Origin of the sequence: Nocardia amikacinitolerans (assembly GCF_900215415.1) — a bacterium.
In the GTDB taxonomy this organism is placed as follows: domain Bacteria; phylum Actinomycetota; class Actinomycetes; order Mycobacteriales; family Mycobacteriaceae; genus Nocardia; species Nocardia amikacinitolerans.
Genome location: NZ_OBEG01000003.1, coordinates 512,623 through 739,499 on the forward strand (window position 1 = coordinate 512,623; position 226,877 = coordinate 739,499).

Genomic DNA, 226,877 nt, shown 5'->3' on the forward strand with positions numbered 1-226,877 from the left:
TTCCCAGCGGGCGCCGCGCTCGCGGTCGTCGGTGAAGGTCATGTCGGTGACGTAGTCGGTGAACAGTTGGTCGCCGACCTGGAATCCGATCTGATCGCCGAGGGTGAAGTCTTTTCCGATCAGGTACGGCGCGCCGTCGCCGATGGTGACGCGCTTGCTGGTGTAGCCGCGGGTCTGATGCAGGCCACGCAAGCCGCTCATCACGCCGTCCAATGTGAATGCCTTCGACGAGGCCGTGACGACATGCTCCCGAAACGCGAAAGGCCCTGCGCGGCGGGTGCGTTCGCGGTCTTCGTAGTTCATCCACGCCAGGAAGACGTCATCCAACTGGCCCTGGTAGAGGGCATCCAATCCGGGGATGCCGATCAACATGCCCAACCAAGCGAGCAGGTTCTTCATGACCAACTCGATGCCCGCGTTCACCCAGCCAGGCGAACGCCCGCCCACGATGACACTTGTGGCCATCGGCTTGTGTAGGGCGATCTCGGACGGCCCGATACCGGAGTATTCGCCTTCGAGATACCAGACATGCGGCAATGCCCGGAAAGTTCCGAGCGGACCCGAATTGCCGTAGACCGCTTCGTATTCCGACTGCGAGTCAAACTTGGGATATCGGACCACTGTGGTGTCGTCGATAAATTCTTCGACCTGGGCGATCAGGCCGTCGAATAGTGTGCCGGTAGGACCGACAACGCCATCCTTGTTCTCCGTCCAGATCACGACAGTCGGGCGGTCGAGCACATACCAATTGGGTGCAGGCTGCTCGTCGCCGTCTTCGGGCAGGAAAAACTTGGCGTTGAGCATGACGCCAGTGCCGTCCATTAGCGGCACAAGGGTTTGATCGGCCATGTCGAATCGTGCTGTCGCCGCGCACCATGGGCTTGAATCGCGCCAAACATCTATGGGCACAATCGCGATCGGCCACAGTGCGGATCCGACCTGCGCCCAGTCCGGCGCGTCGAGCCAGCGATCGGGCACGTCCCAGAAATGGGCCTGGAGACGCATCAAGTTGGTGACGAGATACAGCAGGCACACGGTTTCGACTGGCCCGAACTTCACGTCATGGCGCGGGAACTGCGCGAGGATCGGCGCGAACGGGCTAGCCCACAGCGCGGTCGTAGCGATGTGATGCCAGCAGTGGATGGCCTCGATATCGACGGTCTCGACGCCGTCCTCGTCACGGATAACGCTGGCTTTGGTGATGTAGCCGTCCCATCGGAACGCCGCGGTGTCCACGGTGATCGGGATGGTCGCGTCCTCGCCGTCAGGATTCCTGAAGATGTGGTCGAAATGGATCATGTCGACCCGTGGGATCGACATCTTCAACCCACCCGCCTTGTTCTTCGGGTGATTGAATTGCAGGGCGATGTATGCGGCTTCTTCGCCGATCTCCTGCAAATACTTGTCGTAGTAGCGGACGCGCGCGGTTTGATCGGACCGGTATTCCTGATCTTCGCGCTCTAAATTGTCAAGCCGCCGTGCGGCGGCGTCGTGATCCCACATTTAGAACGGCCTCGATGACCGCGGCGAAACATCGACGCGAATAGTAGATTCCAAATTCCCGCCCTCGGACACACGCACAGTGATGTCGGTCGTCGACCACGGCGGCAGAGGCTCAAACCAACGCCTACCCGCCAGCGCGCCCCAGACGTTGCGCCCGGCAGGATTACCGGCCGAGTACACGCGAGCGGTGCGGTGCCTCGGGTGCGTGTCGATACGCAGTTCCTCGCCCGGCAGGATGACCGGGGTCTCCACGATCCGAAGCGAGTCGCCGAAATTCGGATCCTGAATGTGCCAACGCCCCGGCCCGTTCATGGTGTAGCGCGGCCACGCCGGTTGATCGGCGGCATTACGTCCACGCAGAACGCCTTCGTTGAGCCCATCGGCGTTCACCCAGACATCGACTTCGGGCAGATGAGATCCCAAAGGATCCATCGCCGTCGCCGACATCTGGTATTCGACCGCACCGTTCAACGCCGGATCGGCATCGCCCAGCGGCTCCGGAGCTGTATCGAGCTGGAACTTTTGGAAGCGCCAACCCTGATGGCGGGTGTACCAACCAACCGTGCACGGCTGGTCGGTACTCCACCCTCGATGCCAGGCGTCATGAACCGCGTAGAAGCTGCGCGCTGTATCGGCGCCGCGGATCAAGACGACGAAGTCCCATTCCTTGCGGCTGCGCACCGACCGAAGGAAGGTCGCGCCGTCTTGGCGTGCCCCCTCGGATACGAGCAGTGAGACAGGGGCGAAGGCATACCCGGACTGGCGACTCAGGGTGACGCCTTCGCGGCCGGCGCCAGCACCGTGAAGGTGCCACACGCGCCCGTTGCGGTCCCAGACAACGACTTTCGTGGCCTCGCTGAGCAGCAGCGGATTCATCGGCCGAAGCCTCCTGACCGCTGCGTCGCCAGCGTGCGCCGTCGCTGCACCCGTTCGACTGCGCGGGCCGCGCTCATCGGATCGGTGCCGCTGATGTTGAAGGTCGTATTGCCGCCGCCCCCGCCGCCGAGGGCGCCCATGCCGAGCACGCCGGCACCGGTTTCCAACATTTCCTGCCAGTTGTTCTGGAAGAATCCGACGACGTCTTCCATCCCGGATTGCGCCAGCCCCGCGGCTTGCGTGCCGAGATTGGCCAGCGCCTGTTCCGGGCTCGCCGCCATGTACCAGGGGGCTGGACCATCAAAGAGTTCCGCCGCTCCGGGAATCGGCAGGGCTGCCAACGGATGTGTGCCTTGATCGGCTGGAGCAGGCGCGGCCGTGCTGGGATTCGCGCCGTAGGTGGTCGATGACAACGTGTTCGAGTCCGCCGTGACGGCTGGCGTGGTGCTCGAAGTGCTGGTGGTGGTAGTTGCCGCGGGGCCAGCGGAAGCGAAGCCAGTAGGCCAGTTCGTCACGAAGACACGGGTGGCATCGGTGGCCACTGTGTTTGCGCCGGATGTTGAGCCGCCGCCTCCGGTGCCTCCACCGCCGGATCCGCCGCTACCGCCTAGTCCGCCGAGCTTGCTGGACCGGCCACCCTTCACGGCACTGTCGCCGGTAGCGGGGCCGCCGAGATCACCGCCGAGCAGCAGTTCCTTCGGGATGTGCATGTGCTTGTCGAACATCGGGTCGGTGACATCTGTCGCCGCCGGACCGATCACCACACCGTCACCGGATCGGCTTTCGACGCCGGTTCCGTCGCCGAGGCGCATCGCGGTATGTCCGTTCGCGCCGCCGCCGCGGTCGTACCAAGCGACCGCGATGTCACCGGGTCCGCCGAGCCCTGGCAGCGCGCCAAGATTGGACAGCCACTGCCCTTCGTTGACCGTGGACATGCGACCCGAGAACGGATCCTTGCCGAGCGCGTCGTTGACGACCGCGGCGACCATGCCGGAACAGTCGATCGACGAGCGTGAGAACCCGCCCATCAAATACTTCGCAGAATCCATGGACTCCGCGAACCGTTTACCTGGAACCTGACCGCCTTCAGCGAAGCCTGGAACCATGCTGTGCAGGAACTCAGCGGAGGGAACCCAGCCGCTGTTGATCGCTTGCAGCAGAGGCAGATTCGCCGCAGTCGCCCGCGCATTCACAACGAACTCGCCATTCGATGCGGCGATCAGGATCGAGTCGCTAGTCCCGGTGCCAGGTCCGCGCAGCAGACCGCCGGTAGCCATGTGCTGGTCAGCCCACTGGACCAGGGAATCGCCCAGTCCTACGGCGCCCTTGCCGCCAACGCCAGGAACCCAATCGGGAATCTTCACGCGCTGGAGCAGTTCGCCGACCTTCTTGACCCCGATGGCGATTCCTCGGACGATCCCATCCCAGACCGTCGACGCGGTGTCGCCGAGTCCGGAGAAGAAATCGCCGATGCTTTCGAGGGCGCTGCCGATGAAGTCCTTGGCCGTACGAACGACCTCGACGCCGTTCTCCATGGCGGTGCTCCAGGCGTCCGTCATCCCCCGAATTCCGGGGATGACCAGCTTCTGGATGACGTTGGTGATGAGCCAGGTGAAGACCTCGGTGATCTTGAGGATCACGGGAGCCAGTTCGACGAGAAGATCAATCAGCGGGGGCAGCAACTCCGCAGCCATCCGAGCCAGCTCGGGCATCAGCGGGGCGATCGCCAACATCAGCTCGCCCCACGCGTTGATCAAGGGGGGCAGAATCGGCGCGATCGCAGTGATGGCGTCGGCTAGTGCCTGACCGATGACCATCGCGGTCTCAGCAAGGATCGGCTGCAACTCCTCGAAGATCGGCAGCATCAGATCAGCAACCTGCTGGATGACCGGAGTCAACGCCTGGAAGATCACCGTCAGTGCCGGCGCGAGCGCCTGCACCAAGCCAGCAACGATCTGCGCCAACGCGGGCAGCAACGGCGCGACCGCGGTCACCAGCGCCGCGAAAGCCTGACCCAGCGGACCAATGGCTGGCACCAGCGCTGTAACTGCCTGTGACAAGGCAATTCCCACGACCTGAGCGATTTCACTCATCGGTCCGAGGAGCGGTGTCAGCGCCGTCATGAGACTCTGGAGAAGGTCACCGATCACGGGCAGGACCGGTTCGAGACCGGTCAGCAACGCGTTGATGAAGTTCGTCAGGTCTGGCATCAGCGCCGTCAACGTCTCGGCGAAGGTCGCGCCGATCGCACCCAGCGCCGGGGCCAGCGCCTGAATCGACTGCCCCAGCTGAGCAAACAGTGGGCCAATCGTTGGACCGACGAGGTTGCCGATTTGAATGAGGCCATCGATCAACGGATTCAGGCCCTCGCCCAAACCCTGAAGGATGTCACCGAACGTGCCGAGCAACTGGGTCAGCGATCCATTTGCAAACGCATCGGTGAAGCTCTGCCCGATCTGACCGAGCAGGCCAGCAAACTGTGCGCCAACCTGATTGGCGACAGGCTCGAACGCCTGCCCCAGACTCAGGAATCCTTGGGTCGCCTGCTGAAGCCCCGGACCCATCCCGTCAATGAACGAGGCGGTGCCAGCGAAGATCGCCCGAACACCCTCAAGGTTCTCCGGCGCGGCCCAGAAAGCAGCGAACTGCTTGGTCAGCCCGTTCATCGATCCGGCGACGTCGGTCATGCCAGCACCGAGCACGGGCAGCGCTGCTTCCGCGAGATCACGGATCCCGTCAGCGGCACCGTCGAACAAAGCGTTCTGGGTGGGATCGCCAACGAAGTTGTCCCACGCGGGTTTCAGTTCGCGTGCCGCCAATACGAATGCCTGGGCATTGGGTGCAAGTTTCGCGAGCGCCTGCGCGGCCTTGTCCTGCGCCGACGACCCTTGAGTCATCGCGTCCGACACGGCTTGCTGGGCTTTGGCGACCTGCTCGTGCGCTGACGTCAACTGCCTCTCGGCATCGACCACCCGCTGATTCGCCTGGGCCGCACGGTCTTTGGCTTGCACCACCTGGTCGGAGCCCTCGACGCCCTTGGCCTGGGCCTCGTTGGCCTCTTCCTGGATGTCGCGGTTGCGTTCCTGCGCCTCTGCCAAACGAAGTTGGGCGCGCTCTACACGCAGCGCCGCCTTCTCCCGGTCCTCGGGCTTGGCCTTTGCGAACTCGCGTTCTGCGTCGCGCAGCGCGACGGCGGCTTCTTTCTCGCTGAGGGCTGCGTCTGCGAGCTTGAGGTTGTAGTCCTCCAACTCGTCGGCGGCATCCTTGTACGCCTGCGCAATATCGGCAGCAGCGTCACGAGAGTCCTTCTGCGCATCGGCGAGGTTGCGCTGCGCGGACTCGACACTTTCCAGCGCCGTAGCCACCTGCTCCTGCGCTGCGGCGACAGCCTTCGCCTGCGCCTGACCATCCGTACCCGCCGAATCCGCAGCTGAGGACAGCGCCTTGAACGCATCGCCGACCCCTGCCAGCCCGACCGCAGCAGTCGCGCCAGCCGCCGCAGCAGCAGGACCCAAGGCGGCGATACCGACACCGAGCGCGCTGATCGCACCTAGAGCCGCACCAGCCGCACCGCCGATTGCCGCGATCCCTGCCGTGGCAGCGGACGCGCCCAGTGCAGTCTTGCTCAGGCCAGCCGCGCCAAGAGAGTTAAGGCGTTCCACTGCGCCGCGGTTGACATCTACGTCGACATCAGCGTTCCAAGGCCCGCGCAGCCGTTCGAGTTCTTGACGAAGCGCTGCGGCCCGCGCCATAGCTGCGGCGGTGTCGAGGTCAATGGGGATCGGAAGCGAGAAGTCGAACAGGCGTCGAATCTCGCGTAGACCCCGAATGACTTCGCCCGGAAACCGAGAAAAGTCCGGCGTCATCCGGACTTTCAGCTCGAAGTCGAAATGCCGCATGACTTCGCGCATTCGACTCTGCACGCTTGCCGGGAAGCCAGCAGTGTCGAGAACCGGGGTCACCTTGATTGTGACCCTGCGGTCCTCCAAACGCTGGTTGAGATCGGCGACGAACCGGTTGCGCTCGGCGGGGGTGCTGCGCAGCTCGACGTCAGCGTGAGCCTCCACATGAATTGGATTGGCACGCGCATACCTTTGCGCGGCAATCATTTCGTTGCGAATGCTGCGCGCAAGTTTGTCGGTGTCACCGACGATCGAAAGGTAGGCAACGCCAACCTCGATCTTTGCGGCGCTTTCCTCCGCTTCAGGAGATGTCACGACTTCACCTCCCAGCCAAGGAATTTGTCCATATCGGCGATAGACATATGTGTGTCGCCGATGCGTTCAGGTTCGATGCCTGGCCGTGGAATTGGCTGAGGCACATTGCGACCGCGACGGCCGTCTTCGGTTTTCGCCCACCGGAGCCAGCGCAGCGAGTCAGCGATATTGGCAAGCAGATGTTCATTCAGTTGCCATCGCCAGGTGTCCGGACTCAATTGGCGAACCAATGCAGAGTCCGGTTTCAGATTTGCGATGATCGAACTCAGGTCACGCCAGCTCAGAACCTTGGAACCGAGCTGGCGCAGCCGCAACCCGCGATCGATCAGGTCGGATTCGATCGCCTGGGTGTACTCCTCGATGAGGGAGTCCAGGCGCTTTATTCCCCCAGCGAAACCCCAGAGTGCTCGCGCCAACCGTCGAGCAGCGCCGCGTACTCGTCGGGGTCCATGTCGTCGAGGACGGCCAACGCATCTTTTTCGAGAACCAATTCGAGCAGCGTGTACATCGCATCGATGTCGCTGAGTCGCCGGATCTTCCGAATGAGTCCGGGCTTGAGATACGACAGGGACGGCAACCGAACTTCGGTATCGCCGACCTTCTTGACGTAATCGTCCTTGACCGTGTTCGATTTCTTGGCAGTCATATGCGCAGACCTCTTTCAGGTGGTTGGAATATTCGTTGATTCGCAGGTGAGTTCACGGGCACGTTTATGCCCGGCAGCGGCCGACGGGCCTGCGCGAAAGGGGAAAAACCGGCCGCTGCCGGGGTTTGTGGGTTACGGCGCGAACACACCGTCATCGAGGTAGTGGTAAGCCTTCTGGCCGGTCGCGTCCTTGAAGGCATCGATCACGACCTGGAAACCATTCAGCTCGCCGGCCACATGGGGGCGCTGGGTGACTTCGCTGATCTTCGCGTTCGGCAGGACGATCCGGTGCTTGCGACCGCCGTCGGCCATGTCGATGATCCAGCTGCGCAGCGGCAGCACCTTGCCGTTCTCGGTGACCTTGATCAGGGTGCCCGTCGATGCGGTCGGCGCCGTGACGACGACGTTGCTTTCGCCGTAGATCTCCTTGAGCACGTCGGCGTCCCAGGCCGCGTACAGGGTGAAGCCGTAGCGGACGCTGTGACCGGTCTGCAACTGGGCAATGTCGTCGGCATTCCAGTCCTTGATGGCATTCACGCTGCGCTCACCCTGCGGTTCGATGCCGTCCTCGGAGACGTAGCCGAGGGCCTTGAACGCAGCATCGGGGGCCGCCGCCGCAGTGGTCGGCAGGGTGGTGCCGAGCGGCGCGACAAGGATGCCGCCGGTGACGGTGTTGTAGGTGCCTGCACCGATCTTCTGGACAGATGGCAGAGCCATGATGTTGTCTCCCTTGGGATTTGCGCAGGCCCTGGGGAGTTGAGTTGTTGAGTTGTCGACCCGAGCGGGAAGCTAGGTCAGTTCCTCGCCGCGTACGTGCAGCTCTGCGCTGACGAGGTAGCGGGGGGTGTTTGTGTCGGGGTCAGGGATGAACGCGATCCCTAGATCGATGACCTTGTTGACCCACACGGGGCCGATGTAGCCGGGTGCCGTAGCACGGATCAACGCTCGAACGATGCGGGCAAGGTCAGCTGCGCCGGCGCCGATGCTGTCCCAGCATTCGGCGACGATGCGCGGCCTGTCGGTAACCAAATTGGAAGTCGATCCGCCGACGCGAACCAGGCGCACGAACCTCTTCGGCCTGGTCGAGGGCACCGCGATCACGACCGGAACGAGGACATTGCGGGCGGCAAGCTCCGTGGTCAGGTGATTGGCAAGAGCGATCTCGATGTCTGCGAAGCTGATTGGTTCGCTCATGACTCACGCATCGCATCGACGACCGGACCCAACAGTGTGTGGTCACGGGCATTGGCGTGACGTGCGCGGATGGTCGCGGCGATAACGGCGGCACGTGCACGCGTCGGGCGGTCACCCGCACGCGCGACGAACCCGTCACCAGCGGCGTTGGCGCCCTTCTTCGCGAGTTCGTAGAGCGCCTTCTTCACCCCTTCCAACCGGCGGATCTGGGCGAAAGCTTCGATGTTCCAGTCGATTCGAGGTTGTCCCGCAGCCATCAGCCCACCGCCTTTCGAAGCGCGACCAAGCCGCCGGGTTGGAAACCGAAGGGGCCGTAGTTGTAGTCCCGCACCCCGCCGCTGACCTCGAATCTCCCTGCTGGTCCAGCGGGTAGATCGATCAGGCTGCCATCGGTTGGTGCGAAGTCCGGTGGGGCGAGCAGCACCACGTCGATGTTCACGCGGTCGGGATGTCCCGCGACGAACGGATCGTCTATCGCGGGCGTGTACCAGCCATAGACGGGCACTTCGGTACCAGGCTGGTCGGCGGGTGGCGTGTAGATCGCCGGGTTACGGTGCGGGTCCGGACCGCCGGGCGTTCGTTCGTGGTACCTGACGGTCCACGGTGTCGGCAGGAAGCTCACGATGCCCGCTCCCAATCCCAGTAGGGCAGACCAGTTCCCGCGGTTTCAGCGATCGGATTGACCGTGAATGCGCGGCGCCGGGCACCACCAGGAGACAACTGCCGTCGTTCCGTGGCGGTCAGATAGAGGTTGCCCATCGGATTCGAGTACGACGTCTGATGTGTGTACGGGCCGCCGACCTTCATTTCAGAGGAGACCCCGTCACCGCCGCTGGTCCCGCCGATCATTGCCCGCTTCACCGCAGTGATCGAAATAAACTGCGGCACTGTGGGATCGAGTGCATCCGCAGGACGCGGGTCGTCGTCGAAGCTGGCGATGCGGTCGTCGATATCGGACCACTCGTTTCGGATCAACGCCGCCACGTAGCCGAGGAGGACGGTCGCCCGTTCCTCCTCGGCTTCCGACAGGGGATGCCAGAACGCTTCCAGCTGAGCTGGTGTCGCGAAGTCAGCCATTGCGCCCCCTCACGGTCACGCTGCGGGGTCCGGGTCGGGCTTGTCGGCCTTGACCTCGGTGATCCCGTAGTCGTCGATCTTGCGCAGCCGAGCGGCGATCTTGGCGTCGCTGGTCTCGAACCGGTAGGTGCGGACCGTGACGCCGTTGACGAGGCTGGATGATGCGCTGTCGAGCACGAACTTTGCCCACGGATTCGTGCCGTCCTCGGAGAATTCCACGCCGTGGGTCGCGTGGAAGACATAGCGAGCCATCAGATCAGGTCAAGTCCTTGATCAGGCCGTGGTACAGCTCGGGGCCGTACTGAAGGCCGACCTCGCCGTACACTTGGTACTTGTCCGATGCGCCGGTCTTGGCCAGCGGCTCGACGAACAGGTTGCCCTTGCCAGGGTGCGTCAGGAACACCGGGTGGCACACCGAGAGGTCGATGATGCCGACCTGGCCGGCGGGGAACCAGCGGTTGACCATGACGCCGAAGGTGCCGAAGTCGGTGACCAGGGTGTCGATCGAGACACCACCGATGTTGCGGGTCTGGGTCGGCTGGTTCAGTGTGGCCGCGGCGTAGAGGTTCGACAGGGCGATCTTCTGCGCGGGACCGACCATCAGCACGGTCGACGCCTGATTGAGGGTCGCGCCGTTGGTGAACATGTCCTTGAGCGCGTTGTCGATGATCGCCTTGGTCAGCGCGCGGCCGGTGCCGCCGTTGGCGAACACGTTGGTGGTGATCGCGGTCAGGATGCCGCGAGTGGTTCGCGGGGTCGCGTTGTTGGCGGGCTTGGCGTAAACACCGGACAGGAAAGACTTTTCGATGTCGACCGCGATCTTGCGCAGCTTGAGGTTGATCTGATGCGCCAGCTCATCGCGAACGGGGTTGGTCTCCTCGTTGTTGATGCCGCCGTGCAGGCCCACCGCCGACTGCTTCGTGTAGCTGACCTCGATCGCCTCCTGGTGGATCTCCACCACGTTGGAGACGTTCGAGCGCGAGACACCCGAGGCGGTCGGCGCGGCAGCACCCTCGACCTTCGCGTTGTTCGCGCTGGTCGACTCCAGATCCTCGGTCTGCCACTCGAACTCGACGGAGTTGGTGACCAAGCCGCCACCCAGGCCGCCGATGGCGGACAGGAACGGGGTCTCGGAGGGGGCGACGCTGAACAGCTCGCCGGTGTAATTCGGCAGGTTGAAAACGGTGCCCTGCCCGGAAACTGTAGCCATCTTTTAGCTACTCCTTTGATGTGGGTTGGGGCAGGTCAAATGCCCTGCCTACTACTGGGTTGGCCGCAGCTTCAGCAGCTGGTCGGCCTTGACCGCACCCGCGGTTTTCCAGTCGCCCTGACGCTCGCTTTCGCTTGCGCGCTGAGACGGTGTCAACGACGGATTGCCGGACTGGCCCTGCGCCGGGTTGGGGCGCATGCCGGTCGGTGCCTGCACACGCGCGAGATACGGTTCCCGCTGCAACAGGTCGTCGAGATCGGACTTGAGCCGGGCGGAATCGATGTCGCCCTGGTCGTCGACGTAGCCGGACAGGTCGCCGAGCAACGTGACCGCGACGGTCGGGTTCGCGAAGTCCGAAGCAAGGGACTTGGCCTCGCCTACCACCGCGCGATTGCGGAAGCTATCGGCCTGCGCTGCAAGGCGTTTCGCCTCATCCTGCGCGCGTTCGAGTTCGGTTTTCGCCTGCTCTTGCAGTTCGTCGAACTGCCGGGCCTTGTCGGCGTTGGCCTTCGACCGGGATTCCCAGTCGCGGGCCTTGTTCTTCCAGAACTCGACGGTCTCGGCGGGTTTCGGTGCCGCGTCAGTGTCGCTGGCAGTGGTCGGCTCGGCAGGCGTCGAATCCGTGGGCTGGACGTCGGTCGGTTGCGGGTTGGTGGTTTCGTCAGACATGACTGTTGATCTCCCGTTTCGGGAACTGTCCGCCGCCGTTTCGGTGGCGGGTGGTCTTATCGAAGGCCCTGCTGCTCACGCAGCTTGGCGAGAATCTTCTTCAGGTCGGGGGAGTGCGCGGCGTCTCTCGCGTCGGAGTAGATGTCGTAGAGGGCTTCCGGGTCGTAGTGCTCCGGGTAGTCCTCGTCTTCGTCCCAGACCGGGATGGCCTGGCAGTCGCACGCGTCGTGGTACGACTCGCCCAATGCGCGCTTACCGCGCGTCCGTCCACGGCGCCCGATCACCGACACTGCGGCAGCGCGTGAGGTGTAGACCGCGCCGCGTGACGCCATCACCAGACAGAACGCGCACGTCACTTCACCGGTCGGCACACGCGCCCACCGGGCGTCAGCAGGGTCGCGCTCGACCGATTCAACGATGGTGTCGCGGGCAGGCTGCATGATGAGCCGCTGCGACGAACGGGTGAGTCGACTCAGGATCTCGTCGGGAGTCGGCTCCTCAAGTTCGGGCGTATCGCCCTCGACGTCATCCGCGTCTTCCGACTCGGGCACGTCCTCGAAGAAGTCGGGATCTACCTGCGATGACGTTCGGTCCGACTCAGGTCGCGAATCGTCGGAAGCATCGGTGACGATGTCGTCCTCATCCGCGTCGTCTGGCGTCCACAACTCGGCGTCGCTCTCGGGCGGCGTCCACAATCGCGCTCGCGGTTCGGTTGCCCACCTGACGACCGCGCGCGCCTGCTCGACCGGTATCGGCTCAGCGACAGTCGCCCTGAATCCACGCCGCGCGCGGGATTGCGCTCGCATGTCGTCGTAGAAGTCTGCGGCGGTCGACGCTGCTGCACGACCAGCCGATCGGATCAGCTCGGTATAGTAATTCGAAACCTGGTCCGGGCCGGGTGCGGTCGCCATGAACCGCGCGAGTTGCGATGTAGCCAGAACGACGATCGCGTTCGTTGCAGCCGAGTACTCCTCGACCTCAGCCGTGGTCGCCATCAGGCCGCCGACTGCTCAGGCGGCAACTCCGGTTCAGGTGCGAGAGCGCCAATCAGGTCCGCGAGCTCTCGACGACCACGCGCCGCGCGGCGATCAGCACTGATGCGTTCCCGCTCCAACGCCGAATACCCGACACGCTCCAACGCCACTTCCGACTCGGGCGGAATCATCTTCGCCTGAATCTGTTTGACCACAGCGTCGGTATCCGCGGCAGGGGTCGGAATACCCGTTGGCGCCCAATCGGTTTCCATCCGGTCCGCATCCGGCGGAAGCTCGCCATCACGGATGAAGAGCGCAATGCGCTGCACTTCCTCCCAGCGGCCCCCGAAGCTGGTCGTCTTCTCGTCTGCGCGAGTCTTCAACCTGAAGTCAGAAATTCGGATTGCGTCCGCTGAGGCAGGGTTGCCGTCCGACAGGATGCCGAGGAACTGAGGCGGCACCCCAGTCAGGGCCGACATCTGCCGGACGTCCAAATCGTGCAACTTCGTGAACGGCTCCGGGCTCACCGCATCGAAAGTTCCGACCTGGGGAAGGTTCCCGTGCTCGTCGGCTTCCAACGCGAGAAAGCGGCCAATGTAGGTTTGCCACGCGGTCCTCTGCTCACCATCAGCGTTTTGGAACGCCGACTCGGCAGCAGCAATGATGTACCGGGGCGGAGCCGCGTTGATCTCCCGCGAAACCTCCATCGCGACCATGTTGCGGGCCGCACGATCGACAGTATTCCGCCACGCAAGGGTGATCTCAGATCTGCCATTCCGCTGTCGAACACGCGGCCTGTTCACCAGTTGCACCACGGGCAGCATCGGCAAGCCATGGTCGTCGCGATCCGTGACCTGCCAGCCCTTTTCGCCGCGCACCATGTGAATGGTGGCGCCGATGATGTAGAGGACCGCGCGCTGGCGAAAGTAGTGCTCGCTGGTGGGATCGGTCTCGATGTACGTTTGCAGGGCCGCCGTAGCCGCACGCCGCCGCGGATCCCAATGCACGATCATGTCCAATGGCGACTCGATCGTGATGACCGGTTGACCGCCACCCTCTCGCGTCCCAATGACGATCGGGCAACGCCCGTAGACCATCGCATCGAGATGCGCCAGCGGTGACTCTTCGGCGAGGTTGTTCGCAGCCCAGATATCCCCCAAGTCGGCAACAATCGACGTCGATGATGGCAACCGGAAGCCTTGCACCTCCAGGCGCTCGTTGAGCGCGCCAACGCCTATCTCAGGCCAGCCGAGGACAGCGCGCAATCCATGCAGCTCAGGCGGAACCGCAATACCCAAATTGGTGATCGGCTCCATGCCTTCGAAGTACAGACCCGACATCAGCATGTCGGCCCGCTCGTCGAAAAGGCGACGCGCCAGGTGTGAAGCCAACGCCGCCTCATACGGCGACAGCGCTGCTTCCGTGTCCTTCACCATGAAGGTGAAGTCGGCCGCGGGTTCGGGTAGGGGTTGCAGAGGCGACAGCAGACTTGAGATATTCACTGGCAAGGCGCGTGCACCTCCTCATTCAATTCATGACGACGACTCGCCCCTTACCGGGCGGACGCTTCTTGGACTTGGGCCGGTTCAGCCACATGCGGCGCATCAGACGGGCGCCGACCGCGCACACCGCGGCGTCGATCTTGCGGGCGCTTTCGCGATGCTCTTTCGACAGCGAGATGCCGAACTTGCCTGGATTTCGCTTGGCGTTCTTCACATGCTTGGTCAGCAGCGGGTGTCCGTCATGCTGGAATAGTTCCTCGGCGATCTCGCTGATGAACCGCTCCGCCTCTTGCACGAACACGGCTGTGTGACTCGGGTTTCGCATGTCCCACGCGACCAGGTGACGGGAAGGTCCCGAATTGACGGCGGGAAGGTCCGACAGTTCGCGGGCGAAGTCCTCCGCCCATCTGTCGCAGTACGGTTCCCAGTAGCGTTCGCCGGTCTCATCGTCGCGAGCGTTGGAAAGGTCAGCCCAAAAACCGACGACGTTGTACGCTTCGAACGCTTGCCGCACACGCCGGTCGACGACGTCGCGGTTGATCTTCCAGTCGGGCAGGCTGCGAGGAGGACGCTCCCAGATACCGAGTGTGAACACGTAGCCGTCGCTGATGCGGCAGCCAATCAGAGCGGTAGCGTCATCCGACTTGGACCCGTCGAAGAACATGACGACCTGGTCAGCCGCTGAAACCTCCAGCGGCACAGCCATATTCGCCCAGCACTCGGGATACTGCATCCAATCGTCTTCAGCGGCGAGGATCTGATTAAACCATTTCCGCCTGGACTCACTCGCAGTGTTCGACGGGTTGAGAATCGACTTGATGATCATCGACTTCGGTCGGGCATCCAGCCAAACCGAGTCACCACGAATCGCACGCACCACATGTGGTGCGTCCTCAACTGTGAGCGGAGCTTCTGGCGGCGCCTCCAAACTGTCGTACAACAGCCCGAGATCGGCGATAGCCAGATCAGGATTCGCAACGCTTTGGTCGTAGGCTTCCCTCATCTGCCGCCCGACTGACTCCTCATTCGTGCGGTACGCGTTACAGATGTCGAGAGATCGAGCGGCGGTCGCACTCTTCGCAACGTTGCCGTCGAGTGCAGCCGCCATCTGAAAGCCACGGTTCTGTTTCTGCCAATTCTGAGTTTCGTTGCGGATCACCAGCGTCGGGCGCCCGCCTTCGATCGACAACGGATTGCTCGTGACGGCCTGAATCCGGCGGGTTCCGCCCAGGCCGTAGACATCGAACCCATTGATCTGAATCCGATAGCGAGTGATGGCTTCTGCTGATACCAGGGTCTTGAACAGATCGAAAGTGTTTTCGGTCTGTTCCTGAGAGACGGCGACGATCTGAACCCATGCAGCGGGTTCCTCGCGGCCGACTGGTTCGCCGCTCGCATCCCAGTGGTCGAACGTGACCGGGGCGAAGCAGGCCGCCAACGCCAAACATGCTGCGACCGGATCCTTGCCGTGGCCCTTCATCCGCTGCAAAACCGCTGTGGGGTAGAGAAAGTCGCCCTCTTCGTCGACCGCGAAGAACCACAGGATGAAGCGGGCCTGCTCCATCGTGAATTGCCAGGGATCGCCGTCCTTATCGCGGAGCCAATGCCCGCACCATGCGAGCACACCCCAACCCAGGGTCCACTTCGGCAGCAGCCAGCCGGTTTCCTCGTCCCACTGCCACGTCGGGCCGATCTTGATCGGTTCCCACAGCAGGTCATTGGGCGGCTTGGTTATCGAGAGTTGATGCCGATACCAGTCGACGATCTGGGCATAGGCGTCATCAAGGCCACTGTCACGAGTCGCAGCGCGCCGCCTACGCGCCATCTCGCTTCCATCGCCGGTTCGCGAGGCTGCGCATCTGCGCAGAACGCTCCTCCGGAGAATCGCCGTCATCGCCCGACAACTTCAGGCGCTGCAACAGCGTCGACAGCACCGACCGATGTTGGCGCAACTCGCCAACCAGAGGATTGATCACCGTCTGTCCCTGGCTGCCAGTGATCAGCAGGTCTTCGTGTTCGAGCCGATCCGCCAGGGCGTCAATCAAATCGGCTTCGCGGCAAGCATCTTCGAGGATGCGCAGTTCGTCTGAACGCAACTCGTAATCGTTCGCGATGCCGAACCACAGGGCAGTGCCACTTGAACCCAACCCATCCGGGGCTGGGACAGGCATAGTCGCGTCAGGCGCAAAGTCAGAACTGGCCATGGGAACTCCCGTTTCGGGGGTGCGCCCACCTCCGTTGCGGCAGTGAGCTGGGTTGATCAGCCGAGGCCGATGAGCCCCAGCGCAGTCAGATCCGCGAGATGCGGCACCGAGCCCTTGAAAGGCAGACCGGTGAAAGTGATGTAGCGACCGACGCTGTACGCCTCGGTCGACAGGCCGTTCACGTTGCGCACACGGCCACGCCCTTCAGGTATCAGGCCCCACACGTGCAGGCCATCACCAGAGGGGGAGATCTCAATGTAGGTAGGCGGCAACGCAGCGAGGAAGGCACGCGCAGCCGCGGTCGGCACGCCATCGACCAGGCAGTGATCCAAGTCGATGCAACCGATGCCTTCGCCCACGACAAAGCCCTTGCGCTTCGCGCCGCGGACCTGCGCGAAGGGCGTCCAAGTCTCCGGGTCGGTGCTCGACGCCGGCGCACCGTCCAGCTGGACAGGCATCTTCGTGATCCGCCCGGCGCGTCGCACCGGCTTCCACAGCACCCAACGATCGCGCGACACCAGCTCAGCCGGAGGCTTTGGCTTCCGCGCACGATAAGCCTTCTGACGGCAGGCATTCGAGCAATACGACGCAGTGCGGCCACGGGCACGCATCGGTCCGAGCGGACCTCCGCACTGCTCGCAAACCCTGGTCGCCATGGCCCAAGCATACCAGCCGTGTTACGAATTACTGCGCCTGAACTGGGAATATGTTGAGCAACCCAATAGCCGGCGGAATCCATCGGCAAGCCCAAGTCTCTGACCTGGGCAAATGCTGGAGTCTCCGCACGCATAGGTCCGCCTGCTATGCCCCTGGGGCGAGCTGGGGGCCGGTAGGGGGTCATCCCCCCAGGGTGTTGCGACGTGGTTGCTGGCCGGGGTGTGTCTCCGGTGGCCGGCGACCGCGTTGGTGCCGGTCACGGAGTGCTGCAAGTCGTTCGGCTTCGCTCTTGGCGTCGTGGTGCGGCTTGCAGAGCGTTTGCCCGTTGTCGAGGATGGTTTTTCCGCCGCAGTAGACCGGTGTGATGTGGTCTGCCTCGACGTCTCCGGCGCCGGCGCGGCCTTGGTAGCCGCACTGCTGGCAACGGTATTCGTCCCGCTGGAGTACGGCGCGCGCCCATCGGCGGTGTGCGCTGGTGCTGGTCCGGCCGGATCCCCAGCGGCTCATGGGGTGTCGTCGGTGTCCCGGTTGGGCCAGTGCTGCGGATCGGTGGTCGTCAGCAGCCCTCGGTCTACGAGGGTGTCGACGATTCGTTCGGCCATCGCGTAGTGGCGTTCTTGGGGGACTTGGCCTAACTCGTCCTGGACGAGGCGTGTGGCGATGCACTCGATGGCGTCGTCTGCTGGCGTCGTGTCCTCGTCGCCCGGTGCAGGCTTGCCGTGCTCGGGGATGACCTTGACATCGTTGGTGAAGAACGTGACAGTCACCTGACGAAGTTCGCGTGGGTCGGCGAGCGCGTTGAAGGTGGGGCCTCCTTGGCTGATCAGCCAAGGGAATTCGGTGCCGTCGATGAACAGCTTTCGCTGTGCAAGATCGAGCGTCACGAGGTCGGGCAGGTGGGGCATTGGTGTCCGCCTAGGTGGTGAGGTGTCGGTCTATGTGGCCCGCGGGCGCATGACCGTGTGTTCAAGCTCTTTGGCGTAGGTGCGCCAGTAGATCCAGCCGAGGTAGGACCACGCGAAGGCGATCTGTCCGAGGCTGCCGCGTACTGCGTCGTAGGGCCAGGTGCCGTATGCGAGGCCGCTGCCGATCCACAGGACGAGGTTGAGCGTGCTGATGCCGGCGAGGATGGCGGCGCCGATGACGAGGGTTTGCACGCCCCAGGTTTGGCGCTTCCAGATCTGGTGGAAGCTTGGCCGCTGGGATGGTGTGACGGCGATCATTCGATGTCAACTTCGTAGTCGAATACGAGGACGCCGCGGGCGCCGGTTATGCCTGCGATGTCCTGTTCCTGCCATTGGCTTGTGCTGATCTCGCCGGGTTGGCAGCGGTCGAAGACGAGGAGGTATGGCGAGTTTGTGGCTTCGCCGAGGTGTGTCATGGGTAGTTCGACAACGCGCATTCGCATGGGTGAATCTGCCAAGGTGAGGAGTCCTGTTCGGTTGCGGTTCAGCCGATGTGGATGGCGACGTGGGCTGTGGTCGCGGCCTGTGCGGCTTCTTCGGTCTTCGGGTTGCCGCGTGGTCGTCGTGTGGCTTCGTGGGTGTCCTGCGCTGAGGTGGCTGCGTCGAGGACGGCTTCGTCGTTCTGCGGCTGTGTGCGGGTCATCAGGCGATCAGTTCAAGGATGGCGAGAATGACGCGGATGAAAAGTGTGACGGTGTCGAGGTCGACGCTCATTTGTGCGGTCCTTTGTAGAGGTTCACGCCGACTCGGGTGAGCAGGCGTTGTATGAGGTGGACGATGAGGGCGTCCAAGCGGTCTGGCAAACGCATTGTTCGCTCTGGTGTCTTGTCTTCTAGTCGTCTGAGTCGTCGTCGGTCAGGATTTCGATGGCGCCTATTGGATTGGCTGCCATTGCTGACCAGATGGCCGCGACGAGGTCGACGGTGGATATTTGGGGTGGCGGTGGGGTTTCTACTTCGATTTCGAAGAGCCATGCCTTGAGGCGAAAACGCAACCGGTTCCCCTTCCGTGCGGTCGGGCCGGGGCGGCTTACGCGGCCTTCAGTTGCCCTCTTGAGGCTTCTTCGATGATTTGTCCGCCCCAGACGCCAGTCATGTGCTCGCCGGTTTCGTTGGTGAGGGTCTGGTGATATTCGCGGCACATCGCTCGGAGGGGGCAGGCAAAGCAGAGGCCCTGGGCTTTCCGTAGTCGGGCTTTCTGGTCTGCTTTGGATTCGTTTTCGATCCGGTAGTCCCAGAGTGTGCCGTGGTTGGCGCGTGCCCATTGGTGGTGTTTGTCTTGCCGGCATATGGCGGTGGCCCAGCGGTCGCGGCGGCGGCGTGTGGTGATTGCGGAGGGCATCGCTGATCCTTTTTGCGCTGAGGCGCTGTGGTGGTCGGCGTTTGTTCTCACGCTACCGTCGGCGTCTAGTTGGGTTTTCCTGGCGACGCCAGAAAAAAGTTTAGTGATTCCGGTCACATGTGCCGTCCGGGAGCGCTAAACGCTCACCGGACGGCACATTCGGGCCGACTCAACGGAGTAATCCATCGAGTCGGCCGCCCTCCTCACCCAGGAGAATCAACCGCTTCAGTAAGACTGTCGGGCGGCGTATTGGAATGGCTCGAAGGCGCGAAAATAGCCGCTCTAGCAGCGGTGATGTGTGTACGCTGAGCCGAATTCGAACGTTGAATGCCCTCGGTGGTTCGCGGTGCCGCGTGTGTGCTTACCGGATTTTGGGTAGCGTCTGCCAAGGCGCTTTCTAATTGTATCAGAAGATTCTGACGACCCGGCGCTGTCAGCCGCGTTTTCGGCCTTCCGCTTCGACGGCGAGGACTTCTGAGACAAGGAATTTGGGGCGCCGGGGTTCGCCGCGGTTCGTGAGGCGACCTTTCGACGACCAGGCGTAAAGGGTCGCGGCAGGGATTCCCCAGAACTCGGCGATGTCGCGCGGGCTCAGGATTGCTTCAAGGGCTGCTTCGACGGCCTCGGGGGGCAGTTCGGTTGGGGCTATCCACCGTTGGCCGCATTGGCGGGCCATCTCGTCGAGCTTCGAGCATCGTTCGGGGTCGACAGCTCGGAGGGCGTTCCGGTAGGCGCGCGCGATCTCCCGCGCCCGCTCCAGGTTGTTGCGGTGTCCGGTCATGCCGCGGCCAGTGGATTGTTGAGCCTCGCGAAGTCGTCCTGCTCCCAGGTGTTTTGACAGCTTCGGCAGTGGATTCGGTGTTCGTGAATGTGGACGAAGAGGGTGCGGGCGGCGCAGACGTGGCACGTTTCGCCGTTGAGGTAGGACTTGGAAGCCTCGGTGAGGCCGAGGATGCTACGCGTCCGCCGGTGGTAGCCATCGAGGCGCAGCACCGCATCGACTCCGTCGAGGGCTTCACGCCCGAGGTGGTCGCCGCCGTCAGGGTGCGGCAGCAGCGCGGAGAAGACGTGGACGGGTTGGTCGATGAGTGTGCCGAGCCGCGTGGAAAGCGCTGTCACACAGCGCTCTACACGCCGCTGTGCATCGCGGGGGAGGTTGTCGTTGATGTCGGGGTCGAGTCGCAGCGCCCACCGGAACGTCTCGTCGTCGATCGCCGACATGAGTGCGTGGGCTTCGACGTTGATCGGGATGGATCGTCCAGGGGTTCGCCGGACCTTGGGCGCGCGGCGCCTGATGCCGGTGGGGTTGGTGGATGCTTCGGACAGCAGCCGGAAATCGTCTGGGAGGGAGCGGATTGCGGCGAAGCACGCTTCTTCGCATGGATGGCATAGGGTTCGGGGGCGTTCGACGCCGGCGGCGTGCCATTGGCCGTTGGGTGTGCGTGTGCGGCCTTGGCAGCGGCGTCCTTGCTGGCACTGGTGGTCTTCCATGCGCGCTCCGGTGGTGAGTTCAGGGAAGGGGGTCAGGCTGCGCGTTGGCAGATGTCGCAGTTCGCGACGTGTTCGGCGTGTTCGAGTTCGCGTGGCGGTAGGGGTACGTCGATGCGTCGGTAAATGATGTCGTGCAGGTCGACGTTGAAGGGCACCCAGTGCACTTTGCCGTATCCATTTGCGTGGACAATTCGGTAAGCGTCGATCTCGCGGGCGCAGGGGATGACGGTGCTGCCGCCGTGGTCGCCGTCAGCGACGATCCACACGCCTGTGAGGCTTGGGGGAGTGTTGTTCACGGCGTGTGCTCCTCATAGGCGCCGATGATCCATTTAGAGATGTTCTCGGAGATGCCGAGGCCAGCCAAATGGAAGGAGACTAGAAACCCTCCGAGTGTTCCGAGGGTTGTCGCGTAGTCTGCGGGTCCGGCGATGACCCAGTACCCGTATGCCACGTGGAATTGACCGGGAGCTGTCTCCTCGATGGTGAATGCCGTTTGCTTGCGGCCGTTGAGTACGGAGGCTTTCCAGCGCAGTCTCCAGAGTTCTGGCCAAGTCTCGTCGAGTGCGATGATTGGATCGCCGATGGCAGCGGCGCGCTGTACCGTGCTCCAGGCCGGTTCGGCAGCGCTAGCGATTTCTGTCATTTGGTTGTGTCCCCTTGGGTGGTGAGGCCAGGTTGCTGGGCGGTGACTTTCTCGCCGTGGCCGGTCAGATTCGGCTATTCCTGAAATGTCCTGGCACTATCTGATCTTAGTGAATTAGTCAAGTCCGAATTAGCGACTGCGGATTTGCCGAACCTCTCCGTGACACTTAGAGTCGAGGACGTCGTTAAGGATGCTGAACCCCAACGACGATTACCCCAACGGCGCCCCGGATCCTTCGCACGAGGATTCGGGGCGTCGTCGCGGTCCTCGCCCCTCTGGGATGTGAAATCGGGTGGCGCGGTCGGCGTGCTCGTTCTTATGATCGACGGATGTCAATCACGGGGATCGCCAGCGCGCGACACAAGCTCGCGCGGGCCATGCATCACATCGCTGATCTTGATGAACAGGTGGGTGCGTTCACGAAGGCCAATCCGATCGAGGTCCACGCCTTCTGGGAACCAAGCCAGACTCACCCCGGCGAAGTGGACTGCCACATGATCGCCCTGACCGAGCCCCCGGAGGTGCCGGAAGAGTGGTCGCTGATCACAGGTGATGCACTGACATGCATGCGTGCAGCTCTCGATCATTCCGTGTACCCGCATGCACGGCAGTTCCCGACGTTGACCGCGCGCACCAAACCCAACGGCGATCTGATCACGATCAGGCAGGCCCACTCCGCTGCGGTAACCGACGTGCTTGAGAGGAATCAGCCCTACCATTCGCAAGCGCCGCATCATCACGCGATTGCAGTTTTGGCGGCGCTCGTGAATACGGATAAGCATCGTCAGCTTCTCGTCACGAACGGGTTCGCAGCGCAGGTACTGATCAAGCAGTCAGATAAGTACGTCATTACCTATGAGGATCCACAACAAGGCGAAAGCCTCGCAAAAGGTGACGTCCTGACGCGATACAGGCTTAAGCCGACCGGTATTGGTGCCACTTCGTTCGAATACCACAAGTACTTGCAAACTGAGCCAGCTATCGACCTCCCAAACACGACTGACTATCGACCGCTGATACCGCTCCTGCGAGATATCCACAGTAGCGTCAGCGAAATCGTTGACAAACTCGCGGAGGCAGGACTCACCTAGCTCACGCTCTGCGTCATCAGATCTCGTCGCCTTCGGGGAAATGAACCCGCTCGGCATCGAGTAGCGTCGACGCCGCGTTGTATGCGGCGTCGTCGCCATGCAGCAATGGCATCACGTCCTCGGCGCGGAATATCGGCGGCTTGAGGTGTGGATACCTCCGTGCCCAGTACTCGACGACTCCGACGATCACCGGCCCTGCGCACGCAGGTGGCTCGACGCTCACGTGGCCACCCGCAATCGCACCTCGTCGTAGTATTCGGGGTCGGCGGGCATCCAGGGCAGATTGACCCCGTACTGCAACTTGGAAGGCCACTGTCGTTCCTCACGCGATCCGCGCCAGGACACGACATCGACCTTCTCGGCGCGGGCTTTGCCGGGGTCGTCCGGGGAACGGAGGAGCCCGAACCCGAACTCGCTCCACCGTAAGAAAACGCTGGATCCGATGGGTGCCATGTTGCGACGGCCATCCGAGTTGTTGGCTTTGCCTGCGTGCGCTTCGGTGAGGAGCGCGAAGCCATAACGTTCGCGGAGGCCGTCTATGACCCAGGTGATTTCGCGGGCAGGCTTCTCTTCGTTCGGGTTTTCGTGGTGCAACTTGTACAGCGGGCCGAGGAGCAGCAGGTCGGGGGCGAACGAAGAGATGGTGCGGTCGAGCCATGCCGTGTCGGCACCGGCAAGCAGGTCGATCCCAGCAGGCCGAGTCACGAGGGACATGTGGTCGTCCCAATCCATAGGCGACAAGCCCTTGTCGCGGCGGAGCTTGTCGACCTTCCCCATGATCGTGTTGAAGCGGCGGGCCGATTGCTGGGGGCTGTTCTCGCAGTCGATGACGAGGACGCGTGAGTGGTAGTTGCCGCTGCCGAGTTGGTGTCCGGTGAAAGGATGCAAGCTTGCGGCCAGAGTGCATGCGATCTGGCTGCAAGCCCAAGTTTTCCCGCCGCCTTCCATTCCCGTGAGCACGATGCGATCCATGCGTTCGAGCAGGCCGGGCACAAGCCAGTCATGATCGTGGGATACGGAATTGAGGAAGCTGGAGATCCCCATCAGTGGCTCGAACTCCAGTTCGCCCACGGCCCGCTCTGCTATGTCGAGTCCCCGCCTTGCGTCGCGGATGTGAGACAGGATGTCGCCCCGGTCCACTCCCGTCTCAAGTGAAGACTGGGTGCGTTGAGTGAGTCGTTCGCCCGTACCGTTGAGCGTCCGTGCCGCCGACAGGTTCTTGATCGTCTGTGCATAAGTGGACGCGGAGACCGCTTGCACGCCCGACATACCAAAGCAGTCGATGATGAAGTTCGGGGGGATTCTGCCGGGGACCAGGCCGCGGCTCCCGGCTTCGATGAGCACAGCTGTGGGATCGATAGTCTTGCCGGAGCGCATCATTCCGGCGATCACGGCAGCGATGTCGCGGGCCTTGCGGTCGAACCAGTCTTCGGCACCTACTGCAAGGAAGATGTCGCGGACCTGGTCGGGGGATTGCAAGGCGACAGCAATAAGGGAGTATTCGGTGGTGGTGTCATATCCGTTGCTCACGGTGTTACTCCTGCCAGAATCGACGGCGGCTGCCGCGGATGGTCTGTGTGATATGGCCGGGACGAATCCAGTCGTTATTCGCGGCATAGTGCGCGATGACGGCATCTATGGCCTCATCGTTGGTCCATTGGGCGTGGACGGCGGCGGCCAGCCACGCTGTGACCATGGCTTCGCCGACCTCGCGGCTGTCGTAGGTGCCAGCGAAGGTGAGTAGTGCTTCGATCTCGTCTCGGGTCATGACTAGGCGGCTCCGAGTCCAGGGGTGGGGCGGGGAGATTCGAGTTGCAGCGCGACCGAAGGATGGGTTGTGCGCTCGATGAGGCGATCGTTCAGTGCGCGGAGGGCTGCGGGGTCGCCTACTCGACTGGCGTTCTTGAGCGTTCGCTGATCGAGCTTCGTGAGGGCGGGAGCGGGCGGGTCGATCCACTGCTTCCAATGCCGGTCTTTCAGCCACCGTGCGAGCTGAGGAACGAACTGACGCTCGGGGGAGGCAAGCCGCTGCCTAGTCACGGGATCGGCCGCAAAGTTCCTGATGGCTTGCAAGAGCATGGGGAGGGGGACCAAACGCTTTTCAAGGGCAGCCTCGAAAACCTTCCGCCCTTCCTCGTAGCCGCCCGGCTGAGGATAGTCGTGGTACGCCTGGTCGTAGGGGTCGACGATCTCTGCCTGATGCGTCGCTTCGGTCACCGGGCCGACCGCAGCAACGAGCGGCAGTTGCGTGGGGAGTTCAGTACTTGGTTCAGTACTTGGTTTAGTAGTGGGATTGTATGAAGTCAGCTTCATACCCCTACGGCAGGATTCTTCATACCCCCCCGTAGGATTCTTCATACCCCCACGGCAGGATTCTTCATACCCATCGGCCGGAGGGGCAGAAGGATTCTGTTCATCACCGGCAGCGGCTTTCGCTTTCGCTTTGCGCTTGTCGGCCGCAGCCTTCTTGCGTGCGGCACGCTCCGCATTGTGCTTCTTCTTCGCCTCTTCATAGGTCTCGGTGCGGACCCAATGGATTGGGAGGTCGTAGACAATCGGCCGCTCATCGGAGGGAAGATGAGCGGTGGCCGCCTGACTCGGCGACTCAACGAGCAGGCCCGCATCCTTCAGTGCCTTTACGTGATTCGCGACGTTACGCTCTGAGCAGCTGAGGCCCCAGGCGATCCTGTAGAGCGCAGGCCACGCCCCACGTCCGTTCGCGTCCGCGAAATCCGCGAACTCGATGAGGACCGCCTGGGCTGCAACGCTCACCAGATTCTGGGGAATTTTCCAGCGAGCCCACTCCGTTGCTTGCCGGCTCACGCGGCGGCCTCCTTTGCCTCGTTGGTGTGAAACTGGTGGGCGTAACCGAACCGACGGCGAGTGAATTCGTCGTCGCTGAAGCTTCCGGTGAGCACGCGGGCGAGCGCCTGCTTAACCGTGTGTTCCTCAGAGGTTTTGGGCTCGCCGCGTTGGCTGCGAAAGTTTGGATGCAGCACGACATACGGGCGTCGCTGATCGTCATCGGGGACAATGAGATCCCCGATGTGACCTGCGCGAATGAATGGCGTAGCGGGGGACTTTCCGCTATCATTGGAGCTGAGCACGGCTCTCCTGGACATTCAGTTGTTCAACGGAATTGGTCTCCCGCGGTAGCGGCCGGGAGACTGGAATCTCGAAATGGTCTGGTGCGCGAGGGCAATCGCGCACCAGACCATTTCCTTGATTAGTTGTCGCTGTCGATGGCAAGCCACATCTCGTCGGACAGGTTGGGCGGGCTGCCTTCGTAGGCGAGGTGGCCCGCGTAGGCGATGAGTTCAGCGAGGTGCCGGGCGGTGCAGCCCGTAGCGATCTCTATCGTGATGCGCCGGTCGGCGTCGGTCTTGATCCGGGCCGCCAAATAGAAGGCGGTGCCGTCGATTTCAGTCGTCCGGCGTGGGCCTTCGGGGCGGTTGACGATGCTGATACCGGCGATCAAGATTTCATCTTCCGCGTGGATGCCGGGCGTCGGCATCTGGACGGTCGCGAAACCGGCTGCGTCGGTGCAGGGTGCAGTGGTGGCCATCGTGTGGTTTCTCCTGAGGAGGGGTGCGCGACTGCGCAAGGTGAGGGTGTGGACCGCGCTGCGTCGGCGCGAGTCCAGGTGTGGCGCTGCCGAGTCGGAATCGAAGAGGTGAAGCGGCAGCGTGAGATGTGGCGCGTTCCGCTAAGCGGCTTCGACCGGACGCGTCTTGGCGTAGGACTCCAACTCGTCGTGGTCGAAGAACACGCGCCCGCCGTCGACTCGGGCGATGATTTCGCCCCGTTCGCGGAGACGGTCGAGTTGCCGCGGGCTGATGGCCAGCAACGCCGCGGCTTCAGCCTTGCCGTAGCGAATGCGGGGGCGCTGGGTGCGGCTCGGGGGTTCGGTGAAGCGTGCGGCTATGGTGCGGCGCGGACGGGTCAGAGTAGGGTGCATTGTGGCGCCTCCGATAGGTGGGGTGCTGATCTCGCCAGCGGGGCGGCATCTGTCTTTGGTCGGATGGGATGCCGCCCCGTTTGCTGTTCATCTTCGCTTGGGTAACCGACACTTGCGGTGCCTGTCGTGGCCTGTCCGGTGTTGGCTTGCCGTGGCGATGCTGCAAGTATGCCAACCCCGTTGGCATTAGCGCAAGTGGTTTGGCCAAAGATATTGGCCTAAAATTAGCCGCATGGGCACAGACGGCGACACCGACGACCTTGATCGAGCGCTCGCTGAAGTCGCGCGCGCAAGGTTGCAGTTCGTGGCTGCTGAGGAGCATCTTCGGCAGGTCATGCTGGAGATGCTGCGCAGCGGGAAGCGCGGCGTACAGGCCGAACTGGTCCGCAGGACTGGATGGAGCCGCGAGTACCTGCGCCAGCTCGCGCGCGAGCACGGCCTGTAGGTCGCTGACCTTGAATTGCATCTTCTTGAGCACGACGTTGAACTTGTGGACGAACACCCGGTCCGACGACGGACCTCCTCGGCGATCTCCTTGACGCTCTTCTTCTCATCCGCGTTCAGTACGGCCAGGCGGCACGGACGATAGAACCATGTTCTGTGCGTGCGCGTAGGCGAGTCGTTGAACGCGCTTTCGCGTTTGCGTACCTACAGCGCACTGTTGATGATGTCGTTGTTGTGCAGGAACTTCTCAACTCCTCGACGATGCGGCGAGGATCAGCTTGTACGCGTGGTCGACGGCGCTGGCCGATTCCAGGGTCCGCGAGAAGTCCGCATGCTTAGCCTAGCTCCAGCAGTCCGTCCAGGTTGCCAAGCGCCTTACGGGCGAGCGACAGGTCGACGTGTGCATAGATGCGCTGTGCGGCAACGGAGGAGTGGCCCATCACCTGCATCCGGACGGACTCTTCGACGCCGAGTTCTTGCAGCAGCGTCGCGGTGGTGTGGCGCGCGTCGTGAAGGCGTACGTCCGGGACGCCCGCACGCTTCAGCGCCTCGTGCCACCAAGTATTGTCGTACTTTTGGGGGATGGGGTTGCCCTTCGCTGTCACCCACACCAGGCCGTATGGGTTGGGCGGGGCGGTCTTCTTGTACTCCGCGAGGATCGCGGCGAGCGGTACGGGCAGGGGGGTGAGCCGCTTCGAGCGCTCGGACTTCGGCCGCTTCAGCGCGAACTTTCGGTAGAGCGGACGGATTTCATAGCCTGGCGGCACGTCGAACCTGTCGGGGTCGTCGAGCGACGCGCCCGGTTTGGTCGCCATCGTCTGCAACTGCCAGCTGAGATCCACCGTGAGCGCGTCCAGGTCGAGGCGGGACCACTCCAAGCCCAACAACTCACCTTGCCGGGCGCCGAGCATGAACGCTGCCGCCCAGCGGGTGACCATCGGGTCGCCCGCCTCCATCGCGGCGAGCAGCACCTTGCGCGCGTCATTGGACTTGAGCGCTTGGCCGGACACCTTCGGCGCTGCCTTGGGTTTCGGGATGTACTCGACCGGGTTGGTGCGGACGCCGATGTTCTCCTTCTTCGCGTCTTCCATCGACTTGCGCCACACGAAGTGAGTCAACTGCACCATGCGCCCCGACCATCGCTCACCGACCCATTTCAGGTTGCCCCGTACGACTGCCGGCGTGACTGGCAGGGGCTTGGTCTTGCCGACGTAGGGCAGGATTTGGTTGTCGACGATCTGCTTATAGCCCTTGTACGTCTTCGGTTCGGTGTTGGGCTTAACGATTTCGTCAACCCAGTAGGTCAGCCATTTTTCGACGGTCATCTTGGCCTGTGGTGTGAACGTTCCCGATTCGATCTCCGTGCGCAGGGCGCGGAACTTCTGCATCGCGATTGCCTTGTCGGAACTCGATACGGTGGCGCGTCGGCTCTGTCCGTTCTCGTCTTCATATGTGACGGCACCGATCCAGAGGCTGTCTGCCTTGCGTTGGTAGAACGCGCCTTCGCCGCGGGGGCGGCGACGTTTTTTCGGTGGCATATGCGCTTCTCCCCCTTGTGGGAACTGTAGCTTAACTGTAGCATACGATGGTCTAGACGCGGCTAGACGCGTCTAACCGTAAACGTATCCCTACCAGGCTTTATCGGAGAATTGGGCAGCTCACGCCAGGCCGCAGCAGCCGACTGTTAATCGGCAGGTTTCTGGTTCGAGTCCAGATGGGGGAGCCGAGAACGGCCCCTGACCAGCGCTCAGCGTACATGGTCAGGGGCCGGATTCGTTTCCAGAGCGCGAAAAGCGCCGAAAAGTCTCCCAGAAGTCGCGTCCTGTTCGTCGACCTCGCGATCTCGCCCGCTGTGGCCGAGCCTGGTCATGACCGAATTGTGGATCACCGCCGCGGCGTCGTGCCGCCCGCGAGCCGTGTACTAGCGCTGAGCCATCGCCGGATCGGCGTGTTGCGGCACGTCCGCAGCGAGACGCGCCGAAGTCTCCAGCGCAGCTGCATCACGGACGTGCTGTCAGCGGTCGATCAATTCTCCGGTTCCCAGAAAGATCCAACCGAGTAGCAGCAACGGTGAGAGCGCTGCTGCGAGGGCGAGTGGCACCGACATGCCTATCCCTAACGCGATCTCACCCTGCCACAACGATGTGCCGGCGATGATGACTCCGATGATCCAGGTCGCCACGGGCACGGCACGGAGTGCTGACAGCCAGAAGCAATAGCCGGTGTATGTCGCTTCCCGGCCGACAAGCCATGCGTCTGCTGGTCAACACTTTGAGCGGGCCACCGAACTGGAACACGAGCCCCGCCAACACAAGCAGCAGTGGGGAGGCGCCCACCAGAAATCCCACCCCGAAATCTCTCATCCACCGAGAGTCGCAAGTGACACAGCCGACGTCGAGATCGTCCTCGAACGACCACGCTGGGCAGACCACTGCCCGGTAGCCGGACTCGGTCTTGGTCCAGCTCCTAGCAAGTGAGGCCTTAGCCGTTGGTGCGCACGATGGTGCAGCAGAACGTGATTCGCGCATTCCGGCCGTCGGCCGATGTGCGGGCCTGGTCGAGCGCCTCAGGATCAACGTGCGAACGGAGTTGCGCGTGCGTGGATGGTCTTGCGAGCGGCCAGATCTTGGATGGTTCCAACGAGATCAGGAACGAGCTGATCGGCCGGGAGCTGGCGCCTCGGTACCAGCCCTTCAGTCGCCCAACATGTTCCGCACTGCCAAATGACTGAACAACATCGACGCGCCGATCGGGTTGCCGCCTCCGGGATAGGTGGTGCCGCTGACCGCCGCCATGGTGTTGCCCGCGGCGTAGAGGCCCGGGATGGGAGCTCCGTTTCGGTCGAGTACCCGGGCGGCGCTGTCGGTGCGCAGCCCGCCTTTGGTGCCCAGATCGGAGATGCCGAATGCGGCGGCGTGGAAGGGTCCCTGGTCGATCGGGACCAGCGGCGGTTCGCCATTGGAGAAGGCGCGATCGTAGGCTTCGTCGCCGCGGCCGAAGTCGGTGTCGACGCCTGCGGCGGCCATCGTGTTGAACCGTTCGACGGTCGCGACCAGCGCGTCGGCGGGGACGCCGATCTTGTCCGCGAGTTCGGGCAGCGTGTCGGCGGTATGCCAGAGGCCGGCGGCGACGTACTTCTCGGTCTCCACCATCGAGACGTTGGTCGCTTTGACCGGGGGCTGCTCGCCTTCTTTGTGGTCGTAGATCATCCAGTAGGGCAGGGTGATCGAGCCCTCCCGCAGCTGCCGGATCACCTCGCGACCGAGCCGGTCGTAGGGTGCGGACTCGTTGACGAATCGCTTGCCGTCCTGGTCGACGAAGATGCCGCCGGTGAACCAGAGTGCGAATGCCGAGCGGCCGTCGGGGTGGGTCAGCCCGGGCGACCACCACGCCTGGTCCATTAGGTCGACGTCGGCGCCCGCCGCGATGCCCGCCTCGTGCGCCAATCCCTGATTTCCCCACGGGCCCATGGTGTCTCGGGCCTCGCCCGGCACACCGTAGCGTCGGCGCATTTCGTCGTTCTGCTCGAAGCCGCCGGTCGCCAGCAGCACTCCGCGTCGGGCGCGGATCGCGAGCCGTTCGCCGTCGCGTTCGATCAGCGCGCCGAGCACCGCACCGTCCTCGACGACCAGTTCGATCAGCGGCGAGTTCAGGTGCAACTGGACGTGCGGGTAGGTGGACAGTGCCCGCAGGAACCGGCCGATGAGCGCCCGGCCACCGATCAGCACATCCGGGGACGGCGCGCCGAGCCGGTCGGCGTCCAGCGGTCCGCGCAGCGACTGACCGAGCTCCCCGAGTTCCGCCGCGGGGAGCGGTGTGGGCATGGTGTGGCGCAGTCCGTCGAGACGGGCCTTCGGCGCCTTGCCGAAATAGTCCGGCCAGGGCAGAACCTCGAACGCGAAGTGGTCGTCGGCCTCGAGGTATTCGATGAGGTCGCGGCCACGGCGGACATAGGTTTCCTGTAGTTCCCGCGGGGTCCGATCGCCGACGACGGCATGGAAGTAGGTGAGCGCGTCCTCGATGGTGTCGTCGCTGCCCGCTCGCCGCAGTACGGGGTTGCAGGGGAACCACACTCCGCCGCCACCGGAATAGGCGGTGGTGCCGCCGAACTTGTCGGTCGCCTCGACGACCGCGACGCTCAGTCCCTCGCGGGCCGCGGTGTAGGCACCGGCCAGACCGCCACCCGAACCCGCGACCAGCACATCGACTTCGTCGTTCCAGTCCACCATTGTTTCCTCCCGTGCCACCGTGTTCCCGTCGACGCTAGGCCCGATCGCCTCGACGGGAGGGCCGGTATCCCGGTCATCGGAAAGGCACAGCAGAGAAGGCCTCAGGCGGCGAAGATCTCGTCGAGTGCGCGGCGGCAGGCGCGGCAGAGCTCGATATCGGCGGGCACACTGCCTCGTCGGCGACGAGGTCCATCCCCGTACATCCCGAACACGATGCCGTGACTGTAGATGGGCACGCCGACAAGAACTTTCGACCACAGGGCCGACTACTGAACCGGGGGTCGTCACAGGTTCCGGTCAAGGGCCTGAGTCCGGCGCACTACCGGCTCCGACCCTTGCCACTCGAGCTCCTCCGGCCAGTCCGGCTCCAGGGTCGAATTCATGACCACGATGGCTCTGCTGTCACCGACCGGATGAGCGGTTCGGGTGGATCACATCGGATACACCGGGTGCTTGCGCGGGTTGAACTCCGGCTTCACCGGCGGCTTGTCGCGCAGCAGGCGCAGCGCGCGGCGGATCTCCAGGCGGGTGGTGTGCGGTTCGATGACCGCGTCGATGTAGCCGCGTTCGGCGGCGATCCACGGGGTGGCGATCGTCTCGTTGTACTGGTTGACCATGAACTCGCGCGCCGCCGCCCGATGCTCCTCCGGCACCGCCGCCAGTTGCCGCCTGCCGATGAGGTCGACCGCGCTGTCGGCGCCGATCACCGCGATCCGGGCGGTCGGCCAGGCGAAGCTGATATCGGCGCCCACCTGCCGGGCCGCCATCATGCCGTAGGCGCCGCCGTAGGACTTGCGCACGACGAGGTTGATGATCGGGACCGTCGCCTCGATGATCGCGCGCGGGACCCGCCCGCCGCGGATGATCACACCGTTGGCTTCCTGCTCGAGCCCCGGCAGCACGCCGGGGGTGTCGGCGACGAACACCAGCGGGATATTGAACGCGTCGCAGAGCCGGATGAAGTAGGTCGATTTGTCCGAGCAGGCGGCGTCGATGGAACCACCCAGCACCAACGGCTGGTTGGCGATCACACCGACCGGATATCCGTCGACCCTGGCGAATCCGGTGATCAGATTCGGGGCGAACGCCTCGCGAATCTCGTGGAATTCACCGTCGTCGAAGATCCGCAGCAGGATCTCGTGCATGTCGTAACCGGCGCGGTCGGAATCCGGGATGATCTTGTCGAGCTCGCGATCGGACGCGGTGATCTCCGGCTCCAGACCGGGGTTCACGATCGGCGGTTGCTCGAGGCAGCTGGTCGGCATGTAGCTCAGGTAGTTGCGGGCCCAGTCGTAGGCTTGCTGCTCGGTGTCGGCAACGTAGTGCAGGGTGCCGCGCTCGGCCTGGACCTTGGCGCCACCGAGCTCCTCGGCGGTGATGTCCTCACCGTTGACGGCCTTGATCACCTCCGGCCCGGTGACGAACATGTAGGAATCCTTGGTGCCGATGAGCACGTCGGTGTTGATCGGCCCGTACACCGAACCCGCCGCGCACTTGCCGAGAATGATCGACACCTGCGGCACATACCCGGACAGTTTCTCCAGCACCCGGGAGATATCGCCGAACGACGCGATCGAACCGACCGCGTCCTGGATACGCGCACCGCCGGAATCGTTGATCGTCACCACCGGGCACGCGTTGTCGAACGCGAGTTGCAGCGCCCGCATGAACTTGCGGGCGGACGTGATACCGACCGACCCGCCGTACACGGTCTGATCGTGGGCGATCACCACCACCGGACGGCCACCGATCAGACCGCGACCGGTGACCAGCCCGTCACCGTAGAGAGCGTCCGGCTTGTCGGGCTGACGAGCCAACGCACCGGTCTCGACGAACGTTCCGCGGTCGAGCAGCATCTCCACACGCTGGCGAACGCTCGGAATGCCCTTCTTCTCCCGCTTGGCGACGCCGGCCTCACCTGCCGGTTCCGCAGCGATCGTCAGGATCTTGACCAGTTCATCGAGCTTCGCCTGGGTACCTGCCACGCTCGCTGCCACCTTTCCAACCAACTGTTGTGCCGTCGCGACGTTAAGCGGTGTCGATAACGGAAGGTGTCATTGAACCGGATATCGGGGATAAGTCACAGTCGAGGCCCGGCACACATCGCCTCCCGTCCAAGAATCGAACCCGGGCAACCGCGCGCCCAGCATCCGCGCTCGACCGGTGAGTTCGCGCTGCGCAGCGTGGATCAGCTCGACCAGTTCGACGCGTACGCCGCCGTCGCCGAGGTCGCGCCGCGCCCCGCTGCGGATGATCGCGGGCAGCGAAGCCGAGATCAAGGGCTTCAGCGAGGGCGCCGCCGCACGCGTGCAGTCGGTGTTCGTGTTCGTGGCGTGGCCGCCCACCGCGCCACGAACACGCGCGCTGAGTCGTTGCCGAGTGTATGCGGAAGCACCGATCCGTGCGGCCAAGGTGGCACACGAAGAAGCTGAAAAGCGCTGGAATACGCTGAACTCCGAACCGCTCACCGGCACGGATCGCCGAATTACCATGGGCCTGCGGGACGATCGCCGGATCACTCCTTCACCGACCTTTCGCCCGCCTCGGGGCCGATCCCGTCCCCGGGCTTCCCCGCAACCGCACGAATGGTGCATGGGAGATCGATATGCCCACGATTGGCCAGCCCGGCGATCCGATCGAACCGGTCGAGGTCCCGCTTCTGCTCACCGGCGGCAGCCGTTGGATAACGGCGGAGCCGAGCCGAATCGCCGTGGGTACCTTGCGAATGCGCAGCTGGCAGGTCTTTCCGGTGCAGCCGCCGCCGCGGGTCTTCGACGTGCACATGGACCGCTGGGATCTCGACCGGCGACGGAATTGGTATCAGTGGGCGATCGAGCAGGTCACGAAGGCGGACTTCGTCCTCGTCATCGCGTCGCCGCGTTGCAAGCAGGTGGCCGACGGTCACGGCGATCCGAAGAGCAACCGCGGCATGCAGTCGGAAATCCTGCTGCTGATGGAGCAGTTGCACAGCGATCGGGAGACCTGGTCACGCAAATTGCTGCCGGTGGTACTGCCCGGCAGGTCTCCTGACGAGATCCCACTCTTCCTGGCGCCGCAGACCGCCGATCACTACCTCGTCCAGGATTTCACCGTCGAGGGCGCGGACGACCTGCTGCGGGCGGTGACCGGCCAACCCGCGTACCTCCGGCCTTCGGTGAACCCCGTGGTGGTGCGCCTTCCGACGCGAGGTTGAGATGACCACCGTGGTGATCTCCTCGTGTGTCGCCGTTTTAGTCGCGATTTTGGCGTTCGGCCTCAACCAGCGAGGCCTGATCCTGCAGGAGCGGCGGCACTTTCGCCTCACCCGTGTCAGCAGCCAGCTGGCCGAGTTGTACGCGCCACTGCGCGCCCTCGTCGAAGTCAACGAGGAAGTGTGGGAGCTGCTTCGGAGGTCCCACCTGCCCCCGCGGTCGGCGCGCACCTTCACCGTCTCGTCTCCGGAATGGCGTTGGTGGCGCGATCACATGCTGATGCCGACCAACCGGGCGATGCGTGATCTGATCATCGAGCACGCCGACCTGCTGGAACCGGAAATGCCGGAAGCGTTGCGAGCCTTCTGCGCCCACGTCGCCTCCATGGAGGTGGTGCTGGCCGCCGAGGCCGACGGCGTCAAGCGTCCGACCTTGGTTCGCCATCCCGGCGACGCCTATGTCCGGCACGTCCGAGAGACGTTCGCGAGTCTCGAAGCCGAGCGACAGCGCATGCTGAACACCCGGCGCGGTGGCCGATCGGTTCGGTGAACGAGCGCCGTTCCCACCGATCGGCCCGCGCGCGAACCTCAGCTGGACCTGTCCTGAAGACCGGTTCGGCGGACGCTCTCGGAAACCTGGCGGCGCATCCACTGCCAGCCCGCCATCCGGTGCCGCCGCACATAGAGCACGACGATCCCGGCTCCCAGCAGTACCGCGAGGAAGCCGAGTCCGCCGTTACCCGCGGCGATCCCGATCAGGAACAGCGTGATCGCGACACCGGTCCCGAGCAGATACGCACCCATGTGGTCCGATCCGTACCACTGCACCCGGGTGGCCCGGTCGGCGAGCCTGCGGATCTCATCGACTTGTTCGCGAGCCTCATCGAACTCCGGTCCGGACAGATCCAGCGAGTCGAGCCGGGCGAGGCCCCGGCGCGCATGCTCGAGTTGCGCCGCACTCGTGATCGCGCGACCGCCGTCCGCGAGCTCGCTCCACTGCTCGGTGATCGATTCGGCGACGGCCACCGCGAGTCCCTCCCTGAAATACAGGTTCGAGGGGTTTTCCCGCACCGCATCTTCGTAGATCGATATCGCCGTGTCGAGATCATCGACATACGTGTTCGCGATGCCGACGGCGTAGAAGGGATTGGCCGGATCGAGTGCTTTCGCACGCGAATAAGCTTCGCGTGCCCGCCGCCAATCCGTTTCGGCGCAGCGCACGTCGCCGAGGGTTGCGTAGAACTCCGCGACGTGCGGACCCAACCGCACGGCCTCGTTCACCTCGAACAACGCATCGGCCCGTTTGTCCAAGCGCAGCGAAGCCCGCGCGCGAATATGCCACGCGACGGCGTTGTCCGGTTGCCGGTTCGTGGCCTCCTTGGCCGCCATGTGGGCTTGGACGTCGTCCCCACTGTCGAGATATCCCTCGGCGATCGCCGCCCAGTCGCGGCTCCCGCCGAGCGCGGGCTGTAGTTCCATCTCGTATTTCCTTCCACTCGAGCTAGAGCGCTTCGATCTTCTTGATCAGCTGGCGCCGTTTGAAATAGACGCGATCGCAGCAGCCGACAATGCCCATGCGCTGGGACCACGCCGACATCCAGGCGGCTACAGTCGTATTGCCGTTGTCCAACGCGGCGACATCGATCGAGACCACCGGCCGCCGCAATCCGGCAGAGTTCAATCCGAAACCACGCGCCTGGAAGTTGAAGTCACCGGGACCGTCCACGCTGCGCCACCAGACGGAACCGAAATGGTCGATGATGGTGTCCGTCACCCGGGTTCGAGGCGCCTTCGCGTGCGTATCGATCTGATTCTTCGCCGCGATGCTCAGCACGAATCCGGCGACAAGGCTTGCCACGAAAGCGAAGCCGATGACGATGAGCAGAAATTCCATGATTGTCTCCCGTTCACCGATCAGCCGGTGGTGATGTCCCGGACCAACTTGTTCCTTCCGCTGGTGCGGCAGAACGCCTCCGCGGACAGCTTGGTGGAGGTCACGTTTGCGCGGCTCGTGTCCTGTCCGGTGGCGCGCAGGTAGTTCTCGATGATGGTGTTCTTGGCCGCTGTATCCGCCGCGACGAAGTCCTTGCAGGTGGTTTCGCCGCCGCCGGCGTTGGCGCCCCTCGTGGGTGCTGCGACGGACGAGGTAGCCGCCGTGGCCGGGGTCGCGGTGTCGGACGAGTTCCCGCAGCCGGTCAGCGTGAGCGCGCCGACGGCCGCCAACGCGGACACCGTCAGTGCGGCCACACGAAACATCTTCGGCGGGAACGGCAATCCGAAGGCGGGCATTTCGGCAAATGTGGGACGGTGCGGAAATTCCTTGTACGGGTTCATGATCGACTCCTTGTCGTACCTATTGCGGTGCCAACTACTGGATCACGACCGATGCCCCAATCCTCTGGACGACTGGAAAGCGCTTGAATACGCTGCACTGTGGCCGGAGGCGTGTGGAGGTGAGCGGTGGCCGAGAAGGAGCCGAGCTCGGCGGATGCCGACGCGCTGCAACGGGAATTCGTTACCTCGCTGAACCGATCGATCTTGCGTGCGGAGAAGCGCAGCGGATCGGTGAACCGGGCGAATCTGGCAAAGCGGTTGAATGTTTCGACGGGTAGCGTCTACGCCTACCTCAACGGTAAGACGCTGCCCAAGTCGGACGTATTCGACAAATTGCTCGGCGAACTCGATGTCGTCGGCCCAGATGCGGCACTCTTGGTGGCTTTGCGCGACCGTGTCGAAATAACCAGGCGCACAACCAAAGACAAGACGACGTCAGGATCGCCGCGTCCGCTCGCACCGGACCTGCCGCGGGACATCGTCGTGCTCGTCGGCCGAGATCTGCCGTTGACCCGAATCATCACCGCGATCGGCGGCGGACCCGACCAGGGCGCCACGTGCGTGGTGTCCGGTCTCGGAGGAGTCGGCAAGACCGCGCTGGCGGTGCGTGCCGCGCGACGGCTGCACGAGCAGTTTCCCGGCGGCTGCCTGTTCGTCGACATGCGCGGGTACGCCGCTGCGGATCCGGTGCCGTGGTCGGACGCCGCACGGAAGCTGCTACGGCAGGCGGGGGTGTCGGCGCGGTCGATACCCGCTGACCCGGAAGAGGCGGCGGCGCTGCTCCGAGAGGAACTGCGCGACAAGCGAACTCTGCTGATCTTGGACAATGTCATCGACACCGACCAGATCAGGCCGCTGCTGCCCGCCGAAGGACCCAGCCGGGCGCTGATCACCAGCCGAAGCAACCTCAACGGCCTCGACGACGTCGTGCACGTGCGGCTCGACGCGCTCTCGGCGCAACAGTCGGCGGGTTTGGTTCGCGAACTCACCAAGGATCTTCCGCCGGACCGGAGACCGGACGAACGGCAGTTGGCGGAGATCGCACGGCACTGTCACGGTCTGCCGGTGGCGATCCGGATCGCCGCGGCCATGGTCCGCTCCGAACCGTGGCCTACCGCGGTACCCGAGGGCGGCGCGGTGGGCATCGAGGTGTTCTACGACGGTGACCGGGATCTGGAAACTCTCTTCGAATACTCGGTGCGGCGGCTCGACCCGCAGCAGGCGCGAACTTTCACCCTGCTGGGCGCTCACCTCGGATTCGACTTCGACATCGACGCGGCGGCGGCGCTGACGGGTGTCGATCGGACGGCGATCCGCAAGATCCTGCGCCACCTCGTGGAGGTCAACCTGCTGGAGTCCAGGAGTGCCGGGCGCTACGGATTGCACGACTTGGTAAGGGCTTTCGTCCAGCGTCGTGCCGCCGCGACACTGGGGCGGCACGAGGTCGTCGAGGCGACCACGCGGGTCGTCGATCATTATCTGGCGAAGGTCGACGCCGCGGATCGGGCGCTCACCCCGCACCGGCATCGCGCGGGCATGACCCCCGCGACGGTCCCGGTCGAGGTGCTCGGCTACGACGCCGCCATGAGGTGGACGACCGCCGACCGGGACAACCTGATTGCCGCGACCCGGGTGGCCTACGACCTCGGTCGTGACGAGCAGTGCTGGCAGATCGCCTTCGCGCTGCGGGGTTTCGCGTTCATCACCAACGACATCGACCTCTGGGTGACGGTGCATCGGTGCGCGGTGGCCGCGGCCGAGCGGGCGGGGAATCGGTACGCCGAGGCGGTGATGCGCAACAACCTTGGGCTGGCTCTGCTGCGCCGAGGCGACCACGAGGAAGCCGAGGTCATGTACGAGCGGGCGCATAAGCTCTTCGCCGACATCGGCGACGGACACGGTGAGCACATCGCGCTGGCCCACCACGCCTGGGTGCACGTGCATCGCGGACAACTCGACGAGGCGCTGGACAAGAGCCTGCGCGCGCTCTCATACATCGCCGACCGGGGAACGGTGCGGAATCGGGCGATCCTGATGCGCGACACCGCCTCGATCGAGATCGCGCTCGGCCGATACACCGACGCGGTGCCGCGATTGATCGACGCGCTGGGGCTCTTCGCGACCCACGACCTGCGTATCGACGAGGCGATGGCATGTAATGCGCTCGGCGAGGCGTATCGGCGACTACGAGCGCTCCCGCAGGCGTACGCGGCCTTCGAGCGCGCCGCCGACGTCGGCCGATCGGCGGGCAGCGTGCTCGAGGAGGCACGTGGTCACGAGGGGATGGGTGTGATCGCCGCTGGCCGGGCGGAATGGTCTGCGGCACAGCGCAATTTGATCTGTGCCCTCGCGGGCTTCTCGAAGCTGCACGACGGCGCGGGCAGGCGGCGGGTACTGGCCGAACTCGAACGGCTCGGTCCCCGCCACGAAGGATGACCGCGCCGCCCTCGTTCACGCGCCGCTGTGCACCAACGCCGCCCACAGGTCGGGGCGGGTCGGATAGCGGTCGCGCAGACCTCGTGACACGGCGTTGACCCTGACCGCAGCGGTGTCGACATCGATCAGACCGCGGTAGAACTCGTGCGCCGCGGCGGCGGCCAGTTCATCGTTGAGCGGCCACAGGCTGGCCACCACGTGTCGGAACCCGGCGACCTGGAACCCGGCGCCGAGGTGAACGGATTCGTCGGCGTGTTTCGAGCTGGTGCCCGCCGTCGAGCACGCGGACAGGTAGGCCAGCTCGGCTTCTTCGAGCCGCAGCGCGCTGATCGACGGGATGGTCAGCATGCCGTCGTGCAGGATAAGCCCGCCGCGCGAGGGCGCCCGCGGATCGGCGACGGCGTGGCAGGCGAAGTGTGCCCACCTGGCGGTCCGCAACTCGGCACGGACGCGCTCGACCGTCGCCCGCTCGTTCGCCAGGGGAGGCGGGCCCGGCAGGCCGGATGCCAGCGCCGCGGCCTCTTCCGCGGTCCAGGGCAGGTCCTGGTACCCCGGTGTGCGTTCGAGCTGGACGATGAGCTGGCGTCGGGACACCGCCTTCGGCCTGCGCAAGGCGTGGGCGAGCGTGCGCAGGGTTGGCGTGACAGACGAGACTGCCGCATCGAGCATGCCGGTTCGCCCGGCTTTCCCGCGGCGTGGAACGGCAGCAGCCCCAGCTGTCCGATCGGCAGCCACCAGATCCGCGGCATCGCCTCGGCGTCCGCGCGCAGATCACCGTCCCTGACGGCTTCGACGATCGGCTCCGCGACGGTCTCCCACAGCCACGGCAGGACGCTCCCCAGGACTCGTCGCATGTATAGCTCTCGGACGACCGACTGTTCGATCGCCACCGCCTCGGCCAGCTTCTCGACGTGCGCCTTTACGTCGGTCGACGCGAGGCCGGGCAGCCGCACGATCCGCGGATCGCCACGCGCGTCGAGCAAGATCGCGTCGCCGCGATGCGCTCCGGCGTTGACCAGGACGACTGTGCCGGGTGTCCCGGTGCGTCGCAGAGTGTCGAGTGGATCCGTGTTCGGCTCGTCCCGCAGGGCGCCGACCAGCTCGGCCGGTTGCGTACGGTCGGCCAGCGAATCGGTCGCGTCGCCGTGTGCGTCGAGCGCCTCGCGGAGTGCGATCCCGCGGCCGAGATCCGCGACCTGAACCGCGCTCCTGGCCGAACCCAGTTCGCAGTGTGCCGCAACGGCTTCCGTAACGAGATCACGGGTATCGCCGAGCCGCTGCTCCCGGTCGATGGGCGGCGTGTCCCGCAGGACGATCGACGGCAACACCTCGATCGTCTCGTCGAGCAGCCGCACGGCGACGGTGTGCGCGCCCCTACGGTTCGCCAGCAAGCCCAGCTTGCGTCCGGCGATCATGCGGTCGTGGGGCATCGACGACTGTGCCCGCGCGAGCGCGGTCGCGTAGGCGGTGATGGCAGGGACGTCGATCGCCTCGCGTCCGACATCCATCGAATGCTCTTGGGTGGAGAGAAAATTGGACAGGCGAAGTGCGTAGTCCGCATCCGTGGTCGCGGTGGATTCGATCGAACTTCTGCTGAGCGTGTCGGCCCGTTCGAGGTCGGCGAGGTCGTTCCTGTCGAGGAGATATCGATCCAGGTAGAACATGCCGAGATTGGATTTCCACGACGCGACGTCCGGATCGTTCGGTCGGGCGAGCGCCAAGACGCGCTCGCCGATCGCTATTGCCCGCGAATGGAATTCGGACGATTCGGTCGGGCGTCGTTCACCCGCCTTGTGGTACAGAGCGGCCAGGGTCGTCAATCGGGTCAGGTGCTGCGGATCTTCCTTGTCGGAGGCCGCGTGCTCGGCGAGCGAGATGGCACTGTCGAGATCGGCGTAGTCCCAGGCGAGGTCGTATCTCGCGTAGAGGTGGGCGGCGTGGTTGGCGGCCCGGAGGCCGTACTCGCGACCTTGTGGTGGGGTCAGGGCAAGGGAGCGTTCGCTGAGCGTAATCGTGCGATCGATGTCGGCGCGATTTCCCGATCGCACGAAGCGGGTGTGGTAGATGGTCGCCAGCGAGGACAGCTGGGTCGCTCGCCCTGGACTCGCATCCGTGGTGGTAGCCGAACACTCCTCGCCGAGTGCTATCGCGCGGTCGAGGTGTTCGCGATCGCCCGTATGCTCGTACAGTTCGCTGTATTGCAGGGCCAAGTTGCCGAGGACCGAAGCCCGCTCAGGGTGGCCGTGCTCGAGCCCCCCCAGCGCCTCCTCGCCGATGGTGATGATCTTGTCCAACTCCGACCGCTCCCTGGTCGAGCGGTAGCGCATGGAGAACGCGAGCATCAGATTGGCGAGTACCAGTGGGTGGTGTCTGCTGTCGGTCGGTGTGAGCGCCAGTGCGTCCTCGGTCAATGCGATCGCGGAATCGAGATCCGAGCGGGCGCCGGTCAGTTCGTGGCGCCGGCGATACGAGGTGGCGAGCAGAGTCATCGAGGCGGGCAGATCCGGGTCGGCACCGCGATCGAGCGCCACGGCGCGCTCTCCGTAGGTGATCGACTCGTCGAGGCAACCGGGGTCGTCGGTCAGGTCGAACAAATGGTCGTAGGTGACACCCAAGTTGCTCAATGTCGCAACGTACTCCGGGTGATCCTCGGGCAAAGTCGCCAGTGCCTCCGCACCGAAGTCGACGGCCTGCTCCAGATCTGTTCGCGCGCCGGACAGGTCGTATCGCATGTTGTGCGCGAGGCACAGGTACGAGGTGATGACCGGCCGGTCCAGTTGCTGCTCGATGGCGACGGGCAGCGCGAGCTTCAGGAGCTCGATTCCGGTGTCGAGGATCGCCAGCTCGGCCACGGACATGGTGTATTCGACGATCTTCATGCCGACACGACACTGTTCGTCGGCGTGCGCGCCGTCGCCGACGAGTCGCGCTATCGCAGGGGGAGTCGGCGTCGCGGAACCGAGCAGCGGACGGAAGAGACCGACGGCCATGGCCAGTTCGGCGGTCGCCGAGCCGCCTTCCGGCAGGGCCTTCGATCTCGCCAACCGCAGCTCGGCGAGCGCACGCCGCGCGTCGTCCAATCGCGCCGAGGCGGCGGTCGAGGGGTTGTCGTCGGCATGCTGCTGCGCGCTCGCGAAGCGCGTGGCGGCCTCGTCGAGGGCCGCGTCATCGAGCGGTGCGCTCGGCATCGTACCCACCCTCACGTCAACGGATTCCGGTGGAACAGCCTAAACCCGCGTCGCTAGTCGGTCGACGCCCCCGCGAGGTAGTCGTGGCCGCCGATGTAGACGGTGTGGCCGGATTCGGTTGGGTCCGTGGTGGCGTCGGCGATGGCGGTGGCGAACTCTTCGATGGTGGGAAGGGGGCCGTTGTCGCGGCGGGTGCCGACGGCGTCCGGGTCGCGGCGTTCGAGGAGGCGGACGATGATGGTGCCGTCGATCATGTCGCCGGAGACGACGGTCAGGGTGATGCCGAGGGCTTCGAGTTCGGGGATGAGGGCTCGGAGGGCGTCCTCGCCCGCGCGCTTGCTCGCGGCGATCGGTTCGTAGTCGGCGGGGACGGGTTTGCGGCCGTGGAAATGCGCCTGGTGGCTGGTGACGAAGACGATGCGGCCGCCGGATGGCATGAGGGGCAACGCGAGTCGGGTCAGGCGTAGTTGTGCGTCGCGATTGATGGACATCGCGTAGTCCGCGGCCGCGTCGCGTTCGAGACCGCCGGATGCGTTGAGTACCAAGACATCCAGGCGGCCGAAGCGGTCGGCGATGTCGGCGATAAGTGTGCGGGTGGCGGTTTCGTCCGAGACGTCAGCTCCCGCGATCGATGCGCTGCCGCCTGCGGCGGTGATCTCGTCGGCAATCGTCTGGGCGCGGCGGCGCTTCTCGCGGTAGTTGACGATCACGTGGTCGCCGCGGGCCGCGAGGATGCGGGCGGTGTCGGCCCCGATACCGCGCGAGGCCCCGGTGACGAGGGTGATTCGCTGATCGGTCGAGATGTCCGGTTCGTGCACCACGTTCCCTTCCGTCGCGGACCTCCGCCCGCCCTGCTGCTTCTGAATTAGAATCACTATGGTGGTTCGAAATGAGAAGCGCAAGCGGTGCGAAACCGTCCAGGGGTGAGGCCGACCCCGCGAACGAACCGATGCTCGCCGCCATGGAACTGCTCGGCCAGCGGTGGATGCTGCGCATCGTGTGGGAGTTGGAGCCAGGCACGCTGGGCTTTCTCGAGCTGCGCCGCCGGATGGGGCAGTGCTCGTCGAGCATGCTCTCGGTGCGGTTGCAGCACCTTCAGGCCGCTGGGTTGATCGTCAAGAATCCGGACAAGTCCTATGAATTGACCACGGCGGGAAGGGAACTCGGCGCGGCGCTGGGGCCGGTGTGGGACTGGTCGCGGCGGTGGGAGGCGTTGTTTCCGGAGGCGGGCGACTGACTGTGCGTCGGCAGCGGCCGACGGGTCGACTGCTGCACGGGCCGAACCGACTAGGCCGAGCGGGTGTGCCACAGCAGCTGGCGGCGGCGTCCTCGCCCATGACCGCCTTGGGAACCTCCGCCGACCGCAGCGCCTCGAAGCAGGCCCGCGCGGGCTCTGGTGCGCCGCGGCCGCGTCCTCTCCCAGGTGGGCGCGGGCGCTGCGCCGCTGCTGAAGTAGGCGTACCTCCGCATCCGTTCCGGCCGTGCGCGGTCTGCGGGCGGACTGCGTCCATTAAGCTGACGGCTCCACTTCAGCACGGGAAAGAGACCATGTCGCAGTTCGAGAATGTCAGCGTCACGAAGAAGGCCAACGTCTACTTCGACGGCAAGTGCGTCAGCCACAGCATCGAGCTGGCCGACGGCACCGCCAAGTCGGTCGGCGTCATCCTGCCCTCGACCCTGACGTTCAACACCGGCGCGCCGGAGATCATGGAACTCATCGAGGGCGAGTGCAAGGTCACCCTCGCCGGCGCCACCGAAGCCGTCACCTACAAGGGCGGCGAGTCGTTCGAGGTGCCCGGCGATAGCTCGTTCCAGATCGAGGTCCTGGAGACGGTGCATTACGTCTGCCACTTCGGCTGAGTTCTCGACACCACCGCCGCCGTGCTTGTGGGCGGCGACAGTGTCAGCCGGTGGGTCGACCGGTGCGGTGATCCGCGACCCCGAGTCGACTCGGTCGACCCGCGTCAGGCGTTGATTTCCCCGGCGCGCTTGTTTCCGACTCCGCGTGACCATAGGGTGCCTTCGATTCGCGCGGCGTAGCGGCGTGCACTGCTGCCTGCGATCCGCATCTTCGTAGCGGGCGTGGTGGGCTCAGGCAACAGACTCCGGCGGCGCGCCGGAGCGACCCGATCGGTCCCGAACCGCCATTCGACTACCGTCGATAGAGAAATGGTTTCGACGGTAGTCGAATGGCGGTCGCAACCGCCGCCGGAACCACCATTGCTCTCCCGTCGATCCGTCAGCGCCTACCGGGAGGTGAAGGGCTGCAACGAGTTTGGTTGCGGCTGGGCGGGGTAATGTGCCGGACAGCGGTCGCACAGCTGAGGGGGAACACATGGTCATGGCGAGTACCTTGCGGAAGCTGTCGGCGCGACAGTTTCGGTTGATGACCAACGCCTACCCGGTATTCCTCATGGGTGGCGTCCGGATCGAGCATGTGGCGGACGACTGGTCCAGTGTCACGGTCCGGCACAAGGTGAGCGGGTGGAACAAGAACCACGCGGGTGTGGCGTTCGGCGGGATCCTGTCCATGATGACCGACCCGTTCTTCGGGTTGATGGCCCTCTGGCAATTGGGGGATGGCTATCGGGTCTGGAATACCACCGCCACAACGGAATTCGTGCGGCCGGGTCGCGGGCTGGTGCGGGTGACGATGCTGATGCCGCCCGAGGACATGGCGAAGATCCGCGGAAACCTGGAGGCGGACGGCGTCTCTCGCACCAACCACTCCGCCGAACTCGTCGGCGCCGACGGCGAGCTGGTCGCGCGCACGAGCCAAGAACTGTACGTGCGCAAGCACTCTCGGTGAGTCAGCGCAGCGCCGCGGCAGCCGCTTCGGCGATCGCCCCGGCGATCGCGCTCAACGCGGGGGAGTGCAACTTCCACTGCTGCCAGTAGAGCGGCACGTCGATGAACGAATCTCCGTCTATCGGAACCAGACTCGTCGGTGGGTCGTCGGCGGTCTGGAGGTCTGGCAGCATCCCCCAGCCGAGGCCGAGGCGAACGGCCGTGCCGAAGGCGGTGGACGAGGGGACGTAGTGGCGGGGCGGGTCGATCGGCTGCCGAGTGCGGCGGCGGAGGTGGCGGTCTTGGAGGTCGTCTTTGCGGTCGAACAGGACGACGGGCGCCGCGCCGTAGGCCTTGGCGGTGGGGCCGTCGGCGAACCAGGTCCTGGCGAACTCGGGGCTGGCCATCGGGCGATACCGCATGGCGCCGAGCTTGTCGACCTTGCAGCCCTGCACCGGCTTGGCGGTGGCGGTGATGGCCGCCATGACGGTGCCGTCGCGCAGCAGGGCGGTGGTGTGCTCCTCGTCCTCGCGGTGGATTTCGAAGCACACGCCGGGCGGCGCGTCGCGGAGTGCGGGCATCACCCACGTCTCGAGCGAGTCGGCGTTCACCGCGATGGGGAGGCGGATCGGGCGGTCGACGGGGTGGTCGGCGTCGCCGAGTTCGCGGGCGGTGTCGCCGGTGAGCAGGTCGATCTGCCGGGCAAGGCGCAGCACGGCGAGCCCGGATTCGGTGGCGCGCACCGGTTTCGTGCGTTGCAGCAGGATGCGACCGGCGGCGTCCTCGAGCGCTTTGATGCGCTGGCTGACCGCCGACGGAGTGACCCGCAGACTGCGCGCGGCCGCCTCGAAGGTCCCCTCGGTGACCGCGGCGTTGAGCGCCCTGAGCTGGTCGAACTGGAGATCCATATCAAGAAATTGTAATGATGCTTCAGAATCTTTAGCTTGTCTGGTTGAATGGCGCGGTCTTAGCGTCGATGGACGTGACAGTTGCCTCGGCGGGTTTCGCCACCATCTCCGGTTTGGGTTTCGGGTTGTCGCTGATCGTGGCGATCGGCGCGCAGAACGCCTTCGTGCTGCGCCAGGGTGTGCGCGGACAGCACGTCGCCGCGGTGGTCGCGGTGTGCGCGGTGTCGGACATCGTGCTGATCGCCGCGGGCATCGCGGGCTTCGGAGCGCTGGTCGAGTCGCTGCCCTCGGTGGTGACGGTGGTGCGTTACGCGGGCGCCGCGTTCCTCATCGGCTACGGCGTGCTGGCTGCGCGGCGCGCGATCTCCGGCGGCACGCTGAGCGCAGACGGTTCGGGCACGTCGGTGGCACTCGGCGCGACCGTCCTCACCTGCCTGGCGCTGACTTGGCTCAATCCGCACGTCTACCTGGACACGGTCCTGCTGCTCGGCTCCTTCGCCAACACCTACGCCCCGCCGGACCGCTGGTTCCTCGGCGCGGGCGCGATGCTCGCCAGCATCCTTTGGTTCGTCACCCTCGGCTTCGGCGCCCGCCTGCTCGGCCCGCTGTTCGCCCGCCCGACGACCTGGCGGATCCTGGATTCGGGGATCGCGCTAGTCATGTTCACCCTCGCCGCAGGACTGCTGCTCGCCAGCTGACTGTTTGCCCGACGTCCCATCAGAACGACTTGTGCGGCACCCCGACCGTCAACCCACCATCGATGACGAACTCCGCCCCCGTCGAATACGACGACTCATCACTCGCCAAATACGTCACCAAGTTCGACACCTCGGCCGGATCCGCCGCCCGCCCCAGCGGAATCTGCAGGAAGTCCGCCGGAATCCCCTCGGTCATCGGTGTGCTGATCAACCCGGGATGCACCGAATTCACCCGAATCCCGTACTGCGCCAACTCCAGCGCCGTCGACTTCGTGAGCCCGCGGACCGCGAACTTGGTCGCCGTGTACCCGTGCAGACCCGGGCTCCCGCGCATGCCCTCGACGGAGGAGATGTTGACGATGGATCCCCCGCCCGCCTCGATCATCGCCGGGGTCGCGGCCTGCATACCCAGGAACGTGCCGGTCAGGTTGATGTCGACGATGCGCTGCCACTCCTCCAGCGCGAAGTCCACCAGCAGGTTCCCGTTGACGATCCCGGCATTGTTCACCAGCACGTTCAGCGCGCCGAACCGCCGCACGGCCTCGTCGGCGGCGGCCTGCCAGTCCTGCTTCTGCCGGACGTCGAGGTGCACGTAGACGGCGTGGTCGCCGAGTTCCTCCGCCAGCACCTTGCCCTCGTCGTCGAGAATGTCGCCGAGCACCACGCGCGCGTCCTCGGCCACGAATTTCCTGGCGTGCGCGGCGCCCATGCCGCGGGCTCCGCCGCTGATCAAGGCCACCTTGCCGGTGAGTCGCCCCATTGCGATACCTCCGTCCGTCGCGGAACAGTCGCCGGCGGAAGCCGACGTGAACACGTTACATAACTCCGGGGTGGTTGCGCCTCGAAGGCTCGACGGCACAGCGAAGAAGCCGCACAACCGTGTGGCATCATCGAATAGAACTTGTTTCAGTAGCGGCTCGTCCCGGAGGAGGCCGACGATGGCGAACCGGTTCCGACGCTTGATCCGGCGCGCGGGCGTCCCCGACATCGCGGAGGTGCCGGGCGGCCGCTTGGTCGACCTGCCCGGCCGGGGACGCACCTACGTGGTCGACATGCCGGGACCCGAGGGGGCTCCCACGCTCATCCTGCTGCACGGCACCGCGAGCACCGCCTGCCTCACCTGGTTTCCGGCGCTGGAAGCGCTCGCCGAGCGGTACCGGGTGATCCTGTTCGACCAGCGCTGGCACGGCCGCGGCATCCGATCCCCGCGTTTCTCGGTGGACGACTGCGCCGACGACGTGATCGCCGTCGCCGACGCGATGGAGGTCGAGCGCCCGATCTGCGCGGGCTATTCGCTCGGCGGAGTGGTGACGTTGACGGCCGCGCACCGGCATCCCGACCGCGTCGGCGGGCTGGTCCTGTGCGCGACGCCGTACCGATTCCGGGAGAAGTGGCGCGAGCAGGCCTTCCACCAAGCGTTCGGCGCCTTCGCCGACGCCATCGGACCGTATTCGCTGCGGCGCATCGAGCAATTCGCGAGCACACTGTCCGAGCTGCCGGAACACACGTGGCCGCCGGGCGGCTTCGAGAAGTGGGCGCTGGGTGAGTTCCGCAGTACGAGCGGGTGGGCGCTGGCCCAGGTGATCGCGGAGGTCGGGCGCTTCGACGCGTCCGCCTGGCTCGACACGATCACGGCGCCGACTGCGGTGGTCATCACGACCCGCGACCGGGCGATTCCGGTCTATCGGCAACTGGAGATGGCGACCATGATTCCCGGCGCGACCATTCATCTCGCCGGTGTGGGACATGCGGGCTGCGTATTCGGTGCGGAGCGTTTCGTTCCCGCACTGCTGGACGGCTGCGCGTCGGTCACCGCGCGGGTGTAGCGAAACCCGCTGCGGTCGACCCTGTTCGGCGTCGGTGGCGAACAGGGCGGGCTGGGATCACCTATGCGGGTGACGCAGTGCGCACTTCGTCGTCACCGCGACTCGTGTGCCGCGGAACGCAATTCATCGATGATGCCCGGCACCGCATCGGCCATCGCGCTGAGATCCGGCACGAGCTCCTTGCAGGCGATGAACCCGAAATCGAGATCGCCGTTGTTGGACAGCACCGTGACGGTGAGCCCGGCCCCGTGGAAGACCGGACCGAACGGATACATCGCGTTCACCTTCACGCCGAGGAAGTACAGCGGCATCGGCGGTCCCGGCACGTTCGAGACGACGAGGTTGTGCACCACCGGATGATGCTCGGCCAGCTTAAGCGACGAGTAGACCCGCGCGGCGAGCTGAAAGGTGTTGGGCGGGGCGTACTGTGACCAGTCCTGCAGGAAGTCCGCGCCGATGAGATCGTGCTCGTCCTTGGCGTCTCTGTTCGCCGCCGCCACCTTGCGCAGCCGCTCGACCGGGTCGGCGATGTCGGTGCCGAGCTCGGAGAACAGCGAGGAGACCTTGTTGATTCCGGCCTTGTGCCGGGAGGCTTCGTGCACCGACACCGGTACCGAGGCGATGAGCGAGCGATCGGGCAGCTCGCCGTGCTTGTCCAGGTAGGCGCGCAGCACGCCGCCGACCACGGTCAGTACCACGTCGTTGACCTTCACGTCGAACGCGGTCTTGATCTCCTTGATGGCGGCCAGATCCGCCTCGGCGAAGGCGACCGTGCGGTGCGGCGTGATGGCCTTGTTGAACGGTGTGCGCGGCGCGGTGAGCGGAATCGCCATGCCCGCCTGGTTGTTTCGCCGACGCTGCGCGAAACCGGCGAGCATGCCGACGGTCTTGGGCAGCATGCCGACGATGCCCGCCTTGCCGGGCAACCGAACGGCCGCCTCCGCCAACAGTTTCCAGTCGTTCGGCGCGGACTCGGGCTGCCATTCCTCGGTCGGCTCCGGACGCGTCACGCCCGGTTCCATGTCGCACAGGTGCATCATCATGTTGGTGCCGGTGATGCCGTCCACGGCGGCGTGGTGGTACTTGCAGATCACCGCGACCTTGTCGCCGTCGATGCCCTCGACGACGTTCATCTGCCACAGCGGGCGGTCGCGGTCCATCGGCCTGCTGGCGATGTCGCCGACCAGTTCGGCCAGCTCGCGCCTGCCGCCCGGACTCGGGATGCCGATACGGCGGAGGTGGTAGTCGAGATCGAAGTCGGGGTCCTCCACCCAGACCGGATGGTCCAGGTTGAACGGCACCTCGTGCAATCGCCGCCGCATCTGCGGAATCAGGGGCACCCGGCGACCGAGTTCGGCCTTGAAGGAGTCGAAGGAGTACCGCACGCCGTCCGCGGTGGGGTCGAGGATGAGCAGCGCGCACACGTGCAGATGCTGGGTCCCGGTCTCGAGGTAGAGGAAACTGGCATCCAATCCGGTTAAACGTTCCATAGCGAAAGCCTACTAGAACGTGTTCTAATTTTGGGCCGGATCCGGGGGAGATCGCTCACAGTGGTGGGCTCTATTGTCAACCTGGATAACGGGATTCATCGGATGAATGCCGTGGGATAGCCCGTCGTATCGAGTTCGAGTCCGACCGGTGACTCTCATGTGTGTTACCGCTAGTTCCATATATGTGTATGATCGTTGCTACACCAGCGCAGGAACCGGCGCACCGCTGTGCCGATTCGCCCGCTGAGGTGCACGTATGAGGATCGAGGAGTACCGATGAAGCTACTTCGCAGGGCTCACCGGCGCCCGGAAACCGACCCGGGCGAGGTGGCCCTCAACGCACGCAATGTCCAGTTCGACTGGTCCGACACTCCGCTGCACTGGATGCCGGAGGAGCCGATCGCCTCGCATCTGATCAATTCGCTGAATCTGCTGCTGCCCGAGGGCGAGCGCATGTTCTGCGCCGCGTATGCCGAGGCGTTGCCCTATGTCAAGGACGCGAAGCTGCGCGAGGCCATGCTCGGCTTCATCGGTCAGGAATCGATGCACGCCGAGACCCACGACAAGGTGCTGCACGAGGTGCTCGCGGCCAACGGCATCGACCCGACTCCCTATGTGCGGCAAGCCGAATACCTGTTCCGCAAGACGCTCGGGCCCAAGGACGCCGAGGGCATCGCGCAGCGCCAGATCATGGTCGAGCGGCTGGCGTTCATCGCGTGCCTCGAGCACTTCTTCGCTTTCCTCGGTGACTGGGTGCTCAACGCCGATCTGGAGAAGTTCGGCGCGGACCCGCGGATGGCCGACCTCTTCCGCTGGCACGGCGCGGAGGAAGTGGAGCACCGGCATGTCGCCCACGACGTCGCGGTGTACTTCGGCGCGGGATACGTCCGCAGGTCGGCGCTGATGGTGCTGGTGTTCCCGATCTTCATCTCGCTGGTCGTGCGCGGCACCAAGTTCATGGTGCAGCAGGACGCCACGCTGCCCGATCTCGGCTATCCGCGCCTGATCAAGCGGGTTCTCGGCGCCATGTGGCGGGGCTCCCTGCCCGGCGTGCCTTCGCTGCTGTGGAGCGCGCTGTCCACCTTCAAGCCCGGCTACAACCCGGAGACGGTCGGCTCCACCGCGCAGGCGGTGGCGTACCTGGCCGCCTCGCCCGCGGCGCGCGCGGTCGCCTCGTGAGTCCCAGGATCATCCCCGAGCAGCTGCCCGCCGACCTGTTCGGCAAGCGCGATCGGGACCGGACGGTGCGGGTCTTCGACGCCGTCGCCTCGGCCCGGTTGCGCTGGGCAACGCTGGTCAACCGGCGGGATCTGCGCCCGAAGGTCGACGACCGAAGGCTCGCGCTCGTCGTCACCGAGCGCCGGGTCGAAGCGCACGACCAGGACGTGGTGAGCCTGCGGCTCGAGGCGCCGGACGGGCGCGAACTGCCCCCGTGGCGGCCGGGGGCGCACCTGGATCTGGAGCTGCCGTCCGGCAGGTTGCGGCAGTACTCGCTGTGCGGCGACCCCGCCGACACCCGCGCCTACCGCGTCGCGGTGCGCCGCATCCCGGAGGGCGGCGGCGGTTCGGTGGAGGTACACGACGCGCTGCCGGTCGGCTCGCCGATCGTGGTGCGCGGTCCGCGCAACGCCTTTCCGTTCGCGGTGCCCGGTTACGGCTCACCCTCGGTGCACCTGCACTTCGTCGCGGGCGGCATCGGGATCACCCCGATCCTGCCGATGGCGCGGCTGGCGATGCGGCTCGGCCTGGACTGGTCCATGGTCTACGTCGGCCGCAGCCGCGAGACCATCCCGTTCCTCGACGAGATCGAGACGTTCGGCGACCGGGTCACCGTGCGCACCGACGACGAACACGGTCTGCCGGACGCGGCCGCGCTGCTGCCCGGCGTGACCACCGGCACCGCGGTCTACTGCTGCGGCCCCGTGCCGATGACGACCACCGTCGCCGAAGCGGTGCGCCGAATGCGCGGCGTGGAACTGCATTCCGAGCGCTTCTCGCCGCCGCCGATCGTGAACGGGCGGCCGTTCGAGATCCAGCTCGCCTCCACCGGTGAGGTGCTCCAAGTGCCCGCCGACGAGTCCGCGCTTGCCACACTGCTGAAATCCCGTCCCGACCAACCGTATTCGTGTCGGCAGGGGTTTTGCCGGACCTGCAAGGTCCGCGTGCTGGCCGGCGAGCCGGATCATCGCGACACTGTGCTCACCGAGGACGAACGCGCGGACGGCGACATGCTGGCCTGCGTATCGCGCTGCGACGGCGGCCGTCTCGTGCTCGACCTGTAGTGAAGGCCCCCGACCAACAAGGAGACGTCGATGACGACGGATATCGACTCGGCGGCGACCGAGCGGATCGTGCGCAGCGGTGAATTCGACCTCGCTGTCTACGAATACGGCGATCCCGCCAACCCGACCGTGGTGCTCGTGCACGGCTGGCCGGACACCCACCGCCTCTGGGACGCCGTGGTGCCGCTGCTGACGCCGCGGTTCCACGTCGTCACCTACGACACCCGAGGGCACGGCCGGTCCACCCGCACCCGGCGCACCGCCGACTTCCGGCTCGAGGCGCTCGCGGCCGACTTCTACGCCGTCGCCGATGCGGTGAGCCCGGACGCGCCGGTGCACGTCCTCGCGCACGACTGGGGTTCGGTGCAGGTGTGGGAGGCGGTGTGCGAACCGGCCGCCGCCGACCGTATCGCCTCGTTCACCTCCGTGTCCGGGCCGAACCTCGACCACCTCGGAAAGTGGGTGCGCGCCAAGCTTTCCCGGCCCACCCCGCGCAACGTCTGGCAGCCGTTCACCCAGCTGCTGTCCTCGGCCTACACCGCCTTCTTCATGACGCCGGTACTGCCGCGAGCCGCTTTCACCGCGCTCGGCACCGAAGAGCGTTGGCAGCGCGTCGTTTCCCTGATGAACGACACCCCGGCGTCGAACGTCACCCTGGCGCCGACTTTCCGGCGTGACATCGTCGACGGCCTGCGCATCTATCGCGCGAACATCGTGCCGCGGCTGCTCGCCCCGCGCGAGCGGCGCACCGAGGTGCCGGTTCAGCTGATCGTGGCGGGTCGTGACGTCGCGGTGCGGCCCGCGGGCTACGACGACGAGCGCAAGTGGGTCTCGCGGCTGTGGCGGCGCGACGTGCCCGCCGGGCACTGGATGCCGTTCTCGCACCCCGAACTACTGGCCACCGCCACCACCGAGCTGATCGACACGCTCGACGGCGGCGCGGTGCCGCGCGGCCTGCGTCGTGCCGAAACGGACCGGACCCGAAAGGAATTCGACGACCAGCTGGTGGTGATCACCGGCGGCGGCAGCGGCATCGGCAGGGAGACCGCGCTGGCGTTCGCCCGCCTCGGCGCCGAAATCGTGCTCTCCGACATCAATCTGGACGCAGCCAAGCAGACCGCGGAGTTGATCGCCGCGGAAGGTGGTGTGGCGCATGCCTATCGGCTCGACGTCTCGGACGAATCCGAGGTCACCGCGCACGCGGCCGAGGTGTTCGCCGCGCACGGCGTGCCGGACATCCTGATCAACAACGCTGGCATCGGCCAGGCGGGCGGGTTCTTCGACACGCCGTCGGCGGAGTTCGATCGGGTACTGCGGATCAACCTCGGCGGCGTCGTCAACGGCTGCCGTGCCTTCGGCGCCGCCATGGCCGAGCGCGGCTTGGGCGGACACATCGTCAACCTGTCCAGCATGGCGGCCTACAGCCCGCAGCAGGGGTTCAGCGCGTACTCCACCAGCAAGTCGGCGGTGTTCATGTTCTCCGACTGCCTGCGCGCCGAGCTGGCGGGCCGCGGCATCTCGGTGCACACCATCTGCCCGGGCATCGTGCACACCAATATCGTTGCCACCACCACCTTCTCGGGCGTCAGCGCCGAGGAGGAGAAGCGCAAGCAGGCCAAGTACGACGACCTGTACCGCAGGCGCCGCTACACGCCCGACAAGGTCGCCGATCAGATCGTGCGGGCCGTCCGGCGCGACCGCAGCATCGTGCCGGTCACCCCGGAGGCGCGGTTGCAGTACCAGTTCAACCGCTTCGCGCCCGCGGTGGTGCGGTTCTTCGCGGCGCGGGTGAAGCTCACGTAGCGGGGCCCGTCGACGCCCGGTGCAGTTCGGCCTCGATCGCCGCCACGCGCCGGGCGTCGATGCCCCACGGTTCGGCGACACCGACCTTGCTGTCGAGATCCCACAGCACGCAGGTCTCACCGGGTCGCGCGACCATCGACCACGCCACCACCGTGCGGCCGAGCTGCTCGGCCATCGAACCGTGCGCGGCGGGTTCGACGGGACCGTCCCCGTCCGGGTAGTGGTGCAGGAACCGGCCGTAGGCGGCCGTGCAGAACGCGGCGTAGCGCTGCGTGCACAGGATCAGCCCGTGCCATGCCTCGTCCACCGCGTGCGAGGGCATGCCGATGACCTGGCCGTCGCGCATCGCCGCGCCGCAGCAGCGCAGCCACTGGCGCAGGCCGGTCTCCACCAGCTCGCGCGGCTGCCAGGGGCACGTCTTGAAGACGGCCTCGGTGAGTTCCAGCGCGGCCACCGCCTCCTCGACGTCGCGCAGGTCGACCTGGCGGCGGAGGCGCTGTCGGGAACGGAAAAACTGCACGATTCACTGTACGGCGGCGCGCCGCTACCATTCCGGCATGAGGGCTCTTCTTGTTCTGTTTCTGCTCGTCATGGTTCTACTGATCCTGTTCGCGGTCGTCGCGTTCGTGGTGGTTCTGGTCAAGGCCGCGAACAGGCCGCCGCGGCAGCCCGGCTGGGGGCCGAACCACAATCCGGGACCGTGGTTCGCCGGCGGCGCCGGGGCGGGGCACCAGCACCGCCACCACGGCAGCGGCTGCGGCGCCGGGGGAGCCTGGGACTCCGGAAGCGGATGTTCGGGCGGCAGCGGCGGCGACAGCGGGTCCGGCGGGGGTAGCAGCAGTAGCTGTGGCGGCGGGAGCAGCAGCAGTTGCGGCGGCGGTGGTGGCAGTAGCTGCGGTGGGGGTTCCTGAACCCGATGTCCTGCCCGCTCGCGAGTGATCCGACTCGCAGCGCTTGACCTCTACTGAACTTCAGGTTTCATGCTGGGCACTGCCCCACGAGACAGGGAGATCAGTGATGCGGGTAGTGCAGGCAATGGAATTCGGTGGACCAGAGGTGCTCGCGGTGCGCGAAATCCCGGATCCGACACCGGGTCCCGGACAGGTGGTCGTGCAGGTCGCGGCGGCCGACGTGATGTTCCTCGACACTCGGCTGCGCGGTGGGTGGGGACGCGAATACTTCGACATCGAAACCCCTTACGTGCCGGGCGGCGCGGTCGCGGGCGTGGTCGTCGAGGTCGGCGCCGAGGTCGATCCGGCGTGGCTCGGCAAACGCGTCGCCACCAGCACCGCCGCGAGCGGCATCGGCGGCGGTCAGCCCGTCGGCGGCTACGCCGAGAAGGCGCTGGCCAAGGCCGAGACGCTCAACGAAGTGCCGGAAGGGCTTTCGCTCGAGCAGGCTGTGGCGCTGGTCCACGACGGCAGGACCGCGCTCGCCGTCTTCGAGCGGGCCGCGATCCAGCCGGGGGAGTGGGTTCTCGTCACCGCGGCGGGCGGCGGGCTCGGCACGCTGCTCATCCAATTGGCCCGCTCCGCAGGGGCACACGTTGTCGCGGCGGCTCGCGGCCGCGCCAAGCTCGAACTCGCCGAACGGCTCGGCGCGCACGCCGTCATCGACTACTCCGAGCCGGACTGGGCCGCCAAGGTGCGCGCCGCGACCGGCAGGGACGGGGTGAACGTCGTGCTCGACGGAGCGGGCGGCGACCTCGGCGAGGCGGCCACCGCAGCCATCGCCGACCACGGCCGATTCCTCGGATACGGCGCCGCGGCGGGCGATTTCGCCGAGCTCGACAAGGACGGATTGGCCGCGCGCGACATCGCGGTGCTCGGCCTGTTCGACATCACCGGCGCCGACACGGATTGGAACGCCCTCGCGCGGGGTATCCAAGACGCTGTCGCCGCCGGTGACATCGAGGTCGTGATCGGACAGACGTTCCCGCTCGAACACGCCGACCGAGCCCATGCCGCAATCGAATTGAGGAAATCTCTCGGTCGAACGCTGCTTACTTTGTGACTTGTCAGGCAGTGCGTGCGATCGGTCTGAGACAGCGCTAGGGTGCCCCCGTGCAAACTCTGATCGTCGTCGGTGTCGTCGCCGTCGTCCTCCTCCTCGTTTTCGCCGTCGTCCAATTCGCAAGTCGCCCACCGAGAATGGAGAGTCGGTGGGACGACAGCGTGCCGGTGGACAAGGGGCGCTGGGGAGACGACGACGACTGACGGCTCACCTCGCCTGCGTCAGCACCACCACCGCGATGGGCCGCTTGGTCATTTTCTGATAGGCGCTGTAGCGGCCCTGATTCACCTCGTCGACTATCGCCCAACGTCGTGCGTAGTCCGGATCGTCCGGATATGTCGCTCGCGCAACCACTTTCATCCTGCGCCGCCCCACCTGGATCTCGCACTCGGGCGCCGCCTTCACGTTCGCCAGCCACCCCGGCGGACGCGGCGAGCCGCCGTTCGACGCGGTCACCAGGTACGCCTCGCCGTCGCGCCCGTAGGTCAGCGCCGAAGTACGCTGCTGCCCGGTCTTGCGCCCCACCGTCCGCAACAGCAGCGTCGGATTCCCGAACAGCAGCTTGTGGCCGATCAGGCCATCGCTCTTCTCATACACCCACTGATGAACCCGCAGCACATTCGCGAACACACTGGCCATATCTGACCCTCCAGTAAGTTTCCGGTATCGGCCCCACCCTAATCGACCTCCCCAGCCTGCCTCGGCCGACAGACCGCACGTCCTCACAACAGCGTCGCGGGAGCGGGGAGTCAACTGGTGCCCGCCCCTTCGAGCCCGGTAGCATCCTTGACAGTCGCGGTTCCACCGCGCATGCGGGGCGGTAGCTCAGTCGGTTAGAGCCGTGGACTCATAATCCATTGGTCGCGGGTTCGAGCCCCGCCCGCCCCACAAACCCCCTCTACCAGCGGAAACGCTGAATCCGACAGCCGGGTTGGTCCAGAACAACGCTTCATCAGCAATGTATTTTGGCGGTAGAATCCGCTCGCATGGGGCCGGATCTGGACGACATCCGAGAGCTGGCGGAGGATTTCGCCACCGAACTGCGTCGAAAGAACCGTAGCAATCAGACCATCGATGGCTACCTCGAGTGCATCCGACTTCGCCGACTGACTGCGCAACGAGCTCCCGACCTCAGCGCCGGACATCACGCGAGAACATCCCGGTGGGTACATCGAGAACCTGCTCGCCCGGTCGAAACTTCGTACCGGAGAACCGCTTTCGCCCGAACATGCTCGGGGGCAGTACCGGTCGCTGCAACAGTTCTTCAAGTACGTCGCCGGTGAGGGCATCATCGAGACGAACCCGGTCGACAGGATGAGCCCGCCGACGGTCCCAGACCATGAGGTGCCGGTGCCGGTGCCGTCGATCGACGCGGTGCGCACCATGCTCGCCGAGTGCGACGGGACGGACTTCAACGATCGGCGCGACACCGCCATCATCCGGCTGTTCGCCGACACTGGCATCCGTTTCGGCGAGATGGCGCCCCTCGAACTCGACTTCCTCGACTTGAACGAGAGCACCGTGCTCGCATCGGGAAGGGACGACGGCCGCGCACTGTGCCATTTGGTGACAAGACTCGCACTGTACGGCGGCGCTATCTGCGCGTACGGGCGCGACAACCGGCCGCAAAAACGAGAATCCAATACTTTGGCTTGGCTACCGCGGTGCGATGACGGACTCCGCATTCGGCAGATGCTCGAACGCAGATGCGACGCCGCCGGCATCGAACGCCTCCACCCGCATCAGCTCCGCCACTTCTTCTCCCACACGTGGCTCGACAGCGGCGCCAGGCACAGGACCTCGCCGGAGGCGATCCCGCCAGATGCTCGCACGGTACGGTGCCGCGGTCGCCGACAGTCGTGCGAAGTCCGCGCATCGCCGTGCACGCCTGTAGGAAGTCGGGGCGACCGCTTTTGTGCCTCTAGGCGGAGGCGAGGGCAGCGCCTGACCTGTTGCTCAGGTGAAATATGGACTCGTGTCAGCTTCGAGGCCGCGATCGATGCGCAGCCGGACAGACGGATGAATGCCTAAGGTCGACACCGCCTCGGGCTCAACCCATTCGACGTGCTTCGACTCCGAGCCTGTGCGAAGCTTTCCGCCGATTGGTACGGCGCGGAAGCAGATCGAGAACTGCTGGCGCACTCACCGTCTTCGTACGCGATGATGTGACCCGGATCGGAGAAGATGCCGACCAGGGTGGTCACGCGGACGTCGATGCCTGTCTCCTCCTTGACCCCTCTCATTACGGCCTCCGTTACGGTCTCGCCCGAGCTGGCCGACCAGTGGCAGCTCCTTCAAACTGCATCCCCAACCGCCTCCGCGTTGGCGCACAACCGCGAGGTCAGAACTCTTGCAATCACTTTCGCGTCTAAGGCTGGTTGCAATCTCAGGTTGACAGATCCTTCCACCGCCACAAGAGTGATCATGGCTGCACCGTCAGGGGGCTCGATGCAGGACGGAAGGCTCCGTGACGGCCAGTCGTCGACGCAGGGTGCGACCAGTTGCACAAGAGGGGGTTTCGATGTCGATTCCAACGACGAAAGAACTCTGTCCCGCGCAGTGGTGCAAGGCAACGAGGTGATGTGATGGCGACCGAGGGATACTACAATCACTACGACGACCCCGATGAATACTGGGATGACGAGCCACTTGTGCCGCAGAGGCCCCACGCCGCTCGCCCCGTCTCGGCGTCACCGACCGTAGCGCCGAAACTAGCACCGACCATCACCAAGTCAACGTCCCCCCAGGATAGCGCGCCCCTCGCAGTGGCCGACCTATCTGCGACTCCGATTCGTGTCGGATCATCTTTCGCCTCAATGGAACTCGACCGAGGGTGCCTACCGATCCGAATTAAGATCGGTCCGCAGTGGAGTCGTTACGTTGCTCCCAGTGAGGTAGGCGATGAACTTATGGCAGCCTACAGAGCCGCTATGGAGAAGCGTTTAGACCAGCTGTTCGCTTCGGGCCGTCGGGCAACTCCGCAGGAAATTTCGGAGGCAGCGATCCCGGATCACCGGACAATTCTGATGATGTTACTCGAGACTCGCACCTGGGACGAATACTGCAGCGTGTCCAGCGGCATGATAAACAGTGGCCACTTCCAAGCATCGGGCCAAGTGATATTTCATGGACAGCATCCCGTCAGGCTGAGTGCCGACGTATCCCGAGTGCTGTCGATCGTGGTGCGGAGTGACTGGGCAGCGACCGCGCAGCCCGAACGGATCGTCGACGAGGTCCTGTGGTGCGCCGACCAGATCCGTTCCATGCGTCCAAAGCGCGTCGTACGTGGCGACTATTCACGCTACGCAGACGATGATCTGGAATATCGGCTGGACCGCCACCGCCTGCGGCTCCTAGAAGAACGGATGGGCTGATGGCGGATAAGCTGACACTTAACCTGCAAGCAATGAAATTGGCTGCCGCTAGCTGGGGCAAGGCCGCAGATGACCTCAGGGCCGGGGTTGAGACGACGAAGAAGCTGGAAATTACCGCATCAGAGGCAGGCACGTTCGCGGATGCCCTGTCCAAGTATCAGCCAGCCCCTGGCTACTTCCGAGACAGGTTGAACGAAGGTGTCACAGTTTTTGAGGATATAGGCAAAGTCCTCAAATTCGCAGCCGATACCTACGAAGCGGAAGATCTCGCCAGTAAGGGAAAGCTGCGAAAGCTGGAGGGGGAAATATGACCGTCGCAGATGACCGACAAAGCTTGCTCGACACGTCAAGATATCTTCGGGAGAAGACGATTGAAGTTGGAGATCTGCCAGCAAAGGTGAGCGAATCCTGCGGGCACCTCGTCAAGCTTGTCCGCGCAAACGGATATGGCGGCGTCCTCACCGGCAACTTGGTGGGGGCATTGACGGCTGAAGATACCGTCGACTCGATCTGGGCAGAACGCGACAAGGCAAACGCGGCCATTAATGAGACTTGGGAGAAACTCAAGAAGCTAGAACCCGATCTAGACGTTCCAGTCAAGTTCATCGACGTCGCGAATGAATGGCGCAACCTTAGGAACAACCTGATAGCAGCAAGTGGCGACTTCACCGACACTAAGCTTTCTGAATGGTCGGGGGATGCTGCCACCAGGTACGAGGAAATGCGCACCACCAGGCAGCAGCCCGCTTTGGACAATTTGCCGCTCGAATTCGATAAAATCGCAACTAGCTTGGAAACTATTGCCGCGTCGGAGTTGACACTTTACGGCGAGATTGCCACAAAGGTGCAGGAGTTGATCTCGAAGGTTGAGGACGGTTTTTTCAATGGCGTCAAGGCCCTGCTCTCCATATCGTTCTCCGGCGCGCTCACTCTGGTGCAGGAGTTGGTAAAGGTGGTTGAGGCTGCAAGGACGTTCATTATTGGTCTCGTGAAGAGCCTGGGAGATGCCGCTAAAACCAATATAGTCGAGGGTAATAAGATATCGGAAAGCGTGGGGGTTCAAAAGGGCTTGCCCGACAATAAGTGGCCCAGTGGTGTTAAATCGTCATATGGGAATGGAATCGAAGGAATCCGGGAAGCAATCGGCGACGCGTCGACAAAAGACGGAGACAAGTCAGATTGGACGGTACCCCAGTGAAGATTGGCTTGCTAAACGTGGCCGCTACTGCTGTACTGGCCTTGGTGGCCGGATGCTCCTCGTCGCAGCCCTCAACAACCCCTGCGCCATCGCAGGCTCGATCGGTGATGACTCAGGGACAGTTGTGCGACGTTCTCAAGAACTTCTTCACATCTGAGTTGCACGCCGTCGAAGCACGAGCTATCCCAAACGTATCGACAGACACCGCGCTTACGGTCGGCGGAGTGTGTGAGCTTGCCCAGGGGGCTAACCCGATTGGGAGCTACCAGGTACGAAACGCTCCGGACGAACCAGACCCAACCCAAGGCCGCCGTGGTTACTTGAAGCGGCCAGAGCTGGGCGAGGCGGTGTGGGTGTACGACATGAGAACGGATACGGAGAACCCCTCCAACACTGTTCGGTTCGCTACCCGCATAAATAAATGGAACGCAATTCTCGAGATCCGAGATTCCGAAACTCGAACAGCCACCGGAGAGCTTCATCTGAACGATGGTGACAAACGTAAATCCGTACAATTTCTTACTGAGCTGACCACGAAATTGGCAGTATAGCGCTCGTCATTCTCGTTTTCGCGTGTTTCGTGGGTTCAAGCCCTCACGCACCTCGAGTTCCAGTTGGTCGTCACGCCACCCCAGCTCAGGGGTTGCGATGGAATTCGAGATCCGGCAAGACAGGCACCGTAAGGCGCTGGCTGACGCGTGAGCGGGAGGCGTACTTCCGGCTCACGACGCAGGGCTACAGCAGCCGGGAAGCCTGTCGGATCGTCGGGATCAACGTTCGAACTGGCAAGAGGTGGCAAAACGGCTCGCATTCGTCTCCGTCGGGAAGCCGAAGCCTCGGATCTACGTGGAGGTTTCGGCTCCCGGCCTGTCGCGCTACCTGCGCGAGGACGACCGTATCCACATTGCCGACCGGCTACGGGAGAAGGCGACGATCCGGCAGATCGCGCTGAGTTGGGTCGCAGCTCGTCCACGATAAGCCGCGAGATCCGCCGCAACGGAATAGCTGATGGCGGCAAGCCATCCCGCTGGGCCTGCCGGCCGCATGCGGCGCATCGTCGCGCCGAACAGCGACGTCCGCGCCCCAAGCCCGGCGAGATCGGGCAGAACCCGCGGCTGCGCGAGTTCATCCAGCGTCATCTCGAGCTGCGCTGGAGCCCGGAGCAGATCTGTCAGTCTCTACGTGCTCGGTTTCCCGACCAGCCGGAGATGCATGTGACGCACGAGACGATGGTTCGCGCAGCTGGCTGCCCGAGCACGCGCGCACGGACGAACCGAAGGTTGCCTCCGCGCCGATCGCGGCGGGGGACGTGGTGCTGGACTCGACCAGATCGGAACTAGCCCCTGTTTTGAAAGTGGTTTGGGTGGTGGGCGCCGCCATGCGGCGCCCACCACTGAATAGATCGAATGATGTTGTCTGCGTGGGCGTGTCGGTGATCTGACGGAGTGAGGTCTCCGGTAGATGGTTCAGCTGTCGAAGAAGAACCTGAATACCGGAGACCTCGTGACCAGGGTAGCGGTGACGAGGCGGGCGGATCTGACCGACGCGCAGTGGGCGCGGTTGGAGCCGTTGCTGCCTCGTGGCAAGAAGGCGGGTCGCCCGCCGAAGCGGACGAAGCGGCAGCTCATCGACGGGATCCGGTGGCGCACTCGGGTGGGCTCACCCTGGCGTGATGTGCCGGAGTGTTACGGGCCGTGGCAGACGGTGTACGGGCTGTTCCGCCGCTGGCAACGTGCGGGAGTATGGGTGTTGATCTGGAAGACGCTGCAGGCATTCGCTGATGCCGGCGGCCGTATCACCTGGCGGGTGAGCGCGGACTCCACCATCGCGCGGGCGCATCGGCACGCCGCCGGAGCCCGCCACGACGGCGACGCCCAGGCCGAGCCGCCCGGCGGGGTCGATACCGAGCCCGCCGATCATGGGCTCGGGCGTTCCCGGGGCGGCTGGACCACCAAGACTCACCTGGCCTGTGAGCAGGGCCGCAAGGTGCTGTCACTGCTGATCACCGCCGGTCAGCGCGCCGACTGCCCACAGTTCACCGCGGTGCTCGAAGCGATCTCGGTGCCGCGTCTCGGCAAGGGAAGGCCGCGGACCCGCCCCGACGAAGCGCTGGCCGACAAGGCCTACAGCTCCCGCGCCAACCGCCGTTACCTGCGCGGGCGCGGGATCACCGCGACGATCCCGATCAAGGCCGACCAGGTCGCCAACCGACGCAAGAAGGGCTCGGCCGGTGGTCGGCTACCGGCCTTCGACCCCGAGCGATACAAGCAGCGTCACGCCGTTTACTGGTTCGGGTCCGGACGCAGAACGGCGGGGCCGTACCAGTGGCACACCAGCAGTGCGAGTTCGACGTCGAGCCGGTCGGCGCCGATCGGTCGCCCGCGTCGGGCGACGGCGCGTCCGACCCGGTATTTGACGGAGTTCGAATGGAGATTCAGCTCGGTGGCGGCGGCTTTGTAGCTGGATCCGGTGCGCAGGAAGATCCGCAGGGTGTCGCGCAAGCGTTCGTCGTGCTCGTCGTCACCGGCCAGGTTGCCGAGCACCTCGCTCACCCAGTCGCGGGTTTCGGTGAGGGTGCCGCCCAGTAGTGCGGCAACCATCAGACCGGGGTCGTCGGCGGCGACGACGGTGGACGAGGATGATCGGCGCGCCAGGGCGACGGAGCAAGCGCGCTGAGCGCTGTGATGGGAGGCTCGGAAGCCATCGATTCCCGCGGCGACGGTTCCGATCGCGACGTTCGGGTGGTCGCGGTGGGCGGTCACGAATGTGCGTACATCGGTGACCAGGGCTTCCGGCGCAGTCCGGTATGGCAGCCAGGCCGAGACGCTGACCTGATCCGCGGCGACGACCAGCGGGCTGGACGCGGTGGCAACCGCGTCCCCTAGTTCGCGGACGACCCGTTGCAGGCGCTGAATCGCATCGGTGTCGGTCTCGGCGTCGGGATACCACAGCACAAGTGCCAGGTGTTGCCAGCGCAGCGGGTACCGGATCGCCTCGGTCACCGCGTCGACATCGATGCTCTTGCGGCCATCCAGTACCTCGCGGACCCGTACCGCTCGGACGCTGTTCTGGCTTTCCAGCCAGCGCTCCCGCTCTTCGTCGTAGATCGCCAGGATCTGTTCGGTGATGCGGTCGCTGAAGTCGAACAGAGTCGCGGTGATGCGTTCGATCACGCTGATCCGCTCGGCCGCGGAAATGGCCAGTGTCTGCAGTTCAGCGAAGATCAGCTCGGTCATGCACCGCTGCCCGAGCCGGTAGGCGCGGATAAGGGCATTGACAGATACCCCTTGCCGGGCCAGGCGTCTGGCGAACCCCACGGCGGCGAGCGGAGTTCGAACGTCTGCGGCGGGAAGGTCGTAGCGCAAGGCGCGCAGAATGGTGGCGACGTTGGATTCGACGCTGGCGGTCAGCAGATCAGTGGTGCGCGGATCGCCGCGAAGCTCGGTGATGCGTTCTTCGAGGTAGGCGCAGATGGCCGCGCTGACGTCGGTCACCCGGTCATTCATTCGGGTGGCTATCCCCGCGATGATGCGGTCTACATCGACATCGTCGTGACGCGCGATCGTCACGTTCTCAACCCTAATCTCCTGCCCACCTCATGGCAGCCTTCGATCCGCTTGTTCTCGCGCGACAAAATCGCGTAACTTTCCTCCTCCGACCCAGCGACTGCGCATTCCCATCGCTGGCGTGAGTGCCCTCCACATCGATATTGCGCCGCTACGAAACGGCTGTTACATCGCGATTACCGCCAGTAGATCAAGGCGTCGGCATTGTCCTCGAGCAACAACACATGCAGCGAAGTTCATCCACGCACGACGGTGCCGAGCGACCCGGGTATTCCTACCGTTGGTGCCATTCCCACATCCCTCCCCAGGATCGACCATGGACCTTGCGACACTCCCGGACTGCCGTGCCGGCACCGCACCACACGCCGCCGCCGTCGCCGATGACAACACCGACCTGAACAACACCGCATTTCTGACCGCAGTACGGCGGGCCACCACTTCCCTGCGCGCCGCGGGAGTCTCGACCGGCGACGTAGTCGCGATCATGCTGCCCAACACAGCCGCCCTTGTCGTATCCCTGTTCGCCACTTGGCGCCTAGGTGCCACCGCCACCCTCATAGACCCGGCGTCGCCCACCGAAGATGCCTGCCATCGAATGGCGTACACCGGCGCCGAAGTCCTCATCGCCGTGCGCCAACGCGCCTACGCCTTTCCGGTCCGAACGGTCATACCCGTAGACACGCTCACGACAGCACCGCCCGACACTCACGGGCCCGCACGGGCCCGCGACGACGCACCGGCACTACTCATCCACACCAACCACGCTGGCGGCGATCCCGAGATCGTGACGCTCGACCACCTGAACCTCAACGCCCTGTGCCGATTGGCGATCGAGATATTCGCACTCACCGACACCGATCACAGCCTGTCGATCCTGCCGCTGTTCCATCTCAACGGCATCGCGGTGGGCACCGTGTCACCACTACTCGCCGGTGGCCGCACCACGGTCGTCGGCCCATTCAGCCCCACCACATTCTTCGACCGGATCGAAGGCAGCCGCGCCACCTACTTCACCGCTGACCCGACCATGTACACACAGCTGTCCGATCTGCCCGCCGAGATACAGCCCAACACCACGTCCGTGCGGCTCGCCATCTGCGGCGCCGCGCGAGCCGGCGACGAACTGCGGACCAAGTTCGAACACCGCTATGGCATACCGATCATCCAGGACCACGGGCTGACCGAGGTACCTGGACGAGCACGCTTCATCCGCCCGATAGGCCCCTTGAACCGCTCCTGCTGATCTGGATGATCCGACCCACCGCCCCTGGGCTCAGCCCTTCACTGCCTCCTCCGTAGCTATGGGCAATCCGAATCCAGCCCGGTGGTCATGAATTCGTTTGGTAGCGAAGCAGATTCACTGCGAAATTGCGTGAGCTTGCGTGCCGCGGGTCTCCGGATTCAGGCGCTCGACAGGCGGTATGCGATCCACGATTCGGCGTCCCGGAGGGCGGCGGCGGCCATGCCGGTCGGGCGGTGGGTGAATGCGTGGGTGGACTCGGGGTAGACGCGGATGTCCACGTCGTTTCCCGCGGCGGAGAGGCGGGCGGCCATGGCCAGGTTGTCCTCGAGGAGGATATCGAGACCTCCGACCACCAGCAGGGTCGGCGGTAGGTCGGCGAGGTCGCCGTAGAGGGGTGAAATATCGGGGTCGGTTCGGTCGGCGACGTGGCCGACGTACGCCTCGATGAAGTACTCGTCGGCGTACAGTCTGCCGCCCGGAGTTCGCCCGCTGAGGTCGTAGGCGCCGAACTGTAGAACGGCACCGACGAACGGATCGGCCAGGCCCTTGTCTCGTAGCCGCAGCAAGGTGGTCATGGCCAGAGTGGATCCCGCCGATGCTCCGCCGATCACCAATTCCGTTGTCCCGAACGACGACTCCGCCTGATCCAGGAGCCACAGCGCGGCGGTTTCACAGTCGTCGGGAGCGGCGGGCCATGGATGCTTGGGCGCCAATCGATAGTCGACGCTCACCACGGCCACGCCGAGAGCGTCGGCCAGACGAGCATTGCGAGCATCCCCACTGGCTGCTGATCCGAGATAGAAGCCGCCGGAGTGGATGTCGAGGTAGGCGCCCCGGATCTCGGTTTCCCGGGGCACGGTGATCCGCACCGGGACTCGACGCCCGCCGACTTCGGCGGTGTGCTGGGTCGCCCTGCTGTCCAACGGCGTCAGAGACCTGGCCTGCCGTTCTCTGGCCTGATGTAGCTCCTCGACAGTGGCAGGGCCAGCGACAGCTTTCGAGGCTGCGTTGAACCGCCGGCTCTCCTCGACGTAAGCGTCGAGCCCCTCGCCGATCAGCCGCTTCAGTCCGATCTCCATGTTCCTCCTGTTCGCAGGCGCGTGCCGTGTGGAGTGTTGGGGCGCCGAGGAAAGCGTCAGCGGACCATCGTTTCCGAACAACCCACATTGATGACCAGGATGCAACCAGGTGACGCGAGGGGGCTCAAACAACCAATCAACCTGCTGGCCACAACGATCGGTTGTGCATGCCGTTGACGGTGCCGCCCGCGTCCCCACGAAGGGCCGAAGCACCAAGCTCGAGCAGAACAGACGCCGCCAACGTTGCGTACGGCTGGCCGGTTCGAAACAGGCGGGCAACGGTTCTCGTGCGGCAAGCCACGCCTTGTGCCCAAACCGAGCCGAGCAGGCCGCCGCCGGTGTAGGCGGCGACGATCCCGCCGACGATCGCGCTGGTGGTGCGGGTCGCCAATCCATCTCGGACCGTTGGCAATACAGCTGCGATCAACGCGCTCGGCTAAGCTCCCTCTGGAACTTCTGGCATCACTCGCGCGAGGTGTGGCATGGATTCGTCGGCGGTTGCCGCCGCTGCTGGTGTGGCGACAGCGGTGATCGCGCTCGTCGCGGCGTCGCTGGTGGTGTGGCAGGTGACCGAGATGCGGAAGACGACCTACGCCAGCGCTTTCAAAGCGGTGTACGACATGCTGCAGGGGGAGGCGCTGCGTCAGGATCGGCGTTTCGTCATGCGGGACTTGCGGATTCGCGCCTTCGATACCTGGTCCGAGGACGAGATCCTGCGCGCCGAACGGGTCTGCCACAGCTACGACTGCGTCGCCATCATGTGCCGCAACGGGTTCATCCCGACCGACGTGGTCGCCGATTCGTGGGGCGATTCGCTCCGGACGTGCTGGAGTGTCCTGCGACCGCTGGTCGAGAAGTACCGTTCGGATCGGGGCGCACCCGAGTTGTGGGACGACTTCGCGTGGCTCGCCGGACGCGCCACCGAACTGCACGGGCAGCGGCAGTCGCGGTAAACCGGTGCCCTAGTCGCACTAGCCCTTTCATCGCTGGACCCGCTGGACGGAGAGTCGTTCATACGGGCACACCAAGCGCCGAAGCGAGAGTCTGGCCGATCGCGCCGACGAACGCCGCGAGCGCGCCGGGGTCGAGGATCTGGCTGGCCACGTCCCGGTTGCTGCACTCTTCGGGCGCCGGCACGCCGTTGAGCCGGTCGTTCAACCACATCGCGGCCGAGCCCGCACCCGCGACGGCCGCGATGCCGTGCTCGGCGAGGATGTCGCGCGTGTAGGAGACCTGGGCGTCGGGATCGGCGCAGTAGGTGTCGTAGAGCTTGTTCACCGCGTTGATCGGCATGGCCTCGTCGAAGGGCGCCTGGTAGAGGTAGAGCGGGCTTTCCGGCGTGCCCCGGTTGCCGAGGGCGAGTTCGGCGAGAATTCCCTGCACCTCGGGCGCCCTGAGCGGATCGCCGGGGTAGTCGAAGAGTCCCTTGATGTTCAGGAACGGGAACCCGGCGAATTGCACTGCGACGCACTGTCCTTCGTGAACCACACGTAGCGCTTGGCCCAATGGGTTCATGTATCGGTCGAGGAACCGGTCGACTTCGGGATACTCGCTTGCGACGCCGAGCAATCCGCCGAAGACGGCTCCGGTGAACGCCGAGGTGCCGTTGTTGTAGTCGACGCCTGCCGCGACATCCGCGAGCAGTCCGCCGGCCGCCGCGCCGACCAGATTCAGCTCCGGCGCGTACGCCGGCTGCAATTCGGCGGCGTGCGCGGTGGGGATGGCGCCGCCGGAGTAGCCCCACATCGCCGCGCGGGTGGACGATCCGGGCAGTCCGGCCGGTTCGAAGTTCTCCGCGGCGCGGATCGCGTCGAGCGTGATGCGGCCACCGAGCGGGCCGACGGCGTAGGCGGAGTTCGGACCTTGGTGATCGGGAACCACTACGGCATGGCCCAACTGGAGCATCGCCTGCAGTTCGATGAACTCGAACGGGATGACGGGGTTGAGCGGGTTGGGCAGCGATCCCATCTGCAGCGCGTAGGACGGTGCGCAGTTCACCGACAGCGAGTCTTCGGCGAACTGAAAGGCGAGCAGGCCGCGCTCGCCGGTGGGCGCGGGCCGGTGCGGCACGATCACCGTGGCAACGGCCGGAATCGGTTCGCCGCGGGTGTTGGTGCTGCGGTAGGAGAGCTGCCACGCCTTGACGTTCAGCGGGATGAGCCAGAAGTTGGCCAGGTTGACCTGTCTGGCCCGCAGAATCTCACCGGGCTGCGCGGCGGCGACGCGGGCCGGATCCGGTTGGTAGAACGCGGGATCGAGATACGGCGGCGCGGGCGGGACCGGGAACGGCAGCGGAGGGGCCACCGGCACGGGCTCGGCGACCGCGTCGCTCACTACGACCGGGCATAGAGCGACGGTCAACCCTGCGGTCAATGCCAAGCAGGCGTGCGCCGCCGTCGTTGCGGCCCTGACTTCGATCGGCTTCATCTCGTACCCCTCTGCCGCACCCAAAAAGAGAGCGATCGTTTCCTAAATTGGAGTGACTGTAGGACCGGGGCGGCGGTGTGTCAACGATCACGTCGACCCGATGGCCGGTGTCCCTCGGGCGGAGCGGCAGGATGGGCAGCCGTGACCGATTCCGCCGACCGCCCACGTCGCACCCAACAGCAGCGCCGCGCCGCGACCGTCGCCAAGCTGATCGAGGCGACGATCGCGGCGATCGGTGAAGTCGGCTATCAGCGCGCGACTGTCCAGGAGATCTGCGGGCGCGCCGGGCTTTCCGTCGGGGCGATGTTCCGGCAGTTCGACAGCAGACTCGATCTCGTCGTGCGCACGGCCGACGAGATCGTGACCCGGCAGCTGGCCGGATTCCGCGCCGTCATGGAACAGCTCGGCGCTCAGGAGAATCCGCTGGAAGTCGCGTTGCGGTTCCTACGCGATGCGCAGTCGTCCACCATCACCCACGCGCTGCGCGAGATCTACCTGGCGGCGCGATCGGACGCCGAACTGCGCGACCGGATCGCGCCGACGGTGGAGCAGTACTACGCCGAGATCGTCGCCGAGGTCGAGCGCACCGAGGTGTTGCGCGATTTCCCGGCGCGGATCCGTGAGCCGTTGTTCTTCCTGACGCTGCACCTGTTCTCCGGTCAGGCGATAGTGCGCGGCGTGATTCCGAATCCCGAGCGCGACGACGCGGTCTTCACCCTTGTCCTGGACATGCTGACGACCTACGCCGAATCCCTGGCGCGGCAGCGGAAATAGTTCGTCTCGATACTCGCGCGGCGGCGATCAGTACGGCCGGTCGATGGTCTGCGGGACTTCCCATTCGTCGGTGATGTCGAGGGCGCGGTTTCGGGCCTCGCCGAGCAGGGCGTGCGAATGCCTGCTGCGCTTGGTCAGTTCGTAGCGGCGGGCGCCGAGGCCCGTCGTGGTCTGCAGCTCGTAGTCGAGGTCGTCGATCAAGTGGTGTAGCTCGTCGACCTCCGCGAGTGTCGGCCGGTCGCCGAGACCCTCGAGTTGGTCGATGACGTCGCCGAATCGGTCTTCCAGACTGCGCATCGCGCGCCCTCCCCTGTATCGCCGTGTGCCCCTTGCCATCTCAGGGTAAGACGGAATCGGGTATTCGGCGAACGATCGGGAACACGTCCGTGCCGGTTCGACCCGAATCCGGCGTACACCGCGCGCGTTGGCTAGCATCTGACCGAGGCGTACGGGTGTGGTGGATCGGGCGGAAGCTCAGCGGCGGTACGGGAGCCCATGAATCAGATCTTGTTCTCGGCGATGATCGCGCTGGCGGTGTCGATCATGGTGACGCCGTTCCTGATCAAGGCCTTCGTCACGAGGCAATTCGGTCAGGAGATCCGGGTCGACGGCCCGGCAAGCCATCAGGCCAAGCGCGGCACGCCGACGATGGGCGGCATAGCCATCATCGCCGGTCTGTGGGCCGGGTATCTCGGCTCGCATCTGATCGTGGTCCGGGACGGCGTCGATGGCCCGTCGGCTTCCGCGCTGCTCGTTCTCGGGTTGGCGACCGCTCTGGGGTTCGTCGGCTTCCTCGACGACTCCATCAAACTGCGCAAGCGACGCAATCTCGGCCTGACCGCGACGGGCAAGTACATCGGCCAGCTCGGCGCGGCGGTGTTGTTCGGCGTGCTTGCGCTGCGATTTTCCGATGGCACCGGGCTGACGCCCGCCAGCAGGCACATCTCCTACGTCCGGGATTTCACCGCCGTGTCGCTGGGGGTGGTCGGCTTCCTGCTCGTCGTCTGTTTCCTCGTGGTGGCCTGGTCGAACGCCGTGAACATCACCGACGGCCTCGACGGTCTCGCCGCCGGATCCATGAGCTTCGCGCTCGGCGCCTACGTGATCATCACCTTCTGGCAGTACACCAACGCGTGCGCGACCGGGGCCGCTCCGGGCTGCTACGAGGTTCGCGATCCGCTCGATCTGGCGGTGGTCTGCGCCTCGGGTGTCGGGGCGTGCATCGGATTCCTGTGGTGGAACGCCGCACCCGCGAAGATCTTCATGGGCGACACCGGCTCGCTGGCCCTCGGCGGCCTGCTGGCGGGTCTCTCCATCACCACCCACACCGAGTTGCTGATGGCCGTGGTCGGCGCGCTGTTCTGCGCGGAGATCCTTTCGGTCCTGCTGCAAATCGTCGTCTTCCGCACCACGGGCAACCGGGTGTTCAAGATGGCCCCGTTCCACCACCATTTCGAACTCAGCAAATGGGCCGAAACCACGGTCATCATCCGCTTCTGGCTCCTCGCGGGCATCGCCGCGGCGGTGGGGCTCATGCTCTTCTACGGCGAATATCTGGCCGTCGTCGGCTGACCTCGAACGGCGTCCGCCTCGCAGCCGAGGTAGAACCTGCGGTCGTCGCCGTGGGATACCGGCACCGCGTCACGATCCTCCGCTTCGGCCGGAGAGCACCTCGCTCGCCGCGTCGGGCGCCCGATCATGACGGCCCGCCGGTGCACGCGCCGCCGCCGGCGGCGAACGGCCAGAGCAGTCCCGCGTGCCCGCCCGCGCCGTGGATGAGCAGCACCCGCACCGCCGCATCGGGACGCACCGCCCGGGCTACGTGCACCCTGCGCCCGCGCCACTGCCACCAGGTCGAGGTCGGCTCGATCAGCGGTTCGCGTCGATAGTCGGCGGGCAGGAACTGGGCGTATCGCAGGTATTCCATGTACCCAGACTCTGGCCCGGCGTCCTGGCGCACAACTCGCATTCGACCTGGTCGACTCCGCCGCAAAGGACGCGCTGACCTGCGGAGATGGGCACCTCCCGAGCCTCCGCGATCACCAGCTCACATTCGGAACCCCTTCGCCGCCTAAGTCTGACCGGGCGGGTGAGCACTCCGCCGCGCCGACCACCTGCTTGCGTCGGCGAGTCCATCCGATCCCACAAACCGTCTGCACGCCTCACATAGCCACCGCCTATGCGAGGCGTACAGAACCTGTGTGCCAGCGAGGCTGCCGTGCTTGGGCGCGCGAATGTCCGGCAGGTAGGCAGGTGGGCGGGATGGCTTCGCCGATGTGCGCACGCTGACCACCGACATGAACCCCATGGATCCGGTGCCCCAAATGCTGTGCAAGATCTGCCGCATCGACGGTCCGGTGTCGCGCTACCGCGGCGAACCCGCGCCCAGCCCGCCGCCACACCTCCTGGCACGCGGATCGAGTTGTCTCACAGCGGAATCGGCGCCGCGCTGCTAAAGTCGCGCGCAAGCCCGAGGGAGGTGAGGCTTGGTGATCGTGGGGCGCGCCGAGCTGCTGGAACTGATCGACACCCTGGTGCGGGTTCCGAGGGGGAACACCGAAGAAACCGGGAACCCGGTGCTGGTGCTGGAAGGGTACGGCGGGTCGGGGCGCACCACCGTGCTCGAGCAGGTGCTCGACCGGTGGCAGCGACGGACGCCGACCGTGCTGGTCCGGCCGTTGGATCGTCCATACGACCAATTCAACCCGGCCCGTCCGGTGCTCGCCGCGGCGATGCTCGGCCTGAGCATGGATCTGCCCGGCTTCCCGATGGCGTTTCCGCGCATCGTGGTGGCGCAGATCGCGATCAACGAGAACTTCACCGAGATCCCCGCGACCGAACATCGAGAACGGTTGCGCACGGTACTGAATCAGTACAAGGATCGCGCGGCGCTGGTCGGCTTCATCGGCGATCTGGTCGGGTTGGTCGGCGCGCAGGCCGCCAATATCAAGCTGCCCGGCGCCAGCGTGATCGCGCCGACCCTGAGCCAGCACCTGTCGAACCTGGTGGTGGGCAGGCTGACTCGCGGCAGGCTGATCACCAAGATCACCTGGGGCTCGGCGGTCTCCTGGTACGGGCACCAGGACCTCGGGCTGCGGGCCGACGCCGAGACCGTGCTCATCGAACTCGCCATCAAAGCGGCCAGCGAGGACCCGGCCATCCGGCGCGGCGTGGACGACCTACTGATCAGCGCCTTCCTCGCCGACCTGCGGCACAGCGCGGCGCGGGTCGCCGGACGACCGTCGAATGTCGTTGTGCTGCTCGACGATGGCGACGCACCGGCCGCGATCGCCTTCACCAGCGCACTGCTGCGTGCGCGTAAGGCCATGGCGGCCACCGGTTCTCCACTGACGGATCCGCTGACGCTCGTCACCACCAGCTCCGGCGTGCTCGCGGAGGAACTCGACGGACAGGTCGCCGCGCCCGTGACGTGGACGCCGCGCCGGCGCGCCGATCCGACCGCACGCGACGCGTGGGCGCGGTTGCGGCTCGGCGACTTCACGGAGTTCGAGGTCAAGACCCTGGCCAAAGAGGTCACCTCGATCGAGGCGGACCGGATCGGCGAACGGGTCTACCAGCTGACCGACGGCCACCCCGCCGCGACCGCCTACGTCCTCGACCGGATGCGTCGGCAGTCGACCGACGATCTGGACGCCTTGCTGCGCGGCAACCACGCGGGGCCGGGGACCGCCGTCCAACGCCACCTGCTGGGGGCGTTCGCCAGAGACCTGGACCCGCGCAAGCAACTCGACGAGAGCATGCTCGACGCGCTCGTCACCGTGTCCGCGGCCCGCACCAAGGGCGACGCGCTTCGCCTGGTACCGATGCTGCCCTCCGGGATCGGGGAGCGTTCGCCGCTGTTCCGATCCCCGTCGCTGTGGAGCGGGCCGGGCAACAGCGCGGCGCTACCCGCCTTCGTTCGCCGCATGGGTCTGCGCGAGCTGGCGGCGCGCACGAACAGTCGCCCCGGCTGGGACGAAGTGTTCGAAAAGCTGCTGGACACAGTGCCTTCCGGCGATCGCGCGAGCAGGCTGTATTACACGCGGCTGCTGCGCCGCGGCACGGACATCGTCGAGGAACTCGGTGAGCTGCTGCCGACCATGGCCGCTACCGGGTGGTTGTCGCTGTTCGACAAGATCGTGGAGATGTTCGATCCGCGCAGGCCGGATGCCGCCCTCGTCGACGGGAGCGACCGCGCCACGAGTCGCGACGAGCACATCGCGGCGCTGCTCGCGCTCGTGCCCGCGGAGGAGTCGGACCCGCGGGTCGCCCGTGACGAGCGCAGGTCGATCCTGTGCACACGGGTGGCGCACAGCTACGAACGGCTTGCCGACCATGCCACCGATCGAAGCCCGTTCCTGTTGCGCGCCAACGAGTATCACGAACGCGCTCGCCGAACCCGTTGACCCGACCTCGATGAGGAGCCCGCTGTGGAGTCGCGTTACTTGGCAGGCATATTCCCGAAGCGGCACAGGCCTATTCCGCGACCATGGACCGACTGGGTCCGACTGGGCGTTGTCGTGATCTTGGTGGTCGGCGCGGTTGGCGCGTTCGCGGCCCGCGACCCTCTGCGCCGACTGGCGACCTGCAACGACGGCTGGCCGAACACGGCGGCGTGGGCGGCGGGCGACCAGTGCGTCGGATTGTCCGAAGGTCCCTACGCTTTCGGCCTTCCCGCGTTCGAGCACGTCATGCGGGTCGTCGACGAGCAGAACCGCACCGCGGCCGACGGATGTCCCGGCACGCCGGTGACCGTCGGTGTGCTGCTGACCATGACCGACCATTTGGCGGGCAGCCGCGCCGTGCACGAACTGGAGGGCATGGCCGTCGGTCAGCGCCGGGCCAACGGCACCGGATGCGTGCACCCGTTGCGGCTCGTCGTAGGCAACCTCGGCGATTACGGACGCCGGGGCGACGCGCTGGCGGTGGCGCGGAAGCTGGCGCAGCGCGGCGACGTGGTCGCCGTCGCGGGGATCGGGCTGAGCGATCAGACGACCGCCGAAGTGGCTGATCTGCTTGCCGCCGAGAAGATTCCGATGGTGTCGGACCTGGTGACCGCCGAGGGCTTCGATCAAAGCGGTTCCGCGGGCGACGATCCCGACTTCGCCCGGTGCGACGAGGACATCACCTACCCGGGGGGTGTCGGGAAGGACTACTTCTACCGGGTCGCCTTTCGCGTCGCGGTGCAGGTGCGCGCGTTGGGTGCCGTCGCGCCAACGCGGCCGGATTTCGTCATGGTTCCCACCGGCGGGTCCGACCCGTACACCTGCACGACGCTGCCGCTCCTGCACCGGCAGTACGGTGGCGAGCTGCTGGAGGTGAAGTTCGACGCCGAAGAGCCGACCACCGTCTCGCAGACGGCGCGACGGGTCTGCGCGACGGCAGCGGACGTGACGATCGCCTATCTGGCCCGCGGCCGCGATCTCGGTCGGCTGCTCTACAGCCTGGACGAGTCGTACACCAACGGTCAGTGCGCGGCCACCTCGATCACGGTGCTGAGCACCTCCGACGGCAACCGCCTGCGCACCGCGGAATCGGATGCCGCACTGGAGGATCTGCGCGGCAAGGCGCTGCGCTCGCCGAGCTTCTCCAGCGGACGCGTTCGGCTGCTGTTCACCCGCGTCGCGGGGGCGGACGGACCCGACCAAGGCAATCCGCAGTGGGGCGCGTTCGAAGAGGCGTACGCCGCAGCCGGATTCGACCTCGCGCACATCGGCGACGGCTGGGCGGTCAACGCCTACGACGCGCTGAGCACCGTCGTGGCCGCGGTGCGCGCCCTCCCGGCCGCGTCGACGGTCCAGCGCAGTCAGGTCAACATCTCGATCGGCGGCTTCACCTCACCCGATCTCGCGGTGAACGGCGCGGGCGGCCCGATCGTCTTCGACAACAGCGGTAACCGGGCGGGACCGGGTCCCGCGGTGGTGCGGTTGTGTCCGGCGGGCGAAGCAGGGGGCAGGCCGTACGTGCCGACCGTCGAGGCGAAACCCGGCGAGCCGATTCCGGACTGTGCCCGGCCGACGGCGTAACGGGTTCGCGGCAGTCGGCACCCAGACCGCTGGCACCGGCATTGTCCTGCGCCGCGAACATGCACCAAGCCCGTGCGTGACGGGTCCCCGGCAGTCTGGGCAGGGTACCCCTCGCGCCGCATCGGGCATGCTCCGCACCACGGAGGGGTCGTGATTCATCAAGGGGCGCAGCGTATTCGGCGCTCTGCCGGTGGTGTCGGCGGTGCGTGATACGGTACGGCGCGAACGGCGAGAGGTCGTTCGTCAGGGGTGAGGGGGAGTGGGCGAGTCCGCCGCGTGATCCGGGTTTCGGGTAGCCGATCGTCTCGCGTGTCGGGGCGTGCGTCGGCCGGCTGTCCGTGGATTCGCGGCGAGCCTTCCGCCGATCGGGCGCATCGAGTTACACCGGCCGACCGCGCCTCGGCCACGCATGAGGAAGCGTGAACATGAACTACCGCAACAAGCTGACGCAGCTCCTGCTGGCGGCTGCCCTGGCGACCGGTCTCGGCGCGGCGTTCCCCGCCGCCGCGCAGGCGCAGGGCATCGCCTATCCCGGCATGACCATCACGACGGGCGAGAGCATCTGCTCCGTCGGCGCGACCGGGCACATGGGCGACGCGCAGTACGCGGTCACCGCCGCGCACTGCTTTCAAGAAGGACGCACCGTCTACGACGAGAACGGCAGGGTGATCGGCCGCTACGAGCAGAGCTACGGCGACGACGCCACCATCGGCGGGCTGGGCTTCGCGCTCATCCGGCTGGCCGCCGGGGTGGGTGTGTCGGCCTCGCTCGGCAACTTCGGCATCGAGTCGACCTACACCGATGCCCAAGTGGGACAGGAGGTCTGCCACGTCGGCTGGGCGACCAACTGGACCTGCGGCCGGGTCACCGAGGTCGGTGCGACCTTCTTCGTCGCGGATTTCGTGGCCGACCGCGGTGATTCGGGCGGCATCGTCTACTTCCCGACCCCGGAGGGCCGCGCGGCCTTCCTCGGCATCGTGATCGGCAGCCTGGAATCCGGTGGCGTGCTCGTCGAGTCGGCCAACTATCTGCGCGACACCATCGATGCCCACGCGCAAGGTCCCGACCACTTCCGGTGGTACGTGGAGTGATTCGAAGCCTGGAAGAGCGGGACGCGATGTCCCGCTCTTCCAGCGCGGTTCGCTAGCGGCCCTGGTGGCTGTGCCGGCCGCCGAGCCGCTTGGCCTCGACCGGCTGGGCCGCGGCGCCCTTCTTGCCCGCTTCGCTCGCCCTTCGCGGGTCGTTGTCGAAGCTGCCGCCGCTGGCCTTGCCGCCCTGGCTGGCGATCCTGCGCTGCTGCTCGGAATCCATTGCCGCGAAACCTCGTCGGTTGTCTGCCATCGTCATCCTCCCTCGGAAGGTCGGCGGTCGCGGTGACGCGGGATTGCGCCACCACTCGTGGCGCTACCCGGGTCCGCTGGACACAAACATTCGCTGCGATCGTCGGTGCGGTGGACGGATGTCGGACACGCGCCGGGTTCGCGGCGGCGCTGGAGCTGTCCGAGGCCGGCGAGCCAGTGTGGTGCGTGAGTTGAATCACGGTCCGCGGCAGAGGCTTCCGCTGCGGGGCAGCATCCGGCATCACCACCTACCCTCGATATGAACGGGGCGGACCGGCGGAAGGGGAGCAGTCATGGGGCATGTCGAGCACTCGGCGACCGGCGAGGCGCCGGTGGATTTCGTGTTCGAGTACGTCGCCGACTATCGGAACGTGCCGAAATGGATGTTCGGCGTTCGGCATTTCACGCCGGTCGGCGAGCAGACCTCCGGCGTCGGCGCGGTGTTCGACACGGCACTGCATCTGGGCCCGACCACCCTGCACATGCGCGCCGAGATCACCGAATGGGAAGACGGCGCGAAGGTCTCGCTGCACGCGATCAAGGGCATCGAGGGCACGGTCCGCTGGAGCTTCGCGGCGATCGACCAGAGCACTACCGAGATCGGCGTGGTGGTCGACTACCGGGTGCCGGGCGGATTCGCCGGACGCGCACTGGACAAGATCATCCAAGCTTTCGTCGGCCCCGCCATCCGGCACACCGAGAAGAGCCTGCGCGACCAAGTGTTGGCGAGATACCGGGAATCCCTCGGCGACAAGGCCTGAGGGCGAGCCGTATCGAGGCGCGCCGTCCAGTGGAACGGCGCGCCTCGCGGTTCATCCGAAAAGGATCGAGCGCACTCGGTTACGCCCGCACGGACTCGGCCTCCGGTTCGGCGATCGGCGTCTTCCGCGCCCGCAGTAGGAGCAGACCGAGCACGGCCGCGGCGATGCTGAAGCCCGCGCTGATCCACGCACCGCTCGACATCGCTTCGGTGAACGCGGTCTTGGCCGGTTCCTCGAAGCCGAGTTGGAATGCGGCGCCGATGGATTCGCGCGCGGCCTCCGGCGCGTCGGCGGGCATGTTCGACGTGAACACCCCGGCGAGCACACTGCCGAGCACCGCGATGCTGATCGCCATGCCGACCTGTTGGAGCGTGTCGTTCATGGCCGAGCCGACGCCCGCGTGCTCCAGCGGAATGGCGCTCATGATGGCGGCGTAGGCGGCCGGTCCCGCCAAGCCGCCGCCGACACCCATCACCAGCATGCTGACCAGGACCCAGGTGTAGCCGCTTCCGACGGCGAGGATCGCGAAGGCCAGGCCCATGACCAGCAGACCCGACACGATCAGCGTCTTGTTGCTCAGCGTCTTGCCGAGCGTCGCGCCGAGTCCGTTGCACACGGCCGCCGCCACCGCGTACGGCAGCAGCGCCAGACCCGCCTTCATCGGGCCGTACCCGAGCACGAACTGCAGGTACTGGGTGAGCATCAGCATGATCGCGCCCATGCCGAAGACCATGAGCAGCAACGTGAAACAGGTGCCGGTGAAGTCCCGGTTGCGGAACACCCCCAGCGGCAGCATCGGATGCTCCGATCGGCTCTCCCACGCGACGAATCCGAGCGCCGCCACCGCCGCGAGCACGATCACCGGGATGTTCCATTCGCGCTCGATGACGACGTAGACGATCGAGACGAGCGCGACGACCGACAGCAGCACACCGACCAGGTCGACGGGCCGCTGCTCGCCGGTGGTCTCCGGCATCAGCACCAGCGCGGCGACGATGGCGAGCACCGCGACCGGAATGTTCAGCAGGAACACCGAGCCCCACCAGTAGTGCTCGAGCAGGAATCCGCCCAGCGTGGGCCCCGCGACGATGCCGACCATCGAGACGGTGCTCCACGCGGCCATCGCGGTGCGCCGTTCGTCCTCGGCGAAGGTGGTCATCAGGATGGACAGCGTCGACGGCATGAGCAGCGAGCCGCCGACGCCCATCGCGGCTCTGGCGGCGATCACCTGCCACGGTTCGGTGGCGAGGACGGCCGCCAGCGACGCCGCGCCGAAGACGGCGAGGCCCGTGACGAGCATCCGCCGCCTCCCGAACCGGTCGGAGAGGCTGCCCGCCGTGAGCAGCAGTCCGGCGAAGACCAGCACGTAGGCGTCCAGGATCCACTGCACGTCGGAGGGTGTGGCGCCGAGTTCTCGGATCAGTGACGGGATGGCGAGATTGAGGACGGTGCCGTCGATCATCAGCACCAGCAAGGACAGGCAGAGGACCCCCAGCACCCACCAGCGGCGGGGATCTCGTACAGCGTTCGATTCCACTCGCACACCGTACTAGTTTCTCGAACAGTGTGCGAGTGAATATAGGATCATGGTCGTGGCCAAGCAGTTCACTTCGGTATGGACCCGCGAACTCCGGCAGCCGAGGGCGTCGGGGTTGGATCGCGCGCAGATCGTCGCGGCGGCACGCGAGATCCTCGATTCCGAGGGGCTCGACGCGCTGAGCATGCGCAAGATCGGCGCGAAGCTGAACGCGGGCGCGACCAGCCTGTACTGGTACGTCGCCAACAAGGACGAACTGCTCGAGCTCGTCCTAGACGAGTTCTGGGGGATGCTGCGAGCCCCGGAATCCGAACAGGCGTCCTGGCGCGAGGTGCTCACCGCCTTCGCCTACAGCCTGCGCGGCACCATGCGCGCGCACCCGTGGGTCGCCGGGCTCATCGGCCACATCCCGAGCATCGGGCCGAACGCGATGCGCATGACCGATCGGCTGCGGCGGGCGTTCACGGAGGCGGGTTTTCACGGTGTGGACATCTACCTCGCCAGCGGCACGGTGATGTCCTTCGTGCTCGGCCAGGTTCTTCCGGAAATCGCGTACGCCAAGGCCGTCGGCGAGGACTACGACACCGAGGGCATCTTGCAGGCGATGAGCAAAGTCACCGCGGACTATCCCGAGATGTTCGCCGACTACCGCGAAGTCACACCGACCGACCCGGAAGTCGCTCGCGCGCTTGCGTTCGATTTCGGGCTGGTGTGCGTGCTCGACGGGCTGGAGTTGCGTCTGCGCGATGGTGACCGGTCGCGGCCGCGGAGTGAGGCGGCGGCGCGAGACGGTTCGTAGCTCGCGGATGCCGACGGGGGTGTACACGGCCGAAGCGACTCGCATGCCCGGAAGGCGTTGCGGCCGATGCGATCCGCCGGGTGTGGAACCGCAGCCGGTCGGCCGGGGCTGCCGTACGCTGAGCCGGTCGCGGCGACAGGAGTTTTCGGTGGGCACATTCTTGGTCAAGGGGCAGAACGGGCCGGTGGAGGCGGGGCTGGTCGTGGTGTCCGTGCGCACCGAGGCGGTGGTCGACGTCTCGGCACTGCTGGTCACCGAAGCAGGCACGGTGCGTTCCGACGCGGACTTCGTGTTCTTCAACCAGCCCGTCGCGCCCGGTGTCGAGCTGACGCCGGGTCCGCCCGCCGCACTGGCGATCTCGCCCGCCGACCTGCCCGACGAGATCGCGCAGGTGCGCGCGGTGCTCACCCTGGACGACCCCGCCGCCACCTTCGGACGATTCGCTCCGCCGGTCGCGACCGTCGCGGACGAGTTCGGAAATGTGCTGTACGAGTACGCGATCGAGGGGCTGGGCAGCGAATCGGTGGTGATCGCGCTCGAGCTCTACCGGCGCGGGCCGCAGTGGAAGGTGCGCGCGGTCGGGCAGGGGTACGCGGGCGGGTTCGCCGCGCTGGTCACCGATCACGGAGTGGTCGTCGACGAGCCGTCGCCGAGCGCCGATAGTGAACCGATGCCCCACGCGCACGTGGCCGGGGCCGTATCGCCGCCCTCCGCTGCGTCGACCGTCTCGGCCTCGGCATCGATGCAACCGGCCGTGGTGCGCCCCGGATCCGCTCTGGGCGAGGTGAAGCCGTCGGCCACACCCGAGGTCCGCACCGTCCCAGGGGAGGCCAAGCTCTCCTTCGAGAAGCGCAGCGTGCTCGATATGCGCAAGCGCGAGGTCGCCAAGGTCCTCGTCGACCAGCGGGCCGTCGGCGTCCGCGCGCGAGTGGTGCTCGTCATCGACAAGACCGGCAGCATGCAGAAGCAGTACCGGAAGAAGGTCGTGCACCGGGTGGTGGAGCGGATGATCCCGATCGCCACCCAGCTCGACGACGACGGGACGCTCGAGGCCTATCTGTACGCGCTGTCGTACGCCAAGCTGCCGGATATCGAAGTGGCCGACGGCGATCAGTGGTCGGAGACGCACCTGCACCTCAGCGGCACGCACGCGGGCATCGACTACGGCGCACTCGGCGGGCGCAACGACGAGTTGCCGATCATGCGCGCCGTCATCGATACGCTGCGCCCCGGCGATCGGCCGACGCTGGTGCTGTTCTTCACCGACGGCGGCTTCGCCAAGAAGCCGGAGATCACCGCGCTGATGCGGGAAGCCTCACGGCTGCCCGCGTTCTGGCAGTTCGTCGGGCTCGGCCAGGCCAACTACGGTCTGCTGCGCAGCATCGACGAGATGGACGGCAGGCTCGTCGACAACGCCGGCTTCTTCGCGCTCGACGACATCGACAGCGTCGACGACGCGCAGCTGTACGCCAGGTTGCTCGGCGAATTCCCGCAGTGGTTGCGCGCCGCGCGTGCCGCGGGCGTGACGGGCTGAACCGCGGCGTTCAGTGGTCGAGGGCGATCAGCCGATCACCGCGTTCATGATGGTGCCCGCGCTGGTGGCGACCACGCCGCCGATCATCGCGCCCGCCACCATCTTCGGCGACTCGAGTCCGCCGCCGGTCCACTTCTCCCAGGCGAACCGGCCGCCCGCGTAGATGATGCCGCAGACACCCGACAGCAGAACGAACCAGGTCAGGTAGCGGACGAGCTGCAAGATCTTATCGGACACCGGCGGCGCCTCGGGCGTCGGATTGCCGATCTGCGCCAGGGTGTCGTATGCGACGGCCAGGATCATCGTTGTGCTGCTCATTCCGGGTTCGGGACAAGGAGAATCACTGAAAAGATGGTATCCGGTTCTTCGGCCCGACGCAGACACCTCGCGCCCGTGGCGCGGTACCTCCACCACCCCGGCGCGGCGTGTTGTCTTCCTGGCGCGGTCAGACTCTCGCCTCAGTGCGGCACCGTGGCACGGCCACGGTCGTCACCGTGGCGCGGTGTCAGCTCGGCGCTGCCTTCGTTGTCTCCGGCGCGGTCGTCGTCATGCTGCAGGGCGATCGGCCGATCGGTGGCCGCGGCAATGCTCTTCGATCATGTCGAGCAGGCCGTCGATCGCTGCCAGTGAAGACCATGGGTTGTGGCAGACCAGGTCCGGATACTGATCCGACAATGCGACGAAGGCGGAGTCCGCCGCCGACCAGTGCACGTGGATGGACGATAGGCAGATCTCTCGAGCGACGGAAGTCATGACGGTCCTATGCCCCCTGAACGAATTGCGGCCCAGAGGTGCAATTCAACGCGGTAACTGTCATGACGGCGTTGCTATTAGCGATTTCTCGACGGCTGGTTAGGGGTTATTTCCGCTTTCTTGGCGGGTCGCTGCGGTCGGGTGATCCGTCGTCGAACGCATCCTCGTACAGCGCGTCCCATGTGTCCTGGCGCGACAACAGCGTGGCGGTGCGCAGGCCGCTACGAGGTTCGGCAGACATGCGCGAAGCCCCGTGGCGCGTAGTGGGCGCGCCACGGGGCTTCGGGTTTTCCCGCCTCGGTTTCAGTCCGGGGTGGGCGATTTCAGCGCTGGTTCGGTTTGTGGCCGTGGTTGGCCTTCTTCTTCCGGCCGGCGCGTTTCTTGCTGGAGCGTTTCGACATGGGATTCGGCTACCTCTCGGTTTCTCTTGGGGTCAAGCGGTGGTGTACTGCTGGTTGGTCCATGCGGCCAGCCGGGCTCGGGCACGTGAATTGCGCACCAGCGCAGCCGGTCGCGCGGGTCGGGTGCCCTCGTAGTAGCCGCCGTTGACGACCGGGGCGCCGGAGGCGCTGTACATCGCCAGCAGATCGGCGGCGTCGTCCATCGGCGCGTCCACGTGGCTGCGCAGCTGGGGCATGTCGATTTCGAAGTCGGCCGGGTGCACGCTCACCGCGGTCAGGCCCTCGGGACCGGTCTCGGCGAGTGTCCGCGTGAACATCGTCAGCGCCAGTTTGAATTGCGCGTACACCGCCATCGGTGTGTAGATGCCGCGATTGCGATCCAGATCGGAGTAGTCCACGGTGCCGCCCACGTGCAGCGGAGACGACACGGTCACCACCCGGCCCCGCGCCGCCGCGACCGCGGGCGCCAGCGCCGCGATCAAACGCTGCGGCGCGAGGTAGTTGATTTGCAGGGTCGTCTCGTAGCCATCCGCGGTTCGCGAGCGGCGTTCTCCGCCCGGAATCGAGGATGCGTTGATCAGCGCGTGCAGGCACGGCACCGTCGCGGCCAACGTTGCCGCGAGTTCGTCCACCTCGGTGAGTTTCGAGAAGTCGGCGTGCACGATGTGCAGCCGGGCAACCGGAATGCCGGTCTGCACCAACGCTTCGAGCACCTCTTCGGCGCGTTCTTTGTCGGTTGCGTGCAGGATGACGGCGGCGCCATCGGCGGCGAGCCGTCGCGCGGTCGCGAAACCGAGAGGGGTGTCGACGCCGGTCACCATCGTGATCCGAGCCGCGGACAGGGGTTCGAACATAGCTCTCCTATCGAGTGAGCGTAGGGCCGCCGTCGAGCGACGGCAGGCGAATCCGCGACGAGTGATCCCCGATCAACGCGCGGACGATCTTTGAAACGCGTATGGCAGCTTCCGTACGCGCAGAGGCGCCCCGTGGCAGTGCCGGACGGGACGGAAAGAAGGAGGTGTCAAGCCGGACTCGGCGGCTCGTCCTCACTTCCGAAACCGAAAAGTTCCAGCGACGACGGCAACTCGACCGAGACAGCGCCGGACGAGATGCGCAGAGGCAGCGCGTCCGGAGTGGTGGTCATGGTCAGATCTAAGGTCCCCGCCGTCGCCCGGACAAGGCCCGGCTCGCCGGATTGACAAATCCTTTGCGCTTGGCCGTGACCGGCTCGGCGTAGCCAGGCTGTCGCTGTGGCGCAGACATCGTTGTGGCACAGCGCCTTGCGAGCGGCCGGGTCCGTCCGGATCATGGGTGGGACGTGGTGGTCGACGCCCGGCCGCCGTGAAACCGGTGAATCCCGAGGTAACCAACAGTGAGCATGATCTTGATGTCTTTCGGGGACACGTATTCCACCCTGGCGCAGATCGGTAACCCGACTCCCGAGGCGCCGCCGTTGTCGGACAAACTCATGCAGTTCGTTCGGTACGCGACCTGGTTCGCGCTGCTGTCCGGCATCATGAGCATCATCTACGCGGGCGGCCGCTTCGCCTGGGAGAAATGGTCCGGCGGGGCGCTGCAGTCGCCGAAGATGGTGGCGGGCGCGATGATCGGCGGTGTCGTCGCGACCAGCGCGGGCACCATCATGAACGCCGTCGTCGGAGGCTGACCCGAGACCGACCGGTCCGAACTTTTCGGGCCGCGGTTTGTTGGGCGCTCAACCCTCCCAAGTCCAGCGCGGCACCGCACGGATCGGATGCAGTTCCTCGTCGGTGCTCGCGTGCGAGTTCTGCTGCGCCACTTCCGCGCCGAACTCCACGTGCGAGCGCACCGCGTCGCGGAACGCCGCCGACTCCAGCAGGCCCGCCTCCTCGAACGCCGCCATGTACAGCTCGGCGAAGCGCTCGCGCTGCTCGTCGGTGATCTTCAGGTGCCGATGCACCGCGATGAGATAGTCGAACCCGAGTTCGCGGCTGAAGCGATCCGGGCCGCCGAACGACTCCGCGGTGAACCAGGTCAGGTGATCGACGTGGTGCGGGCGACGCTCGGGGAACAGCGACTTCAGCACCGGGTCGGCAAGCACCTTGTCATAGAAGGCGGTCTCCACCCGGCGCAGCGCCTCCTCGCCTCCCACGTGTTCGTACATGCTCGTCATGGGTGACCTCCCGACTGGGTGCGACTGCTACCCATTAGAGGCCCGCGCGCCGCGGAATGTGCCCGGTTTCGCCGAGAGCGGACCCGAAATCCGTGTTTTCTCAGGGTTTTTCCCGATTCTCCCGCGCGCGGTTCTTGCCGCACGATCGATGCGACCGAATCGAGACGAGGAGCCGAGATGACAGATCGGGCGAAGGACGAGGCACTGATCCGCGAGGTCGTGGCGCGCGCAACGCGGGCGTGGGACGCCAACGACGCGACGGCCTACGCGGCCGAATTCACCGAGGACAGCGACTACGTCGCGTTCGACGGGACGCTGCTGCGCGGACGGGAGGCCAACCGCGCCCTGCACGCCGGGCTGTTCGACAGCGTGCTGTACGGGACGCGGATGGAGGGCTCGATCGAGTCGATCCGCTTCCTCACCGACGACGTCGCCGTCGTCCACCTGACCGGCTCGGTGGCGTTCGCCTGGCAGCGCGAGGTGCCCAAGGGCCGCCGCTCCCGCAACACCTGGGTGCTCGTGCGCACCGCGGACGGCTGGCGCGTCGCCGCGTTCCACAACACCTGGGTGCGGCCGATGCCAGCGGAAGGACCGCTGGTGCGGTTGTTCGGCGAGTACGTGCGCTGGCGGACCGCGCGGGCACGAGCGAATGGGTAGCGGAAGACGTCTGCTGGTCCGGCGCGCGAGGACGTGGACATCCGTTGCCGCCGGGCTTCGGCGATCGTGCCTTTGACAGGAGCGGCACGGTGGTCGCCAGCCTCAGATCCGCGCCCCCTTCGCGCGATTGCAAGCGCGGCAGAGGATCTGCAGGTTGCTCGCGCTGGTGGCGCCGCCGCGGCTGAGCGGGATGATGTGGTCGAACTCGAGGTAGTGGGCGCTGCCGCATTCGACACATTTGCCGCCGTCGCGTTGCCACACTTCGGCTTTCACTTCCTGGGAGATGCTGCGTGTGTCGCGCTGGCCAGGGGTGAGCACCAGGCGTTTCGCGACCCGTAGTGCGCCCTCCAATACGGCGGCGACGTAGTCGGCGTCGACGACTTCGAAGGTCGCGCCGCCGCGGGCCGAGGTCGCCGCGATCACCACGACCCCCGCCTCGACGTGCACCGAGACGACTCGCGACCACGGCATCTCCACGCCCGCGCCGGTGCCGACGAAACGCAGCTTCTTGTTGCTGGCGATCAGCCTGCCCTCGGTGAGCTTCGGCCCGCGGGCCAGCTGCCGCACGTGCGTGGCGACCAGGTCGAGGTGCACCTTCTCTTCCGAATCCAGGTGCAAACCGGGTGTCCGGACCACCGGCAGATCGCCCTCGCGCAACCGGCACAGCGTGCGACCGCGGTGCATCCGCCTGCGCAGGTCCTCGATGAGCGGCCCGGTCAGCGCCAGCTCGGCGATGGCGCGTTCGAAGATGTCGTACTCCGACTGCTGGATCGCGCCGTCCGCGAACGCGAAGGTGACCAGCCGCTCGACGTAACTGAGCCCGACCTCGCGCAGCGCCGTTCGGCCGATGTTCTCGTCGATGCGCTGGTAGCGCAGCGACGCCCACAGCGCCTCCCACGGCTCACCCTGCGGCCCCGAGCCGATCAGCACCCGCCAGGCCCTGGTGTGCCAGTGGGTGAGGAATTCCTCGATCTCGGCCTCGCAGTACTGGCACGGCGCGGTCCCGCCGAACAGCTTGCGCCGCAGGGCATTTCCGCAGCGCGGGCAGGCGCGTGGACCTGGCGGCGTGATGCGGAAGGTCGCCGATGTCCATTCCGAGCCGTCCCACCAGCGCATGCGGGACGGGTCCTCGGGGTCCGAATGCCAGTCGGCGCGTTCGGGATTCGGTGGCGGTGGTGGCGGGGCCGGTTGCCGCGATCGCCGGGTCAGGTCGACGTGCGGCGGGGTGCGCGTCGGTCCGCCCGCGGTGGAAGAGGTCACCGGGTCCGCCGGTACAGCGGCTCCGGCCGATTCGCGACCGGCGGACCCTTGCCGCGCGGAAGTCGTTCCGCCACCGGCGTTCTCGGCGCTGTGCGGAGCCTGCCGCGCGGGGTAGGGGGCGCCTGCGGGGAGGTGCCGGTCCGGTGCGGTCTGCGCGGTCCGCGTGCCGTGCGACGCGACAGCACCTTGTGTGCCGGACGGCGCCGCTTCCGCCGTGCGCTCGGCGGGCCGGGTTACGCCTGCCTCGGGCGCGCCGGATCGCGCTGCTTCCACCTCACGCACTCGGGACCGCCCCGTTCCCACCTCGCGCACGCCACCACCGTGCGGTCGGGCGAACGGGTCGGAAGGCCGCGCCGGACGCCCGGGCGACTCGTCGACCGCGACGCCGAACTCGGTGACCAGCCCCGCCAGCCCGCTGTCCCACCCCTGACCGATGGCGCGGAACCGCCAGCGACCGTCGCGGCGGTAGAACTCGCCGAACATCATGGCGGTCACCGCGTCGGCGTCCTCGATGTCGAAGCGGGCGATCGGGCCGTCGGCGGCGAAGACGGTCACCGTCAAACCCGCTATGTCGCCGAAGGTTCCGTGCTCGAGCGAGCCGCTGACCACGATCCGGTCCACGTCGCTCTCGGTGCGCGGCAGCGAGACGGACAGCCGCGCGGTCCCCGGCGCTGGCTCCTGATCCAGGGTCACCGCCTGCGACACGTGCCGCGGCGCGTTGTAGAACACCAGATCCCGGTCCGTGCGCACCGCGCCCGACCCGTCCAGCAACAGCGCGTGCGCGTCGACGACATGCTCCGACCGCCATGAAACGACCACGGCTAGAAGGGATGTCGGTACCGGCGCGTGCGCGCCCTTGCTCAGTTTCATCGTGCTCGAATATTGCCACGACCCTCCGACACGCCGAATTCGCGAGGTCCGCGCGCGGGCGCGCCGAGGCGACACAGACCGGGCGGTCCGGCATTTACCGGAGTTCCGGGGGTCGGTCGGGCACAGTAGTCCTATGAGTACCCCGAAGGGGTCGGGCCGCAAGAAGCAGACCCCGAAGACAACGGGACCGCGCGTCCCCGGCGCCGCGGAGATCCTTGCCGCCGCGCAGACGGCGGTCGAGGCGGCCCAATCGGCCGCGGGTCAGGCGCTGGAGTCGGCGCAGTTGACCGCGGGACACGCTTTCGACGCCGCCGTCCGGCTGCCACCGGCCTCGGCCCAGCTGGCCGCGCAGCTGCCCGATCTGCTCGAGAACCTGACGATGGCCATCGATCGGCTCAACGCGACCATCGACAGGTTGGACCGGACGCTCGCGCTGGCCGACCCGGCGTTCGCCGCCTACGACCGGCTGCTGCCGCGCTTGGAGGCGATGATCGCCCTCGGCGAGGATGTCCTCGGCAGGCTGGCCAGGTTGCCGGGCATCGCCATGCTCGGCAAGGTGACCGGATTCGGCGGCAGGCGGCCCGGTGAGGAGGAACCGCCGCCCCCGCCGCCGAAGCGGCGTCGCTGACCGGCCTCAGCGGGCGGCGGCGCGATAGGTGGCCGCCGCCTTCAGCAATACCTCCCGGTACTCCTCCTCCGGGTCGGAGTCCAGCACGATCGCCCCGCCCGCGCCGATGCGCCACTCGCCGCCGTGCCGCACGGCGGTGCGGATGACGATGTTCAAATCCGCCGTGCCGCCGAGCCCGAGGAAGCCGATGGTGCCGGAGTAGACGCCGCGCGCCTCGGTCTCCAGCTCGTCGATGATCTCCATGGTGCGCAGCTTCGGCGCGCCGGTCATGGAGCCGCCGGGGAAGCAGGCGCGCAGGCAGTCGATCACGTCGACATCCGGACGCAGCGTGCCGCGCACCGTCGAAACCAGTTGGTGCAGCGTCGTATACGTCTCGGTGGCCATCAGCTTGGGCACGTGCACGCTGCCGATCTGGCAGACGCGGCCGAGATCGTTGCGCAACAGGTCGACTATCATCAGGTTCTCGGCCCTGGTCTTTGGGCTGTCGGCGAGTTCGCGGCGCAGGCGCTCGTCCTCGGCGGGGTTCGCGCCGCGCGGCGCGGTGCCCTTGATCGGCTTGCTCTCCACGGTGCGCGCGCGGTCGATCTTGAGGAAGCGTTCCGGTGAGGAACAGGCGATCTCGAGGTCGTCGAAGCGCAGGAACGCCGCGTACGGTGCGGGATTGCAGCGGCGCAGCGTGCGGTAGAAGTCGAGGCCTTCGGTGTCGGCGGCGACGGTGAGGCTGTCGGTCAGGCAGATCTCGTAGGACTCGCCCGCGTGCAGCCGGTCCAGGCAGACGTCGATGTCGGCGAGATAGCGGTCGCGGCCTCGGGTGAGCAGTCCCTCCACCGCCGCGATATCCGAATCCACTTCCAGCGTGGGCGGATTCGACCAGGTGGGCAGGGTGGCCAGCGCCTCCGCGGTGTCGCGCAGCCAGTCCGCGGCCGCGCGCGCGGTGTCGGAGCCGGGATCGGTGAGTGCGAGCAGATGGGTGCGTCCGGCGACGTGGTCGACCACGACGAGCCGATCGGCGAAGATCCACTGCGCGTCGGGTGTCGGCGCGCGGTGCGCCGCGTTCGCGCCGCAGTCGGCCTTCACCTCGTAACCGAGATAGCCGACGTACCCGCACGCGAAGTCGAACGGCAGCTCGGGGATTTCGGCGGTGCGCCAGCGCAATTCGGCGGCCAGATAGTCGAGCACGTCGCCGGCTACGGTGCGTCGGCCACCGTCTGCGGTCTCCACGACCACCGCGCCGTCTCCGACCCGATACCGGACCACCTCGGCCAGCGGACCGCTCGCGTCGCCGAGGAAGGAGAACCGGTCGAGCCCGGGTTCGACGTGCTCGCTGTCCAGCCAGAACGCGGTCGGGGAATCCCGGTAGAGGCGAAGGAACGCGGCCTCGGTGTCGATGGCCCGGTCGAGGATCTCGTGGCGCAGCTGCCAGGGTCGCTCGGGTTGCCCTGGGCGATAAGGGCTTTCGGTGGACAGGCCGGGCTCCGGCGGCATCCGTCCGGTCTTGATCGCGCCGGGGCCGAGGTCGATCGCCGTTCTCTCGGTGCTGAAGCCGGACGCGCGGGTCGAGTCCCGCGACGGATCGAAATCCGCGGCCGGTCTGGTTCTCGCGGCGGCGTCGAGCACTGCGCTGCCGCGGGGCGGTCTGGAGCGCGCGAGCGGCAGCGCGTTGCGCACGGTCGGCGGCGCTTCGGCGGTCGGGCGATGGCGAGCCGCACGGGTTTCGGCACGTTCGACGGTCGCCGTTCCGCCGCGGGTGGCCTGCATGCCTCCGGGTCGTCGTCTTCCGGCGTGTTCGGCCCGGTCGTGGTGGGCCGCGGTGAGTTCGGCGAAATTGCGCAGCAGCGCCGCGCCGTACTCGCTCGCGATGGACTCGGGATGGAACTGCACACCCCACTGCGGTCTGACGCGGTGCCGCACGCCCATGATCACGCCGTCGGGTGTGCTCGCGGTGATCTCCAGCTCGGCGGGCAGCGGCCGGATGGCGCACAGCGAGTGGTAGCGGACGGCGGTGAAGCCCTGCGGAAGACCGGCGAACAGGTCGCGGTTGTCGTGGCCGACCTCGTCCAGATAGCCGTGCCGCGCGATGGGTGCGGGCGCGACGAGACCGCCCGCCGCCACGACGATGCCCTGGTGACCGAGGCACACGCCGAGCAACGGTAGTTCGACGGTGGCGATGACGGCGGCGGAAATGCCCACGTCACGGGCGACATCCGGGCGGCCGGGGCCGGGGGAGACGACGACGTTGTCGAAACGGTGCAGGCCGAGCCGGTCCGGGTCGTCCACCTCGTCGTTGCGCACGACCGTCGGCTCGACGCCGTTCACCTCGCTGATCAGCTGATACAGGTTGTAGGTGAACGAGTCGTAGTTGTCGATCAACAGCGTGTGCATGGTGTGCAAAACCCTACGCCTGGCGGCGCGGCACGAACTGTGGTCATGTGCCTTCAGTTGGTGTGGACGGGTGGTGCAGAATGTGGGGCATGTCTGTTGCGCAACCGGTCGAAGTGGATCGCGACGTCGTCGATTTCGCGATCGTCGGGAAATGGATGGAAGAACAGGGCCTGCCCGGCGGCGCGTTCGAGGAGGTGACTTCGCTCGGCGGCGGCACACAGAACATCATGTTGCGGTTCCGTCGCGGCGGCCGGGACTACGTGCTGCGGCGCGGACCGAAGCATCTGCGCGCCAAGAGCAACGACGTCATTCGCCGGGAGGCGCGGCTGCTCGGCGCGCTCAGCGGTGCGGGCGTGCGCGCGCCCGAGGTCATCGCCGCCTGCGCCGACGAGTCGGTCATCGGCGCGGTCTTCTATCTGATGGAGCCGATCGTAGGCTTCAACCCGCAGAACGAACTGCCCGAGTTGCACGCGAAAGACCCCGAGATTCGGCGGCAGATGGGCTTGTCCGCGGTGGAGGCCATCGCCCGGCTCGGCGCGCTCGACTACAAAGCGCTCGGCCTGACCGACTACGGCAAGCCCGAGGGATTCCTGGAGCGCCAAGTGCCGCGCTGGCTCGGCGAACTCGAATCCTATTCTGCCAACGAGGGTTACCCCGGACCGGAGATTCCCGGCGTGCGGCAGGTCGGGGAGTGGCTGGATCGCAACCGGCCCGCCGAGTGGACGCCGGGCATCCTGCACGGGGACTGTCACCTGGCCAACATGATGTTCTCCTACGAGGGCCCCGAGGTGGCCGCGATGGTGGACTGGGAGATGTCGACCATCGGCGATCCGCTGCTCGACCTGGGCTGGCAGATCGCGACCCGGCCGGAGCCCGGCACCACCGGAGCGGCGCTGGTCGGCAAGCTGGGCGCTGTCGGCGGGCTGCCGACGCCGGAGGAGATGGTCGAGCACTACGGCCGGTTCTCCGATCGCGACCTGAGCCACGTCACCTGGTACACCGTGCTCGCCTGTTTCAAGCTGGGCATCGTGCTGGAGGGCACGCACGCGCGCGCCTTCGCGGGCAAGGCGCCCAAGCAGGTCGGCGACTTCCTGCACGCCATCACCCTGGAGTTGTTCGAGCGGGCGCAGCGACTTATGGAGTGACGGACCGGATCTCGACGAAACCTGGCCGTATATGGGTGGAAAACCATATACGGCCAGCTCTAGTTTCGACGCATGCCGATCGTTCCCGACGTGAAGAACTGGACCTGGGTGCTGGAGCGCGCCTGTCCCGAATGCGGTTTCGACGCCGCCGCCACCGGCTACGAGCAGGTGCCGACGTTGGCGCGCGAGAGCGCCGACCGGTTGCGCGCGGCGCTGGAACGTCCCGATGCTCGGCGGCGCCCGGACGAGTCGACCTGGTCGCCGCTGGAGTACGCGGCCCACGTGCGCGACGTGTGCCGGATCTTCGCCTATCGCGCCGCCGTCACCGCCCGCACCGCCGCCGTCGATCCGCGGGTGCCCGCCTTCGACGCGCGTGGGCTCACTCCGGAGGAGACGCCGGACGGCTTGCCGGTCTTCTCGAATTGGGATCAGGACGCGACGGCGATCGCCGACCGCTACGACGCGCAGGAGCCCGTCGCGGTCTCGGGTGAACTGGCGCTGGCGGCCGAGGCGGCGGCGCGGGCGTTCGAAGTGGTGCCCGCGGCGGATCGTGGTTTGCGGGTGCGTCGCGGCGACGGGTCGATCTTCACCGTCGACTCGTTGGCGAAGTACTTCGTGCACGACCTCGTCCATCACGTGCACGACGTGCGCGGCTGAAAACGAGTTCCAATTCTAGAACGTGTTCGGGCATCGCGCCGAGCCGCACCGATGAATTTCCCGATCGGTACTAGAACGCGTTCCACTTTTCTCGTACTGTGGGTGCAGTCACATTGAAGCACTGTGCACGCGAGAGGTCGACAGGAATGAAGACGAAGGGCGCGATCCTGTGGGGGATCGACGAGCCGTGGTCGGTGGAAGAGATCGAGATCGGTGACCCGGTCGCCGGCGAGGTGCAGATCCGGATGGAAACCGCCGGTATGTGCCACTCGGATCACCACATCGTCACCGGTGCGACACCGATGCCCGCCTTCCCCGTGATGGGCGGCCACGAAGGCGCGGGCGTGATCACCAAGCTGGGCCCGAACGTACCGAGCGATCTTCAGGTCGGCGACCACGTCATCCTGTCCTTCATCCCGGCCTGCGGTCGCTGTCCGGCCTGCGTCTCGGGCAACATGGCCCTCTGCGACCTGGGCGCGGGTCTGCTGCTCGGCCAGGCGATCAGCGACGGCACCTACCGCATCCAGGCGCGCGGCCAGAACGTCATCCCGATGTGCCTGCTCGGCACCTTCGCGCCGTACATGACCGTGCACCACACCTCGGTGGTGAAGATCGACCCGACCATCCCGTTCGAGGTGGCCTGCCTGGTCGGCTGCGGCGTGCCGACCGGTTTCGGCTCCTCGACCCACGTGGCCAACGTGATGCCCGGCGAGACCGTGGTGATCGCGGGCATCGGCGGCGTCGGCATGAGCGCGCTGCAGGGCGCGGTGCTCTCCGGCGCGTCCAAGGTCGTCGCCATCGACCCCAACCCGTGGAAGCGGGAGCAGGCGCAGAAGTTCGGCGCCACCCACACCTACGCCAGCATGGCCGAGGCGATCATGCCGCTGATGGACGCCACCGAGGGACGGATGGCCGAGAAGGTCATTCTCACCATGGGCGAAATGCACGGCGACTACATCGAAGAGGGCCTGATCCTCACCGCGAAGGCGGGCACCCTGGTGGTCACCTCCATGGGCCGCATGGACGCGGGCGAGGTGAAGATGAACAGCTTCCTGCTGTCCATGCTGCAGAAGACGGTGAAGGGCTGCATCTTCGGCGGCGGCAACGCCCGCCAGGACGCGCCGCGCCTGCTCGCGCTGTACAAGTCCGGCCAGCTCAACCTGGACGACATGGTGACCCGCAGCTACAAGCTGGAGGAGATCAACCAGGGCTACCAGGACATGTTGGACGGCAAGAACATCCGCGGCATCATCCGCTACACCGAGAACGACTGGTAGTTCGTCGGCCGACCTGCTCGGCGAGCCGGACCGTGTGCTGGGGGACCAGGTCCGGGATCGGTTCGCCGAGAGGGGACTTCACCGTCCTTCTCTATGGGATCCGCGGAAAGCCGTGTCGCCCCGCGAGATCGACAGGCCGACGTTCCGCTGTCGCCGGTGGATGACCTCGCGGATTCTCGCGGTGCCGCATACCGAGTCGACGTTGGTGTCGTCGGTGCTCGGTCTTGCGTGCCGAGTGCGGACGATCAGATCTTGCAGCGCAACAAAGCCTCGCGCAGATTGCGGCTGCGCACGTCGTCGAGGACGGCCATGCCGAGGCGATTCATGGTGTAGCCGAAGCCGAGACCCGTGCTCGGATCGGCGAATCCGAAGGAGCCGCCGAGACCTGTGGTGCCGTAGGCGCGTTTGTCGGAGCCGAATCGGAACGAACCGCGGGACTTGCGGAAGCCGAGGTGGTAGCGGCTCTTCGTGTGCAGCACCAGATCCTCGGCGGGCACGTCGTCGGCGGTGTCGGCGGCGGCGAGCAGCTCAAGCAGGTCGTCTGCGATGGGCAGCGCGCCGGTGTTCGCCGCGGCCGCGCCGTAGACCTTGGCCAGCGAGCGGGCGTTGCCCACGCCGTTGGACGCCGGCAGCTCGACCTCGAGGAATTCGCGGCGGGCCGCTCGGGCGGGTGCGCCGCACCGCGGATTGGTCAGCGCCGCATGGGCATGCCCGCGCTCCAAGAAGATCTCGGCGCCGATGCGCAGCGGCAGGTCGCGCTCGTAGCGCAGGATGTCCAGGCCCTTGGTGGCCGAGAGCACGGCGACGCGCTCGATCGGCTCGTCGGCGGGCAGGCCGATGAAGAAGTCCAGGCCGAGCGGCCCGGCGATATCCTCGGCGAAGACGCGGCCGAGGGTGCGGCCATGCGGATCGACGCGGCGCACCAGTTCGCCCTGGTAGAGACCGAGCGTGATCGCGTGATAGCCGTGCCGGGTGCCGGGCCGCCACGCGGGCTTCTGCGCCGCGAGGATCTTCGCGAGCCCGTCCAGATCGGCGATCTGGGCGAGTTTCACCACGGTGTCGAGTCCATGCAAGCCCGCCTGATGATCGATGAGCTGGCGCACCGTGATCGCGCCCTTGCCGTTCGCGGCGAACTCCGGCCAGTAGTCGGCGACCGGCTTCTCGTAGTCGAGGAGACCCTTCGACACGGCGGCCGCGACCACGAACGCCGCCATGCCCTTGGTCGAGGAGAAGACCGGCGCGATGGTGTCCTGCTCCCACGGCTGGGTGCGGCGCCGGTCCCGGTATCCGGCCCACAGATCGACGACGGGGCGATCGCCCGCGAAAACCGCTACGGCCGCGCCGATTTCGCCGTGCCGGGAGAAATTGCGGCGGAACGCGTCGGCGACCGGACCGAAGCCGGGTGCCACCTCGCCGTGGATCGTGGGTTCGTTCATAGTGGCTCGATGGTACCGGCGGTACCGATATCTCCCCTAGGGCTCCCATTCATCGGATCGATTTCCGGTGGCGGTACTACCGCGCCGCCGCGGTCTCGTAGGCTCGTTTTCGTGCGCGCACTCGAGCAGATTCAGGACTGGCCGGTTCGACACGCGGCGGCCGGTGTGGTCACCGGCGCGGGCGCGGTATCGCAGGGCGACGCCGAGCGCGTCTTCCCGCTCGCCTCGGTGACCAAGCCGCTGGTCGCCTACGCGGTGCTCGTCGCGGTGGAGGAGGGCGCGATCGAGCTCGACCAACCCGCGGGCCCACCCGGAGCAACCGTCCGGCATCTGCTCGCGCACACCTCCGGACTCGCCTTCGACACCACCGACGTGCTCGCCGAGCCGGGTGCGCGCCGTATCTATTCGAGTTCCGGGTTCGAGGTGCTCGCCGAATTCGTCGCGGACCAGACCGGAATCGCGTTCGACGAATACCTGCGGGACGCGGTGTTCGAACCGCTCGGCATGAAATCCTCGGTGCTCACCGGACCCGCCGGACACGCGTGCAAGTCCTCGGTGGCGGACCTGCTGCTGTTCGCCGCCGAACTGCTGAACCCGCGGTTGATCTCGGCCGAGACCCACGCCGAGGCCACCACCGTGCAATACCCCGGCGTGAACGGCATCCTGCCCGGATACGGCTCGAAGCGCCCCAACGACTGGGGACTCGGATTCGAAATCCGCGACGCGAAATCCCCGCACTGGACCGGCGGAGCGAACTCCCCGCGTACCTATGGGCATTTCGGCCAGTCCGGCACCTTCCTGTGGGTCGATCCGGAGATTGGAGTGGCGTGTGTCGCGTTGGCGGACGAGAATTTCGGCGACTGGGCACGGGAGGTGTGGCCGGTACTGAGTGACGCGGTGATCGCCGAAGCGAGACTCGCAAGCAACACGGTCGCGAAGTAACATACGTAACTTCGGGCACTCCAGTACACTCAGGCAACGCCAGCTGGACGAGTCGTTGGGGAAGACGTCCCTCGTCGAAAGCTGGAGGTATCGGTGGTGCGCGCATCGAGTCAGTTCGCGGACGCGACGGCGGGTGTGGTGTGGATCCACTCGTCGCCCGCCGCGCTGTGCCCACACGTCGAGTGGGCGCTCACCTCGGCCCTCGGTTCCCCGGCCAAACTGCGCTGGACCACCCAACCGGCCGACGGACAACTGCGCGCGACCAGCGACTGGATCGGCCCCGTCGGCACCGCCGCCCGAATCGCCCAATCGTTGCGGTCTTGGCCGGTGCTCCGATTCGAGGTCACCGAGGACCCGAGCGATGGCGTCGACGGTGAGCGGTACAGCTTCGTGCCCGGCCTTGGACTCTGGCACGGGTCGACCAGTGCCAATGGTGATGTGACACTTGGCGAAATGCGTCTGCGTTCGATGCTCCAAGCGGCGCGAGAACTAAGCAAGTACTCCGCCTACGACCTGGCCTCCGAAATCGATCGCGCACTGGGGACGGCCTGGGACGAGGATCTGGAAGTCTTCCGCTCCGGCGACGGCGGGGTTGGCGCCGAGGTCACCTGGTTGCGCCGCGACGTGGGCTAGCTTCCGTCCCCACAGCGCGCATTGGTATGGGTGGTGGCACATAGGTTTCACACGCCTCACACAGGCGGTGGCTATGTGGCGCGTACACGGAGTGTGTGGGAGCTGCGGCGTGGTGCGCGCGGAGGCTTCTTCTCTGCAGCTGTAAGGCCTTGCGAATCAGTTGTCTTCGGTTCGTTGCGAAGTTACCTGCCGGTTCGGGTCCGGCACCTGCGGTCTCGAAGCAATTCGGACCCACGGCCACGTCATCAAAGCCCACACGATGAGCAGGATGATGGCCACTGTTCCCCAGTACCACGGCCAAGGGCCGAGCACGTCGAGTAGGGACGGGGTCGACGGCTTGCGGTTGACGAAGCCGTAGTTGGTGTCGGCGAGGGTGTTGAAGACGAAGGTGACCGCGACCCACACGACGGTGACCGCCACGGCGAACCAGTAGCTGCGCCAGGTCGGGTGCATTCCGATGCCCCAGGTCAGGTAGATCGCGGCCCAGACAACGGCCAGGTGGATCGCCCAGAAGGCGAGGAATTCGTAGTGCGGGAACTCGGGGCTTTCCAGGGCCGGTGAGATGAGCGCCTGGGTGCTGAGGGTGAGGCACCAGTAGTAGGTCAGTGCGTACGCCCAGCGTTGGTGGGTCAGGAGCGCGTAGCCGGCGACGATCGTGGCGAGATCGGTCAGGCGTAGCGGAACCGAGCGGCCGAGGGTGGGCGGGAACAGCGTGGAGAGGTAGATCGCCAGATACATCCCCAATGTCACCGCGCCGAACATGTGGCTGAAACGGCGTGCGGCGGAAGGGGTTTGCGTTCGACCCAGCACGACGACCAGCACCGCGCCCACCGCGAACACGGCGAGCACGATCCAATGCGACAGCCCGTACGCGGAGAACTCCCGCTGCGCGGTGGGTGCGTCCACCTGCTCAGTTTAGTTGTGGAGCGGCCGAGACTCGGTTGTCGCGCGACGAAGGGGTTCTCGGCGCGGCGCGGGCTCGGACGGCGGGTGTTGCTTCAGGCCGCGGCGGTGGAGCGCCGACGAGCAGCGGCGATCCGGCGACCGATGATCCCTTGCCGCGGCGCGAACAGGTACGCCAGCGTGAACGCGACGCCCTGCACGACGACAACCATGCCGCCGGGCGCGGTGTCCAGGTGGTAGCTGACGTACAGCCCGATCACCGAACACAGCGCCGACACGGTCGGGGCGATCACCAGCATGCGACCGAAGCGATCGGTGAGCAGATACGCGGTCGCTCCCGGAATGATCAGCATCGCGACCACCAGGATGACGCCGACCGCTTGGAGCGCGAGGACTGCGGTCAGCGCGAGCAGCGCCAGCAGCGCGGCGCCGAGCAGGCGTGGGCGCAGGCCGATGGCGTGGGCGTGGGTGCTGTCGAAGGCGTAGAGGGTGAAGTCGCGTCGCTTCAGGACGAGTGCGGCGAGCACGATGACGCCGAGGATGACGATCTGGACGAGTTCCTCGCGGCTCACGCCGAGCAGGTTGCCGAAGATGATGTGGTTGAGGTCGGTTTGGCTCGGCGTTATCGAGACCAGGACGAGCCCGAAGGCGAACAGGGTGGTGAAGACGATGCCGATCGCCGCGTCTTCCTTCACCCGGCTGGTATTTCGCACGACGCCGATGAGCGCGACGGCGAGGAAGCCGAAGACGACCGCGCCCACCGCGAACGGCGCGCCGACGATGTACGCCAGGACGACACCGGGCAGCACCGCGTGCGACACCGCGTCACCCATCAGGGACCACCCGATCAGCACCAGCCAGCACGACAGCGTCGCGCACACGACGGCGGTGACCAGAGTGGTGGCCAGCGCCCGGACCATGAACTCGTAGCGCAGCGGATCGACGAAGAACTCCACGAGCGACATGTCAGCCCGCCTTCGGGAGCGAATCGCGTTCCAGCACATCGAGTCCGAAGGCGAGCGCCAGCTTCTCGGGGCGCAGCACCTCGCGAGTCTGACCGTGCGCCAGCACCTTTCGCATCAGCAATACCGATTCGTCGGCGAGGTCGGGCAGCGCGTGCAGGTCGTGGGTGGAGATCAGGATGGTTGCGCCGTCGGCGGCGAGTTCGCGAAGCAGCGTGGTGATGGTGGCCTCGGAGCGCTTGTCCACCCCGGCGAACGGTTCGTCGAGCAGCAGAATCGTTGCGCCCTGGGCGATTCCGCGCGCCACGAAGGCGCGCTTGCGCTGGCCGCCGGACAGTTGCCCGATCTGACGGTCGGCGAGATCGGTCAGTTCCACTCGTTCCAGGGCGTGTGCCACGGCTTCCCGGTCCGCGCGCCGGGGGCGGCGGGTGAAACCCATGTGGCCGTAGCGTCCGGTCATCACGACATCGCGCACCGACAGCGGGAAACTCCAGTCGACCGCCTCGCTCTGCGGCACATAGCCGAGCGATCCGGCGCGACGCGCGTCCGCGGGGTCGGTCCCGCCGATGCGTACCGTGCCGCGATCGGGTCGCACCAGACCCATGATCGTCTTGAACAGCGTCGACTTGCCGGAGCCGTTCATGCCGACGAGTCCGCACACCCGCCCGGAACGCAAGGTCAGATCGACGCCGTCGAGCGCGAGCACATCGCCGTAATGCACTGTGACGTCACGGATTTCGATGCTGGGTGTCATGGCCGAGCTCCCGTCAGCGCCGCGGTGATGGTCTTGACGTCGTGCCGGATCAGATCGAGGTACGTGGGCACCGGGCCGTCGGCCTCGGACAGCGAGTCGACGTAGAGCACACCGCCGAACCGCGCGCCGCTCGCCTCGACCACGCGCTGCATGGGCGCGTCGGACACCGTCGATTCGCAGAACACGGCAGGCACCCGGTTCGCGCGGACGAAATCGATCGCCGAGGTGATCTGCTGCGGTGTCGCCTGCTGTTCGGCATTGACCGCCCAGATGTACTTCTCGGTGAGCCCGGCGTCGCGAGCCAGATAGGAGAACGCGCCCTCGCAGGTCACCAGTGCGCGCTCGTTGGGCGGCAGCGTGGCGAGGGTGCTCACCAGTTCGTCGTGGATCTTCTGCAACTCGGCCTGGTACGCGGCGCCGGCGGCGCGGAAGTCGGCGGCATGGTCGGGAGCTAGTTCGCTGAAGGCGCGAATCATGTTGTCCACGTAGATCTTCACGTTCAGCGGAGACATCCACGCGTGCGGGTTCGGCTTGCCCTGATACGCGTCCTCGGTGATCGACATCGGCGTCACGCCCTCGGTGACGACCACGTGCTTCACGTCGACGTCCTCGACGAACTGTGCGAACCACGCCTCGAGGTTCATGCCGTTGTCGATGATGAGATCGGCGGTCGAGGCGCGGCGGACGTCGCCGGGGGTCGGCTCGTAGCCGTGAATCTCCGCGCCCGGCTTGGTAATCGATTCGACGGTCAGATGCTCACCCGCGACCTGGCGCGCGATGTCGGCGAGCACGGTGAATGTGGTGAGCACCACCGGCTTTTCGTTCCGATTCGCGGACTCGCCACAGGCGGCGAGCGTCGCGGTCATCGCGATGGTGCCGAGCAGAGCGGCGAACACGCGAGCAGTCGTGCGGAACAACGGATGGAGCCAGACCTTCACAAGCCGAATGATAAGTTTCGGGTTGCCTAAATTTCAAGTTCAAGATTGCCGAACGATGCCAATTTCCAGGGTGACCAGGATGTATCCGGGGAAAAAACACGGAGACCGTGCCAGATTCACCGGCACGGTCTCTCGGTATTCGGTTGTCCCCGGGTCTACCGGGCGTCGGCAAGCGCGGGCACCTCGCCTGCGCTGTCCGCCTCGCTCAGCTGGGGGTACGTCGGGTATTCGATGCCCGAGATGTACTGCACGGTCCGCACGACCTGGCACGAGTAGCCGAATTCGTTGTCGTACCAGAGGTACAGGATCACGGTGTCACCATCGACGATGGTGGCGTTGGCGTCGACGATCGACGCGGCGCGGGAGCCGATGAAATCGCTCGAGACCACGTCGGTGGCCGCGGTGTAGTCGAGGTTGCGGCTCAGCGGTCCGGACAGCGACACCTGGCGCAGGTACTCGAGCACCTCGGTGCTGGTGGTCTCCCGCTGGAGCTGCAGGTTGAGGATCGCGACCGAGACGTCCGGCGTGGGGACGCGGATCGAATTGCCGGTGATCTTGGCCTTGAAGTCCGGCATCGCCTTGGCGACCGCGGAGGCGGCGCCGGTCTCGGTGAGCACCAGGTTGAACGGCGCGGAGCGACCGCGGCGGTCGGCCTTGTGGAAGTTGTCCAGCAGGTTCTGGTCGTTGGTGAACGAGTGCACCGTCTCCACGTGACCGCGGACGATGCCGTACTCGTCGTCCATCGCCTTGAGCGGCGGAACGATCGCGTTGGTCGTGCAGGAAGCGCACGAGACGATCTGCTCCGACAAGTCCAGCCCGCGGTGGTTGACGCCGTGCACGATGTTCGGAACGTCGCCCTTGCCTGGCGCGGTCAGGACGACCTTCGCGATGCCGGGACGCAGGTGCTGCGACAGACCCTTACGGTCGCGCCACTTGCCGGTGTTGTCGATCAGGATCGCTTCGTCGATTCCGTACTCGGTGTAGTCGATCGTCGTCGGGTCATCGCTGTAGATGAACTTGATGACGTTGCCGTTCGCGATGATCGTGTCGTTCTCGGCGTCGACCTTGATCGTTCCGTTGAAACTGCCGTGCACCGAATCCCGGCGCAGCAGGGAAGCGCGCTTGGCCAGATCGCCCTCACCGCCCTTGCGCACCACAACGGCCCGCAGGTTCAGCCCGTTGCCGGAGCCGACCTTCTCGATGAGCAGCCGAGCGACAAGGCGACCGATCCGGCCGAAGCCGTAGAGGACCACGTCCCGAGGGCCCTGCGGCTCGGCCTTGTTGCCGTCGGTGATGTCGGCCAGCACCGCGGCCGTGAATTCGGGGATCGACAGTCCGCGCTCGTCGGTGCGATACGCCATGACCAGTCGGCCGAGGTCGATCTTGGACGGCCCCAGATCCAACTGGCTGAGCGCTTCGAGGAACGGAAGGGTCTCCTCGATCGACAGCTCCTCGCCCTCGATCTGCCGCGCGAAGCGGTGCGTGCGCAGGATGCTGATCACCGATTTGTTCACCAGCGACCGGCTGTGCAGGAGGATGGTCACCCCCTTCTCGCGATACAACCGTCCAATGATCGGAATCATCGCCTCCGCCGAAGCCTCGTGAGCGTTCCAGCGGTCAAGATGGTCTGTAGTCAACGCGCGTCCTCGGGGTTCCCTCGATCTGTACGACGATTGATGCTAGCCAGGCCCGCGCTATCACAAGCCGCCGCTACCACCCTGTGAGGAGCAGCGGGTGGTCCGGAGCACAGTCGGCGTCGATGGGCAATGGAAGGAGAGCAACGCACGATGCGGGCTCCGCTGGGATGGTGGTCCGGCGAAACCCACTGCGCTGCCACGGAACAGCGCGCGACACCAGCTCGTCTGGTTCGAAGCGAAGCCCTACCGCAACATGAGATCAGCGAGCCGAAATGCGAGCGCGGGGGAGAACTGACGTCGCGCGGGCGAGCCGAGGCGGGCGTCGGGGATGAAGCGGCGTCAAGTGGGTGAGCCTTGGCGAAGTGGCCCCGGCCGGCAACCCGAGGCCGAGCCCCGAAGCCTGGACAGGCGAGCTCGTGATGAGGCTCGGAAGGCAGCAGCTTTGGGAGCGAGCGAGAGGAGTGGCCGGGCGGAAAGTGGCTTCGGGCACGAAACCGAAGTAGGCGTCCAGGGAACGGCGACTTTGAGTGCGAGCCCAGCTGGGTGTCCGGGGTCGAGCGTCGTCGAGGGGCGCCGGTGCGAAGTGGCTTTGGCTGTGCCGGCCGAGGCGGGGGCCCGAAACGACTCGGGTGGGCGAGCAAGGGCTCGGGACGACTGTCCTCGAGGCGAGCCGAGGTAGGGAACGGGCCGAAGCGGCTCGAGGTGGGCGAGCCGAGGTGGGGCCCCGGGGACCGAACGACCTTCGGGCAGGCGAACCCAAGCAGGGAGGCCTTGGGCCGGAGCAATTTTGGCAGGCGAACCCGAGGTGCGAAGGCCCGGGAGCGGAGCGGCTTTGCCAGGCGAACTCGGGGTGGGGAGGCCCGGCGGGCGGAGCGACTCTGGCAGGCGAACCCGAGGTGCGAAGGCCCGGGAGCGGAGCAACTTTGGCAGGCGAACCCGAGGTGCGAAGGCCCGGGAGCGGAGCGGCTTTGCCAGGCGAACTCGGGGTGGGGAGGCCCGGCGGGCGGAGCGACTCTGGCAGGCGAACCCGAGGTGCGAAGGCCCGGGGGCGGAGCGGCTTTGGCAGACGAACTCGGGGTGGGAGGCCCGGGGGCGGAGCGACTTTGGCAGGCAAACCCGAGGTGCGAAGGCCTGGAAGCGGAGCGACTTTGGCAGGCGAACCCGAGGCGGGCAGGCCTTGGAGGCGGACCGGCTTGGGTATGCGGACCAGAGGAGGGGTGGATGCTGGGGGGCAACGCGGCTCCGGGTAGGCGCGCCTGAGGCGGGGGTCCGGGGGCGGAGCCCGCCGGGCGGGGCGTGGGGGCTGCGCCCCCACAAAACACGACGAAGCGAACCAGGCTCACGCTCTCCGTGAGCACAGCTCGCCCATGAGCGGAGTGGGCGCAGAGGGGATCGAACCCCCGACCGCTGGTGTGTAAAACCAGTGCTCTACCGCTGAGCTATACGCCCGTCTCCGTCGGCGGGGCCGACGGGCAACGGTCTATGAATCTAGCGCGGCGAGCGCTTTCTCCCAAGCCGCCTGGTCACGGGGCTCTCCTGGACCGTTCATCTCGGAGAAACGGATGTAGCCGTCGCGGTCGACGACGAAGGTGCCGCGGTTGGGGTAGCCGGACTTCTCGTTGAAGACGCCGTAGGCCTGGGCGATGGCGCCGTGCGGCCAGAAGTCGGAGAGCAGGGGGAAGGTGTAGCCCTGTTCGGCGGCCCAGATCTTGTGGGTGGGCGGCGGGCCGACGGAGATGGCGAGGATCTCGGCGTTGTCGTTCTGGAACTTGGGCAGCTCGTCGCGCACCTTGCACAGCTCGCCCTGGCAGATGCCGGTGAACGCCAGCGGGTAGAACACGATCAGCACGTTTTTCTTGCCGCGATAGTCCGACAGCGTGACGTGCTGGTTGTTCTGATCCCGCAGCGTGAAATCCGGCGCGAGGGTGCCCACCTCGAGCGGCATACGCGAGTCCTCCATCGGTTCGGGTCTCCACCGGGCGGCGACGACACCGCCCGGCGAAACCATAGCGAAAGGGTCAGCGCTGCTTCGACGGCGCCTTGGGCTGGACGAGACGACTGCCGGTCCAGCCGCCGAGGCTGATCGCCGAGGTCTGCGTCAGACCCGCGGTGGGTGCGGCTTCCGCGATCTCGCTCGGGTCGACGTGCCCAGGCTGACCGGTCTTGGGGGTGAGGACCCAGATGAAACCGTCGTCGGCGAGCGGGCTGATGATCTCCATCAGCTCGTCGGCGAGGTCACCGTCGCCCTCGCGCCACCACAGCAGCACGGCGTCGACCACCTCGTCGGAGTCCTCGTCGACCATCTCCCCACCGCTGGCGTCCTCGACATCAGCCCTCAGGTCGTCGTCGGTATCCTCGTCCCAGCCCAGTTCCTGGACAACCATGCCGTGTGTAATGCCAAGCTTCTGAGCGTAGTTCTGCGCGTCCGCCGCGGCGACCACGGTGGTGTCCTCCTCAACTCCCGACAATAGATAGTTGCAAGCGAACATGGTTATCGGCTCGAGCGCAAGCCGATCGGCCGAAAATGATCACCGAATGTCGCGTCGGCCGCCGTGTCGTCAGCGTTTCGGGCACGCGTCGCGGACCGCGTTGCGCGCGTCGTTCACCCGTTTGCTGGCCTCGTTGAGCGGACCGACCGGCGCGGTGTAGGTCATGGTGCGGGTCTCCGCTGCCAACGCGCGTGCGGCGGCGACGTATTCGTTGAGTTTCGCGACGAGGTCGTCGGGCAGCGCGCCCGCCGCGGTGTTCACTCCGGTCTCGACTTTCGTCGCCGCGTCCTCGAGGGTTTGCGCGGCCAGATCGCGCTTGGCGGCGTAGTCGGGAGCGTTGGAGTCGTGCGCGTCGACGAAGGCGTTGTAGGTCGTCACGCCGACGCCGGTGGTGGTGGGGAACTGCGCGCAGTTGTCGTTGATCGCCTGCGCTTGCGCCGCGGCCCGCCGCGAGGAGGTGGCCGCGGCCGACGAAGCCGCCGCCTCGGTCTTGTACGCGGCTAGCTCCGAAGTGTTCGGCTGGGCGCTGCCCGCCACCCGGTCGGCGCAGCCCGCGACCGTCAATCCGGCCGCGACCGCGGCGGTCGCGCACACCAGTCCGAACCCGCGTGGGTTCAGCAGCTTCATCGTCCTCCCCGCTCTTGTTTCGTCCATCGGCGGTATTCGAAAAACAGGTGGTCAGGCCAGCTGGGCGACATCCGGTTCCCGGCGCGTACCGGGGCAACTGGGGAGTAACCCTTTTCTTGCAAACGGTACTGGATTTCCTGCTGACATGATGACCTGGGACGCATCCTCGGCAAGGATGGAGGGTGCGCCCGAACCTTACGTAACGGGTGGTCCGCCCACCAGCGCGCCCGCCCGGGGAAACAGACGCCATCAGCTTGTCCACCCCTGTACGAGGAGCAGATTTGACCGACCTGATCGACTCTTCCGTTCCAGCGAAATCCGCTGGAACCAATGCCGCCCCCGCCCCCGCCACGGGCCGCGAATCGAACGGTTCGCAGCCGCAGTCGGGTGGACGTGTGCGGGTGATCCGCGAAGGGGTGGCGTCCTACCTGCCGGACATCGACCCGGAGGAGACGAGCGAATGGCTCGAGTCCTTCGACGAAATGCTCGACCGCGAGGGCCCCGGCCGGGCCCGCTACCTCATGCTGCGCCTGCTGGAGCGAGCCGGTGAGCGCCGGGTCGCCATCCCCTCGCTGACTTCGACCGACTACGTCAACACCATTCCCACCGAGAACGAGCCGTGGTTCCCCGGCGACGAAGAGGTGGAGCGGCGCTACCGGGCCTGGATCCGCTGGAACGCGGCGATCATGGTGCACCGCGCGCAGCGGCCCGGCATCGGCGTCGGCGGACACATCTCGACCTACGCGTCCTCGGCGGCGCTGTACGAGGTCGGCTTCAACCACTTCTTCCGCGGCAAGAACCACTCCGGCGGCGGCGACCAGATCTTCATCCAGGGTCACGCCTCGCCCGGCATCTACGCGCGCGCCTTCCTGGAGGGCAGGCTCAGCACCGACCAGCTCGACGGTTTCCGGCAGGAGTACAGCCACGGCGGCCTCGGCCACGGACTGCCCTCCTACCCGCACCCTCGGCTGCTGAACAACTTCTGGGAGTTCCCGACGGTGTCCATGGGCCTCGGCCCGATGAACGCCATCTACCAGGCGCGGTTCAACCACTACCTGCACGATCGCGGCATCAAGGACACCTCCGACCAGCACGTCTGGGCGTTCCTCGGCGACGGCGAGATGGACGAGCCGGAGTCGCGCGGCCTCGCGCACGTGGCGGCCATGGAGGGCCTGGACAACCTGACCTTCGTGGTGAACTGCAACCTGCAGCGCCTCGACGGCCCGGTGCGCGGCAACGGCAAGATCATCCAGGAGCTGGAGTCGTTCTTCCGCGGCGCGGGCTGGAACGTCATCAAGGTGATCTGGGGCCGCGAGTGGGACGCGCTGCTCGGCGCCGACCGCGACGGCGCGCTGGTGAACCTGATGAACACCACGCCCGACGGTGATTTCCAGACCTACAAGGCCAACGACGGCGCCTACGTCCGCGACCACTTCTTCGGCCGCGACCCGCGCACCAAGGCGCTCGTGCAGAACATGTCCGACCAGGACATCTGGAATCTCAAGCGCGGCGGTCACGACTACCGCAAGGTGTACGCCGCCTACGCCGCCGCGATGGCACACAAGGGTCAGCCGACGGTCATCCTGGCCAAGACCATCAAGGGCTACACCCTCGGCAAGCACTTCGAGGGCCGCAATGCCACGCACCAGATGAAGAAGCTGACGTTGCAGGATCTGAAGGACTTCCGCGACCTGCAGCGGATCCCGATCACCGACGCCGAGTTGGAGAAGGATCCGTACCTGCCGCCGTACTACCACCCGGGTATGGAGGCGCGCGAGATCCAGTACATGCTGGATCGGCGCCAGGCGCTCGGCGGGTTCCTGCCCGAGCGACGCAGTATGGCGAAGCCGCTGCAACTTCCGGGCGACGAGGCGTACCGCTCGGTGCGCAAGGGCTCCGGCAAGCAGAACGTGGCCACCACGATGGCGCTGGTGCGCCTGATGAAGGAGTTGTTGCGCGACAAGGAGATCGGCAAGCGGATCGTGCCGATCATCCCCGACGAGGCCCGCACCTTCGGTATGGACTCGTGGTTCCCTTCGTTGAAGATCTACAACCGCAACGGTCAGTTGTACACATCGGTCGACGCGGAATTGATGCTTGCCTACAAAGAGAGCTCGGTCGGGCAGATCCTGCACGAGGGCATCAACGAGGCCGGTTCGACGGCGTCGTTCACCGCGGCGGGTACCTCCTACGCGACCCACGGCGAGCCGATGATCCCGCTGTACATCTTCTACTCGATGTTCGGCTTCCAGCGCACCGGCGACGGACTGTGGGCCGCCGCGGACCAGTTGGCGCGCGGTTTCGTCCTCGGAGCTACCGCCGGGCGAACCACGCTGACCGGTGAGGGTCTGCAGCACAACGACGGCCACTCGCTGCTGCTCGCCTCCACCAATCCCGCTGTGGTGACCTACGATCCGGCCTTCGCCTTCGAGATCGCCCACATCGTGCGCGACGGTCTGCGCCGGATGTACGGCGGAGGCACGACGCCGCCGCATCAGGCGGCGCTGCCGGGCACCGAGCCCATGGAGCGGCCGGACACCGACACCTTCGGCGGCGAGGACATCTTCTACTACATCACCCTCTACAACGAGCCGTACCAGCAGCCCGCCGAGCCGGAAGGCCTGGACGTCGCCGGTCTGCTGAAGGGCATCTACCTGTACCGGCGCGGGGGCGAGGGCGACGTGCGCGCCCAGATCCTCGTCTCCGGCGTCACGGTGCCCGACGGCCTCCGGGCGCAGGCGCTGCTCGCCGAGGAGTGGGGTGTGCAGGCCGATGTCTGGTCGGTGACGTCGTGGGGCGAGCTGCGCAAGGAGGCGCTGGCCAAGGAGATCGCGGCGCTGCGCAAGCCGGGCGAGGATTCGGGCGTTCCGTACATCACCGAGGCGTTGTCGCGGGTCGAGGGCCCGTACGTCGCCGCAACCGACTGGATGCGCGCCGTGCCCGATCAGGTGCGCAAGTGGGTGCCCGGCGACTTCACCACCCTCGGCACGGACGGTTTCGGCTTCTCCGACACCAGGCCCGCGGCGCGGCGCGTCTTCAACGTGGACGCGCAGTCGATCGCGGTCGCGGCGCTGGAAGGGCTGGCGCGGACGGGCAAGATCGACGAATCGAAGGCGGTGGAAGCGGCCGCGAAGTACCGCATCGATGATGTGGACGCCGCGCCGAAGGCAGCCGTGAGTTCGGACGAAGATCTCGCATAGCGGAATATTGGATGGTGGAACGTAAACCGCCGCGGCCTCGTCGGATCACCGAAGGCTCCTCCGAGCACGAGGTGTATCTGCCGACCGGCGCGCTCTCACCGAACCGGCAAAACCGCGACCCGCTCCCGGACACGCTGCTCAAACGGGTGAAGCAGTTCTCGGGACGGCTCTCCACCGAGGCGGTGGGGTCGATGCAGGATCGCTTGCCGTTCTTCGCCGATCTGGACGCCGCGCAGCGCGCCGGCGTGCAGATGCTGGTGCAGACCGCGGTGGTGAACTTCCTGGAGTGGCTGCAGGACCCCGACAGCGACATCCGGTTCAGCCTGGACGCGTTCCAAGTCATTCCGCAGGATCTGGCGCGGCGGCTGACGCTGCGCCAGACCGTCGACATGGTGCGGGTCGCCATGGAGTTCTTCGAACAGTGGCTGCCCGCGCTCGCGCGCAACGACCGGCAGCTGGTGGCGCTCACCGAGGCGGTGCTGCGATACGGGCGCGAGCTCGGTTTCGCGGCCGCCTCGGTGTACGCCAGCGCCGCGGAATCGCGCGGCGCGTGGGACACCCGCCTCGAGGCGCTCGTGGTGGACGCGGTGGTGCGCGGCGACACCGGCCCGGACATGCTCTCCAGGGCGGCCACCCTGAACTGGGACGCCACCGCGCCCGCCACCGTCCTCGTCGGCACGCCGCCGGGGGAGCAGGGCGTCTCGTCGGTCGGTTCGGTGCATGCCATCGCGGCACGGCACGGGCGCGCGGCGCTCGCGGTCGTGCAGGGCACCCGATTGGTGATGGTGGTGAGCGGACATCTCGGCGACGCCGGGTACGTCTCGCCGTTCCTCGCCGATTTGCTCGCCGAAGTGTTCTCGGACGGTCCGGTGGTCATCGGCCCGACCACCCGGACCCTGGGCGCGGCGCATGCGAGCGCCGTGGAGGCGTTGGCCGGTATGGAGGCCGTGGTCGGCTGGCGCGGGGCGCCGCGGCCGGTGCACGCGGCGGAGTTGTTACCCGAACGCGCTTTGTTGGGCGATCGAGGTGCGATCGACGCGCTGAACGAGTATCTTGTCCTCCCGTTGGCCGCCGCTGGTTCGGCGCTCGCGGACACCCTCGATGCCTATCTGGATTGCGGGGGAGCCGTCGAGACGTGCGCCCGTCAGCTGTACGTCCATCCAAATACCGTTCGCTACCGACTCAAACGGATCGCCGAGATAACGGGCCGGGATCCGATGAATCCGCGGGACGCATACGTACTCCGGATCGCAGCAACAGTGGGTCGTTTGACACGAACGCGTAACGAATCGACAACTCCAAGCCCAGAGGCAACTCCGGTACCAATCGGTCACGAGGGCCTGTAACGCCGAAGGCGAGTCGGTCGATCGGTCCGACCCACGTGGGATTTTGTGGGACTCCCACAAAACGCATCGGAAAGCTTCATTCGCGCCGACATCTCTTGCGGCGGGGCTCACAGTGTTTTCTTAGAGACGTGATCGCGTTGTTCGCCCCTGGACAGGGGTCCCAGACACCCGGCATGCTCGCGCCTTGGCTCGACCTTCCCGGCGCGAATGATCGCCTCGCCCTGTGGTCCAAGGCCGCAGGCCTCGACCTGGTCCGTCTCGGCACCACCGCGACGGCCGAGGAGATCGTCGACACCGCCGTGACCCAGCCGCTGGTGGTCGCCGCCGCGCTGCTGGCGTACGCGGAGATCGAACAGGATTCGCTTCCTGCCGCTACGATCATCGCGGGACATTCGGTCGGCGAGTTCGCCGCCGCCGCCGTCGCCGGGGTGATCAGCTCCGACGAGGCGGTCACCCTGGCCGCCATCCGCGGTAGGGAGATGGCCAAGGCGTGCGCGCTGGAGCCGACCGGAATGTCCGCGGTGCTGGGCGGCGACGAAGCCGCTGTCCTCGCGCGACTCGCGGAACTGGACCTCGTTCCGGCCAACCGCAACGCGGTGGGCCAGATCGTGGCCGCGGGCAAGCTGGACGCCCTCGCGGAACTCGCCGCGAACCCGCCGGAAAAGGCGCGGGTTCGGGCGCTGTCCGTGGCGGGCGCCTTCCATACCGCGTTCATGGCTCCGGCCCAGGACGCGGTGGCGGAGGCCATCGCCAAGATCACGCCCAAGGACCCGACCCGGGTGCTGCTGTCGAACTTCGACGGGCAGCCGGTCGCCTCGGGCAAGGACGCGATCGAAAAGCTCGCCGCACAGGTCACCCGACCCGTGCGCTGGGATCTGTGCACCGAGACCGTCCGACAGGCCGGTGTCTCGGCGGTGGCGGAGCTGCCACCGGCCGGAACCCTGGTCGGCATCGCGAAACGAGAGCTGAAGGGCACGCCGAACCTGGCGCTGAAGACCCCTGAGGACCTCCCCGCGTTGGCCGAACTGTCGACCTCCGGCTAGCTTTCCTCCGCGACCGCGCATCGAAAAAATGCGAGGTCGTGACCGAACCGACGGTAACCCCCGGCGGCCTCGGCCCGAAAAACACAGAAGAAGCCCTACAAAGTAACAAGAAGGGAGCCACCAAGTGGCCGCTCTGACCCAGGAACAAATCGTCGAGGAACTCGGCAAGATCATCGAAGAGGTTACGGGCATCGAGCCCTCCGAGGTGACCATCGAGAAGTCCTTCGTCGATGACCTGGACATCGACTCGCTGTCCATGGTCGAAATCGCTGTGCAGACCGAGGACAAGTACGGTGTGAAGATCCCGGACGAGGATCTGGCCAGCTTGAAGACGGTCGGCGACGCTGTCGCCTACATCCAGAAGCTCGAGGCCGAGAACGCTGAGGCGGCCGCGGAGCTCAAGGCCAAGTTCGACGCCGAGTAGGGCCGAAAAGTGACCACTCCTTCCACCTTGAACGGGAATTTCCCCAACGTCGTCGTAACGAGCCTGGCGGCGACCACGTCGATCGCGGGCGACGTCGATGCGACGTGGAAGGGACTCCTCAACGGCGAGAGCGGCATCGACGTTCTCGAGGATTCCTTCGTCGAGGAATACGACCTGCCGGTCCGCATCGGCGGCCACCTGAAGGTCAACCCCGACACCCTGCTGAGCAGGGTCGAGATCCGTCGCATGGCCTATGTCGAGCGACTCGCGACCGTCCTCGGCCGCGAGGTGTGGAAGAACGCCGGCAGCCCTGAGGTCGATCCCGACCGTCTGGGTGTGGCGATCGGCACCGGTCTCGGCGGCGGCGACGCGCTCATCGACTCGGTCGACAAGCTGAAGAACGGCGGCTACCGCAAGATCTCGCCGCTCGCTGTTCAGATGGTCATGCCGAACGGGCCGTCGGCCTGCGTCGGACTCGAGCTGAAGGCCCGGGCAGGAGTGGTCACTCCGGTCTCGGCGTGCTCGTCCGGATCGGAAGCCATCGCCAACGCGTGGCGGATGATCGTGATGGGTGACGCCGACATGGTCGTCACCGGTGGCGTCGAGGGCTACATCGACTCGGTGCCGATCGCGGCGTTCTCCATGATGCGCGCGATGAGCACGCGCAACGAGGACCCCAAGGGTGCGTCGCGTCCGTTCGACAAGGACCGCGACGGCTTCGTCTTCGGCGAGGCCGGTGCGCTGCTGACCCTCGAGACCGAGGAGCACGCCAAGGCGCGCGGTGCCACCATCCACGCCCGTCTGCTCGGCGCGGGCATCACTTCGGACGGCTTCCACCTGGTCGCCCCGGATCCCGAAGGCACCGGCGCCGCCCGCGCGATGACCCGCGCGATGCAGACCGCAGGCCTGTCCAAGCAGGACATCACGCACATCAACGCGCACGCCACCGCCACGCCGATCGGCGACACCGCGGAGGCGAACGCGATCAACAAGGCTGTCGGCAACCACCCCTCGGTGTACGCGCCCAAGTCGGCGCTCGGCCACTCGATCGGCGCCGTCGGCGCGCTCGAGTCCGTGCTGACCGTGCTCAGCATCCGGGACGGCATCGTTCCGCCGACGCTGAATCTGGAGAACCAGGACCCGGAGATCGACCTCGACGTGGTGAAGGGCGAAGCCCGCCGCCAGGAGATCGAGTACGCGATCAACAACTCCTTCGGTTTCGGTGGGCACAATGTCGCGCTCGCCTTCGGTCGCGCATAGCCGCCCGACTGACTGCAACAACGATCCCCGGTGGGGTCGGCCAGTACCCCTGGTCCGACCCCACCGGTGGTTCGACATACGCAGCCGCGGTAGCGGCACTCTCTTGATTGAGGAGAAAACGCGATGACAATCATTGCTCCCGCGTTTCAGCCGGAAACAGCGACCGATCCGCGTGACCCGCTTGGCCGGCTCCAGCGTTTCTTCGATCCCGGCACTGTTCTTCCGCTGCACCCGCGCGACAAGTCCGGCGTCCTCGCCGCGATCGGCGAGGTGGACGGCGTCCGTACCGTGGCCTACTGCTCCGACGCGACCGTCATGGGCGGCGCTATGGGCGTCGAGGGCTGCAAGCACATCGTCGACGCGATCGACACCGCCATCGATTCCGGCGTTCCCGTCGTAGGTCTCTGGCACTCCGGTGGCGCCCGGCTCGCGGAGGGCGTCGAGGCCCTGCACGCGGTCGGCCTGGTCTTCGAGGCCATGGTTCGCGCGTCCGGTCTCGTCCCACAGATTTCCGTGGTGCTCGGCTTCGCGGCCGGTGGCGCCGCCTACGGTCCCGCACTCACCGACATCGTGATCATGGCCCCCGAGGGCCGGGTCTTCGTCACCGGCCCCGACGTGGTGCGCAGCGTGACCGGCGAGCAGGTCGACATGGCGACCCTCGGCGGTCCGGAGACGCACGGCAAGAAGTCCGGCGTGTGCCACATCGTCGCCGACGACGAGGCCGACGCGATGCACCGCGCCCGTCGCCTGGTGTCGATGTTCGCCGAGCAGGGCGAGTTCGACCTGACCGCCGCCGCGCACGGCGACGTCGACCTGAAAGCGATGCTGCCGGAGTCGGCCAAGCGCGCCTACGACGTCAAGCCGCTCGTGCACGAACTGCTCGACAATGTCGACGGCGAGTCCACGTTCGAGGAACTGCAGGCCGGATACGCCCGCAGCATGGTCGTCGGCCTCGGCCGTCTCGGCGGACGCACCGTCGGCGTGCTCGCCAACAACCCGCTGCGCCTCGGCGGCTGCCTGAACTCCGAGAGCGCCGAGAAGGCGGCTCGGTTCGTGCGGCTGTGTGACGCGTTCGGCATCCCGCTGATCGTGGTCACCGACGTGCCCGGCTACCTGCCCGGCGTCGGCCAGGAGTGGGAGGGCGTCGTCCGCCGTGGCGCGAAGCTGCTGCACGCCTTCGCCGAGGCCCGCGTTCCGCGCGTCACCCTGGTGACCCGCAAGATCTACGGCGGCGCCTACATCGCCATGAACGCCCGCTCGCTCGGCGCGACCGCGGTGTACGCGTGGCCGGGGTCCGAGGTGGCCGTGATGGGCGCCAAGGCCGCGGTCGGCATCCTGCACAAGAAGGCACTGGCCGCCGCTCCCGAGGAGGAGCGCGAGGCGCTGCACGAGCGGCTCACCGCCGAGCACGAGAAGATCGCGGGCGGCGTCGAGCGCGCCATCGCGATCGGGGTGGTGGACGAGGTCATCGACCCGGCCAAGACCCGCAGTGTCATCGCCGCCGCGCTGGCCGCCGCGCCCGCGCGCAAGAGTCACCACAAGAACATCCCGCTGTGATGTGAGGACTCCGCTCGGGCCCCGGGAAACCTCCCGGGGCCCAAGCTTTTTCGCTCGAAGGAGACCGTCGTGCCGGAACGCTACGAGGTCGGCAAGGTACACAGCTGCGAGTTCTGCGACACCGAGGAACAGACGATCGGTTCCCGCGCCGCCCTCGCGGACGCGCAGTCGCTCGCCGAGCAGGACGCGCACCGGCCGCTGGAGTGGCGTCGCGTGCTGGAGGCCGAGCCGTGGCCGTTGCGTGCCGATCCGGAGGACGGGCACTTCCAGTACGTCATCCACCGGCGGACGGACGCCTGATTCGGACGCGGGCGTACCTCCGCGTTCGCCGCGGCCGGGCGTGTTCGACGACGGACCGCATCCGACAGCGCCCGCTGGGCGTACCTTCGCCTTCGCTCCGGCCGTGCGCGGGCTGAGGGCGGACTGCGTCCGACAGCGCCTGCCAACGGGGCTGGGTAGCATCGAGGGATGCGTTACGAGGATCTTGCCGACGAGCCGTGTTCGATCACGCGGCCGCTGGTGGTTCTCGGTGACCGGTGGACGTTGGTCATCCTCAAATACGCGTTCTCCGGCATTCGCCGGTTCAACGGCTTTCAGAGCGCGCTCGGCATTTCCCGCAGCAGGTTGCAGGATCGGCTCGACCGGCTGATCGAGCACGGCATTCTGGTGAAGCGACCGGCCGCGGTCGGCGCGCACGAGGAGTATCGGCTCACCAAGAAGGGGCACGACATCTACCCGATCCTGATGGCGATCCGGGATTGGGGCGACACCTACATGGCGCCGGACGGGCCGCCGGTGCACTACCGGCACCACGACTGCACCGGCGAGGCGCACGTGCGACTCGAATGCGACTCCTGCGGAAGCGAAATCGCCGCCCGCGACGTCAGCCCCGAGCCGGGGCCGGGGCTGACCGGGGCGGATCACCGGGTCGCCGGGCCGCTGAGCGGTGGTTCGATCAGTCGGTGAACCAGGTCGCGACCCGATCGGTTTCCGCACGGCGGGTGCGGAAACCGTTCACGGGGTGGTCGCTGTCGGGATAGCCGAACGAGATGGCGGCGACGATTCTCCGGTTCTCGGAGAGCTCGAAATACTCACGCAGAAAAGGGGAGTACGAGGCGAGAGCCGCCTGCGGTGCGGCGCCGAGACCGAGGCTCTGGGCCGCAAGCAGGAAGGTGCCGATGTAGAGGCCGCAGTCGACGGCGCCGTAGACGCCGAGATCGGCCTCGGTGCTGATGATCGCGACGTGCGGGGCGTCGAACAGTTCGAAGTTCCGCATCGCTTGTCGCATGGTGCCCGCCTGATCGCCCTTGACGATTCCGACGCTCTCGTACAGTTGCAGGCCGCATTCGCGCCTGCGGTCGCGGTAGACGCCGGTGTATTGCGCGGGAAACGCGAAATCCGGTGCGGCGGCGGAATTTTGGATGTGCTCCAGCAGCTCCTTGCGGAATCGGTCGGTGGCGGCGCCTTCGGTGACCGCGACCTGCCACGGTTGGGTGTTGCACCAGGAGGGGCTGCGCTGGGCCGCCCGCAGCAGGGCCTCGATGGTCGGGCGCGGCACTCGCTCCGGCCGGAACTGTCGGCAGGTCCATCGCTCGTCGAGGATCTGGGTCAGGGTCGCGAACGCGTCGGTGGGCGCAATGGTCGGGCTCATGAACCCGTCTCCTTCGGTTGGTTCTATTTCGAGACTAAATGCTAGCGGGTATGGTCTCATTTCGGAACTGGGCTGAGGTCTCTCGAACTGTGGCGGGGATCCATCAGCGCGTGCACGCTCCGCTGATGCGCGGGCTCGATGGACGCCGCACGGCTGGGCCACCGCCGACGACGCGCGCGGGTTCCGGGCATCAGCACTCCCTCGGCTCTCCGGCGAGGCACAATCCCACCCATGGGTTCGCACACCCGCGCCGCGCGGGAGCGCAAACGGCATGGGCGGCACTACACCCCGCCCGCGCTGGCGCTTTTCCTCGCTCGGCGGTTGCTCGCGCATGTGCCGCGCCCGAGCACGGGTGGCGAACTGCGCGTGCTGGATCCGGCGTGCGGTGACGGGGAACTCTTGCTCGCCTTGCATCGGGAAGCCGCAGCCCGCCTTCCCGGCGTCCGGCTCCGGCTCACCGGGTACGACTTGGACGAAGCAGGGCTCGCCGTGGCGCGGACGCGGGCGATGGTGGAGGGCGTCCAAGTCGACTGGCGCGCGGGGGACTTCCTCGCCGACGCCGTGGACCTGGACGACAGCTCGTTCGACGCGATCATCACCAACCCGCCCTACGTGCGCACCCAGCAGCTCGGCGGCGCCACCGCGCAGTTGCTGAGCAGGCAGTACGGGCTGCGCGGTCGCATCGACCTCACGCACCCTTTCGTCGCCGTCGCGTCGCGGCTGCTCACTCCGGGTGGCGCGTTGGGTTTGTTGTGCGCCAATCGTTTTCTGACGACGAAGGCGGGTGCGAACATTCGCGCCATCCTGCTCGGTGAACTGTCCCCGGTCGAGCTCTACGACTTGGGCGACACCAAGCTCTTCGCGGCCGCCGTGCTGCCCGCTGTCACCATCGCCACCCGGGGCCGTGGCGGTCCGGTGTGCCGTCACGTCTCGGCCTACGAGGTGCCGTTCGATGAAATACTGTGCCCTACAGATCTTTTCGATGCACTCATCGCGGAGTCCGGCTCCTTGGTCAGGCACAACGGGCGGACCTTCGCGGTCGAGGTCGGCACCCTGTCGACGGGCGCGTCGGTAAGTGCCGCCGCGCACGGCCGAAGCGGGAGTACACAGTCCGCGTGGCGGATGTCGCGGCCGAGCGTGGATTCCTGGCTCGCTCGCGTCGGCGCGGGGACTTGGCGGAGCTTCGGTGAGGTCGCCCGCATTCGGGTCGGCATCAAGACGACCGCGGACCGGGTGTTCATCTCCGATCGCTGGGCACAGGTGCACCCGCGACCGGAGGCCGAGTTGCTGTTGGAGCTGATCACCCACCACGATCTGGCGCCGTGGCGGATCGAGCGGGCCGCCGACACTCGCGTGCTCTATCCCTACGACACCGCCGCTCCGCGCCGTGTTCCGGTGGACCTGCGCGAATTCCCCAGTGCGGCAGCGTATCTGCGGGATCACGAGTCCACGCTCGCCGCGCGCAAATACCTCACCGACAGCGGCCGCGAGTGGTTCGAGATCTGGGTGCCGCAGCGACCCAACTTGTGGCGGGTGCCGAAACTGGTGTTTCCCGATATCAGCGAACGGCCGCGTTTCGCGCTGGACCGGTCCGGCGCGGTGGTGAACGGGGACTGCTACTGGATCTCGCTCGAGGATCTCGGCGCCGCCGAGGTGGCCGAGCGGCTGGCGTATCTCCTTATGGGCGTGGCGAATTCGGCACTCGGTCTGCGCTATTACGACGCCGTGTGCGGCAACCGCCTGTACTCGGGCAGGCGGCGGTGGATCACGCAGTACGTGTCCCGGCTGCCGCTGCCGGATCCCGACCGGGCGGCATCCCGGGAGATCGCGGCGCTGGTCGCCGAGCTCGTCGACGGCGACGGCACGCCCGACGACGCCGCGCGGCACCGGCTCGACGAGCTGGTGAACGCGGCGTTCGGGTTGAACTCAGGCGGACGCGCGGACGCCGACCATGGGCAGCAGGGTGCGCCGGGCGAACGCGCGACCGGCTTCCGCGTCGCCGAGCGGAATGAGCCCGTCGGGGGTGAGCGCCAGCGAGAGCGCCAAGCGGGCCATGATCTCGGCGACCAGATCGGCGTCGAAGTCGGCGTCCCCGGCGCGTAGCTCGCGCAACTTCTCCGCCAGGTACGCGCGACCGACGGCCAGGATCGGACCGCCCTCGGTGGTGAGTCGCGGCAGGATCAGGTCCGGCTCGGTACGCAGCAGCCTGCGCAGCAGTTCGTTGCCCGCGATCGCCGTGATGAAGGCGACGAAGATCTCCACCAGCTGGTTCTCGGTGCCCTCGACGGTGCGCACCCGCTTGTCGATCTCGGCGACGAAGCGCTGCGCCTCCCGCACGCTCACCGCCTCGACCAGGTCGTTCTTCGATTCGTACCGCCGGTAGAGGGTCGCGGGGCTGATGCCCGCCCGGCGCGCGATCTCGCCCATGCTGGTGCGCTTGATCCCGAAGTCCAGGAACGCCGAGAGTGCGCTCTCCAGGAGTTTCTCGCCGTCGGAAACGGGCTTGTCGAGGATGCGCTGGAGCATGGACGGAACGGTGGGCATCGATTCTCCAGTCGTTCGCGCGGAAACCGGTGCGCTGCGGCGCCGCGACGGTGCGGGTGATGGACGTTCATTATTTCACCAGCGCGCGAGGTGGGGGTCGGAGATTCCGCGAAGGTGTGAGACCGGGCGGAATGGAAGTCCCGGACTTCGGCCTCGGGTGCAGCAGGCCGCGGCGCATGAGCGATCGGGCTGGCGCACCCGATGGGGCGCAAACCGGCCGGTGCAGATGTAGCTCCGGCTGCGGTGCGTCGTCGATGGGTTCGTCGGAGAGGTGCGCGCGTGGGGTGGTGCGAGTCGACGTGGTTGGCGGTCGGGACCGCTAGTTGATCTTTCCCGAGCTCCTTCGTTCTGGATAACCTGATCGAGTGCCCGATTCGGGTATGGGGTGAAAGGGGTTGGACCGTGGGGTGTTTCGCCGACAAGGTGGTGGTGGCGGGGCACGGGCCGTACAACTCGGCCAAGTTCGCGGTGCGCGGGTTCACCGAATCGCTGCGCCAGGACATGCGCGCAGCGGGCGGGCGGGTGCGGGTGACCGGCGTCTATCCCGGCGGCGTGCTCACCACAATCGCGCGCACGGCGCAGTTCGCGCCTGGCATCGACGGGGCCGCGGTGGCCAGGCGATTCGAGGACGAAGTCGCGCGCACCAGCCCCGAGGCCGCCGCCCGCACCATCCTGCGCGGTGCGGCGCGCGGGCACGCGAAGGTGCTCGTCGGACTGGATGCGCTACTGGTCGACCTCGTCACCCGGTACGCGGGTCCGTACCACGAACGTGTGCTCGATCTGGTCCTGCGCTGAGATCACGGCACTGTCAGGGCGTCGCTGAATCGCCGAATTACCGTGCCGGGTTCACTGCCGGGGCAGGTCCAGGTCCGCCATCTCTTTTTCGATCGCGTTCGCGGCGAAATCGACCCCGCGGGAACGCAATTCGTGGACGCGACGATGAAGCGCCTCGATCCCGCCCGGTTGGGCCGCGATGTCGGCCACGCTGATCCGCCCCTTCGGCCGGTGCATACTCGAGTCCCGGTACGACACCGTGATACCTCCTGCCTGTCACGCATCATGCTCGCCGTGCGGACGGTCTCGCCGAGCCGTCGGACGCCGAGCATGCAGGCAAAATGCTATCAGCCGTTGGTGCTGGACCCTTGATCAGTGTGTGATGTATCACAGCACTTTCGCGCTGCGGTGATTGGCCATGTTGTGTAGATAGACCGCGCCGTTGAGCCGGATTCCATCCTGCTCCGCCTCGCTCAACTCGCGGCGCACCTTGCCTGGCACACCGGCCACGAGCGAGCCCGGCGGGATCTGCGCGCCCTCGGGAATCAGCGCGTTGGCGGCGATCAGGCTGCCCGCGCCGATCGCGGCGCCGTTCAGCACCGTGGCGCCCATGCCGACGAGCACGTCGTCGCCGATGGTGCATCCGTGCAGAATCGCGTTGTGCCCCACCGACACTCCGCTGCCGACGGTCAGCGGGAAGCCCGGGTCGGCGTGCAGTACACAGCCGTCCTGGATGTTGGTGCGCGCGCCGACGGTGATCTGTTCCAGGTCGCCGCGCAACACCGCGCTGTACCACACGCTCACCTCGGCGCCGAGCGCCACGCGCCCGATCACCGTCGCGTTCGGCGCGAGCCACGCGCTCTCATCGATCTCCGGCGCGAACCCGCCGACCTCAATCCTCATGCTGGCAACGTAGCCGCGCGGCGCCCGCCTTCGCGCACGGGGGCGTCGACCGCGGCGCGGAAGAGGGCGCGGTGCGCGGCGGGACTTGTGCCGAGCAGGCGGCGGAAGTGGTGGCGCAGGCTCACCGCGGTCCCGAAGCCGGTTTCGGCGGCGATGCGATCCACGGTGTCGTCGGTGGACTCGAGGAGCAGCCGGGCGCGGTCGGCGCGCTGGTGCAGCAACCACTGCTGCGGACTGCTTCCGGTGCGTTCGCGGAACCTTCGGGTGAAGGTTCGCCGCGCCATCACCGCGACCGCGGCCCAGGCGTCCAGATCGATCGGGTCTCCGAGATGCGTTCGCGCCCAGACCATGGCGCGCTCGATCGGGTCGTTCTCGGCTTGGTCGGGCACCGCCACGGGAATGTACTGCGCCTGGGATCCGCTGCGGTGTGGCGCCGTGACCAGCGCCCTGGCAAGCTCGGTGGCGGCGCGGCTGCCGTGATCCCCGCGGACAAGGTGCAGGCAGCAGTCCAATGCCGCGGCGACGCCCGCGGAGGTGATGACGTCGCCCAGATCGGACCACAGCGTATCGGCGCGCACCCGCACCGCGGGATAGGCGCGTGCCAGGTCGGCGGCCGTCGACCAGTGTGTGGTGATCTCCCGGCCGTCGACGAGACCGCTGGCGGCGATCGCCCAGGCGCCGAGGCACAGGCCGACGATCCGGGCGCCGCGCGCGTGCGCCGCCCGGAGCGCGTCCCGCAGTTCGTCGGAGATTCCCGCGCCGCGCGTCCAACTGGGCACCACGACGGTGTCTGCGCTCTCGAAGGCGGTGAGGCCATCGGCGACGTGAATATCGAAACCACCTGGGGTGCTAAGGATTCCGGGACGTTCCGCGCAGACCCGCACAGTGTACGGCGTGGGTCCGTCCGCGCCGACCCTGCCGAAGACCAGGCCGGGTACGGAGAGATGGAACGGGCTGATCCCGTCGTAGGCGAGCACGGTCACCTCATGCATGGCCCGATATTAGCGATACGCGGCTCACGGGCCACTATTCGCGCGATCGCGCGGCGGCGACGATCGACGTCATGACCGAAACGATCGAACGCACCGCCCTGGAAGTCCTGCACATCGGCGGGCCCACCGTCCGCTTCCGCTACGGCGGTAGCACCTGGCTGACCGATCCCACCTTTGACGAGCCCGGCGACTATCCCGGCCCGGTCACCCTGCACAAGTTGACCGGCCCAGCGGTGCCGGTCGACGAAGTCGGCCCGGTCGACGTCGTGCTGCTCTCGCACGACCAGCACGCCGACAACTTGGACACCGCGGGGCGGGCCCTTCTCGCCACCGTCGACACGGTGCTCTCCACCGCCGAAGCCGCCACCCGAATGAAAGACGTTCAGGGGCTGCGGAATTGGGAGAGCTTCGAGGTCGGAGCGGTCACCGTCACCGCGGTGCCCGCACTGCACGGGCCGGAAGGGTGCGAGCCGTTGAGCGGGACGGTCACCGGTTTCGTGCTGGAGGCCACGGGTGAGCCGACCGTGTACGTGTCCGGCGACAACGCGTCGGTGGACGTGGTCGCCGAGATCGCGGAGCGGTTCGAGCGGATCGACATCGCGTTGCTGAACGTCGGGGCGGCGAACGTCGGACGGTTCGGCGACAGCGACCTGACACTGAACGCGCGGACCGCGGTGCGGGCCGCGGAGTTGCTCGGTGCGGCGGTGATCGTTCCGGTGCACGCGGAAGGGTGGGCGCACTTCACCGAGACGCTGGATCACCTGGCGCGCGCTTTCGGCTACGCCGGTCTGGCCGACCGGTTGCGTGTTCCGGTCATTGGCGAGGTCATCGCCGTCTGAAAACTTTCCACCGCCGCGCGCTGGCCGGGGTCGGTGGTCGAAGTCGGTCGGCGACGGGTGTGCCGGGCGGTGGCCGAAGTTCGTCGGCGTCGGGCGGGGCTGAGCGTGGTCGAAGTCCGTCGGCGATAGGCGGGCCGAGTCGTGGCCGCAGTCTGTCAGCGACGGGCGTGCCGGGGGTTGGCCGAAGTCCGTCCGGCGGGCGGGCTGAGTCGTGGCCGAAGTCCGTCGGCGATGGGCGCGCCGAGCCGTGGCGGAAGTCCGTCGACGGCGGGCGGTCGAGTAGTGGCACGGATAATTTTCGGCCGTGGGGTCGGGGTGGTGTGCGGTGGCGCAGTTGCGGGCGGATCGGGCGGAAGTTGTCCGCTGGGGTGTGCGCGCCGTCGTGGCGAACCGTCGCCGGGTGGTCCACGATGGCGATATGAGGATCGGAGTGCCACGGGAGGTCAAAGAGCAGGAGTTCCGGGTCGCGCTCACCCCCGCGGGCGCAGGGGAGCTGGTTCGGCTCGGGCATCAGGTGCTGATCGAAGCGGGCGCGGGCGTCGGGTCGGGCTTCGCCGATCGGCACTACGTCGAGGCGGGCGTGACGCTGGTGGACGGCCCGGACGCGGTGTGGGCGGATGCCGAGTTGGTTCTGAAGGTGAAAGAGCCGATCGCGCAGGAGTACCCGCGGATGCGCCGGGGTCAAGTGCTGTTCACCTACCTGCACCTGGCCGCCTCGCGGGACTGCACCGAGGCCATCCTGCGCTCCGGCATCACCGCCCTCGCCTACGAGACGGTGCGTGCCGCCGACGGCTCGTTGCCATTGCTCGCGCCGATGAGCGAGGTCGCGGGCAGGTTGGGTCCGCAGGTCGGCGCTTATCACCTGATGGCGCCGCTCGGCGGGTCCGGTGTGCTGCTCGGCGGCGTGCCCGGGGTGCAGCCCGCCGATGTGGTCGTCCTCGGCGGCGGCGTGGCGGGGACCAATGCCGCGATCATGGCCGCCGGGATGGGCGCGCGGGTCAGCGTGCTCGACACCAACCTGGGGAAGCTGCGCGAACTCGACGCGCGGTTCCAGGGTCGGATCACCACGGTGGCGTCGAATGCCGCCGAGGTCGAGCGCGCGGTGCTCGGCGCCGATCTGGTGATCGGGTCGGTGCTCGTGCCGGGTGCGCGCGCACCGAAGCTGGTGAGCGAGGAGATGGTCGCGGCGATGCGGCCCGGGTCGGTGCTGGTCGACATCGCCATCGACCAGGGCGGCTGCTTCGCGGGTTCGCGGCCGACCACGCACGCGGATCCGACCTTCCGGGTGGCGGACGCGCTGTACTACTGCGTCGCGAACATGCCGGGCGCGGTACCGCACACCGCCACCGTCGCCCTGACCAACGCCACCCTCCCGTACGTGCGCGCCATCGCCGACCACGGGTGGCGCGACGCGTGCACCACCCACCCGGACCTCGCCCACGGCCTCGCCGCCGACAGAGGACGCCTGCTCTCCGCCGAAGTGGCCGCGGCCCATGGCTATCCCGTCACGGAGACGGTCGGCCTGGCAGGTTGACCCCGCCCGCGCACGCTTCACAAATGCGGCGCCCTGTCTGCCTCGTGCGAGGAAGAAGCCGCGGCGGGTCGCAGCGACGTGAGCGCCACAGCGGTCAACGCGGCCGTGATCGCCGCACACACGAGCGCCGTGCTGTTGAGGCCGCTCGTGAACGCATCGCGAGCCACGGAGAGCAGCGTGTCGCCGAGATGGGCGGGCAGATCGGTCGCCGCGGCGTCGGCGGCGCCGAGCGAGTCCTCCGCAGCCTCCTGCACCCTCGGCTGCACTCCCGGCACCGGGGAGCCCGCGACGCCCGCCCGGTATATCGCGGTGCCGATGACGCCGAGCACGGCGATACCGGTGGCGACACCGAACTCCATGCTGGTTTCCGACATAGCCGCCGCCGAACCCGCTTTCGCCGGTGGCGTCGTCCCGATGACCAGATCGGTACCGAGAACCATGAGCGGGCTGATACCGACGTACACCAGCACGAAGCCAGACACCAGCACCGGAAGCCCACCGACGGCGTCGACGAAGGCAAGCGTCAGGTAACCAAGGGTCGCGATGGCCAGTGCGGCCGTGACGATGAACCGGGGTTCGACCTTGCGCGCGATGATCGGCGTCAGCATCGACGCCAGGATCAGCGCCCCGGCCGGCGGCAGCAACCACAGCCCGGCCCCCAGCGGCGTCAGACCGCGCACCAGCTGTAGGTATTGCGTGATGAACAGGTAGATGCCACCGACGGTGCCGAGTCCGAAGAGCAGGATCAGCAGTGCCGCGCGGAACGTCGGGTTGCCGAACAGCCGCAGATCGAGCAGCGGGTCGGCGAGTTCGCCTTGTCTGCGGACGAAGAGCAGGCCGAAGCCGATACCCACTGCGATCGCCGCGACCGGCACCGCGGAGAGCCCCGCTTCGGCCGACTTCTTGATGCCGAAGATCACGGGTAGGATGGTCGCCAGCGACAGCAGTACGCTCGGCAGGTCGACGCGGCCCGCCTCGGGGTCGCGATACTCCGGCAGCAGTATCGGCGCGGTCACCAGCAGCAGAGCCATCACCGGCACGGCGAGCAGGAAGACCGAACCCCACCAGAACGACTCCAGCATCGAGCCGCCGATGATCGGGCCGAGGGCCATGCCCGCCGACAGGCAGGTGGCCCACACCCCGATCGCCATCGCGCGTTGTCCGGCGTCGCGGAACATGTTGCTGATCAACGCGAGCGTCGAGGGCATGAGGGTCGCGCCCGCGATCCCGAGCAGCGCGCGGGCGGCGATCAGCAGTAGCGGGCCGGTGGCGAAGGCGGCAAGCGCCGACGCCGCGGCAAACGCGGCTGCGCCGATCATCAGCAGTTTGCGTCGGCCTATGCGGTCACCGACCGTGCCCATGGTGATCAGGAAGCCGGCGATCATGAAGCCGTAGATGTCGGCGATCCACAGCTGTTCGATGCCGGTCGGCCGCAGATCTTCCGTCAGGTGCGGCACGGCCAAATACAGGACGGTGACATCCATCGCGAGCAACAGGGTCGGCAGGGCGAGCACAGCGAGGCCGAGCCAGTCACGGGGACCAGCAGGTGCGGTGGTGGTTCGGTTGGGGTGCAAGGGATCTGGATCGGTCATGCCGCTACGCTAAAGTTTCACATCAATGTGAGAGTCAAGTACGTATCGGAGGCCGCGGTGCGCATCGGGACATTGCAGCGACGCACGGGAGTCAGCCAGCGCCTGCTGCGCTACTACGAGGAGCAGGGGCTGCTGCGGCCGCACCGGCAGCCTTCGGGGTATCGGGAGTACACCGAATCCGACGTCGAGACCGTGCTGAACATCCGCAGCCTGCTCGCCGCGGGTCTGTCCACCACCACCATCGCCGACCTGCTCCCCTGCCTTTCCACCGGAGATGGACAACTCATCGCCGACTGCCCCGAACTCCTGGTCGACCTGTATCGCGAACGCGACCGCATCGACGCGAGTATCCGCGACCTCGAAACCGCCCGCCACGCCCTCGACACCGTCATCGCGACCGCCCCGCCCGACGTCGTTCGCGCCGTCGACGATCTGGTGCGTAGCGACTGACCTACCCCTGGTCCGGGCCGAGGAACCAATCGGGGGTGTCGGTTTCGGGGAGTTCGCGCAGCTTGTCCGGGTTGCGGACGATGTGCAGCGCGACGATGCGGCCGTCGTCGACGGTGAAGGAGAAGACGCCGGTGTGGGCGCCGTCGAAGACGACGAGGCCGGGCTCGCCGTTGACCAGGACCGACCGGCCCCACGCGCCGCGCGCGGACGGCGCGTTGTACCAACCGAGCAGCAGCTTCGCCACCAGCTCCGCGCCCTGCACGCCCTTGCGGATGGCGGGCACCTTGCCGCCGCCGTCAGCGGTCAGGCTGACGTTGGCGTCGAGCACGCCCAGCAGCGCGCTGAGATCCCCGGATCGCCACGCCACCGCGAACGCCGACACCACCTTTTCTTGCTCGTCGGGTGAGGCGGGGAAGCGGGGCGTTCCGTCCTCGACACGTTTGCGCGCGCGCGAGGCGAGCTGGCGGACCGCGGCCGGTGTACGCCCCACCACCTCGGCGACCTCCGGGCCGCTCATGCCGAACACGTCTTGCAGCACGAACGCGGTGCGCTCGGCGGGGGAGAGGGATTCGAGTACGACGAGCAGCGCGGTGGTGACCCGCTCGTCCTGGGTGATCCGATCGGCCGGATCGTCCACGGTGGTGACCTCCGGCTCGGGGAGCCAGTCGCCGACGTACTGTTCGCGGCGGGCGCGCGCCGAGCCGAGCTGATCGAGCGCCAACCGGCCGGTCACGGTGGTCAGCCAGGCGCGCAGGTTCTCGATCTTGCCCGCGGTGCCCGCCTCGTGCTGGCGTTGCAACCGCAGCCAGGCATCCTGCACCACGTCGTCCGCGTCGGCCAGGCTGCCCAACGTGCTGTAGGCGAGCCTGCGCAGATACGGCCGGTGCTCCTCGAAGCGGCGCGCCAGCTCGGCGGTGTCGAGGGGCTCGGGCTTCTCGGATGTCACTGCAACCACCGTTCGGTCGGGCGGCCCCGTTCGCGGGGTCGTAGCGGGCGTCGCCGGTATGACGAGGCAGGACCACAGAGTGTGACATCCCGGCGGTCGCGGCCGCCGTGTGCCCGCTACTCTCGCCAGGTGCACACGGGGATCTCGGCCGGTAGCGGTCTGCTGCTCGGCTTCGCGCTGGATCGCGCGTTCGGCGACCCGCGCCGGTGGCATCCGGTGGCCGGGTTCGGTTCGGCGGCAAGCGCGCTCGAATCCCTGACCTACGCCGACCGGCGGCTTGCGGGGATCGTGCACGAGGCCGTCGCGGTCGGGGCCGTGCTCGGTCTCGGGTTCGCGGTGCGGCGGGGCGGCATCGTCACCACCGCCCTCGCCACCTGGACCGTGCTCGGCGGACGCAGCCTGGCTGCCGCCGGTCGCGCCATGGCCGATCACCTGGAATCGGGCGATCTGGCAGGCGCTCGCGCGCTGCTGCCCTCGCTGTGCGGGCGGGACCCTTCGGTGCTCGACGCCGACGGATTGGCCCGCGCCGCACTGGAATCCATCGCCGAGAACACCTCCGACGCCACCGTCGCGCCGTTGTTCTGGGGCGCGGTCGCCGGCGTGCCCGGTCTGCTCGGCTATCGGGCGGTCAACACCCTCGACGCGATGATCGGTTACCGCGACGACCGCTATCACCGCTTCGGCTGGGCCGCCGCCCGGCTCGACGACGTCGTGAACCTCGCGCCCGCCCGCGTCAGCGGACTGCTCACCGCCGCGTTCGCGCCGCTGGTCGGTGGACGTCCTCGCGCGGTGCTGCGCGCTTGGCGGCGCGACGCGGCGAAGCATCCCAGCCCGAACGCGGGCGTCGTCGAGGCGGCGATGGCGGGAGCTCTCGGTGTTCGACTGGGCGGGCGGACGCAGTACCGGTACGGGACGGAACTGCGCCCGACGCTCGGCGACGGGCCCGCGCCGACGGTTCCGGATCTGCGACGGGCGGTGCGGATGTCGGAGGCCGTTCAGGTGGGAGCGGTGGTGCTCGCGGCTGGTGCGGCGTGGGTTTGGCCCTCGCTGCGTAGGCGGCTGTCGCGCTCGCGCTGACCTCGCGCGGTCGGTGGCCTCGCGCGGGCTTGTGTTCGTTGTGTCGCACCGCGCGAGGCAGGGCGGAATTCACCTCGCCGCCACCAGCCGAGGCAAACTGGTCCAACCAGTTGACCACTAGACTGTGACGCGGCACACTGCTCGCATGGAATTCGCCGCCGTCGATCGCGCCGCCGTCTCCGATGCCGTCTACGGTCAGCTGGTCGACGCGATACTCGCGGGGCGGATCGCGCCCGAGGAACCGTTGCCCTCGGAGCGGGAGCTGGCCGAAACGTTCCAGGTGAACCGGCACGCGGTGCGCGAGGCGCTCAAGCGGGTGCAGCAGAGCGGCCTGGTGCGCGTCGCGCACGGCGGCAAGACCCGGGTGCTGAACTGGCGGGAGAACGCGGGACTCGACATCCTCTCCGCGCTCGCGCGCTCGGGTTCGATACCGCCGCAACGGGTTCTGTACGACATCGCCGTCATGCGCCGATCCGTCGGTGCGGACTCGGCGCGGCTGTGCGCGCAGCGCGCCGATCCGGATCAGCTGGCCGCGATCCTGCGCGCCGCCGCGGCCTACCCCGACGCCACCGCCGACCTCGCCACCGTGATCGCCGCCGACCACGCGTTCTGGATCACCGTGATCGAGGGTTCGGGCAACCTCGCGTATCGGCTCGCGCTCAACACCTTGGTCGCCGGCTATGCCGATATCGGCTGGGAGCTCATCGCCCGGCTCGGCCTGAACAAGGAGTACGCCGACCGCGACGTGCATCGCGAGCTCGCCGTCCGCATCGCCGCCCGAGACGCCGACCACGCCTACGCCGACGCCTATCGCCTGCTCAGCCGTCTCGTCGACGCACTGGACGTACCGAAAGCCTGACCCATGTTCGACCTGATCGCCCACGCCATCCCGGTTTTCGTGCTCTGTCTCGTGCTCGAGGCCGCCTCGTTCTACTGGCTGCCTGACGACGAGGAGCGCGGCTACGAACTGCGCGACACCAGGACCAGCTTGCTCATGGGTCTCGGCAACGTGGTGATCAACATCGGCTGGAAGCTCGTGGTCGTCGCGGTCTACGCGGCGGCCTACCTGGCGGCGCCCGTGCACCTACCGGCCGACCACCCGCTCACCTGGGTCGCGCTGTTCTTCGCCGACGAGATCGCCTACTACTGGTATCACCGCACCCACCACACCGTGCGCGTGTTCTGGGCCTCCCACGTGGTGCACCACTCCAGCGAGTTCTACAACCTGTCCACCGCACTGCGTCAGACGTGGACGCCGTTCACCGCACTGCCGTACTGGCTGCCGCTGGCGCTGCTCGGATTCCCGCCGTGGATGATCCTGCTGCAGCAGTCGGTCAGCCTCGTCTACCAGTTCTTCGTGCACACCGAGCGGGTCGGGACGCTGTGGCGGCCCATCGAATTCGTCTTCAACACGCCATCGCACCATCGCGTGCACCACGGCTCCAACGACGCTTACCTCGACAGGAACTACGGCGGCATCCTCATCGTCTGGGACCGGCTGTTCGGCACCTTCGAACCGGAGGGGGAGCGGGTGCGCTACGGGCTGACGAAGAACATCGGCACCTTCAACCCGGTGCGCGTCGCCACCCACGAATACGCGGCGATCTGGCGGGATGTGCGCGGCGCCCGGCGGTGGCGAGATCGGTGGGGGCACATGTTCCGCGGACCGGGGTGGGCGCCTGCCGAGTGAGGTCGATGGCTGGAGCAGGCGGTCGGATGTGCTTCGCGGGGTCGAGTCAGGAGCGGTTGCGGCCGTAGCGGTCGGCGAGCTTGGCCTCGGTCGTCGACGGCGCCGGTGTCGCCGCGGCGGGTTCGGTCGACGTGGGTTCGGTCGGTGCCGGTTCCGTCGGCGTCGACTGCGCGGCCGCGGCTTTCTCCCTGCGGCGTTCGCGAATCTCCGCGTAGACGAAGTACCCGAGGCCAAGCGGCGCCATGATGCCGAAGGCCAGCCACTGCAGCCCGTAGGAGAGGTACGGGCCCGCGTCGAGCTGGGGGAGCGGTGTCGGGGTGAACGCGCCCGGCTGGTGCTCCGAGAGCTGGAGGTACCCACCGCGCTCGCCAGCGGGAATCGGGGTCAGCGGCTGACCGAGCACCTCGGATTCCTGGGCGGTGTCGATCGAATACACCTGGCGGTAGCCGTCCTGGGTGAGCGGCGTCCGGTCCGCGCTCACGCCCTCCGACATCCGAACCCGGCCCTCGAGACGCTGCGGGCCCGACGGCGGTTCGGGGATCTGCGGCGGCCGTGAGCTGCCGTCCACACCGGCGACCAGACCGCGGTCGACGAGCAGCGTGCGCCCGTCGTCCAAGCGGAAGGCCGCGAGCACCGCGTAGCCGGGCGCGCCGTCCAGGTGGCGAAGGCGCACCAGCACCGTCGAGTCGGGCAGGTAGCTGCCGGTGGCCGTGACGCGCCGCCATTCGTTGTGTTCGGCGCCGGAGGTGTCGAGCACCGTGGTCACGTCGACCGGGTCGGCGCGCACCGAGGCGGCGATCAGTTGATTGCGGTGCTCGGTGGCGGTGTTCTTGCCGAGCTGCCACGGCGCGAGCACGGTGAAGCACAGATAGGCGAAGGCGACCACCAGCGCGGCGAGGATCAGCCAGCTGGGGCGCAACAGGAACGCCAGGCGGCGCATCACGGCCGCCCGTCCGCGACGGGGACCCGGTTCAGCGCCACGCGCACCCAGTCCAGCAGGCCGGGGATCGCGGCCTCGATCTGCGCGCGGACGAGCTCGAAGTCGGCGGCGGTGCCGTAGTACGGGTCGGGCACGTCGGGGCCGTCGGCTCCGGGATCGAAACTGCGCAGCAGCTTGCGGCGATCGGACGGTACGCCAAGTCGGGCAAGCGCCCGCTCGTGCCCGGTGTCCAGGGCGATGAGCAGGTCGGCCGCGCGGTGATCGGCGCCGACGACGGCGGCCACGTGGCCCGTCGGATACCCGTACTTCAGCAGCGTCTCGGTGGTGCGCGGGTCGGCGTCGTCGCCGACGTGCCAGGAGCCGGTGCCCGCGCTGCTCACCCGCACCCGGTCGGCCAAGCCGGCCAGGCGCAAGTGGTGCGCGAACATCTTCTCCGCCATCGGCGATCGGCAGATATTGCCGGTACAGACGAACGAGACGTGCAGGTCACCCACGACAGCCATTCTGGCCGGTCTCCTCGTTCGCCCGCCACGTAGGGTGTGATCCCGTGCCCTCCGACACAGTCGACCCCGCGCTGCTTCGCCACCACGGCGACGTCGACGCGCGCCCGGGCATGCTCGATTTCGCGGTCAACGTGCAGGGCAGCGAGCCGCCGCAGTGGTTGCGCGAACGCCTCGCCGCCCGCCTGACCGACCTCGCCCGCTACCCGAGCGCCGCCGACGACCTGGCCGCCCGCACCGCCGTCGCCGCCCGGCACGGCCGCCGCCCGGACGAGGTGCTGCTGCTCGCGGGCGCGGCCGAAGGGTTCGCGCTCCTGCCGAAGCTCGCCCCGCGCCTCGCCGCGGTGGTGCACCCGTCGTTCACCGAACCGGAACTGGCGCTGCGCCAAGCCGACGTCCCCGTCGCGCGAGTGCTGCTCGAAACGCCCTACACCCTCGACCCGCGCGCGGTGCCCGACGAGGCCGATCTCGTCGTCCTCGGCAACCCCACCAACCCGACCTCGGTCCTGCACCCCGCCGAAACCCTGCGCGCCCTGCGCCGTCCCGGCCGCCTCGTCGTCGTCGACGAGGCCTTCGCCGACGCCGTCCCCGGTGAACCGGAATCCCTCGCGGCCACCGCCACCCCGGACATCGTCGTCCTGCGCAGCCTCACCAAGACCTGGGCGCTCGCCGGCCTGCGCTGCGGCTACTTCCTCGGCGCCCCCGACCTGCTCGCCCGCCTCGACCACGGCCGCCCGCACTGGCCGCTCGGCATTCTCCAACTCGAGGCGATCGCCGCCACGGCCGCACCACACGCCGTCGCCGAATCCGACCGCCACGCAACGGCTCTCGCCGCCGCGCGCAAGGTGATGGTCGAACGTCTCACCGACCTCGGCGTCCACGTCCACACGCCCGCGCACGCGCCGTTCCTCCTTGTGCATGTCGCCGAGGGGGAATCGTTGCGGCGGCACCTGGCCGATGCGGGAATCGCGGTGCGCCGGGCGGATACATTTCCGGGGCTCGGGCCTGATTTCCTTCGGGTGGCCGTGCGGGAGGGTGCCGCGGTAGACCGCTTGTGCGCTGCTATCCGCACCGCGCCCGGTCGTCTCCAGCGGGCGAATCTCGACGGAAGCTGACGGCAGCACTGCTGCTCCAGGCTGGACGTCGGCCCGAGCGGATGGCCGCGACGGTGGCGCCAACGGTGGCGAGGCGATCGACGGCGGATGCCCCTCGCCTTCGTAGACGGCGGAGGTAGTCGTCGACGTCATCTCGTTCGAGCGGAGGCGCCCTCTCGGTCGGGCGGACACGGCAGGAAACCGGGTGTGTTGTCCGGGCCGAACTCCCGCGTTGGATGATGGAGGACGGCCGGCGCGCGCCGGGACGGGAGTTCGGGAGGAGTGAGGGTAGGCGGATGGTGACGACGCTGGCGGATCTCATCGGGGTGCTCGACGCGGCGTATCCGCCGAAGCTGGCGGAGTCGTGGGACTCGGTCGGGTTGGTGTGCGGTGATCCGGAAGACGAGGTCACCAGGGTGTTGTTCGCGGTGGACGCGACCGCCGAGGTAGTCGACGAGGCCATCGACTGGCGCGCCCAGGCCTTGGTGGTGCACCATCCGCTGCTGCTGCGCGGCGTCGACACCGTGGCCGCCGACACCGCCAAAGGCGCTCTGCTGCACCGCCTCATCCGTTCCGGATGCGCCCTGTTCACCGCCCACACCAACGCCGATTCCGCCGACCCCGGCGTTTCGGACGCGCTCGCCGCGGCGATCGGGCTGACGGTGACCGCTCCACTGGACCCGAAACCCACGGCCGCGGTGGACAACTGGGTCGTCCAAGTCCCGCGCACCCACACCGACGCGGTGCTCAGCGCCCTGTTCGCCGCGGGTGCGGGCACCAGCGGCAACTATCACGACTGCGCGAGCTGGGCGCCGACCACGGGACAGTTCCGCCCGGCGCCGGGCGCGAATCCGGCGATCGGCACGATCGGCGAACTGGAGCGCGTCGACGAGGACCGTGTCGAGGTCATCGCCCCGCCCGCGGCCCGCAGCGCCGTATTGGCCGCCCTGCGCGCCGCGCACCCCTACGAGGACCCGGCGTACCACGTCACCGAGCGCGCGGCCCTGCCGTCCGGCCTCGGCATCGGACGCGTCGGCACCTTGCCCGAACCGGAATCCTTGCGCGCCTTCACCGCTCGCGTCTCCGCCGCGCTCCCGTCCACCGTCTGGGGTGTCCGCGCCGCGGGCGATCCGGATCGGATGATCGAGCGGGTCGCGGTGTGCGGCGGCGCGGGCGACTCCTACCTGTCCGCGGCCACCCGTCTCGGCGTCGACGCCTACCTCACGTCCGACCTGCGCCACCACCCCGTCGACGAACACCTCCGCAAAGGCGGACCCGCACTCGTCGACGCCGCCCACTGGGCCACCGAATTCCCTTGGTGCGCGCAAGCGGAAGGCATTGTCGCCGCGGCGCTTCCCGACGTGGAGACCCGCGTCTGCACCATCCGCACCGATCCGTGGTCGGTGGGCGCCGCGGACTGACGGTTCCTCGCCGTTCCCCGGAATCGAAGCGCCGGAAGCGGGTACAACTACCGCATGAGTTACCCGGTGGATTTCGGGATCCTGCAGATCGGATTGATCCTGCTGATCCTGATCGCGGTCGCGCTGCTCGTTTCGGCGCTGGTGAAGGTGCGCAGGGTCGGGCCGCGGGTGCTGCTCGGCCGGGGTGCGGGCGGCCTCGTGCTCCTCGTCGTCGCGGTGCTGCTGCTGTGGGTCGCGACCCTCATGCAGACGTACCTGGGACTGAGCGGCGAGATCAAAGCCGCGCACGTGGTGGTGAGTGAGGTTGCGGGAGAGGAACATCAGCTCGAAGTCGACCTGACGCTCTACGGCGACGACGACGATCCAGACCGGCGCGAGAAGTTCCGCGTCCAAGGCGATCTGTGGGTGCTGCAAGCCAACATCGTCGAGCTGGAGCCCTGGGTGAACGCCCTCGGCTTCCACTCCGGCTACCAGGTCACCCGCCTGTACGGCCAGCGCCTCGACGGCGTCGCCACCACCCAGAACCACATCTTCCTCAACGGCGGCGACGCCGACTTCTTCGCCGACATGCGCGACGGAAAGTGGTGGACCGACCCCTTCGTCCGCTCCGCCTACGGCAACGCCGTCATCGCGACCCCCGGCGAATACGACGTCTACATCTCCCGCGACGCCATCAAGACCCGCGCGCCGGGAAGCTGACCGTGCGCGCCCGTCACCACGTGTGCGTGCGCTCCCGGTTCACCACATCGATCCGCTGCTGAAGCTGCCGCATGATCTCGTCGGGTGGACCCGGCGCGATGTCGAAGTCGTTCCTGCCGTGATTGACCAGCAGGTATCGCCCGTCGTCCGGGTAGTCCAGCCAGATGAACGCGTGCCCGTCCAGCGTCGGCCTTGCGTCGTAGGCGATGCCCGGGTAGACGGTGATCTCGCCCGCACCGTTGCGCGGCCGCCGGAAGAACCGGTTCACCTCCTCGGTACGGGACAGGCGCGTGGGATGCCGGGAGTACAGCGGCTGGTCGAGGTCCGTGCGGCGAGCGCTGAACGGATGGTGGGCGCCGCCCCGGCAACGCGGCAAGCGCGCCGCGATCTCCGAGACCACCATGTGCGAGTAACACATGGTGAGCACGACATCGCGCCCGTGCTCCCGATCCGGACCGGGTTGCTGCACCGCGATCGTCGCGACCTGATCCACTATGCCCGCGTGCATCCGCACGACCTGCTTCAACTCCGGACCGTAGAAGCCGTGAATCTCGATGCGCACCTGCGGTTCCAGCAGGACGGTGAGCGCGCGGTGCAGCCGCTCGTCGAAGATCGTCTGCAACCGCTGCGCCGTCCGCATGCGCAGCCGCTCGAAATCCGCCTGGGACTCCATGAATTCGGGCCGGAAACTCAACGGATACGGCAGCCGATCCCGGCCCATCGCTTCCATCGCGATGCCGAACGCGAGACCGTCCAGCTGCCAACGCCATTCGGTCATGCCATCGCCTCGCCGGCGCACGGCCGCAGCACGCGCGCTGAATTCGGTTCGCTCATCCGCCGATGACCCCGCCCGGTGGCAGCACCCGCGGCTGCACGCCGAGCAACTCGGTGGTGCGGTCCTGCACGAGATAGTCCGGAATCTTGTGCTCGCTCTCGTCGTCCTCGCCGCGGCGTGCGGCACCCGGCGCGCCCATGCCGGGCATACCGGGACGGCCCGCGGTCGGCGACGCTGCTCGTGCGCCGGGCGTGCCTCCGGGGGCACCTGGCTGCCCCGGCTTGCCGCCCGGGATGCTCTTTCCGGGGCCGCCGGGATTCGATCCCGGACCACCGGGTCCACCCGGGAAGCCCGGCGAACCGGGCGAGCCGGGTCGATTCGGATCGGGTCTGCTGAGCGGGTCCTCCAGATACGACTTCGGCTTGTCCGGCGTCGGCACGCTGCTCTGCGGAACCGTGCTCTGCGGATCGGTGCCCGCCGGATTCGTCCCGGCCGGGGTCGTGCTCTGCGGGTCCGTGCTCGGATCATCCGTTTGCGGCTGATTCGGGTCGTCGCCCGCATTCGGATCGTCAGGAGAGCCGCCGGGATCGTCGGTACCGCGCGGATTGACCGGTCGACCGCCGGGCGGCCAACCGCTGTTGTCGTCCTTCGGCTTGTCACCGGGATTGCCGACCGGATTGAACGGCTCGGGGAGCTTGGGAGTGTGACTGTCGACCTCTTGCGCGCCAGGCACATAGATCCGTTTCATGATCTCGCGAGCGTTCGCCTCGGCCTCGTTCGCGCGATGCTGCGCCAGCTTCAACACACCGTTGCCGGGGATGTGCCCCATGAATTCGTCGAAACCGGAAACGTGCGGCGCGGGCGGGATCGAGATCTTGACCTGATCGAGGTAGCCCTGCAACAGGTCGATGCCGTTGGCGACCTGTTGGAAGCTGGTCGGCAACTTCTTGAACTCGTCGGTGTAGGCGCGGGTGGCTTCCATCGCGGCGTTCGCCGCGCGACCCTTCCAGAGTTGTTCGATGTCCTGGTCGACGCCGGTACGGAACTGACGGACCGCCTCGTCGGCGCGGTCGCGTAGCCGCCGCCAACCGTCCGCGCCGCTGTTGATGTCCGCCTGCGAGACGCCCTTGCCGCCCTCGTGGTCGTTGAGCGCCTTCCAGATCTGCTCGTGCGACCACGTGTCGAAGGGCTCCATGTCCTTCAGCACCGTGGGCGCGCGGTCACCGTACTGACCGTTGAGGGTGTTCCACTCGTTCTGGATGTGGCTCCGGTCGTTCTTCCACTTGTCCTCGCCGGAGTCGCGGAGATTGGTCTCGTTGACCTTGTTCTCGTGGGAGTCGTTCTGCGCGCGGGCGATTCCCGCACCGCCCGCGATGACGCCGATGACCGCTGCCGCGGCGGCGAAGAAGGGCATCAGTTCATCCCTTCGGTGTGGGCGGTCAGTTGGGCGCCTGCGGTTTGGTCGGTTTCTTGCAGTTTGCCGATTGCGGCGGCGTACGTGTCGCGCATGAGTTGGACGACCTCGATGTGCTGCTCTATTCGCTTGACCGCGGAATCATTCGAGTCGTGGGGGGAGCCGCCACCGGCCTTTTGTTCGAATTTCTGCTGTAGCTGCTGTGCCGAAGGCAGGGTGCCATAACCCGTCAGACGGTCGAGCGCTTGGGCATCGGTCCTCAATGTATCGAGCTCTGCCAGAAAGCCTTCACAGCGTTTCCGCAGAGCCTCCCCGATTCCCTCTTCCATCTTGAACTCACCGCTCAGAGCTTGCTGCTTCAGCTGCTGCCAGTGACGTGCCTGGCCGGCCATGTCATCCACCACGGTGCACTCCCCTCAGACGTAAAGGTGGTGTTGAAATGCCCTCTCCTCCGGAAGCCGTCTATTTGGGCAAGAACGGTTCGAGGTCGCGAGCATGCTTGACGGCCAGTTCGCACCGATCGCGCGTAATCGGTTGCGATGACATCCAGCCGACAGAGATTTCGAACAGGCCCTGCTCGGCAGGAACGGTGACGTAGCAGATCAAGCCCTTCGAGTCCGATTTGTCCTGAGATATCAATCCGGGACGCGGCCCTATCGGCGTATCCCTGAGCACTGTGACCTTCGGATTCGAGCGGGTTTCTTCCGGGGTGTGACTCGATGAACCAACCTGGAGGGTGTACGGCAAGTCGGGGGACCGCCAGCCACACATTCGCCACGCGGCCGGGCCGGACGGTGGGTCCGTGATCACTCGTTTCGTAGCTGGATCCACCCCTGTGGCCCGAAGTGCGTCCTCGCCGAGTTCGGTACACGGATTGAAGACCTCGATCTCATCCAGATTCCGAACCGTGGTCGTCGGCGTCGCGGCGGTCCCGCCGACCGTCGACCCGCACCCGGCGGCCAACCCGATGACAGCGGCGGCCGCGGCCGCGGTGCGTAGGACGTCGGCGGTTCGCATAGCTCTCCCTGTCGTCGGCGTCGGGTGATTTCCCCCGTCGTAACTATAAGACGCGGGCAACCGGTCGTCGGTTCCCTCGGATTCCGGCCGCTATCCGACATAGCGGGCGCGCGACCCGCACATTCCTCGGCCCGGTCTCGGAACCAACCGCCCGGGGGCCGGGGTACGGTTGAGCACTGGCATTCGCCGCCCGGCGGATACCCCCGACCCGTCCACAGTGCTCAGGAGTTTGTCCGCGTTGAATGTCGAACCACCGATCCAGGCCAAGCTGCTTCAGCTCGCGGCTGTCGACGCCGAACTGACGCGGATCGCGCATCGGCGCACCGTGCTGCCCGAGCAGCAGGAGGTGGCGCGGTTGGAGGGGGAGCGCAACAAGCACAAGGACGCCGCGGTGGCGGTGGAGATCGTGCTGGACGACCTCGATCGCGACATCCGCAAGCTCGAGGGCGAGATCGAGGCGGTCCGCAAGCGGGAGGAGCGCGACCGCGGCATGCTGACGGCCGGTTCCGTTGGCGCCAAACAGCTTTCGGAGATCCAGCACGAGCTGGGCAGTCTGGAGCGGCGGCGCGGCGTGCTGGAGGACGAGCTGCTGGAGGTGATGGAGCGCCGCGAGGCGTCCGCCTCCGATCACGATCACGCGGGCGCCCGGCTGAGCAAGACCGAAGAGGAGCTCGCCGACGCGCAGCGGCTGCGCGACGAGGCGCTGGCGGATCTGGATGTGGCGCAGGGGCGCTGCGCGGACGAGCGGTCCAATCTGATCGGACTGTTCCCCGCGGAGCTGCTGAGCGCCTACGACAAGCAGAAGGCCGAGCGCGGTGTCGGCGCGGCGCTGCTGCAAGCGCGCAAGTGCGGCGCGTGCCGGATCGAGCTGGACCGCGGCGAGATCGCGCGCATCGCGAAGACGGCGCCCGACGTGGTGGTGCGCTGCCCCGAATGCAACGCGATCTTGGTGCGTACCAAGGAATCCGGTCTGTGACCTGCGGGTCCGATCGTCCGGATGCCGAGGAGGTCCGGTGAGCTACGAGCACGTGATCGTCGAGGCGGACGGTGGTTCGCGAGGCAACCCGGGACCCGCCGGGTACGGCGCGGTCGTCTTCGCTGCCGACCACGTCGCGGTGCTCGCCGAGCGGCGGGAAAGCCTCGGCATCGCCACCAACAATGTCGCGGAATACCGCGGGCTGATCGCGGGCCTGGAGGCCGCCGCGGAGCTGGGCGCGCGCACGGTGGACGTGCGGATGGACTCCAAGCTCGTGATCGAGCAGATGTCGGGCCGCTGGAAGGTCAAGCACGCGGCGATGATCCCGCTGGCGGACCGAGCCCGCCGCCTGGTCGCGGGCTTCGACCGGGTCGGCTTCACCTGGATTCCGCGCGCCCAGAACTCGCATGCCGACCGCCTGGCCAACGAGGCGATGGACGACGCCACCCTGGTCGACGAGGTGCGGGCCGCCCGCGATGCCGGGCACGAGATGCGCGACACTTCTACAGCTGCCCGCGAGCCGGAGCGCCCGGCGCCTGCGCGTGACGCTGCGGGTCGCGCTCGCGTGGAGGCATCTACCGGTTCGGCGCACGACGCGGCAGCTACGGGCGCTGCGGCTGAGCAAGGCCTCGCGAACGGGGCGGCCACCGAAACACAGAGCAGCGAGACCGGGCTCGGAGCCCCACCACGCATCGGAACCCCGGCGTCAGGCACCGTCGACGACGGCACCGAAGCTGCCACCGCTGCAAAGCCTTCCGTTCGAGGATCCGAACAGAACGCCCCCAGTTGGATCGACGAAGTCCGCGCCTCCCGAGTGGACCCCGCGAACACCGACGCCGCCTCCACCGGCCCCGGCTGGACCGGCGCGATGGGCCGCCCGACCCGCCTGCTCCTGCTCCGCCACGGCCAAACCGAACTCTCCGTGCAACGGCGCTATTCGGGCCGCGGCAACCCCCCGCTCACTTCGCTCGGCCGCGAACAGGCCGCGCGCGCCGCGAAAATGCTTGCGGCCAAGGGCGATATCGCCGCGGTTCTGAGCTCGCCGCTCGGCCGGGCGCGGGAGACCGCGGAGGCCGCGGGCGCGGCGTTGAACGTGCCGGTGCGCACGCACGACGGGCTCATCGAGACCGACTTCGGCGCATGGGAAGGCTTGACGTTTCTCGAAGCGGCGCAACGTGATCCGGAGTTGCACGCGCGCTGGCTCGGCGATCCGTCGGTGGCGGCGCCGGGCGGGGAGAGTTTCGACGAGGTGCGCGAACGGATCGAGGCTGTGCGCCGCGACCTTGTCGCGCTGTATCCGGGCAAGAACGTGCTGGTGGTCAGCCACGTGACGCCGATCAAGACGCTGTTGCAGCTGGCGCTCGGGGTGGGACCGTCGCTGCTGTATCGCCTGCATCTGGATCTGGCGTCGCTGTCCATCGCCGAGTTCTACCCGGACGGCGGGTCCTCGGTGCGGCTGGTCAACGACACCTCCTACCTGTCCTGACCGTTCCTTTCCCGACCTGACCGACGCATCGGCGGCCGTCTCCGGGTACGGTGGCGCGGCACACATCGCATTGCGCGCACCGGCCGCTACCCCGACGCTGAGGTAGCCGACAGTCGACCGAGGCCGCGTACTCGGTTCGCTCCGCCGCCGCGCGGAGACATCCGGAACGAGCATCGCGTCACCGTTCTGTCGGTGCGATGCAGCACGATGTGTCGGGTGGGTCGATTCCTCGATCGAAATCGAGTGTCGGCCCGTGTCTTTCGAGAAGGAGAGTTACTGCTGTGAGATTCAGGTGGATGGCGGCCGTGACGGCCGTCGTCGCGGGTGTGGGCGCCGCCGTCTCGGGCGCCGCGCAGGCCGCTCCGGGGAGCGCGGTGCTGGGCGGAAGCTCCGGCCTCGTCTTCGAGAACAACTCCGCGTGCTCGCTCACCGCCATCGGCCACGACAACGCCGGTCGTCTGGTGGGCCTGACCGCGGGCCACTGCGCGCCCGCCGGTTCGCGGCTGGCATCGGAGGCGGCGCTGGATGTCGGCGCGGTCGGTGTGGTCGCCTACTCCGACAACGGGGAGGGGCTGGATTTCGCTGTGCTGCAGTTCGATCCGGCGAAGGTCACGCCGGTTCGCACGGTCGGCGCCACCACGATCAACGGGATCGGCCCGACGCCGGGTCCCGGCACCACCGTGTGCTCCAACGGTCGCACCAGCGGCCCGGGTTGCGGTGTCGTCTGGGGCAACCTGGACGAGACCATCACCCTGAACCAGGCCTGCTCGAAGCCCGGTGACTCCGGCGGCCCTGTGACGGTCGGCGACCGCCTGGTCGGCATGAACCAGGGCAGGCTGACCGGCCTCGCCGGCATCGGCTTCGACGTGCCGTGCACCACCGCGGCCAACCCGATCCACTCACCGGCGTTCTTCGCGCCGATCGACGTGATCCTCGCCGCCGTCAACGCCATCGGCGGCGTCGGCGCCGGATTCCGCCCGATCTGAGTCGTTTCCGGTCGAACCGTTCACCGCCGTGGTCCCGCGCAGGACCGCGGCGGTGAATTCGTCCAGGGGATAGAACAATTCGATGGCGAGCTCGGAGAGCGTCACGTCCGCGGGCGCGCCGAACGTCGCCATGGTGCTGAACATCGCCATCTCCCCGAGCGGCGTCTTGATCCGAACCGGCACCTGGAACGGACCCGTCGGTGCCGCGCGATCCGTCGCCGGATCCGACGGCGCCGGATAGCTCAGCACCTCGTCGTACAGCGCGCGCAGGCGCTCGTCGCCGGTCGCGGCGGCCTGGCGGCCCAGCCGTTCCAGGAACAGCTCCCGCACCTGTGCGGGATTGGCCAGCCGCGCGATCAGACCGTCCGGATGCAGCACCAGCCGGTAGACGTTCGGACGCGGCGTGAGCAGATGCTCAGGAACGCCCGCCGTGAGCACCGACATCGCGGAGTTGCCGGTGACCACATTCCACCACCGGTCCACCACCACCGCGGGGTAGGGCTCGTGCGCGGCGAGCATGGTTGCCACCGCCGAGCGCACCGCGGTCAACTCGGCGTCGTCGAGGTGGGACTCGCGGTACGCGGGTGCGAAACCGGCCGCGAGCAGCAACGTATTGCGTTCTCGCAGCGGCACATCCAGCGCCTCGCACAGTCGGAGCACCATCGCCCTGCTCGGCGCCGCGCGCCCGTTCTCCAGGTAGGACACGTGGCGGGCCGAACTGTCGGCGGCCAGCGCCAGATCCAGTTGGCTCAGCCGCCGCCGCTGCCGCCACTCGCGCAGCAGCGGGCCGATCCGGGAACCGTTCTCCACCTCAGCAGGGTAGCCACATGACCTCCGAGGTTATTGAGACGCTTACCGCGTCCCGGCACCGTGGGTGGCGGAAGCTCGATCGACAGGAGATGGACATGAGTACGGCAGCACTCGCCGCCCCGCCCACCGACCCGTTGCGCACGGCACTGCGTGTCGACGGCTGGAGTACCGGCGCGTTCGGCGTCGTCATGCTTGGCGGAGCGGCCGCGCTGCGCGACCCGCTCGGGCTGCCGACGGCGTGGTCGATTCCGTTCGGGGTCGCGATGGTGGGTGGTGCGCTGGCGCTCCTGCTGATCGCCGGGTATCCGCGGATTCCCGCACGGCACGCGAAGGCGGTCGTCGCGGTGAACACCTTGTCGGCGGTGGGAATGGTGGCGTTGGCGTTCTCCGGGGTGCTCGAGCTGACCGGGTTGGGCGTGCTGTTCGTGCTGATCGGCGCGACCGTGGTCGCCGCCTTCGCCGCGACCGAATACACCGCGTTGCGGCGGGCGGCGCGGTGAGCGCCGACGAGGCCCGATTGCTGGAACTGCTGGACGCGCAGACCGCCGCGTGGGCCGCGGGTGACGGTGTGGCGTTCGCCGCGACGTTCACCGAGGACGCCGACTTCGTCTCGGTCATCGGCGAATTCGTCCGCGGCCGAGCGCGATTGGCCGAGGTCATGCAGCAGGGATTCGACGGCTTCATGAAGGGCACGCGCCTCTCGTCTCCTCGGGAAACCACGATCCGGTTTCCGGCGCCGGATGTGGCCGTGCTGGTCACCAATGGCGTCTGTGTGCTGCGGGATGGCGCGAATACTTGCCGCTCGGAAGACCTTTCGATCCAAACCCGCACCGCCGTGCGCGTGAACGGACAGTGGTTGTTCACGTCCTTCCAGAACACCCGCATCCGATCGGCGCCATGACGCGCGGTCGCGGTGACGGCCCCGTATTCCGTACTGCTCGGCGGTGATCAGGCGAAACCGAGCCATGATTCTCCACCAACTCGGTTGCCTGAGTACCGCTTTCGGCAGAGGTCCGACCGATCGCCTGGATCTACGCCGCGACGGGATCCAGGTCCGTTCCGAGGACCGCGTCCAGTTTCGACAGAAAGCGGGCAAAATGCGGATCGGATTCCGGAACCGCGAATCGGTCGATGTCCCACCACCGTCCACCGTCGAATTCGCGCGGGTCCAGCCGGTACTCACGGGTGCGATCGCCGCGAATCACGTACCAGAGACTCACGTCCTCGTGGCCACCGCCGATTCCGACGGTCGTGGTCACGGTGAGGAACAACGGCGCGGAACCCACCACATCGAACTCGGCGGCGATACCGAGTTCCTCGCCCGCCTCCCGACGGGCCGCGTCGAACGGATGCTCGCCGGGGTCGAGATGACCGCCCATCGGCAGCCAGAGTCCGGCCAGCCGATGGCGCCCGAGGAACACCGCGCGCGACACCGGGTCGACCAGCACCGTGTACGCCACCAGGTGCCGCGGCGGCACCGCCGGTTTCTCCCTGCGGAACACGTCGTCGGTCGACGCCAGCCAGTCCAGCGCCGTCGCGATGTGTTCGCGCTCGAGCTCGTCGCACGGATCGATCCCACGGACGATCTCGGCAACCGCGGCAGTCGCTGCGTTCATGGCCCGCGACTGTAGCGGCGGGCACCGACAAGGCCGCAGACGCCAAACACCGCGCCGAGGACCGCAGCGCGGCGGCCGCGCTCGCGGCGACCGATCTGGTGGATCGCGCGACCGCCCGGGTTCTCGACGCGGCCGAGCACGGCGAGGAGGTGCTGCCCGAACCGGTCGCCGAGCGCGGCCGCGACATCGCCACCGCCGTCCGCGAACGACCACTGCCGTTCGCGCTGGCCGCCCTCGCCGCGCTGCTCATCCTGTGGCGTACGCTGCGTCGTTCACGCTGAGGTGCTCACGGCCGCAGTACCGAGACAAGGAAGTCGGTCTGGTCGTAGACCGCCTGCTCGAAGACGTCGTCGAAGTACACGTCGAAATGCCCGACCGGATAACGCTTCACGACCGCGTGCTTGGTGCGTTCGGCCGCCTTCAGCGCGGGCTTGGCGGGCGCGATCGAATCGTTGTCGGCCACCGCGTAGAACACCGGCATCTTCAACGCCTTGGCGTGCCGTCCGGGCGAATCGAACAGCGCCGGAAAGGCAACGCGCGCTGCGACTTTCGGGTCGTAGGTCTCGCTCTCCTCGGCCAGCCTTCCGAAACCCTCCGGCACATCGGTCGCGCTCATCAGCGCCGCTGACCGCTTGCGCCCGGCCAGCCGAATCCGGACCGGCTTGCGCCGCAGCGGCCCGATCAGCAGATCGGTGGCGGCGATGGTGGCGACCTTGGTCATGCTGATCGGCCCCTTCGCCCATGCCGAAGCCCACCCGCTGGTGAACGGCACTTGAGCGACCACGGCGGCGATGTAATCGTCCTCCGGCGCCACCGTCAGCACGTGACCGCCGCCGAACGACGTGCCCCACAACGCGATTCGGGTCTTGTCGATGCCGCGCAGGGTGCGCGCGTACGCGATGGCCGACCGCCAGTCCTCCCGCTGTCGCGCGATGTGCAGCAGCTGGCGCGGATCACCTTGGCTCGCACCGAAATGTCGGTAGTCGAACACGAGCACGGCCATGCCCGCCGCGGCGAATCGTCGGGCGTACCTGTCCAATCCCATGTCCCGCGTGCCCCCCAGACCGTGCCCCATCACCACGAGTGGACGGGGCTTGGGGACGCCTGCGGGGGGATACAGCCAGGCGGCGCATTGCTGGCCACCTGAGGGAAAACTGACCTCGAGACGTTCCATGACGTCTAACCGTACTGGCGCGAGCGGCCGCTCACCTGCCGGGGAGTATCCTGGCACGCGCGGACGAGTTGGTCGGGCGGCCGCGGCGATGGGAACGGGCACTCCGGTGCCGCCGCCCGTCGCCGAGGAAAGTCCGGACTCCACAGAGCAGGGCGGTTGCTAACGGCAACCCGGGGTGACCCGCGGGACAGTGCCACAGAAAACAGACCGCCCGTGTCCCTTCGGGGACGCGCGGTGAGGGTGAAACGGTGCGGTAAGAGCGCACCAGCGCCCCGGGTGACCGGGGCGGCTCGGTAAACCCCGCCCGGAGCAAGGTCGAAGGTCGCACTCCTCGGAGTGCGGCTGCGCAGGCGTTCGAGGGTTGCTCGCCCGAGCCTGCGGGTGGGCCGCTCGAGGCACCCGGCGACGGTGTGCCCAGATGGATGGTCGCCGCCCGGTGCGAACCGGGAACAGGATCCGGCTTACAGACCAACTCGTCCGCCCCACGCCCGGCATCGAGGTGTGCCGAGCCCGCGAGGATCGGCGCCGAAAGAACGAGAGTCGAACCGCCGGATGCGGGCCGCGCACCGAGGCACCCGGCCCGCATCGGCGGCGTGGTTCAGCAGAGGTACTTTGCCGTGGTGAAGATGGCCTGCGCTTCTTCCTTGCTCGCGGCGGTCTGGCCGGACTTGGAGCGGTCGACGGTGGACTGCACGATGGCGTCCTCGGCCTTGCCGTCCTTGATGTCCTTGCAGGTCGCGGTGAAGATCTCCGCGATCTGCGCGTCGCTGCGGCCCTCGGCCAGCTTCGGGAAGGCGCTGCGGTAGCTCACCACGAACATGCCTGCCTTGGCGCTGTCGGGCACGGCGGCGCCGCTTGGCTGGGTGGCGGGGGAGGTGGAGGTGGACGACGCCGTCGCGGTGTCCTTGTCGTCGCTGCTGCAACCCGCGATGAGCAGGGCGAACAGGGTGGTGCTTACCGCGATCGCGGCGGAAGTTCTTCTCACGGTGCCGGATGCTAGCGGCACCGGACGAAAGTCGCCTTCCGTGAGGTTAACGGAAGGCGACCGTCGTGTGGCGTTCTCTGTGAGATCAGGTGGGATCGACCATGAAGACCTGCGCCCAGTATGCGGCCTGCTCCGGGCCGAGCAGCGGCATCAGGTAGTCGAAGATGATCGATGACATCAGTGCATAACTCCCAATTGTCGACGTACGGGGTCACTTCGGAATGGGCGGTTGGATCACGGCCCGCACCGGCCCCGAACAGTAGCAGTCGCGCGCGACACGACGGGTGCGGCCGGGCGATTCGTACGGAACTGGCCTAAAGGTGACCGACGTCATACAGTAGTCGCCGTTGGCAGGCCCGATGCCGGGCAGCAGCGGGCCGATTCATTCTTCGATTGCGGAAGCAGGTCTCAACTCTATGCGGGTAGTTCGTTCACTGGTCGCCGGCGCGCTCATCGCCGGGGCCGCATCGGTTTTCGCCGCGCTGGGCGCCGGGTCCGCCAACGCGGTCGCGGTGACTCCGCTTCCCGGCGGGGTGCAGGTCGATCTCAGCCCTGCCGACACCAAGTGGGTGGCCGACAACAACTTCGGCCGCACGCTCGCCGGTCTTCCGCACCCGTCGGCGGCGTCCTTCGGTGAGGCGCTCGACGCCGCGGCCGATCTGTCGTCGACCTACCCCACCGGGCGGGTGACGTTCACGGTGTTCGGTCCGTTCAACGAGCTGAACGGCACGATGCTGGCACTGCAGTAACGTATTTCTACGTGGAACTGCACCAGCGGATCATCTCGGCGCCGGTCGATTTCGGCGCCATCCGATCCGAATTCGGTCTGGCCTCGGCGTACCCCGCCGAGGCCACCGTGGAAGCCCGCGGCGCGGTGGACGCGTTCGCGGGCGACCGGATCGATCGCACCGACATCGAGCTGGTGACGATCGACCCGCCGGGCGCCATGGATCTCGACCAGGCCCTCCACCTGGAGCGCACCGCCTCCGGCTTCACACTGCACTACGCGATCGCCGACGTCGGCGCCGTGATCGCCCCCGACGGCGCGCTCGCCAGAGAATCCGGCGCGCGGGGCCAGACCTTCTATCTCCCGGACGGCACGGTGCCGTTGCATCCGCCCGTCCTCTCCGAGGGCACTGCGAGCCTGCTGCCCGAGCAGACCAGGCCGGCGGCCCTGTGGACCATCGAACTCGACGAGAACGCCGAACCGCTGACCTACTCGGTGGTGCGCGCGACCGTCCGCTCCCGCGCCCGACTCGACTACGCGGGCGTCCAAGCCGCCGCCGACGCGGGCGCCCTGCACCCCTCGATCGCGGCCCTGCCGGAATTCGGCACGCGGCGCATCGAGGCCGGACTCGCCCGCGGCGCGATCGGGCTGCGGCTGCCCTCGCAGAGCGTCATCCGCGACGACGCGAACGACGGCCATTGGCGGCTCGTCGTCGAGCCGCGCACCGCGGCAGACGACTGGAACGAGCAGGTCTCCCTGCTGACCGGCATGTGCGCGGCACGCATCATGCTGGATGGCGCCGACGCCGACGGGCAGCGGATCGGCCTGCTGCGCACCATGCCGCCGCCCACCGAATCCGCCATCGCGTCCATGCGCCGCACCGCCGCCGCGCTGGCCGTGGACTGGCCAGCGGATCAGCCGGTCGGCCGCATGCTGGCCGGGCTCGATCCCAATACCCCCGCCGCCCTCGTGCTCATGTCGGAGGCCACCGGCCTGCTGCGCGGCGCCGCGTACACGGTGGTGAACGGGTCGCCGCCGGAGGTACTGGCGCACAGCGGGATCGGTGCGCCCTACGCGCACGTGACGGCTCCGCTGCGCCGCCTCGCCGACCGCTTCGCCACCGAGATCTGCCTGGCCCACTGCGCGGGAACCCCGGTGCCGCAATGGGTTCGGGACGGACTCGCGCCGACCGCCGACACCATGAAGCGCACCGACGGCGTCTCCGGCAAAGTGGACCGCGCCTGCATCGACCTCACCGAGGCCAGCCTGCTCGCCCAACGCCTCGACGCCGTGTTCGACGCGGTCGTCGTCCGCGAGGCCAACGGCAACCGACCCGCGGAGGTCTTCATCGCCGATCCCCCGGTGCTCGGACCCTGCACCGGCAGCCCGAAGGAAGGCGCGTCCGTCCGCGTGCGGCTCGTCTCCGCCGACCCGGTCACCCGCAAGGTCGGCTTCGCCTTCCCCGCCTGACTTCTCGAGTCGCAACGTCACCAGAGGCTGGTCGAAAGGGCCTCGGCTGTTTCGGGGTAGCGGGACAGGGCGCGGTCGGCCGCGGCGTTCTCCGCCACGGTGAGACGGCGGTAGACGTTCACGTCCTCGCCCGCCGCTTCGGCCTCCGCCGCGCGCTCGATGATCGCTTCTCCGGATTCGACCGCGTCGCGGTGGTCGCCGAGCACGGTTTGCAGGCGCTTGGCTCGATGGCCGAGATCGGCGGCGGACTCGCCGATGACCTGTTCGGCGGCCTCGCAGGAATAGCGTAAACGCTTGGCGCTCTTGCGGATATCGTGCAGCGCCTCGATGCGCTCCGGACCTGGCACCGTCGGCTCGTGCCGGATCAGCGCCGCCACCCGTTCGTGGTCGCGCAGCAGCACGACGCCGAAGAAGTCGACGGCGGGCGCGGCGGCGCGGGCTGGGCGCAGCGGTGGGTCGGTGCGCCAGCGGGTCAGTCGCTCACGCAGCGCGCGATAGCGGTCGGTGTCGAGTGCGGTGAGCACCTCGGCGTGCGCGGCGTCGTAGCGTGCGCGTTCGGCGCCGACGAGGCGCTCGGCGACCACGTCCGGCACGTCCTCGCCCTGATCGTCGAGCAGGTCGGCGAAGCGGTCGGCCCGCACTTCCGCGTCGCGGGCGACGCCGAGCAGCGTGGCAAGCCACTTCAGCTCCGCGCCGATCTCGGCCGCCGGAGCCTTCTCGAACAAGCCGCGATAGGAGCGAAGCACGCTGCGCAGCCGCCGGGTCGCGACCCGCATCTGGTGCACCGAATCCGATGCGTCCGCGCGCACCTCGGGCTCGGCGGCCAGCAATCGGTCGATGTCGTCGCGCAGGGCGGCGATCAGGGCTTCTCCGGCAACGACCGCCACGGCTCAGCCCACCTTCGCGAAGCCGTCGGTGGCGCGCACCAACCGGTCGACGATGCCGGGTTCGTTGGCCGCGTGCCCCGCGTCGTCGACGATGTGCAACTGCGAGCCCGGCCAGGCGCGGTGCAGATCCCAGGCGCTCACGGCCGGGCAGACGATGTCGTGGCGACCCTGCACGATGACGACCGGCAGGTGCGAGATGGCGCCGACATCGCGCAGCAGCTGTCCTTCCTCCAGGAAACCGCCGTGCCGGAAGTAGTGGTTCTCGATGCGCGCGAACGCCAGCGCGAACCGCGGCTCGCCGGTCTCGGCGACCCGATCCGGGTGCGGCAGCAGCGAACTGGTGGAACCCTCCCACACCGACCACGCGATCGCGGCGGCCGTCGCCACCTCGGGATCGGGGGAGTGCAGCAGCCGGTGATAGGCCTCGACCAGATCACCGTCGCGCTCGGCCTCCGGCACCGGCGCGAGGAACTTCTCCCACTCGTCCGGGTAGACGTTGCCCGCCGCGCCGTTGTAGTACCAGTCGATCTCCTTGCGCCGCAACAGGAAAATGCCACGCAGCACCAGTTCGGTGACCCGCTCCGGATGCTTCTGCGCGTACGCGAGCGCCAGCGTGGAGCCCCACGAGCCGCCGAACACCTGCCAGCGCTCGACGCCGAGATGCGCACGCAGCGCCTCGATGTCGGCGACCAGGTGCCAGGTCGTGTTGTGCGCGAGATCGGCGCCGTCGGCGAGGTGCGGGGTGGACCGCCCGCAGCCGCGCTGGTCGAACAGCACGATGCGGTAGGCCGACGGGTCGAAGAACTGCCGGTGGTACGGCGCGGTGCCGCCGCCCGGGCCGCCGTGCAGGAACACCACCGGCTTGCCCTCGGGATTGCCGCTGACCTCCCAGTACACCGACTGCCCTTCGCCGACGTCGAGCATGCCCGACTCGTACGGCTCGATCGGGGGATACAGGGTGCGCATCACAGGCCGACGATGATCGAGGCCAGGTCCGGCGTCTGTAGCGCCTCGATGGCCTGTTGACGGACGTCCGGGCAGCTCTTGGTGGTGACGGTGTCGACGACGGCCTTGTTGCCGAGCACGTCGATGCCGTTCTGTAGACCCCACGGGTGCACGATCAGGTTGAGGCCGACCCGCCCCAGCGTCGGCCCCTGCACCCGGAAGTTGGACAGCTCGGGCCGGATCGCGTCGCACAACTGGGTGGCGGCGGCGTCGGTGACCGTCGGCGTCGGCTTCTGGGTGCCGGTGGCCTGGGCGGTCGTGGTCGCCGACGTTGGCGCCGAGGTGGTCGATCCCGTGCTACCGGTGGGCTCGGGGTTCCCGTTCGTCCCGCACGCGGCCAGTGTCGCGGCGGCGAACGCGGCGACCGCCAGCGAGGTGCTGCGGAAAATCCAACGGCTGTGCGGCATCGGTACCTCTGCTCGTGTCGAGAATGTCGGCATCGAGTCTGCCATTGTTCGCGGCCCGCGGCCCGCACCGCTCGTTCCACGCCTCGCGGCGTGACGACGAATCGAGCGGCGCGGCAGGTACGCCGCGGCGCTCGTCCGGTCGATCAGAAGCTGTGCTCGGGTCCGGGGAACGTTCCTCGGCGCACCTCGTCGGCGTAAGCCGCTGCCGCCGAGCGCAATTGGTCGCCGACCTCGGCGAAGCGCTTGACGAACTTGGCGGTCTTGCCGCTGGTGTAACCCGCCATGTCCTGCCAGACCAGCACCTGGGCGTCGCAGTCGGCGCCCGCGCCGATACCGACGGTCGGGATGGTCAGCTTGCGGGTGACCTGCCCGGCCAGCTCGGCGGGAACCATCTCCATGACCACGGAGAACGCGCCCGCCTCCTGCACCGCGATGGCGTCGGCGATGAGCTGCTCGGCGCCGTCGCCGCGGCCCTGCACCCGGAAACCGCCGAGGGTGTTCACGCTCTGCGGTGTGAAGCCGATGTGCGCCATCACCGGGATACCCGCCGCGGTGATCAGCGCGATCTGCTCGGCGACTCGCTCGCCGCCCTCGAGCTTCACCGCGTGCGCGCCGCCCTCCTTCATGAACCGCGTCGCCGTCGCCAGCGCCTGCTGCGGGGAGGACTCGTAGGTGCCGAACGGCAGATCGGCCACCACCAGCGCGTGCGGCGCGCCGCGCGCCACGCCGCGCACCAGCGGGATCAGCTCGTCCACGGTGATGGGCACCGTGGTGTCGTAGCCGTACACTACGTTGGCGGCCGAGTCGCCGACCAGCAGTACGGGGATGCCCGCCTCTTCGAACAGGCGGGCGGAGGAGTAGTCGTAGGCGGTGAGCATCGCCCAGCGCTCACCGTCGGCCTTCATCTGCTGAAGGTGGGGGACACGCGTCTTGCGCCGCGCCTTCTTGGTCTCGGCCTGAGCCGCGCCGTAGGCAGGGGTTTCCGCATCGGATACGGACATCATCGTCCCTTTCGTATCGTCGCCTCGAGGCCCTGGCCGGGTCCCCGGGTTTTCTGACGGTTCCAGTGTGCCACCCGCCTCCACGCTCGCTTAAGGGCGTCGTTCGGTGCGATTGCTCACAGCTACGGGCACCTGACGCGACCCGCCGCACAGCACCCCGACGGCGTCCTGACGACTTCGCAAAGGTTCCCTGCGCTTCGCAGGCGCTGCACCCTCTGCGAAGCGTGCGAAAGGTTTGCGAGGGCGGTGGCGCTGCCGTCGGGCGGGTGGGGGAGGGACCGCTCGGCAAACCATTGCTGGCAGGATCGAAGTATGGGATTGCGGCGTGGGCGTGGCGTGCTGGTGGCGGCGGTGCTGAGCATGGTCGCGGCCGGGTGCGCGATCGAGCGGGCGCAGCCGCAGGGGCCGATGCCCGCACCGCAGGCCGGGTTGGAGCGGTTCTACGGGCAGACGCCGGAGTGGGGGGAGTGCCTGGAATTCGCGGGGCCGGGTGATCGGTTCCCGCCGAACGCGCAGTGCACGCGGATCACGGTGCCGGTCGACTACGCGGATCCGGCGGGGCCGACGGCGCAGATCGCGTTGAGCAGGGTGCCCGCGTCGGGGGCGAAGATCGGTTCGCTGCTGATGAATCCTGGCGGGCCCGGGGTGTCGGGGTTGTCGATGGCGAGCCTCGCGAACAGGACGCCACTGTCGGAGCGCTTCGACCGGGTCGGGTTCGATCCGCGCGGTGTCGGCGCGTCGACGCCCGCGATCGCGTGCCTGACGCCGCAGGAGAACGACGCCGAGCGCGCCGAGCGCCCCGAGGACAACACGCCCGAGGGGATCGCCGCCGCGGAGGCGGAGAACAAGGAGTACGCGGACAAGTGCGTCGAGCGCACCGGTGACGAGCTGCTCGCGCACGTCGGCACCCGCGAGGTCGTCCAGGACATGGACGTGATCAGGGCGGTGCTCGGCGACCCGAAGCTGACCTACCTGGGCTATTCGTACGGCACCAAGCTCGGGTCGCTGTACGCGGAGAAGTACCCGGACCGGGTGCGGGCGCTGGTGCTGGACGGCGCCGTCGACTCCTCGCAGGATCCGGTCCAGGAGTCGCTGCGCCAGGCGGCGGGCTTCCAGACCGCGTTCGACGCCTACGCCCAGGCCTGCGCGAAGGAGCCGGACTGCCCGCTTGGCACCGACCCGGCCCAGGCCGTGGCTCGTTTCCGCGAGCTGGTCAACCCGCTGTGGGACCGGCCCGCCGAGACGACCGACCCGCGCGGCCTCAGCTACAACGACGCCATGACCGGCGTCACCCAGACGCTCTACTCCGACGACCTGTGGCAGGTGCTGACCCTCGGCCTCGACGAACTGCGCGACGGCCGCGGTGACACCCTCCTGCAGCTGGCCGACATGTACGACGGCCGCCGCGACGACGGCACCTACAACAACACCCAGGACGCGTTCAACGCCATCCGCTGCGTCGACGATCCGCGGGTGACCGATCCGGCGGTGGCGGCCCGTCAGGACACCGAGTACCGCAAGGCCGCCCCCTTCCTCGACGACGGACGCGGCACCGGACAGGCCCCGCTGGAACTGTGCTCGACCTGGCCGGTGCCCAACAGCGGCAACCCGCACCGGATCGCCGTCGAAGGTCTGCCGAAGGTCGTGGTGGTGTCGACGACCGACGACCCGGCCACGCCGTACCAGGCGGGGGTCGACCTGGCCGCCCAGCTGGACGCCGCGCTGATCACCTTCACCGGCAACCGCCACACCGCCGCGCTGGTGGCGGGCAACCAGTGTCTGGACGACGCGGTGATCACGTACCTGGTCGATCTGAAACTCCCCGAGCCCGGCCTGACCTGCTGAACGTCAAGGCGACTTGCCGCCGGACTCGACTGCCCCTCAGCGTCCGCCGCGACGTCGCGCGCGGCGTGCTGTGCGAACGGAATCGGAGGTCGTGCGAATTCCGCTGGGCCGGCCGGCGTTGTCCCGACGGCAATTCCGGAACGATCCGCGGCGGCGGATCCGACGCATGCGGAATCGCAGGGGACCACTCGCCGACCGGTCCGGACGGTGGTGAACTTCGTTCCGAACAGCCCCTCGCGGACCCGAAACGCAATCCCGAGGCCGTACGTAACACGGATTTAACGCCAGGTGCTTACGCTCGCGGACATGGATCGCCAGAAGGAATTCGTGCTGCGGACGCTCGAAGAGCGGGACATCCGCTTCGTGCGTCTCTGGTTCACCGACGTCTTGGGCTACCTGAAGTCCGTCGCCATCGCTCCCGCCGAGCTCGAGGGCGCCTTCGAGGAGGGTATCGGCTTCGACGGCTCGGCCATCGAGGGCTTCGCCCGGGTGTCGGAGGCCGACATGGTCGCGCGCCCGGATCCTTCCACGTTCCAGGTGCTGCCGTGGGCCACCAGCAAGGGCCATCAGCACTCCGCGCGCATGTTCTGCGACATCACCATGCCCGACGGCTCGCCGTCCTGGGCCGACCCGCGCCACGTGCTGCGGCGGCAGCTGAACAAGGCGGGCGATGTCGGGTTCAGCTGCTACGTGCACCCGGAGATCGAGTTCTTCCTGCTGAAGAACGGCCCGCGGGACGGAAGCCCGCCCGAGCCCGCCGACTCCGGTGGCTTCTTCGACCAGGCCGTGCACGACTCGGCCCCGAACTTCCGGCGCCACGCGATCGATGCGCTGGAGTCGATGGGCATCTCGGTGGAGTTCAGCCACCACGAGGGCGCGCCGGGTCAGCAGGAGATCGACCTGCGCTACGCCGACGCGCTGTCCATGGCCGACAACGTGATGACCTTCCGCTACCTGATCAAGGAAGTGGCCATCGACGAGGGCGTGCGCGCCACCTTCATGCCCAAGCCGTTCGCGCAGTACCCGGGCTCGGCGATGCACACGCACATGAGCCTGTTCGAGGGCGAGAACAACGCCTTCGCCGATCCGGACGACCCGATCAACCTCTCCGAGACCGCCCGCGCGTTCATCGCGGGCATCCTGGAGCACGCGCCCGAGATCAGTGCGATCACCAACCAGTGGGTGAACTCCTACAAGCGGCTCATCCACGGCGGCGAAGCCCCGACGGCGGCCTCCTGGGGCCGGTCGAACCGCTCCGCGCTGGTGCGCGTGCCGATGTACACGCCGAACAAGTCGTCCTCGCGGCGCGTCGAGATCCGCAGCCCAGATTCCGCCTGCAACCCCTACCTGGCGTTCGCGGTGCTGCTCGCCGCGGGTATGCGCGGCATCGAGAAGGGCTACAACCTGCCGCCGGAGGCCGAGGACGACGTGTGGGCGTTGACCACCGCCGAGCGCCGCGCGATGGGCTTCCGCGAGCTGCCGGGCACCCTGGACGAGGCGTTGCAGGCGATGGAGCGCTCGGAGCTGGTCGCCGAAACCCTCGGCGAGCACGTCTTCGACTTCTTCCTGCGCAACAAGCGCCGGGAGTGGGCCGACTACCGCAGCCAGGTGACCCCGTTCGAGCTCAGGGAGTACCTCGGACTGTGACGTGGACGCGCGGCCGGGCCATGTAGTTTAAGACTATGGTCCGGCCACCGTCTGCGCGCTCTGCTGTTCCCGGTGTCGGTCGGCTCGGCTTGCTCGAGCCGACGGCCGCAGCCTCGCTGCGCGAATTGGGCTGGGACAACGTCGAAAGTATCCCGGTCCTCTGGTCGTTGTCCAGGGCGCCCGACGCCGACCTCGCGCTGAGCACCCTCATGCGCCTCCGCGAAGGGCTCGGAAGCGACTGGGCCGCAGTGGATTCCGCGCTGCGCACCGATAAGTCCTTGCGCGGCAGGCTGTTCGCGCTGCTCGGCTCGTCGAGCGCCTTCGGCGACCACATGGTGGCCGAGCCCGCCTCGTGGCAGTTGCTGCGCCGCCCGGAGCTGCCCAAGCGCGAGGATGTCCTCGCGGATCTGCTCGACGCCGTCGACGCGGTGCCCGAGGAGGGGCCGAACGCAGGCCCCATGTTGTACAGGGCGGGGATCGCCGGTCCTGAAGCGGTGGCGCTGCTGCGCAGGCGCTACCGCGACCAGCTGATGCTGCTCGCCGCGCTGGATCTGGCCGCCACCGTCGAGAACGAGCCGGTGCTGCCGTACCAGACAGTCGGCAGTCATCTCACCGACCTGGCCGACGCGGCGCTCACCGCTGCGCTCGCGGTCGCGGTCGCGCGGGTATGCAAGGACGGGCCGTGCCCGGTCCGGCTCGCCGTGATCGCGATGGGCAAAAGCGGTGCGTGCGAACTGAATTACGTCAGCGACGTGGACGTGGTGTTCGTCGCCGAACCCGCCGACGCCACCGCGACCAGGTTGGCCGCCGAGACGATGAGCGTGGGCAGTCTGGCCTTCTTCGAGGTGGACGCGGCGCTGCGCCCGGAGGGCAAGCAGGGCGCGCTGGTGCGCACCCTGGAATCGCATATCGCCTACTACAAGCGATGGGCGCGCACCTGGGAGTTCCAGGCGCTGTTGAAGAACCGGCCGATGACCGGCGACCTCGAACTCGGGCACCAGTACCGGGACGCGGTGATGCCGATGGTATGGACCGCCTCGGAGCGGCCCGATTTCGTCGCCGACGTGCAGGCGATGCGCCGCCGCGTGGAAGACCTGGTGCCAGCCGACCTGCGCGAGCGCGAATTGAAGCTCGGCCACGGCAGCCTGCGCGACGTCGAATTCGCCGTGCAGCTACTGCAATTGGTGCACGGCAGGGTGGACGAGTCGCTGCACGTGCAGGGCACCGTCGAGGCGCTGACCGCGCTCGCCGCCGGCGGATACGTCGGCAGGGACGACGCCGCGAACCTCACCGCCTCCTACGAATTCCTGCGCCTGCTCGAGCATCGCCTCCAGTTGCAACGGCTCAAGCGCACCCACACGCTGCCCGCGGCCGACGACGAGGAGGGCATGCGCTGGCTGGCCCGCGCCGCGCACATCCGTCCCGACGGCAGGCAGGACGCGGTCGGCGTGCTCGCCTCCGAGATCCGCCGAAATGCCGTGCGGGTGCGGCGTTTACACGCGAAGCTGTTCTACCGTCCGCTGCTCGACGCGGTCGCGCGGATGGACTCCGACGCGCTGCGGCTGAGCCCGGACGCCGCCATCCGGCAGCTGGCCGCGCTCGGTTACGCGGCCCCGGAGAACGCGCTCGGCCACCTCAAGGCGCTCACCGGCGGGGTCTCCCGCAAGGGACGCATCCAGGCGCTGCTGCTGCCCACCCTGCTCGAATGGCTCGGCGACACACCGAATCCCGACGCGGGCCTGCTCGCCTACCGCCGGGTGTCGGAAGGGCTGGACGACCAGATCTGGTTCCTGCGCGAACTGCGCGACGAGGGCGCGATCGCGCAGCGGCTGATGATCGTGCTCGGTTCCTCGGAGTACCTGCCGGATCTGCTGATCAACGCGCCGGAAACGATCCGCATGTACGCCGACGGTCCCGGTGGGTCGCTGCTGCTCGGACCGCAGCCGGAGGACGTCGCGCGCGGTATCCTCACCGCGGCGGCCCGCTACGAGGATCCGAAACGCGCTGTGGCGGCGGCCCGTTCGCTGCGCCGCCACGAACTGGCCAGGGTGGCCTCGGCGGATCTGCTCGGCATGCTCGAGGTGCCGGAGGTCTGCCGCGCCCTGTCGTCGGTGTGGGTCGCGGTGCTGGAAGCCGCGCTGGCGGCGGTGATCCGGGCGAGCGAGGCGGAGACCGGTGCGCCAGCGCCCGCCGATTTCGCCGTGATCGGCATGGGCAGGCTCGGCGGCATGGAACTCGGCTACGGCTCCGACGCCGATGTGCTGTTCGTCTGCGATCCGCGTCCGGGCGAGGACGAGACCAAGGCCGTCAAATGGGCGATCGGCATCGCCGAGAAGGTGCAGCGCATGCTCGGCGCGCCGAGCACCGACCCGCCCCTGCACGTCGACGCGGGTCTGCGTCCGGAGGGCCGCAACGGCGCGCTGGTCCGCACCCTCGCCGCCTATCGCGCCTACTACGAGCAGTGGGCGCAGCCCTGGGAGGTGCAGGCGCTGCTGCGGGCCCACCAGATCGCGGGCGATCAGGACCTCGGGTTGCGGTTCCTGCACGTCATCGACAAGGTTCGCTACCCGATCGGCGGCGTCTCGGCCGAGGCGGTGCGCGAGATCCGCCGCATCAAGGCCAGGGTCGACTCCGAACGCCTGCCCCGCGGCGCCAACCCCGCGACGCACACCAAGCTGGGACGCGGCGGTCTGGCCGACATCGAATGGACCGTGCAGCTCATGCAGCTGCGCCACGCCCACGAGGTGCCCGCGCTGCACAACACCTCCACGCTGCAATCGCTCGACGTCATCGAGGAGACCAAGCTGCTCGACGCCGAGGACGTGGCGCTGTTGCGCGACGCCTGGCTCACCGCGACCAAGGCGCGCAATGCGCTGGTTCTGGTGCGCGGCAAGGCGACCGATCAATTGCCGGGCCCCGGTCGTCTGCTCTCGGCGGTCGCGCGGGTCGCGGGTTGGCGCAACGACGACGGCAGCGAGTTCCTGGACAACTACATGCGGGTGACGCGACGGGCGAAAGCGGTGGTCGAGCGGGTTTTCGGGGCGTGACGCGATCAGTCGCCGACGTGCTGCATGTGGCAGACGAAATCGCGCAGGGCCTTCCGATCCTCCTCCGGTCCCTGCCGTCCGCCCTCGACGGTGACCGTCACCCGGCTGCCCGCCTTCATCGGCAGCTCGTCCCACGCCACCGGCAGGACCAGCGCGTGCACGTCGCGCCCGCCGCAGCTGACGGTGATGCGTGAGGTGTAGCGGCCCGCGATGTCCGCGAGTTCCTGGGCTTCGTCGGCGGACAGCGGCCCGACGGCCGTGAATTCTTCGACGTACATCTCCAGCCCCTTTCCGCGGAATCTGCCGCCAAGTGTAGGAAGTGTGCGGATCCTGTGGCGTTATGCGGCGCGAAAGGTTTCTCCAGGAAAACTTGCTTAGTGTCGACCGCATGCGTGTATGGGTGAACCGGGTGCTGCTCGGTCTCGGGTGGTGCGCCCTCGTCGTCGGACTCGTGGGCATCGTCTTGTACTTCAGCAGTTGGCAGCGGCAGTTGCCGGTGCTGGTCGCCTCTGGGGCGTCGTATCTGATGCTCGGCGCGATCGTGGGACTGCTGCTGTTCGTCGTGGCACGCGGGTGGCGCAGCGCGGCCGCCGCGGGTGTCGTCGTGATGGGGGTGTTGTGGACGCAGCTGCCACTCTTCGTGCCGGACGGACGAGCGGCCAGCGGTCCGGAGATTCGACTGCTCCAGTCGAATCTGCTGTTCGGTGGCGCCGACCTGCCCGTGGTGGTGCGTGAGGTGCGCGAGCGCCGCGTCGACGTGCTCACCCTCGAGGAGCTGACACCGGAATCGGCCGCGCGGCTGACCACCGAACTGGCCGGCGATCTCCCGTACCACTACCTGGAACCCGGGAAATGGGGCGCGGGCACCGGCATCTTCAGCCGATACCCGTTGCGCGACACCAGGAAATACGACGGCTTCGTCATGAACAACCTCTCGGCGATCATGGAGCACCCGCAGCGCGGCCCCGTCGCCGTCTACGCCTTCCACCCGATGCCGCCACCGCTGGACTTCGCGGCGTGGAGCGCGGAGATGCACCGCGTCCGCGAAATCCTCGACGCCCAAACCGGTCCGGCCGTCGTCGGCGCGGATTTCAATGCGACACGGGATCATTCGGCCTTCCGCGACCTGGTGCGCGGCCGGTTCGATTCCGCCGCCGACCTCGCGGGCGCGGGTCCGCTGCCGACCTATCCCACCGACCGGGCTTGGGGACCGGTGATCGGAATCGACCACATTCTCGTCGCGGGCGGCACCGCCGAGGAAATGGAAAGCCTCTCGATCCCCGGATCGGACCACCGCGCGGTCTTCGCGGTGCTGCGCCTCGACGCCTGACCACCTGGCTGCCGTTCCCACACACCGTCTGCACGCCTCACATAGGCACCGCCTGTGTGCGGCGTGCAGACGGTGTGTGGCGACGCACGAGTTCGCGCCTCGAGGGTGCGGGGCACGCGTGAGTTCATGGCGCGCAAGGCGATACGCGCGAACGAGAGTCAGCGATTACCATGTGAACGCTCGACCGGCGGTGTGGGTAGACCACCGTCCGGCGGCGGCGCGGGCGGGTGCCCGCGCGGGACCGGGGAGGAAGACCTGATGAGGACCAAACGGCTGCGGTTCGCGGCTATCGCGGTGCTGGTGGCGATCGGCGCGACGCTCGCGGGCTGCGGGAGTTCGCAGACCACGACGAGCTCGGAGAACGCCGCCGCCACCGATCCGAACAACCCGTGGATGCTGGCAGGCGCGGCAAGCAACACCGGCCCGAGCGGTCCGCGTCCCGGCGTCCCCGACACGACGTTGACCGCGGAGAACGGCGACGGCGGACCGGTCGACCAGCTCGCCCTCAATGCCATCGCCGACATCGAGGAGTTCTGGAAAGCCGAGTACGCCAAGACTTTTCCCGGCACCTTCGAGCCGGTCAACAAGTACATCTCCTGGGACGCGCGCGCACCCAAGGAGCAGTCGGTGAAGTTCTGCAAGACAGACACCCACAAGCTGGTCAACGCCGCCTACTGCGGGCTCGACCACACCATCGGCTGGGACCGCAGGGTGCTGCTGCCGCTGCTGGAGGACAAGTACGGTCCGATGTCGGTGGTGATGGTGCTCGCGCACGAGTACGGCCACGCCATCCAGGGGCAGGCCAAGATCGCCGGGCTGTTCACCGGCGGGCTGGTCAAGGAGCAGCAGGCCGACTGCCTGGCCGGTGTGTTCCTGCGGCACGTCGCCGAGGGCGACTCGCCGCACTTCACCATGAACATGACCGACGGATTGGACGGCGTGCTCGGCGCCACCATCGCCGTGCGCGACACCGATCCCAGCGACCCCGACAACGTGCACGGTTCGGCGTTCGAGCGGGTGACCGCCGTGCAGCTCGGCTACACCGACGGCGCGGAGGCGTGCAAGAGGATCGACAGGAAAGAGATCGAGCAGCGCCGCGGCGGTCTGCCGGTGACCTTCGAGGTGGACGACGAGGAGAGCCAGCAGCTCCCGGTCGACCAGGCCTCGCTGACCAGCGTGAGCCAGGCGCTGCTGAAGAACTTCCCGATCGCCGACGCGCCGCAGTTCGACTACACCGGCGTGGTGCGCAACTGCTCGAAGGTCACCACCACCGAACCGGTGTCGTACTGCCCGAGCTCGAACAAGATCGGCACCGACATTCCGGAACTGGCCGAGCGCGGCGGTCCGCTCGACGGTGACGACGAGCCGTTGTCGGCCGTCGTGCAGGGCGATTACAACGCCTTCGTGGTGTTCGTCTCCCGCTACATGCTCGCCGTTCAGCAGGATCGCAAGCTCTCGCTGACCGGCGCGGAGACCGCAGGCCTGCGCACCGCCTGCCTCAGCGGCGCGTTCACCACCAAGCTGAGCGAGCCGACCAGCGATCCGCGCCTGTCGGCGAACGACCTCGACGAGGCCGTCTCCGGCCTGCTCGCCGACGGGCTCGCCGCCGCGGACGTGGACGGCAAGGTCGTCAAGAGCGGCTACCAGCGGCTCGAGGCGTTCCGCACCGGCGTGCTCGACGGCGAGCAGGCCTGCATGACCAAGTTCAAGTGAGCCGGTCCGCCGCGGCCGGACCTAACCGGCCGTGGCGGGCAGCGAGCGCAGCGAGCTGAGCGTGGTCGCCAGCGCGCGGGCGGCCTCGGCGCCCTTGGTCACGAAGTGGCCGGTGAAGTAGTCGACGTGCTCGCTGTGCTCGTGGAAGTGGTGCGGGGTGAGCACCACCGAGAAGACCGGCACGTCGGTGTCCAGCTGCACCCGCATCAGCCCGTCGATCACTGCCGAGGCCACGAAATCGTGCCGGTAGATGCCGCCGTCGACCACCAGTGCGGCGGCCACGATCGCCGAGTACTTGCCCGTCTGGGCGAGCCGCTTGGCGTGCAGCGGGATCTCGAACGCGCCGGGCACCTCGAAGACATCGATGGTGGCCGGGTCGAAGCCGAGATCGGTGTACTCGGTGGTGAAGCCCTCCAGGGCCTTGCCGACGATCGAGCTGTGCCAGGTGGCGCGGACGAACGCGACGGATCCGTTCGGTGTGGTTCCCATGACCGGATCTTACGGCTGGGTAACGTGCGCCTCCAGCCATGCCACCACATCGATCAGCACTCGATCTTGCTCCGGCTCGTTGAAGATCTCGTGGTAGAGCCCCTCGTAGCGGATGACGGTCAGGTCTTTCGACCCCGCGTCGCGTTCGATCAGATCCGAGCTGGACGGCGCGGCGAGAGCGTCCGCGGTGCCGTGCATCACCAGCAGCGGAACGGTGAGCTTGTCCAGCCGCTGCTTGACCGTTGCGGTCGCGTTCAAAATCTCGGTGCCGGTGCGCGCGGGCAGCTTGCCGCGGTAGACCAGCGGGTCGGCGTCGTAGGCAGCGACCACCGCTGGGTCGCGGCTGATCATCGACGAATCCAGTTTCAGCACACCGAGATTCGGCGTCAGCTTGGACAGCACCGGTGCCAGTAGTCGCTGCACCGGGTTGCCGACCTCGATGTCGAGCGGCGGCGCGGAGAGCACGATGCCCGCCACGTCGATCGGCGCGCGCGTGGCCAGGTAGAGCACGATCAGGCTGCCCATCGAGTGCGCGAGCAGGAACTTCGGCACGCCGGGGTGTTCGCGGGCGGCGATGTCGAGCATGCCCTCGACGTTGTCGGCGGAGCCCTCCATCGAGCCGATGTTCGCCTTGCTGCCCGCCGACTTGCCGTGGCCGAGGTGGTCGAGCGCGTAGACCGCGAAACCCGCTTCGGCCAACCGCTTCCCGACGTGGGCGTACCGGCCGGAATGCTCGGCGATGCCGTGCACCAGCACGATCACCGCCTTGGTCGTGGTCTCGGGAAGCCAAGCGCGCCAAGCGATCCGGCTGCCAGTGCCCTCGAAATCGCCATCCTCGGTGCGGGTCACCTGCGCTCCTCTCGGGTCGATCCGTGCGCGAGTTCCTCGATCAGCCGTCGATTGAACTCGATGAGCCGAGCGTAGTTCACTCGGGAGATGCGCTCGTCCGTTCCGTGGATTGTCGCCAGGTCGGCCTGGGTCAGCACGATCGGCGCGAAGTTGCACCGGGTGGCGGCGAGGTCGTCGTAGTGGCGTGAGTCGGTGGCGCCGGGCACCAGGCCGGTGGTGACCGCGACGCCGGGAACGATGTGCTCGGCGAGCCGGGCGATCAACTCGAACGCGGGGCCGGGCGCGGTGGTCCGCGACGGTTCCGACGACATCCCGACCAGCTCCAGCTGCACACCGGGATCGCGAATCACCTTGCGGCAGTGCGCGAGTACCCCGGCCACCGAATCGCCGGGCAGGATGCGGAAGTTGACGAGCGCCTCGGCGCGCTGGGGCAGCACGTTCGCCTTCACACCGCCGCTGATCACCGTCGGTGCGGTGGTAGTGCGCACCAGCGCCTCGGTCTGCGGGCGTGCGGCCATGATCCGGGTGATCATCGGTCCCGCGAGCCCGGCGATGCCGAGCAGCCGCCTGCGCGTCTCCGGCATCGCCGCGCGCAGGCGCGACAGCATGTCGGCGATCACCGGCGTCAGCCGCAACGGCATCGGATGATCCTGCACCCGTCCAACAGCCCTGGCGATCCGGCCGACGGCGGTCTGCCTGCCCGGCATCGAGGAATGCCCGCCGGTCTCCTGGACCCGCAGCCGCACGGTGGCATAACCCTTCTCGCCCAGCATGATCGACGCCACCGGGCGGTCCACGCCGTCGGCGACGCCCTCGGTGATCACACCGCCCTCGTCCAACAGCAGATCCGCCCGCACCCCGGCTTGGCGCAGGTGCTCCGCCATCCGGACGGCGCCTTCGTCGCCGAAGATCTCCTCGTCGTGCCCGAACGCGAGGTAGATGGTGTGGCGGGGTCGCAGGCCCTCGGCCAGCGCGGCTTCCACCGCCTCCAGGATGGCGATGAGCCTGCTCTTGTCGTCGATGGCGCCGCGACCCCAGACGAACTCCTCGTCCACCACGCCGTCGAAGGGCGGATGCGTCCAGCGGCGCGCGTCGTCGACCGGCACCACGTCCTGGTGGGCGAGCAGGATCGCGGACACCCGATCCGGCGCGGTGCCCGGCCAGCGGTAGAGCCTGCTGTGGCCGAACAGTTGGAGTTCGAGTTCGGCGTGCACCAGCGGGAACGAGCGCTCCAGGTGCGCGGCGAGCTGCTCGAAGGCTTCGTCGGCGGCGCCGGTCGGGTCCTCGGTGGAGATCGTGGCGCAGCGCAGGGCCGCGGCGAGCCGCTCGGCGACGCGGTCGTCGACGTCGGTGGGAGTGGTCTCCGGCGTCATCGGGCACCGGTGGGGTTGGTGAGCATCACTGCATTCTTCAACACTCGGCGCGAGACGGGAGACCGACCGGTCGGACGGGCGGGGTCATCGTGCCCGGGGCAGGTCGATGGCGGTCGCCGGGTTGTTCAGGATGTCCGGTGCGACGGGGAAGGTCTTCTCCGTCCGCCATCTGGCGTGCCAGTCGGGCGTGCCGCCGGGGAGATCGGGGCTGCGCGGCGCGGCGAGCACGGGCAGTTCGAGGCGCGCGGAATGCACGGTGACGGCGGCATTGCTCGGCGCGTGCGACCACACGTCGTCGATCACGTCGGTGATCTTCGCGCCGAGCCGGTGTCCCGCGGCCAGCGGCCAGTCCTGAGCCAGCAGCCGGATGTCGGTGTCCGGGCGGACCGGGGCGATGCCGCGGGTGATGATGGTCGCGCGGTCGTCGGGGGCGATGTCGTAGAGCTCGACGGTGACCGTGGCGGACTCGGGACCGGCGAGCTGGAGCCGCGCCGTCGCCACGCCCGACAGGTGCGTCGGTTCCGCCAAAGGTTCTGATACCGACCAGATCTCGCGGTCGCGGCCGGGCAGCAGCCCGCGGTCGGTGTAGGTGCCGGTCCGCAACTGCACGGTGACGCGCTCGGAATCGGCGGGCGGCCAGGCGGTCTCGGAGCGCCAACCACCGTCGAACTGGCCGACCCTGATCCGGGGGCCGGGCACCTCGACGTCCTTGCCCGCGACGTGCCGGTCGAAGAACGCCATGAGCTCGGCGTCGAAAAACGGTGTGCCGCACTTCTCGTGGCAGTCGGTGTGACCCCACTGGCCGAACCAAGCGCGGTGTTCGCCGGGCCCGAGGCCCTGCCACATCTCGAAGACGCGATCCGCCCGCGTGTTGCCGTCGAGGAAGCCCTGGCTCACGAACAGCGGAATGGTGTTGCCGCGCAAGTCGTCGACCAGGTCGCGCTCGACCCATCCGGGGTTGGTCGCGTCGTGGTCGGTGGTGAGGTCGACGTAGCGCTCGGCGCAGCCCGGCGGCATGCTCACGGCGTTGGCCTGGTATTCGGGGGAGTCTTCCCAGTGCGCCGGGGTCGAGGCGATCGCGAGATGTTCCAACCCGACCTGGTCGGCGGGACGGATACCGTTGTCGGTCACCGGTTTTCCGGAGAACTTCCAGGAGACGCCGCGCATGTACAGGTACGAGTACGGGTCGACCACCGGCGCGAACGCCGCCACCGCGGCAAGGCCTTTCGGCTTGGCCGCCAGCGCCAGCATGCCCGTCCACGCCTCGTACGAGGTGCCGGTCATGCCGACCCGGCCGGTCGACCACGGTTGCGCGGCCGCCCATTCCACCGCGGTGACCACGTCCGAGCGCTCGCCGGGCCCGCCGTAGTCCGGACAACCGTTCGAGCCGCCGAACCCGCGCAGATCCACCAGCACGTAGGTGTAGCCCGCGCGCAGCGCCTGCTCGACCGGCAGGTTCTCGACGGACGGGCCGCCCTCCGGCAGCGGATGGGTCAGGTAGGCCAGGTGCGAGCGGTACGGGCTCACCGTGAGCAGCACCGGCGTCTTGGCGTCGTCGGCTATCCCCGGCGGGCGCAGCACGTCGGCGTGCAGGCGGGTGCCGTCCGGGGCGGTCAGGTAGGTCTGCCACCAAGTGAACGGCGCGCCGGGCGGTTCGGCCACGGCGGGCACCGCCATCCCGAGCATCAACGCCACCCCGGCCGCCACCCGCGCCACCACAGAACCCACTCGCACCAGAGGACTATCGTGCCTCACCTGGGCTTGCGTCCAGCCCCGGAATCTGGGGTGCGGGGGACCGCTCGGCGGCCGCGGCGGTGAGACTTGTCGCCGAACCGCATCAATCCCGCGAACCTTCCATCGCGCCACCAAGATTCACTCTGGTGTCTGAGCCAGGTCGGCGTATGATCGGGCTCCAGTGCGATCGACCGGGGGAAAGATGAGCGAGCCGGTGACCACGGATTGGGACCGATTCGTGCAGGCACTGGCCCGCTGTCTAGCCCAACTGCCCTCGCGCGCGACACTGATCATCGCCGCGCCCGGCAACCGCTACGTCCAATTCGTGCAGTACGACATCAAGCTGTCCGCCGAGCTCGCGGGCAATCGCTATCTCGACCGGCCGATGTCGTCCGCCGCCGAGCGCATGCTCCGCGAACTCGGCTGGCAGGAACCGATTTCCCGCCGCGAGATCGACAATTGGCAACGCAGCCTCTTCTGGCCGCTCGCCGAAACCGTGCTCGTCGAATTCGCCCGCTCCGTCGCCCTCGGCCTGCACCACGCCCTCGGCGTCGGTGCACCCACCGAACTGCGCGCCATGGGCTGGACCGAAGCCTCCGGCGACCTGGACCTCACCGTCCTCGGCCTCATCTCGAAACCCAGCACGAACAACTGAACACCACCGAGCCCCCACCACCCGGGTGGTGAGGGCTCGGGAGCGGGGTGTCAGCCGACGAGGTTCTTGCGCAGTTTCAGGATCGTGCCCGGATCGAGGCCGAGTCCCTGGGTGAGGAACTTGCCGAAGTCGCCGTAGTTCTGCTCCATCTGCTGGATCGCGGTGTTCAGGTAGGCGTCGCGCACCTCCTGCAGCGGGATCAGCAGGTCTGGATTCTGCATCAGCCCAGCCTGTTTCACCTGCTCCCGCAGCTTGGCGTCGGCGGCCGCGCGGTACTGGTTGGACAGCAGGTAGTCCTGGCGCGCGGTGCGTTCCGGCACGCCGACGGCCCGCAGCACCACGTAGGTGAGCCAGCCGGTGCGGTCCTTGCCCGCCGTGCAGTGGTAGAGCGTGGCCCGGTCGGAGTTCGCCAGATCGCGGATGGTCTGCCCGAACGCGTTGCGGGAGGCGTCACTCAGGAAGCTGCGGTACACGCCCGCCATGATCTGCTCGGCCCGTCCGTTGCCGAGCAACTCCTCCTGCTTCTGCGGATCGCGCGACTGGATCGCCTGCAACATCTGCTGGAACAGACCGGTGTCGTCGATCGGCCGCGCCACCGCCTGGACCCCCGCGGGCAGCTTGTCCGGCCCCGCGAACTGCACCTCGGCCGGAGTCCGAAGATCCACGGCCGCACGCAAATTCAACGTCCCGAGTTTCTGCACGTCCGCCTCGGTCAACTTCTCCAGCGAATCGGCCCGAAACGCCTTGCCCGACTTGACCCTTTCCCCGTCATATGTCCGATACCCGCCGATATCCCGAACATTGACGGCCCCCTGTAGGTCGATCCGCGTCGCCGACGCCTCCACCGTCGGCTCGGCCACCGCGCTCGGCGGAAGGGGAGTGAAAACGAGGGCCAGCGCACTGAACGCCGCACCGATGAGAGCAATGAATGAAATCTTCATGCCGGGCGACACTAGAACGCGTTCTAAGGAACCTCTCAGGTTCGCGTGACCCCACCCGCTCACCGGGACTCGCGACCCGCCCAGCGGTATTCGTTCTTACCCCCGCACCGCCGCCTTTCGCCCCGGCAACTCGGTGGCATCCTCGAAACCGTAGCCGACCCATGACTTCTGGCCGTTCGCGGGGCCGAAACCGGGTGGCTGCCCGCGCTGAACGAATCTGTGAGACCGGGCGAGGCTGGCTTCTCAACCTCGCCCGGCACCAATGGCCTAACCGCTAACCGCCCCGAGCAAACACACCATCCCCGCCCCGGCCGCGGGCGTGCGCGCCCAAGCGCCTGCCACGCGGGGTCGGCTGCGACTCGACACCGGTCTGATCACCTGTGCGCCAATGGTTTCGCCCAGGAGTGTTAGGAGACAGTAAAGTACCGCACGGCGGGTGTTCAGCAGCCAGCACCTCGCCGCTCGCCAGCGACCCCGCCATGCGCGGTGCCGCAGCGTGTGGCGTGCCCATTCGGACCGGGACGGTCCGAATCGGGACCGAAGCGAGGATGGCAATGACGGATACCGCGGCACCGGCCCGCACCGCGCCGCAGCAGGCTGTGGCCACCGATCAAGTCGAGCTGCGCCAGCTCTTGGCCGGATTGACGGCAGTGCGTGATGGCGATTTCGGCACGCAGTTGCCCACCGACGCCGAGGGTTTGCTCGGCGAGATCGCGACGGTGTTCAACGGCATGGTGGACCAGCTCTCGCTGTTCACCTCCGAGGTCACCCGCGTCGCGCGCGAGGTCGGCACCGACGGGCGGCTCGGCGGTCAGGCCGAGGTGCCCGGTGTGTCCGGCACCTGGAAGGACCTGACCGACTCGGTGAACGCCATGGCGGGCAACCTGACCAGCCAGGTGCGCGACATCGCCCAGGTCGCCACCGCCGTGGCGCAAGGAGACCTGTCGCAGAAGATCGATGTCGACGCGCGCGGGGAAATCCTCGAGCTGAAGAACACGGTCAACACGATGGTCGATCAGCTGTCGTCCTTCGCCGACGAGGTCACCCGCGTGGCGCGGGAAGTCGGTTCCGAGGGACAGCTGGGCGGCCAGGCCGAGGTGCCTGGCGTCGGCGGCGTCTGGCGTGACCTCACCGACTCGGTGAACTTCATGGCGGGCAACCTCACCGACCAGGTCCGCAACATCGCTCAGGTCACCACCGCGGTGGCGCGCGGCGACCTGAGTCAGAAGATCACCGTGAGCGCGCGGGGCGAGATCCTCGAGCTGAAGAACACCATCAACACGATGGTCGACCAGTTGTCGTCCTTCGCCGACGAGGTCACCCGAGTGTCCCGCGAAGTGGGCACCGAAGGCATCCTCGGGGGTCAGGCGGACGTCAAGGGGGTCTCCGGCACCTGGCGCGACCTCACCGACTCGGTGAACTTCATGGCGGGCAATCTCACCGCGCAGGTGCGCTCGATCGCCCAGGTCGCCACCGCGGTCGCCGGTGGCGATCTGACTCAGAAGATCCGAGTGGACGCGCGGGGGGAAATCCTCGAGCTGAAGAACACCATCAACACGATGGTCGACCAGTTGTCGTCCTTCGCCGACGAGGTCACCCGCGTGTCCCGCGAAGTGGGCACCGAGGGCAGGCTGGGTGGGCAGGCCGACGTCAAGGGCGTCTCGGGGACCTGGAAGGACCTCACCGAATCGGTCAACGTCATGGCCGACAACCTCACCGCGCAGGTGCGTTCGATCGCCCAGGTCACCACGGCGGTGGCGGGTGGCGATCTGACCCAGAAGATCCGGGTGGACGCGCGCGGCGAGATCCTGGAACTCAAAGAGACGATCAACACGATGGTCGATCAGCTCTCCTCGTTCGCCGACGAGGTCACCCGAGTCGCTCGCGAGGTCGGCACCGAGGGCAACCTGGGCGGTCAGGCGACGGTGCGCGGCGCGTCGGGCACCTGGAAGGATCTGACCGACAACGTCAACGTCATGGCCTCCAACCTGACCAACCAGGTGCGGTCGATCGCCCAGGTGGCGACGGCGGTGGCGCGCGGCGACCTGAGTCAGAAGATCACCGTGGAGGCCAAGGGTGAGGTCGCGGCGCTGGCCGGCGTGATCAACACGATGGTCGACACGCTGTCGGCCTTCGCCGACGAGGTCACCCGCGTCGCCCGCGAGGTCGGCACGGAGGGCATGCTCGGCGGCCAGGCCCGCGTGCCGAACGTGGCTGGCACGTGGAAAGACCTGACCGACAACGTCAACTCCATGGCGAACAACCTGACCAACCAGGTCCGCAACATCGCCCAGGTGACCACCGCGGTCGCGCAGGGCGATCTGACCCGCAAGATCGACGTGGACGCGCGCGGGGAGATCCTCGAGCTGAAGACCACGATCAACACGATGGTCGATCAGCTCTCCGCGTTCGCCGCCGAGGTCACCCGCGTCGCCCGCGAGGTCGGGTCGCAGGGCCGGTTGGGCGGTCAAGCCGAGGTCGAGGGTGTCTCGGGCACCTGGAAGCGGTTGACCGAGAACGTCAACGAGCTGGCGGGAAACCTGACCCGCCAGGTTCGCGCCATCGCCGAGGTCACCAGCGCCGTCGCGGAGGGCGACCTGACCCGCTCCATCACTGTCGAGGCCTCCGGCGAAGTCGCGGAGCTGAAGGACAACATCAACTCGATGGTCGAGTCGCTGCGCGAGACCACCAAGGCGAACCAGGACCAGGACTGGCTCAAGACCAACCTGGCCCGCATCTCGAGCCTGATGCAGGGCCAGCGTGACCTGCACGTGATGGCCGAGCTGATCATGGACGAGCTGGCGCCGCTCGTCTCGGCGCAGTTCGGCGCGTTCTACCTCGCCGACGACACCGACGAGCGGCCGGAGCTGCGATTGATCGGCTCCTACGGGAGCCCGGAGGAGCCGGGCGGTGCGACCCGGTTCGTCTTCGGTCAGTCTCTGGTCGGCCAAGCCGCGCGCAGCCGACGCACGATCGCCGTCGACGACGTGCCCGGCGACTACGTCACCATCTCCTCCGGGCTTGGGCAGACCGCACCGGTCAACCTGCTCGTGCTGCCGATCGGGGTGGAAGACCAGGTGCTCGGCGTGATCGAGCTGGCCTCCCTGCACCGCTTCACCCGCATCCATCGAGACTTCCTCGACCAGCTGATGGAGACGGTGGGTGTCAACGTCAACACCATCATCGCCAACGCGCGCACCGACGAACTGCTCGTCGAATCCCAGCGCCTGACCACCGAGCTCCAGGCCCGCTCGGAGGAGCTGCAGGTGCGGCAGGAAGAACTGCAGCGGTCCAACGCCGAGATGGAGGAGAAGGCGGCGCTGCTGGCCAGGCAGAACCGCGACATCGAGGCCAAGAACCTCGAGATCGAGCAGGCCAGGCAGGAACTGGAGACGCACGCCCAGCAGCTGGCGCTCGCGTCGAAGTACAAGTCGGAGTTCCTGGCCAACATGAGCCACGAGCTGCGCACGCCGCTGAACAGTCTGCTGATCCTCGCGCAGCTGCTCGCCCAGAACCCGACCCGCAACCTCACGCCCAAACAGGTCGAGTACGCGGCCATCATCCACTCGGCGGGTTCGGACCTGCTCCAGCTGATCAACGACATCCTCGATCTGTCCAAGGTCGAGGCGGGCAAGATGGACATCACGCCCGAGCGCGTGCCGCTGCGCAAGCTGCTGGACTACGTCGAGGCCACCTTCCGGCCGATGACGACGCAGAAGAGCCTCGGTTTCCGCATCACGACCGCGCCAGGCCTGCCCTTGGAATTGCTCACCGACGACTCCCGGCTGCGGCAGGTGCTCGGCAACCTGGTGTCCAACGCGGTGAAGTTCACCGAGACCGGATCGGTGGAGCTGCGCATCGAACCGTCGGAAGCGCGGGAACTGCCCGCCGCCGTGCGCAGGCACGGACCGGCCATCGCTTTCCGGGTCATCGATACCGGCATCGGAATCGCCGCGCACCAGTTGGAGTCGATCTTCGGCGCGTTCCAGCAGGCCGACGGGACGACGAGCCGCAAGTACGGCGGCACCGGACTCGGCCTGTCGATCAGCCGGGAGATCGCCTATCTGCTCGGCGGGGCGATCACCGCGGAGAGCGCTATCGACCAGGGCAGCACATTCACCCTCTATCTCCCCGTCGCCCGCCCGGATTTCCAGGAGGCGCCCTACCACGACCGCGAGGACGCACAACCGGCCGACAACCGCCCGCAGCACACGCCGACTCCCGCCGCACCGCAGCAGCAGCGCAGGCTGCTGGTCGTCGAGGAACGCCCGACAGGACTGCTGTCGCTGGTCGCGCAGAGCGCCGTGGCCGACCTCGCGGCGGGCAACGATCCGCGCGGCCCGGTCCAGATCGTCGGTGCGAACGGAGTGGAGGAAGCCGCGGCCGCGCTGGCCGCCGAGGCATTCCACTGTGTGGTGCTGGAGCTGGACATGCCCGATGGAGCCGCGCTGCGGTTCCTGGAGACGATGGACGGCGACGCCGCGTTGAGCAGCGTCCCCGTGCTCGCCCACAACCGCAGGCTCGACGCCGAGAACGAGCGGCTGCTGCGCGAGCGCATCGCGCGCCAGCCGCTGGAGCTGCTGTCCAGCCTGGACGAGCTGCGTGAGCGAATCGCGTTGCACGTCACCGCGGAAGCGCCCGGCGACGTGCCTGCCCTCGTGCGACGGGAGGAGACACCGGCCGCCGCGCCGCGACAGCCGGTGGGCGAGCTCGCCGGGCGCACGGTGCTCATCGTCGACGACGACGCCCGTAACCTGTTCGCGCTCAGCAGCATCCTCGAACTGCACGGCATCGGCGTGCTGCACGCCGAGAACGGGCGCGAGGGCATCGACAAGCTCCTCGCCCACCCGGAAACGGACCTGGTCCTGATGGACGTGATGATGCCCGAGATGGACGGCTACACCGCGACCGCGACGATCCGCGAGATGCCGCAGTACGCGAATCTGCCGATCATCGCCGTGACAGCCAAGGCCATGTTGGGCGATCGAGACAAGAGCCTCGCGTCGGGCGCCAACGACTACGTCACCAAACCCGTCGACGCGGACGCGTTGCTCGCGTGCATCCAGCACTGGCTGCGTGCCTGATGACCGATTCGGATATCGGCGAGGTCGCCCCCGGAGCGACGTCGCACGGCCGTTCGGCCTCGCAGCACACGGTCACCCGCCTCGCCGCCACCGTGGAGCGGTTGCGCAAGGAGGTCCAGCACGCCCAAGCCACCGCCGACGGGCGGGCGCTGATCGAGATGGCCAAAGGCGTTCTGATCGAACGGCTTCGGTGCGGGCCCGCGCATGCCGCGCGGCAGCTGGACATCCTGTCCGGGCAAGCGGGCGTCACGCCGCTGGAACTCGCCGCCGACCTGGTCAACCAGGCAGCGCAGGACGAAGTCAGTGCCGCGGTGGGGCAGTTCTTGCTGAACACCGCAACGCCGGGCGAGCCGACGACGGCCGTACGACTGCGCACCGCCGAGAGCGGGCTGCTCGCGGCGGGCGATACCCAGCGCGTGGCGGAATCGGTGCTGGAGCACGCCGTCGCGCCGCTGGGTGCGACCGCCGTGGCGATTTGGGCCGCGGGCACCGACGCGTCGCTGTCCCTGGTGGGTTTCGCCGGGATCGGCGCGCACGAGGCCGAGCGTTGGCGTTATGTGCCGCCCGGCCTTGCGACCCCGGCGCGGCAGGCGCTGGTGAATCGCGACGCGGAGTGGATCGAGAACCTGAGCACGGCTGGTCTGCCCTCGATCGGCGACCGGAATGGTGGCAGGGCGGCGATCCCGGTCGGCGCGGGCGGCAAACTGCTCGGCGTGCTCGAGGTGTGCTGGCCGCATCCGATCGAGCCGCAACCGCCCCAGGTGCGCAGGCAGTTGGAAGCGCTGGCGGAGTTGTGCGCGCACACCTTGGAGTCGGACCTTGCCGCGGTGCGCGCGTCGGACCGGCCCGACATCGCGGATCTCGTGCGACTGGCCGACGGCCTGTTCGACCCCGCGCTGGTGCTGCTGCCTCACCTCGACGACGAGGGAGCCCTCGCCGATTTTCGCATCCACCACGTCAACCCCTGTTTCGTCGACCCGGCCGGGCGCGCCAGCGGCCTGATCAGGGGCACGTTGCTGCTCGAGACATATCCGATGGCCGCGAGCGAGGGTCGACTGTTCGAGCGGATCGAACACGTCTTCGCCACCGGCGAGACCTACCGCGCCGAGCGGATGATGCTGACCGAACTGGTCGACCAGGTACCGCTGACCGTCTCGGCCGCGCTCAGCATCAGCCGCCACGGCGACACCGTGCTCATGGTGTGGCGGGTGGAGGACGAGGCGGCGCGACTGGCGGCACTGTTGCAGCACGCCCAGCGTCTCGGCCGGGTCGGCGGGTTCGAGGAGAACGCGGCCACCGGCGAAATCACCTGGAGCGACCAACTTTTCGCCCTCTACGGACTGGCGACGACGGCGGACCCCATACCGCTCGCGCAGCTGCCCGGCCACGTCGACGACGCCGACACCGACGCGGTGCGGCGGTTCCTTCGGACACTGCTGCGCTACCGCCGCCCTGCCTCCACGGCCTTCCGCCTGATCCGGCCGGATGGCGTGACAAGGCATATACGGATCAGCGCCGAACCGGTGCCCGACGCGGCCGGGCACCTGCTCGCCATCCGCGGCGTCTACCAAGACATCTCGTCGCAGCACTGGACCGAGATCGCGCTCTCGGCCACCAGGGACCGGCTCACGCACACCGAAGAACAGGCCGCCGAGCAGAGCCGCCTCGCGCGGCAACTGCAGCAGGCCATCATGCCCGACGCGCAGCCGTCCACGGAAGCGTTCGGGCTGCGGATCGCGGTGCGCTACCAGCCGACCGAGCAAGACCATCTGGTCGGCGGCGACTGGTACGACGCGATCGTGTTGCCCTCCAAGAAGATATTGCTGTCCGTCGGCGACATCACCGGCCACGGAATCACGGCGGCTACCGGCATGGTGGTGCTGCGCAACGCCCTGCGCGGTCTCGCCGCCACAGGCGCTGGGCCCGGACAGATGCTGACATGGCTGAACCTGGTTGCCCACCACTTGACCGACAGCATCTTCGCCACCGCCATCTGCGGCCTCTACGACCCGCAGACCCAGGTGCTGCGCTGGGCACGCGCTGGCCACCTCCCGCCCGTGCTGATCCGCGCCGGTCGAGCGTCGACCCTCCCGGTGATCAAGGGCATGATTCTCGGTGCTGTGGCGGAAGCGACCTATGAGGAAGCCGAACTCCAGCTGGAACCGAACGACACCCTGCTGCTCTACACCGACGGTCTCATCGAACGCCGCGACCGCCCTTTGGACGACTGTGTGGAACAACTGCTGACCATCTCGGCCGAATTCACCGGGAACCTGGACGAACGCCTGGACCACCTGCTCGACAGCAGCGACGCCGACACCGACGACGACACCTGTGTGGTCGGCATCGAGGTAGGCCAGGGTTCCGAACGGGACGGCAACCGGTGACACCGCCGGGCCGATCCCAGGTGACTGGCAACGTCGGCCACCCGGATACACTGTGCCGCTGGAAGGCTCGTCCTTCCGCTGCTCGTGGCTGTGACGGTAGCGGCGGCCGATGGTGACGAAGGAGTCCGAGCGTGGATGCACCACACGCGGTGGGTGAGTCCGAACGGGCGCTGCCCGTGCCTGCCGAGCTGGTGGTGAGCCCGCTGCCCGATCGCCCCGGGGTTCGCGCCAGCGGCGAGATCACCGCGGTCACCCGCTCGCCCTGGGAAGACGCTCTTGCCGAGTTGGCCAGGCGGCACACGAACGTCTCCTACGTCGAGCTGTCGGATGTGGCCTACATCGATGTGTCCGGGGCGACGGCGCTGGCGGCGACCGTTATGAGCTTGTCCGCCGGGCGGGTGGTGGTGGAACATCCGCCATCGTCGTTGCCGCGGGTACTGGAGATGTTCTGGCCGAACCTGAATCGAATCGAGGTGACGCCGCGATGAGTGCAGTGGCCGCAAGCGAGGCGTTCGAGCATCCTGCCCTGTTCTACCGCACCGAACAGGAGTACACGCGACAGACGGTGTCGTTCCTGCGGGAGGGCATGGCGGCCGGTGAGCCGATGGCCGTCGCGGTGCCCGGCCCCAACCTCGAACTGATACAGAACGGGTTGGGCGCGGACGCCGACGGCATCTTGTTCCTGGACATGACCGAAGCGGGCCGCAACCCAGGACGAATCATTCCCAAGGTGCTCAGGGGATTCGCCGACTCGCATCCCGAGGGGCGGGTGCGCATCATCGGCGAGCCGATCTGGGCCGGACGCAGCGCGGTGGAGTACCCCGCGTGCGCGCAGCACGAAGCGTTGATCAACGCGGCGTTCGAAGGGCGCGCGGTGACGATCCTGTGCCCCTACGACGAGGCGCGACTGGACGCGGGCGTGCTGGCCGACGCGCGGGCCACCCACCCGACCGTCATCAGTGACGGGCTCGAGGTGGCCAGCGACGTCTACGACTGGCAGTCGATCGTGGCCCGCTACAACGAGTCGCTGCCGCAGGCGCCGAATGCCGCCGTCTTTTCCTTCGGCGCGGACGAGCTTCGAGCGGCCCGGTACTTCGCCGTCGAGCAGGCCGGGAAGCTGGGCCTCACGGGAGTGCGGCTGCAGGATGTCGAGCTCGCCGTCGGGGAGCTGACGACCAACAGCGTGGTGCACGGCGGCGGAAGCGGGACTTTCGCGATCTGGGCCGAGCACGGGCAGCTGGTGTGCGAGGTGCGTGACGGCGGGCGCCTGACCGACCCCCTGGCCGGTCGCAGACCGCCTCAGCCGGGGCAGTTCGGTGGCCGAGGGTTGATTCTGGTGAACTACATGGCCGATCTGGTGCGCGTGCACACCGGCGATGACGGCACGACGATTCGCTTCTATCTCGGCCTCTGACTCAGCGTGCGCAGGGCACTGATCACTACCTCGAGGCCCGCCGAGCCGAAGAACGTCACCCGCGACAGATCCATGACGAGCGCTCAGAAGTAGACGCCAGGGAAGCAATAGCCCGTGACGAGTTGACGGTCGCCGTAGCGTACGGCGGCCGGATCCCAGTGCGCGCCAAGTCCTTCGATGAAGGCTCGCGCCACCTCGAGGTCGGCTCGGTCGGCGATGAAGATCAGCGTGCCGTCCTCGGTGACCCAACCGCCGCCTATCCGTTCCCGCGCCACCGGGTCGGCCATCAGCGCGTCGTGCACACGGATCAGGTCGACGCCTGGGACGCGGACGAGGAACCCGTCGGCTCGCTCGTCGTCGGCGGGCAGGTACTCGATGCCGAGGACGGCTTGCTGGTTGTAGCGCACCCGGAGGTCGTCAGCGATCCAGCACAGGTTGTCGCGGCCGGTGCAGGCGAACTCGAAGCGGCGGGCAGGTTCGTAGGTGATCTGTTGGGATTGCTCCGACCAGCGCACGCCGTCGACGGGTTCGGAAGAGACCGGCAGGCCCGCCTCCATGACCGCGGTGAGGTGGACCTCCAGCTCGAACTGGGTGAGCGGGTCGTCCATGCGGGGATCGGCCGGGTCGGTGATGGTGGCGGTGTTCCAGGTGCCGAACAGTTCCGCGGTGGGTTGCCACGGGTTGCCGGGCGCACACGACCAGGGGCCGTACGCATCGGCGGTGCCCGAGCCCGCGGTGAGCAGAGCACCGATGATCATGGCGATGGCGGCGATTCTGCTAGCGATCATTTCCGTCACTACTCCCTTGGGCGGGGTCGAGGAAGCGACAAATGCTGGAGATTCAGAATCAATCGAATGATATTGCGATGACGAGGGCCATCGTCGCGGCACGCGCGAGTATGTCCGAAACGGGACGAGCCCTCCCGCACCGAAGTGCGGAAGGGCTCGAAACGTCTTGCCGTACGACGACTTACACGTCGAAGTACAGTTCGAACTCGTACGGGTGCGGACGCAGGTTCACCGGAGCGATCTCCTGGGTGCGCTTGATGTCGATCCAGGTCTCGATCAGGTCCGGGGTGAAGACGTTGCCCTCGGTGAGGTAGTCGTGGTCCTGCTCGAGGCGGTCGATCACCGACGCCAGGCTGGTGGGGGCCTGCGGGATGTTCTTGGCCTCCTCCGGCGGGAGCTCGTAGAGGTCCTTGTCGACCGGGGCCAGCGGCTCGATCTTCTTCTTGATGCCGTCCAGGCCGGCCATCAGCATGGCGGCGAAGGCCAGGTACGGGTTGCCCGAGGAGTCCGGCGCGCGGAACTCGATGCGCTTGGCCTTCGGGTTGTTGCCGGTGACCGGGATGCGGACCGCAGCGGAGCGGTTGCGCTGCGAGTACACCAGGTTGATCGGGGCCTCGTAGCCAGGAACCAGACGGTGGTAGGAGTTCACGGTCGGGTTGGTGAACGCCAGCAGCGACGGCGCGTGGTGCAGGATGCCGCCGATGTAGTGACGCGCCATGTCCGACAGGCCGCCGTAGCCGGCCTCGTCGTGGAACAGCGGCTTGCCGTCCTTCCACAGCGACTGGTGCACGTGCATGCCCGAGCCGTTGTCACCGAAGAGCGGCTTCGGCATGAAGGTGACGGTCTTGCCTTCCTTCCACGCCGTGTTCTTCACGATGTACTTGAACAGCTGCAGGTCGTCGGCAGCGTGCAGCAGGGTGTTGAAGCGGTAGTTGATCTCCGCCTGGCCCGCGGTGCCGACCTCGTGGTGGCCGCGCTCGAGCTCGAAGCCCGCGTTCTGCAGGTTGGTCGAGATCTTGTCGCGCAGGTCGACGTAGTGGTCGTACGGCGCGACCGGGAAGTAACCACCCTTGTTGCGAACCTTGTAGCCGCGGTTCGGGGTGCCGTCGAGGTTGAACTCGGCGCCGGTGTTCCAGGAGCCCGAGATCGAGTCGATCTCGTAGAAGGCGCCGTTCATGTTCGACTCGTAACGGATCGAGTCGAAGATGTAGAACTCGGCCTCGGGGCCGAAGTACGCGGTGTCGGCGATGCCGGTCGACCGCAGGTACTCCTCCGCCTTGCGCGCGATGTTGCGCGGGTCACGGGAGTAGGCCTCGCGGGTGAACGGGTCGTGGACGAAGAAGTTCAGGTTCAGCGTCTTGGCGGCGCGGAACGGGTCGATGCGCGCGGTGGTGTAGTCGGGGAGCAGGAGCATGTCCGACTCGTCGATCGACTGGAAGCCGCGGACGGACGAACCGTCGAACGCTAGACCCTCTTCGGCAAGGTCGGCCGTGAAGGCCTTGGCCGGGATCGAGAAGTGCTGCTGCACACCGGGAAGATCGCTGAAGCGGATATCGACGTACTCGATGTCCTCTTCCTTGATGTACTGGATGACCTCATCGGCCGTGCTGAACGTCACTTGTTCTCCTTACGGATCGGTTCCCAGCCAGTGTCGATTGCATGGGTTCGTCGCGACCAGACGCTATGGACGCGGTGTTTCCCTACAGTCAAGGCTGTGTTTCGCCAGTGTTACACGTGCGGCTGGTCGAGTGGTGATGGCCACCCGGGCTCGCCAAGCATGGTAGTCCTGCTGTTCACGACGCGTCCTGTGAGGCTGAACTCCCCTTGGACGCGGCCGGGCGGAGTGCGGTCACCGCATGTCAGGCGCTGTCGGACGCGTTCCGTCCGCAAACCCGCGCCGGGCCGAGGGCGGGCGGGGCCGCCGCCGATCAGGCGCTGTCGGACGCAGTCCGTCCACAAACCTGCGCATGGCCGGAGCGGATGCGGAGGTACGCCTATCCTGGAGGCCATGGCGCGCATCACCGGATCCTGGCTTTCCGGACCTTCGGCGGACCCCGGGGACCCGGCTACGCCCGAGTTTCCCGGCGAACACCTCGGCCTGCCCCGCGACGGCGCCGGTTCGCTGGCCGGGATGGGCCGCCGGATCGCGGCGCTGTTCGTGGACTGGATGATCGCCGTCGGCGTCTCGGCCCTGATCGTGCGCGGGGTGAACGCGAATCTTCCGCTGCTCATCTGGTTCGTCATCGGCGTCGCGGCGGTCACGCTGTTCGGCTTCACGCCGGGGCAGTACTTCCTGCGATTGCGGGTCATCCGGATCGACGCGGCCGCGCCGGTCGGGTTCGTTCGCGCGTTGGCCCGCCAAGTGCTGCTGATCTTCGTGGTGCCCGCGTTGTTCACCGACGGAGACGGCCGCGGTATGCACGACCGCGCGACCGGCACCGCGCTGGTCAAATCGCGCTGACGCGGCCAGCGCCTCGGATCGCTGCCACACGCCTTTCGCACGCCTCACAGAGGCGGTGCCTATGTAGACCGTGCGCAACGTGTGTGGGACCGGCTGGGGTGTTGCGGGCTACGAACGGGACTCAGTCGACGACGTAGCGCAGCATCACCGCGGTGTCGAACTGCCTCGTCTCGGCCAACCGGAGCGGGATGCGTTTGTCCAGCGAGGGGAACATCGGTGTGCCGCCGCCGAGCACCATGGGCGAGACGAACACCTGGTACTCGTCGATGAGCCCGTGCGGCATCAGCGAGGCAGCGAGAGTCGCGCCACCGACTTCGATGACGCCATCGCCTCCTTCCTTGAGCCCGCGCACCTCCTCGACCACGTTCTCGCTGATCAGCGTGCTGTTCCAGTGGACCTCGGTGAGCGTCCGGGAGACGACGACCTTCGGCTTCTCCGTCCAGAGCCTGGCGAACTCACGCTCGATCGGCGGCGCGTCCTCGGGCACGTGCGGCCAGTACTCGGCCATCAGCTCGTAGAGGCGACGGCCGTGCAGCGAGATCTCGATCTGGCGGTAGCGGTCGTTGTGGAACTGGTGCAGCTCGTCGTCCGGGTTGGTCCAGTCGATGCTGCCGTCGCGGTCGTTGATATAGCCGTCCAGGGACATGCCGATCCCGTAGATCAGTTTCCTCATGACGGGTAGACCTCCTGCGCGCTCGAAACTAATCGGCTCTCATCGGAAAAGCTGTTTCGCGGCTCGCCGGGTGGATCGCCCCGCTGGGTGGATCGCCTCGGGTGCCCGGAAATGACGAAGGCCCGTGTCCCCAATCGTGGAACACGGGCCTCGCGAAACTGGATCAGCGCCTGCGAATGGTGCGCTGCACTCCGCGCATCTTGGCGCCCGCGGGCATCGGACCCTTCGGCAGCGCGGGCCCGCTGCGCGAGCTCAGAGCGGCGAGCCGGCCTTCGATGTTGTCGATGCGCTTGGTGTCGATGTTGCGCGGCAGCTTGGTCAGGTAGCGCTGGAGTTCCTTCAGCGGGACCTGGCCTTCCTCGTTGCCGATGATGACGTCGTAGATCGGGGTGTCGCCGATGAGCCGCGCGGTGCGCTTCTTCTCCTGGGCGAGCAGCGCCTTGAGCCGCTGCGGCGAACCCTCGCCGACGAGGATCACGCCGGGCAGGCCGATCACGCGGTGCACCGCGTCCAGCTGGGTGGTCGCGGCGACGCCGTTGCTGACCCGCCACTTGCCCTGCAGGTTGTCGAGCACCCACGCGGCCGCGCCCGCTTGGCCCTCGGCCTTGGCGTAGACGTTCTTCTGCACGCGACGTCCGAAGACGATGAACGCCACGAGCACGCCGAGCAGGAGGCCGATCGGAAGCAGGAACCACTGCAGATCGAAGATCAGACCGATCACCAGGAACAGCACGGTGATGCCGAGCACCGCGCCGATCATCAGGGGCAGCAGGAGCTTGTCTTCCTTGCGCTGCATCTGGAACGCCTGCCAGAGCTGCTGGCGCCGCTCCTTCGACGCCTTCTTGCGCGCCGCCTTAGCCGCGGCCTTCGCTTCCTTCGACGGTGTACCGCCCTTGCCTGCTGCCATGTGTTTCAGAATAGTGGCCGCCGAGCTCGCCATTCGCGCCGGGACGGCGGTCGTATTCAGGCCTTGGCGTTTTCCCGGAGCGCCCCCGCGATCTGCGACGGCATCGGCTCGTGCCGCGCGTAGGTCCTGCTGAAATCCCCGGTCCCGTGCGACAGCGAACGCAAGTCGATCGCGTAGCGGCTGAGTTCCAATTCCGGCACTTCCGCGCGGATCCTGGTGCGACCGGTCCCGTGCGGTTCCGTGCCGAGCACCCGTCCGCGACGGCTCGACAGATCGCTGAGCACCGGCCCGAGGTAGTCGTCGGAGACCACCACCCAGACCTCGGCGAACGGCTCCAGCAGGTCGATGCCCGCCACGGCCGCCGCCTCACGCAGCGCCAGCGCGCCCGCCGTCTGGAACGCGGCGTCGGAGGAGTCGACCGAATGCGCCTTGCCGTCGAAGAGCGTGACCCGCACGTCCACCAGTGGATACCCGGCGGCCACCCCGCGTGCCGCCTGCGCACGCACCCCCTTCTCCACCGAGGGGATGAACTGGCGCGGCACCACGCCGCCGACCACCTTGTCCACGAACTCGATCCCCGAACCGCCGGGCAGCGGCTCCACCTCGATCTCGCACACCGCGTACTGCCCGTGCCCGCCCGACTGCTTCACGTGCCTGCCGCGCGCGGTCGCCTTGCCCGCGAACGTCTCTCGCAGCGCGACCTTGTGGTCGACGGTGTCCACCTGCACCCCGAACCGGGTGCGCAGCCGCTCCAGCGCGACATCGCGATGCGCCTCGCCGAGACACCACAGCACCAATTGGTGTGTCTGGCTGTTGTTTTCGACGCGCAGGGCGGGATCCTCGGCGGCCAGCCGCGCGAGTCCCTGCGAGAGCTTGTCCTCGTCGGCCTTGCTGTGCGCGCGTATCGCGATGGGCAGCAACGGATCCGGCATCGGCCACGGCTCGATCACCAGCGGCTTGCCGGTGCCGGAGAGGGTGTCGCCGGTCTCGGCGTGACCGAGCTTGGTGACGCAGGCGATGTCACCCGCGATGGCCTCGCCCAGCGGGCGCTGCTGTTTGCCGAACGGCGCGGTCACCGCGCCGACGCGCTCGTCCACGTCGTGGTCCGGATGCCCGCGATCGGCCAGACCGTGCCCGCAGACGTGCACGGTGTCGTCGGCGTGCAGGGTGCCGGAGAAGATCCGCACTAGCGAGATCCGGCCGACGTAGGGGTCCGACGCGGTGCGAATGACCTCCGCGGCCAGCGCGCCGTTCGGATCGCAGGCCAGTGGTGTCGGCGCGGCGCCGTTGGTCGCGGGCGCCGCCGAGACGATGTGCTCGGTCGGCGCCGGAAAACCGCCGGTGATCAGGTCGAGCAACTCCATCGTGCCCAAGCCCTGCCGCGCACCTTCCGGAGCGGGTGCGCCGAACAGCACCGGATGGAAGCTGCCGCGCGCCACCGCGCGCTCCAGATCGGCGACCAGCGTGTCGAGCTCGATGTCCTCGCCGCCGAGGTAGCGCTCCATGAGCGACTCGTCCTCGCTCTCGGCGATGATGCCCTCGATGAGCCGATTGCGCGCCTCGTCCAGCTCCGCGGCCTGCTCCGCCGAAGGCTCACCGCGCACCCCTTCACCGGAGGCGTAATCGGCCACGCAGTTGGGCAGCAGCTCGATCAACCCGGTGACCGGCCGATGACCGTCCACACCGCGCGGCCCGTACACCGGCAGATGCAGCGGAAGGATGTTCTCCGACGCCCCGCCGCCGAGCACGTCGCGGCACGTCTGCACCATCTCGTCGAAGTCCGCGCGCGCGGTGTCCAGGTGCGTGATGACGATCGCCCGCGGCATGCCGACGGCCGCGCACTCCTCCCACAGCGCGCGCGTCGCCCCGCTCACCCCTTCGGAGCCCTCGGCCGCCGAGATGACGAACAACGCCGCGTCCGCCGCGCGCAACCCGGCACGCAACTCACCGACGAAATCCGCGTATCCCGGCGTGTCCACTAGGTTGACCTTCATCTCCTGCCACGCCACCGGCACCACCGACACCTGCACCGACCGGTGCTGCCGATGTTCGATCTCGTCGTAATCCGACAGCGACGTGCCGTCCTCCACCCGCCCCGCGCGATTCACCGCGCCCGCCGTCAGCGCCATCGCCTCGACGAGCGTCGTCTTCCCCGCCCCGCTGTGACCGACCAGGACCACATTTCGAATGCGTTCCGGCCGATCCACCGTCACCACTCTGCCGTTGCCTCCGGCAGGTCCACTCGATTTGTCCACCATGTGTCACGCTTCCTCGCCTCGACACCGCGGTTGTATCGAGCTTCCCACCATCGGGAGGTGTGCGTCCACGAATCGGGGGAGAAGGGGGAAGGAGCTGGGTGCACGATCCGCTGGTCCGAGGTGGTCGAACAAGATCGTCTCGGCGGCGCTGGGAACATACTGGATCGACAGCGACAGGTGGCTTGTGCCACCTGTTTTGGGGCTGGAGGGTGGGTCGCTCCATCGGTAACGTCTGTCCGGTTTCATCCGGGTAGCCGAAATCGAGGATATGTCGAGATATCGCACGCTGACCGCGGCACTGACCGCCGCGGCACTCACCTTTCCGCCCGCAGTGCTAGCGGCCGTCGCGCACGCCGAACCCGGCCAGTACGCCCCGACCATGCTCATCCTGGACGCGTCCGGGTCCATGCAGCGGCCCGACCAGGGCGCCACGATGATGGACTCCGCGAAGCAGGCCGTGCGCACCTTCGTCGACTCAGCGCCCGCCGAGGCACAGGTCGGGCTCACCACCTACGGCACGGGCACCAGCAACGACGCGGCCGACAAGGCGGCAGGCTGCCGCGACGTCCAGATCCTGCGGCAGCCGAACACCATCGACAAGACCGCGCTCACCAGCGCCGTCGACGGTATCCAGGCTCGCGGCTGGACGCCCATGGGCACCGCGCTGCGGCAGGCCGCCGACGCCCTGCCGTCCTCGGGGCCGCGCTCGATCGTGCTCGTCTCCGACGGTGACGACACCTGCGCGCCGCCCGACCCGTGCGACGTCGCCAGGGAGCTGAAGCAGAAGGGTGTCGACCTCGTCGTCCACTCGATCGGTTTCGCCGTCGACGACAAGGCGCGCGCCCAGCTGACCTGCATGGCCCAGGCGACCGGCGGCACCTATAGCGACGCCGCCGACGGCGCGGCGCTGGAACGCATTCTGCCCCGGGTGAGTTCGGCCGCCCTGCGCAACTACCAGGCCACCGGCACGCCCATCACCGGCACCGACGGCTACCAGACCGCGCCGGTCGCGAAGCCGGGTCAGTACCTCGACACCATCGGCCAGCACGAGAAGCGTTTCTACGCCGTGGATTTGCCCGCGGGCGCGACCGCCTACTTCACCGGCATCGTCTCCTTCCCTCGAACGACCGGCGTATCCGTCACCGACGACATGGGCGTGCTGGAACTTCGCGTCTACGGCCGCGACGGCACCGATTGCAACGTCAGGGAACGGGAGCTGGAGACCGGCGCAAGCGACGGTGTCGCGCTCACCGTCAGCAGCACCTTCGAGGGGGCGGCCGCGACGCCGTCCGGCGGCAGTTCGGACAAGTGCAAGGGCGGCGGCCGGTACTACTACGAGCTGAACTGGGACATCGCACCGCAGGGCGCACCCGCACGCCTGCCGGTGGAGATCCTCGTCGGCATCGAACCCGGCGTCACCGATCCGGGGACGACCACGCTCGGCGAGGCCACCACGTTCACCGAGCCGACCGGGATCGCGCGGCCGGTCAGCGGTGGCGGGTCGTTCACCGTCGCCTCGACGCTCGACGGCAGCGGCAAGTACACCGACACCGTGCGATCCGGCGAGTACGTCTTCTACAAGGTGCGGCTGGACTGGGGCCAGGGCCTGGCCTACCGGGTGCGCTTCGCCGAGACGGGCGGGGCGGGGTACACCTCGGCCGCGAATGTCGAGACCACGCTGTACTCGCCGCTCGGCCGCCGGGTCGACTCCGACACCAACGCCTACACCGGCCGGACGGTCGCCGAGCTGGAACTCGCATCGGTGCCGATCCGCTACGCCAACCGGGACGCCAACGACTCGGAGGTCCAGCGTCAGTCGGTGGCCGGGTGGTACTACATCGCGGTCAAGGTGGGTCTGCCGTCCGGCGCGACGGCGATGCCGCCGACTCCGGTCGAGTTCGATCTGACCGTCGCCGGTACGCCGGAAGCGGGACCGACTTACGTGACCGGCAGCGCCGACGTCCTCGGTGAGGAGTCCGGGCCCCGCGCCGATCGGCCGGTGGCAGTGAGCGGTTCGAGCTCGGATACGCCGTGGGCTGTGGTCGGCATCGGTGTCGGCGTGGTCGCGTTGGTCGGCATCGGGGTGGCGATCTGGTTCGTCGCCCGGCGCCGCGCTTGATCCGTCCCGAACCCGCTGGCACCCGAATTGGATTGGGTGTCAGCGGGTTCGGTGTTTCGGGTGTCAGGCCGAGATGGTCCCACTCCAGGACGTGAACGACCGTCCCTTCGACTGGCAGGTGAAGCTCCCGTGGAACCCGCTCTCACAGCGGGCGCCCGCGTACTCGATGTAGGGGCCCCATTGGCCGTTCCCCGTCTTCACGTCGTTCAGTGACGGATTGCCGCCGGGCAGCGTGTACGTCGCCCCGGCATCGAACATCGGGTGCGCGGGCAGCCACGGCTGATCGATCACGATCTCGTTCACCGTCAGCAGGAAGGGCAGGAAGCTGTACTGCAACCGCGTCGGTGATCCCAGATCGCAACCGACAGTGCCGTTGTCGTAGATCGCGCAGTTCGTACTGCCCGCGCTGAAGTACACCGGCCCCGGATCGGCTTGGGCGGTCGCCGCCAACACCACCGGCGCCACAGCGGCGGCCGCCGCGACCCCGGCGATCTTCCTCACGATGCGTTTCATAGGTAGATGCTCCTCGGACTGGATGTTGCCGAACAGGTCGTCGGGTCTGTCGAACCCGGGAAGGTATTCGTTTCAGTCGGCAGGATCGGACCGGCCTCGTCGGAAGTGGGCGGACTTCGGAACGTGCGACGGGCGTGTCTCGCCGACATGCCGACCTTGTCGGCCCTCGTGTCGCCAATCCCCTGTTCTTGCAGTGCCTTTCGATTCGCAGTCGGGCGCGGCGACGAATAACGTTTAACCGTCGATTGGTCTGGGACGCGATGGAGGTGGCCGCCGATGTTGGTCATCGACGAACGAACGGCGATACCGGGAGCCGAGCATCGGGTGCTCGAGTGGATCCGGACATGGACGGGTCAGTACGTCATTGTGGGACTGGCCATCTCGGGCTGCCCCCTCGGTGATCGAGACGAGGGAGCGCTGGAAGCGGACCTGGTGGTGATCACGCCCCGCGCGGTGGTGGTCCTGGAGACCGTGGACATGGTTCCCGAGGCGAGTTCCGGAACGCTCACCGTCGAGGCCGACGGCCGCTGGCGACTGCCGGGGTTCGACGGAGATCCGATCCGCGCTCGCGACACGAGCCCGTTCGACCGCGTTACGAACAACGTAGCGAGCCTGAAGGCGGTGGTAGACCTTCGCCATCCCGAAGCGTTGGTCGACGGCTTGATCGTCGTCGTGCCGCCGCGGGAATCCACCGTGGTCTTGGACGTCGAATCGCGGCAGGGATGCGGTGTCGTGCTCGGCTCCACACCGAGTGAACTGCGCGCCTGGTTTCACCGCACCGCGGGCAGGCGGTTCGTGTGGACCGCCGAGGATGTTCACGCTTTGCTGACAGAGCTGAATGTCGGTGAGTGGGTGCTAGTGGAAGACCTTGTGGCCGAAGGCTTTCCTTGTGAGCGAAAGCAACTCGCCGATGCCGTATCGGATCGGCGGCCGAGGGAACAGCAAACGCCTTGGATCGAGCCCGATCCCGATGTCGAACCGCTCCGGCCGCCACGCAGGTCCGGCGGCGGCACCGGACACGCGCCCTTGATCGAACCGGAGGACGTGCCCCCGATCGAACCGGAGGATGTGGAGTCGGCGGGAGACGAATTCGCCGAAGACTCGCCCGATCTCCCTTACGCGACACACCCCGCGGTGGACCGGGATACCCCACGGACGTCGCGCTCCGACGGGGCCGAGATGCCATCGTCGTCGGCGACCGTGGTCCTGGTCGAGGACGCCCCCAACCCGGTGAGCGTCGACGTTCCCGCTCCCACGCCGCCGGAAAGCCCTGCGGAACCGCAGTTCACCGACCGTTGGTCGTCCTGGATACTGCCGGAAACCGAAAACCCTGCACTTCCGCGTGCCGCCGCCCCATCCCTCCCCAGCCGGACCTGGGACACGCCCGAAATCGAGCCGAAACCGTTGCGCCGCGTCTCGACACCCACTCCGGAAACGCGGCCGAGCGCGATGGTCCTCGGACGGACGATTTCTCCTTCGCGAACCTTCGAGTCTCTCAGGGGTTCGATAGCGCTCGACGGGCATCGTTTCCAGCAACTGGCCGCCTGCGCCGTCATCGCCGCGACTCTCTGCGCGGTCTGGCTCATGGCCTCCACCTGCTCCGCGCGGACCGGAAACGCGGTCGAATCACCGCAGCCCGTGCCGCAGTCGGAAGTCGTCCCGCCGCCCGCGCAAGTCGCCGAGCAGACGGGCGCGATGCCTTTGCCGCCTTTGTGTTTGCCGTTTCCGCCGGACTGCTGACGGCGACGCGTTGGCGTTGAACGCGGTCTGGCACTGCGCTGCCTGGTGGAGCGACTCTGAACCCTGCGCGAAGTCGACCGCGCCGGAAACAATCCGACATTCGCCGACGAGTGCCTCTCAACCTTCCGCGGCCAACAGCACCACGCGGTCGACGGCGGGATCGAACCCGAGAATCGGACACTCGCGAAACCCTTCCGCCGTCATGATCACCGGCTTGCCCAGCCGCCGCCCGACCGCACTCAGGAAGCCGCACAGGATATCCAGCCGATCCTGCCCCTGAAGTTCCCTCAGATCGACATCGAAGTCGATCTCCTCCGCCGAATACGCACGAAAAATCGCCAACATATCCGGTACCGGCCTGACGTACACCTCTACGCACTCACCCTCGGCGGAACGCGAGAACACCTCGGCGGCCGAAGGAAACGGCAAGCGCGCGAACCCTTCCCGATATTCACACCCCCACCCACTCTCCCGAACCAGATCGAACAACGCTTGCCAATCCTCCACAGACGTGCCCGGAACATGGACATCCGGAAGAACACCACCGTCACGCGGGTCGAAATGGGTTGCCACCTCCTCCCACGACAAACTCGTCACACCCGCACAACCCCGCACCGACCTCATCGCCGTCCCCCTCGGAACCGAGGAAGCCCCCCGCCCCCTCCTCCTCTCTTGACCCGACACCCCACCTGCCTCCCCTTCCGCTGCCCCTCCCGCCGCTGCCCGCCACCAGCGGGAATATCCTCACCCGCGTTGTCCCTGTCATTCCTCATGCTCAGGTTGGACGCACCAACTCCGCGCTCGGTTCCATCACATCGACCGCACTGCCTGGGGAGACTCCGGCGTCCCGCCTCGACCGCACCGGCTCCTTCCGCCCGTTGAAGGGATGCGTGTTTCAGGGTCGCCCGCTGTACGACGTGGCGACCCACCTCCACAAGATGGGTTACCTTCCGGAGGAGCAGGAGTCGTTTCTCACCGCGTGGACCGCCGCCGAACCCGAGGCCGCCAGCGGCGAGTGGTCGCGTGATCTGCGGATCTATCTCGAGCACGAGCGGGTGAAGTCCGTCATCGTCGACGCGGTTCGGTACAGCAAGGTGATCACGCAGGGGAGCGCGGGCGTGGAGAGGGAAGCGGCGTTGGTGGCGAGCATGGTCGGGAAGTTGCGGTTGGCGCGGGAGGTGTGGGGGCAGAGCGAGCCGGTCGACGCGGACACGGTGGAAGAGGCTTTGCGCGAGCATTCGCCCCAGACGTGAGGCGCTGCGGCTATCTTCGGTGGTGACGTGCTGCGTGGTGGGACCCTTCGGACGGAGCAGGATTGACGGCGAACAATGCCAAGTACCTCGTCGGGAACGGGCTCGGCGATCGAGTCTCGATTTTCGATGACGGTCGGGTGAAGGTCTGGTCGACCACGCACCTGTGGACCGTCGAAGGACGCGACCGCCACAACGCCCTCGGCGAGACCGTATTCATCGGTGTGGGCCGCGCGTTGTCGACGCCGGGGCCGACGAACCGGCAACACCCATGTGACCTGGAAATTCCGCTCGATGCATTCCGCCCCCGGACGATCGCCGCGACGGTCGGTGTGGACAACGGCACGTTCGTGCAGTTCTTCCACGATGGAGCTATCGCGGTCGGCAACGACGGACGTGATATCGACCAGGTTTTCAACGTCGGCCGCGAAGCGAACCAGACGCGGGGGCGCAACGGCGTGGGCGGCTCGGTGATGATCACCTTCGAGGGAAAGTACCGTCCGAAGTCGCTGCGCGACTGCGATTACCGAGTCACGGTCACGGAAGATGCTTCAGCGCCGCCGAACCGGCTGTACAAAGACGAATTCGAGATCCGCTGACCGGAGTACAGACATATCGCTGTCCAACCCTGTGCTCGAAGCGTCGTCAGTGAATGAGCTCTCCCTCGACCACGTGCCGCCACAGCGTGGATCTCAGCCACGCTGTGGCCTCGGCGGGATCGGCGGACGCGTGCACACCGAGAACGTGGATCGCCCCGAGGTTGCGGCCGGGACCGCTGACTCGTAGAACACGGTGTGAGTGGCGGTGTGGATTCGGGTAGACGATGGCGGCCACTGGCGCTGTGAGCGGTGAATGACCGGCGATATAGGTCAGCAGTTGATGAACATCGGCCGGAGACACCGGATCGGCTTGGTACGTCTTATATTTCGCGTCGATGGGCACTAGGTTGCCCCCTGGGCCACCCATGCGGACGAGAACGTCGGGCCGGAACGGAGGCCGGGTCGACAGATCGCCGTAGACGGTGATGCCGTTGCGACCTGACGACGGAACGATAATCGCTCGGGCGGGCGCGGATTCGCGGGCCAGGCGACGCACCACCGCCTCCCAGAGGCCCGGCAGGTCCAGCAGCAGGCTGTCGGCGTCGTAGCCGATGTCGGTGAGCAGGTCGGTAACGCCACCGCCACGCAGCAGCAATTCCGACCACACATGGGCAGCGCGATAACGACGGTTCAGGTGCGTGTAGCGGCTCCGATCCACCGCACGCAGAGCACCCGATGGTGAACCGGTGACCGGGAACTCTTTGGCCACCGCGCCGATCTCACGGGCGAGGTGAGAATTGGTCACTGCCCTGGCCGCGGCGCGCAGAGCGTGACCACACAGCTGGTTCTCCCAGATGTCGACTTCACGGTCGAACGTGCGCATATGAAGTCGGTCGAGCATCCCGAATCGTTTGGTCGCCTGCGTCGCGGCGTCGAGTCGGCCGCGCAGCACCGGCCCGACGTGCTCGGTGCGAACGTAGTCGCGGCGCAGACCGTCGCGAAGGAGCGTGCGGCATTCGGCGAGCAGTGCGCCGGCGACCACGTCCGCGAAACCATCCCGTTCCACGGTCCAAGCGCGGGTTGTGGTCTCGTGCGGCACGGGTGTCCCGAGGGCATAGCAGAGCCATTGGATCAGGGATCGGCCCGTGAATGCCGTTTTTGGGAGGATCGCCAGGCGGATTCGGTCGAGAGTCAGTACCCCCGCGGTCGCTTCCGGGCGGAATCGCCATCCGGTGCGCGTTTCTACGAGAGTGCCGCGCCGACGGTCGCTCAGCAGCTTCAGCCGACGCAGATCATCATCGGTCAGCTGGTCGTGAGGCAGCGGAACCGATTCGTATTCGGCGACTTCCAGCCGTGGCTTGTCACTCATCGCAGTCGTGGGCGCCCGCGGTGAACTCAGCGGCGAGCGCCGCCGGAAGATCGGCCACCGAGACCTGGGCGGGTCGGCCGGTGGCCTGGTCGACCATCTCACCCAGGATCTGCCGGAGCAGATCGGCGCGCCCGACGCAGTAGTCCACGAGCAGCGGGACGATGTCGTGGTAGAAGGCCGACCAGAGTTCGTCCTCGGTGGCGACCGGCTCGTCATTGCGCAAGAGGTACGCGTGGCCGATGCGATGATCGACGTCGAGCGTGCGATCGATCCGTTCGTTCAATGACGAGAGGAAGGACGACAGCTCCAACGGGCCGACCTGTCCCGACACTGCCTCGGGGTCGGGTTCGACGGACAGGAACGCGAATCGGCGCCGGATCGCGGCATCGAGGTGGCTGACGCTGCGATCGGCGGTGTTCATCGTGCCGATGATCCGGATATTGGGCGGGACCGCGAATCTGCGCTTGCTGATCGGCAGAGTGAGCGGGATGCCGCGCTTGTCGGACTCCAGCAGCGTCACCAGCTCTCCGAAGATGCGCGGCAGGTCACCACGATTGATCTCGTCGATGATCAGTAGGAACGTCGTGTCCGGCTCGGCGGCGGCCGCGGTGCAGAGCGTGTGGAACACGCCGTCCGCCAAGACGAGTCGCAGCCCCTGGCCCGTTGCGTCATGGTCAGGTTTGAAGCCCTCGACGAAATCCTCGTAGCCGTAGGACGGGTGGAATGTGACGAGGCGGACGACGCCGGTATCGAGCAGTTCGACGACCGATTCATTGCGGCGCGGACCATCCGTCACCGCGTGGTTTCCATGCGCGGCGAGTGCGATATTCAGTGCGAGGCGCGTCTTGCCGGTGCCGGGAGGTCCGTGCAGAATCAGCTGGCGCTTGTGGTCGAGGACAGCGAGCGCCTGCGAGACCTCCTCCGGCAAAGGGGTATCAGTACGGACCTCGCCGTTGCTGCCCTCGTGGGCCGTGAGCTGAGCGAGAAGGTTCTCGGATACCTTCGCGAAGGTGGGCCGCCACGCGCCTCTGGGTTTGGGCAGTTCCTGCGCGTAGTCGGTGTCCCACGCGACCGAAACGAGATGCTTCGCCTCCGCTCGACTGTCGTCGAACCGGTAGCCGTCGGTCACCGTGCCGATCGCCAGCACGCGCCGCATGCCTTGATTGGCGACAATGCGATCGCCAGCCTGAAGGTCGCGGTAAGCGATCAGCTTGCGAGCCTTGTCGCCATTGCCGCCGGGGCGCTCCGGATAGGTCGCGTTGAGAACTTCCTTGAGTTCAGCGTCGCTTGTGTACTGGGTGAGATCTCCCACCTCGTCCCATTCGACGCAAATGAATCCGCCTGCGAGACAGTCCTTCCAGAACTTCGCTCCCTCGCCGGGTGCGATCTTCCAGATGGCGCGAGTGCGTCCGCGCGGGTCGTAGTTGTCGTACAGAAACTTCATGACTTCGTGCGGATTCCAGAGGGACAGCTCGTGGTCTCGCATGACGAGATCGCGCAGCTGACGGTTGGCTCGCCAGGCCGGGACATTCTTCTCGGGCGTGCCGCCGAGCTCGGAGATGAACGCGCGCAGATGGGCTGAGGAGAAGATCGGCAGGAAATGCTCGGGGAAGTAGGTGGCGAGCGATTTCGTGACCAGCGCCTGTCCGGACAGAAGTACTTCGAGTTCATCGAGTTCGGCGAACGCCGCCCGCTCCGCGGCGTCGAACGCGGCGACGAATTGGCCGCGCAGACGTTCCCACGCTTGCTCGACGGAGAGACCCAGCAGCGCGGGTGCGAGTTTCCACTCGCCCGAATTGTGCCGGTAGAGCATATGTTTCCGGGCACTGCCGCCGCTGATGCTGCCGAGTTCCCGCGTACCGAACTCCAAGAGGCGGCAATAGGTCACGGCATCGGAATCGGCCGATCCGAGTCCGAGGGCATACCGCTCCACGGGCAGCGTCGGCCAATCGGCCAACGGGAACGTCTCGAGGACAAGCTTGCGTTGGTCGGCAGCGGCGGCGACCCACAGGGCAGCACTGGAACGATCGAACTCGCCGATGGCGGTCCGGAGATCGGTGGTCATGTGTCCTCGCTGAGAAGGGGTGTCAGACGTTCGCCGCGACGCGGTGATGAGACAGGTGGTTGAGGATGGCCTGATTGGCCTCCCAACCGTCGGGGAATTTCACCGGTACGCCCAAGTGCACGGGTTCGGCGGACGGATGGGCGTCGAGGAGTTCGGGGATTCCGGCGCGGCCGACGAGGATGCAGGCGTGGCGGTGACGCGAGGCTAGGACGCAGAGACGTCCCGCTTCGAGGTGAAAAGCACTGGCGTCCCTGCGGCCGGACAGTGGGTGCAGGACCACGGTCACATCGTATTCGCGTCCTTGCAGGCGGTTGGCGGTGTCGACGGTGACCGTCTCGGCCGGGGTGCCGCGCAGCGCGGTGCGTACGGCATCGGCCTGGTCGCGATGGGCGGTGCCGACGGCGACTCGTTCGGCCGTCACCGGGCGAGAGCCTTGCTCGGAATGGGCGGTCGCTCCGCGTTCGAGCAGTCGGCAGGTGATCTCGGCGATCGCGCGGACGGCTTCGCTGTCGGTGCGCAGGGTGTGTCGGGCGGGCAGTTCGTACCAGCCCCAACCGTGTTCGGCCGCTTCATCGAGCACGTCATCGATCGGGCTGCGCAGACCGGCTGCCGCGAACTCCATTCGGCGGTCGTGGATTCCGGTTCCCGCGCGAAACTCGTTGAAGGGATAGAACGCTTTGGAGACCACGGGCGCCGCAGATGCGGACAGCCGCCAGGACACGGGCAGGCTGTGCACGGGAATGTCATCGTTGTTCGCGAGCATTACGCTGACCGCGCTCATCGTGGGATCCCAGCCCAGACCTGCCCACCGATCCACCTCGACGGTGGCGAACGGATCGAGCTGACCGGGGTCGCCGACGAACAGCCCGTGGTCGAAGCGATTCGCGATGCGCAGCAACATATCCGACCGCATCTGATACGCCTCGTCGACGATCGCGTGCGGCCAGCGTCCGTCGTCGATCGTCGCCCATTTGGCGGCGGTGCCGATGAGAATGGTGCTGTCGGTGAGTTCCGCGATTTTCTGGCCGACGGTCACGTTGGGTCGATCGATGCGTTCCGGCTTGAGATACCCGGTGCGGGAGAGCCTTCCGATGCGCAGCGCGGGATCGGCGGTGGCGAGGCGGTCGATGAGATCGTCGACCTGTTCGTTGGTCTGGGCGACGACGATGTGCTGACCGCCGGAAGCGGCGAGCTGTCGCGCCGCACGCACCACCAACGTGGACTTGCCCGCGCCGGGCGGCGAATCGACCACGACGGCACGGTGCGAGGTGTCGGCGAGGTCGGTGAGGATGCCGTCGACGGCCGCATCCGCTGTTCGCATCACAGATCCTCGATGGGTTCGGACTCCGGCGTCCACTCCGGCGGCGGACCGCCGTGTGTCCACGGAGTGTCTTCGCGGGCGGGAAGTTTCGCGGGAGGTCCGCCATTACCGATCTTGAATCCGGCGAAGCACACGGTGCTGCCGAGTTCGGGGACAGACCCTGGACGGGCGACCTTCCCGGTGCCCATCCCGCCGGAGAGCTCCAGCACGATGTAGTCGTGATCGCCCTCCACCGGCAATACCTTTCCCGTCTGGGTGGGATTGCCGACGTTGCAGAACTCATCGCCCTCGGCCACAACGATCGGATCCGCGGTGCGCACCTGCAGAATCGGTCGCAGCAAGGGACGGTTCTTCTCACTCATCACTACCCGGTCCGGATCGACACCGACAACGGTGCCCACGAAAGCTGTTCCGGCCAGTCGATGTTCGAGCATGATCCGAGGATCGTCGAAAGCCCTTTCCGCCTCGTACTTTTCGAGTGCCCGCTCGCGATCGAGTAGCTTCCGCACGGCCGACACCGCCGAATCCCGCCGTGCCTGCGGCACACCTTCGTGAACCGATCCGGCGAAATAGGAGAACGATCCGACGTCCTCGTTCCACCGCCGGGCGACTCGCGCACCGGCTTCGAGTTCGCGCAGCAGCGCGAGGCCCTGCCACATGAGCTGCCAGGTCGGTTCGAGCTGAGCGTGCAGCGCGCGCTCGATGCGCCGTGTGGCAATTGATTTCGCTTCGTTGTCCTCGGCAGTGTCGTATGCGGCGATGAGCGGGGCGAGCTCTTCGTTGTCGAAGCCAGGGTCGGTGGCGGGTCCGGCGGGCGGCACAGACAGCGGGTCTTCGGCGCGCGCGGCGGCCTCGGGACCTGTGCTGCCGGGCGGTGGAGCGATCCACCCGAGCAGTGCGGCGAGATTGGCATCCTCGAGGGCGGATTGGCCGGTGGCCCAGTGGGCGGACAATGCCGACGTGAGGGGAACCAGCGTGCTGGAGCCGGGATGCTCGGCGCGATCGCAGAACCAAGTGAGCCACCGACCGAGCAGCGGAATCGACTCGGGAACAGCGTTGTCGCCCTCGGTTCGATGAAAGCGCACCGAGCGGCCGAGCAGCTTCAGAAACCCCACCCCGCCCGGATTCGGCACCCACAGCTGAGGTGCGTCGAGGCACCGCTCGTAGGTTTCGCCCGATTTGGTGGTCACCTCCTCGGTGTTCTCGGCGTATGCCGCGAGGTGCGGGAGCACGATCTCGGCGAGTTGGGCGAGGAATCGCAGGCGCAGCACCCGGTCTCGTGGCTGCGGCACGGTCAGCAGTGCCGGTGCGGCGGGATCGGACCCCACCATGACCGCCAGTGGTGCGGCGGCTTCACCTGCCAGCTTCAGCGGTACCAGGACCAGCGGATTGTCCGAGAGGTGGATATGGCGCACGTCGGCGATCGGCTCGGCGCGTCCGGTGCGTACCGCGTGCAAGCGAGCGAGGGCGGTCAGGACACTCATGCGCTGGCGATCTCCAGCCGGAGCCGGTCGGCTTCCCGCAGCATGCGGGTGATGTCGGCGAACTCGGGTCCGAGGTCGCGTGAACCGTCGGCGACGGCGAGCACGGTGGCGATGTCGTCGAGGCCGCCGAGGTCGTCGCAGACACCGCGGCCGAGCGCGTCCACCGAGCCGTTCGCCCGCGCGGCGTCGCGGCAGGCGAAAGCCAGCTCGCAAGACGACATACATTCGGGGGCGTAGCGGGCCGGGATATCGGCGATCGTCTTGGCCAAGTGCTCACCAGGTGCGAAAGAAGCACCCTCCGGGAGGGTTTCGACCAACTCACTGATCGCCGTCAGCCGTGACAGCTGACGCGACACGACCGCGATCTGCTTGCGCAAATCCACCAACTCGGCCGTAGGCCGGTTGGTGAAATCCCTGGTGCACACCAGGATCACATCGTGGGACACCAGATCCGGCGACTCGCCGATCTCGGTCATGAGCTCGCGCAACGCGATGACGTAGACGGCGGACTGACGCGCCGCGGCGGCGACCTGAACCGGATCGGCCTGTCCGTCGACCACCGGGAAAGACTTGATCTCCACCACGTGGAAGCGACCGCCGATCTGCAAGGCGACCACGTCCGGCTCCAGATAGGCCGCGGCACCCGCGATGTCGAGCCGCAGCATCGGATGGTCGAACAGAGTGCCGTCGCCGGAGCTGATCGCGTGCGCGAGCAGCTGACGGGTCCGTTTGTAGCGCACGGCATTACCCGCGTTGTCACCGACCGAATTCAGATCGTGATAGGCGACCTCGGGAATGGGGAGGTTCAGCTTCTCACGGAGCAACGCCAGCAGCTCCGCGCACCCGTTCTCCTTCACCATCGCCTCGAACGCGTTACCGCGTGTGATCGCGAACTGCGACTGACCGAATCGGGGTGGAAAGCCCAGTTCCCTGGCGATGGCCGCCTTGTCGGCCGCCGCCGCGTCCAGCAGCGCTCGTCGCGCGCAACCGGGGTTCGCCGTCAACGCCGCGATGGTGCGGGCATTGTGGCGGCACGCCGGCGCCGCACCGCGCAGCTCGTCCAGCCGTGCCGAAAGTGTGTTCATCCCACCTCGTTTCGTCTTCTATTGGCCACGCCGAGCCGGACCCCGAACAACCGGGCGGCCTCGTCGAGCTGCTGATTCGCGCGTCGCGCGGCCTCGGCGCGGCGGCGCGCGTCCTCCGCGCGGTGGACCTCGAGTTCCCTGGTGGCGGCGTCGATCACCGCGGCATGGTCGATCGTGTCCGGCGAACCCTGCACGCCGGGAACGGTAACCGCGAGCTTCCACAAGATCCGCTGCGCACTGGCACCGCAATCGTGTTGTGCGACGATATGTTCGGCGATCCGGATGGTCGCGGTGAGCAGATCCACGCGAGGGCTGAGCGGACCGATCATCCGCTGCGCCAACGGCCAGGTGCTCACCGCCATCAAACCGCGCGCCGGGGCGAGGTGATCGGCGGTGAGGGCCGCGCAGATGTAGTACGGGCGGGTGAACGGCGAAGCGCGGAACGAACGCTCTTCGTCGCGGCGCAGACTGGTCAACCGGCCGGGAGCGACGGCGCCGGAGAAGAACGATTCATGGACCGCCAGAACAAGTTTCGGCGACGCGGGAACTCCGAGCAGGGTGAGCGAGCGGTGGACGTGCTCGCGGATCGGCATCCCGACCGCTTCCGTCTTTTCCTCGGGCACCTCCTCCGCTCGCGGTGCCTCGGCTCCGAGAACGGCTGAATCCCAAGCATCCTCGGTTCGCCGCAACTCGGCTCGGAGTTGGCGGGCGGTCGCGCGATCCCCGGCGGTCACCGCGCGCCGCACCTCGGCACGCAACTCGCCGATGCGCGCCTCCAGCTTCTCGGCGGCGTCGGTCATGGCGCGAGCGTATCCATATCTTCCAGTGAAATCCAGTAACTTCCAGCATTTGCCCGCTGGTGACCGCCCGGCCGTCCAAACAGGGTGCCCGCACCATATCCGCCGGGGCCGACAACTTGATTCCGTCGGTGTGCGGGAAGATCGCCGTCGAAAATGCGGGGGGTGCCTGCACCGAAGCAGGCACCCCTTCGTTCACTCGCAGCCGATGCCGTTGCCGTCGCGATCGAGCCCGTACTCGTCCGGGCCGATGACCTGGACGCGGCCGGTGTAGACGGGACCGTTGCCACTGCCGCCCTCGCAGTCCACGTCGCTGACGATGGGCAGGCAGGGGATGTAGGAGTCGTGGCAGTTGGAGGGTTCGGCGATCGCCTCCTGCGGGGTTGCGAGGGCGAAGCCGAAAGCGGCGATCGCGGCGGAGGCGAGGGTGACGATGTACTTCATTGTGCTCCATCCAGTTGTGTTGCGGACGACAGTCTGCCACGGCCCAGATCATGAATCGCGCAGTACCGGACGGTAATTCACGCTGGTTTGGCAAGGGTATCGATGTGCTTGCTTCGTATCGAGGGCTCGTCGGCCGCGGAGGTGTATGCGTTGTCCGAAAGTTGGCTACGGCATGCGCGGGGCCATCAGAATGCTGCCGGTGATTGCCGTGATGGTGGCAGTTGGTGAGGGCGGGCCACCGGCCCTCCCAATAGCTCCGGAACCAGTAAGGGCGCGCCGACAGCGCTCTGACTTCGACACACGCCTTGGTCGGCGGGTGAGTCAGACGGCGTAGAACGCCGTGCTCTCGCCGAGCACCCTCCGCGCCGAGTCGAGATCGGCAAGACGTGCCGACACCGTCGCCGTCGCGGCCTCGTCCGGGAGGACGTCGGAGAACTTCAATCCGTGCGCGGCACGCTCGTCGACCTGTGGAAACTCGAGGGATGGCAGAAGCGCGCGCCGTTCGGCCAGAGCGCCTCGCCACATGTCGACGGTCAGATCCGGTCGCAATCGGATGCTGAAATCGTTCGGCCGCTGATTCGGATGGACGATGCCGGGAAGCGACGCGGCCAACGTGGCGTTTGCTCGGAATCCTGCCCAGGTCCACCAGTCGACTCGTTCGCCGTCCCGGTGGACGACCGTCGCATCCGCGTGAGCATTGCCGGTGCCTTCGGTGGCGCGGATGTCGGCCAATTGCGTTCTTGCCCGACGGGTCAGCTCAACCTGTGGATCCTCGCCCAAGTACACATCGCGTATTGCTCGCGCGAGCTCGAACGACAAGCCTCGAAGGCCCAGATTCGACCACTTGGCCACGCCTCCGGACTGCGTCGGTTCCACGAAGGCGCGGCGTCGGCTCCAGTCGATGTAGGTGACCTGCCAGCTGCGCCCGGCGAGCAGCAGTCGGCGCGGGCCGGGGCTGTCGTCGGTGAGGACCGAAGGGTCGGTGTGTCCGATCTCTTGGCGGCCGGCGAGCACGGTGAACTGCGGTGGTGCTGTGAATGCTGCTGTGAGGTCGAGGAAATGCCGACGGCCGAAGCGCTTTTCGGCGGTGGGGCCCATATGGAGCAGCCCGCTGTCTTCGTCCAGATATCCCTGGGCTAGTAGATGGTGCAGTATCGGCGAGGCAGATTCGTCGAAAGGCGCCAGATCATTCCACTCGTGTGTCCAGCGCCGGTCGCCGATGCTGTGGTGCTGCAACGTGACAGCCAGCAGTTGCTGAGCAACAAGGTGTCGTGGTTCGGGCGGGGGAGTGATCGGTTCGACCCATCCACGGCCCCAGAGCAGCAGCAGCCCCGCGGCTTGGACGAGGGCGTCGTCGGTGGTGGCCAGGAACAGACAGTTGCGGGTGCTGTCGGCGCGGCGGCCGGTGCGCCCGATTCGCTGGAGGAACGACGCGACCGTTGTCGGTGAGTCGATCTGGATCACCCGATCCAGATCGCCGACATCGATGCCGAGCTCGAGGGTGGACGTGGAGACGATCACGCAGTCCCGTGCCTCGGCGAATGCCTGTTCGGCGCGCGTGCGTTCGTCGACGGAGAGCGAGGAATGCGAGAGGAACACCGTCACTTCCCGTTCCCGCAGCGCGGCTCCCAAGTGCTCGACTTGTCGTCGGGAGTCGCAGAAGACCAGCCGCTTCTCGCCTCGATGCAATGCGGCGATCACCTTGGCGGCATTGTCGAGGGAGCCGACATAGTCGAGTTCGACTTCTCCTGGCGGAGGAGTGGCGGTTTTCGTCGTCGGCGGCAGAGTGAGACCCGGAGCGACGACTCGACCTGGCCGGGTGCCTGCTCCCGACCCCTGTAACCAGGTGAGGAGGTCGTTCGGGTTGCCGACCGTGGCGGACAAGCCGACGCGCTGGATTGGACGACCGCTCACTCGTTGCAGACGTTCCAGTACTGCCAGCAGATGCCAGCCACGGTCGTCACCGGCGAAGGCGTGGACCTCGTCGACGACGACAGCGCGGATATTGCCGAGCAACTCGTCGTGGTCGGTCTTCGTGCCGATCAGCATGGCTTCCAACGACTCCGGCGTCGTCAGCAAGATGTCGGGGTGTTCGCGCCGGATGCGATCGCGCTTGGAGTTCGTAACGTCGCCGTGCCAGAGCGCCGCGCGCCTTCCCAGCCACTGCGCGTATCCGTCGATCCGCGTGACCAGGTTGTTCAGCAGGGCCTTCAGCGGACACAGATAGAGCACTGAAATGCCCTTCCAGTGTTGCTCTTCCATGGCGCTCAACAGTGGAAAGCAGGCAGCCTCCGTCTTTCCGCCCGCTGTCGGCGCGAGGAGAACGGCGTCCTCGCCGTCGATGAGCGGTGCGATGGCGTCTTGTTGTAGTGGTCGAAGGCCCGGCCAGCCCAGTGTGTTGACGATGTGGTGGACGACCACGGGATGAAGGCGATCCCACGGCTCGTCGGTCACAGCTTCAGGTCGATGTCGTCGGCGCGTACGAGATTGCGCTCGGTGTCGGTGAGCTCGGAGGTGTTGACGGTGAGTCTGTAGTGCTGCCGCGGATCGAAGTCGGGGAACTGATCGATGCGGTCGAGTACGTCGCCGACGAGCTTCTTGAGAAAGAGCCGGGGCGCGACGCCGACCTTGCCGCCGAGAGTGCCGCCGACCGCCCGAGCGAGGTCGGCTATGTAGGCGTTGTCAGCTACGTCACGGATCCGTTCGGGATGCTCACTGCCGTCGGCATACAGATCGCGGATGGTGATGCCCAGGGCCACAAGTGAATTCATTGTGAATCCCGACAAACGGAGCTGCACGGCGCGAGGATTGTCGAAGCGCGGGTCCGTGGTGAAATCCGTGGCAAGACGCTGTGCCAGCGGAGCCAGCCGCTGCACCCCCTGCTGCCCGTCGTAGAACGCAGGCGTGCCGGTGATGAGCAGATACAACCCGGGGAACCGGCCGGAGTAGACCTCGTCGATGAGCTGACGCAAAGCGTTGAGTGCCTTGTCTCTGGCATCGGATCGCACTCGCTGCAGGGTCTCCACCTCGTCGAGCACGAGCAACAGGCCACGATGACCACTGTCGCGCAGCGCGGTGAGCAGGCCTTGGAGGAATCCGAAGGCGCCGAAGTGGTCGAGCTCGCCTCGGACGCCCGCAGCCCGCCTAGCCGAGGCGGCCACGTTCGGCTGTCCGCCCAGCCATGCCAGGATCGCGGCGGCGGTCGCTTCGTCGCCGTCGACGAGTGCCTTGCGGTATCCCCGCAGCGCCGTCGCGAAAGATGGCGCGTGTCGTGAGACCTCGATCAACCGGGCGGTCATCAGCTCGTCCACAGCACCGACGAGCGAGTCTTCATCGGCGCCAGCGGCCAGAGCGTCTTCCTCGAGTGCGTAGAACCAGGCGTCGACCACCGAGCGAAGCGCGCTCGGTGGGAAGCTCGATGTCGTGAGTCGCTCGGTGAGTCGCCGGTACACCGTCTCCAGCTTGTGCAGCGGTGTCTCTGTTTCGGAGATCTGAACCTCCGACACCGCGAAGTTGCGGCGCTTCGCGCGTTCGCCCAGCCACCGCGAGAAGAACGTCTTACCGGATCCGTACTCACCACGAACCGCTTTGAACACCGACCCGCCGGACTCGACCACGTCCAGTTCCGCATCGAGGGCGGCCTCGAATCGATCGAGTCCGGTAGCGAGCAGGTCCAGTCCGCTCTCTGGCACGGCGCCGCGCCGCAGCGCATCGATGACCGCGCGGCGCCGGGCCGCGCTGACCTGGGTTGGCTGGCTACTCACCTGGACAGTTTCGCATGGGCAGAGGTCATGCCGATGCGAGGAAGCTCGCGAGCGTCGGCCGTTCCCGGTCCTCTGCGATTCGTGGATGTGGAGGTCGACGCAATACACTCGGATCCGCACCGTTTCAGGTGACGGCCTCCTTGGTGCACTCGGCGGTGCTGGTTTGAACTTCCACGGCGCAGATCTCCGCGATCTAGATCTCGTGGATGCCTATCTCGCGGTGGCTGATCTCGACGGCGTCAACCTCGCTGGAGCCGACCTCGACCGGGCGACGCTGCTCGGTACAAAGCTGAAAAACGCGGACCTGTCCGGTGCCTACCTCCATAAGGCCGAGGCGGACGGGTGTGAAGCAGAAGTCGTCAACCTGTCCGGCGCTCCGAGGATGCCACTTCGGCCAACGCCTACCCGCCTGAGTGAAGCGCAGCTGTCGGGTGCCAAGGTCGCCGATAGCCGCGGTGAGGTGCGCGGCCCGGTGCTGGTCGACAATCAACTCCTCGCGGGTCGGCAATTGGAGGAATGGTTTGCGGCCATGGGCGCCCTCGAATTACGTGTGGTGGAGTGACGCCTCGCCTGTACGCGCATCTGGGGCATATCCCAACTGGGCGTGGAAGGCCATGGATATTCAGCGGCGATCTCGCGGTGCGGGGAGGCGGCGTGCCCGCTGGGTTACGGCGGTCGTCAAGTCGGTGTAGCCATCGACCAGTTCCGCGAGTCGATACCAGGCCGCGTGCACGATCGGATCGGCCGGATCGACTGTCATCAGCAGGTGGTAGGCGCGCACTTGGGCCTCGGCGAGCCGATCGATCACCGCGCCGAGCGTTTCTGTGTGCAGGGTCGCGGTGGGATGCGGGGCCGGTGAATGGTTGGCGACCCACAAGTCCACCGCGAAGATGAGTTCGATACTGCTGCTCCGGCACTCGTCGACTGGCCCGGTGAGTCGGTGCTCATACAACAGCCCGAGCTGGTGGGCGAGCTGCGTCAGCGGGTGGACGCCGACGTGATGACCACGGATCGCCGACAACATCGCCTCACCGGCGGGGAACAGCACCGCAACGGCCCGTTCGGTGCCAGACAGCTCTCCCTCGATTGCGACTGGATTTGATAGGGCGCGCATCGGTCATCACCACGCGATCGCGGGGTCGGGGCGGGCAATGAACTGGCAGGCCACGGCAATCACCGAAGTCCGCGACGGCAGCGACTGGGCGTCCACCGGTTGCGAGACCCAAAACTGCCCTGTGGGGTGATCGGTCATCGGAAGCCACACCCGCTGCCCGGATTCGAGAATTCGAACCCCGTGCTCCTCGAGCTGGGCCGGCGACCCCAACTCGCGATACACGTACGCCACCTCGTGAGCGGAGTGGCAACGCTCGAACATCACCACTCCTTCCGGTGACGCCCACTCGGCGGCACAGTCGGCACGCACATGCTGTAACCGCGTCGTTCCGACTCTGGCAGTTGGGCGTCGGCCCGGCCGGCTTTCGCCGCTGCGCTGAACGCAATGATGGCCGTCAGCCATCCAGCTGCTTGCGACTGAACTGTGAGATGGCCGTCCTCGGGGTAGCGGACAACGGGCGTGGTCATTCGTGCTCCTGGACTATTCGAAATTGGAATACGGTCGGCGCGCGTTGTGGCGTACGGTCGGCGCGCGCCAGTCGGCGCGCACTGGATCGGGAGGAGAACGCTGTGAGCGCGACAGTGACCAAGCGGCACAAGCTGATCGGGGACGTACACCTGGTGTTGGTCGACGATCAGGGGCGGTACCTGTTCGGGCGGCGAGCAAATACGGGATACGAGGACGGAGCCTGGCACTTGCCGTCCGGTCACCTCGAGTCCGACGAGTCAGTCATCGATGCGCTCGTTCGGGAGGCCGCCGAGGAGATCGGGGTGGAGATCGCCCCCGAGGACGTGCACTTCGCGCACGTAATGCACAACGCCAGCTCCGGCGGCCGGGCCGCGTTCTTCTTCCTGGTTCGCGCCTGGGCTGGAACTCCGATCAATCGGGAACCGGACAAGTGCGATGCGCTTGAATGGTTTGCCCCCGCCGAGCTGCCCGATCGGATGATCGGGTATTGCCGGGCGGCGCTGGGTTCGATCGCTGTCGGCGAACCGTTTTCGGTGTATGGCTGGTAGGCATGTCGGTCGGGTGCCGACCGCGGCACCCGACACGAGCCTGGTCCTGGCCTAGAGGACCATCCAGTCGATGAGCTGGTCGATCACCTCTCTCATCCGTTCGCGCGACATTCGCTTCTTTCGCGAATCCTCCTCCGATTCCTGTGCGGCCCCGTACTGCCACCAAGCCGCGCCGGTGGCTGCATCCATCACCAGGAATCGGTCGGCGACTGCGGGCCCGCGCAGGACCAGCGACACCGTGCCGGGTTCGGCCACGACGGCGTGGATGGCCTTGTGGCTCAGGGTGTACGACGTGCCAACGACTTCCTCGCGGACCTGCACCGCGTCCAGTGTTCCGGGGTGAAGCGAGGAGTCCAGCTCGGCGTCTCCGTAGAGTCGGTGCAGGTACCGGCCTCGAAGGATGCGACTGGAATATGTCCAGCGGTGGTTGTGTGGCCGGTCGAAGTAGCCGGGCTGGAAGACATGCAGCCGCAATCGGATTCCGCTCGGATCGCTGAACAGCACGAGCTTGTCGAGGATGTCGTAGTGCTCGCACAGAGACAGCAACTTTTGGTCGTCGAGGGTGGCGAGAGCCGACGTTCGAAGCAGCTGGCGATCGGTGGCGAGTTCGTCGAGTACGGGCCGTGTCGAGGTGTGGACGGCTTCGGTGTTGTTCCAGTCGATGTCGCGCAGTGGCTTGATGATCTGTTCGACAGTGTTCACTTCGGTTGGCTCCTAGGCAGATTCGAGCTTGGCGCTGGACTTCCACAACCGGCAGACGGGCACGATGTCGGGGTAGGTGGCGCAAGAGGACGCGCCCATGACGATCTCCTCTGCCGGGCAGCCGCCCAGGCAGGCGGATTCCTTGCAGCCGCCGCATGAGCTGCCGACCAGCGGCAGAGTGAACAGGTCGAACTCGTTGTTCGGGGTCTCACGGTTGAGCACTACTTGGTCGCCCTTCATCTGGGCGAAGTACATGTCGGTGTCGAACAGGTACGAGCAGACGTAGGCGCGGCCGTCGGGGAAGATGCTGATCCGGTCCAGTGTCCGGCCGATGCAACCCTGATAGCCCTCGCCCGCATACTGTTCCATCTGGCTGCGGCGTGCGTAGGTCGGCTGGAACCAGACCCTTGTCTCGTACTCAGGCGCGGCGTCCTCGAGGCGGTCGCAGAAGGCGACCCATTCCGGCGGTGTCATTGCCATGTCCGGGTTCCCGTGGCCGGTACCGATCGTGCTGAACACGTGGTATTTCACGAGTGAGGCGCCGATGTCGTCGGCGATGTCGAGCAGGTTCAGCACGTCCTGCTCGTTGGCTTTATTGACCGTGCAGATGATGCGTGTGTCGAAGCCGCGGTCGCAGAGTTCGGCGGTGGTTTCCATCGCGATCTCGAAGGTGCCCCGCCCGCGGACGGCGTCATGGGTTTCGGCGCTACCACCGTCCAAGCTGACCTGTATGTAGGCGAAGTCGGACGGCTCGAGTTTGGCGAACTTCCTGCGTGCGTGCTGTTGAGCGTTGGTGGTGGTGATGACGTGGCCGTAGCCGATCTTGCTTGCCGCGCGGATGGAGTCGACGTAGAACGGGTGCAGCGTCGGCTCGCCGCCGAGGATGGTCAGCTTGTCCCCGCCCATCTTTCGCCACACAGTGAGGGTGTCGACGATCTGTTGCGGCTGCATTTTCAGTGCCCGCTCCAGCCGCTCGCCCATGTAGCAGTGCTCGCACCGAAGTTGGCAGGCTTCGGTGATGTAGAGGTAGACGTTCCGGAATCTGCCGTAAGCGATTTTGTCGACGCGCTGAGGTTCGGGTCCGGTGGAGTTTCGGGGCATCCGGGCGTGGCCGTAGCGGTCGGTGCGGACAGTGGGTGTCGACAATGGAATCGAGGTCATGAGATTGCGCTCCCGGAGTTCAGCATCGGTTCGACCAGATGGATCGCGTTGTCGGTGGGCAGAGCGGCGTCGAGGATCGTGATGTCGATGCCGTTGGCGGTGAACGCTGCTCGGATCTCGTTGATGGAACTGTCGAATCGTTTGGTCCGGGCGGCGAGCAGCCGTGGTGCATCGCCGCGGCGGAGGTGCAGAAGCGTGCCACATCTGCCGCAGTGCCAGTCATCGAGCACTGATGACCTGGCCGGTATGCGGGGGTCGGCGACTGGATCCTTCTCGCAGCGCTGGCACACGCGGCGACGGCGTGCGCGGTTGTGCAGAACCTTGCCCTCCGCGCGCATCTCGATCGGCTCCACCCTGGCCGTCGGCGCGGAGTGCGCGAGGGCGTCCAACAGCAGCGATACCTGCTCGGCGGAGCCTGGAAAGTTGTCCATCAGCACGACATCGACGTCGCGATTAACGATGGAATCCAGGTAAGAACGCAGCGTCTGGTCGACGATGTGGGTGTCGATCCAGCCGAGACGTTCGGCTGTTCCGGTGGTTGCGGCGAGGACCTGGACCGGGACCTGGTCGCGCAATCTGAAAGTTTGCCTGCGGGCGTCGCTGCCGAGGGCGAGCGTGAGCGTCGTCTTTCCAACTGCCGGTGGGCCTAGGATTGGCACTACGAGCGTGAGCGTCATGGCGAGTCCTTCGTGAGATGTCTTGTTGGACATCTCGACGATGGCGCTGGACAGTCAAAACTGGTAGCACGCAAGCGAATACGGCTATTCAGCATTGGAATACCGCCCTCGCGGCAGAATGGTAGCGTCGAAAAGACCTGTCTCGAGCATCTACCTCACCAGCCGGAGCGGCAGATAATGGCGCGTTCGACCACGAGTTCACGGAACTGTTCGCGATGCGGAAGCCCGCTGAGCGGGTACAACACCGGAGCGCTGTGCCGATCCTGCGAAACGAGCCGCTCGGTCCTAGAAGCTCCTGATCTACCGCTGGAATTCTGGCAGTCGGCCCATATGCTCGACGCCCTGGAATCCTGGCATATGGGTCGAGTCATCTATGCCTATCGCACGCACCCCTTGCACGGGACACCGATTCCGCAGGAAAGCGTCTCAGGTTGGCTGAACATCTCCCAGAGCGCGCTGTCGAAACTCGAGAAGGGTCCTGCCCCGGAACGACTCGGCCAATTGATCAGTTTTGCCACCGCGTTGAAGATTCCGCCCGAGTTGCTGTGGTTCAAACTTCCAGGCCGGTCTAGCCTCGACGACGTGGACCGACACAGCTTCCTTCGGGCCGCCGCAGCTGTCACCGCCACGGCCGCCATCTCACCCTCCGGCCTCCTGCGGATGCTCAACGATATTCGCGTATCCGAGGCTCCGACCAGGGTCGGTCTCGTCGAGATCCGCCAGCTGCGCGCCGCGGCCGACCTGTTCGCGGACTGGGACGCCACCTACGGCAGCGGCCTGGTTCGCGATGTCGTCGCCGCCCAGGTCCGCACCGCGGTCACCTATCTCAACGCCGAGTGCGCGCCGAAGTACCGCCCGGATCTGCTCCTAGCGGTCGGCGCGCTCAGCCATACCGCCGCGTTCATGGCCTTCGACGCCTGCGAACATGCCGATGCCACAACGATGTTCGATGTCGCGCTCACCTGCGCCGAAGAGGCCGACGCGTGGCACCTACGAGCCAAAGTGCTCAGCTCGATGGGCCGCCACATGATCTGGACCGGCAACATCGAACAAGGCTTGAGCCATATCGACCGCGCGTTCCAGCACTCGGACCGGCTGACGCCCACCGAGCGAGCCATGCTGTTCACCGCGCAAGCACGCGGATACGCCAAACTCGGGCGCATTCAGGAGACCCTCACCGCGGTCGGGCACGCCGACGAGAACTTCGCCAACTCTCAACCGCACAACGACCCCAGCTGGATGGCGTACTACGACTCCGCGCAGCACGCTGGTGATACCGGCCACGCGTTGTTCGACCTGGCAGTCCGCGGCAGCTTCGCCGGTGAAGCCCGATCGCGCCTCGCTGCGGCGGTAGCGGGTCACGGTGATAACGCCGTCCGGTCGCGAACAATATCGACAATCAAGCTGGCTTCATTGGTGATGGCGACCGGCGACAGGGACGAGGCGATATCCATCGGCGCCACAGCGATCGAGCGGGCTGGAGCGGTGAAAAGTAAACGGGCCGCGCAGGATATACAGGAACTGCGAATGTTCGCGGGTCGTGCTGGTGTCCAGATCCCCGCGGTGGCCAAGCAGTGAGCGGCCCGACTCGAACTCCCGAAGAAGCCGTCCGAGCCGCGTGCGCCTTGGTCGGGATTTCGACGACCGGCCTGACGCCCATCAAGGTGGCCGAGAACGCAACCTACCGGCTACCCAGCGAACAGATCGTCGTCAGAGTCGCCAAACCCGGCCAGCAGGCTGCCGCGCAACGAGAACTGCAGGTGGCGATGTGGCTGGAGGCTTCTGGGCTACCAGCGGTCCGGCCTGCACACACGACAAGCGACCTCGTCATGGTCGGCGACCGGCCCGTGACGTTCTGGCAGGAGCTACCTGCGCACAGGGGTGGGACTGAGCGGGAGATTGCTCTAGCGCTGCGGAAACTGCATTCACTGCCGCCGCCTCCGTTCCTCACCGAGGTCGCGCCGTTCGTGCGGCTGGCCGAGCGGATCGACGCCGCGCACACACTGCCGGCCCGAGATCGGCAGTGGATGCGCGAACACCTCGAAGACCTCCGCTCAGGCTGGGAGGAATTGCCGAAAGGGTTGCCCTGGGGGCCAATTCACGGCGACGCGTGGGAAGGCAACGTAGTCACAACGGTCGAAGAATTGACGCTGTTCATCGACCTCGAGCGCGCTTCCGTGGGTCCGCCTGAATGGGATCTCACCTCCACAGCGATCAAGCACAGTTCATTCGGCTGGATCACCGCCGAGCGGTACGCCGCATTCTGCGACGCGTACGGCCACGATGTCACCACTTGGTCGGGATTCGCGCTGCTCCGTGACATTCGCGAGATGCGAATGACGTGCATGGCGGTACAGGTCGCTGGCACGCGTCCAGATCATGCACGTCAAGCACAGCACCGCGTCGATTGCCTCCTCGGCCGGTTCGGCTCCCGTCCTTGGCCAGGATGGGAGTCAATCGCCTGATACTGCAACTCCACTCCCGTGGTTCGGTGCTGGTAGAGCTGTCCAGTGGAGTTCCGGTTGAACCGAACTACCCGCCGTGGCTTGGGTAAGTCTGTAGGTGGGACTGGTTCGATGTCGAGTGGCGCTCGGCGGTAACGAGCGCCACTCGATCGGTCACCTCAGACCGAACTGGGTCCGCAGCAGCCCCACGTGCAGCCGCAGTGTCCGGCCGTCCGGCAGGGTCTCCAGTACCTGCGCTCCGTCCACGTTGAGCAGCTGCCCGAGTACGGCGGCAAAACCGCTGGCGCGGGTAAGTGGATCCCCGACACGTTGGGCGAGTGCGGTGGTCGACTGCGGTCCGTCGAGGAGCGCGCGGATTGCCTTCTCCAGCTTGGTTGTTGTCGGCTTCCGCGCGAGTTGCTCCAGCTGCGCGGCGAACACCTCCGAAGCGAGAAGTCCGGTGACGAGCTCGTCGGCGGCGTTCGTTTGTGGTGGCAAGGGTGCGGCGCTGAGCAGCGGGATGTCCAGCGTGATCTGATCGGACTGCTTTTCGGCGGCCTTGTTGACGACACGCGTCCGCGACTTGTGTTCGACGGCGGGGGTGCGGAGCTGCGGCAGCGATTCCGTTCCGTCGCGCCACCATTCGGGCCGCTGGTCACCCAGCTCCCGCCAGCCGGCGGGCGGGGTGGCGCCGAACGGCAGGAATGCCAGCACGGGAATGGTGATCTCCGCCAGAGAAGCGCCGCCGTGATACCCCGCTTTCTGAGCGGTGTAGCGGGAGTCGTTGTCCCACAAGGCAACGATCGAAGCACCGGGCTCGGGCCAGACGACTCGGGGTCCCTGCAGCGCGATCTCGGTTTCGGCCCGACGGTCGAACTCGGCGGCGGGCAGGCGGTGCCGTGCCGACTCCACATTGTCCGCCTCGACGAGTACACCGTGCCGGTCGATGACGTGGCCGTGATCGCTGGTGATGAGCACGACCATGCCCTGTCCGGTCGCTACCGAGACCAACGCGCGCAGGTCGCCGATTTCGCGTGCCTCCCAGCCGGAGTCGTCGAGCTTGGCTTCTTTTGCGAGGCGGTCGTCGATGGTGTTGAGCACGACGGCGACGTGGCAGGCGGGATCGGCGAGGGCGGCACTGAGGTCTGCCCCGAACCGATCGCCCGGCTTGCTGCGCAGGTCGTTCTTGTGAAAAACCTCGGCGCGCTTGGCACCCCAGAACGGATGCTGTGGAAAGAGGCGTTCCTCTGTTTTCTGGTCGCCCTTCATGAGCTTGCCCGCGAACAGCGAGGTGCGTGACACCGCGGTCAGGCTCGGCAAGGCCGCAGCCATGCAGCGACGGTAGGGCGTTCCCTCGCCCGGCAGGGGATCGTATTCGGCGAAGGTGCCGCGCAGTTCGCCGGCTAGTTCGGTCGCGATGGAGGCGCTCATGCCGTCCACGACAATCAGCAGCACACGACGATCGGGTGCGAGCGGGCGCACCACACGATGCAGGAAGCTTTCGACCGTCAACATCTTGCCGGGCGACGTGCCCGATTCGGTCCACACCGCAAGATTTTTCGCGAACTCACGGTCGAATTCACGGCGGATCTTGCGGGCGCGGTTGGCAATGGACTCGTAGGCGACGCGGAGGGCGGCGTCGTCGTCACCGCCCGCATCGAGATAGTCGAGAGCGCGGTCGGCCCACGCGGTGTCGCGCATCTGCCGGTCGAGTGCTGACGCGATGCTGCCGGAGCTCGGGTCGGGATCGGTGTCCAGCCACCGGGTGAGCCGCTGGGCCATCCGAACCCGGCCGATACGGACACGGTGGTCGGCGGCGAGGTCGTGTTCGCGCAGCGCAGCCACGGCCGCGTCGATGTCCTCGGCCTTGCCGCGACCGAGGGCTTTGCCCGCGGCCGTGAACCTGGCCTCGAGGCCCGCGGAGAGCATGGGACTGTGCTGCGCGGCCGTCCCCGCACCGAATTGGCGAACGAGGAGGTCAGCCTGCGCGAGCACGGTGTCCGCGATCTTGCGGGCGTGCCGTGCGGATTCTTCGGCTTCGTCGTGCAGGTCGGCCGAGGAACGCGCTTTCACCAGCAGATCCCTGACGTAGTCCTCGCAGGTATATCCGAAGGTCGCCAACAACCGGTCCAGTCCCTGACCTACCGCGGGTAGATGGTCACCGAGCCAGCGTTCGACGCGCCCGCGCGCCTGATACACCGCACTGTCCGCGGCGGCATGCTGCCACAGTGCCGCGCACACCAGCCCGTACGCGACCGCGTCCGCTCCGTGCCCCGTGCGCACGAGCGCGGTCACGACAGCACCGGTGGCACCGGATTGTTCTTTCTCACTGAGGAATTCGATGAGCCCGTCGCGTTCAGGAGCACGCAGATCCAGCAGGAGCTGGGGACCGCCCGGCCGCTGCGTCCACTCGAGGAGACTGAGCGGGTCGATCCGGTCCACCGCGGCCTGGATGCCCAATCGGCGAGTGGCCAACGCGGTCAGTGCGGGGATGCGGGAGAGGACACCACCGGCCAGAGCGGTCGGCCATCCCTGCGCTCCGGCCGCGTCGAGCAGCGCTTCGCAGGCCCACCCTTCACGCTTGAGCCAGGGGTCGATCGCGTTGGCGCCGAAGGTCTCCCGCACGATGTCCCACCGGTCCACGGTGTGCACGCGACCGCGGTGGGTGCGTACGAGGATGGCCGGGTCGAGGTCGTGTTCCTCGACACCGGTCAGCAGTACCAGAACTCGTGGGTTGGGAGCGATCTCCCGAGCGTGCGCGAGAACCGTTTCGTGCACTGCCAGCGGTGAAGCCCCGACCGACACCCGCGCCTGACGACCGTCGGCAAGAGTCAGGATCGGGTCGCCTTCCCACTCCGGTTCGCCGCGCAAAAGCAGCGTGACGGGTTCACCGGGAGTTCCGAGTACCTCCGTGAGCCGCTTGTGCGACGAGAGGTACTGGGCGACAGTCGTTCTCGACAGCCGCAGCGCGGTGGCGACGGTGGCACCGGTCATTCGATGACCTTCCACAGGATTTCGATCGAGGCGCCGGGTTCCAGCTCGGACAGCTCGGCGGCCAACTTCGCGACGGCATCACCAGCGGTAGTGGTGTACATGCCGGACCGCCGGGTGGACCGCTTTCCGGATTGCGGTGTGCTGCCGTCCAAAGGCGGGTTACTGGTAGGAGTCCCGAGGTCGACGTCGTCGGCTCCGGTGGCGGACTTCATGGTCCCGGCGGATGCCGGCGGTGGCGGCGTAACGGTGGCTGTCTGCTGATTGCGCGCGGCCTCCTCTCGGAGCTTCCGAGTCGTCAGCGCCGTGATCTTCATATCGGTGTCGCGCAGTGCCTCGGCCAAGTCGCCGGAGCGCTGGTCGGAACGGGCAACGGTGCGCAACGAGTCCAACAGTGCGGCGCCTTCGGGGCCGAGCAGGCTGGCCTGCTCGAGGTTGCGCCAAGCGGCGTGAGTGAGTGCGCTGATCACCTTCTCGGCCGACTTGATCGAGGTGGCATACCGATCCGCATTGACTCCGGCGAGGTCGAAGTGAGCGAGCGCTTCGACGGTCTTCTTGGCGGCGGCCGACCCACCCCCGCCTGCAGAGGCGAGAGTCGACAGCAGCTCGAGGGAGCGACGGGCGAGCGCGAGCCGCTCCTCGGGCTTGCTGTCGTCGAGCCCGAGGAAATCGGCGTGCTTTTCCAACTGTTCGACGAGCCGCGCTGCCACGTCGTGGTATTTCGTGGCGGCACCACTGACTTGCCGGGCGAACAGCTGCACCGGCCCGCCGCGCAGCAGCGTCTGCGTCGTCTCACCGAAGATGACTTCGAACCGGTTGCGGGCAGCGTCCCAATCGGATTCGCTGGGCAGCGGCTGGGTGCGCAGCGCGTCACCGGCCTGGATCTTGGTAAGTTCCGGCGCGTCGATCGGCACACCGCCGCGCACCCAAATCCGGTCGTCCATTTCGGCGAAGGACGCGATCACCAGATTGGCGATGTGCGGCTCGAGGCCGCGCGGCCGGGGCAGATCGATCCAGTCGCCGAGCGAGATCACCGACAGGTCGCCGGTGCTGCCCACGTTCTGCGCAGACTTGCGGAAGTGGTCGGCCCACCGCCTCGACAGTTCGAAGTAGGCCTCCTTCTGCTGGCCCAGACCGAGCGGTTCGGCGACCCGGCGCATGAGCGCACGGTCCTTGGCCGGAACCTCGACGCGGTTGTCCCGCGCCTCGGCGGCGCCCTTCACCTGCGCCAGAACGGTTTTCGCGTCGGCGGGCTTGACCGCGGTCCCGGTGCCCTCCGGATCGAGGTTCGGGTGGTCCGGGAACTGGTGGGTGAGCAGTTTTCCCGCGAGCGTGCGGATGGCGTCGTGCATCGACTGGCCGATGGAGACGGTCAGCCCGTCGACATCGGGCAGCGGATAGAACAACTGGTCCAACTCGTTGGTCACGTCGTCGGGCTTGCGTTCGGCCAAGCCGTACGCCTGCTTGAACGTGGCGAGCACTCGCTTGCGCAGGGTTTCGCGCTGGGATTCCAGCAGCTGTTTCGCGCTGGCCCGGTTGTCGGGATTGAGGTGCTGGGCGTACTGGGTGTCGAACCGATACGGGTCCGCGAGCGCCTTGGTGACCACCAGCAGGCGACGGAAGTCCTCCCAGCGCGGCTTGGTCAGATGCGACGGCAGCCAGGCGACGGTGCGCGGATGGTTGTCGCCCTGCTCCTCTTTCAGCCGCCGGATGCGGTCGGCGTCCTCGACCGGCCCGAGGATGCCCTCGTCGTAGGGCAGGTCGATAACGATGCGCCAGCGTCCCTCGTAGGCGGGCTGCAGATCGTGGTTGGCCATCGCGTCTTCATCACTGACGTTGCCGAAGACCACTTCCGCGATGCGGTTCGACCCGCGCCAGACGAAACGCAGCTCGTCGGCATCAAGCCTGCCGTTGGCGCGATCCAGCCCGAATTCCTCCGCGAGCAGGTCGCGAGCCAGCGCGAGCCGGTTGGTCTGGTTGTCGTTGACCTGCGCGTTGGCGATCACCGACTCCACATCGACGCCAGAAAGCTCCAGGCGGACACCGGGATTGGCGTCGGTGCCGGTGAGCTTGATCTCCGGGAATCGGGAGGCCCACTCACCGATCATGTCCTTGATCACGCCCTCTTCCCGGCCGGGGATCATGGTCGTGATCGAGCCGTGGTTGAGCGCGCCGAGACGCCGAATGGTCAAGTCGCGCAGCGCCGGAACGCTGGGGGCGAGCGCCGCGAGCAGCACTGTGCAGGCCAGGCGGTTCTGGCCGACGAACTTCTTGCAGTTGCCGGCGAGCTTGGCATCGGTGATGGTCTCGCGCCGGTTGACGTAGGCGTCGATGTCGTCTTCGGTGACCTCGCACGAACTGAGCAGGTACGGACGCAACCGTGTCTTGTACAGCTTGTCGGCGGCGTCGAAGAGCACCTTCTTGTCGGCGACGAACGGCCGGTCACCACCGCGGGTGAGCTGCTGGTAGAGATCGCCCAGCGGCACCAGGTCGCCGACGCGCAGCTCGTTGCGGTGGTCGGCGAGCAGCTGGCCCATCAGTTTCAGGCCGGTCCGGGAGCGCTGCAGTGCGGCCGAGATGTGGACCAAGGTGTCGAGGAAAGCGGGGGAGAACGGGTAGCTCAACCGGAACGACGCCTCGTCGGCGCCGGTGGTGCTCTCGTCGGAGCCGAGCAGCGTGTCCCAGACCTTCGGGCCGAGCCTCTTGGTCTTCTCGAACGCGGCGTCGATCTGCGCGGCGGCGGCGGGATCGCGCGGCTTCAGCAATCGAGCGTGGGCGATTTGCGGCAGGTTGCGGTCTTCGAGACTGATCAGGTCGAACCGGCCGGAGGCATGGTTGAGGGCGTCCTGAATCGCCGATTCGGCAGCGCCCGCGAGCTCTTCGCCGACCAGCTCGCGCAGGTCGCGCTGGCGGGCGATGAACGAGACGATCGGGATCGCGCGGCGGGCGTCACCACCCTCACGGAAGTTGGTGATCTTGCTGGCCTCACGCGCCACCCGCTTCTCGTCGTGAATGAGGCTGGCCAGCCACAGGATGAGCTCATCGAGGAACAGGATGATGGCGTCGTAGCCGAGCGATTTCGCATGTGCGGCAATCACACTCAGCCCGGCATCGAGGGAGATGAAGCCGCTCTCGTCCTCGGCGGCGCGCTGGGCGAATCCCGGCAGCAGATGGGTGCCCGCGTCGTGCACCAGCTTGGCGCGCAGCTCCGGCGGCGTCGTCGGACTCACCAGGTTCAGGCCGCCGCCGTCGTGCGATTCCGCCGCGGACAGCGCGGTGTCGACCTTCTGGGTGGTCCAGAAGGCGGTGGGCTCACCCCATTCGTCGTCCTCGTCGTTGGCCTGGCCCTGGTTGAGGACCGCGAGGAACCGCTCTTCACCCATCGATGCGCGCAGCGACCGCAGGTCGGTGAACAGCGCATCGGTGCGATACACCGGGGGAATCGGTGCCTCTGGATGCTTCTTGCGCACGAAGTCGACGTAGCCGCCGAGGACGCGCTGCTCCATCGCCTTGGCGTCGATCATGTGGTACGGCACCATCAGGAACTTCTTGCCGTCCGAGAGCAGCCAGTCGTTCTTGGTGATGACCGGGTCGAACTCGCCGCGGGCACGGGCGACCGGGTTGCCGGAGAGCAGGGCGTAGAGCACAGCCATGAAGTGCGATTTACCGGCACCGAAGGAGCCGTGCAGGAAGGCCGGTTTCGAGGTGTTCCCGTCGAGCGCGGACTTGATCAGCGCGAGGGCTTCTTCGAAGTTGCCGAGCAGGCGGTCGGTGAGCACATAGTCCTCGACCGCCTTCGTGGAGCCTTCCTCGGTGACCGCATCAGCGAGGGTGAGCACATAGTCTGAGCCGGCGACGTGCTCTTTGATGTCGATGAGGTCGCGCAGAAGTGGGCGCTGGTCCATCAGTTATCCCCCTCCGCCGCAGCGGACTTCTTCGTGGTGCGTTTGGTAGTGGTTCGGCGGCCGCGCGTTGCGGGTTGCGGTCGCCAGTTGCGGAGATCGTCGTCGGTGAGGCCGTGTTCGCCCTGCATGGTGCGGCGGTCGCCGGAGAGGAAGGTCGAGGGGGCGATGCCGTAGTTCGGGTCGATCTCGTTGTGCCACTGGTCGAGCCAGGGCTGCAGCTCCAGCAGTCCCGCCAGGAACGGGGTGATCTCCTCGGTGGAGAGGCTGTGCTCGGCGAGGTAGATGGCGATGGCCATTGCTTGTTCGCGATGATCCCAGCCCGCCCAGCCGTAGAGCTCGGGTGTGGCGACGTTGGTGGCGCCGTAGGAGATGAACCGTTCCTTGGGCACGTCGAGCTTGCCGCGCGCCTGCCAGAACGAGGTGCGCAGGAAGTCCGCGGAGGTGTACTTCGGCGGCACCGGAATGGAGTCGCGGAATTTGTTCTTCTCGTGCCCGTCGGGCATCGCGTCTTCCTGACGCTGCATATCCCAGACGTGTTCCCAGTCCTTGCGCTTCTTCAGGCCGGAGGGCCTGTAGCGCAAGGCAGCGAGGAAGGGGACGTGCTCGTCGGTGATCAAACTTGCGACCACCTGTGCCAGGTCGGTTCGGGGCGCGTACAGGGCGGCGACCGAGACAAAGTCCGCGTCAGCGGCCAGGCGATCGGTAAGCCTGGAGAGGGTAACCATCTGCGGTTGGCCGTTGTCATCGAACCACAAGTCGCGGAATTCCATTCGGTCCAGTAGCCATGAGCGGAGCGCTTTCTCCTGCAAGGCATCCCAGCCCTCCGTAGCCCAGCGGCGCTTGTACTCGGGGCTCTCGATCATGCCGATCGCCCGATTCGATTCGATCGCGGCAATTCGTCGTTCGACTATGCGTTTGTAAGAATCGGGCCAGCGGTCTGGGATTTTGGTCGTCGGAGTTGCGTCGTGGCGAGTAAACCAGTCGTCGGGAGCCTCACCTCTTGCGACTCGGCGGGCCAATGAAATCTCGAATGCGCGTTGACCGAATGATATTGGTGGGAGCTCGGCTTCCTGGCTGAGTGGTGCGTCGGCGAGCAACCCATACATCGAATATATCTGCCAATCGAGCTCTTCCTGTAACGCAATCATTTGCGCGCGGATGGTCTCCCAATCTTTCTGGCCGTTGCGGAGCTCTGACGCTGTGGGGGTCTTCTTGGCAATTACTGAAGTGGGTAGAGCTGCCTCTGCCTGCTGAGTCAGACGATCAAGTTTCATCGTCAGCTCGATGGGATAACTACTGGGAAGCGGAAACTGTTCCAGTTTCGTTCCCGTAAATTCGTAGAAGTCATCAAAGGGCACGCGTGACTGACGTGCACCTTTGGAGTCGACGGTGCTCCCCCTGTTGTAGCTCACCATCTTGAGCCAGAAGCAGGCGGTGGAGCTGTTGAGCAGCCCGAGCAGCCGCAGATGCTCCTCCTCGCTCGCCCCCTCCGGCAACTTGATCACCGGCGCGGTCTGTTTAAACACCTTCCCGCCCCGGTCCAGCACGAAATGGTTGTGTGTCGCCACGAACGCGAAAGAGATCGAAAGCGGCACGCGAAGCTTATTGGTTGATAGACGGCCATACTCGGTCCATTGGAGTCCGGAAGCAACCTTGCTCTTGCCACCGAACATAATGCTCCGTGAAATGTTGGTCCTTGCGGGCCACATGAATCTCATGAGGGGCGGGATTTCGTTCACCGATACCGGGTGGAGGTTCTCGCTATATGGGAACACGGCGTCATCGAAACCATTGCCGATCCAGTCGCGAAGAAGATCGCCTGTGACCATCGGCCTCCTGTACTGTGGAGGGACACCTCGACGGTCCGCGCTGCGAGGAGATAATAGGTAAAGATCGTCCTCTAGGGTGAAGCTGGTTATACCAATTGAGTCGGCAATTGATGACAGCTTCGTCGCACCTTCCTCAAGCTTCTCGGCCATTTCCAAACCGCCGTCAAGCAATACCCACGGTTGCTTGCTGAAATATCGTTGACGGTCTAGATTGTCGACCGAGACCCACTGGCTCAGACTAGGGACATTGTCGATCTGTTCAACGATTGCGCGCCAAACCAGCCCATCTTCTGGGTTGGCGGGAGCTTTCGGTTCACCTTGGACGCTTCGAACTGTGCGGATCGTCGCAGCCCTATCCTTGCCCGAGCGGCGCGTGCCTACGAGGATTACAGTAGGCGTGCCGTGACCTGGAATGTACGCGCCCGAGGTGTCGACTACTTCGGTTAGTTCGACGGAGTGTGCGAAGTAGTTCTCGATGAGCTTGGTGCCGAACTCGCGTTTCATGAAGGAGTTGGCGGTGATTTGGCCGACCCGCCCGAAGCCGTTCCCTTCGGCATCACCGCTCTTTGCGAGTTCGAAGAACCTTTGCGCGAAGGGGACAGACAGTGCGTATTTGCCTGCGCAAGCGTTGTAGAGGCCGCGATATAGTTCGTTGAGGTTTTTGTCTTTAACCGTGATGTAGGGCGGGTTACCCACGACAACGTGGTAGCGGCCCGGCTCGAGAATCCCGGGGTAGTCGTGGACGTCCTCCGTGGCGTAGGAGAATTCGGCGAGTGGGTCGCGCTGGTCGCCGTCGAAGGTGAGCTCCAGCTGCCGTGCCTTGATCAGGGAGTCGCCGACCGCAAGTTTGATAGGCCATTCGTAGCGAGCGGCTTCTGCGAGCGTGCGCACGTTGGCGGCAGCCATGGCGGCTACGAACAGACGAAAGCGGGCGATGGCAATCGCGAAGGGATTGATGTCGACGCCGTGGATGGAATTGAGTGCGGCGTGGACGCGTTCGTGGCGGTCTTTGGTCGGCTGCTCGTCAGCCCACCGACAGTTCAACCGTTTGAACGCGCCGAGGACGAAGTGCCCCGATCCGCAGGTCGGGTCGATGAGTTGAATTTTCTCGTAACCGAATTCGCGGATGGCGGGTTCGAGGGTGCGGTCGAGGATGAATTCTTCAACGAATTCGGGGGTTTGGAGAAGCGCGTAGTTCTTGCGGATGTCTTCGGAGAGGTCCTGGTAGAGGTCGCCGAGGAAGCGGGTGTCCCAGCCGTTGATGCCGTCTTCGTCGAGCGGGTCGGTGAAGTTGTGGACGAGGACGCCGTATTCGTCACGCGCACGCCAGAATTCGATGAGCTGGCGGGCGCCGTCGTGGGAGAGCGGGATCTGGTAGAGAGCGTTGTGGTTGGGGTCGAAGAGGAGTTTGCCCGCTTGGCCCGCGCCGAGTTCGGCGAAGGCGTGTTCGAGCCAGCCGCGGTAGGTGGGGTCGGGGTCGGATTCGACGTAGGCGTCATAGCGGGCGTGGGCGAGTTCGCGGCGGTCGTCGGTGGGGCCGGTGAGGTAGGGGTCGGCGATGAGGTGGTTGTCTTCGCAGAAGCGGACGAAGACGGTGCCGAGAACCCACGCGACGGCGACCTGAGTGACGCGCTCTCCGAGCCAGGAGCTTTCGGTGGCGGCGGTGCGGTTGAGTTTGCGTGCTTGGGCCCATTCGTCGTGCAGGCGCGCTTTGACCTCGGGCAGGATGCGTAGCTGCTGCTCGAGATCGGTCTCGACCGCGGTGACCTGCTTCTTCAGGTCGGCGAGCAGTGCGGCGCGGTCGATCATGCGGTTACTCCTGTGTCGGTCGAGGCGGCGGCGCGGTGGACGTTGCGGATCCACGCTTCGGGCAATTGGATCCACTCGTTGAGAGCGGACTGGTAGGGCACCGCTACCGCACCGAGGTGCGGCTGGCGCATGGGGTCGGACTGCGGGCACAGCAGCCACAGGCCGCCCTTGCCGCGGCGGGCCTGTTCGGCCAGGCGGCCGAGGATGCCCATGGCGTCGTAGCGGGCGAACACCATGGTGTCGGTGAGGAGCAGTGGGCCGTCGCCCGCGATGTTGTCGGCGATCTCGGTTTCGATGCGGCCCCACGCGGTGCGCGCGTACTCGCTGAACTTCAGCGCCGCGCGGGAACCCGGCTCGGCGATGTCGGCGCGCAGGATGGTGTCCCAGGTCGGTTTGGTGCCCGGCGGGACCAGGTCGTGCATGTTCGCCAGGAACAGCGCCGTCGCGGACATCGGGCGCACCGAAAAACGCTCCCGCAGTTCGCGAATGGCGGAGAGCGTAGCCGATGTCGGTGCGGTGGGCGAGGTGAGGACGCGGAAACCGTCCCGCGGCGCGGCGCCGGTCAGCAGCTCCTCGGCGCGGGCGGCCTTGGCCAGGTTCGGGTCGTCGGCGTACCTGCCTGCCGCGTGGCTGTTGACGGCGGTCGTCCAGCGCGGCGCGTGCGCGGTGTAACTGGACTGCAGGTCGGCGTGCTCGGGGATGTAGCGCTGGACGCGGGACTCGGGGTGCGTCGCCACCACGAGGTCGAATCCGGCCTCGCGCAACGCTTTCGTCAGCTCCGGGGTGGGTACGTCGCGGTCGCTTCCCGCGATGGTCAGCTCGGGGAAGCGTGCCAGGATGCGTTCGAATACGCGCTCCGCCCGCAGGCCGGGCTGCTGCTTCAGCGAAACGCCGGGGGTGAGGGTGAGCAGACCGGCCTGGGTCAGCCGGACAGCGCGCACCAGCGGGAGGTCGCGCGGATAGATCTCGAGACGCGGCGTCACGGCGGCGTTGCGGGAGGCGCTGACGGCCACCTGCACCAGGCGGCGCTCGTCCAAGGTGGGAATGCCTGCGGGCGGGTCGATCGCGCCCAGCCGGTCCAACACGGTCGCGGCTGTCGGGAGGGTCTCCTGTGCTGCCAGAACATCCGCGGTTTTGCCAAGGCGCAGAGCGTAATTCGCCAGTGCTGGTGCGGCCGGAGTGTCAGGGGCGGCGTCCTCGCCGGCCTCGAGCGCGAGCACGACCACGGGGTGCTCGCCGGAGTCGCGTTTCTGGGCGGTGTAGATCGCGGCCTCGTCCGGCGTCAGTTGCTCGACCTCCACAACGACGCGCACTGCGGCCAGACCCAGGGCGCGGCGCTGGGCGCGCTCGGACAGGCGGGTGCCACGCCGGGCGATCAAGGCGTCGGCGAGTTCGGTGGCCGCCGCGACCCGTCCGAATCCATCCAGCAGTTCCAGCACCTGCTCGCGCAGCGCCAGCACCGCCGGGTCCTTCTTCCACTGCTGCCGCTGGGCTCGCAACAGCTGTGCGACGCGGCCCGGGGTCAGGTTCAGGGTTTCGGCCACCGCCGACTGGGTCGGCCACGCATCGAGTTCAGGCAGATCGCCCGCGCCGGGAATCCGGAGCAGGCGGGCCACCGCATCGACCTTGGTGGTGTTGGCGCCTTTGCGCTCCGGCACAAAACGAGCGGCCAGGGTATCCAGGCTCAGTGAGCGCAACAGCCCTGCGCCGAGATCGGCCTGGGCGGCGTCGAGCTCTTCTTTCGCCTCCTTGCGCGCCTCCGGCGTGAGGGGTGCCGGCTCGTCCTTGCCGAAGCGTCGACCCCACTCCTTGAGCCGATCCTGAATCTCGCGGCGGGCACGCGCACCCAAGCCAGGGGCGTTGATCAGCTTCCCCCGGCCGTAGTCGAGCAGCTCGCCGACCGTGTTCACGCCCAGCCCATAGAGGAACTGCTCGGTGGCGGCGGTCAGACCCGCCTGCGACAGGTGAGTCTCGACTGTCGCCTGCTCGGCGATCTGGCGACGCTGGTCATCCGGAGACACCTCGTCCACATCGACAGGCGGCGCCGGATGCGTGCTCAGCGGTCGCGGAGGCACCGATCGCGTCATGTCGAGGAAGATCTTGCGCCAAGCGTCGCGCATCGGCTTGAGATCCGAAAAGCGTTGTCCCGCATCGCGATGCAGTGCCTTTTGGAAGAACGCGACCAGCCCGTCGCGCACCGACGGGTCGAACGCGTCGGCCGCGATCGCCGGGTACGGGAACTCCGCAGGGTCCAACTGGCGCGGCAACACACTGCCGTCACCCCACCGCGGTAGCTCACCCGACGCCATCTCGTGCAGCGTCACTGCCAGCGCGTAACGTTCGGCCTGCGCGTCGTAGACGCTGCGAATCAGGGTGCCGATGAACGGGTCGAGGTAGCCGTCGGTGCCCGCGTCGGTGTTCTGGACCGGATACCCCGCTAGCGAGAAGTCGATGAGGACCAGTTCGCGGGTTCGGTTGGGGCGCACGCGGATCGCGATATTGTCCGGTTTCAGGTCGCGATGCCAGACACCCTCGCCCTCGAGGAAGTCGGCCGCGGCGAACAGGTAGTCGCTGTAGGTTTCCAGGCGCCCCACCTGGAGGCGGCCGTTGTCGCGCAGCTCGCGGGCGACGGTCTCCTCGGTGCGATGGTTCGAGTTCTGTTCGAGGCCCTGCTCGTCGCCGACATACTCCAGAACCAAGGTGGTGCGGCCGCCGAGGGTCAGCACGCCCGGGTCGACCAGGTTGATCACGCCCGAATGCCGCCGCAGCCCGCGCAGCACACCGGCCTCGCGCTCGAGCACATCGGCGCGGTCGTCGGAGAGCGCGATCTTCAGAACCACATAGGTTTTGGCGCCGCGCTTGTCGGTCTCGGCTTGCAGGTCGCGCACGAGCAAGGCACGGCTGGTCGATCCGGTGCCCAGGCGGCGGCGGACCAGCCAGCGGCCGGCGAGCACGTCGTCGCGGACGGCTTCCAGGGGGTCTTTTTCGTCGGCGACCACCTCTTCCTCGACGGGAGCGGTGAGCGATTCCTCGACATCCTCGAGCAGCTCGAGGAACTCGTCCATGGAGGTGAGCCGCTTCGACGGGCGGTAGTCCGTCGCCGCAGCCACCAAGAGATCGACGTCCGCAGGCAAGTTGTCGACCAGTGCGCTCGGACGCAGTTCCTCACCGGCCTCGAAGCGGGCCAGCAGTTCCGCCTGGGTGGTGGCCGGAGCTCTACCCGTCACCAGCAGGTAGGTCAGCATGCCGAGGCCGTAGACGTCCATAGCGATGGGGTCGGGGGAGGGCGCCGACACCTCGGGCGCGAGGTAGGCGTCCGAACCGGTGGACAGGTGGTGCGCCGACAGCAGAGTCGGGGCGTGCCGGGTCATCGTCAGCGCCGTACCGGCCGAGCGCTGGGTCGCGACCTGCCAATCCGAGATCTGCAGCCGGGGTGAACGCCACCGCTGGGCTTCGCCCACACCAGCGCGGGGAATCACATGGATCGAGCGAGCGGCCAACGCGCGGTGATACAGCCGGGCCGAATGCGCCGACCGCAACGTCTCCGCGAGCTGTCGTACCAGCTCGACGCGGTCACCGATATCCAGCGACTCGCCATGGCGGGAGAGGTAGTCGTCCAGGTGCAGCGTGTCCGGGTGGTAGCGGAAAATGAGGGCAGGTCCCGCGATGTGGCCCGATGGGTCGAACAGCTCCAGCTGCACGGCGCCCGGATGCCGGAACCTGCGCAGCACAGCGGCTTCGCGTCGAGCGGCCGCGTCGACCGACTTGCGGGCTTGCTCGTCGGCACCACGTTCACGCAGGTAGATGCGAACGCGGACGGGCTCACGCAGCTCGGTGTGCGCGGCCAGATAGTCCTGCCAGGTCGGGCCCGCGTCCAACGGTTTGCGTTCCAACAGGTATGGGCCGACGGTGAAATCCGCGTCGCTGCGCCGGATGCCGACCTGTTCCAAAGCCTTCTTGATCGCTTTGGCGCGCTGGGCGTTGATCGTGTGCTTGATGTCGCGCACCGGCGCATCCAGTCGATCGATCAGTTCCCGGATCGTATGGGTGTTCGCGCGGTCACCCGCCGGGAGGTCGAACCGCAGACCCGAATTGGTCAGGCAGACAGCGGAGTTCAGGAAGACGCGTGCGCCGTTGTCGCCGAGCAGGCCCGCCAGTTCCTTGCTCTTCTGGTTCACCAAATGCAGCGGGTTCCGGTGGAACCGGCGATCGCCGCGCGTGGTGGTTTGAACCCAATCTCCGCCCTGGCCGGTGAGCCGGCCACTCCAATCCTTGAGTTCGATCATGTACACGCCGTTCGGGGCGATCACCAGCAGGTCGACCTCACGCACGTGCCCCGTCTTGGCGGTGAAGGTGAAGTTCGACCAGGCGTACCACGGATCGACGTTCGGCAGCTGCGTCCGGATCGCTTCCAGCCCCCGGCGCTCGTGCTCGAAACTCGACTCGGTGACCGTTGTCCACCGACCCTCGTCCATAGATGCGCAGTCCTGTCTCGTCGTTCCAAACGTCGCCTGATCCCCCGCGAACGCGACAGACCGTGCGATGTCCGCACCGCTCGTGCGGTACGTGCATATCGGGCAGTTCACCGCCGATACGGCCCCACCTGTTGCAGCAACATTAGCTTGCCTCGGCGAGGTACCGATGCGTCGGACGACCTGCCGAACCGAGCAGGCTCGGCAGGCTGTGTGCCGTTCTTCACAGGAGGATCGGCGCGATCCGCGGTTCCGTTTCGCGCCGAGCCGACCCGCGCCTATTGGCCGGGCCGCAGACCCAGCTGCTCCCTTACCTTCTCGACCGCTTCGCGCACCGGTGCGCGCTGCGTGGACACCTTGCCGTCGTCGGACACGACGACGTTGTTGCGCCAGATGCTCGCGCTGCGGCGCCAGTCGATCTCCGTGGCCAGCCGCTTGTACTGGTGGGAACGCCACGCCAAGTCGGGGCTCTTACGGATCTCGTAGCCCACGCGGCCGATGACCACCAGACCGGTCGCCGTCATGTTGATGTACTTCTGCCGGAAGTCCGCGACCTGGTTGGCCGGTCCGCCCGTGGTGGGCAGCGAACAGATCTCTTGCCACGGGTCCATGTGCGCGGACAGAGTATCGATCAGCGCCACGGAGTCGGCCACGAACTCGTCGCGGGCAGCCCGGTCCCCGAGCAACTGCGCACTCTGCCGAGCTACCGATTCCTCGGCCAGTGCGTAATCGGCGAACAACAGCTCCTTGACGAACTGACGCACCTGGTTCAGCAGGAACACCGACTGCGACGCCTTGGGCAGGGTCTTGGCCGTGGCGTCGACGCGTCCGCGGAAGAAGCGAGTCTGCTCCACCAGGTCGGCAAGAACGCCGTTCACGGGCTCGCGGGTGTTGTAGACCGCGAGCAGACTGGCCGGGATCTGTTTGGTCTGGGCGGCATCGGCGAAGTCCTGATGGATGCGCTTGAGATCGTCTTCGACGACGATCAGCACGGCGAGACTGTCGTCCTCGAAACCGATGCCTAGATCGACCAGCCCCGGAATCGCCGAGCGTCCCGAGCCGTGGCCTTTGATCGCGGTGATGCGGTGCTGGCCGTCGGTGACGTAGAAACGCACGTTGTCGCCGATCACCATGAATCCGAGCCGGTTCTTGAAGTTGCCGCGCGGCACGTGCAGCGCGGGCAGCTCGCGCGCGTTGAGGGTGACCGGCGGCAGGATGTAGTTGTCCTGGTTCTCCCGCACGTAGGTGTTGATCGTCTTGACGTGATCGGTCAGCAGCGGCCGATTCGTCGTGTTCGCCGGGTCTCCGCCCTTGTCCACCGACTCCGACACGACCTGACGTGCCAGGAAGGAGTACGGGAACGAGGTGGAGATCATCGTTCGGTGGCCCTGCCGGAAGACGGTGCACGGGAACACCCGCGCTCCCGCCGCGGCGGCGTCGGCCGACGCCGCAGTCAGCGCCTTGTCCAGGCCGTCGTGTTCCATCAGTCCCATGTGATTGTCGACCACGGTGTATCTACCTGTTCTTGTCGGAAGTGATCGAGTGCCGAGCTACTCGTGGATCCAGACGCAGCCGGTGACGTTGATGACGTCGCCATCGTCCAGGTGGACGTACGAAGCGCCCGTGTAGGACTCGATGTCGATGAGTTCCGACGACCTCGCTCCCTTGTAAGGCAGCCACTCGATGAAGCAGGCGCCGTAGTCGTCGGGGCGCGGGCCGGAGGTGTGGTAGAGGCCGGGCTGGACGTCCTGACCGACGACTTGCATGCCCTCGTGGAGTCGGGCGGCGGGTTCGGCGTCGGCAATGCCGGCGGCGGCCAGAGTGCCGAGGGCGCTACACGCGATGGCGGTGAAGAGCTTGCGGTACATGGCTATTCGGGTCCTTCGAAGGGTTTCAGAGCTGATGCTGCGGGCAGTAGGCCGTGATGGCGGCGTCGAGGAAGGTGTAGGGGTACTCCAAGGTGTCGCTGGTGCGCTCCGCGACCAGGATCTGGTTGTGCGCCGAGTTACCGTGGGAGTCGAGCCACCGGCATTCCGACAGGGCGAGCTGAATCGCGGCGTCTTGGACCTCGCAGCTCTCGTCCTCATGGTGCGACTTGCTAAGGAAGAGCCGGTCCGCGCTACTCCGCGGGCCACATCCGCTGCTGGAGCCGCCGGCCGAACCGGTGTCGGGTGCGGCGAGCGCGCTGGGCGCGGCGGCGGTGAGAGCGACAGTGGTCGCGCCGATGGCGAGCAGGGTCGAGATAGTACGCATGTTTCGCTTCCTCGTAGAGCGGTTCGGGCAGGTCAGCGGTTGCCGGAAATGAGGTAGTGGATCAGCCAGATCGGCAGCCACATACCGCAGGTGATGAGCGAGAGCACCAGGTGCAGTCCGTGTGGGAAGGCCGAGCGCACGACGATGAGCCCGGCTCCGGGAATTGCGTTGTGCTGCACCACATTCACCAGCGGAGCCGGTGCCTGCTGGGGATACGGCATCGGCGGTTGCTGCGGATGTGTTGCTCGGTACTGCGGGTGAGGCGGTGCGGGTTGCGGCTGTGGGTGGGGGCTCGAGGTCCGGGTGTCCATGGCCGGGTGCGGTCCTCCAATGTGGCGAGCCGGCGCGGGATGCGCGGCCGACTGTTCGGGCGACGCCGGCGGCCGCTGAGCCGGTGGGTCCGCCGGATTCCACAAGTCGAGCGGTCTTTCGGGTTCGGGGGTCATGAGGAACTCCTCGTCGTGATCGATTGGTTTCGACGATTCTTCGTTCGGATGATGTAAGACTGTACGAACAGCTGAAAACAATGTCAATTGAAATCTTGGATTGATTTTTGCTCACGGTTGAGTCAAGGTGAGCTGGAGGTAACCCGAGAGGAGGAGAGGTATGCCGGAGGTGAGTGCGGCCGAGATATCTCGGCTCGCAGGCGTCACCCGCGCGACAGTCAGCAACTGGCGACGCAGACACGACGACTTTCCGCAGGCCATCGCAGGCACCGACGCTCGTCCACTCTTCGATCTGCACCAAGTGCAGGGTTGGCTGTCCGAGCACGGCGTCGAGGTGTCGGACTCGCCTGCTGCCGACCTTCGGACGCTGGTTCGATCGCGAGAACCCCAGCTCGTTCGACAGGTGATGGAAGCCTTGCACCGTTCCGATGGCGGCTGGGTCGCACCAGGTTTGGACGGCGACTGTTCGCTCTTCGCAGCAGAAGTGGCAGCGGCAATCGCGCGGACAGCCGAGGTGGAAGGCACTCGGATCGCTTTCGACACACTGGCGGAGCGGGCGATGGAGGGCACTCCCGTGACCGGTGTGTACACGACGCCGGCCGAAGTCGCGAAACTGATGGCAGCGTTGTCGAGGTCGGCAACGAAATCAGAAGTCGGCAGTGTGCTGGACCCGGCATGCGGGAGCGGCTCCCTCTTGCTGGCGGCCGCCGAGGTCGGCGCCGCCGAGCTGCACGGCCAAGATGTTTCGCGGGTCCAGGTGGATCGCACGCGGCTCATGATCGAGGCGGACACCGAACTCGAGCCTGACGTGCGACTGGGCGACAGCCTTATGGACGACGCGTTTCTCGGTCGCCGGTTCGACACCGTGCTGTGCAATCCGCCGTACGGTCAACGGGATTGGGGCTCCAGTGAACTCGCGTTGGACACTCGCTGGGACTATGGCCTGCCGCCACGCGGCGAACCGGAACTCGCCTGGGTACAGCACGCGATCGCTCACCTGCATCCCGGAGCCGATGCGGTGCTTTTGCTTCCACCGGCGGTGGCCACTCGATCCTCCGGTCGCAAGATTCGGGCGAACCTCGTGCGAACCGGGGCCTTGCGCGCGGTGATCGGCCTGGCCCCGGGCTCGGCGCAGCCGTGGCACATCGGACTGCAGATCTGGATCCTGCGTCGGCCTGTACCCGGCGCTGCAGTGCCCGACGCACTGCTCTTCGTGGACACCATCGCATTGTCCCGGGATGCCCCAGGCGACGATCGGATCGACTGGGACCTGGTTACCGGCAACGTTGTCCGACTGTGGCGAGCCTTCGATGGCGGCGAAGCCGATCGAGCGGAGGTATCGGGCGTTGCGGCCGCGGCGCGACTTGTGGATGTGCTCGACGACGAGGTCGATCTCACCCCGGCGCGGTATGTGCGATCGTCGCTGAATGCGGGGGCGGTCTCCGATCAGGTCGGCGGCGCGATAAGCAGACTCACCGCTGCGGCGTCGGAGTTGACGTCGTTGGCCGCGGAGGTCACCGGATGGTCCGAGGCGGCAGGCAAAACGTGGCGGTTCGTGACGATCGCCGATCTGGCGTCGCACGGCCAACTGGAGTGGATTCGCGCGCGACCAGCGGATGCGGATCGGAGCGAGCCCACCGATGCGAGGCGGGTGCTGACGGCGCCCGATGTAGCTGCGGGAAACCCGGCGTCGGGAACGATGATGTCCGCGCGGCCCTCCGAAGTGATCGAAGTCCGAGCCGGAGACGTCCTGC

General features: G+C 67.0%; 214 protein-coding genes, 3 tRNA genes, 1 other RNA gene and 3 pseudogenes (2 of these 221 only partly in view). 88 read left to right on the top strand and 133 right to left on the bottom strand.

Annotated features, from left to right (window positions below; translation table 11 throughout):
• From CRP45_RS16645 to CRP45_RS33370, 27 genes are all read right to left on the bottom strand, one after another.
• On the bottom strand, positions 1-1,503 hold the 5' portion of the coding sequence (locus CRP45_RS16645; RefSeq protein WP_097245824.1) for a Gp37-like protein. 132 nt of this gene lie to the left of the window's left edge; the window shows 1,503 of its 1,635 coding nt (coding positions 1-1,503); its start codon is at positions 1,501-1,503; its stop codon lies off the left edge, out of view.
• Positions 1,504-2,379 (bottom strand): phage tail protein, encoded by an 876-nt coding sequence (locus CRP45_RS16650; protein WP_179830897.1) that lies wholly within the window; start codon positions 2,377-2,379, stop codon positions 1,504-1,506.
• Positions 2,376-6,596 (bottom strand): phage tail protein, encoded by a 4,221-nt coding sequence (locus CRP45_RS16655; RefSeq protein ID WP_097245825.1) that lies wholly within the window; start codon positions 6,594-6,596, stop codon positions 2,376-2,378. The genes CRP45_RS16650 and CRP45_RS16655 overlap by 4 nt, the downstream gene beginning before the upstream one ends.
• Positions 6,593-7,012: a DUF5361 domain-containing protein gene (locus CRP45_RS16660; protein WP_143861459.1), complete on the bottom strand. Its 420-nt coding sequence runs from the start codon at positions 7,010-7,012 to the stop codon at positions 6,593-6,595. Before CRP45_RS16660 ends, CRP45_RS16655 begins: the two co-directional genes overlap by 4 nt.
• Positions 6,976-7,242, bottom strand: coding sequence for a hypothetical protein (locus CRP45_RS16665; RefSeq protein WP_097245827.1), 267 nt, complete (start codon positions 7,240-7,242; stop codon positions 6,976-6,978). The genes CRP45_RS16660 and CRP45_RS16665 overlap by 37 nt, the downstream gene beginning before the upstream one ends.
• A gap of 132 nt (positions 7,243-7,374) precedes the next feature.
• Positions 7,375-7,959 carry a phage tail tube protein gene (locus CRP45_RS16670; RefSeq protein ID WP_097245828.1) on the bottom strand — a complete coding sequence of 195 codons (585 nt, stop codon included), beginning with the start codon at positions 7,957-7,959 and terminating at the stop codon, positions 7,375-7,377.
• 72 nt (positions 7,960-8,031) lie between these two features.
• Complete coding sequence (locus tag CRP45_RS16675) at positions 8,032-8,436, bottom strand: hypothetical protein (RefSeq protein WP_097245829.1); 405 nt, start codon at positions 8,434-8,436, stop codon at positions 8,032-8,034.
• Positions 8,433-8,693: a hypothetical protein gene (locus CRP45_RS16680; protein WP_097245830.1), complete on the bottom strand. Its 261-nt coding sequence runs from the start codon at positions 8,691-8,693 to the stop codon at positions 8,433-8,435. Before CRP45_RS16680 ends, CRP45_RS16675 begins: the two co-directional genes overlap by 4 nt.
• The gene (locus CRP45_RS16685; RefSeq protein WP_143861460.1) at positions 8,693-9,058 is read right to left on the bottom strand and encodes a hypothetical protein; all 366 of its coding nucleotides are present in this window, start codon (positions 9,056-9,058) and stop codon (positions 8,693-8,695) included. The genes CRP45_RS16680 and CRP45_RS16685 overlap by 1 nt, the downstream gene beginning before the upstream one ends.
• Complete coding sequence (locus CRP45_RS16690; protein ID WP_097245832.1) at positions 9,055-9,513, bottom strand: Gp19/Gp15/Gp42 family protein; 459 nt, start codon at positions 9,511-9,513, stop codon at positions 9,055-9,057. The genes CRP45_RS16685 and CRP45_RS16690 overlap by 4 nt, the downstream gene beginning before the upstream one ends.
• Positions 9,514-9,528: 15 nt before the next feature.
• Positions 9,529-9,765 carry a hypothetical protein gene (locus CRP45_RS16695; protein ID WP_097245833.1) on the bottom strand — a complete coding sequence of 79 codons (237 nt, stop codon included), beginning with the start codon at positions 9,763-9,765 and terminating at the stop codon, positions 9,529-9,531.
• 4 nt (positions 9,766-9,769) lie between these two features.
• Positions 9,770-10,723, bottom strand: coding sequence for an SU10 major capsid protein (locus CRP45_RS16700; protein WP_097245834.1), 954 nt, complete (start codon positions 10,721-10,723; stop codon positions 9,770-9,772).
• Positions 10,724-10,774: 51 nt separating this feature from the next.
• Positions 10,775-11,392 (bottom strand): hypothetical protein, encoded by a 618-nt coding sequence (locus tag CRP45_RS16705; protein WP_097245835.1) that lies wholly within the window; start codon positions 11,390-11,392, stop codon positions 10,775-10,777.
• Positions 11,393-11,448: 56 nt separating this feature from the next.
• Positions 11,449-12,387: a VG15 protein gene (locus tag CRP45_RS16710; RefSeq protein WP_097245836.1), complete on the bottom strand. Its 939-nt coding sequence runs from the start codon at positions 12,385-12,387 to the stop codon at positions 11,449-11,451.
• Positions 12,387-13,868: a phage portal protein gene (locus CRP45_RS16715; protein ID WP_097245837.1), complete on the bottom strand. Its 1,482-nt coding sequence runs from the start codon at positions 13,866-13,868 to the stop codon at positions 12,387-12,389. The genes CRP45_RS16710 and CRP45_RS16715 overlap by 1 nt, the downstream gene beginning before the upstream one ends.
• Before the next feature lie 25 nt (positions 13,869-13,893).
• Positions 13,894-15,693: a terminase gene (locus CRP45_RS16720; RefSeq protein WP_097245838.1), complete on the bottom strand. Its 1,800-nt coding sequence runs from the start codon at positions 15,691-15,693 to the stop codon at positions 13,894-13,896.
• Entirely contained in the window at positions 15,683-16,072 is a 390-nt protein-coding gene (locus tag CRP45_RS16725; RefSeq protein WP_097245839.1) for a hypothetical protein, read from the bottom strand. The genes CRP45_RS16720 and CRP45_RS16725 overlap by 11 nt, the downstream gene beginning before the upstream one ends.
• Positions 16,073-16,128: 56 nt before the next feature.
• Positions 16,129-16,728, bottom strand: coding sequence for a DNA primase (locus CRP45_RS16730; protein ID WP_097245840.1), 600 nt, complete (start codon positions 16,726-16,728; stop codon positions 16,129-16,131).
• A 181-nt stretch (positions 16,729-16,909) separates the two neighbouring features.
• Positions 16,910-17,236: an HNH endonuclease gene (locus CRP45_RS35295; protein ID WP_097245841.1), complete on the bottom strand. Its 327-nt coding sequence runs from the start codon at positions 17,234-17,236 to the stop codon at positions 16,910-16,912.
• Positions 17,233-17,634 carry a hypothetical protein gene (locus tag CRP45_RS16740; protein WP_097245842.1) on the bottom strand — a complete coding sequence of 134 codons (402 nt, stop codon included), beginning with the start codon at positions 17,632-17,634 and terminating at the stop codon, positions 17,233-17,235. Before CRP45_RS16740 ends, CRP45_RS35295 begins: the two co-directional genes overlap by 4 nt.
• A gap of 30 nt (positions 17,635-17,664) precedes the next feature.
• Complete coding sequence (locus CRP45_RS16745; RefSeq protein ID WP_097245843.1) at positions 17,665-17,952, bottom strand: hypothetical protein; 288 nt, start codon at positions 17,950-17,952, stop codon at positions 17,665-17,667.
• Between the two features lie 226 nt (positions 17,953-18,178).
• Positions 18,179-18,337 carry a hypothetical protein gene (locus tag CRP45_RS33870; protein WP_179830898.1) on the bottom strand — a complete coding sequence of 53 codons (159 nt, stop codon included), beginning with the start codon at positions 18,335-18,337 and terminating at the stop codon, positions 18,179-18,181.
• 386 nt (positions 18,338-18,723) lie between these two features.
• Positions 18,724-19,035, bottom strand: coding sequence for a WhiB family transcriptional regulator (locus CRP45_RS33360; protein WP_143861461.1), 312 nt, complete (start codon positions 19,033-19,035; stop codon positions 18,724-18,726).
• Between the two features lie 433 nt (positions 19,036-19,468).
• Positions 19,469-19,816, bottom strand: a complete 348-nt coding sequence (locus CRP45_RS16750) for a hypothetical protein (protein ID WP_097245844.1) — start codon at positions 19,814-19,816, stop codon at positions 19,469-19,471.
• On the bottom strand, positions 19,813-20,526 hold the full coding sequence (locus CRP45_RS33365) for a hypothetical protein (protein ID WP_143861462.1): 714 nt from the start codon (positions 20,524-20,526) through the stop codon (positions 19,813-19,815). The genes CRP45_RS16750 and CRP45_RS33365 overlap by 4 nt, the downstream gene beginning before the upstream one ends.
• 32 nt (positions 20,527-20,558) lie before the next feature.
• On the bottom strand, positions 20,559-20,822 hold the full coding sequence (locus tag CRP45_RS16760) for a hypothetical protein (protein WP_097245846.1): 264 nt from the start codon (positions 20,820-20,822) through the stop codon (positions 20,559-20,561).
• Complete coding sequence (locus CRP45_RS33370) at positions 20,819-21,169, bottom strand: hypothetical protein (protein ID WP_143861463.1); 351 nt, start codon at positions 21,167-21,169, stop codon at positions 20,819-20,821. The genes CRP45_RS16760 and CRP45_RS33370 overlap by 4 nt, the downstream gene beginning before the upstream one ends.
• A 329-nt stretch (positions 21,170-21,498) precedes the next feature.
• Between CRP45_RS33370 and CRP45_RS16765 the strand changes: the two genes are divergently transcribed.
• Positions 21,499-22,260: a hypothetical protein gene (locus CRP45_RS16765; RefSeq protein WP_097245847.1), complete on the top strand. Its 762-nt coding sequence runs from the start codon at positions 21,499-21,501 to the stop codon at positions 22,258-22,260.
• Between the two features lie 16 nt (positions 22,261-22,276).
• Here the strand turns inward: CRP45_RS16765 and CRP45_RS33375 are convergent, their stop codons facing one another.
• The 7 genes from CRP45_RS33375 to CRP45_RS16785 form a co-directional block, all read right to left on the bottom strand.
• On the bottom strand, positions 22,277-22,483 hold the full coding sequence (locus tag CRP45_RS33375) for a hypothetical protein (RefSeq protein ID WP_143861464.1): 207 nt from the start codon (positions 22,481-22,483) through the stop codon (positions 22,277-22,279).
• Positions 22,480-23,790, bottom strand: coding sequence for an AAA family ATPase (locus tag CRP45_RS16770; RefSeq protein ID WP_245910172.1), 1,311 nt, complete (start codon positions 23,788-23,790; stop codon positions 22,480-22,482). Before CRP45_RS16770 ends, CRP45_RS33375 begins: the two co-directional genes overlap by 4 nt.
• Positions 23,791-23,794: 4 nt before the next feature.
• On the bottom strand, positions 23,795-24,028 hold the full coding sequence (locus CRP45_RS33875; protein ID WP_179830899.1) for a hypothetical protein: 234 nt from the start codon (positions 24,026-24,028) through the stop codon (positions 23,795-23,797).
• Between the two features lie 2 nt (positions 24,029-24,030).
• Positions 24,031-25,083: a helix-turn-helix domain-containing protein gene (locus CRP45_RS33380; RefSeq protein ID WP_143861465.1), complete on the bottom strand. Its 1,053-nt coding sequence runs from the start codon at positions 25,081-25,083 to the stop codon at positions 24,031-24,033.
• Positions 25,080-25,367, bottom strand: coding sequence for a hypothetical protein (locus tag CRP45_RS33385; RefSeq protein WP_143861466.1), 288 nt, complete (start codon positions 25,365-25,367; stop codon positions 25,080-25,082). The genes CRP45_RS33380 and CRP45_RS33385 overlap by 4 nt, the downstream gene beginning before the upstream one ends.
• Positions 25,368-25,486: 119 nt before the next feature.
• The gene (locus CRP45_RS16780) at positions 25,487-25,825 is read right to left on the bottom strand and encodes a hypothetical protein (RefSeq protein ID WP_097245850.1); all 339 of its coding nucleotides are present in this window, start codon (positions 25,823-25,825) and stop codon (positions 25,487-25,489) included.
• Positions 25,826-25,966: 141 nt separating this feature from the next.
• The gene (locus CRP45_RS16785; protein ID WP_097245851.1) at positions 25,967-26,218 is read right to left on the bottom strand and encodes a helix-turn-helix domain-containing protein; all 252 of its coding nucleotides are present in this window, start codon (positions 26,216-26,218) and stop codon (positions 25,967-25,969) included.
• A gap of 232 nt (positions 26,219-26,450) precedes the next feature.
• Here CRP45_RS16785 and CRP45_RS16790 point away from each other — a divergent pair, with 232 nt between their 5' ends.
• The gene (locus tag CRP45_RS16790) at positions 26,451-26,663 is read left to right on the top strand and encodes a hypothetical protein (RefSeq protein WP_097245852.1); all 213 of its coding nucleotides are present in this window, start codon (positions 26,451-26,453) and stop codon (positions 26,661-26,663) included.
• Between the two features lie 334 nt (positions 26,664-26,997).
• On the opposite strand, the gene CRP45_RS16795 is transcribed toward CRP45_RS16790, so the two are convergent.
• Entirely contained in the window at positions 26,998-28,200 is a 1,203-nt protein-coding gene (locus CRP45_RS16795; RefSeq protein WP_097245853.1) for a tyrosine-type recombinase/integrase, read from the bottom strand.
• An 87-nt stretch (positions 28,201-28,287) separates the two neighbouring features.
• Here CRP45_RS16795 and CRP45_RS33880 point away from each other — a divergent pair.
• Positions 28,288-28,385: transfer RNA gene (locus CRP45_RS33880), tRNA-Asn, on the top strand.
• Between the two features lie 970 nt (positions 28,386-29,355).
• Here the strand turns inward: CRP45_RS33880 and CRP45_RS16800 are convergent.
• The 4 genes from CRP45_RS16800 to CRP45_RS33885 form a co-directional block, all read right to left on the bottom strand.
• Positions 29,356-30,891, bottom strand: a complete 1,536-nt coding sequence (locus CRP45_RS16800; RefSeq protein ID WP_097245854.1) for an FAD-binding protein — start codon at positions 30,889-30,891, stop codon at positions 29,356-29,358.
• 101 nt (positions 30,892-30,992) lie between these two features.
• Positions 30,993-31,127: a hypothetical protein gene (locus CRP45_RS34955; protein ID WP_281256200.1), complete on the bottom strand. Its 135-nt coding sequence runs from the start codon at positions 31,125-31,127 to the stop codon at positions 30,993-30,995.
• 195 nt (positions 31,128-31,322) lie between these two features.
• Positions 31,323-32,876: an acyl-CoA carboxylase subunit beta gene (locus tag CRP45_RS16805; protein WP_067790910.1), complete on the bottom strand. Its 1,554-nt coding sequence runs from the start codon at positions 32,874-32,876 to the stop codon at positions 31,323-31,325.
• 69 nt (positions 32,877-32,945) lie between these two features.
• Positions 32,946-33,302, bottom strand: coding sequence for a hypothetical protein (locus CRP45_RS33885; protein WP_218841152.1), 357 nt, complete (start codon positions 33,300-33,302; stop codon positions 32,946-32,948).
• Between the two features lie 194 nt (positions 33,303-33,496).
• On the opposite strand from CRP45_RS33885, the gene CRP45_RS16815 reads away from it, so the two are divergent.
• Both CRP45_RS16815 and CRP45_RS16820 read left to right on the top strand, forming a co-directional pair.
• Positions 33,497-34,084: an SEFIR domain-containing protein gene (locus CRP45_RS16815; protein WP_097245855.1), complete on the top strand. Its 588-nt coding sequence runs from the start codon at positions 33,497-33,499 to the stop codon at positions 34,082-34,084.
• A gap of 1 nt (position 34,085) precedes the next feature.
• Positions 34,086-34,631, top strand: coding sequence for a hypothetical protein (locus tag CRP45_RS16820; RefSeq protein WP_097245856.1), 546 nt, complete (start codon positions 34,086-34,088; stop codon positions 34,629-34,631).
• 38 nt (positions 34,632-34,669) lie between these two features.
• Here CRP45_RS16820 and CRP45_RS16825 read toward each other — a convergent pair whose 3' ends face one another.
• From CRP45_RS16825 to CRP45_RS16835, 3 genes are read right to left on the bottom strand one after another with little or no spacing between them, the layout of a single operon-like run.
• Complete coding sequence (locus CRP45_RS16825) at positions 34,670-35,560, bottom strand: tetratricopeptide repeat protein (RefSeq protein WP_097245857.1); 891 nt, start codon at positions 35,558-35,560, stop codon at positions 34,670-34,672.
• Between the two features lie 22 nt (positions 35,561-35,582).
• Complete coding sequence (locus CRP45_RS16830; RefSeq protein ID WP_097245858.1) at positions 35,583-35,975, bottom strand: hypothetical protein; 393 nt, start codon at positions 35,973-35,975, stop codon at positions 35,583-35,585.
• A 20-nt stretch (positions 35,976-35,995) separates the two neighbouring features.
• A complete protein-coding gene (locus CRP45_RS16835) occupies positions 35,996-36,415 on the bottom strand; it encodes a hypothetical protein (protein ID WP_097245859.1) in 420 nt (139 codons plus the stop codon).
• A 126-nt stretch (positions 36,416-36,541) separates the two neighbouring features.
• Here CRP45_RS16835 and CRP45_RS16840 point away from each other — a divergent pair, with 126 nt between their 5' ends.
• Positions 36,542-38,851, top strand: coding sequence for a helix-turn-helix domain-containing protein (locus CRP45_RS16840; RefSeq protein WP_097245860.1), 2,310 nt, complete (start codon positions 36,542-36,544; stop codon positions 38,849-38,851).
• Positions 38,852-38,866: 15 nt separating this feature from the next.
• On the opposite strand, the gene CRP45_RS16845 is transcribed toward CRP45_RS16840, so the two are convergent.
• Positions 38,867-39,520, bottom strand: coding sequence for a CHAT domain-containing protein (locus CRP45_RS16845; protein ID WP_097245861.1), 654 nt, complete (start codon positions 39,518-39,520; stop codon positions 38,867-38,869).
• A 242-nt stretch (positions 39,521-39,762) separates the two neighbouring features.
• Here CRP45_RS16845 and CRP45_RS33890 point away from each other — a divergent pair, with 242 nt between their 5' ends.
• Positions 39,763-42,096, top strand: a complete 2,334-nt coding sequence (locus tag CRP45_RS33890) for a hypothetical protein (RefSeq protein ID WP_179830901.1) — start codon at positions 39,763-39,765, stop codon at positions 42,094-42,096.
• On the opposite strand, the gene CRP45_RS16850 is transcribed toward CRP45_RS33890, so the two are convergent.
• Entirely contained in the window at positions 42,093-42,860 is a 768-nt protein-coding gene (locus CRP45_RS16850) for an SDR family oxidoreductase (RefSeq protein WP_245910173.1), read from the bottom strand. The two genes, CRP45_RS33890 and CRP45_RS16850, sit on opposite strands and share 4 nt — an antisense overlap.
• Before the next feature lie 68 nt (positions 42,861-42,928).
• On the opposite strand from CRP45_RS16850, the gene CRP45_RS16855 reads away from it, so the two are divergent.
• The 3 genes from CRP45_RS16855 to CRP45_RS16865 all read left to right on the top strand — a co-directional run bounded on the left by CRP45_RS16855 (position 42,929) and on the right by CRP45_RS16865 (position 44,848).
• Entirely contained in the window at positions 42,929-43,276 is a 348-nt protein-coding gene (locus tag CRP45_RS16855) for a winged helix-turn-helix transcriptional regulator (RefSeq protein ID WP_245910174.1), read from the top strand.
• A gap of 311 nt (positions 43,277-43,587) precedes the next feature.
• Entirely contained in the window at positions 43,588-43,899 is a 312-nt protein-coding gene (gene ppnP, locus CRP45_RS16860) for a pyrimidine/purine nucleoside phosphorylase (RefSeq protein ID WP_097245862.1), read from the top strand.
• 526 nt (positions 43,900-44,425) lie between these two features.
• The gene (locus tag CRP45_RS16865) at positions 44,426-44,848 is read left to right on the top strand and encodes a PaaI family thioesterase (protein WP_179830902.1); all 423 of its coding nucleotides are present in this window, start codon (positions 44,426-44,428) and stop codon (positions 44,846-44,848) included.
• A gap of 1 nt (position 44,849) precedes the next feature.
• Here CRP45_RS16865 and CRP45_RS16870 read toward each other — a convergent pair whose 3' ends face one another.
• Positions 44,850-45,734: a LysR family transcriptional regulator ArgP gene (locus tag CRP45_RS16870; protein WP_097245864.1), complete on the bottom strand. Its 885-nt coding sequence runs from the start codon at positions 45,732-45,734 to the stop codon at positions 44,850-44,852.
• A gap of 68 nt (positions 45,735-45,802) precedes the next feature.
• Here CRP45_RS16870 and CRP45_RS16875 point away from each other — a divergent pair, with 68 nt between their 5' ends.
• On the top strand, positions 45,803-46,432 hold the full coding sequence (locus CRP45_RS16875; protein WP_097245865.1) for a LysE/ArgO family amino acid transporter: 630 nt from the start codon (positions 45,803-45,805) through the stop codon (positions 46,430-46,432).
• Positions 46,433-46,451: 19 nt separating this feature from the next.
• On the opposite strand, the gene CRP45_RS16880 is transcribed toward CRP45_RS16875, so the two are convergent.
• Positions 46,452-47,192 (bottom strand): glucose 1-dehydrogenase, encoded by a 741-nt coding sequence (locus CRP45_RS16880; RefSeq protein ID WP_097246113.1) that lies wholly within the window; start codon positions 47,190-47,192, stop codon positions 46,452-46,454.
• 178 nt (positions 47,193-47,370) lie between these two features.
• On the opposite strand from CRP45_RS16880, the gene CRP45_RS16885 reads away from it, so the two are divergent.
• Complete coding sequence (locus CRP45_RS16885) at positions 47,371-48,258, top strand: alpha/beta fold hydrolase (RefSeq protein ID WP_097245866.1); 888 nt, start codon at positions 47,371-47,373, stop codon at positions 48,256-48,258.
• 92 nt (positions 48,259-48,350) lie between these two features.
• On the opposite strand, the gene CRP45_RS16890 is transcribed toward CRP45_RS16885, so the two are convergent.
• Positions 48,351-49,748 (bottom strand): WS/DGAT/MGAT family O-acyltransferase, encoded by a 1,398-nt coding sequence (locus CRP45_RS16890; protein WP_097245867.1) that lies wholly within the window; start codon positions 49,746-49,748, stop codon positions 48,351-48,353.
• Positions 49,749-50,024: 276 nt separating this feature from the next.
• Here CRP45_RS16890 and CRP45_RS16895 point away from each other — a divergent pair, with 276 nt between their 5' ends.
• From CRP45_RS16895 to CRP45_RS16905, 3 genes are read left to right on the top strand one after another with little or no spacing between them, the layout of a single operon-like run.
• Positions 50,025-50,927 carry a metal-dependent hydrolase gene (locus tag CRP45_RS16895; RefSeq protein ID WP_067786124.1) on the top strand — a complete coding sequence of 301 codons (903 nt, stop codon included), beginning with the start codon at positions 50,025-50,027 and terminating at the stop codon, positions 50,925-50,927.
• Entirely contained in the window at positions 50,924-52,030 is a 1,107-nt protein-coding gene (locus CRP45_RS16900) for a PDR/VanB family oxidoreductase (protein WP_097245868.1), read from the top strand. Before CRP45_RS16895 ends, CRP45_RS16900 begins: the two co-directional genes overlap by 4 nt.
• A 30-nt stretch (positions 52,031-52,060) precedes the next feature.
• Positions 52,061-53,833, top strand: a complete 1,773-nt coding sequence (locus CRP45_RS16905; RefSeq protein ID WP_097245869.1) for an SDR family oxidoreductase — start codon at positions 52,061-52,063, stop codon at positions 53,831-53,833.
• On the opposite strand, the gene CRP45_RS16910 is transcribed toward CRP45_RS16905, so the two are convergent.
• Entirely contained in the window at positions 53,826-54,353 is a 528-nt protein-coding gene (locus CRP45_RS16910) for a glycine-rich domain-containing protein (RefSeq protein ID WP_245910175.1), read from the bottom strand. The genes CRP45_RS16905 and CRP45_RS16910 overlap by 8 nt on opposite strands.
• Before the next feature lie 497 nt (positions 54,354-54,850).
• On the opposite strand from CRP45_RS16910, the gene CRP45_RS16920 reads away from it, so the two are divergent.
• Both CRP45_RS16920 and CRP45_RS33895 read left to right on the top strand, forming a co-directional pair.
• The gene (locus tag CRP45_RS16920; protein ID WP_097245871.1) at positions 54,851-55,846 is read left to right on the top strand and encodes a zinc-binding dehydrogenase; all 996 of its coding nucleotides are present in this window, start codon (positions 54,851-54,853) and stop codon (positions 55,844-55,846) included.
• Positions 55,847-55,896: 50 nt separating this feature from the next.
• Entirely contained in the window at positions 55,897-56,049 is a 153-nt protein-coding gene (locus tag CRP45_RS33895; RefSeq protein WP_179830903.1) for a hypothetical protein, read from the top strand.
• 4 nt (positions 56,050-56,053) lie between these two features.
• Here the strand turns inward: CRP45_RS33895 and CRP45_RS16925 are convergent, their stop codons facing one another.
• Positions 56,054-56,485, bottom strand: a complete 432-nt coding sequence (locus CRP45_RS16925) for a nitroreductase family deazaflavin-dependent oxidoreductase (protein ID WP_097245872.1) — start codon at positions 56,483-56,485, stop codon at positions 56,054-56,056.
• A 175-nt stretch (positions 56,486-56,660) separates the two neighbouring features.
• Here CRP45_RS16925 and CRP45_RS16930 point away from each other — a divergent pair.
• Positions 56,661-56,734, top strand: a tRNA-Ile gene (locus CRP45_RS16930).
• Between the two features lie 243 nt (positions 56,735-56,977).
• Here CRP45_RS16930 and CRP45_RS33390 read toward each other — a convergent pair.
• On the bottom strand, positions 56,978-57,409 hold the full coding sequence (locus CRP45_RS33390) for a hypothetical protein (protein WP_143861467.1): 432 nt from the start codon (positions 57,407-57,409) through the stop codon (positions 56,978-56,980).
• A gap of 1,367 nt (positions 57,410-58,776) precedes the next feature.
• On the opposite strand from CRP45_RS33390, the gene CRP45_RS33395 reads away from it, so the two are divergent.
• The 3 genes from CRP45_RS33395 to CRP45_RS16945 are packed head-to-tail and all read left to right on the top strand — an operon-like array spanning position 58,777 to position 60,418.
• On the top strand, positions 58,777-59,220 hold the full coding sequence (locus CRP45_RS33395) for a hypothetical protein (RefSeq protein ID WP_143861468.1): 444 nt from the start codon (positions 58,777-58,779) through the stop codon (positions 59,218-59,220).
• Positions 59,220-59,531 carry a type VII secretion target gene (locus CRP45_RS33400; protein WP_143861469.1) on the top strand — a complete coding sequence of 104 codons (312 nt, stop codon included), beginning with the start codon at positions 59,220-59,222 and terminating at the stop codon, positions 59,529-59,531. The genes CRP45_RS33395 and CRP45_RS33400 overlap by 1 nt, the downstream gene beginning before the upstream one ends.
• Positions 59,528-60,418 (top strand): hypothetical protein, encoded by an 891-nt coding sequence (locus CRP45_RS16945; RefSeq protein ID WP_143861470.1) that lies wholly within the window; start codon positions 59,528-59,530, stop codon positions 60,416-60,418. The genes CRP45_RS33400 and CRP45_RS16945 overlap by 4 nt, the downstream gene beginning before the upstream one ends.
• Positions 60,419-61,293: 875 nt before the next feature.
• Here the strand turns inward: CRP45_RS16945 and CRP45_RS33900 are convergent.
• Positions 61,294-61,557 carry a hypothetical protein gene (locus CRP45_RS33900; protein ID WP_179830904.1) on the bottom strand — a complete coding sequence of 88 codons (264 nt, stop codon included), beginning with the start codon at positions 61,555-61,557 and terminating at the stop codon, positions 61,294-61,296.
• Between the two features lie 364 nt (positions 61,558-61,921).
• Between CRP45_RS33900 and CRP45_RS16955 the strand changes: the two genes are divergently transcribed.
• Entirely contained in the window at positions 61,922-62,878 is a 957-nt protein-coding gene (locus CRP45_RS16955; RefSeq protein WP_425436948.1) for an IS5 family transposase, read from the top strand.
• Here the strand turns inward: CRP45_RS16955 and CRP45_RS16960 are convergent.
• Positions 62,812-63,924 (bottom strand): annotated as a pseudogene (locus CRP45_RS16960) (PucR family transcriptional regulator); the annotation flags it as partial. The gene CRP45_RS16955 and the pseudogene CRP45_RS16960 overlap by 67 nt on opposite strands.
• Before the next feature lie 181 nt (positions 63,925-64,105).
• Between CRP45_RS16960 and CRP45_RS16965 the strand changes: the two are divergent.
• Positions 64,106-65,227: a class I adenylate-forming enzyme family protein gene (locus tag CRP45_RS16965; RefSeq protein ID WP_143861471.1), complete on the top strand. Its 1,122-nt coding sequence runs from the start codon at positions 64,106-64,108 to the stop codon at positions 65,225-65,227.
• 158 nt (positions 65,228-65,385) lie between these two features.
• Here CRP45_RS16965 and CRP45_RS16970 read toward each other — a convergent pair whose 3' ends face one another.
• Together CRP45_RS16970 and CRP45_RS33405 are read right to left on the bottom strand one after the other, a co-directional pair.
• A complete protein-coding gene (locus tag CRP45_RS16970) occupies positions 65,386-66,306 on the bottom strand; it encodes an alpha/beta hydrolase (RefSeq protein ID WP_097245879.1) in 921 nt (306 codons plus the stop codon).
• Positions 66,307-66,442: 136 nt separating this feature from the next.
• Entirely contained in the window at positions 66,443-66,733 is a 291-nt protein-coding gene (locus tag CRP45_RS33405) for a hypothetical protein (RefSeq protein ID WP_143861472.1), read from the bottom strand.
• 55 nt (positions 66,734-66,788) lie between these two features.
• Between CRP45_RS33405 and CRP45_RS16975 the strand changes: the two genes are divergently transcribed.
• Positions 66,789-67,259, top strand: a complete 471-nt coding sequence (locus CRP45_RS16975; RefSeq protein ID WP_143861473.1) for a DUF4760 domain-containing protein — start codon at positions 66,789-66,791, stop codon at positions 67,257-67,259.
• A 58-nt stretch (positions 67,260-67,317) separates the two neighbouring features.
• Here CRP45_RS16975 and CRP45_RS16980 read toward each other — a convergent pair whose 3' ends face one another.
• Positions 67,318-68,733, bottom strand: coding sequence for a lipase family protein (locus CRP45_RS16980; protein ID WP_097245881.1), 1,416 nt, complete (start codon positions 68,731-68,733; stop codon positions 67,318-67,320).
• A gap of 141 nt (positions 68,734-68,874) precedes the next feature.
• On the opposite strand from CRP45_RS16980, the gene CRP45_RS16985 reads away from it, so the two are divergent.
• A complete protein-coding gene (locus CRP45_RS16985) occupies positions 68,875-69,507 on the top strand; it encodes a TetR/AcrR family transcriptional regulator (RefSeq protein ID WP_097245882.1) in 633 nt (210 codons plus the stop codon).
• 27 nt (positions 69,508-69,534) lie between these two features.
• On the opposite strand, the gene CRP45_RS16990 is transcribed toward CRP45_RS16985, so the two are convergent.
• A complete protein-coding gene (locus CRP45_RS16990; protein WP_067786100.1) occupies positions 69,535-69,804 on the bottom strand; it encodes a hypothetical protein in 270 nt (89 codons plus the stop codon).
• A gap of 198 nt (positions 69,805-70,002) precedes the next feature.
• Between CRP45_RS16990 and mraY the strand changes: the two genes are divergently transcribed.
• Positions 70,003-71,079 (top strand): phospho-N-acetylmuramoyl-pentapeptide-transferase, encoded by a 1,077-nt coding sequence (mraY, locus tag CRP45_RS16995; protein WP_097245883.1) that lies wholly within the window; start codon positions 70,003-70,005, stop codon positions 71,077-71,079.
• A gap of 157 nt (positions 71,080-71,236) precedes the next feature.
• Here mraY and CRP45_RS17000 read toward each other — a convergent pair.
• Positions 71,237-71,434 (bottom strand): annotated as a pseudogene (locus tag CRP45_RS17000) (alpha/beta hydrolase); the annotation flags it as partial.
• Positions 71,435-71,993: 559 nt separating this feature from the next.
• Between CRP45_RS17000 and CRP45_RS17010 the strand changes: the two are divergent.
• The 3 genes from CRP45_RS17010 to CRP45_RS17020 all read left to right on the top strand — a co-directional run bounded on the left by CRP45_RS17010 (position 71,994) and on the right by CRP45_RS17020 (position 76,624).
• Complete coding sequence (locus CRP45_RS17010; protein WP_097245886.1) at positions 71,994-73,913, top strand: hypothetical protein; 1,920 nt, start codon at positions 71,994-71,996, stop codon at positions 73,911-73,913.
• 114 nt (positions 73,914-74,027) lie between these two features.
• Entirely contained in the window at positions 74,028-75,533 is a 1,506-nt protein-coding gene (locus CRP45_RS17015) for an ABC transporter substrate-binding protein (RefSeq protein ID WP_245910177.1), read from the top strand.
• A 425-nt stretch (positions 75,534-75,958) separates the two neighbouring features.
• A complete protein-coding gene (locus CRP45_RS17020; protein ID WP_097245888.1) occupies positions 75,959-76,624 on the top strand; it encodes a trypsin-like serine protease in 666 nt (221 codons plus the stop codon).
• Between the two features lie 52 nt (positions 76,625-76,676).
• On the opposite strand, the gene CRP45_RS17025 is transcribed toward CRP45_RS17020, so the two are convergent.
• Positions 76,677-76,874, bottom strand: a complete 198-nt coding sequence (locus tag CRP45_RS17025; RefSeq protein ID WP_067786230.1) for a con-10 family general stress protein — start codon at positions 76,872-76,874, stop codon at positions 76,677-76,679.
• A gap of 292 nt (positions 76,875-77,166) precedes the next feature.
• Between CRP45_RS17025 and CRP45_RS17030 the strand changes: the two genes are divergently transcribed.
• Positions 77,167-77,634 (top strand): SRPBCC family protein, encoded by a 468-nt coding sequence (locus CRP45_RS17030; RefSeq protein WP_097245890.1) that lies wholly within the window; start codon positions 77,167-77,169, stop codon positions 77,632-77,634.
• A gap of 79 nt (positions 77,635-77,713) precedes the next feature.
• Here CRP45_RS17030 and CRP45_RS17035 read toward each other — a convergent pair whose 3' ends face one another.
• Positions 77,714-79,171 carry an MFS transporter gene (locus tag CRP45_RS17035; RefSeq protein ID WP_245910178.1) on the bottom strand — a complete coding sequence of 486 codons (1,458 nt, stop codon included), beginning with the start codon at positions 79,169-79,171 and terminating at the stop codon, positions 77,714-77,716.
• 55 nt (positions 79,172-79,226) lie between these two features.
• On the opposite strand from CRP45_RS17035, the gene CRP45_RS17040 reads away from it, so the two are divergent.
• Both CRP45_RS17040 and CRP45_RS17045 read left to right on the top strand, forming a co-directional pair.
• Positions 79,227-79,970, top strand: a complete 744-nt coding sequence (locus CRP45_RS17040; protein ID WP_097246116.1) for a TetR/AcrR family transcriptional regulator — start codon at positions 79,227-79,229, stop codon at positions 79,968-79,970.
• Positions 79,971-80,118: 148 nt separating this feature from the next.
• Complete coding sequence (locus tag CRP45_RS17045) at positions 80,119-81,504, top strand: vWA domain-containing protein (RefSeq protein WP_245910179.1); 1,386 nt, start codon at positions 80,119-80,121, stop codon at positions 81,502-81,504.
• A 27-nt stretch (positions 81,505-81,531) separates the two neighbouring features.
• Here the strand turns inward: CRP45_RS17045 and CRP45_RS17050 are convergent, their stop codons facing one another.
• The 5 genes from CRP45_RS17050 to CRP45_RS34960 all read right to left on the bottom strand — a co-directional run bounded on the left by CRP45_RS17050 (position 81,532) and on the right by CRP45_RS34960 (position 83,802).
• Complete coding sequence (locus CRP45_RS17050; protein ID WP_067786073.1) at positions 81,532-81,807, bottom strand: hypothetical protein; 276 nt, start codon at positions 81,805-81,807, stop codon at positions 81,532-81,534.
• A 243-nt stretch (positions 81,808-82,050) separates the two neighbouring features.
• On the bottom strand, positions 82,051-82,257 hold the full coding sequence (locus tag CRP45_RS33410; RefSeq protein ID WP_143861474.1) for a hypothetical protein: 207 nt from the start codon (positions 82,255-82,257) through the stop codon (positions 82,051-82,053).
• A gap of 323 nt (positions 82,258-82,580) precedes the next feature.
• Positions 82,581-82,658 carry a 50S ribosomal protein bL37 gene (locus CRP45_RS35305; protein ID WP_372508099.1) on the bottom strand — a complete coding sequence of 26 codons (78 nt, stop codon included), beginning with the start codon at positions 82,656-82,658 and terminating at the stop codon, positions 82,581-82,583.
• Between the two features lie 32 nt (positions 82,659-82,690).
• Positions 82,691-83,512 (bottom strand): SDR family NAD(P)-dependent oxidoreductase, encoded by an 822-nt coding sequence (locus CRP45_RS17055; protein WP_097245891.1) that lies wholly within the window; start codon positions 83,510-83,512, stop codon positions 82,691-82,693.
• 167 nt (positions 83,513-83,679) lie between these two features.
• Positions 83,680-83,802: a hypothetical protein gene (locus CRP45_RS34960; RefSeq protein ID WP_281256201.1), complete on the bottom strand. Its 123-nt coding sequence runs from the start codon at positions 83,800-83,802 to the stop codon at positions 83,680-83,682.
• Positions 83,803-84,045: 243 nt separating this feature from the next.
• On the opposite strand from CRP45_RS34960, the gene CRP45_RS17060 reads away from it, so the two are divergent.
• The gene (locus CRP45_RS17060; protein ID WP_425436940.1) at positions 84,046-84,324 is read left to right on the top strand and encodes a hypothetical protein; all 279 of its coding nucleotides are present in this window, start codon (positions 84,046-84,048) and stop codon (positions 84,322-84,324) included.
• A gap of 48 nt (positions 84,325-84,372) precedes the next feature.
• On the opposite strand, the gene CRP45_RS17065 is transcribed toward CRP45_RS17060, so the two are convergent.
• Positions 84,373-84,810, bottom strand: coding sequence for a globin domain-containing protein (locus CRP45_RS17065; RefSeq protein WP_097245893.1), 438 nt, complete (start codon positions 84,808-84,810; stop codon positions 84,373-84,375).
• Between the two features lie 177 nt (positions 84,811-84,987).
• On the opposite strand from CRP45_RS17065, the gene CRP45_RS17070 reads away from it, so the two are divergent.
• Positions 84,988-85,467 (top strand): SgcJ/EcaC family oxidoreductase, encoded by a 480-nt coding sequence (locus CRP45_RS17070; protein ID WP_097245894.1) that lies wholly within the window; start codon positions 84,988-84,990, stop codon positions 85,465-85,467.
• Between the two features lie 102 nt (positions 85,468-85,569).
• Here the strand turns inward: CRP45_RS17070 and CRP45_RS17075 are convergent, their stop codons facing one another.
• Positions 85,570-87,597 (bottom strand): TerD family protein, encoded by a 2,028-nt coding sequence (locus CRP45_RS17075; RefSeq protein WP_097245895.1) that lies wholly within the window; start codon positions 87,595-87,597, stop codon positions 85,570-85,572.
• Between the two features lie 133 nt (positions 87,598-87,730).
• Here CRP45_RS17075 and CRP45_RS17080 point away from each other — a divergent pair, with 133 nt between their 5' ends.
• A complete protein-coding gene (locus CRP45_RS17080) occupies positions 87,731-88,225 on the top strand; it encodes a hypothetical protein (protein WP_067786066.1) in 495 nt (164 codons plus the stop codon).
• A gap of 6 nt (positions 88,226-88,231) precedes the next feature.
• Here CRP45_RS17080 and pabB read toward each other — a convergent pair whose 3' ends face one another.
• Positions 88,232-90,607 carry an aminodeoxychorismate synthase component I gene (pabB, locus tag CRP45_RS17085; RefSeq protein ID WP_097245896.1) on the bottom strand — a complete coding sequence of 792 codons (2,376 nt, stop codon included), beginning with the start codon at positions 90,605-90,607 and terminating at the stop codon, positions 88,232-88,234.
• An 80-nt stretch (positions 90,608-90,687) separates the two neighbouring features.
• Here pabB and CRP45_RS17090 point away from each other — a divergent pair, with 80 nt between their 5' ends.
• From CRP45_RS17090 to CRP45_RS17100, 3 genes are all read left to right on the top strand, one after another.
• Positions 90,688-91,752 (top strand): phosphotransferase family protein, encoded by a 1,065-nt coding sequence (locus CRP45_RS17090; protein ID WP_084482992.1) that lies wholly within the window; start codon positions 90,688-90,690, stop codon positions 91,750-91,752.
• 72 nt (positions 91,753-91,824) lie between these two features.
• Entirely contained in the window at positions 91,825-92,409 is a 585-nt protein-coding gene (locus tag CRP45_RS17095) for a DinB family protein (RefSeq protein ID WP_097245897.1), read from the top strand.
• A gap of 146 nt (positions 92,410-92,555) precedes the next feature.
• Positions 92,556-93,686 (top strand): NDMA-dependent alcohol dehydrogenase, encoded by a 1,131-nt coding sequence (locus tag CRP45_RS17100; RefSeq protein WP_067786063.1) that lies wholly within the window; start codon positions 92,556-92,558, stop codon positions 93,684-93,686.
• Between the two features lie 245 nt (positions 93,687-93,931).
• Here CRP45_RS17100 and CRP45_RS17105 read toward each other — a convergent pair whose 3' ends face one another.
• Complete coding sequence (locus tag CRP45_RS17105; protein ID WP_097245898.1) at positions 93,932-95,122, bottom strand: serine hydrolase domain-containing protein; 1,191 nt, start codon at positions 95,120-95,122, stop codon at positions 93,932-93,934.
• Positions 95,123-95,233: 111 nt separating this feature from the next.
• Here CRP45_RS17105 and CRP45_RS17110 point away from each other — a divergent pair, with 111 nt between their 5' ends.
• Complete coding sequence (locus CRP45_RS17110) at positions 95,234-96,064, top strand: serine hydrolase domain-containing protein (protein WP_097245899.1); 831 nt, start codon at positions 95,234-95,236, stop codon at positions 96,062-96,064.
• 96 nt (positions 96,065-96,160) lie between these two features.
• Complete coding sequence (locus CRP45_RS17115; protein ID WP_067786224.1) at positions 96,161-96,697, top strand: DUF3145 domain-containing protein; 537 nt, start codon at positions 96,161-96,163, stop codon at positions 96,695-96,697.
• A 156-nt stretch (positions 96,698-96,853) separates the two neighbouring features.
• Here CRP45_RS17115 and CRP45_RS17120 read toward each other — a convergent pair whose 3' ends face one another.
• The 9 genes from CRP45_RS17120 to CRP45_RS17160 form a co-directional block, all read right to left on the bottom strand.
• The gene (locus CRP45_RS17120) at positions 96,854-97,603 is read right to left on the bottom strand and encodes a YwaF family protein (RefSeq protein WP_097245900.1); all 750 of its coding nucleotides are present in this window, start codon (positions 97,601-97,603) and stop codon (positions 96,854-96,856) included.
• Between the two features lie 92 nt (positions 97,604-97,695).
• Complete coding sequence (locus tag CRP45_RS17125; protein ID WP_097245901.1) at positions 97,696-98,565, bottom strand: metal ABC transporter permease; 870 nt, start codon at positions 98,563-98,565, stop codon at positions 97,696-97,698.
• A 1-nt stretch (position 98,566) separates the two neighbouring features.
• Positions 98,567-99,316: a metal ABC transporter ATP-binding protein gene (locus CRP45_RS17130; protein ID WP_097245902.1), complete on the bottom strand. Its 750-nt coding sequence runs from the start codon at positions 99,314-99,316 to the stop codon at positions 98,567-98,569.
• Positions 99,313-100,182, bottom strand: a complete 870-nt coding sequence (locus CRP45_RS17135) for a metal ABC transporter substrate-binding protein (RefSeq protein ID WP_097246118.1) — start codon at positions 100,180-100,182, stop codon at positions 99,313-99,315. Before CRP45_RS17135 ends, CRP45_RS17130 begins: the two co-directional genes overlap by 4 nt.
• A 227-nt stretch (positions 100,183-100,409) precedes the next feature.
• A complete protein-coding gene (locus CRP45_RS17140; protein ID WP_097245903.1) occupies positions 100,410-101,891 on the bottom strand; it encodes a glyceraldehyde-3-phosphate dehydrogenase in 1,482 nt (493 codons plus the stop codon).
• A 1,377-nt stretch (positions 101,892-103,268) separates the two neighbouring features.
• Positions 103,269-103,340 (bottom strand) — tRNA-Val (locus tag CRP45_RS17145).
• Between the two features lie 31 nt (positions 103,341-103,371).
• On the bottom strand, positions 103,372-103,836 hold the full coding sequence (locus tag CRP45_RS17150; protein ID WP_067786220.1) for a peroxiredoxin: 465 nt from the start codon (positions 103,834-103,836) through the stop codon (positions 103,372-103,374).
• 73 nt (positions 103,837-103,909) lie between these two features.
• Positions 103,910-104,332 (bottom strand): DUF3052 domain-containing protein, encoded by a 423-nt coding sequence (locus CRP45_RS17155; RefSeq protein WP_097246119.1) that lies wholly within the window; start codon positions 104,330-104,332, stop codon positions 103,910-103,912.
• Positions 104,333-104,449: 117 nt separating this feature from the next.
• Positions 104,450-105,034: a hypothetical protein gene (locus CRP45_RS17160; RefSeq protein ID WP_245910180.1), complete on the bottom strand. Its 585-nt coding sequence runs from the start codon at positions 105,032-105,034 to the stop codon at positions 104,450-104,452.
• Positions 105,035-105,402: 368 nt separating this feature from the next.
• Here CRP45_RS17160 and aceE point away from each other — a divergent pair, with 368 nt between their 5' ends.
• From aceE to CRP45_RS17200, 8 genes are all read left to right on the top strand, one after another.
• Positions 105,403-108,207 (top strand): pyruvate dehydrogenase (acetyl-transferring), homodimeric type, encoded by a 2,805-nt coding sequence (gene aceE / locus CRP45_RS17165; RefSeq protein WP_218841167.1) that lies wholly within the window; start codon positions 105,403-105,405, stop codon positions 108,205-108,207.
• Between the two features lie 11 nt (positions 108,208-108,218).
• A complete protein-coding gene (locus CRP45_RS17170; RefSeq protein ID WP_067786044.1) occupies positions 108,219-109,553 on the top strand; it encodes a PucR family transcriptional regulator in 1,335 nt (444 codons plus the stop codon).
• A 128-nt stretch (positions 109,554-109,681) separates the two neighbouring features.
• Positions 109,682-110,596, top strand: coding sequence for an ACP S-malonyltransferase (locus CRP45_RS17175; RefSeq protein WP_097245904.1), 915 nt, complete (start codon positions 109,682-109,684; stop codon positions 110,594-110,596).
• Between the two features lie 124 nt (positions 110,597-110,720).
• A complete protein-coding gene (acpM, locus tag CRP45_RS17180; RefSeq protein WP_040688302.1) occupies positions 110,721-111,020 on the top strand; it encodes a meromycolate extension acyl carrier protein AcpM in 300 nt (99 codons plus the stop codon).
• A 9-nt stretch (positions 111,021-111,029) separates the two neighbouring features.
• Positions 111,030-112,280: a KasA/KasB family beta-ketoacyl-ACP synthase gene (locus CRP45_RS17185; protein WP_067786040.1), complete on the top strand. Its 1,251-nt coding sequence runs from the start codon at positions 111,030-111,032 to the stop codon at positions 112,278-112,280.
• 123 nt (positions 112,281-112,403) lie between these two features.
• Positions 112,404-113,837 carry an acyl-CoA carboxylase subunit beta gene (locus tag CRP45_RS17190; protein ID WP_067786039.1) on the top strand — a complete coding sequence of 478 codons (1,434 nt, stop codon included), beginning with the start codon at positions 112,404-112,406 and terminating at the stop codon, positions 113,835-113,837.
• Between the two features lie 69 nt (positions 113,838-113,906).
• A complete protein-coding gene (locus tag CRP45_RS17195; protein WP_097245905.1) occupies positions 113,907-114,137 on the top strand; it encodes a hypothetical protein in 231 nt (76 codons plus the stop codon).
• 168 nt (positions 114,138-114,305) lie between these two features.
• Positions 114,306-114,803 carry a winged helix-turn-helix transcriptional regulator gene (locus CRP45_RS17200; protein ID WP_067786036.1) on the top strand — a complete coding sequence of 166 codons (498 nt, stop codon included), beginning with the start codon at positions 114,306-114,308 and terminating at the stop codon, positions 114,801-114,803.
• On the opposite strand, the gene CRP45_RS17205 is transcribed toward CRP45_RS17200, so the two are convergent.
• Positions 114,793-115,488 (bottom strand): nitroreductase, encoded by a 696-nt coding sequence (locus tag CRP45_RS17205; protein WP_097245906.1) that lies wholly within the window; start codon positions 115,486-115,488, stop codon positions 114,793-114,795. The genes CRP45_RS17200 and CRP45_RS17205 overlap by 11 nt on opposite strands.
• Positions 115,489-115,719: 231 nt before the next feature.
• Here CRP45_RS17205 and CRP45_RS35135 point away from each other — a divergent pair.
• Positions 115,720-116,337, top strand: a pseudogene (locus tag CRP45_RS35135) (Eco57I restriction-modification methylase domain-containing protein); the annotation flags it as partial.
• A 1,077-nt stretch (positions 116,338-117,414) separates the two neighbouring features.
• Here CRP45_RS35135 and CRP45_RS17215 read toward each other — a convergent pair.
• Positions 117,415-118,032 carry a TetR/AcrR family transcriptional regulator gene (locus tag CRP45_RS17215; RefSeq protein WP_067786032.1) on the bottom strand — a complete coding sequence of 206 codons (618 nt, stop codon included), beginning with the start codon at positions 118,030-118,032 and terminating at the stop codon, positions 117,415-117,417.
• A gap of 402 nt (positions 118,033-118,434) precedes the next feature.
• On the opposite strand from CRP45_RS17215, the gene CRP45_RS17220 reads away from it, so the two are divergent.
• Complete coding sequence (locus CRP45_RS17220) at positions 118,435-118,827, top strand: SDR family NAD(P)-dependent oxidoreductase (RefSeq protein WP_097245908.1); 393 nt, start codon at positions 118,435-118,437, stop codon at positions 118,825-118,827.
• Positions 118,828-118,878: 51 nt separating this feature from the next.
• Here the strand turns inward: CRP45_RS17220 and CRP45_RS17225 are convergent, their stop codons facing one another.
• From CRP45_RS17225 to CRP45_RS17235, 3 genes are all read right to left on the bottom strand, one after another.
• The gene (locus tag CRP45_RS17225; protein ID WP_245910181.1) at positions 118,879-119,016 is read right to left on the bottom strand and encodes a hypothetical protein; all 138 of its coding nucleotides are present in this window, start codon (positions 119,014-119,016) and stop codon (positions 118,879-118,881) included.
• Between the two features lie 177 nt (positions 119,017-119,193).
• Positions 119,194-119,709 carry a gamma carbonic anhydrase family protein gene (locus CRP45_RS17230; protein ID WP_097245909.1) on the bottom strand — a complete coding sequence of 172 codons (516 nt, stop codon included), beginning with the start codon at positions 119,707-119,709 and terminating at the stop codon, positions 119,194-119,196.
• A complete protein-coding gene (locus CRP45_RS17235; protein ID WP_097245910.1) occupies positions 119,706-120,701 on the bottom strand; it encodes a GlxA family transcriptional regulator in 996 nt (331 codons plus the stop codon). Before CRP45_RS17235 ends, CRP45_RS17230 begins: the two co-directional genes overlap by 4 nt.
• A 71-nt stretch (positions 120,702-120,772) precedes the next feature.
• Between CRP45_RS17235 and CRP45_RS17240 the strand changes: the two genes are divergently transcribed.
• Both CRP45_RS17240 and ald read left to right on the top strand, forming a co-directional pair.
• Complete coding sequence (locus CRP45_RS17240) at positions 120,773-121,540, top strand: MBL fold metallo-hydrolase (protein ID WP_097245911.1); 768 nt, start codon at positions 120,773-120,775, stop codon at positions 121,538-121,540.
• Between the two features lie 418 nt (positions 121,541-121,958).
• Positions 121,959-123,074, top strand: coding sequence for an alanine dehydrogenase (ald, locus tag CRP45_RS17245; protein ID WP_097246122.1), 1,116 nt, complete (start codon positions 121,959-121,961; stop codon positions 123,072-123,074).
• 17 nt (positions 123,075-123,091) lie between these two features.
• On the opposite strand, the gene CRP45_RS17250 is transcribed toward ald, so the two are convergent.
• Positions 123,092-124,666, bottom strand: a complete 1,575-nt coding sequence (locus CRP45_RS17250; protein WP_097245912.1) for an MFS transporter — start codon at positions 124,664-124,666, stop codon at positions 123,092-123,094.
• 27 nt (positions 124,667-124,693) lie between these two features.
• On the opposite strand from CRP45_RS17250, the gene CRP45_RS17255 reads away from it, so the two are divergent.
• Positions 124,694-125,116, top strand: a complete 423-nt coding sequence (locus tag CRP45_RS17255) for a MerR family transcriptional regulator (RefSeq protein ID WP_308209752.1) — start codon at positions 124,694-124,696, stop codon at positions 125,114-125,116.
• A 1-nt stretch (position 125,117) separates the two neighbouring features.
• Here CRP45_RS17255 and sigJ read toward each other — a convergent pair whose 3' ends face one another.
• Positions 125,118-126,062: an RNA polymerase sigma factor SigJ gene (sigJ, locus tag CRP45_RS17260; RefSeq protein WP_097245913.1), complete on the bottom strand. Its 945-nt coding sequence runs from the start codon at positions 126,060-126,062 to the stop codon at positions 125,118-125,120.
• A 129-nt stretch (positions 126,063-126,191) separates the two neighbouring features.
• Between sigJ and CRP45_RS17265 the strand changes: the two genes are divergently transcribed.
• The 3 genes from CRP45_RS17265 to CRP45_RS17275 all read left to right on the top strand — a co-directional run bounded on the left by CRP45_RS17265 (position 126,192) and on the right by CRP45_RS17275 (position 128,829).
• Positions 126,192-127,139 carry a cobalamin biosynthesis protein gene (locus CRP45_RS17265; RefSeq protein WP_097245914.1) on the top strand — a complete coding sequence of 316 codons (948 nt, stop codon included), beginning with the start codon at positions 126,192-126,194 and terminating at the stop codon, positions 127,137-127,139.
• Positions 127,140-127,284: 145 nt separating this feature from the next.
• Positions 127,285-127,998, top strand: a complete 714-nt coding sequence (locus tag CRP45_RS17270) for a FadR/GntR family transcriptional regulator (protein ID WP_097245915.1) — start codon at positions 127,285-127,287, stop codon at positions 127,996-127,998.
• Between the two features lie 3 nt (positions 127,999-128,001).
• The gene (locus CRP45_RS17275; RefSeq protein WP_097245916.1) at positions 128,002-128,829 is read left to right on the top strand and encodes a sterol desaturase family protein; all 828 of its coding nucleotides are present in this window, start codon (positions 128,002-128,004) and stop codon (positions 128,827-128,829) included.
• 46 nt (positions 128,830-128,875) lie between these two features.
• On the opposite strand, the gene CRP45_RS17280 is transcribed toward CRP45_RS17275, so the two are convergent.
• Positions 128,876-129,769, bottom strand: coding sequence for an SURF1 family cytochrome oxidase biogenesis protein (locus tag CRP45_RS17280; RefSeq protein WP_097245917.1), 894 nt, complete (start codon positions 129,767-129,769; stop codon positions 128,876-128,878).
• Positions 129,769-130,272 (bottom strand): low molecular weight protein-tyrosine-phosphatase, encoded by a 504-nt coding sequence (locus CRP45_RS17285; protein ID WP_097245918.1) that lies wholly within the window; start codon positions 130,270-130,272, stop codon positions 129,769-129,771. Before CRP45_RS17285 ends, CRP45_RS17280 begins: the two co-directional genes overlap by 1 nt.
• 44 nt (positions 130,273-130,316) lie before the next feature.
• Between CRP45_RS17285 and cobC the strand changes: the two genes are divergently transcribed.
• The 3 genes from cobC to CRP45_RS17300 all read left to right on the top strand — a co-directional run bounded on the left by cobC (position 130,317) and on the right by CRP45_RS17300 (position 133,483).
• Positions 130,317-131,384 carry an Rv2231c family histidinol phosphate aminotransferase CobC gene (gene cobC, locus CRP45_RS17290; RefSeq protein ID WP_097245919.1) on the top strand — a complete coding sequence of 356 codons (1,068 nt, stop codon included), beginning with the start codon at positions 130,317-130,319 and terminating at the stop codon, positions 131,382-131,384.
• A gap of 275 nt (positions 131,385-131,659) precedes the next feature.
• Positions 131,660-132,784, top strand: coding sequence for a Nif3-like dinuclear metal center hexameric protein (locus tag CRP45_RS17295; RefSeq protein ID WP_097245920.1), 1,125 nt, complete (start codon positions 131,660-131,662; stop codon positions 132,782-132,784).
• Between the two features lie 54 nt (positions 132,785-132,838).
• Entirely contained in the window at positions 132,839-133,483 is a 645-nt protein-coding gene (locus tag CRP45_RS17300; RefSeq protein ID WP_067786005.1) for a hypothetical protein, read from the top strand.
• 13 nt (positions 133,484-133,496) lie between these two features.
• Here the strand turns inward: CRP45_RS17300 and CRP45_RS17305 are convergent, their stop codons facing one another.
• From CRP45_RS17305 to CRP45_RS17320, 4 genes are read right to left on the bottom strand one after another with little or no spacing between them, the layout of a single operon-like run.
• Complete coding sequence (locus CRP45_RS17305; RefSeq protein WP_097245921.1) at positions 133,497-134,261, bottom strand: ESX secretion-associated protein EspG; 765 nt, start codon at positions 134,259-134,261, stop codon at positions 133,497-133,499.
• 52 nt (positions 134,262-134,313) lie between these two features.
• Positions 134,314-135,672, bottom strand: a complete 1,359-nt coding sequence (locus CRP45_RS34965) for a hypothetical protein (protein ID WP_097245922.1) — start codon at positions 135,670-135,672, stop codon at positions 134,314-134,316.
• Positions 135,672-136,076 (bottom strand): hypothetical protein, encoded by a 405-nt coding sequence (locus CRP45_RS17315; RefSeq protein WP_245910182.1) that lies wholly within the window; start codon positions 136,074-136,076, stop codon positions 135,672-135,674. The genes CRP45_RS34965 and CRP45_RS17315 overlap by 1 nt, the downstream gene beginning before the upstream one ends.
• A gap of 58 nt (positions 136,077-136,134) precedes the next feature.
• A complete protein-coding gene (locus CRP45_RS17320) occupies positions 136,135-136,689 on the bottom strand; it encodes a DUF3558 domain-containing protein (RefSeq protein ID WP_097245923.1) in 555 nt (184 codons plus the stop codon).
• A 238-nt stretch (positions 136,690-136,927) separates the two neighbouring features.
• On the opposite strand from CRP45_RS17320, the gene CRP45_RS17325 reads away from it, so the two are divergent.
• From CRP45_RS17325 to CRP45_RS17335, 3 genes are all read left to right on the top strand, one after another.
• Positions 136,928-137,665: a zinc ribbon domain-containing protein gene (locus CRP45_RS17325; RefSeq protein WP_097245924.1), complete on the top strand. Its 738-nt coding sequence runs from the start codon at positions 136,928-136,930 to the stop codon at positions 137,663-137,665.
• A 37-nt stretch (positions 137,666-137,702) separates the two neighbouring features.
• Positions 137,703-139,151 (top strand): bifunctional RNase H/acid phosphatase, encoded by a 1,449-nt coding sequence (locus CRP45_RS17330; RefSeq protein WP_218841153.1) that lies wholly within the window; start codon positions 137,703-137,705, stop codon positions 139,149-139,151.
• Positions 139,152-139,432: 281 nt separating this feature from the next.
• Complete coding sequence (locus CRP45_RS17335; protein WP_443678216.1) at positions 139,433-140,137, top strand: chymotrypsin family serine protease; 705 nt, start codon at positions 139,433-139,435, stop codon at positions 140,135-140,137.
• Here CRP45_RS17335 and CRP45_RS17340 read toward each other — a convergent pair.
• On the bottom strand, positions 140,051-140,947 hold the full coding sequence (locus CRP45_RS17340; protein ID WP_245910183.1) for a helix-turn-helix domain-containing protein: 897 nt from the start codon (positions 140,945-140,947) through the stop codon (positions 140,051-140,053). The genes CRP45_RS17335 and CRP45_RS17340 overlap by 87 nt on opposite strands.
• A 95-nt stretch (positions 140,948-141,042) precedes the next feature.
• Between CRP45_RS17340 and CRP45_RS17345 the strand changes: the two genes are divergently transcribed.
• Both CRP45_RS17345 and CRP45_RS17350 read left to right on the top strand, forming a co-directional pair.
• Positions 141,043-141,447: a hypothetical protein gene (locus CRP45_RS17345; RefSeq protein ID WP_097246126.1), complete on the top strand. Its 405-nt coding sequence runs from the start codon at positions 141,043-141,045 to the stop codon at positions 141,445-141,447.
• Entirely contained in the window at positions 141,444-141,848 is a 405-nt protein-coding gene (locus CRP45_RS17350) for an SgcJ/EcaC family oxidoreductase (RefSeq protein ID WP_097245925.1), read from the top strand. The genes CRP45_RS17345 and CRP45_RS17350 overlap by 4 nt, the downstream gene beginning before the upstream one ends.
• A gap of 130 nt (positions 141,849-141,978) precedes the next feature.
• Here CRP45_RS17350 and CRP45_RS17355 read toward each other — a convergent pair whose 3' ends face one another.
• Entirely contained in the window at positions 141,979-142,563 is a 585-nt protein-coding gene (locus tag CRP45_RS17355) for an NUDIX hydrolase (protein WP_097245926.1), read from the bottom strand.
• Between the two features lie 98 nt (positions 142,564-142,661).
• Between CRP45_RS17355 and CRP45_RS17360 the strand changes: the two genes are divergently transcribed.
• Positions 142,662-142,844, top strand: a complete 183-nt coding sequence (locus CRP45_RS17360) for a hypothetical protein (protein WP_097245927.1) — start codon at positions 142,662-142,664, stop codon at positions 142,842-142,844.
• Positions 142,845-142,849: 5 nt separating this feature from the next.
• Here CRP45_RS17360 and CRP45_RS17365 read toward each other — a convergent pair whose 3' ends face one another.
• Positions 142,850-143,737: an alpha/beta hydrolase gene (locus CRP45_RS17365; RefSeq protein ID WP_067785987.1), complete on the bottom strand. Its 888-nt coding sequence runs from the start codon at positions 143,735-143,737 to the stop codon at positions 142,850-142,852.
• Positions 143,738-143,801: 64 nt separating this feature from the next.
• On the opposite strand from CRP45_RS17365, the gene rnpB reads away from it, so the two are divergent.
• An RNA gene (gene rnpB, locus CRP45_RS17370) (RNase P RNA component class A) lies at positions 143,802-144,217 on the top strand.
• Positions 144,218-144,335: 118 nt separating this feature from the next.
• On the opposite strand, the gene CRP45_RS17375 is transcribed toward rnpB, so the two are convergent.
• Complete coding sequence (locus CRP45_RS17375; RefSeq protein ID WP_097245928.1) at positions 144,336-144,722, bottom strand: hypothetical protein; 387 nt, start codon at positions 144,720-144,722, stop codon at positions 144,336-144,338.
• 416 nt (positions 144,723-145,138) lie between these two features.
• Between CRP45_RS17375 and CRP45_RS17380 the strand changes: the two genes are divergently transcribed.
• Both CRP45_RS17380 and CRP45_RS17385 read left to right on the top strand, forming a co-directional pair.
• A complete protein-coding gene (locus CRP45_RS17380; protein WP_067785983.1) occupies positions 145,139-145,471 on the top strand; it encodes a hypothetical protein in 333 nt (110 codons plus the stop codon).
• 11 nt (positions 145,472-145,482) lie between these two features.
• Positions 145,483-146,919, top strand: a complete 1,437-nt coding sequence (locus CRP45_RS17385) for an RNB domain-containing ribonuclease (RefSeq protein WP_097245929.1) — start codon at positions 145,483-145,485, stop codon at positions 146,917-146,919.
• A 17-nt stretch (positions 146,920-146,936) separates the two neighbouring features.
• Here the strand turns inward: CRP45_RS17385 and CRP45_RS17390 are convergent, their stop codons facing one another.
• From CRP45_RS17390 to panB, 4 genes are all read right to left on the bottom strand, one after another.
• The gene (locus tag CRP45_RS17390; protein ID WP_097245930.1) at positions 146,937-147,806 is read right to left on the bottom strand and encodes a CHAD domain-containing protein; all 870 of its coding nucleotides are present in this window, start codon (positions 147,804-147,806) and stop codon (positions 146,937-146,939) included.
• A 3-nt stretch (positions 147,807-147,809) separates the two neighbouring features.
• Positions 147,810-148,772 carry a prolyl aminopeptidase gene (gene pip, locus CRP45_RS17395; RefSeq protein ID WP_097245931.1) on the bottom strand — a complete coding sequence of 321 codons (963 nt, stop codon included), beginning with the start codon at positions 148,770-148,772 and terminating at the stop codon, positions 147,810-147,812.
• Positions 148,772-149,218 carry a hypothetical protein gene (locus CRP45_RS17400; RefSeq protein ID WP_097245932.1) on the bottom strand — a complete coding sequence of 149 codons (447 nt, stop codon included), beginning with the start codon at positions 149,216-149,218 and terminating at the stop codon, positions 148,772-148,774. The genes pip and CRP45_RS17400 overlap by 1 nt, the downstream gene beginning before the upstream one ends.
• Positions 149,219-149,361: 143 nt before the next feature.
• Complete coding sequence (gene panB / locus CRP45_RS17405) at positions 149,362-150,219, bottom strand: 3-methyl-2-oxobutanoate hydroxymethyltransferase (protein ID WP_097246127.1); 858 nt, start codon at positions 150,217-150,219, stop codon at positions 149,362-149,364.
• A 312-nt stretch (positions 150,220-150,531) separates the two neighbouring features.
• Here panB and CRP45_RS17410 point away from each other — a divergent pair, with 312 nt between their 5' ends.
• The 3 genes from CRP45_RS17410 (at position 150,532) to CRP45_RS17420 (ending at position 156,758) form a co-directional block, all read left to right on the top strand.
• Positions 150,532-152,064, top strand: coding sequence for an alpha/beta hydrolase (locus tag CRP45_RS17410; RefSeq protein WP_097245933.1), 1,533 nt, complete (start codon positions 150,532-150,534; stop codon positions 152,062-152,064).
• A 306-nt stretch (positions 152,065-152,370) separates the two neighbouring features.
• On the top strand, positions 152,371-153,711 hold the full coding sequence (gene glnA, locus CRP45_RS17415; protein ID WP_097245934.1) for a type I glutamate--ammonia ligase: 1,341 nt from the start codon (positions 152,371-152,373) through the stop codon (positions 153,709-153,711).
• 35 nt (positions 153,712-153,746) lie between these two features.
• Entirely contained in the window at positions 153,747-156,758 is a 3,012-nt protein-coding gene (locus CRP45_RS17420; protein WP_097245935.1) for a bifunctional [glutamine synthetase] adenylyltransferase/[glutamine synthetase]-adenylyl-L-tyrosine phosphorylase, read from the top strand.
• Between the two features lie 5 nt (positions 156,759-156,763).
• Here the strand turns inward: CRP45_RS17420 and CRP45_RS17425 are convergent, their stop codons facing one another.
• Entirely contained in the window at positions 156,764-157,036 is a 273-nt protein-coding gene (locus CRP45_RS17425; RefSeq protein ID WP_097245936.1) for an HPr family phosphocarrier protein, read from the bottom strand.
• Positions 157,037-157,146: 110 nt separating this feature from the next.
• Between CRP45_RS17425 and CRP45_RS17430 the strand changes: the two genes are divergently transcribed.
• A complete protein-coding gene (locus CRP45_RS17430) occupies positions 157,147-158,088 on the top strand; it encodes an endonuclease/exonuclease/phosphatase family protein (RefSeq protein ID WP_097245937.1) in 942 nt (313 codons plus the stop codon).
• Between the two features lie 258 nt (positions 158,089-158,346).
• Positions 158,347-159,801, top strand: a complete 1,455-nt coding sequence (locus CRP45_RS17435) for a neutral zinc metallopeptidase (protein ID WP_097245938.1) — start codon at positions 158,347-158,349, stop codon at positions 159,799-159,801.
• Between the two features lie 21 nt (positions 159,802-159,822).
• On the opposite strand, the gene CRP45_RS17440 is transcribed toward CRP45_RS17435, so the two are convergent.
• The 4 genes from CRP45_RS17440 to CRP45_RS17455 form a co-directional block, all read right to left on the bottom strand.
• Entirely contained in the window at positions 159,823-160,290 is a 468-nt protein-coding gene (locus CRP45_RS17440; protein WP_097245939.1) for a 6,7-dimethyl-8-ribityllumazine synthase, read from the bottom strand.
• Positions 160,291-160,299: 9 nt separating this feature from the next.
• A complete protein-coding gene (locus tag CRP45_RS17445; RefSeq protein WP_067785959.1) occupies positions 160,300-161,139 on the bottom strand; it encodes an alpha/beta hydrolase in 840 nt (279 codons plus the stop codon).
• Positions 161,136-162,512, bottom strand: a complete 1,377-nt coding sequence (locus CRP45_RS17450) for a M20 family peptidase (RefSeq protein ID WP_097245940.1) — start codon at positions 162,510-162,512, stop codon at positions 161,136-161,138. Before CRP45_RS17450 ends, CRP45_RS17445 begins: the two co-directional genes overlap by 4 nt.
• Positions 162,513-162,596: 84 nt before the next feature.
• Entirely contained in the window at positions 162,597-164,246 is a 1,650-nt protein-coding gene (locus CRP45_RS17455) for a CocE/NonD family hydrolase (protein ID WP_245910184.1), read from the bottom strand.
• 214 nt (positions 164,247-164,460) lie between these two features.
• Between CRP45_RS17455 and CRP45_RS17460 the strand changes: the two genes are divergently transcribed.
• Positions 164,461-164,901: a TY-Chap domain-containing protein gene (locus tag CRP45_RS17460; protein WP_143861475.1), complete on the top strand. Its 441-nt coding sequence runs from the start codon at positions 164,461-164,463 to the stop codon at positions 164,899-164,901.
• 50 nt (positions 164,902-164,951) lie between these two features.
• Here CRP45_RS17460 and CRP45_RS17465 read toward each other — a convergent pair whose 3' ends face one another.
• Positions 164,952-165,842, bottom strand: a complete 891-nt coding sequence (locus CRP45_RS17465) for a tyrosine-protein phosphatase (RefSeq protein WP_097245942.1) — start codon at positions 165,840-165,842, stop codon at positions 164,952-164,954.
• A 554-nt stretch (positions 165,843-166,396) separates the two neighbouring features.
• Here CRP45_RS17465 and CRP45_RS17470 point away from each other — a divergent pair.
• The 4 genes from CRP45_RS17470 (at position 166,397) to CRP45_RS17485 (ending at position 174,727) form a co-directional block, all read left to right on the top strand.
• Positions 166,397-170,926, top strand: a complete 4,530-nt coding sequence (locus CRP45_RS17470) for a HAMP domain-containing protein (protein ID WP_097245943.1) — start codon at positions 166,397-166,399, stop codon at positions 170,924-170,926.
• Complete coding sequence (locus tag CRP45_RS17475) at positions 170,926-173,313, top strand: SpoIIE family protein phosphatase (protein ID WP_097245944.1); 2,388 nt, start codon at positions 170,926-170,928, stop codon at positions 173,311-173,313. The genes CRP45_RS17470 and CRP45_RS17475 overlap by 1 nt, the downstream gene beginning before the upstream one ends.
• Positions 173,314-173,444: 131 nt before the next feature.
• A complete protein-coding gene (locus tag CRP45_RS17480) occupies positions 173,445-173,801 on the top strand; it encodes an STAS domain-containing protein (RefSeq protein ID WP_218841154.1) in 357 nt (118 codons plus the stop codon).
• Positions 173,798-174,727, top strand: coding sequence for an anti-sigma factor RsbA family regulatory protein (locus CRP45_RS17485; protein ID WP_097245946.1), 930 nt, complete (start codon positions 173,798-173,800; stop codon positions 174,725-174,727). Before CRP45_RS17480 ends, CRP45_RS17485 begins: the two co-directional genes overlap by 4 nt.
• An 83-nt stretch (positions 174,728-174,810) precedes the next feature.
• Here the strand turns inward: CRP45_RS17485 and CRP45_RS17490 are convergent, their stop codons facing one another.
• Both CRP45_RS17490 and glnA (CRP45_RS17495) read right to left on the bottom strand, forming a co-directional pair.
• Positions 174,811-175,515, bottom strand: coding sequence for a hypothetical protein (locus tag CRP45_RS17490; RefSeq protein WP_097245947.1), 705 nt, complete (start codon positions 175,513-175,515; stop codon positions 174,811-174,813).
• 181 nt (positions 175,516-175,696) lie between these two features.
• On the bottom strand, positions 175,697-177,133 hold the full coding sequence (gene glnA / locus CRP45_RS17495; RefSeq protein WP_067785941.1) for a type I glutamate--ammonia ligase: 1,437 nt from the start codon (positions 177,131-177,133) through the stop codon (positions 175,697-175,699).
• A 390-nt stretch (positions 177,134-177,523) separates the two neighbouring features.
• Here glnA (CRP45_RS17495) and CRP45_RS17500 point away from each other — a divergent pair, with 390 nt between their 5' ends.
• Complete coding sequence (locus CRP45_RS17500; RefSeq protein ID WP_067785939.1) at positions 177,524-177,976, top strand: RDD family protein; 453 nt, start codon at positions 177,524-177,526, stop codon at positions 177,974-177,976.
• Positions 177,977-178,097: 121 nt separating this feature from the next.
• Here CRP45_RS17500 and CRP45_RS17505 read toward each other — a convergent pair whose 3' ends face one another.
• The 3 genes from CRP45_RS17505 to CRP45_RS17515 form a co-directional block, all read right to left on the bottom strand.
• Positions 178,098-178,649: a dihydrofolate reductase family protein gene (locus tag CRP45_RS17505; protein ID WP_097245948.1), complete on the bottom strand. Its 552-nt coding sequence runs from the start codon at positions 178,647-178,649 to the stop codon at positions 178,098-178,100.
• Positions 178,650-178,812: 163 nt separating this feature from the next.
• Positions 178,813-179,556 (bottom strand): DUF4191 domain-containing protein, encoded by a 744-nt coding sequence (locus tag CRP45_RS17510; protein ID WP_097246129.1) that lies wholly within the window; start codon positions 179,554-179,556, stop codon positions 178,813-178,815.
• Between the two features lie 56 nt (positions 179,557-179,612).
• Entirely contained in the window at positions 179,613-181,814 is a 2,202-nt protein-coding gene (locus tag CRP45_RS17515; RefSeq protein WP_097245949.1) for an elongation factor G-like protein EF-G2, read from the bottom strand.
• A 268-nt stretch (positions 181,815-182,082) separates the two neighbouring features.
• Here CRP45_RS17515 and CRP45_RS17520 point away from each other — a divergent pair, with 268 nt between their 5' ends.
• Positions 182,083-183,933: a vWA domain-containing protein gene (locus CRP45_RS17520; protein WP_097245950.1), complete on the top strand. Its 1,851-nt coding sequence runs from the start codon at positions 182,083-182,085 to the stop codon at positions 183,931-183,933.
• A gap of 63 nt (positions 183,934-183,996) precedes the next feature.
• Here the strand turns inward: CRP45_RS17520 and CRP45_RS17525 are convergent, their stop codons facing one another.
• On the bottom strand, positions 183,997-184,446 hold the full coding sequence (locus CRP45_RS17525) for a hypothetical protein (protein ID WP_097245951.1): 450 nt from the start codon (positions 184,444-184,446) through the stop codon (positions 183,997-183,999).
• Positions 184,447-184,722: 276 nt separating this feature from the next.
• Here CRP45_RS17525 and CRP45_RS17530 point away from each other — a divergent pair, with 276 nt between their 5' ends.
• Positions 184,723-186,186 (top strand): nuclease-related domain-containing protein, encoded by a 1,464-nt coding sequence (locus tag CRP45_RS17530; protein WP_097245952.1) that lies wholly within the window; start codon positions 184,723-184,725, stop codon positions 186,184-186,186.
• A gap of 117 nt (positions 186,187-186,303) precedes the next feature.
• On the opposite strand, the gene CRP45_RS17535 is transcribed toward CRP45_RS17530, so the two are convergent.
• Positions 186,304-186,759, bottom strand: coding sequence for a hypothetical protein (locus CRP45_RS17535; RefSeq protein WP_245910185.1), 456 nt, complete (start codon positions 186,757-186,759; stop codon positions 186,304-186,306).
• Between the two features lie 317 nt (positions 186,760-187,076).
• On the opposite strand from CRP45_RS17535, the gene CRP45_RS17540 reads away from it, so the two are divergent.
• Positions 187,077-187,439 (top strand): hypothetical protein, encoded by a 363-nt coding sequence (locus CRP45_RS17540; RefSeq protein WP_097245954.1) that lies wholly within the window; start codon positions 187,077-187,079, stop codon positions 187,437-187,439.
• Positions 187,440-187,576: 137 nt separating this feature from the next.
• Positions 187,577-188,035, top strand: coding sequence for a hypothetical protein (locus CRP45_RS17545; protein WP_143861476.1), 459 nt, complete (start codon positions 187,577-187,579; stop codon positions 188,033-188,035).
• A gap of 46 nt (positions 188,036-188,081) precedes the next feature.
• On the opposite strand, the gene CRP45_RS17550 is transcribed toward CRP45_RS17545, so the two are convergent.
• The 9 genes from CRP45_RS17550 to brxD all read right to left on the bottom strand — a co-directional run bounded on the left by CRP45_RS17550 (position 188,082) and on the right by brxD (position 200,304).
• Entirely contained in the window at positions 188,082-189,344 is a 1,263-nt protein-coding gene (locus CRP45_RS17550) for an McrC family protein (RefSeq protein WP_097245956.1), read from the bottom strand.
• Positions 189,337-191,409: an McrB family protein gene (locus CRP45_RS17555; RefSeq protein ID WP_097245957.1), complete on the bottom strand. Its 2,073-nt coding sequence runs from the start codon at positions 191,407-191,409 to the stop codon at positions 189,337-189,339. The genes CRP45_RS17550 and CRP45_RS17555 overlap by 8 nt, the downstream gene beginning before the upstream one ends.
• Before the next feature lie 22 nt (positions 191,410-191,431).
• On the bottom strand, positions 191,432-192,730 hold the full coding sequence (locus CRP45_RS17560; RefSeq protein WP_097245958.1) for an AAA domain-containing protein: 1,299 nt from the start codon (positions 192,728-192,730) through the stop codon (positions 191,432-191,434).
• Positions 192,730-194,214 (bottom strand): hypothetical protein, encoded by a 1,485-nt coding sequence (locus CRP45_RS17565; protein WP_097245959.1) that lies wholly within the window; start codon positions 194,212-194,214, stop codon positions 192,730-192,732. Before CRP45_RS17565 ends, CRP45_RS17560 begins: the two co-directional genes overlap by 1 nt.
• Positions 194,211-195,299 carry a hypothetical protein gene (locus CRP45_RS17570; protein ID WP_097245960.1) on the bottom strand — a complete coding sequence of 363 codons (1,089 nt, stop codon included), beginning with the start codon at positions 195,297-195,299 and terminating at the stop codon, positions 194,211-194,213. The genes CRP45_RS17565 and CRP45_RS17570 overlap by 4 nt, the downstream gene beginning before the upstream one ends.
• Positions 195,296-196,099: a hypothetical protein gene (locus tag CRP45_RS17575; protein WP_097245961.1), complete on the bottom strand. Its 804-nt coding sequence runs from the start codon at positions 196,097-196,099 to the stop codon at positions 195,296-195,298. The genes CRP45_RS17570 and CRP45_RS17575 overlap by 4 nt, the downstream gene beginning before the upstream one ends.
• Positions 196,100-196,291: 192 nt before the next feature.
• Complete coding sequence (locus CRP45_RS17580; protein WP_097245962.1) at positions 196,292-196,540, bottom strand: hypothetical protein; 249 nt, start codon at positions 196,538-196,540, stop codon at positions 196,292-196,294.
• Between the two features lie 321 nt (positions 196,541-196,861).
• Positions 196,862-198,994, bottom strand: a complete 2,133-nt coding sequence (locus tag CRP45_RS17585; RefSeq protein WP_097245963.1) for a DEAD/DEAH box helicase — start codon at positions 198,992-198,994, stop codon at positions 196,862-196,864.
• The gene (gene brxD, locus CRP45_RS17590) at positions 198,991-200,304 is read right to left on the bottom strand and encodes a BREX system ATP-binding protein BrxD (RefSeq protein ID WP_097245964.1); all 1,314 of its coding nucleotides are present in this window, start codon (positions 200,302-200,304) and stop codon (positions 198,991-198,993) included. Before brxD ends, CRP45_RS17585 begins: the two co-directional genes overlap by 4 nt.
• Before the next feature lie 85 nt (positions 200,305-200,389).
• Between brxD and CRP45_RS17595 the strand changes: the two genes are divergently transcribed.
• Positions 200,390-200,866: a pentapeptide repeat-containing protein gene (locus tag CRP45_RS17595; RefSeq protein ID WP_179830906.1), complete on the top strand. Its 477-nt coding sequence runs from the start codon at positions 200,390-200,392 to the stop codon at positions 200,864-200,866.
• A gap of 60 nt (positions 200,867-200,926) precedes the next feature.
• On the opposite strand, the gene CRP45_RS17600 is transcribed toward CRP45_RS17595, so the two are convergent.
• On the bottom strand, positions 200,927-201,418 hold the full coding sequence (locus tag CRP45_RS17600; RefSeq protein ID WP_245910186.1) for a DUF4254 domain-containing protein: 492 nt from the start codon (positions 201,416-201,418) through the stop codon (positions 200,927-200,929).
• Positions 201,419-201,424: 6 nt separating this feature from the next.
• Positions 201,425-201,679, bottom strand: coding sequence for a hypothetical protein (locus tag CRP45_RS17605; protein WP_101750191.1), 255 nt, complete (start codon positions 201,677-201,679; stop codon positions 201,425-201,427).
• Positions 201,680-201,987: 308 nt separating this feature from the next.
• On the opposite strand from CRP45_RS17605, the gene CRP45_RS17610 reads away from it, so the two are divergent.
• Positions 201,988-202,434 (top strand): NUDIX hydrolase, encoded by a 447-nt coding sequence (locus tag CRP45_RS17610; protein WP_245910187.1) that lies wholly within the window; start codon positions 201,988-201,990, stop codon positions 202,432-202,434.
• Between the two features lie 51 nt (positions 202,435-202,485).
• Here the strand turns inward: CRP45_RS17610 and CRP45_RS17615 are convergent, their stop codons facing one another.
• From CRP45_RS17615 to CRP45_RS17625, 3 genes are read right to left on the bottom strand one after another with little or no spacing between them, the layout of a single operon-like run.
• Positions 202,486-203,136 (bottom strand): hypothetical protein, encoded by a 651-nt coding sequence (locus tag CRP45_RS17615; protein ID WP_245910188.1) that lies wholly within the window; start codon positions 203,134-203,136, stop codon positions 202,486-202,488.
• Positions 203,137-203,148: 12 nt separating this feature from the next.
• Positions 203,149-204,297 (bottom strand): radical SAM protein, encoded by a 1,149-nt coding sequence (locus CRP45_RS17620; RefSeq protein ID WP_097245968.1) that lies wholly within the window; start codon positions 204,295-204,297, stop codon positions 203,149-203,151.
• Positions 204,294-204,974 (bottom strand): hypothetical protein, encoded by a 681-nt coding sequence (locus CRP45_RS17625; protein ID WP_143861477.1) that lies wholly within the window; start codon positions 204,972-204,974, stop codon positions 204,294-204,296. Before CRP45_RS17625 ends, CRP45_RS17620 begins: the two co-directional genes overlap by 4 nt.
• Before the next feature lie 12 nt (positions 204,975-204,986).
• On the opposite strand from CRP45_RS17625, the gene CRP45_RS17630 reads away from it, so the two are divergent.
• Positions 204,987-206,552: a helix-turn-helix domain-containing protein gene (locus tag CRP45_RS17630; RefSeq protein WP_245910190.1), complete on the top strand. Its 1,566-nt coding sequence runs from the start codon at positions 204,987-204,989 to the stop codon at positions 206,550-206,552.
• Positions 206,553-206,599: 47 nt separating this feature from the next.
• Positions 206,600-207,439 (top strand): phosphotransferase enzyme family protein, encoded by an 840-nt coding sequence (locus CRP45_RS17635; protein WP_218841155.1) that lies wholly within the window; start codon positions 206,600-206,602, stop codon positions 207,437-207,439.
• 153 nt (positions 207,440-207,592) lie between these two features.
• On the opposite strand, the gene pglZ is transcribed toward CRP45_RS17635, so the two are convergent.
• The 8 genes from pglZ to CRP45_RS17675 form a co-directional block, all read right to left on the bottom strand.
• Positions 207,593-210,412, bottom strand: coding sequence for a BREX-2 system phosphatase PglZ (gene pglZ / locus CRP45_RS17640; protein ID WP_097245972.1), 2,820 nt, complete (start codon positions 210,410-210,412; stop codon positions 207,593-207,595).
• On the bottom strand, positions 210,409-214,314 hold the full coding sequence (gene pglY / locus CRP45_RS17645; protein ID WP_097245973.1) for a BREX-2 system ATPase PglY: 3,906 nt from the start codon (positions 214,312-214,314) through the stop codon (positions 210,409-210,411). The genes pglZ and pglY overlap by 4 nt, the downstream gene beginning before the upstream one ends.
• Positions 214,314-217,952, bottom strand: coding sequence for a BREX-2 system adenine-specific DNA-methyltransferase PglX (gene pglX, locus CRP45_RS17650; protein WP_097245974.1), 3,639 nt, complete (start codon positions 217,950-217,952; stop codon positions 214,314-214,316). Before pglX ends, pglY begins: the two co-directional genes overlap by 1 nt.
• On the bottom strand, positions 217,949-222,427 hold the full coding sequence (gene pglW / locus CRP45_RS17655; RefSeq protein ID WP_097245975.1) for a BREX system serine/threonine kinase PglW: 4,479 nt from the start codon (positions 222,425-222,427) through the stop codon (positions 217,949-217,951). Before pglW ends, pglX begins: the two co-directional genes overlap by 4 nt.
• Before the next feature lie 275 nt (positions 222,428-222,702).
• Positions 222,703-223,932 (bottom strand): DNA sulfur modification protein DndB, encoded by a 1,230-nt coding sequence (locus CRP45_RS17660; RefSeq protein ID WP_218841156.1) that lies wholly within the window; start codon positions 223,930-223,932, stop codon positions 222,703-222,705.
• A 42-nt stretch (positions 223,933-223,974) separates the two neighbouring features.
• Positions 223,975-224,292 (bottom strand): Rv1352/Rv1906c domain-containing protein, encoded by a 318-nt coding sequence (locus CRP45_RS17665; RefSeq protein ID WP_097245976.1) that lies wholly within the window; start codon positions 224,290-224,292, stop codon positions 223,975-223,977.
• A gap of 25 nt (positions 224,293-224,317) precedes the next feature.
• Positions 224,318-224,677 (bottom strand): DUF732 domain-containing protein, encoded by a 360-nt coding sequence (locus tag CRP45_RS17670; protein WP_097245977.1) that lies wholly within the window; start codon positions 224,675-224,677, stop codon positions 224,318-224,320.
• Positions 224,678-224,709: 32 nt separating this feature from the next.
• On the bottom strand, positions 224,710-224,898 hold the full coding sequence (locus tag CRP45_RS17675) for a hypothetical protein (RefSeq protein WP_218841157.1): 189 nt from the start codon (positions 224,896-224,898) through the stop codon (positions 224,710-224,712).
• Between the two features lie 385 nt (positions 224,899-225,283).
• Here CRP45_RS17675 and CRP45_RS17680 point away from each other — a divergent pair, with 385 nt between their 5' ends.
• Positions 225,284-226,877 carry the 5' portion of an N-6 DNA methylase gene (locus tag CRP45_RS17680; protein ID WP_097245978.1) on the top strand. It continues 401 nt past the right edge of the window, so 1,594 of the gene's 1,995 nt are visible here — the first part of the coding sequence; the start codon lies at positions 225,284-225,286; the stop codon falls past the right edge of the window.

Bases quoted from the DNA above. Each gene is read 5' to 3' on its own strand.
- CRP45_RS16650 (WP_179830897.1), bottom strand. From the start codon at position 2,379: ATGAATCCGCTGCTGCTCAGCGAGGCCACGAAAGTCGTTGTCTGGGAC.
- CRP45_RS16665 (WP_097245827.1), bottom strand. From the start codon at position 7,242: ATGACTGCCAAGAAATCGAACACGGTCAAGGACGATTACGTCAAGAAG.
- CRP45_RS16670 (WP_097245828.1), bottom strand. From the start codon at position 7,959: ATGGCTCTGCCATCTGTCCAGAAGATCGGTGCAGGCACCTACAACACC.
- CRP45_RS16675 (WP_097245829.1), bottom strand. From the start codon at position 8,436: ATGAGCGAACCAATCAGCTTCGCAGACATCGAGATCGCTCTTGCCAAT.
- CRP45_RS16680 (WP_097245830.1), bottom strand. From the start codon at position 8,693: ATGGCTGCGGGACAACCTCGAATCGACTGGAACATCGAAGCTTTCGCC.
- CRP45_RS16690 (WP_097245832.1), bottom strand. From the start codon at position 9,513: ATGGCTGACTTCGCGACACCAGCTCAGCTGGAAGCGTTCTGGCATCCC.
- CRP45_RS16695 (WP_097245833.1), bottom strand. From the start codon at position 9,765: ATGGCTCGCTATGTCTTCCACGCGACCCACGGCGTGGAATTCTCCGAG.
- CRP45_RS16700 (WP_097245834.1), bottom strand. From the start codon at position 10,723: ATGGCTACAGTTTCCGGGCAGGGCACCGTTTTCAACCTGCCGAATTAC.
- CRP45_RS16705 (WP_097245835.1), bottom strand. From the start codon at position 11,392: ATGTCTGACGAAACCACCAACCCGCAACCGACCGACGTCCAGCCCACG.
- CRP45_RS16710 (WP_097245836.1), bottom strand. From the start codon at position 12,387: ATGGCGACCACGGCTGAGGTCGAGGAGTACTCGGCTGCAACGAACGCG.
- CRP45_RS16720 (WP_097245838.1), bottom strand. From the start codon at position 15,693: ATGGCGCGTAGGCGGCGCGCTGCGACTCGTGACAGTGGCCTTGATGAC.
- CRP45_RS16725 (WP_097245839.1), bottom strand. From the start codon at position 16,072: ATGGCCAGTTCTGACTTTGCGCCTGACGCGACTATGCCTGTCCCAGCC.
- CRP45_RS16730 (WP_097245840.1), bottom strand. From the start codon at position 16,728: ATGGCGACCAGGGTTTGCGAGCAGTGCGGAGGTCCGCTCGGACCGATG.
- CRP45_RS35295 (WP_097245841.1), bottom strand. From the start codon at position 17,236: ATGAGCCGCTGGGGATCCGGCCGGACCAGCACCAGCGCACACCGCCGA.
- CRP45_RS16740 (WP_097245842.1), bottom strand. From the start codon at position 17,634: ATGCCCCACCTGCCCGACCTCGTGACGCTCGATCTTGCACAGCGAAAG.
- CRP45_RS16745 (WP_097245843.1), bottom strand. From the start codon at position 17,952: ATGATCGCCGTCACACCATCCCAGCGGCCAAGCTTCCACCAGATCTGG.
- CRP45_RS33870 (WP_179830898.1), bottom strand. From the start codon at position 18,337: ATGACCCGCACACAGCCGCAGAACGACGAAGCCGTCCTCGACGCAGCC.
- CRP45_RS33360 (WP_143861461.1), bottom strand. From the start codon at position 19,035: ATGCCCTCCGCAATCACCACACGCCGCCGCCGCGACCGCTGGGCCACC.
- CRP45_RS16750 (WP_097245844.1), bottom strand. From the start codon at position 19,816: ATGACCGGACACCGCAACAACCTGGAGCGGGCGCGGGAGATCGCGCGC.
- CRP45_RS33365 (WP_143861462.1), bottom strand. From the start codon at position 20,526: ATGGAAGACCACCAGTGCCAGCAAGGACGCCGCTGCCAAGGCCGCACA.
- CRP45_RS33370 (WP_143861463.1), bottom strand. From the start codon at position 21,169: ATGACAGAAATCGCTAGCGCTGCCGAACCGGCCTGGAGCACGGTACAG.
- CRP45_RS16765 (WP_097245847.1), top strand. From the start codon at position 21,499: ATGTCAATCACGGGGATCGCCAGCGCGCGACACAAGCTCGCGCGGGCC.
- CRP45_RS33875 (WP_179830899.1), bottom strand. From the start codon at position 24,028: ATGACCCGAGACGAGATCGAAGCACTACTCACCTTCGCTGGCACCTAC.
- CRP45_RS16780 (WP_097245850.1), bottom strand. From the start codon at position 25,825: ATGGCCACCACTGCACCCTGCACCGACGCAGCCGGTTTCGCGACCGTC.
- CRP45_RS16785 (WP_097245851.1), bottom strand. From the start codon at position 26,218: ATGCACCCTACTCTGACCCGTCCGCGCCGCACCATAGCCGCACGCTTC.
- CRP45_RS16790 (WP_097245852.1), top strand. From the start codon at position 26,451: ATGGGCACAGACGGCGACACCGACGACCTTGATCGAGCGCTCGCTGAA.
- CRP45_RS16795 (WP_097245853.1), bottom strand. From the start codon at position 28,200: ATGCCACCGAAAAAACGTCGCCGCCCCCGCGGCGAAGGCGCGTTCTAC.
- CRP45_RS16800 (WP_097245854.1), bottom strand. From the start codon at position 30,891: ATGGTGGACTGGAACGACGAAGTCGATGTGCTGGTCGCGGGTTCGGGT.
- CRP45_RS16815 (WP_097245855.1), top strand. From the start codon at position 33,497: ATGCCCACGATTGGCCAGCCCGGCGATCCGATCGAACCGGTCGAGGTC.
- CRP45_RS16820 (WP_097245856.1), top strand. From the start codon at position 34,086: ATGACCACCGTGGTGATCTCCTCGTGTGTCGCCGTTTTAGTCGCGATT.
- CRP45_RS16825 (WP_097245857.1), bottom strand. From the start codon at position 35,560: ATGGAACTACAGCCCGCGCTCGGCGGGAGCCGCGACTGGGCGGCGATC.
- CRP45_RS16830 (WP_097245858.1), bottom strand. From the start codon at position 35,975: ATGGAATTTCTGCTCATCGTCATCGGCTTCGCTTTCGTGGCAAGCCTT.
- CRP45_RS16835 (WP_097245859.1), bottom strand. From the start codon at position 36,415: ATGAACCCGTACAAGGAATTTCCGCACCGTCCCACATTTGCCGAAATG.
- CRP45_RS16845 (WP_097245861.1), bottom strand. From the start codon at position 39,520: ATGCTCGATGCGGCAGTCTCGTCTGTCACGCCAACCCTGCGCACGCTC.
- CRP45_RS16855 (WP_245910174.1), top strand. From the start codon at position 42,929: ATGAGAAGCGCAAGCGGTGCGAAACCGTCCAGGGGTGAGGCCGACCCC.
- ppnP (WP_097245862.1), top strand. From the start codon at position 43,588: ATGTCGCAGTTCGAGAATGTCAGCGTCACGAAGAAGGCCAACGTCTAC.
- CRP45_RS16865 (WP_179830902.1), top strand. From the start codon at position 44,426: ATGACCAACGCCTACCCGGTATTCCTCATGGGTGGCGTCCGGATCGAG.
- CRP45_RS16870 (WP_097245864.1), bottom strand. From the start codon at position 45,734: ATGGATCTCCAGTTCGACCAGCTCAGGGCGCTCAACGCCGCGGTCACC.
- CRP45_RS16875 (WP_097245865.1), top strand. From the start codon at position 45,803: ATGGACGTGACAGTTGCCTCGGCGGGTTTCGCCACCATCTCCGGTTTG.
- CRP45_RS16880 (WP_097246113.1), bottom strand. From the start codon at position 47,192: ATGGGGCGACTCACCGGCAAGGTGGCCTTGATCAGCGGCGGAGCCCGC.
- CRP45_RS16885 (WP_097245866.1), top strand. From the start codon at position 47,371: ATGGCGAACCGGTTCCGACGCTTGATCCGGCGCGCGGGCGTCCCCGAC.
- CRP45_RS16890 (WP_097245867.1), bottom strand. From the start codon at position 49,748: ATGGAACGTTTAACCGGATTGGATGCCAGTTTCCTCTACCTCGAGACC.
- CRP45_RS16895 (WP_067786124.1), top strand. From the start codon at position 50,025: ATGAAGCTACTTCGCAGGGCTCACCGGCGCCCGGAAACCGACCCGGGC.
- CRP45_RS16905 (WP_097245869.1), top strand. From the start codon at position 52,061: ATGACGACGGATATCGACTCGGCGGCGACCGAGCGGATCGTGCGCAGC.
- CRP45_RS16920 (WP_097245871.1), top strand. From the start codon at position 54,851: ATGCGGGTAGTGCAGGCAATGGAATTCGGTGGACCAGAGGTGCTCGCG.
- CRP45_RS16925 (WP_097245872.1), bottom strand. From the start codon at position 56,485: ATGGCCAGTGTGTTCGCGAATGTGCTGCGGGTTCATCAGTGGGTGTAT.
- CRP45_RS33390 (WP_143861467.1), bottom strand. From the start codon at position 57,409: ATGGCACAGTGCGCGGCCGTCGTCCCTTCCCGATGCGAGCACGGTGCT.
- CRP45_RS33395 (WP_143861468.1), top strand. From the start codon at position 58,777: ATGGAGAAGCGTTTAGACCAGCTGTTCGCTTCGGGCCGTCGGGCAACT.
- CRP45_RS33400 (WP_143861469.1), top strand. From the start codon at position 59,220: ATGGCGGATAAGCTGACACTTAACCTGCAAGCAATGAAATTGGCTGCC.
- CRP45_RS16945 (WP_143861470.1), top strand. From the start codon at position 59,528: ATGACCGTCGCAGATGACCGACAAAGCTTGCTCGACACGTCAAGATAT.
- CRP45_RS33900 (WP_179830904.1), bottom strand. From the start codon at position 61,557: ATGACGCTGGATGAACTCGCGCAGCCGCGGGTTCTGCCCGATCTCGCC.
- CRP45_RS16970 (WP_097245879.1), bottom strand. From the start codon at position 66,306: ATGGAGATCGGACTGAAGCGGCTGATCGGCGAGGGGCTCGACGCTTAC.
- CRP45_RS16975 (WP_143861473.1), top strand. From the start codon at position 66,789: ATGGATTCGTCGGCGGTTGCCGCCGCTGCTGGTGTGGCGACAGCGGTG.
- CRP45_RS16980 (WP_097245881.1), bottom strand. From the start codon at position 68,733: ATGAAGCCGATCGAAGTCAGGGCCGCAACGACGGCGGCGCACGCCTGC.
- CRP45_RS16990 (WP_067786100.1), bottom strand. From the start codon at position 69,804: ATGCGCAGTCTGGAAGACCGATTCGGCGACGTCATCGACCAACTCGAG.
- mraY (WP_097245883.1), top strand. From the start codon at position 70,003: ATGAATCAGATCTTGTTCTCGGCGATGATCGCGCTGGCGGTGTCGATC.
- CRP45_RS17020 (WP_097245888.1), top strand. From the start codon at position 75,959: ATGAACTACCGCAACAAGCTGACGCAGCTCCTGCTGGCGGCTGCCCTG.
- CRP45_RS17025 (WP_067786230.1), bottom strand. From the start codon at position 76,874: ATGGCAGACAACCGACGAGGTTTCGCGGCAATGGATTCCGAGCAGCAG.
- CRP45_RS17030 (WP_097245890.1), top strand. From the start codon at position 77,167: ATGGGGCATGTCGAGCACTCGGCGACCGGCGAGGCGCCGGTGGATTTC.
- CRP45_RS17050 (WP_067786073.1), bottom strand. From the start codon at position 81,807: ATGATCCTGGCCGTCGCATACGACACCCTGGCGCAGATCGGCAATCCG.
- CRP45_RS33410 (WP_143861474.1), bottom strand. From the start codon at position 82,257: ATGACTTCCGTCGCTCGAGAGATCTGCCTATCGTCCATCCACGTGCAC.
- CRP45_RS35305 (WP_372508099.1), bottom strand. From the start codon at position 82,658: ATGTCGAAACGCTCCAGCAAGAAACGCGCCGGCCGGAAGAAGAAGGCC.
- CRP45_RS17055 (WP_097245891.1), bottom strand. From the start codon at position 83,512: ATGTTCGAACCCCTGTCCGCGGCTCGGATCACGATGGTGACCGGCGTC.
- CRP45_RS34960 (WP_281256201.1), bottom strand. From the start codon at position 83,802: ATGACCACCACTCCGGACGCGCTGCCTCTGCGCATCTCGTCCGGCGCT.
- CRP45_RS17060 (WP_425436940.1), top strand. From the start codon at position 84,046: ATGTCTTTCGGGGACACGTATTCCACCCTGGCGCAGATCGGTAACCCG.
- CRP45_RS17065 (WP_097245893.1), bottom strand. From the start codon at position 84,810: ATGACGAGCATGTACGAACACGTGGGAGGCGAGGAGGCGCTGCGCCGG.
- CRP45_RS17070 (WP_097245894.1), top strand. From the start codon at position 84,988: ATGACAGATCGGGCGAAGGACGAGGCACTGATCCGCGAGGTCGTGGCG.
- CRP45_RS17075 (WP_097245895.1), bottom strand. From the start codon at position 87,597: ATGAAACTGAGCAAGGGCGCGCACGCGCCGGTACCGACATCCCTTCTA.
- CRP45_RS17080 (WP_067786066.1), top strand. From the start codon at position 87,731: ATGAGTACCCCGAAGGGGTCGGGCCGCAAGAAGCAGACCCCGAAGACA.
- pabB (WP_097245896.1), bottom strand. From the start codon at position 90,607: ATGCACACGCTGTTGATCGACAACTACGACTCGTTCACCTACAACCTG.
- CRP45_RS17090 (WP_084482992.1), top strand. From the start codon at position 90,688: ATGTGGGGCATGTCTGTTGCGCAACCGGTCGAAGTGGATCGCGACGTC.
- CRP45_RS17095 (WP_097245897.1), top strand. From the start codon at position 91,825: ATGCCGATCGTTCCCGACGTGAAGAACTGGACCTGGGTGCTGGAGCGC.
- CRP45_RS17100 (WP_067786063.1), top strand. From the start codon at position 92,556: ATGAAGACGAAGGGCGCGATCCTGTGGGGGATCGACGAGCCGTGGTCG.
- CRP45_RS17105 (WP_097245898.1), bottom strand. From the start codon at position 95,122: ATGAACGAACCCACGATCCACGGCGAGGTGGCACCCGGCTTCGGTCCG.
- CRP45_RS17125 (WP_097245901.1), bottom strand. From the start codon at position 98,565: ATGTCGCTCGTGGAGTTCTTCGTCGATCCGCTGCGCTACGAGTTCATG.
- CRP45_RS17130 (WP_097245902.1), bottom strand. From the start codon at position 99,316: ATGACACCCAGCATCGAAATCCGTGACGTCACAGTGCATTACGGCGAT.
- CRP45_RS17135 (WP_097246118.1), bottom strand. From the start codon at position 100,182: ATGACCGCGACGCTCGCCGCCTGTGGCGAGTCCGCGAATCGGAACGAA.
- CRP45_RS17150 (WP_067786220.1), bottom strand. From the start codon at position 103,836: ATGCCGCTCGAGGTGGGCACCCTCGCGCCGGATTTCACGCTGCGGGAT.
- CRP45_RS17160 (WP_245910180.1), bottom strand. From the start codon at position 105,034: ATGGACGAAACAAGAGCGGGGAGGACGATGAAGCTGCTGAACCCACGC.
- CRP45_RS17170 (WP_067786044.1), top strand. From the start codon at position 108,219: ATGGTGGAACGTAAACCGCCGCGGCCTCGTCGGATCACCGAAGGCTCC.
- CRP45_RS17190 (WP_067786039.1), top strand. From the start codon at position 112,404: ATGACAATCATTGCTCCCGCGTTTCAGCCGGAAACAGCGACCGATCCG.
- CRP45_RS17200 (WP_067786036.1), top strand. From the start codon at position 114,306: ATGCGTTACGAGGATCTTGCCGACGAGCCGTGTTCGATCACGCGGCCG.
- CRP45_RS17205 (WP_097245906.1), bottom strand. From the start codon at position 115,488: ATGAGCCCGACCATTGCGCCCACCGACGCGTTCGCGACCCTGACCCAG.
- CRP45_RS17215 (WP_067786032.1), bottom strand. From the start codon at position 118,032: ATGCCCACCGTTCCGTCCATGCTCCAGCGCATCCTCGACAAGCCCGTT.
- CRP45_RS17230 (WP_097245909.1), bottom strand. From the start codon at position 119,709: ATGAGGATTGAGGTCGGCGGGTTCGCGCCGGAGATCGATGAGAGCGCG.
- CRP45_RS17235 (WP_097245910.1), bottom strand. From the start codon at position 120,701: ATGCATGAGGTGACCGTGCTCGCCTACGACGGGATCAGCCCGTTCCAT.
- CRP45_RS17240 (WP_097245911.1), top strand. From the start codon at position 120,773: ATGACCGAAACGATCGAACGCACCGCCCTGGAAGTCCTGCACATCGGC.
- ald (WP_097246122.1), top strand. From the start codon at position 121,959: ATGAGGATCGGAGTGCCACGGGAGGTCAAAGAGCAGGAGTTCCGGGTC.
- CRP45_RS17250 (WP_097245912.1), bottom strand. From the start codon at position 124,666: ATGACCGATCCAGATCCCTTGCACCCCAACCGAACCACCACCGCACCT.
- CRP45_RS17270 (WP_097245915.1), top strand. From the start codon at position 127,285: ATGGAATTCGCCGCCGTCGATCGCGCCGCCGTCTCCGATGCCGTCTAC.
- CRP45_RS17275 (WP_097245916.1), top strand. From the start codon at position 128,002: ATGTTCGACCTGATCGCCCACGCCATCCCGGTTTTCGTGCTCTGTCTC.
- CRP45_RS17280 (WP_097245917.1), bottom strand. From the start codon at position 129,769: ATGCGCCGCCTGGCGTTCCTGTTGCGCCCCAGCTGGCTGATCCTCGCC.
- CRP45_RS17285 (WP_097245918.1), bottom strand. From the start codon at position 130,272: ATGGCTGTCGTGGGTGACCTGCACGTCTCGTTCGTCTGTACCGGCAAT.
- CRP45_RS17295 (WP_097245920.1), top strand. From the start codon at position 131,660: ATGGTGACGACGCTGGCGGATCTCATCGGGGTGCTCGACGCGGCGTAT.
- CRP45_RS17300 (WP_067786005.1), top strand. From the start codon at position 132,839: ATGAGTTACCCGGTGGATTTCGGGATCCTGCAGATCGGATTGATCCTG.
- CRP45_RS17305 (WP_097245921.1), bottom strand. From the start codon at position 134,261: ATGACCGAATGGCGTTGGCAGCTGGACGGTCTCGCGTTCGGCATCGCG.
- CRP45_RS34965 (WP_097245922.1), bottom strand. From the start codon at position 135,672: ATGCCCTTCTTCGCCGCCGCGGCAGCGGTCATCGGCGTCATCGCGGGC.
- CRP45_RS17320 (WP_097245923.1), bottom strand. From the start codon at position 136,689: ATGCGAACCGCCGACGTCCTACGCACCGCGGCCGCGGCCGCCGCTGTC.
- CRP45_RS17345 (WP_097246126.1), top strand. From the start codon at position 141,043: ATGAGTACGGCAGCACTCGCCGCCCCGCCCACCGACCCGTTGCGCACG.
- CRP45_RS17355 (WP_097245926.1), bottom strand. From the start codon at position 142,563: ATGAACGCAGCGACTGCCGCGGTTGCCGAGATCGTCCGTGGGATCGAT.
- CRP45_RS17365 (WP_067785987.1), bottom strand. From the start codon at position 143,737: ATGGAACGTCTCGAGGTCAGTTTTCCCTCAGGTGGCCAGCAATGCGCC.
- CRP45_RS17380 (WP_067785983.1), top strand. From the start codon at position 145,139: ATGCGGGTAGTTCGTTCACTGGTCGCCGGCGCGCTCATCGCCGGGGCC.
- pip (WP_097245931.1), bottom strand. From the start codon at position 148,772: ATGCGCACCCTGTATCCCCCGATCGAGCCGTACGAGTCGGGCATGCTC.
- CRP45_RS17400 (WP_097245932.1), bottom strand. From the start codon at position 149,218: ATGCCGCACAGCCGTTGGATTTTCCGCAGCACCTCGCTGGCGGTCGCC.
- panB (WP_097246127.1), bottom strand. From the start codon at position 150,219: ATGTCCGTATCCGATGCGGAAACCCCTGCCTACGGCGCGGCTCAGGCC.
- CRP45_RS17410 (WP_097245933.1), top strand. From the start codon at position 150,532: ATGGGATTGCGGCGTGGGCGTGGCGTGCTGGTGGCGGCGGTGCTGAGC.
- glnA (WP_097245934.1), top strand. From the start codon at position 152,371: ATGGATCGCCAGAAGGAATTCGTGCTGCGGACGCTCGAAGAGCGGGAC.
- CRP45_RS17420 (WP_097245935.1), top strand. From the start codon at position 153,747: ATGGTCCGGCCACCGTCTGCGCGCTCTGCTGTTCCCGGTGTCGGTCGG.
- CRP45_RS17425 (WP_097245936.1), bottom strand. From the start codon at position 157,036: ATGTACGTCGAAGAATTCACGGCCGTCGGGCCGCTGTCCGCCGACGAA.
- CRP45_RS17430 (WP_097245937.1), top strand. From the start codon at position 157,147: ATGCGTGTATGGGTGAACCGGGTGCTGCTCGGTCTCGGGTGGTGCGCC.
- CRP45_RS17435 (WP_097245938.1), top strand. From the start codon at position 158,347: ATGAGGACCAAACGGCTGCGGTTCGCGGCTATCGCGGTGCTGGTGGCG.
- CRP45_RS17440 (WP_097245939.1), bottom strand. From the start codon at position 160,290: ATGGGAACCACACCGAACGGATCCGTCGCGTTCGTCCGCGCCACCTGG.
- CRP45_RS17450 (WP_097245940.1), bottom strand. From the start codon at position 162,512: ATGACGCCGGAGACCACTCCCACCGACGTCGACGACCGCGTCGCCGAG.
- CRP45_RS17465 (WP_097245942.1), bottom strand. From the start codon at position 165,842: ATGAAGATTTCATTCATTGCTCTCATCGGTGCGGCGTTCAGTGCGCTG.
- CRP45_RS17470 (WP_097245943.1), top strand. From the start codon at position 166,397: ATGACGGATACCGCGGCACCGGCCCGCACCGCGCCGCAGCAGGCTGTG.
- CRP45_RS17475 (WP_097245944.1), top strand. From the start codon at position 170,926: ATGACCGATTCGGATATCGGCGAGGTCGCCCCCGGAGCGACGTCGCAC.
- CRP45_RS17485 (WP_097245946.1), top strand. From the start codon at position 173,798: ATGAGTGCAGTGGCCGCAAGCGAGGCGTTCGAGCATCCTGCCCTGTTC.
- CRP45_RS17490 (WP_097245947.1), bottom strand. From the start codon at position 175,515: ATGATCGCTAGCAGAATCGCCGCCATCGCCATGATCATCGGTGCTCTG.
- CRP45_RS17500 (WP_067785939.1), top strand. From the start codon at position 177,524: ATGGCGCGCATCACCGGATCCTGGCTTTCCGGACCTTCGGCGGACCCC.
- CRP45_RS17505 (WP_097245948.1), bottom strand. From the start codon at position 178,649: ATGAGGAAACTGATCTACGGGATCGGCATGTCCCTGGACGGCTATATC.
- CRP45_RS17510 (WP_097246129.1), bottom strand. From the start codon at position 179,556: ATGGCAGCAGGCAAGGGCGGTACACCGTCGAAGGAAGCGAAGGCCGCG.
- CRP45_RS17515 (WP_097245949.1), bottom strand. From the start codon at position 181,814: ATGGTGGACAAATCGAGTGGACCTGCCGGAGGCAACGGCAGAGTGGTG.
- CRP45_RS17520 (WP_097245950.1), top strand. From the start codon at position 182,083: ATGTCGAGATATCGCACGCTGACCGCGGCACTGACCGCCGCGGCACTC.
- CRP45_RS17525 (WP_097245951.1), bottom strand. From the start codon at position 184,446: ATGAAACGCATCGTGAGGAAGATCGCCGGGGTCGCGGCGGCCGCCGCT.
- CRP45_RS17530 (WP_097245952.1), top strand. From the start codon at position 184,723: ATGTTGGTCATCGACGAACGAACGGCGATACCGGGAGCCGAGCATCGG.
- CRP45_RS17550 (WP_097245956.1), bottom strand. From the start codon at position 189,344: ATGAGTGACAAGCCACGGCTGGAAGTCGCCGAATACGAATCGGTTCCG.
- CRP45_RS17555 (WP_097245957.1), bottom strand. From the start codon at position 191,409: ATGACCACCGATCTCCGGACCGCCATCGGCGAGTTCGATCGTTCCAGT.
- CRP45_RS17560 (WP_097245958.1), bottom strand. From the start codon at position 192,730: ATGCGAACAGCGGATGCGGCCGTCGACGGCATCCTCACCGACCTCGCC.
- CRP45_RS17565 (WP_097245959.1), bottom strand. From the start codon at position 194,214: ATGAGTGTCCTGACCGCCCTCGCTCGCTTGCACGCGGTACGCACCGGA.
- CRP45_RS17570 (WP_097245960.1), bottom strand. From the start codon at position 195,299: ATGAACACACTTTCGGCACGGCTGGACGAGCTGCGCGGTGCGGCGCCG.
- CRP45_RS17575 (WP_097245961.1), bottom strand. From the start codon at position 196,099: ATGACCGACGCCGCCGAGAAGCTGGAGGCGCGCATCGGCGAGTTGCGT.
- CRP45_RS17580 (WP_097245962.1), bottom strand. From the start codon at position 196,540: ATGAAGTACATCGTCACCCTCGCCTCCGCCGCGATCGCCGCTTTCGGC.
- CRP45_RS17595 (WP_179830906.1), top strand. From the start codon at position 200,390: ATGTGGAGGTCGACGCAATACACTCGGATCCGCACCGTTTCAGGTGAC.
- CRP45_RS17600 (WP_245910186.1), bottom strand. From the start codon at position 201,418: ATGCGCGCCCTATCAAATCCAGTCGCAATCGAGGGAGAGCTGTCTGGC.
- CRP45_RS17605 (WP_101750191.1), bottom strand. From the start codon at position 201,679: ATGTTCGAGCGTTGCCACTCCGCTCACGAGGTGGCGTACGTGTATCGC.
- CRP45_RS17620 (WP_097245968.1), bottom strand. From the start codon at position 204,297: ATGACCTCGATTCCATTGTCGACACCCACTGTCCGCACCGACCGCTAC.
- CRP45_RS17625 (WP_143861477.1), bottom strand. From the start codon at position 204,974: ATGACGCTCACGCTCGTAGTGCCAATCCTAGGCCCACCGGCAGTTGGA.
- pglZ (WP_097245972.1), bottom strand. From the start codon at position 210,412: ATGACCGGTGCCACCGTCGCCACCGCGCTGCGGCTGTCGAGAACGACT.
- pglY (WP_097245973.1), bottom strand. From the start codon at position 214,314: ATGGACCAGCGCCCACTTCTGCGCGACCTCATCGACATCAAAGAGCAC.
- pglX (WP_097245974.1), bottom strand. From the start codon at position 217,952: ATGATCGACCGCGCCGCACTGCTCGCCGACCTGAAGAAGCAGGTCACC.
- pglW (WP_097245975.1), bottom strand. From the start codon at position 222,427: ATGGACGAGGGTCGGTGGACAACGGTCACCGAGTCGAGTTTCGAGCAC.
- CRP45_RS17665 (WP_097245976.1), bottom strand. From the start codon at position 224,292: ATGTACCGCAAGCTCTTCACCGCCATCGCGTGTAGCGCCCTCGGCACT.
- CRP45_RS17670 (WP_097245977.1), bottom strand. From the start codon at position 224,677: ATGCGTACTATCTCGACCCTGCTCGCCATCGGCGCGACCACTGTCGCT.
- CRP45_RS17675 (WP_218841157.1), bottom strand. From the start codon at position 224,898: ATGCCGTATCCCCAGCAGGCACCGGCTCCGCTGGTGAATGTGGTGCAG.